The organism is Lichenicola sp., from assembly GCF_965198575.1.
Classification (GTDB): domain Bacteria; phylum Pseudomonadota; class Alphaproteobacteria; order Acetobacterales; family Acetobacteraceae; genus Lichenicola.
This window is the reverse complement of sequence record NZ_OZ240671.1, coordinates 1,110,914-1,338,464: the sequence shown is the minus strand read 5'-3', so window position 1 is coordinate 1,338,464 and position 227,551 is coordinate 1,110,914. Positions and strand designations below refer to the sequence as shown.

General features: G+C 68.7%; 201 protein-coding genes and 1 pseudogene (2 of these 202 cut by a window edge). 96 read left to right on the top strand and 106 right to left on the bottom strand.

Annotated features, from left to right (window positions below; genetic code table 11):
* The 5 genes from ACOEQ2_RS06315 to ACOEQ2_RS06295 all read right to left on the bottom strand — a co-directional run.
* Positions 1-1,084, bottom strand: partial view of a DUF1217 domain-containing protein gene (locus ACOEQ2_RS06315; RefSeq protein WP_419730530.1) — the 5' portion only. 800 nt of this gene lie to the left of the window's left edge; the window shows 1,084 of its 1,884 coding nt (coding positions 1-1,084); it begins with the start codon at positions 1,082-1,084; the stop codon falls past the left edge of the window.
* 167 nt (positions 1,085-1,251) lie between these two features.
* Positions 1,252-2,484: an MFS transporter gene (locus tag ACOEQ2_RS06310; RefSeq protein ID WP_419730529.1), complete on the bottom strand. Its 1,233-nt coding sequence runs from the start codon at positions 2,482-2,484 to the stop codon at positions 1,252-1,254.
* Positions 2,477-3,664 carry a multidrug effflux MFS transporter gene (locus tag ACOEQ2_RS06305; protein ID WP_419730528.1) on the bottom strand — a complete coding sequence of 396 codons (1,188 nt, stop codon included), beginning with the start codon at positions 3,662-3,664 and terminating at the stop codon, positions 2,477-2,479. The genes ACOEQ2_RS06310 and ACOEQ2_RS06305 overlap by 8 nt, the downstream gene beginning before the upstream one ends.
* A 100-nt stretch (positions 3,665-3,764) precedes the next feature.
* The gene (tldD, locus tag ACOEQ2_RS06300; RefSeq protein WP_419730527.1) at positions 3,765-5,204 is read right to left on the bottom strand and encodes a metalloprotease TldD; all 1,440 of its coding nucleotides are present in this window, start codon (positions 5,202-5,204) and stop codon (positions 3,765-3,767) included.
* Positions 5,201-6,229 carry a COX15/CtaA family protein gene (locus tag ACOEQ2_RS06295; protein ID WP_419731151.1) on the bottom strand — a complete coding sequence of 343 codons (1,029 nt, stop codon included), beginning with the start codon at positions 6,227-6,229 and terminating at the stop codon, positions 5,201-5,203. The genes tldD and ACOEQ2_RS06295 overlap by 4 nt, the downstream gene beginning before the upstream one ends.
* A gap of 243 nt (positions 6,230-6,472) precedes the next feature.
* Between ACOEQ2_RS06295 and ACOEQ2_RS06290 the strand changes: the two genes are divergently transcribed.
* The 5 genes from ACOEQ2_RS06290 to ACOEQ2_RS06270 all read left to right on the top strand — a co-directional run bounded on the left by ACOEQ2_RS06290 (position 6,473) and on the right by ACOEQ2_RS06270 (position 11,365).
* Complete coding sequence (locus ACOEQ2_RS06290; protein ID WP_419730526.1) at positions 6,473-7,255, top strand: TVP38/TMEM64 family protein; 783 nt, start codon at positions 6,473-6,475, stop codon at positions 7,253-7,255.
* Positions 7,256-7,388: 133 nt separating this feature from the next.
* Positions 7,389-7,904, top strand: coding sequence for an adenine phosphoribosyltransferase (locus tag ACOEQ2_RS06285; RefSeq protein WP_419731150.1), 516 nt, complete (start codon positions 7,389-7,391; stop codon positions 7,902-7,904).
* Positions 7,905-7,971: 67 nt separating this feature from the next.
* A complete protein-coding gene (sthA, locus tag ACOEQ2_RS06280) occupies positions 7,972-9,423 on the top strand; it encodes a Si-specific NAD(P)(+) transhydrogenase (RefSeq protein WP_419730525.1) in 1,452 nt (483 codons plus the stop codon).
* A gap of 89 nt (positions 9,424-9,512) precedes the next feature.
* Positions 9,513-11,030: an aldehyde dehydrogenase gene (gene adh, locus ACOEQ2_RS06275; RefSeq protein WP_419730524.1), complete on the top strand. Its 1,518-nt coding sequence runs from the start codon at positions 9,513-9,515 to the stop codon at positions 11,028-11,030.
* On the top strand, positions 11,030-11,365 hold the full coding sequence (locus ACOEQ2_RS06270; protein WP_419730523.1) for a DUF779 domain-containing protein: 336 nt from the start codon (positions 11,030-11,032) through the stop codon (positions 11,363-11,365). Before adh ends, ACOEQ2_RS06270 begins: the two co-directional genes overlap by 1 nt.
* Positions 11,366-11,435: 70 nt before the next feature.
* Here the strand turns inward: ACOEQ2_RS06270 and accC are convergent, their stop codons facing one another.
* Genes accC through aroQ form a run of 3 tightly spaced genes read right to left on the bottom strand, consistent with a single transcriptional unit; the run spans position 11,436 to position 13,703 of the window.
* Positions 11,436-12,779 (bottom strand): acetyl-CoA carboxylase biotin carboxylase subunit, encoded by a 1,344-nt coding sequence (gene accC, locus ACOEQ2_RS06265; protein WP_419730522.1) that lies wholly within the window; start codon positions 12,777-12,779, stop codon positions 11,436-11,438.
* A gap of 10 nt (positions 12,780-12,789) precedes the next feature.
* The gene (locus tag ACOEQ2_RS06260; protein WP_419730521.1) at positions 12,790-13,251 is read right to left on the bottom strand and encodes an acetyl-CoA carboxylase biotin carboxyl carrier protein; all 462 of its coding nucleotides are present in this window, start codon (positions 13,249-13,251) and stop codon (positions 12,790-12,792) included.
* Positions 13,248-13,703 carry a type II 3-dehydroquinate dehydratase gene (aroQ, locus tag ACOEQ2_RS06255; RefSeq protein ID WP_419730520.1) on the bottom strand — a complete coding sequence of 152 codons (456 nt, stop codon included), beginning with the start codon at positions 13,701-13,703 and terminating at the stop codon, positions 13,248-13,250. The genes ACOEQ2_RS06260 and aroQ overlap by 4 nt, the downstream gene beginning before the upstream one ends.
* 343 nt (positions 13,704-14,046) lie before the next feature.
* Between aroQ and ACOEQ2_RS06250 the strand changes: the two genes are divergently transcribed.
* Positions 14,047-14,814 carry a septal ring lytic transglycosylase RlpA family protein gene (locus ACOEQ2_RS06250; protein WP_419730519.1) on the top strand — a complete coding sequence of 256 codons (768 nt, stop codon included), beginning with the start codon at positions 14,047-14,049 and terminating at the stop codon, positions 14,812-14,814.
* Here ACOEQ2_RS06250 and ACOEQ2_RS06245 read toward each other — a convergent pair.
* Positions 14,765-15,886: a YihY/virulence factor BrkB family protein gene (locus ACOEQ2_RS06245; protein ID WP_419730518.1), complete on the bottom strand. Its 1,122-nt coding sequence runs from the start codon at positions 15,884-15,886 to the stop codon at positions 14,765-14,767. The two genes, ACOEQ2_RS06250 and ACOEQ2_RS06245, sit on opposite strands and share 50 nt — an antisense overlap.
* Before the next feature lie 365 nt (positions 15,887-16,251).
* On the opposite strand from ACOEQ2_RS06245, the gene ACOEQ2_RS06240 reads away from it, so the two are divergent.
* Positions 16,252-17,406: a type III PLP-dependent enzyme gene (locus tag ACOEQ2_RS06240; RefSeq protein ID WP_419730517.1), complete on the top strand. Its 1,155-nt coding sequence runs from the start codon at positions 16,252-16,254 to the stop codon at positions 17,404-17,406.
* Positions 17,407-17,475: 69 nt separating this feature from the next.
* Here ACOEQ2_RS06240 and ACOEQ2_RS06235 read toward each other — a convergent pair whose 3' ends face one another.
* Positions 17,476-17,982 carry a M23 family metallopeptidase gene (locus ACOEQ2_RS06235; RefSeq protein WP_419730516.1) on the bottom strand — a complete coding sequence of 169 codons (507 nt, stop codon included), beginning with the start codon at positions 17,980-17,982 and terminating at the stop codon, positions 17,476-17,478.
* A 73-nt stretch (positions 17,983-18,055) separates the two neighbouring features.
* Between ACOEQ2_RS06235 and ACOEQ2_RS06230 the strand changes: the two genes are divergently transcribed.
* A complete protein-coding gene (locus ACOEQ2_RS06230) occupies positions 18,056-19,345 on the top strand; it encodes a hemolysin family protein (protein ID WP_419730515.1) in 1,290 nt (429 codons plus the stop codon).
* 58 nt (positions 19,346-19,403) lie between these two features.
* Here the strand turns inward: ACOEQ2_RS06230 and ACOEQ2_RS06225 are convergent, their stop codons facing one another.
* Complete coding sequence (locus ACOEQ2_RS06225) at positions 19,404-21,317, bottom strand: lytic transglycosylase domain-containing protein (protein ID WP_419730514.1); 1,914 nt, start codon at positions 21,315-21,317, stop codon at positions 19,404-19,406.
* Between the two features lie 109 nt (positions 21,318-21,426).
* Positions 21,427-22,335, bottom strand: a complete 909-nt coding sequence (locus tag ACOEQ2_RS06220) for a uracil-DNA glycosylase (protein ID WP_419730513.1) — start codon at positions 22,333-22,335, stop codon at positions 21,427-21,429.
* Here ACOEQ2_RS06220 and ACOEQ2_RS06215 point away from each other — a divergent pair.
* The 3 genes from ACOEQ2_RS06215 (at position 22,334) to ACOEQ2_RS06205 (ending at position 25,569) form a co-directional block, all read left to right on the top strand.
* Entirely contained in the window at positions 22,334-24,214 is a 1,881-nt protein-coding gene (locus ACOEQ2_RS06215; RefSeq protein ID WP_419730512.1) for a tetratricopeptide repeat protein, read from the top strand. The genes ACOEQ2_RS06220 and ACOEQ2_RS06215 overlap by 2 nt on opposite strands.
* 1 nt (position 24,215) lies before the next feature.
* A complete protein-coding gene (locus ACOEQ2_RS06210) occupies positions 24,216-25,094 on the top strand; it encodes a 4-(cytidine 5'-diphospho)-2-C-methyl-D-erythritol kinase (RefSeq protein WP_419730511.1) in 879 nt (292 codons plus the stop codon).
* 73 nt (positions 25,095-25,167) lie between these two features.
* A complete protein-coding gene (locus ACOEQ2_RS06205) occupies positions 25,168-25,569 on the top strand; it encodes a hypothetical protein (protein WP_419730510.1) in 402 nt (133 codons plus the stop codon).
* Between the two features lie 16 nt (positions 25,570-25,585).
* On the opposite strand, the gene ACOEQ2_RS06200 is transcribed toward ACOEQ2_RS06205, so the two are convergent.
* From ACOEQ2_RS06200 to ACOEQ2_RS06185, 4 genes are all read right to left on the bottom strand, one after another.
* Complete coding sequence (locus tag ACOEQ2_RS06200) at positions 25,586-26,161, bottom strand: YqaA family protein (protein ID WP_419730509.1); 576 nt, start codon at positions 26,159-26,161, stop codon at positions 25,586-25,588.
* Positions 26,162-26,388: 227 nt separating this feature from the next.
* Positions 26,389-27,957 (bottom strand): ATP-binding protein, encoded by a 1,569-nt coding sequence (locus ACOEQ2_RS06195; RefSeq protein ID WP_419730508.1) that lies wholly within the window; start codon positions 27,955-27,957, stop codon positions 26,389-26,391.
* Positions 27,958-27,967: 10 nt separating this feature from the next.
* A complete protein-coding gene (locus ACOEQ2_RS06190; RefSeq protein ID WP_419730507.1) occupies positions 27,968-28,687 on the bottom strand; it encodes a response regulator in 720 nt (239 codons plus the stop codon).
* A 78-nt stretch (positions 28,688-28,765) separates the two neighbouring features.
* A complete protein-coding gene (locus ACOEQ2_RS06185) occupies positions 28,766-29,536 on the bottom strand; it encodes an SDR family oxidoreductase (RefSeq protein WP_419730506.1) in 771 nt (256 codons plus the stop codon).
* Positions 29,537-29,869: 333 nt separating this feature from the next.
* On the opposite strand from ACOEQ2_RS06185, the gene ACOEQ2_RS06180 reads away from it, so the two are divergent.
* From ACOEQ2_RS06180 to ACOEQ2_RS06170, 3 genes are read left to right on the top strand one after another with little or no spacing between them, the layout of a single operon-like run.
* A complete protein-coding gene (locus ACOEQ2_RS06180; RefSeq protein WP_419730505.1) occupies positions 29,870-30,667 on the top strand; it encodes a PRC-barrel domain-containing protein in 798 nt (265 codons plus the stop codon).
* Between the two features lie 8 nt (positions 30,668-30,675).
* On the top strand, positions 30,676-32,184 hold the full coding sequence (locus tag ACOEQ2_RS06175; protein ID WP_419730504.1) for an MFS transporter: 1,509 nt from the start codon (positions 30,676-30,678) through the stop codon (positions 32,182-32,184).
* Between the two features lie 59 nt (positions 32,185-32,243).
* A complete protein-coding gene (locus tag ACOEQ2_RS06170) occupies positions 32,244-32,654 on the top strand; it encodes a rhodanese-like domain-containing protein (RefSeq protein ID WP_419730503.1) in 411 nt (136 codons plus the stop codon).
* 35 nt (positions 32,655-32,689) lie between these two features.
* Here ACOEQ2_RS06170 and ACOEQ2_RS06165 read toward each other — a convergent pair whose 3' ends face one another.
* The 3 genes from ACOEQ2_RS06165 to ACOEQ2_RS06155 form a co-directional block, all read right to left on the bottom strand.
* Positions 32,690-33,619, bottom strand: coding sequence for a DUF2272 domain-containing protein (locus tag ACOEQ2_RS06165; RefSeq protein ID WP_419730502.1), 930 nt, complete (start codon positions 33,617-33,619; stop codon positions 32,690-32,692).
* A 122-nt stretch (positions 33,620-33,741) separates the two neighbouring features.
* On the bottom strand, positions 33,742-34,863 hold the full coding sequence (gene mtnA, locus ACOEQ2_RS06160) for an S-methyl-5-thioribose-1-phosphate isomerase (protein ID WP_419730501.1): 1,122 nt from the start codon (positions 34,861-34,863) through the stop codon (positions 33,742-33,744).
* 424 nt (positions 34,864-35,287) lie between these two features.
* Positions 35,288-36,346, bottom strand: a complete 1,059-nt coding sequence (locus tag ACOEQ2_RS06155) for a hypothetical protein (protein WP_419730500.1) — start codon at positions 36,344-36,346, stop codon at positions 35,288-35,290.
* 34 nt (positions 36,347-36,380) lie between these two features.
* On the opposite strand from ACOEQ2_RS06155, the gene ACOEQ2_RS06150 reads away from it, so the two are divergent.
* Positions 36,381-36,572, top strand: a complete 192-nt coding sequence (locus ACOEQ2_RS06150; protein ID WP_419730499.1) for a hypothetical protein — start codon at positions 36,381-36,383, stop codon at positions 36,570-36,572.
* A gap of 107 nt (positions 36,573-36,679) precedes the next feature.
* Here the strand turns inward: ACOEQ2_RS06150 and ACOEQ2_RS06145 are convergent, their stop codons facing one another.
* The 3 genes from ACOEQ2_RS06145 to ACOEQ2_RS06135 form a co-directional block, all read right to left on the bottom strand.
* The gene (locus ACOEQ2_RS06145) at positions 36,680-37,072 is read right to left on the bottom strand and encodes a hypothetical protein (RefSeq protein ID WP_419730498.1); all 393 of its coding nucleotides are present in this window, start codon (positions 37,070-37,072) and stop codon (positions 36,680-36,682) included.
* Positions 37,069-37,296 (bottom strand): rod-binding protein, encoded by a 228-nt coding sequence (locus tag ACOEQ2_RS06140; protein WP_419730497.1) that lies wholly within the window; start codon positions 37,294-37,296, stop codon positions 37,069-37,071. The genes ACOEQ2_RS06145 and ACOEQ2_RS06140 overlap by 4 nt, the downstream gene beginning before the upstream one ends.
* 83 nt (positions 37,297-37,379) lie before the next feature.
* Complete coding sequence (locus ACOEQ2_RS06135; RefSeq protein ID WP_419730496.1) at positions 37,380-38,486, bottom strand: flagellar basal body P-ring protein FlgI; 1,107 nt, start codon at positions 38,484-38,486, stop codon at positions 37,380-37,382.
* A gap of 124 nt (positions 38,487-38,610) precedes the next feature.
* On the opposite strand from ACOEQ2_RS06135, the gene ACOEQ2_RS06130 reads away from it, so the two are divergent.
* Together ACOEQ2_RS06130 and dksA are read left to right on the top strand one after the other, a co-directional pair.
* Positions 38,611-39,066 (top strand): flagellar assembly protein FliX, encoded by a 456-nt coding sequence (locus tag ACOEQ2_RS06130; protein ID WP_419730495.1) that lies wholly within the window; start codon positions 38,611-38,613, stop codon positions 39,064-39,066.
* A gap of 108 nt (positions 39,067-39,174) precedes the next feature.
* Positions 39,175-39,588, top strand: a complete 414-nt coding sequence (gene dksA, locus ACOEQ2_RS06125; protein ID WP_419730494.1) for an RNA polymerase-binding protein DksA — start codon at positions 39,175-39,177, stop codon at positions 39,586-39,588.
* Positions 39,589-39,974: 386 nt separating this feature from the next.
* Here the strand turns inward: dksA and ACOEQ2_RS06120 are convergent, their stop codons facing one another.
* From ACOEQ2_RS06120 to ACOEQ2_RS06105, 4 genes are all read right to left on the bottom strand, one after another.
* Positions 39,975-40,289 carry a hypothetical protein gene (locus tag ACOEQ2_RS06120; RefSeq protein WP_419730493.1) on the bottom strand — a complete coding sequence of 105 codons (315 nt, stop codon included), beginning with the start codon at positions 40,287-40,289 and terminating at the stop codon, positions 39,975-39,977.
* Between the two features lie 174 nt (positions 40,290-40,463).
* On the bottom strand, positions 40,464-42,590 hold the full coding sequence (locus ACOEQ2_RS06115) for a S53 family peptidase (RefSeq protein ID WP_419730492.1): 2,127 nt from the start codon (positions 42,588-42,590) through the stop codon (positions 40,464-40,466).
* A 217-nt stretch (positions 42,591-42,807) separates the two neighbouring features.
* Positions 42,808-44,433 carry a tetratricopeptide repeat protein gene (locus ACOEQ2_RS06110; protein WP_419730491.1) on the bottom strand — a complete coding sequence of 542 codons (1,626 nt, stop codon included), beginning with the start codon at positions 44,431-44,433 and terminating at the stop codon, positions 42,808-42,810.
* Between the two features lie 223 nt (positions 44,434-44,656).
* Positions 44,657-47,449, bottom strand: coding sequence for a response regulator (locus ACOEQ2_RS06105; RefSeq protein ID WP_419730490.1), 2,793 nt, complete (start codon positions 47,447-47,449; stop codon positions 44,657-44,659).
* Positions 47,450-47,788: 339 nt separating this feature from the next.
* On the opposite strand from ACOEQ2_RS06105, the gene kdpF reads away from it, so the two are divergent.
* From kdpF to ACOEQ2_RS06075, 6 genes are all read left to right on the top strand, one after another.
* Entirely contained in the window at positions 47,789-47,878 is a 90-nt protein-coding gene (gene kdpF / locus ACOEQ2_RS06100) for a K(+)-transporting ATPase subunit F (protein ID WP_419730489.1), read from the top strand.
* A gap of 27 nt (positions 47,879-47,905) precedes the next feature.
* Positions 47,906-49,615 carry a potassium-transporting ATPase subunit KdpA gene (kdpA, locus tag ACOEQ2_RS06095; protein ID WP_419730488.1) on the top strand — a complete coding sequence of 570 codons (1,710 nt, stop codon included), beginning with the start codon at positions 47,906-47,908 and terminating at the stop codon, positions 49,613-49,615.
* A 12-nt stretch (positions 49,616-49,627) separates the two neighbouring features.
* A complete protein-coding gene (gene kdpB / locus ACOEQ2_RS06090) occupies positions 49,628-51,748 on the top strand; it encodes a potassium-transporting ATPase subunit KdpB (RefSeq protein WP_419730487.1) in 2,121 nt (706 codons plus the stop codon).
* An 11-nt stretch (positions 51,749-51,759) separates the two neighbouring features.
* Positions 51,760-52,377, top strand: coding sequence for a potassium-transporting ATPase subunit KdpC (gene kdpC, locus ACOEQ2_RS06085; protein ID WP_419730486.1), 618 nt, complete (start codon positions 51,760-51,762; stop codon positions 52,375-52,377).
* Positions 52,378-52,530: 153 nt separating this feature from the next.
* Entirely contained in the window at positions 52,531-53,043 is a 513-nt protein-coding gene (locus ACOEQ2_RS06080; protein ID WP_419730485.1) for an antitoxin Xre/MbcA/ParS toxin-binding domain-containing protein, read from the top strand.
* A complete protein-coding gene (locus ACOEQ2_RS06075; RefSeq protein WP_419730484.1) occupies positions 53,040-53,525 on the top strand; it encodes an RES family NAD+ phosphorylase in 486 nt (161 codons plus the stop codon). Before ACOEQ2_RS06080 ends, ACOEQ2_RS06075 begins: the two co-directional genes overlap by 4 nt.
* A gap of 17 nt (positions 53,526-53,542) precedes the next feature.
* On the opposite strand, the gene ACOEQ2_RS06070 is transcribed toward ACOEQ2_RS06075, so the two are convergent.
* Positions 53,543-53,704 (bottom strand): hypothetical protein, encoded by a 162-nt coding sequence (locus ACOEQ2_RS06070; RefSeq protein WP_419730483.1) that lies wholly within the window; start codon positions 53,702-53,704, stop codon positions 53,543-53,545.
* A 181-nt stretch (positions 53,705-53,885) separates the two neighbouring features.
* Positions 53,886-54,023, bottom strand: a complete 138-nt coding sequence (locus tag ACOEQ2_RS06065; protein ID WP_419730482.1) for a hypothetical protein — start codon at positions 54,021-54,023, stop codon at positions 53,886-53,888.
* 377 nt (positions 54,024-54,400) lie between these two features.
* On the opposite strand from ACOEQ2_RS06065, the gene ACOEQ2_RS06060 reads away from it, so the two are divergent.
* The 4 genes from ACOEQ2_RS06060 (at position 54,401) to ACOEQ2_RS06045 (ending at position 59,228) form a co-directional block, all read left to right on the top strand.
* Complete coding sequence (locus tag ACOEQ2_RS06060; RefSeq protein WP_419730481.1) at positions 54,401-57,205, top strand: ATP-binding protein; 2,805 nt, start codon at positions 54,401-54,403, stop codon at positions 57,203-57,205.
* Positions 57,202-57,948, top strand: a complete 747-nt coding sequence (locus ACOEQ2_RS06055; RefSeq protein ID WP_419730480.1) for a response regulator transcription factor — start codon at positions 57,202-57,204, stop codon at positions 57,946-57,948. Before ACOEQ2_RS06060 ends, ACOEQ2_RS06055 begins: the two co-directional genes overlap by 4 nt.
* Positions 57,949-58,044: 96 nt before the next feature.
* The gene (locus ACOEQ2_RS06050; RefSeq protein ID WP_419730479.1) at positions 58,045-58,953 is read left to right on the top strand and encodes an MBL fold metallo-hydrolase; all 909 of its coding nucleotides are present in this window, start codon (positions 58,045-58,047) and stop codon (positions 58,951-58,953) included.
* Positions 58,954-59,051: 98 nt separating this feature from the next.
* Positions 59,052-59,228, top strand: a complete 177-nt coding sequence (locus ACOEQ2_RS06045) for a hypothetical protein (RefSeq protein ID WP_419730478.1) — start codon at positions 59,052-59,054, stop codon at positions 59,226-59,228.
* On the opposite strand, the gene ACOEQ2_RS06040 is transcribed toward ACOEQ2_RS06045, so the two are convergent.
* Positions 59,225-60,100, bottom strand: coding sequence for a bestrophin family protein (locus ACOEQ2_RS06040; protein ID WP_419730477.1), 876 nt, complete (start codon positions 60,098-60,100; stop codon positions 59,225-59,227). The genes ACOEQ2_RS06045 and ACOEQ2_RS06040 overlap by 4 nt on opposite strands.
* A 258-nt stretch (positions 60,101-60,358) precedes the next feature.
* Between ACOEQ2_RS06040 and ACOEQ2_RS06035 the strand changes: the two genes are divergently transcribed.
* The 3 genes from ACOEQ2_RS06035 to lptG all read left to right on the top strand — a co-directional run bounded on the left by ACOEQ2_RS06035 (position 60,359) and on the right by lptG (position 64,224).
* Positions 60,359-61,858 (top strand): hypothetical protein, encoded by a 1,500-nt coding sequence (locus ACOEQ2_RS06035; RefSeq protein WP_419730476.1) that lies wholly within the window; start codon positions 60,359-60,361, stop codon positions 61,856-61,858.
* Between the two features lie 117 nt (positions 61,859-61,975).
* Positions 61,976-63,151: an LPS export ABC transporter permease LptF gene (lptF, locus tag ACOEQ2_RS06030; RefSeq protein WP_419730475.1), complete on the top strand. Its 1,176-nt coding sequence runs from the start codon at positions 61,976-61,978 to the stop codon at positions 63,149-63,151.
* Positions 63,148-64,224: an LPS export ABC transporter permease LptG gene (lptG, locus tag ACOEQ2_RS06025; protein WP_419730474.1), complete on the top strand. Its 1,077-nt coding sequence runs from the start codon at positions 63,148-63,150 to the stop codon at positions 64,222-64,224. The genes lptF and lptG overlap by 4 nt, the downstream gene beginning before the upstream one ends.
* On the opposite strand, the gene ACOEQ2_RS06020 is transcribed toward lptG, so the two are convergent.
* From ACOEQ2_RS06020 to ACOEQ2_RS06005, 4 genes are all read right to left on the bottom strand, one after another.
* Positions 64,196-65,104, bottom strand: coding sequence for a CDP-alcohol phosphatidyltransferase family protein (locus ACOEQ2_RS06020; RefSeq protein WP_419730473.1), 909 nt, complete (start codon positions 65,102-65,104; stop codon positions 64,196-64,198). The genes lptG and ACOEQ2_RS06020 overlap by 29 nt on opposite strands.
* Positions 65,105-65,128: 24 nt before the next feature.
* Entirely contained in the window at positions 65,129-65,845 is a 717-nt protein-coding gene (locus tag ACOEQ2_RS06015; protein ID WP_419730472.1) for an NTP transferase domain-containing protein, read from the bottom strand.
* Positions 65,842-66,987, bottom strand: a complete 1,146-nt coding sequence (locus ACOEQ2_RS06010; RefSeq protein ID WP_419730471.1) for an inositol-3-phosphate synthase — start codon at positions 66,985-66,987, stop codon at positions 65,842-65,844. Before ACOEQ2_RS06010 ends, ACOEQ2_RS06015 begins: the two co-directional genes overlap by 4 nt.
* Before the next feature lie 77 nt (positions 66,988-67,064).
* Positions 67,065-68,033 carry a glycosyltransferase gene (locus ACOEQ2_RS06005; RefSeq protein ID WP_419730470.1) on the bottom strand — a complete coding sequence of 323 codons (969 nt, stop codon included), beginning with the start codon at positions 68,031-68,033 and terminating at the stop codon, positions 67,065-67,067.
* 163 nt (positions 68,034-68,196) lie between these two features.
* Between ACOEQ2_RS06005 and ACOEQ2_RS06000 the strand changes: the two genes are divergently transcribed.
* The 3 genes from ACOEQ2_RS06000 to bla all read left to right on the top strand — a co-directional run bounded on the left by ACOEQ2_RS06000 (position 68,197) and on the right by bla (position 71,388).
* Positions 68,197-69,315 (top strand): glycosyltransferase, encoded by a 1,119-nt coding sequence (locus ACOEQ2_RS06000; RefSeq protein WP_419730469.1) that lies wholly within the window; start codon positions 68,197-68,199, stop codon positions 69,313-69,315.
* A gap of 94 nt (positions 69,316-69,409) precedes the next feature.
* On the top strand, positions 69,410-70,408 hold the full coding sequence (locus tag ACOEQ2_RS05995) for a radical SAM protein (RefSeq protein WP_419730468.1): 999 nt from the start codon (positions 69,410-69,412) through the stop codon (positions 70,406-70,408).
* Positions 70,409-70,545: 137 nt separating this feature from the next.
* A complete protein-coding gene (gene bla, locus ACOEQ2_RS05990; RefSeq protein WP_419730467.1) occupies positions 70,546-71,388 on the top strand; it encodes a class A beta-lactamase in 843 nt (280 codons plus the stop codon).
* A 153-nt stretch (positions 71,389-71,541) separates the two neighbouring features.
* On the opposite strand, the gene ACOEQ2_RS05985 is transcribed toward bla, so the two are convergent.
* The 5 genes from ACOEQ2_RS05985 to ACOEQ2_RS05965 form a co-directional block, all read right to left on the bottom strand.
* A complete protein-coding gene (locus ACOEQ2_RS05985) occupies positions 71,542-72,417 on the bottom strand; it encodes a PLP-dependent cysteine synthase family protein (RefSeq protein ID WP_419730466.1) in 876 nt (291 codons plus the stop codon).
* 130 nt (positions 72,418-72,547) lie between these two features.
* A complete protein-coding gene (locus ACOEQ2_RS05980; RefSeq protein ID WP_419730465.1) occupies positions 72,548-74,026 on the bottom strand; it encodes an oligosaccharide flippase family protein in 1,479 nt (492 codons plus the stop codon).
* The gene (locus ACOEQ2_RS05975) at positions 74,023-75,297 is read right to left on the bottom strand and encodes a glycosyltransferase (protein WP_419730464.1); all 1,275 of its coding nucleotides are present in this window, start codon (positions 75,295-75,297) and stop codon (positions 74,023-74,025) included. Before ACOEQ2_RS05975 ends, ACOEQ2_RS05980 begins: the two co-directional genes overlap by 4 nt.
* Before the next feature lie 123 nt (positions 75,298-75,420).
* Positions 75,421-76,314 (bottom strand): NAD(P)-dependent oxidoreductase, encoded by an 894-nt coding sequence (locus ACOEQ2_RS05970; protein WP_419730463.1) that lies wholly within the window; start codon positions 76,312-76,314, stop codon positions 75,421-75,423.
* Between the two features lie 42 nt (positions 76,315-76,356).
* Positions 76,357-77,391 (bottom strand): LacI family DNA-binding transcriptional regulator, encoded by a 1,035-nt coding sequence (locus ACOEQ2_RS05965; RefSeq protein ID WP_419730462.1) that lies wholly within the window; start codon positions 77,389-77,391, stop codon positions 76,357-76,359.
* 192 nt (positions 77,392-77,583) lie between these two features.
* Here ACOEQ2_RS05965 and ACOEQ2_RS05960 point away from each other — a divergent pair, with 192 nt between their 5' ends.
* From ACOEQ2_RS05960 to ACOEQ2_RS05940, 5 genes are read left to right on the top strand one after another with little or no spacing between them, the layout of a single operon-like run.
* Positions 77,584-79,143, top strand: a complete 1,560-nt coding sequence (locus ACOEQ2_RS05960) for a sugar ABC transporter ATP-binding protein (protein ID WP_419730461.1) — start codon at positions 77,584-77,586, stop codon at positions 79,141-79,143.
* Complete coding sequence (locus ACOEQ2_RS05955) at positions 79,140-80,207, top strand: ABC transporter permease (RefSeq protein WP_419730460.1); 1,068 nt, start codon at positions 79,140-79,142, stop codon at positions 80,205-80,207. Before ACOEQ2_RS05960 ends, ACOEQ2_RS05955 begins: the two co-directional genes overlap by 4 nt.
* Positions 80,204-81,247, top strand: a complete 1,044-nt coding sequence (locus tag ACOEQ2_RS05950) for an ABC transporter permease (RefSeq protein WP_419730459.1) — start codon at positions 80,204-80,206, stop codon at positions 81,245-81,247. Before ACOEQ2_RS05955 ends, ACOEQ2_RS05950 begins: the two co-directional genes overlap by 4 nt.
* Positions 81,248-81,279: 32 nt before the next feature.
* Complete coding sequence (locus tag ACOEQ2_RS05945; RefSeq protein WP_419730458.1) at positions 81,280-82,314, top strand: substrate-binding domain-containing protein; 1,035 nt, start codon at positions 81,280-81,282, stop codon at positions 82,312-82,314.
* A 21-nt stretch (positions 82,315-82,335) separates the two neighbouring features.
* Complete coding sequence (locus ACOEQ2_RS05940) at positions 82,336-83,232, top strand: NAD-dependent epimerase/dehydratase family protein (RefSeq protein ID WP_419730457.1); 897 nt, start codon at positions 82,336-82,338, stop codon at positions 83,230-83,232.
* A 50-nt stretch (positions 83,233-83,282) separates the two neighbouring features.
* On the opposite strand, the gene ACOEQ2_RS05935 is transcribed toward ACOEQ2_RS05940, so the two are convergent.
* Positions 83,283-83,960 carry an aldolase gene (locus ACOEQ2_RS05935; RefSeq protein ID WP_419730456.1) on the bottom strand — a complete coding sequence of 226 codons (678 nt, stop codon included), beginning with the start codon at positions 83,958-83,960 and terminating at the stop codon, positions 83,283-83,285.
* A 188-nt stretch (positions 83,961-84,148) separates the two neighbouring features.
* Here ACOEQ2_RS05935 and ltnD point away from each other — a divergent pair, with 188 nt between their 5' ends.
* The 8 genes from ltnD to ACOEQ2_RS05895 all read left to right on the top strand — a co-directional run bounded on the left by ltnD (position 84,149) and on the right by ACOEQ2_RS05895 (position 92,119).
* Positions 84,149-85,000: an L-threonate dehydrogenase gene (gene ltnD / locus ACOEQ2_RS05930; protein ID WP_419730455.1), complete on the top strand. Its 852-nt coding sequence runs from the start codon at positions 84,149-84,151 to the stop codon at positions 84,998-85,000.
* A gap of 24 nt (positions 85,001-85,024) precedes the next feature.
* Positions 85,025-85,819 carry a 2-oxo-tetronate isomerase gene (gene otnI / locus ACOEQ2_RS05925; RefSeq protein ID WP_419730454.1) on the top strand — a complete coding sequence of 265 codons (795 nt, stop codon included), beginning with the start codon at positions 85,025-85,027 and terminating at the stop codon, positions 85,817-85,819.
* Positions 85,816-87,138, top strand: coding sequence for a 3-oxo-tetronate kinase (otnK, locus tag ACOEQ2_RS05920; RefSeq protein WP_419730453.1), 1,323 nt, complete (start codon positions 85,816-85,818; stop codon positions 87,136-87,138). The genes otnI and otnK overlap by 4 nt, the downstream gene beginning before the upstream one ends.
* Positions 87,138-87,566 carry an RbsD/FucU family protein gene (locus tag ACOEQ2_RS05915; RefSeq protein WP_419730452.1) on the top strand — a complete coding sequence of 143 codons (429 nt, stop codon included), beginning with the start codon at positions 87,138-87,140 and terminating at the stop codon, positions 87,564-87,566. Before otnK ends, ACOEQ2_RS05915 begins: the two co-directional genes overlap by 1 nt.
* 196 nt (positions 87,567-87,762) lie before the next feature.
* Positions 87,763-88,776 (top strand): sugar ABC transporter substrate-binding protein, encoded by a 1,014-nt coding sequence (locus ACOEQ2_RS05910; RefSeq protein WP_419730451.1) that lies wholly within the window; start codon positions 87,763-87,765, stop codon positions 88,774-88,776.
* 32 nt (positions 88,777-88,808) lie between these two features.
* Complete coding sequence (locus tag ACOEQ2_RS05905; RefSeq protein ID WP_419730450.1) at positions 88,809-90,296, top strand: sugar ABC transporter ATP-binding protein; 1,488 nt, start codon at positions 88,809-88,811, stop codon at positions 90,294-90,296.
* A gap of 29 nt (positions 90,297-90,325) precedes the next feature.
* A complete protein-coding gene (locus ACOEQ2_RS05900; RefSeq protein WP_419730449.1) occupies positions 90,326-91,312 on the top strand; it encodes an ABC transporter permease in 987 nt (328 codons plus the stop codon).
* A 33-nt stretch (positions 91,313-91,345) separates the two neighbouring features.
* A complete protein-coding gene (locus ACOEQ2_RS05895) occupies positions 91,346-92,119 on the top strand; it encodes an SDR family NAD(P)-dependent oxidoreductase (protein WP_419730448.1) in 774 nt (257 codons plus the stop codon).
* A gap of 17 nt (positions 92,120-92,136) precedes the next feature.
* Here the strand turns inward: ACOEQ2_RS05895 and ACOEQ2_RS05890 are convergent, their stop codons facing one another.
* Positions 92,137-92,889, bottom strand: coding sequence for a FadR/GntR family transcriptional regulator (locus ACOEQ2_RS05890; protein ID WP_419730447.1), 753 nt, complete (start codon positions 92,887-92,889; stop codon positions 92,137-92,139).
* A gap of 98 nt (positions 92,890-92,987) precedes the next feature.
* Between ACOEQ2_RS05890 and denD the strand changes: the two genes are divergently transcribed.
* The 5 genes from denD (at position 92,988) to fghA (ending at position 98,798) form a co-directional block, all read left to right on the top strand.
* On the top strand, positions 92,988-93,968 hold the full coding sequence (gene denD / locus ACOEQ2_RS05885) for a D-erythronate dehydrogenase (protein WP_419730446.1): 981 nt from the start codon (positions 92,988-92,990) through the stop codon (positions 93,966-93,968).
* Between the two features lie 29 nt (positions 93,969-93,997).
* Entirely contained in the window at positions 93,998-95,887 is a 1,890-nt protein-coding gene (locus ACOEQ2_RS05880) for a hypothetical protein (protein WP_419730445.1), read from the top strand.
* A 105-nt stretch (positions 95,888-95,992) separates the two neighbouring features.
* Positions 95,993-96,748: a signal peptidase I gene (lepB, locus tag ACOEQ2_RS05875; RefSeq protein ID WP_419730444.1), complete on the top strand. Its 756-nt coding sequence runs from the start codon at positions 95,993-95,995 to the stop codon at positions 96,746-96,748.
* An 86-nt stretch (positions 96,749-96,834) separates the two neighbouring features.
* A complete protein-coding gene (locus ACOEQ2_RS05870) occupies positions 96,835-97,950 on the top strand; it encodes an S-(hydroxymethyl)glutathione dehydrogenase/class III alcohol dehydrogenase (protein ID WP_419730443.1) in 1,116 nt (371 codons plus the stop codon).
* Positions 97,950-98,798 (top strand): S-formylglutathione hydrolase, encoded by an 849-nt coding sequence (gene fghA, locus ACOEQ2_RS05865; RefSeq protein ID WP_419730442.1) that lies wholly within the window; start codon positions 97,950-97,952, stop codon positions 98,796-98,798. The genes ACOEQ2_RS05870 and fghA overlap by 1 nt, the downstream gene beginning before the upstream one ends.
* Here the strand turns inward: fghA and ACOEQ2_RS05860 are convergent.
* The 3 genes from ACOEQ2_RS05860 to trpS form a co-directional block, all read right to left on the bottom strand.
* Positions 98,795-99,253, bottom strand: coding sequence for a hypothetical protein (locus tag ACOEQ2_RS05860; protein WP_419730441.1), 459 nt, complete (start codon positions 99,251-99,253; stop codon positions 98,795-98,797). The genes fghA and ACOEQ2_RS05860 overlap by 4 nt on opposite strands.
* A gap of 72 nt (positions 99,254-99,325) precedes the next feature.
* Positions 99,326-99,748 carry a secondary thiamine-phosphate synthase enzyme YjbQ gene (locus tag ACOEQ2_RS05855; RefSeq protein WP_419730440.1) on the bottom strand — a complete coding sequence of 141 codons (423 nt, stop codon included), beginning with the start codon at positions 99,746-99,748 and terminating at the stop codon, positions 99,326-99,328.
* 10 nt (positions 99,749-99,758) lie between these two features.
* The gene (gene trpS / locus ACOEQ2_RS05850) at positions 99,759-100,754 is read right to left on the bottom strand and encodes a tryptophan--tRNA ligase (protein ID WP_419730439.1); all 996 of its coding nucleotides are present in this window, start codon (positions 100,752-100,754) and stop codon (positions 99,759-99,761) included.
* A gap of 55 nt (positions 100,755-100,809) precedes the next feature.
* Between trpS and ACOEQ2_RS05845 the strand changes: the two genes are divergently transcribed.
* On the top strand, positions 100,810-101,361 hold the full coding sequence (locus ACOEQ2_RS05845) for a thymidine kinase (protein ID WP_419731149.1): 552 nt from the start codon (positions 100,810-100,812) through the stop codon (positions 101,359-101,361).
* Between the two features lies 1 nt (position 101,362).
* Here ACOEQ2_RS05845 and ACOEQ2_RS05840 read toward each other — a convergent pair whose 3' ends face one another.
* Positions 101,363-102,592, bottom strand: coding sequence for an argininosuccinate synthase (locus tag ACOEQ2_RS05840; RefSeq protein ID WP_419730438.1), 1,230 nt, complete (start codon positions 102,590-102,592; stop codon positions 101,363-101,365).
* A gap of 161 nt (positions 102,593-102,753) precedes the next feature.
* Here ACOEQ2_RS05840 and ACOEQ2_RS05835 point away from each other — a divergent pair, with 161 nt between their 5' ends.
* On the top strand, positions 102,754-103,956 hold the full coding sequence (locus ACOEQ2_RS05835) for a glycosyltransferase (protein WP_419730437.1): 1,203 nt from the start codon (positions 102,754-102,756) through the stop codon (positions 103,954-103,956).
* 839 nt (positions 103,957-104,795) lie between these two features.
* Here the strand turns inward: ACOEQ2_RS05835 and ACOEQ2_RS05830 are convergent.
* The 8 genes and pseudogenes from ACOEQ2_RS05830 to ACOEQ2_RS05795 all read right to left on the bottom strand — a co-directional run.
* Positions 104,796-104,883: pseudogene (locus tag ACOEQ2_RS05830) on the bottom strand (methyl-accepting chemotaxis protein); the annotation flags it as partial.
* Positions 104,884-105,067: 184 nt separating this feature from the next.
* The gene (locus tag ACOEQ2_RS05825) at positions 105,068-105,655 is read right to left on the bottom strand and encodes a class I SAM-dependent DNA methyltransferase (RefSeq protein WP_419730436.1); all 588 of its coding nucleotides are present in this window, start codon (positions 105,653-105,655) and stop codon (positions 105,068-105,070) included.
* Positions 105,652-106,380 carry a PIG-L deacetylase family protein gene (locus tag ACOEQ2_RS05820; protein ID WP_419730435.1) on the bottom strand — a complete coding sequence of 243 codons (729 nt, stop codon included), beginning with the start codon at positions 106,378-106,380 and terminating at the stop codon, positions 105,652-105,654. The genes ACOEQ2_RS05825 and ACOEQ2_RS05820 overlap by 4 nt, the downstream gene beginning before the upstream one ends.
* Positions 106,381-106,390: 10 nt before the next feature.
* The gene (locus ACOEQ2_RS05815) at positions 106,391-107,515 is read right to left on the bottom strand and encodes an acyl-CoA dehydrogenase family protein (RefSeq protein ID WP_419730434.1); all 1,125 of its coding nucleotides are present in this window, start codon (positions 107,513-107,515) and stop codon (positions 106,391-106,393) included.
* 9 nt (positions 107,516-107,524) lie between these two features.
* Positions 107,525-107,758 carry a hypothetical protein gene (locus ACOEQ2_RS05810; RefSeq protein WP_419730433.1) on the bottom strand — a complete coding sequence of 78 codons (234 nt, stop codon included), beginning with the start codon at positions 107,756-107,758 and terminating at the stop codon, positions 107,525-107,527.
* Between the two features lie 68 nt (positions 107,759-107,826).
* Positions 107,827-109,287, bottom strand: coding sequence for a xylulokinase (xylB, locus tag ACOEQ2_RS05805; RefSeq protein ID WP_419730432.1), 1,461 nt, complete (start codon positions 109,285-109,287; stop codon positions 107,827-107,829).
* A 43-nt stretch (positions 109,288-109,330) separates the two neighbouring features.
* Positions 109,331-110,818, bottom strand: coding sequence for a mannitol dehydrogenase family protein (locus ACOEQ2_RS05800; protein WP_419730431.1), 1,488 nt, complete (start codon positions 110,816-110,818; stop codon positions 109,331-109,333).
* A 186-nt stretch (positions 110,819-111,004) separates the two neighbouring features.
* Positions 111,005-111,352, bottom strand: coding sequence for a winged helix-turn-helix transcriptional regulator (locus tag ACOEQ2_RS05795; RefSeq protein ID WP_419730430.1), 348 nt, complete (start codon positions 111,350-111,352; stop codon positions 111,005-111,007).
* On the opposite strand from ACOEQ2_RS05795, the gene ACOEQ2_RS05790 reads away from it, so the two are divergent.
* Positions 111,351-112,076 (top strand): hypothetical protein, encoded by a 726-nt coding sequence (locus tag ACOEQ2_RS05790; protein WP_419730429.1) that lies wholly within the window; start codon positions 111,351-111,353, stop codon positions 112,074-112,076. The genes ACOEQ2_RS05795 and ACOEQ2_RS05790 overlap by 2 nt on opposite strands.
* Positions 112,077-112,194: 118 nt before the next feature.
* On the opposite strand, the gene ACOEQ2_RS05785 is transcribed toward ACOEQ2_RS05790, so the two are convergent.
* Positions 112,195-112,590 (bottom strand): hypothetical protein, encoded by a 396-nt coding sequence (locus ACOEQ2_RS05785; RefSeq protein WP_419730428.1) that lies wholly within the window; start codon positions 112,588-112,590, stop codon positions 112,195-112,197.
* A 151-nt stretch (positions 112,591-112,741) separates the two neighbouring features.
* Positions 112,742-113,944, bottom strand: a complete 1,203-nt coding sequence (rlmN, locus tag ACOEQ2_RS05780) for a 23S rRNA (adenine(2503)-C(2))-methyltransferase RlmN (protein ID WP_419730427.1) — start codon at positions 113,942-113,944, stop codon at positions 112,742-112,744.
* Positions 113,945-114,140: 196 nt separating this feature from the next.
* On the opposite strand from rlmN, the gene ACOEQ2_RS05775 reads away from it, so the two are divergent.
* Positions 114,141-114,296 (top strand): hypothetical protein, encoded by a 156-nt coding sequence (locus ACOEQ2_RS05775; RefSeq protein ID WP_419730426.1) that lies wholly within the window; start codon positions 114,141-114,143, stop codon positions 114,294-114,296.
* Positions 114,297-114,299: 3 nt separating this feature from the next.
* Here ACOEQ2_RS05775 and ACOEQ2_RS05770 read toward each other — a convergent pair whose 3' ends face one another.
* The 4 genes from ACOEQ2_RS05770 to ACOEQ2_RS05755 all read right to left on the bottom strand — a co-directional run bounded on the left by ACOEQ2_RS05770 (position 114,300) and on the right by ACOEQ2_RS05755 (position 116,753).
* Positions 114,300-115,034, bottom strand: coding sequence for a TlyA family RNA methyltransferase (locus ACOEQ2_RS05770; protein WP_419730425.1), 735 nt, complete (start codon positions 115,032-115,034; stop codon positions 114,300-114,302).
* Between the two features lie 31 nt (positions 115,035-115,065).
* Positions 115,066-116,160, bottom strand: coding sequence for a polyprenyl synthetase family protein (locus ACOEQ2_RS05765; protein WP_419730424.1), 1,095 nt, complete (start codon positions 116,158-116,160; stop codon positions 115,066-115,068).
* Positions 116,161-116,165: 5 nt separating this feature from the next.
* Positions 116,166-116,396 (bottom strand): exodeoxyribonuclease VII small subunit, encoded by a 231-nt coding sequence (locus tag ACOEQ2_RS05760; RefSeq protein ID WP_419730423.1) that lies wholly within the window; start codon positions 116,394-116,396, stop codon positions 116,166-116,168.
* A 102-nt stretch (positions 116,397-116,498) separates the two neighbouring features.
* Positions 116,499-116,753: a sulfurtransferase TusA family protein gene (locus ACOEQ2_RS05755; protein WP_419731148.1), complete on the bottom strand. Its 255-nt coding sequence runs from the start codon at positions 116,751-116,753 to the stop codon at positions 116,499-116,501.
* Positions 116,754-116,884: 131 nt separating this feature from the next.
* Between ACOEQ2_RS05755 and ACOEQ2_RS05750 the strand changes: the two genes are divergently transcribed.
* The 3 genes from ACOEQ2_RS05750 (at position 116,885) to ACOEQ2_RS05740 (ending at position 121,434) form a co-directional block, all read left to right on the top strand.
* Positions 116,885-117,814, top strand: a complete 930-nt coding sequence (locus tag ACOEQ2_RS05750; RefSeq protein ID WP_419730422.1) for an ROK family protein — start codon at positions 116,885-116,887, stop codon at positions 117,812-117,814.
* Between the two features lie 3 nt (positions 117,815-117,817).
* Entirely contained in the window at positions 117,818-118,792 is a 975-nt protein-coding gene (locus ACOEQ2_RS05745) for an alpha/beta hydrolase (protein WP_419730421.1), read from the top strand.
* Between the two features lie 617 nt (positions 118,793-119,409).
* On the top strand, positions 119,410-121,434 hold the full coding sequence (locus tag ACOEQ2_RS05740; RefSeq protein ID WP_419730420.1) for a Hint domain-containing protein: 2,025 nt from the start codon (positions 119,410-119,412) through the stop codon (positions 121,432-121,434).
* A gap of 68 nt (positions 121,435-121,502) precedes the next feature.
* Here the strand turns inward: ACOEQ2_RS05740 and ACOEQ2_RS05735 are convergent, their stop codons facing one another.
* The 5 genes from ACOEQ2_RS05735 to aspS form a co-directional block, all read right to left on the bottom strand.
* Positions 121,503-123,155, bottom strand: a complete 1,653-nt coding sequence (locus tag ACOEQ2_RS05735; protein WP_419730419.1) for a dihydroxyacetone kinase subunit DhaK — start codon at positions 123,153-123,155, stop codon at positions 121,503-121,505.
* 14 nt (positions 123,156-123,169) lie between these two features.
* The gene (locus ACOEQ2_RS05730) at positions 123,170-123,337 is read right to left on the bottom strand and encodes a hypothetical protein (protein WP_419730418.1); all 168 of its coding nucleotides are present in this window, start codon (positions 123,335-123,337) and stop codon (positions 123,170-123,172) included.
* Positions 123,334-124,707: an amino acid permease gene (locus ACOEQ2_RS05725; RefSeq protein ID WP_419730417.1), complete on the bottom strand. Its 1,374-nt coding sequence runs from the start codon at positions 124,705-124,707 to the stop codon at positions 123,334-123,336. The genes ACOEQ2_RS05730 and ACOEQ2_RS05725 overlap by 4 nt, the downstream gene beginning before the upstream one ends.
* 13 nt (positions 124,708-124,720) lie before the next feature.
* On the bottom strand, positions 124,721-125,614 hold the full coding sequence (locus ACOEQ2_RS05720) for a cell envelope integrity EipB family protein (RefSeq protein ID WP_419730416.1): 894 nt from the start codon (positions 125,612-125,614) through the stop codon (positions 124,721-124,723).
* Between the two features lie 72 nt (positions 125,615-125,686).
* Positions 125,687-127,528 (bottom strand): aspartate--tRNA ligase, encoded by a 1,842-nt coding sequence (gene aspS, locus ACOEQ2_RS05715; RefSeq protein WP_419730415.1) that lies wholly within the window; start codon positions 127,526-127,528, stop codon positions 125,687-125,689.
* Between the two features lie 99 nt (positions 127,529-127,627).
* Between aspS and rnd the strand changes: the two genes are divergently transcribed.
* Positions 127,628-128,806 (top strand): ribonuclease D, encoded by a 1,179-nt coding sequence (rnd, locus tag ACOEQ2_RS05710; RefSeq protein ID WP_419730414.1) that lies wholly within the window; start codon positions 127,628-127,630, stop codon positions 128,804-128,806.
* A gap of 119 nt (positions 128,807-128,925) precedes the next feature.
* Positions 128,926-129,534, top strand: a complete 609-nt coding sequence (locus ACOEQ2_RS05705) for a GcrA family cell cycle regulator (protein ID WP_419730413.1) — start codon at positions 128,926-128,928, stop codon at positions 129,532-129,534.
* 4 nt (positions 129,535-129,538) lie between these two features.
* On the opposite strand, the gene ACOEQ2_RS05700 is transcribed toward ACOEQ2_RS05705, so the two are convergent.
* The 4 genes from ACOEQ2_RS05700 to ACOEQ2_RS05685 all read right to left on the bottom strand — a co-directional run bounded on the left by ACOEQ2_RS05700 (position 129,539) and on the right by ACOEQ2_RS05685 (position 131,320).
* On the bottom strand, positions 129,539-130,174 hold the full coding sequence (locus tag ACOEQ2_RS05700) for a septation protein IspZ (protein ID WP_419730412.1): 636 nt from the start codon (positions 130,172-130,174) through the stop codon (positions 129,539-129,541).
* Positions 130,175-130,181: 7 nt separating this feature from the next.
* Positions 130,182-130,490 carry a hypothetical protein gene (locus tag ACOEQ2_RS05695; RefSeq protein WP_419730411.1) on the bottom strand — a complete coding sequence of 103 codons (309 nt, stop codon included), beginning with the start codon at positions 130,488-130,490 and terminating at the stop codon, positions 130,182-130,184.
* Positions 130,487-130,900, bottom strand: a complete 414-nt coding sequence (locus ACOEQ2_RS05690; RefSeq protein ID WP_419730410.1) for a DUF4112 domain-containing protein — start codon at positions 130,898-130,900, stop codon at positions 130,487-130,489. Before ACOEQ2_RS05690 ends, ACOEQ2_RS05695 begins: the two co-directional genes overlap by 4 nt.
* A gap of 93 nt (positions 130,901-130,993) precedes the next feature.
* On the bottom strand, positions 130,994-131,320 hold the full coding sequence (locus tag ACOEQ2_RS05685) for a hypothetical protein (protein WP_419730409.1): 327 nt from the start codon (positions 131,318-131,320) through the stop codon (positions 130,994-130,996).
* Positions 131,321-131,503: 183 nt separating this feature from the next.
* Here ACOEQ2_RS05685 and ACOEQ2_RS05680 point away from each other — a divergent pair, with 183 nt between their 5' ends.
* The gene (locus tag ACOEQ2_RS05680; RefSeq protein WP_419730408.1) at positions 131,504-131,896 is read left to right on the top strand and encodes a hypothetical protein; all 393 of its coding nucleotides are present in this window, start codon (positions 131,504-131,506) and stop codon (positions 131,894-131,896) included.
* Between the two features lie 4 nt (positions 131,897-131,900).
* On the opposite strand, the gene xseA is transcribed toward ACOEQ2_RS05680, so the two are convergent.
* Positions 131,901-133,475, bottom strand: a complete 1,575-nt coding sequence (gene xseA, locus ACOEQ2_RS05675) for an exodeoxyribonuclease VII large subunit (RefSeq protein ID WP_419730407.1) — start codon at positions 133,473-133,475, stop codon at positions 131,901-131,903.
* A gap of 59 nt (positions 133,476-133,534) precedes the next feature.
* On the opposite strand from xseA, the gene purD reads away from it, so the two are divergent.
* Positions 133,535-134,845, top strand: a complete 1,311-nt coding sequence (gene purD, locus ACOEQ2_RS05670) for a phosphoribosylamine--glycine ligase (RefSeq protein ID WP_419730406.1) — start codon at positions 133,535-133,537, stop codon at positions 134,843-134,845.
* 93 nt (positions 134,846-134,938) lie between these two features.
* Here purD and ACOEQ2_RS05665 read toward each other — a convergent pair whose 3' ends face one another.
* On the bottom strand, positions 134,939-135,595 hold the full coding sequence (locus ACOEQ2_RS05665; protein ID WP_419730405.1) for a YMGG-like glycine zipper-containing protein: 657 nt from the start codon (positions 135,593-135,595) through the stop codon (positions 134,939-134,941).
* Positions 135,596-135,606: 11 nt separating this feature from the next.
* Complete coding sequence (locus tag ACOEQ2_RS05660) at positions 135,607-135,840, bottom strand: hypothetical protein (RefSeq protein WP_419730404.1); 234 nt, start codon at positions 135,838-135,840, stop codon at positions 135,607-135,609.
* A gap of 369 nt (positions 135,841-136,209) precedes the next feature.
* On the opposite strand from ACOEQ2_RS05660, the gene ACOEQ2_RS05655 reads away from it, so the two are divergent.
* The 10 genes from ACOEQ2_RS05655 (at position 136,210) to ACOEQ2_RS05610 (ending at position 146,741) form a co-directional block, all read left to right on the top strand.
* Positions 136,210-137,256: a rod shape-determining protein gene (locus ACOEQ2_RS05655; RefSeq protein WP_419730403.1), complete on the top strand. Its 1,047-nt coding sequence runs from the start codon at positions 136,210-136,212 to the stop codon at positions 137,254-137,256.
* A gap of 88 nt (positions 137,257-137,344) precedes the next feature.
* Entirely contained in the window at positions 137,345-138,439 is a 1,095-nt protein-coding gene (gene mreC, locus ACOEQ2_RS05650; RefSeq protein ID WP_419730402.1) for a rod shape-determining protein MreC, read from the top strand.
* A gap of 12 nt (positions 138,440-138,451) precedes the next feature.
* The gene (locus tag ACOEQ2_RS05645; protein ID WP_419730401.1) at positions 138,452-139,015 is read left to right on the top strand and encodes a hypothetical protein; all 564 of its coding nucleotides are present in this window, start codon (positions 138,452-138,454) and stop codon (positions 139,013-139,015) included.
* A 76-nt stretch (positions 139,016-139,091) separates the two neighbouring features.
* A complete protein-coding gene (gene mrdA / locus ACOEQ2_RS05640) occupies positions 139,092-141,008 on the top strand; it encodes a penicillin-binding protein 2 (RefSeq protein ID WP_419731147.1) in 1,917 nt (638 codons plus the stop codon).
* A 186-nt stretch (positions 141,009-141,194) separates the two neighbouring features.
* Entirely contained in the window at positions 141,195-141,377 is a 183-nt protein-coding gene (locus ACOEQ2_RS05635; protein ID WP_419730400.1) for a YqaE/Pmp3 family membrane protein, read from the top strand.
* Between the two features lie 19 nt (positions 141,378-141,396).
* A complete protein-coding gene (locus tag ACOEQ2_RS05630) occupies positions 141,397-142,752 on the top strand; it encodes a YcjX family protein (RefSeq protein ID WP_419730399.1) in 1,356 nt (451 codons plus the stop codon).
* Entirely contained in the window at positions 142,749-143,627 is an 879-nt protein-coding gene (locus ACOEQ2_RS05625) for a DUF697 domain-containing protein (protein WP_419730398.1), read from the top strand. Before ACOEQ2_RS05630 ends, ACOEQ2_RS05625 begins: the two co-directional genes overlap by 4 nt.
* 105 nt (positions 143,628-143,732) lie before the next feature.
* Positions 143,733-145,190, top strand: coding sequence for an FAD/NAD(P)-binding protein (locus ACOEQ2_RS05620; protein WP_419730397.1), 1,458 nt, complete (start codon positions 143,733-143,735; stop codon positions 145,188-145,190).
* On the top strand, positions 145,187-146,338 hold the full coding sequence (rodA, locus tag ACOEQ2_RS05615) for a rod shape-determining protein RodA (RefSeq protein ID WP_419730396.1): 1,152 nt from the start codon (positions 145,187-145,189) through the stop codon (positions 146,336-146,338). The genes ACOEQ2_RS05620 and rodA overlap by 4 nt, the downstream gene beginning before the upstream one ends.
* Before the next feature lie 10 nt (positions 146,339-146,348).
* The gene (locus tag ACOEQ2_RS05610) at positions 146,349-146,741 is read left to right on the top strand and encodes a DUF3293 domain-containing protein (RefSeq protein WP_419730395.1); all 393 of its coding nucleotides are present in this window, start codon (positions 146,349-146,351) and stop codon (positions 146,739-146,741) included.
* Between the two features lie 9 nt (positions 146,742-146,750).
* Here the strand turns inward: ACOEQ2_RS05610 and ACOEQ2_RS05605 are convergent, their stop codons facing one another.
* From ACOEQ2_RS05605 to hrpB, 6 genes are all read right to left on the bottom strand, one after another.
* A complete protein-coding gene (locus tag ACOEQ2_RS05605) occupies positions 146,751-147,356 on the bottom strand; it encodes an SIMPL domain-containing protein (RefSeq protein ID WP_419730394.1) in 606 nt (201 codons plus the stop codon).
* A 637-nt stretch (positions 147,357-147,993) separates the two neighbouring features.
* Positions 147,994-148,314 carry a hypothetical protein gene (locus ACOEQ2_RS05600; protein ID WP_419730393.1) on the bottom strand — a complete coding sequence of 107 codons (321 nt, stop codon included), beginning with the start codon at positions 148,312-148,314 and terminating at the stop codon, positions 147,994-147,996.
* A 128-nt stretch (positions 148,315-148,442) separates the two neighbouring features.
* A complete protein-coding gene (locus tag ACOEQ2_RS05595; protein ID WP_419731146.1) occupies positions 148,443-149,975 on the bottom strand; it encodes a sensor histidine kinase in 1,533 nt (510 codons plus the stop codon).
* Between the two features lie 145 nt (positions 149,976-150,120).
* The gene (locus tag ACOEQ2_RS05590; protein ID WP_419730392.1) at positions 150,121-150,810 is read right to left on the bottom strand and encodes a response regulator transcription factor; all 690 of its coding nucleotides are present in this window, start codon (positions 150,808-150,810) and stop codon (positions 150,121-150,123) included.
* Between the two features lie 118 nt (positions 150,811-150,928).
* Positions 150,929-151,987: a trypsin-like peptidase domain-containing protein gene (locus tag ACOEQ2_RS05585; RefSeq protein ID WP_419731145.1), complete on the bottom strand. Its 1,059-nt coding sequence runs from the start codon at positions 151,985-151,987 to the stop codon at positions 150,929-150,931.
* 187 nt (positions 151,988-152,174) lie between these two features.
* The gene (gene hrpB, locus ACOEQ2_RS05580) at positions 152,175-154,655 is read right to left on the bottom strand and encodes an ATP-dependent helicase HrpB (RefSeq protein WP_419730391.1); all 2,481 of its coding nucleotides are present in this window, start codon (positions 154,653-154,655) and stop codon (positions 152,175-152,177) included.
* Positions 154,656-154,769: 114 nt separating this feature from the next.
* Here hrpB and ACOEQ2_RS05575 point away from each other — a divergent pair, with 114 nt between their 5' ends.
* Positions 154,770-156,983, top strand: a complete 2,214-nt coding sequence (locus tag ACOEQ2_RS05575) for a protein-disulfide reductase DsbD family protein (RefSeq protein ID WP_419730390.1) — start codon at positions 154,770-154,772, stop codon at positions 156,981-156,983.
* 571 nt (positions 156,984-157,554) lie between these two features.
* On the opposite strand, the gene ACOEQ2_RS05570 is transcribed toward ACOEQ2_RS05575, so the two are convergent.
* From ACOEQ2_RS05570 to ACOEQ2_RS05545, 6 genes are all read right to left on the bottom strand, one after another.
* Positions 157,555-158,697, bottom strand: coding sequence for a hypothetical protein (locus ACOEQ2_RS05570; protein ID WP_419730389.1), 1,143 nt, complete (start codon positions 158,695-158,697; stop codon positions 157,555-157,557).
* On the bottom strand, positions 158,697-160,037 hold the full coding sequence (locus ACOEQ2_RS05565; RefSeq protein WP_419730388.1) for a hypothetical protein: 1,341 nt from the start codon (positions 160,035-160,037) through the stop codon (positions 158,697-158,699). The genes ACOEQ2_RS05570 and ACOEQ2_RS05565 overlap by 1 nt, the downstream gene beginning before the upstream one ends.
* 123 nt (positions 160,038-160,160) lie before the next feature.
* Positions 160,161-161,147 carry an Hsp33 family molecular chaperone HslO gene (locus ACOEQ2_RS05560; RefSeq protein ID WP_419730387.1) on the bottom strand — a complete coding sequence of 329 codons (987 nt, stop codon included), beginning with the start codon at positions 161,145-161,147 and terminating at the stop codon, positions 160,161-160,163.
* 98 nt (positions 161,148-161,245) lie between these two features.
* Entirely contained in the window at positions 161,246-161,563 is a 318-nt protein-coding gene (locus ACOEQ2_RS05555; RefSeq protein ID WP_419730386.1) for a hypothetical protein, read from the bottom strand.
* The gene (gene argF, locus ACOEQ2_RS05550; RefSeq protein WP_419730385.1) at positions 161,560-162,624 is read right to left on the bottom strand and encodes an ornithine carbamoyltransferase; all 1,065 of its coding nucleotides are present in this window, start codon (positions 162,622-162,624) and stop codon (positions 161,560-161,562) included. The genes ACOEQ2_RS05555 and argF overlap by 4 nt, the downstream gene beginning before the upstream one ends.
* Positions 162,621-163,871, bottom strand: coding sequence for an aspartate aminotransferase family protein (locus ACOEQ2_RS05545; protein WP_419730384.1), 1,251 nt, complete (start codon positions 163,869-163,871; stop codon positions 162,621-162,623). Before ACOEQ2_RS05545 ends, argF begins: the two co-directional genes overlap by 4 nt.
* 99 nt (positions 163,872-163,970) lie before the next feature.
* Here ACOEQ2_RS05545 and ACOEQ2_RS05540 point away from each other — a divergent pair, with 99 nt between their 5' ends.
* The 5 genes from ACOEQ2_RS05540 to ACOEQ2_RS05520 all read left to right on the top strand — a co-directional run bounded on the left by ACOEQ2_RS05540 (position 163,971) and on the right by ACOEQ2_RS05520 (position 167,454).
* Positions 163,971-164,627, top strand: coding sequence for a RecX family transcriptional regulator (locus ACOEQ2_RS05540; protein ID WP_419730383.1), 657 nt, complete (start codon positions 163,971-163,973; stop codon positions 164,625-164,627).
* Between the two features lie 142 nt (positions 164,628-164,769).
* Complete coding sequence (locus ACOEQ2_RS05535; protein WP_419730382.1) at positions 164,770-165,123, top strand: twin-arginine translocase TatA/TatE family subunit; 354 nt, start codon at positions 164,770-164,772, stop codon at positions 165,121-165,123.
* Positions 165,124-165,195: 72 nt separating this feature from the next.
* Positions 165,196-165,735, top strand: coding sequence for a 1,2-dihydroxy-3-keto-5-methylthiopentene dioxygenase (locus ACOEQ2_RS05530; protein WP_419730381.1), 540 nt, complete (start codon positions 165,196-165,198; stop codon positions 165,733-165,735).
* A 13-nt stretch (positions 165,736-165,748) separates the two neighbouring features.
* The gene (gene mtnC, locus ACOEQ2_RS05525) at positions 165,749-166,474 is read left to right on the top strand and encodes an acireductone synthase (RefSeq protein WP_419730380.1); all 726 of its coding nucleotides are present in this window, start codon (positions 165,749-165,751) and stop codon (positions 166,472-166,474) included.
* Positions 166,471-167,454: a bifunctional riboflavin kinase/FAD synthetase gene (locus ACOEQ2_RS05520; RefSeq protein ID WP_419730379.1), complete on the top strand. Its 984-nt coding sequence runs from the start codon at positions 166,471-166,473 to the stop codon at positions 167,452-167,454. The genes mtnC and ACOEQ2_RS05520 overlap by 4 nt, the downstream gene beginning before the upstream one ends.
* 31 nt (positions 167,455-167,485) lie before the next feature.
* On the opposite strand, the gene ACOEQ2_RS05515 is transcribed toward ACOEQ2_RS05520, so the two are convergent.
* The 3 genes from ACOEQ2_RS05515 to ACOEQ2_RS05505 form a co-directional block, all read right to left on the bottom strand.
* Positions 167,486-168,223, bottom strand: coding sequence for a glutathione S-transferase family protein (locus tag ACOEQ2_RS05515; protein ID WP_419730378.1), 738 nt, complete (start codon positions 168,221-168,223; stop codon positions 167,486-167,488).
* 69 nt (positions 168,224-168,292) lie between these two features.
* On the bottom strand, positions 168,293-169,321 hold the full coding sequence (locus tag ACOEQ2_RS05510) for a glycosyltransferase family A protein (protein ID WP_419730377.1): 1,029 nt from the start codon (positions 169,319-169,321) through the stop codon (positions 168,293-168,295).
* A gap of 2 nt (positions 169,322-169,323) precedes the next feature.
* On the bottom strand, positions 169,324-171,501 hold the full coding sequence (locus tag ACOEQ2_RS05505; RefSeq protein ID WP_419730376.1) for a hypothetical protein: 2,178 nt from the start codon (positions 171,499-171,501) through the stop codon (positions 169,324-169,326).
* 183 nt (positions 171,502-171,684) lie between these two features.
* Here ACOEQ2_RS05505 and ileS point away from each other — a divergent pair, with 183 nt between their 5' ends.
* From ileS to mutL, 5 genes are all read left to right on the top strand, one after another.
* Complete coding sequence (gene ileS, locus ACOEQ2_RS05500; RefSeq protein WP_419730375.1) at positions 171,685-174,666, top strand: isoleucine--tRNA ligase; 2,982 nt, start codon at positions 171,685-171,687, stop codon at positions 174,664-174,666.
* Positions 174,663-175,196, top strand: coding sequence for a signal peptidase II (gene lspA, locus ACOEQ2_RS05495; RefSeq protein ID WP_419730374.1), 534 nt, complete (start codon positions 174,663-174,665; stop codon positions 175,194-175,196). Before ileS ends, lspA begins: the two co-directional genes overlap by 4 nt.
* A 51-nt stretch (positions 175,197-175,247) precedes the next feature.
* A complete protein-coding gene (locus ACOEQ2_RS05490; protein WP_419730373.1) occupies positions 175,248-176,066 on the top strand; it encodes an aldo/keto reductase in 819 nt (272 codons plus the stop codon).
* An 84-nt stretch (positions 176,067-176,150) separates the two neighbouring features.
* Positions 176,151-176,696, top strand: coding sequence for a DUF3035 domain-containing protein (locus ACOEQ2_RS05485; protein ID WP_419730372.1), 546 nt, complete (start codon positions 176,151-176,153; stop codon positions 176,694-176,696).
* 62 nt (positions 176,697-176,758) lie between these two features.
* A complete protein-coding gene (gene mutL, locus ACOEQ2_RS05480; RefSeq protein WP_419730371.1) occupies positions 176,759-178,615 on the top strand; it encodes a DNA mismatch repair endonuclease MutL in 1,857 nt (618 codons plus the stop codon).
* Positions 178,616-178,632: 17 nt separating this feature from the next.
* Here mutL and ACOEQ2_RS05475 read toward each other — a convergent pair whose 3' ends face one another.
* Entirely contained in the window at positions 178,633-181,062 is a 2,430-nt protein-coding gene (locus tag ACOEQ2_RS05475; RefSeq protein ID WP_419730370.1) for a beta strand repeat-containing protein, read from the bottom strand.
* Between the two features lie 116 nt (positions 181,063-181,178).
* Between ACOEQ2_RS05475 and ACOEQ2_RS05470 the strand changes: the two genes are divergently transcribed.
* Positions 181,179-182,756 (top strand): complex I subunit 4 family protein, encoded by a 1,578-nt coding sequence (locus tag ACOEQ2_RS05470; protein WP_419730369.1) that lies wholly within the window; start codon positions 181,179-181,181, stop codon positions 182,754-182,756.
* Between the two features lie 58 nt (positions 182,757-182,814).
* Complete coding sequence (locus ACOEQ2_RS05465; RefSeq protein ID WP_419730368.1) at positions 182,815-184,209, top strand: cytochrome P450; 1,395 nt, start codon at positions 182,815-182,817, stop codon at positions 184,207-184,209.
* A gap of 244 nt (positions 184,210-184,453) precedes the next feature.
* On the opposite strand, the gene ACOEQ2_RS05460 is transcribed toward ACOEQ2_RS05465, so the two are convergent.
* Together ACOEQ2_RS05460 and ACOEQ2_RS05455 are read right to left on the bottom strand one after the other, a co-directional pair.
* On the bottom strand, positions 184,454-185,071 hold the full coding sequence (locus ACOEQ2_RS05460) for a hypothetical protein (RefSeq protein WP_419730367.1): 618 nt from the start codon (positions 185,069-185,071) through the stop codon (positions 184,454-184,456).
* Between the two features lie 35 nt (positions 185,072-185,106).
* Positions 185,107-186,165, bottom strand: a complete 1,059-nt coding sequence (locus ACOEQ2_RS05455) for an alpha/beta fold hydrolase (RefSeq protein ID WP_419730366.1) — start codon at positions 186,163-186,165, stop codon at positions 185,107-185,109.
* A 375-nt stretch (positions 186,166-186,540) separates the two neighbouring features.
* Between ACOEQ2_RS05455 and ACOEQ2_RS05450 the strand changes: the two genes are divergently transcribed.
* Entirely contained in the window at positions 186,541-187,131 is a 591-nt protein-coding gene (locus ACOEQ2_RS05450) for a PAS domain-containing protein (protein WP_419730365.1), read from the top strand.
* A 1,043-nt stretch (positions 187,132-188,174) separates the two neighbouring features.
* On the opposite strand, the gene ACOEQ2_RS05445 is transcribed toward ACOEQ2_RS05450, so the two are convergent.
* Positions 188,175-189,113, bottom strand: coding sequence for a LysR family transcriptional regulator (locus tag ACOEQ2_RS05445; RefSeq protein ID WP_419730364.1), 939 nt, complete (start codon positions 189,111-189,113; stop codon positions 188,175-188,177).
* A 179-nt stretch (positions 189,114-189,292) separates the two neighbouring features.
* Here ACOEQ2_RS05445 and ACOEQ2_RS05440 point away from each other — a divergent pair, with 179 nt between their 5' ends.
* Together ACOEQ2_RS05440 and ACOEQ2_RS05435 are read left to right on the top strand one after the other, a co-directional pair.
* Positions 189,293-190,156 carry an alpha/beta fold hydrolase gene (locus ACOEQ2_RS05440; protein ID WP_419730363.1) on the top strand — a complete coding sequence of 288 codons (864 nt, stop codon included), beginning with the start codon at positions 189,293-189,295 and terminating at the stop codon, positions 190,154-190,156.
* 726 nt (positions 190,157-190,882) lie between these two features.
* Positions 190,883-191,311, top strand: a complete 429-nt coding sequence (locus ACOEQ2_RS05435; protein ID WP_419730362.1) for a hypothetical protein — start codon at positions 190,883-190,885, stop codon at positions 191,309-191,311.
* 538 nt (positions 191,312-191,849) lie between these two features.
* Here the strand turns inward: ACOEQ2_RS05435 and parE are convergent.
* Complete coding sequence (gene parE / locus ACOEQ2_RS05430; RefSeq protein WP_419730361.1) at positions 191,850-193,949, bottom strand: DNA topoisomerase IV subunit B; 2,100 nt, start codon at positions 193,947-193,949, stop codon at positions 191,850-191,852.
* A 233-nt stretch (positions 193,950-194,182) separates the two neighbouring features.
* Here parE and ACOEQ2_RS05425 point away from each other — a divergent pair, with 233 nt between their 5' ends.
* Positions 194,183-197,398, top strand: coding sequence for an efflux RND transporter permease subunit (locus ACOEQ2_RS05425; protein ID WP_419730360.1), 3,216 nt, complete (start codon positions 194,183-194,185; stop codon positions 197,396-197,398).
* Entirely contained in the window at positions 197,395-198,828 is a 1,434-nt protein-coding gene (locus ACOEQ2_RS05420) for an efflux RND transporter periplasmic adaptor subunit (RefSeq protein ID WP_419730359.1), read from the top strand. Before ACOEQ2_RS05425 ends, ACOEQ2_RS05420 begins: the two co-directional genes overlap by 4 nt.
* A 20-nt stretch (positions 198,829-198,848) precedes the next feature.
* Here ACOEQ2_RS05420 and ACOEQ2_RS05415 read toward each other — a convergent pair whose 3' ends face one another.
* Positions 198,849-200,045 carry a potassium channel family protein gene (locus ACOEQ2_RS05415; protein WP_419730358.1) on the bottom strand — a complete coding sequence of 399 codons (1,197 nt, stop codon included), beginning with the start codon at positions 200,043-200,045 and terminating at the stop codon, positions 198,849-198,851.
* A 175-nt stretch (positions 200,046-200,220) separates the two neighbouring features.
* Here ACOEQ2_RS05415 and ACOEQ2_RS05410 point away from each other — a divergent pair, with 175 nt between their 5' ends.
* Complete coding sequence (locus tag ACOEQ2_RS05410) at positions 200,221-202,062, top strand: putative bifunctional diguanylate cyclase/phosphodiesterase (protein ID WP_419730357.1); 1,842 nt, start codon at positions 200,221-200,223, stop codon at positions 202,060-202,062.
* Between the two features lie 2 nt (positions 202,063-202,064).
* A complete protein-coding gene (locus ACOEQ2_RS05405; RefSeq protein WP_419730356.1) occupies positions 202,065-202,544 on the top strand; it encodes a BLUF domain-containing protein in 480 nt (159 codons plus the stop codon).
* Between the two features lie 23 nt (positions 202,545-202,567).
* Here the strand turns inward: ACOEQ2_RS05405 and dinB are convergent, their stop codons facing one another.
* A complete protein-coding gene (gene dinB / locus ACOEQ2_RS05400; RefSeq protein WP_419731144.1) occupies positions 202,568-203,632 on the bottom strand; it encodes a DNA polymerase IV in 1,065 nt (354 codons plus the stop codon).
* Between the two features lie 194 nt (positions 203,633-203,826).
* Positions 203,827-204,342 (bottom strand): hypothetical protein, encoded by a 516-nt coding sequence (locus ACOEQ2_RS05395; protein WP_419730355.1) that lies wholly within the window; start codon positions 204,340-204,342, stop codon positions 203,827-203,829.
* Between the two features lie 443 nt (positions 204,343-204,785).
* On the opposite strand from ACOEQ2_RS05395, the gene ACOEQ2_RS05390 reads away from it, so the two are divergent.
* A complete protein-coding gene (locus tag ACOEQ2_RS05390) occupies positions 204,786-205,310 on the top strand; it encodes a hypothetical protein (protein WP_419730354.1) in 525 nt (174 codons plus the stop codon).
* Positions 205,311-205,325: 15 nt separating this feature from the next.
* Here the strand turns inward: ACOEQ2_RS05390 and ACOEQ2_RS05385 are convergent, their stop codons facing one another.
* Together ACOEQ2_RS05385 and ACOEQ2_RS05380 are read right to left on the bottom strand one after the other, a co-directional pair.
* Positions 205,326-207,068, bottom strand: coding sequence for an NADPH-dependent assimilatory sulfite reductase hemoprotein subunit (locus tag ACOEQ2_RS05385; RefSeq protein ID WP_419730353.1), 1,743 nt, complete (start codon positions 207,066-207,068; stop codon positions 205,326-205,328).
* A 174-nt stretch (positions 207,069-207,242) separates the two neighbouring features.
* Positions 207,243-207,692, bottom strand: coding sequence for an RrF2 family transcriptional regulator (locus tag ACOEQ2_RS05380; RefSeq protein WP_419730352.1), 450 nt, complete (start codon positions 207,690-207,692; stop codon positions 207,243-207,245).
* A gap of 205 nt (positions 207,693-207,897) precedes the next feature.
* On the opposite strand from ACOEQ2_RS05380, the gene cysK reads away from it, so the two are divergent.
* Positions 207,898-208,881, top strand: coding sequence for a cysteine synthase A (gene cysK, locus ACOEQ2_RS05375; RefSeq protein WP_419731143.1), 984 nt, complete (start codon positions 207,898-207,900; stop codon positions 208,879-208,881).
* Between the two features lie 97 nt (positions 208,882-208,978).
* On the opposite strand, the gene ACOEQ2_RS05370 is transcribed toward cysK, so the two are convergent.
* Positions 208,979-210,112: an OmpA family protein gene (locus tag ACOEQ2_RS05370; protein ID WP_419730351.1), complete on the bottom strand. Its 1,134-nt coding sequence runs from the start codon at positions 210,110-210,112 to the stop codon at positions 208,979-208,981.
* Positions 210,113-210,600: 488 nt separating this feature from the next.
* Here ACOEQ2_RS05370 and ACOEQ2_RS05365 point away from each other — a divergent pair, with 488 nt between their 5' ends.
* On the top strand, positions 210,601-213,498 hold the full coding sequence (locus ACOEQ2_RS05365; RefSeq protein WP_419730350.1) for a TonB-dependent receptor domain-containing protein: 2,898 nt from the start codon (positions 210,601-210,603) through the stop codon (positions 213,496-213,498).
* An 88-nt stretch (positions 213,499-213,586) separates the two neighbouring features.
* Here ACOEQ2_RS05365 and ACOEQ2_RS05360 read toward each other — a convergent pair whose 3' ends face one another.
* Positions 213,587-215,554: a tetratricopeptide repeat-containing sulfotransferase family protein gene (locus ACOEQ2_RS05360; RefSeq protein ID WP_419730349.1), complete on the bottom strand. Its 1,968-nt coding sequence runs from the start codon at positions 215,552-215,554 to the stop codon at positions 213,587-213,589.
* Between the two features lie 56 nt (positions 215,555-215,610).
* Here ACOEQ2_RS05360 and ACOEQ2_RS05355 point away from each other — a divergent pair, with 56 nt between their 5' ends.
* Complete coding sequence (locus ACOEQ2_RS05355; protein ID WP_419730348.1) at positions 215,611-215,826, top strand: hypothetical protein; 216 nt, start codon at positions 215,611-215,613, stop codon at positions 215,824-215,826.
* 51 nt (positions 215,827-215,877) lie between these two features.
* Here ACOEQ2_RS05355 and ACOEQ2_RS05350 read toward each other — a convergent pair whose 3' ends face one another.
* From ACOEQ2_RS05350 to ACOEQ2_RS05310, 9 genes are all read right to left on the bottom strand, one after another.
* A complete protein-coding gene (locus ACOEQ2_RS05350) occupies positions 215,878-216,657 on the bottom strand; it encodes a TylF/MycF/NovP-related O-methyltransferase (protein WP_419730347.1) in 780 nt (259 codons plus the stop codon).
* A 79-nt stretch (positions 216,658-216,736) separates the two neighbouring features.
* Entirely contained in the window at positions 216,737-217,075 is a 339-nt protein-coding gene (locus ACOEQ2_RS05345) for a DUF1491 family protein (protein WP_419730346.1), read from the bottom strand.
* Positions 217,072-218,832, bottom strand: a complete 1,761-nt coding sequence (locus tag ACOEQ2_RS05340; RefSeq protein WP_419730345.1) for a S41 family peptidase — start codon at positions 218,830-218,832, stop codon at positions 217,072-217,074. Before ACOEQ2_RS05340 ends, ACOEQ2_RS05345 begins: the two co-directional genes overlap by 4 nt.
* A gap of 128 nt (positions 218,833-218,960) precedes the next feature.
* Positions 218,961-221,330: a ribonuclease R gene (gene rnr / locus ACOEQ2_RS05335; protein WP_419730344.1), complete on the bottom strand. Its 2,370-nt coding sequence runs from the start codon at positions 221,328-221,330 to the stop codon at positions 218,961-218,963.
* Positions 221,330-224,083, bottom strand: a complete 2,754-nt coding sequence (gene topA / locus ACOEQ2_RS05330) for a type I DNA topoisomerase (protein ID WP_419730343.1) — start codon at positions 224,081-224,083, stop codon at positions 221,330-221,332. Before topA ends, rnr begins: the two co-directional genes overlap by 1 nt.
* Before the next feature lie 48 nt (positions 224,084-224,131).
* Positions 224,132-225,301: a DNA-processing protein DprA gene (gene dprA, locus ACOEQ2_RS05325; RefSeq protein WP_419730342.1), complete on the bottom strand. Its 1,170-nt coding sequence runs from the start codon at positions 225,299-225,301 to the stop codon at positions 224,132-224,134.
* Complete coding sequence (gene plsY / locus ACOEQ2_RS05320) at positions 225,298-225,948, bottom strand: glycerol-3-phosphate 1-O-acyltransferase PlsY (protein WP_419730341.1); 651 nt, start codon at positions 225,946-225,948, stop codon at positions 225,298-225,300. Before plsY ends, dprA begins: the two co-directional genes overlap by 4 nt.
* A gap of 112 nt (positions 225,949-226,060) precedes the next feature.
* Positions 226,061-227,341 carry a dihydroorotase gene (locus ACOEQ2_RS05315; protein WP_419730340.1) on the bottom strand — a complete coding sequence of 427 codons (1,281 nt, stop codon included), beginning with the start codon at positions 227,339-227,341 and terminating at the stop codon, positions 226,061-226,063.
* Positions 227,338-227,551: the 3' end of an aspartate carbamoyltransferase catalytic subunit gene (locus ACOEQ2_RS05310; RefSeq protein WP_419730339.1), read on the bottom strand. Its footprint extends 752 nt past the window's final position; only the last 214 of its 966 coding nucleotides appear in the window; the start codon falls outside the window, past its right edge; its stop codon occupies positions 227,338-227,340. The genes ACOEQ2_RS05315 and ACOEQ2_RS05310 overlap by 4 nt, the downstream gene beginning before the upstream one ends.

The window sequence follows — 227,551 nt, the reverse complement described above, 5'->3', positions numbered from 1 at the left end:
TGCCGTTGCTGTCCACGGACTGCACGGTGCCGATCTCGTTGTTGCCGTCAGTGAGGATCTGGCCGGCGGTCAGGGTCAGGCCGGCAGAGCCCAGCGCCAGCCGGCCGTCGGCGCCGAGCGTCGAGGTGGTCGCGATCGCGATCGTGTTGCCGTAGCTGGTGGCGAGGCTGTTGGTGCTGCCGCTCGGCGAGTTGAGGACCGCCAGGTTGCCGTTCCCCGACAGCTGCGCGTCGAAGCCGGCAGCCTTGAGCGCACCCTGCAGCGCGTTCATCTGGGCAAGGTTCTCCGCCGTCGTCGGAGAACCGGCGAGGCTCGCCGCCGTCACCGCGACCGAAACGATCTGCGCGCTCTGGATGACCTTGCCCGAGCTGTCCGTCGCCAGCGCCAGGCTGTAGGTCGTGTTGCCGGCACTGTCCGTCGAGGTGGTGACACTGGGCGCACCGGCGGAACCGGTCACCACGCCCGATGCCGACACGGTGTAGGTGGCGCCCGCGACCGCGGCGGTGGTGCTGGTGGCGGCCACCGCCGTGGAGCTCTCGGCGTCGGTGGTGAGGGCGGCGGCGATGGAGGCCGCAGCACTCCCGTCATTCAGGACGAACGACCAGATCATGCCGGGTGCGGCCTGCGTCTGGGTGGTGGCGGGAACGCTCCAGGCGGTGTTCTGCATCGTCATCGACGAGGCGCTGGCGCCGCCGGTGCTGAGGCTGATCGTGCTGCTGTCGCCAAGCGCTGCGGTCTGGGTGGCGCGGTTGCTGGTGGCGTTCGCGAAGTGCAGGTAGTCGGTGTTGGAGGTCTCCTGCACCAGGGAGGTCGTCGAGGCGGGGTTCTGCGTCATCAGCGCTTTCAGCACGGCGGTCTGTCCGGTCTGGCTGCTCATGTTGAAGGCGCCGGTCAGGACGCTGAGCGCGCTGTAGTTCTTGAGGATCGCAGCCGGGCTCACCAGTGAGGCGGCATTGCTGGTGAAACTCTTGAGCGCGGCAGTGAGCGGCAGATCGGCCGCCGCAGTTTTCGCGACCTGGACCTGCTCGTCCTTGATGGTCGAGAGATAGATCGACAGCTCCGAGTATCCCGACACCCCCGACATCCTCGCCCTCCGCAACTCGTGGTTGCAAGAACCGGGCCCGGCTGCAAGTGTCTGATGATGCTGGAACCGGGCGATACCGACCCTGCAGACCATGCCGGTTCAGCCGGGCAGATCATGCCGCCCGGCAGGGATTGCCCGGCAAGAACTGCCTGGTCAGGCGGGTGGGGTCAGCCCAGACGGTCGAGCCGCCGCAGGGACGGGAACCGCCACATCCACAGCCCCGCCACCAGCAGCGTGCCGAGGCCGCCCGCCACCACCGCCGGGGTCGTGCCGATCAGCGCGGCGAGGCTGCCGCTTTCGAACTCGCCGAGCTGGTTCGAGGTGACGATGAACAGCAAGTTCACCGCCGACACCCGGCCACGCATCTCCTCCGGGGTGCCGAGCTGCACCAGCGTCGAGCGCACCACCACACTCACCACATCGGCACCACCCAGCACCGCCATCGCCAGGATCGACAAGGGGAGCGAGCGCGACACGCCGAACAGGATGGTGGCGAGCCCGAACACCGCCACCGCGGCGAACATCAGCACCCCGGCATGGCGGCGGATCGGACGGCGGGCCAGCACCACCGACACCAGCAGCGCCCCGATCGCCGGTGAGCCGCGCAGCACGCCGAGCCAGAACGGGCTGCCATGCAGGATGTCGAGCGCATAGACCGGCAGCAGCGCGGTGGCGCCACCGAGCAGCACCGCGAACAGGTCGAGCGAAATGGCGCCCAGCAGCTGCGGCCGCGACCGGATGAACGCCAGGCCGCCGAATACGCTGGCGAGCGTCACCGGCCCGCGTGGCCGTGGCGGCAGCTCCAGCCTGACCAGGCTCATGCCGATCGCTGCCAGCACGAACATGACGCTGCAGGCGAGGTAGGCGTGGCCGGCGCCGGTCATGTACAGCAACCCGCCGGCGGACGGCCCGATGATGGTCACGGTCTGGAACAGCGACGAGTTCAGCGCCACCGCCTTGGGGAACAACGCCGGCGGCACCAGGCTCGGCAGCAGCGCCTGCAGGCTCGGGCCCTCGAACGCCTTGGCCGCTCCGAACAGCGCGACCAGCGTATAGATCAGCGCCGGCGACATCAGGTGGCGGAAGGTGGCGATCGCCAGCACGACGCCGCACAGCGCCTCCAGCGCCTGGCAGATCATCGCGACGCGCCGGCGGTCGAACCGGTCGGCGACGTGTCCGGACACGAACACCAGCGCCAGCATCGGCATGAACTGGGCGAGGCCGATCAGTCCGAGGGTCAGCGGCCGGTGGGTGATCGAATAGGCCTGCCAGCCGATCGCCACCGCCTGGATCTGAAACCCGAGCGTGGAGAGCATCCGGCACGAGAGGAAGGCGATCACGCCCGGGTGGCTCAGCAGCCGCCGATCGACCACCGGTGCGGCGGGCTCGCGTTCAGCCAACCACGGGTCCCCGCCTGGCGTGATAGGCGATGTTCGCGCCGATCACCCCCGCCAGGATCACCAGCGCCATCGGCAGCATGCTGATGCTGTGGAACAGGCCCATCACCATGCCGGCCATGGCGCCGAACGAGAATTGCAGCGTGCCCAGCATGGCCGAGGCGCTGCCGGCGTGCCGGGCATGGGCGGTCAGCGCCAACACCACGGCGTTCGGCATCAGGAAGCCGAGCGAGGCCATCACCCACATGATCGGCAGCACCGCCGCGAGCAGGAAGCCATGCGCGCCGGCGAGCCCGGTGAGCACCATCAGGTTGAGCAGCACCGCGGCACTGGTGATCGAGGCGATGCCGTATCCGAGCATTTGCGCCACGCCGATGCGATGCACCACCCGGGCGTTCAGCTGGGTGCCGGCGATATAGAAGAAGGCGTTGATCCCGAACATCATCCCGAAGCCGGACGGGGTGAAATGCAGGATCTGCTCGAACACCACCGGGGTGCCGGACAGGTAGGCGAAGATCACGAAGCTCGAGAAACCGCAGATGCAGGTGTTGGCGAGGAACACCCGCTCCTTCACGATCGAGATGTAGCGTCCGAGCACCTCGACCGGCGCCAGGTGCAGCCGCATCGCCCGCGGCAGCGTGTCCGGCAGGGCGAAACGAACCGCCACCAGGGCCAGGACGCCGTAAACGGTGGCGATCCAGAAGATCCAGCGCCAGCTCGCGACGGTCAGCACCAGGGCGCCGAGCGAGGGTGCCAGCACCGGCACCACGCCGAGCACCAGGGTCAGCTGCGACATCAGCTTGGCGCCCTGGTTGCCGGTGGCGACGTCGCGCACGATTGCCCGCGGGATCACCATGCCGGCCGACCCGCCGATCGCCGCCAGCACCCTGAAGGTGCAGAAGCTCCAGAGCTCATGGCTGAGCGCGCAGCCGATCGAGCCCACCACATAGACTGCGAGCCCGAACACCAGTGGCGCCTTGCGGCCCCAGCGATCGGAGGCCGGACCTTGGGTGAACTGGCCGATCGCCAGCCCGACGAACCAGGCGGCCAGGGTGATCTGTGCCGAGCCGCCACCGGACCCGAGCGCGGTCTCCAGGGTGGGGAAAGCCGGCAGGTACATGTCGGTCGAGAGCGGACCGATCGCGCTCAGCAGGCCCAGCATGACGATCAGCCAGACCGGCATGTTGCCGTCCTGCAACGACGACCTGGCGGTGCGTTTGGCTGGTTCCTCGAGTGCCGCTCGTCCGGCAGTGTCGGCCGTTACTCCACTGGGCATCCGATGTTCAGCCGCCGGTGCCGCCGACCGTCAGCCCGGTCATCTTGAGGGTCGGCTGGCCCACGCCCACCGGCACGCCCTGGCCGTTCTTGCCGCAGGTGCCGATGCCGGGATCGAGTGCCAGGTCGTTGCCGATCATGCTGACCTTGGTCATCGCGTCCGGGCCGTTGCCGATCAGCGTGGCGCCGCGCACCGGCGAGGTCACCTTGCCGTCCTCGATCAGGTACGCCTCGCTGGCGGCGAACACGAACTTGCCGGACGTGATGTCGACCGAGCCGCCGCCGAAATTCACCGCATACAGGCCGCGCTTGACCGAGCGGATCATCTCCTCCGGCGTGTGGTTGCCGTTCAGCATCACGGTGTTGGTCATGCGCGGCATCGGCATGTGCGCGTAGGACTGCCGGCGGCCATTGCCGGTGGGTGCCACCTTCATCAGCCGCGCGTTCATGCGGTCCTGGATGAAGCCGGTCAGCACGCCGTCCTCGATCATCACGGTGCGGCTGGCCGGCGTCCCCTCGTCATCGACGGTCAGGCTGCCACGGCGGTCCGGGATCGTGCCGTCATCGACCACGGTGACGCCCTTGGCTGCGACCTGCTTGCCGACCAGTCCGGCAAAGGCCGACGTGCCCTTGCGGTTGAAGTCGCCCTCCAGCCCGTGCCCGACCGCCTCGTGGAGCAGGATGCCGGGCCAGCCATTGCCGAGCACGACTTCCATCTCGCCGGCCGGCGCCGGGATGCTGTCGAGATTGACCAGCGCCTGGCGCATCGCCTCGTCGGCGGCGTGTTTCCAGGTGGTCTCGTTCAGCACCCGGCTGTACTCGAAACGCCCGCCGGTGCCGTAGCTGCCACTCTCGCGACGGCCGTCCTTCTCCATCACCACCGACACGTTGAGCCTGACCAGCGGCCGGATGTCGGCGACGCGGTTGCCGTCGGCGCGCAGGATCTGCACCGCCTGCCACTCGGCCGCGAGCGACGCCATCACCTGCACCACGCGGCTGTCGCGGCCCCGCACGTAGGCGTCGATCTCGGACAGCAGCGCCGCACGCACCGCGAACTCGGCTTCCTGGAGGGGATTCGAGTCGCCATACAGGTGCGCATTGGTGGCGCGCGGGGTCTCGGCGACGATGCCGCTGCGGCCGGCGCGCACCTGGCCGACGGTGGCGGCGGCGCGGGTGAGGGCGCTCTCGCTGATCTCGTCGGAATGCGCGTAGCCGGCCTCGTCGCCCAGCACCGCGCGCAGGCCGAAGCCGGTCGAGGTGTCGAAGCTGGCGGAGCGGATGACGCCTTCCTCGAGGCTGATGAACTCGCTCTCGCGATATTCGAGGAACAGCTCGCCGTCATCCGTGCCGGCGAGGGCGGTGTTCAGGATGCGCTCGGCGCCGGTGCGGTCGAGGGTCGATCCGGCGCGATCGAAGAACAGCCGGTCGGTGGTGGCGAGCGCGCTCATGCGAAGTCCGATCGTGTCTGTGTGCCGGCGCGGATCGAGGTGACGCCCACGCCGCGGAGGCGGTGCAGCGTGAACAGCGTGACGCTCAGCAGGATGGCGGCGAAGGTCTGGTGCAGCGTGCCGGCCCAGACCGGCACCACCATCAGCAATGTGGTGACGCCGAGGGCATATTGCGCGAGCACGGCCCAGCCGAGCAGCATCAGCGCGTTATGCGCCGGGCCGGAGAGTGCCGCGCGGAGGCCGACCAGAAGCGCGCCGCCGATGGTCAGGGCGGTCAGGGTGGCGAGCACGCGGTGGTCGAACTGCACCGCGCCGAGGTTCTGGAACCAGTTGCGCCAGAACGGATGCAACGCGCCGTAATGCGGCGGCAGCAGGTGGCCGTCCATCGTCGGGAAGCTGTTGTAGATGAAACCGGCATGCGTCCCTGCGGTGAACCCGCCGGCGATCACGGTGACCGCCAGCACGCAGGCGGCGGTGGCCACCAGGCGGCGCGCCCAGATCGTGCCGGGCGTGGCGGGGATCGGCTGGGCGACCGGCCAGCGCACCGAGAATGCAGTCCAGAGGATGGCCGAGTAGAGCGCGAAGGCGAAGCCCAGATGCAGCACCAGCTTGGCCGGCGCCACGGCGACGCTGTTCGGATCGAAGCCGGATGCCACCATGAACCAGCCGATGGCACCCTGCAGTCCGCCCAGCACGAAGAACAGCAGCAGCCGCACGATCATCCGGCCGCCGATCGCCCCGGTGACCGCGAAGAACACCAGCGGCACGAACAGCACCAGCCCGATCATCCGGCCCCAGAAGCGGTGGATCCATTCCAGCCAGAAGATGTGCTGGAAGCCCGCCAGCCCGAAGCCCTGGTGCTCGAGCCGGTACTGCGGGATCTGCTGGTAGAGCGCGAACAGGTGCTCCCACTGGGCGTGGGTGAGCGGCGGGATGATGCCGGAGAGCGGCGACCACTCCATGATCGACAGGCCGGACCCGGTCAGCCGGGTGGCGCCACCCAGCGCGATCATGCCGAGGAGCATGAAGCAGATCGCGAACAGCCAGGTGGACACCTGGATGAGCGCACGGTCGGGGTTGCGCGCGGCGGTGTTTCGCAGCCAGCGCAGCTGCCGCAAGGTCGCGTGCGCGGTCCGCGGCGGTCGGCCGGGTGAGGCAACGGTGTCTGAGGGCATCACAATTATTATGAACGGTGACGCGGCCGCTGCAAGGGCGGAGCCGCTCCTTGTGAAGCGGCAGGGGGGGTGCTACCCGCCGGATCCATGTCGTTGAGCGAGTTCGATCGCCGGCCGGATGGGATAAGCCCGATCCCACATGGGCAGCCTCCGGGCCACCTGCTCGCACCCATTCCCCATGCCACGGCCTCGCCGCCGCAGGCCGTGCAAGACACCCGCACCGGGGTGTCGCGGCTGGTGAAGCCACTGCTGCTGCTGCTCTCGCTGCTGGCGGTCGGGCTGCTGCTGCGTGCCCTGCCGGGCGGCCCTGGCGGTCTGTTGCCGGCAGTCTCGGTGTTGCGTCACGGCGTGTCCGGCCGGCTGCTGTTCCTCGTCGCCGGCACCCTGATCTGCGCTGTCGGCATGCCCAGGCAGGCAGTTTGCTTTGCCGGCGGCATCGCCTACGGGTTGCTGCCGGGCGTGCTGCTTTCCAGCCTGGCCACCGTCGCCGGCTGCATGCTCGGCTTCTTCTGGGCGCGACTGGCAGCCCGCGACTGGGCGCACCGGTGGCTGGAGGCACGTGCCGGTGGCTGGCTCGGCCGGCTCGACCGGTTCGTGACCGCTCGCCCGTTCAACGCCATCCTGACCTTCAGGCTGCTCCCGGTGGGCAGCAGCCTGGCGCTCAACCTGGCGGCCGGCGTGCTCGGCATCGGAGCGTGGCCGTTCTTTGCCGCGACCGTGCTCGGCAGCCTGCCGCAGACCGTCATCTTCACGCTGCTCGGCGCCGGCACCCGGATCGGCCACACCGCACAGATCGTGCTGGCACTGCTGCTGTTCGTGGCCTCGGGATGCGTCGGCCTGCTGCTGCTGCGCCGTCGCGGTGACGTGCTGGCGTGACAGGCTGGTTCGGCCTGGTTCTTGCCTGACCGGTTCTTGCTGGCATGCCTGGAAGCGGGTAGAGCCCGGTTGCACAGAAAGAGGGCGAGCGCGGGTGACGCCCGGGCTCCGTTGGTCGATGAAGCAGCAGGCAATGGACCTCAAGGAGCACATCCGAGGCATCCCGGATTTTCCCAAGCCCGGCATCCTGTTCTATGACATTTCGACCCTGCTGCGGAACGCCGACGCCTGGCAGGTCGCGATGGGACGTCTGGCGCATGCGGTGGCGCCGGCACAGCCCGACATTCTCGCCGGAGTCGAGTCACGCGGCTTCCTGCTGGCGGCACCGCTTGCCAGCAAGCTCGGCTGTGGGTTCCTGATGCTGCGCAAGCCGGGCAAACTTCCAGGTGCGACGGTCTCTCTCGAGTACGACCTGGAATATGGCAGTGACAGCCTGCATATCCAGGAAGATGCGATCGAGCCGGGACAGCGGGTGGTCGTGGTTGATGATCTCCTGGCGACCGGCGGCACCCTGTCGGCTTCGATCCAGCTGCTGCAGAAGGTCGGCGCCAACGTGACGGCGGCCGCGGTGATCATCGAGATCCTGGCCCTCAAGGGGCGCGAAAAGCTTGGTGTGCCACTGACCGCGCTGGTCACTTACGACTCGTAAAGCATTTCGGGCGTAAAGCTTTCGAGGCCACGCAGCAGCGGGGTCCAGAGCAGGGAGTCTGCACCGCATGAGCCGTGACTACGACCTGATCGTCATCGGCAGCGGCCCGTCCGGCCGTCGTGCGGCCGTGCAGGCAGCGAAACTCGGCCGATCCGTGCTGGTCATCGAGAAGAACCCGCAGCTTGGCGGCGTCTCGGTGCATACCGGCACGATCCCGTCCAAGACCCTGCGCGAGACCGTGCTGAACCTGACCGGGTGGCGTGAGCGCGGGTTCTATGGCCTGGCCTACCGCGTCAAGCAGGACATTGCCGCCGGCGACCTGACCAACCGCCTCACCAAGACGCTCGACCACGAGGTCGAGGGGCTGAAGCACCAGTTCATCCGCAACCACGTGCAGATGATGCACGGCGCTGCCCGCTTCCTCAACAGCCACGAGATCGAGGTGACGGTCGCGGCCGGCGAGATCCAGGTCGTCACCGGATCGCGCATCGTGATTGCCGTCGGCACCCGCCCGCATCGCCCCGACAACGTGCCCTTCAACGGCACCACCGTCGTCGATAGCGACGGCATCATCGACCTGCAGAAGCTGCCGAACAGCCTGGCGGTCATCGGCGCCGGGGTGATCGGCGTCGAGTACGCGACCATCTTCAGCGCGCTGGACGTGCGGGTGACGCTGATCGAGCCGCGCGACAGCTTCCTCGACTTCATCGACCGCGAGCTGCTGAGCGAGTTCGTGCACCAGCTCCGCGACCGTGGCGTGGCGTTCCGGCTGGGCGATCCGGTCGAGAGCATCAACATGGAGCACGGCCAGCCGATCGTGATGCTCGCCGGCGGTCGTCGGGTGCGCGCCGAGATGGTGCTCTACACCGCCGGCCGGGTCGGCAATGTCGAGTCTCTCGATCTCGATCGCGCCGGGCTGACGGTGGACAACCGCGGCCGCATCAAGGTCGACACCTCGAGCTACCAGACCGAGGTTCCGCATATCTATGCGACGGGCGACGTGATCGGCTTCCCGAGCCTGGCCTCGACCTCGATGGAGCAGGGACGCATCGCTGCCTGCCATGCCTTCGGCGAGAGCCTGCCGCCGATGCCGAAATTCTTCCCGTACGGGATCTATTCGGTGCCGGAAATCTCTACCGTCGGCATGAGCGAGGAGGAGGTGAGGCGCCGCCACATCCCGTACGAGGTCGGCCTCGGGCGCTTCCGGGAGACGTCGCGCGGTCATATCATGGGGCTGCAGGGCGGCCTGCTGAAAATGATCGTGTCGCTCAAGACGCGGAAGCTGCTGGGCGTGCACATCGTCGGCGAGGGCGCCACCGAGCTCGTGCATATCGGCCAGGCGGTGCTCAACCTGCACGGCACCATCGACTACTTCCTGGAGAACACCTTCAACTATCCGACGCTGGCGGAGGCGTATAAGATCGCGGCACTCGACGCCTGGAACCGCATGACGCCGCGTGTCGCCGGCCGGGAAGAAGCCGAGATCGAGAATACCGAGCAGGCCGAAGCCGCGGAGTAGCGCCGCCACCTGTTCGGATCAAGCGCAAGCAACGGGCACACGAACTCGCGGCCAAGCGAGCGTGCCGGATCAGGAAAGGGAGCCACACCATGGACAGCATCGAGACCCTCAGGGTCACCGCCGCACCGTTCGAGGCCAGCTACGACAACTTCATCGGCGGCACCTGGCGACCGCCGGTCAATGGCCGGTATTTCGACAACCCCTCACCGGTGAACGGCCGCGTCCTGTGCCGGGTGGCACGCTCCGACGCCCGCGACATCGACCTCGCACTGGATGCGGCACACGCAGCCAAGGAGGCCTGGGGCCGCACCAGCGTTGCCGACCGCGCGCTCATGTTGAACCGCATCGCCGACCGCATCGAGGCCAACCTCGATTTGCTCGCGCGGGCCGAGAGCTGGGACAACGGCAAGCCGATCCGCGAGACGACGAACGCCGACGTTCCCCTGTGTGCCGACCATTTCCGCTATTTCGCCGGCTGCATCCGCGCCCAGGAAGGCGGCCTGTCGGAGATCGACCACGACACCGTCGCCTATCACTTCCATGAGCCGCTCGGCGTCGTCGGCCAGATCATCCCCTGGAACTTCCCGCTGCTGATGGCCTGCTGGAAGCTCGCCCCGGCGCTCGCCGCCGGCAACTGCGTGGTGATGAAGCCGGCCGAGCAGACCCCCGCCTCGATCCTGGTGCTGGCCGGGCTCATCGCGGACATCCTGCCGCCCGGCGTGCTCAACATCGTCAACGGCTTCGGTCTGGAAGCGGGCAAGCCGCTGGCGTCGAGCCCGCGCATCGCGAAAATCGCCTTTACCGGCGAGACCACCACCGGCCGGCTGATCATGCAGTACGCCAGCCAGAACCTGATTCCGGTGACGCTTGAGCTCGGCGGCAAGTCGCCCAACATCTTCTTCGCCGACGTCGCCGCCGAGGATGACGACTTCCTCGACAAGGCGGTCGAGGGCTTCGTGATGTTCGCCTTCAACCAGGGCGAGGTCTGCACCTGCCCGTCGCGGGCGCTGATCGACGAGCGCATCTACGACCGCTTCATGGAGAAGGCGCTGGCCCGGGTGGCGGCGATCGTCCAGGGCGACCCGCTCGACCCGAACACCATGGTCGGCGCGCAGGCCTCGTCGGAGCAGGTCGAGAAGATCCTGTCGTATTTCGATATCGGCCGGCAGGAAGGTGCGGAAGTGCTGATCGGCGGCGAGCAGCTGTCGCTCCCGGGCGAGCTCGCCGGCGGCTATTACGTGAAGCCGACGGTGTTCCGCGGCCACAACCGGATGCGGGTGTTCCAGGAGGAGATCTTCGGGCCGGTCGTGTCGGTGACCACCTTCTCGAGCGAGGAGGAGGCGCTGTCGATCGCCAACGACACGCTGTACGGGCTTGGCGCCGGCGTCTGGACCCGTGACGGCACCCGCGCCTACCGCTTCGGCCGGGCCATCCAGGCCGGTCGGGTCTGGACCAACTGCTACCACGCCTATCCGGCGCACGCGGCGTTCGGCGGCTACAAGCAGTCCGGCATCGGCCGCGAGAACCACAAGATGATGCTCGACCACTACCAGCAGACCAAGAACCTGCTGGTCAGCTACAGCCCGAAGAAGCTCGGTTTCTTCTGATGATGGAGAGGGTCGCGGCGACGCCGGCAGCGCTCGCATTGATCGAGGAGCTGACAGCGCAGCACGGCCCGATCCTGTTCCACCAGTCGGGCGGATGCTGCGATGGCTCGTCGCCGATGTGCTACCCGAGGAGCGACTTCATCGTCGGCGACCGCGACGTGTGCCTGGGCACGATCGGGGACGCGCCGGTCTATATCGGCGCCGAGCAGTTTGCGCTCTGGCGCCACACGGTGCTGGTGATCGACGTGGTGCCGGGGCGTGGTGGGATGTTCTCGCTGGAGAACGGCACCGAGCGCCGCTTCCTCACCCGGTCGCGGCTGATGCCGGAAGGCTAGAAGGCTGGGCTCTGCCCTGACCCGCCAAAGGCCTTGGCCTTTGGAAACCGATCGGTCAGAGCGAGTGGCCTTAGTGCGGGCTGCCGACGAACTTCTCGAGCCAGTGGATGGTGTAGTCGCCGGAGCGGAAACCGGGATCGGCCATGATCCGCTGGTGCAGCGGGATCACCGTCTTGATGCCCGAGATCACGAACTCGTCCAGCGCCCGCTGCATCCGGGCGATCGCCTCGGGCCGGGTCGGCGCATGCACGATCAGCTTGGCGACCATGCTGTCGTAATAGGGCGGCACCACGTAGCCGGCATACAACGCGCTATCGATGCGCACGCCCAGGCCGCCCGGCGGATGGAACACGCTGACCAGCCCGGGGGTCGGCATGAAGGTCTCGGGATCCTCGGCATTGATCCGGCATTCGATCGCGTGGCCCTCGAAGCGGACCTGCTCCTGCGTGTAGCCGAGCGGCTGGCCGGCGGCGATGCGGATCTGCTCGCGCACCAGGTCGACGTTGCACACCATCTCGGTGACCGGATGCTCGACCTGCAGCCGCGTGTTCATCTCGATGAAGGCGAACTGGCCGTCCTGGTAGAGGAACTCCAGCGTGCCGGCATTGCGGTAGCCGAGTTTCTTCAATGCCGCCGTAGCCGTCTCGCCGATCGCGCTGCGCTGGTCGGGGGTGAGGGCAGGCGAGCCGGCCTCCTCGAGCAGCTTCTGGTGGCGGCGCTGCAGCGAGCAGTCGCGCTCGCCGAAATGCACCACGGCGCCATGGTTGTCGGCCATGATCTGCAGCTCGATGTGGCGCGGCTTGTCGAGGTATTTCTCCAGGTAGACCTCGTCGTTGCCGAACGCGGCCTTCGCCTCGGTGCGGGCGATCCGCCACGCATCCTCGATCTCGGACGCCGACATCGCGACTTTCATGCCGCGACCGCCACCACCCGCCGCCGCCTTGATCAGCACCGGATAGCCGATCTCGGCGGCGATCGCCCGAGCCGCGTCCAGGTCGGCCAGGGCGCCGGCGGAGCCCGGCACCAGCGGCACACCGAGGCTGCTCATCGCGGTCTTGGCGGTGATCTTGTCCCCCATCATGCGGATATGGTCGGGCGACGGGCCGATGAAGGTCAGGCCGTGCGCCTCGACCGCCTCGGCAAAGCCGGCATTCTCCGACAGGAAGCCGTAGCCCGGATGGATCGCGTCGGCGCCACACAGATGCGCCGCGGTCAGGATCGCCGGCACGTTGAGGTAGCTGTCGCGCGACGCTGGCGGCCCGATGCAGACGCTCTCGTCGGCCAGCCGGACATGCATCGCTTCGGCGTCGGCGGTGGAATGCACGGCGACCGTGCGGATGCCGAGCTCGCGGCAGGCGCGCAGCACCCGCAGCGCGATCTCGCCGCGATTGGCGATCAGGATCTTGTCGAACATCAAGCTGCGATCAATCGATGACGGCCAGGACTTCGCCGAACTCGACCGGCGAGCCCGAGGTGACCAGCAGTTTGCTCAGGGTGCCGGCCCGCGGCGCCTTGATCTGGTTGAAGGTCTTCATCGCCTCGATCAGCATCAGCGTCTGGCCGGCACTGACCGTGTGGCCTTCCATGACGAAAGCCGGCGCGTTCGGCTCCGGCGACAGGTAAGCCACGCCGACCATCGGGCTCGTCACCGCACCCGGGTGCTTGGAGAAGTCCGCCACACCGGCGAGTTCGCCAGCCGCCATGGCTGGAGCCGCCGACGCCGGACCGGCCTGGGCGGGCGCATAGGCCTGCACCAGCTGTGCCGGCGCCCGGACCACCCGGATCCGGCTGTCCTTCTCGGCGATCTCGATCTCGGTCAGGCCGGTCTCGGTCAGGATCTCGGCCAGGGCGCGGATCGCGTCCACATCCACGGGCAGGCGGCTCATCTTTCGTCCTCGTCCATGATGATGTCGGCCAACGCGGTCAGCGCCAGCGCGTATCCACGCACCCCGAGTCCGCAGATCACGCCCGTCGCCGCCTGGCTGACATAGGAGTGCCGGCGGTATTCCTCGCGGCGGTGGATGTTGGAGATATGCACCTCGATGACCGGCAGCCCGACCGCGGTCAACGCGTCGAGCAGCGCGATCGATGTATGGGTGTAGGCCGCCGGGTTGATCAGGATTCCGCGGGCACGGCCGCGGCACTCCTGCACCCACGACACCAGTTCGCCCTCGCCGTTGGTCTGGCGGAAATCGATCGCGACGTCCAGGCGCTCGGCAGCCTGCACGCAGATCTGCTCGACGTCGTCCAGGGTCGCCCGGCCATAGATGGCAGGTTCACGCAGGCCCAGCATGTTGAGGTTGGGACCGTTCAGGACGGCGATGAGCGGAGGCGTCATTGTCAGCCCGGCGTTAGCATGCCGCCATCGGTGCTCCAAGCGCCGAGTGCCCGCAGCACGGGGGTTGCGGCGCAGGGACGGGTCAGGCGCGGCAATCCTGCAACGCTGTTGCCTATCGCCCACAATCGACCGGTTGCGCCGCACAATATAACGCGGCCTGGTTGGAGTAACGTTTATGCTTGCTTTACGCGCCGAGACACTCTGACCGGTGGAAGATGATCACGAGTGAAGGATATCGACCGGCATTAAGGCTCTGTTCATCATTTGCGCGCATGTTTGGCTCTTGATCTTCTGGGTGTGATCAGCCTCTACTATTCGTGAACGGTGCGGGGACGAACCAATCGTGCGATCGACCAACTTGCAGCCCCTGGGCAATCTGGCTTTGGCCCTCAACGCGACGCGCATCGGCTCGTACGCTGTTGCTGCCTGCCTGGCCCTTGGCGTGGCAAGTGCTGCCGCCGCAACCGACCCCGCCCCGGCTTCCGGATCCACCGCCTGGGCCCAGTCGGTGCGGGATCACCTCGGGGTTCAATCCGCGACTGCCCCGGTATCGGACGCTCCGGCCACTCGCTCCACCGCCTCCGTCCACCCGGTAACCGCCTGGGCGCGCGCCGTCGAAGCCCGCCTTGCACTGAATGCGCACCACGTTGCGGAAGTTGGTCGCTCGGCGCTGGCCTGGTCCGAGAGCGGCATGGCCAGCTGGTATGGTCGCGCCCAGAGCGGCCGTCGCACCTCGAACGGCGACCGCTTCGATCCGATGCAGCTTACCTGCGCACATCCGACCCTGCCGCTCGGCACCAAGCTCGTGGTGACGTCGGAGACGACCGGCCGTTCGGTGGTCGTGACCGTCAATGATCGCGGGCCCTTCGGTGGCCGCATCGTCGACCTCTCACGCGCCGCGGCGGCCCGGATCGGCATGCTCGGCAGCGGCACCGCCAACGTGACTCTCCGCCAGGCGACTCCGGAGGTGATCGAGGTCGCCGAGGCAGCCGCGGGCGATACCAACGACCAGGCCCTGTCGGCAGCCGACGAGGCCGTGTCGGCGTCGGACGATGCCCTCGTCAGTCATCCGCGACATGGTCGGCCACATAGGCGCCTCGCCGCCCAATAGGCCTCGGCGTGCCGGCAGTGCTGTCCTTGGCGGTCTGCAGCTCCAACTCGGCGTTCAGCTCAGCCCCGAGCAGGACCACGTACGCGGTCACAAAGAACCACATCATGATGCCGACCACCGCGCCCAGCGGGCCATAGGTCGCGTCGTAGCTGGCAACGTGCCCGACATAGTACGAGAAGCCGAACGACGCGGCGAGCCACAGCAGCGTCGCCACCGTCGAGCCGGGGGTGATCCAGTGCCAACCCGCACTCCGGCGTGACGGGCCGAACCGGTACAGCAGCGAGAACGCCGTCCCCACGAACAGCAGCAGCAGCAACGGGCTGCCGATGCTGATCAGCGTCTGGGTGCCGGCCTCCACCGCCTCGAAGCCGAAATGCCGAGGGATGAAGTCGAGCACCGCAGGCAGGAACACCAGCAGCGCCACCGTCACCGCGGCCCCGATGATCGCGCACAGCGTCATGGTGAGCGCAGTCACCTGGAAGCGCACGAAGGACCGGGTCTCGCCCTCCTCGTAGGCGATGTTCAGTGCGGCGATCATCGACTTGGTGCCAGCCGAGGCCGACCACAGAGTGATCAGCGTGCTGATGATCAGGCTGATGGTCAGGGTGCCATGCGGCTGCGACACCAGGACGTGCACCCGGTCGGAGATCAGCAGGAAGGCCGGGCGCGGCAGCAGGTCACGGAGCACGCGAAGCTGCGGCTCGACAGTGCTCGGATCGAACGCCAGGCCGTATAGCGAGACCATGGTGCTGATTGCCGGGAACATCGCCAGCGTGGCGTAGAAGGCGCAGCCGGCGGCAGCCAGCCCGATCCGATCGGATATCATTTCCGAGAAGGTCCGCTTCAGCACCTTCTTCCAGCCCGCCCAGGGAATATGCGCCGGCTGCTCGGCATCGCGTCCGAGCTCCTTTGCCAGCGGCGACGAGGTGTCTACGACCGGTGCCACGTCGTCGCGCGCGCCGGGTACCTGCTCCGGCCGGTCATCGGCGAGCACGGGTGGATTACGCGGCGTCGCCAACTGCGCGGTCCCGCGTCCCGCTCCCTCAATCTGCTGTCCACGACCGTTCGGCATGTGAAGCTCCGGTATTGTCCGCCCGCAGCCGGCGCGCCGGTGATGCTCCTGGAGCAACGCCTGCGGAACGAAACCGGTTGCTGACCTGGCCCGGAGTTGTCCCGGCAACCGCGACCACCGCGTGCACTCAAAAAAAATCGGCCGAACCGGTTGCGTTGCGAGAATTCCGGCTGCATATGCGTCCCCCACGCAGCAACGCACGTGCCCCTGGCCCTCCGAGGTTACGCAACGACGTCAAGCGTTCTGGCAATCGGGTTATCTCCGCCACGGCGCGGAGGGCCGATCTTGGTCGCTGGTCCGTTAGACCGTTTCGCAACTTGTCCGTCGCCTGAACTGGCGGACGATACATGGAGAGGATGGGCGCGATGACCCCCAAAATCGCCTCGTTTCTGGCTGATCACGCGCCAGCCACGCCGTGCCTGGTGGTCGATGTCGATCAGGTCGAGCTGCGCTACTGCGAGCTCGAGGCCGCCCTGCCGCTGGCCCGGATCTACTACGCGGTGAAGGCCAACCCGGCACTCCCGGTGTTGCAGCGGCTGGTCTCGCTCGGCTCCTGCTTCGATGCGGCGAGCTGGGAAGAGATCGGCATGTGCCTCGAGGCCGGCGCCGACGCCTCGGCGATCTCGTTCGGCAACACCATCAAGAAGGTGAGCGCGATCACCAGCGCCTATGCGGCTGGCGTCAACATGTTCGCCTTCGACTGCGACGAGGAGCTCGACAAGCTGGCGGCACATGCCCCGGGTGCACGGGTGTATTGCCGGCTGCTGGTCGAGAACGCCGGCGCCGACTGGCCGCTGTCGCGCAAGTTCGGTACCTCGGTCGAGCACGCCCGCAGCCTCATGCTGCGTGCCCGGGACCTCGGGCTGGACCCGTACGGGCTGTCGTTCCATGTCGGCAGCCAGCAGACCGACACCGCGTCCTACGAGGCGGCGATCGGCCGCGCGGCGATGCTGTTCACCGATCTGGCAGCGGCCGGGCTTGATATCCGCATGGTCAATCTCGGCGGCGGTTTTCCGACCCGCTACCGCGACGACGTGCCGGAGATCGACCAGTTCGCCAACGCGATCGGCCGCGCGATGACCCGTCATTTCGGCAACGCGCTGCCGGAGATGATCGTCGAGCCGGGCCGCTTCATCGTCGGCGATGCCGGGGTGGTGAGCTCCGAGGTCGTTCTGGTAAGCCGCCGTGCGCTGCCGGGTGCGGTGCGCGACGACGGCCAGGAGTCGCTGCGCTGGGTGTATCTCGATATCGGTCGCTTCGGCGGGCTCGCCGAGACCGAGGGCGAGAGCATCAAGTATAACATCCGCACGCCGCATGACGGCTCGACGCTGGGCCCGGTGGCGATCGCCGGCCCGACCTGTGACGGTGCCGACATCCTGTACGAGCGCAGCAACTACCGGTTGCCGCTCGATCTCGCGACCGGCGAGCGGGTGGAGCTGCTCTCCACCGGCGCCTACGTGTCGACATACTGCTCGACTCGCTTCAACGGCTTCGCGCCGCTGGCCGAGCACTACATCTGAGAGGTCGGGCCTGGTGTTCAGGCGAGCATCTTCATCCAGTCGATAAGCAAGGTCGATCGGATGATGCGCTCAGCATGGCGGCAGGCCGAGCAGCAGGTTCGGATCGATCGCCCGGCCGCCGGCAAATACCGCAAAGAACAGGTGGGTGCCGTAGGTGACCCCGGTGCGTCCGATCCGGCCGATCGGGTCACCAGCGGCGAGGTGAGTTTGGCCCTCAGCCAGCGCCGGCACCACGCTGCCGAGATGCGCGTAGAGCGTGGTCAGCCCGCCTGGGTGGCTCACATAGACCTGTAATCCCCCGATCCCCATGCGCTTGATGCGACTGACCGTGCCGGCGGCGGGCGCGCGAACCACCCCTCCAGCCGGGGCCGGCAGGTCGATGCCGTTATGGAAGCCGGCCGGCGCCATCGGTCCGACCTGGTGTCGCCATCCGAACGGCGAACTGTAGCAGCGGCTCGCGACCGGGGAGGGGAAGTGCAGTGTCGCCGGCGCGGCGGCTGCGGGGGCGGCAGCAGCGGCGCTCCTGCAGACGATCCCGCCGGCAATCAGGGCGACAAGGCAAAGCAGGACTTTCATCGGCAGGACCGTCCCATCGGTTCGGCGCAGGTCAGGTGAGGCCGGCGGCGCGCGCTTGCGCTACCATGGCTGCATGATTCTCTCGATGATCGTGATCCTGCTGCTCGTGGCCCTGAACGGCGTGTTCGCCATGGGGGAGCTCGCGTTGATCTCGGTACGGCGGGCGCGGCTCGCTGTGCTGGTGCGGCGTGGTGTTCCGGGCGCAATGCGGGCCCGGCTGCTGGCCGAGGATCCGCAGAGCTTCCTGCCGACGGTGCAGGTCGGCATCACCTTGGTCAGCATCCTGGAGGGCACCTTCGGCGGCGCCAGCATCGCCGCCGCCCTGGCGCCGAAGCTGGCTCGCATCCATGTGCTGGCGCCGATCGCGCATGAGCTGGCGCTGACGCTGTGCGTGATCGTCATCACCGCGCTGATGCTGGTGCTGGGCGAGCTGGTGCCGAAGCAGCTGGCGTTGCGCCATCCCGAGCTGATCGCCGCCCGGCTGTCGCTCCTGCTGCTGGTCCTGGCTCGGGTGGCGGCACCGGTGGTGTGGCTGCTGCGGCGGTCCTCCGCGCTGGTGCTGCGGCTGGCGGGTGTCAGTGCGATGGGCCGCCAGACGGTCACCGAGGAGGAGCTGAAGGCGCTGCTCGCGGAGGGCGCCCAGGCCGGCGTGCTCGAGGTCGAGGAGCGCAACATGATCGAGCGGCTGCTCCGGCTGGCCGACCGGCCGGTGCGGGCGATCATGACCCCCCGCAACGAGCTGGTGTGGATCGAGCGGCACGCCGATCCGGCGACCCTGCGCGCGTTCATCAAGAGCTCCGGCCACACCCGGGTGGTGGTCTGTGACGGGGATATCGACAATCCCGTGGGGCTGATCCTGGCCAAGGACGTGCTCGACCTGCTGCTGGATGGCGGCGCGCTGTCGGTGGCGGCGGTGATGCGGCAGCCGGTGGTGGTGCCCGACACGATCAACGCCTTCGACGTGCTGGAGCAGCTGCGTTCCCATCCGCTCGGCATGGTGCTGGTGCTCGACGAGTACGGCAGCTTCGAGGGCGTGGTGACGGCCGCCGACGTGTTCGAGGCGATCGTCGGCGAGCAGCAGGAGGCGGGGGCTCTGCCGGAGAGCCAGATCGAGGCCGACGGCGTGCTGATGCTAGACGGCGCCTCACCCGCCGACGAGATCAAGGACCGGCTGGGGCTGGTCGACCTGCCGGCGGAGGGCAGCTACCACACGCTGGGCGGGCTGATCCTGGCGCTGCTGCGTCGAGTGCCGGCCTTCGGCGACAAGATCGCGTTCTCCGGCTGGCTGTTCGAGGTGCTGGAGATGGATGGCCGCCGCGTCCACAAGGTCCGCGCCAGCCGCCAGGCGCTGGCGGAGAACTAGCGCTGCCGTCCCGGGCCCAAGGGCGGCCCGCTGCCGATCCAGACGCGCCCGGCAGCACTCAGTGCAGCAGGCCTGGACGCAGGGCTTCCTCGTCGGCGAATTTCGGCCAGGCGCCGGTGGCGAGGGCGACCAGTGACGGTGCGGGCAGGTCGAGGCGATCGGCGTACACCCACAGGTAGGTGAAGGCGCGGCGGACATAATTCCGCGTCTCGTCGGATGGCAGGCTCTCGATGAACAGCAGCGGGTCCGAGGTGTCGCCGGTGGCGCCGGCCCATCGTCCGACCGCACCGGGCCCCGCATTGTAGCTGGCCAGCAGCCTGACCAGGTCGCCATTCACGCCGTTCTGGTTCGACAGGTAGGCGAGGTAGCGCTGGCCGATCTCGAGATTGAGCGCGGGGTTCTGTAGCGATGCGAGACTGTCGCTGAAGCGGCCGGGCTCGCCCAGCACGAAACCGGCGGTGACCGGCATGATCTGCATCAGCCCGTGCGCGCCGGCACCGGACACGGCGGTCGGGTCGAAGTTGGATTCGAGGCGGGTCAGGGCATAGACCAGCGCCGGATTGACCGTGAACCCATGATGCGGCGACAGCCTGGGCACCGGGAAACGGGCCTCGTCGCGCGGCTGGCCGTCGCGGCTCTGCAGGATCCCGGCAAGCTGCGACGACAGGGTGGTGAGCCCGGCGGCTTCCGAGACCAGCTGGATCGAGCGGCACAGCGCCATGTCGTTCTGCACGCTGGGCCAGAGCCGGCGCAGCGTGGCCTCGGCACGGGCCGGCTCATCCACCTGCAGCAGGGCGAAGGCACGACGACCGGCGGGGGTCGCTGCCACCGCATCGACGTCGATCTCGGACAGGGTGGCCCGTCCGGACCCGATCTCGTTCCCAGGTTGGGGCTCGGCCATGCCGCTCAGGCTGACCAGTCGCAGCGGGCCTTGGCCCGCTTCGCCGAGCCGTTGCCGGGCCAGCATGCCATAGAAGGTGCCCGGTGCCGCCGCGGCACGCTGCAGCCAGGGCCGGTAGGCGGTCGCATCGCCGAGCCGGAGATGCGCCCGCGCTGCCCAGAACGCCGCTCCGGCACGCACGCTGGCCGGGGTCAGCGGGGCGTGGGAGGCGGCCTCGAACAGGGTTTCCGCCACGTCGAGGCGTCCGCTTCGCCAGGCGGCCAGCCCGGACACATACCCGGCGAGGCCGATCCGGTTGTCGGAGGCGGCGAAGGCGATCTGGCCGGTCAGCAGCGCGAGCTCGTCCTGCCCGTCGGTGAACAGGCTGAGGGCCACCTCGGCCCGGAGTTGCGATGCGTAGAGCGGGTCGATTTGCCGGGTGGCGGCGATCAGCCTGAGCGCGCTGCCGGCGCCGAGCGGGCCCTTGGCGAGACGATCCTGCACCGCGTGGTCGAGGGTCTCGTTGCGGGTAAAGGCGCTGCGGGCCGGATCCTCTTCCTCTGGCAGCGGGGCGGCCGGCGATTCGGTGCCGAGCGTCGCCGTGTCGGGCGCCGGAAGAGGCTTGGCTCCATGCGGGCTGACACTGGCCAGCAGCTTGTAGATCGCCGGGGCATCGGGGAGATCGGCGTAGCGCTTGAGCCACAGGCGAAGCTCGCTCGGGCGGGCCGTGGCGGTGTCGCCGAGATAGCGGTCGGCGAGGATGTCGCCGAGCAGGGTGTCGTCGGTGAGCTGAGCGGTTTCGGCGATGGCGGCGGGGATGTCGCCTCGTCGCTGCAACGCGAAGATGCGCCGGACACGGGCGCTGGCGCCGGCATCGAGCGGGTGCGGCAGCATGACGACGCCGTCGCCGCCTGCGCCGTGGAGCGAAAGCCGCGGCACCGCCATGGCCGTTTCTTCCGCAGAAGCAGGGGAGCCGGATCGCTGTGCAGGGGTCTGCGCGCGCACGGGTGCGGTTGCGGCTCCTGCCAGCAGGGCGGCACCGGCCAGAAAGGCCCGAGCCGCCAATGGGGGGTGACTGAATAACCCGCGCATGGCCGGGGGGCTGTAGGCCCGCAGGACCGCCGGCGCAACCTCGACGAGCGGAACTCGTTGCCGAAGCCGTCCGGGGGTGGTCAGGAACGGCGGATTTCCGCCAAACCGGTCACGAGGCTGTGACAGGCGCCGGAGCGCGTTCGGGCTCCGCATCCAGCGTCCGGCGCAGCAACAGCAGGTCGGCCCAGCTGTCCCGGCGCGCCATCGGGTGGCTCAGCAGGTAGGACGGATGGCGCATCGCGAGCGTGGGCGTCGGCCGGCCATCGATCTCGAGGCTCTGCCAGCCGGCGTTGCTGCGGATCGTGCTGGCGCCCAGCAGCTTGGCCGGGCGGCTGCCCATCAGAATCATGCGTCCGGGGGCGGCCAGAACCAGCAGCCGCTCCAGGAACGGCAGGCATGTCGCGATCTCGAAATCGCTCGGCCGCCGGTCCCCCGGGGGCCGCCAGGGGATCAGCGGCACCAGCAGCAGCCGGTGGCGATCCAGGCCGATGCTCTCCAGCATGCGGTCCAGCAGCAGTCCCGGCCGGCCGGCGAACGGGTGCCCGGCGCGATCCTCTTCCGCATCGGGTACCTCGCCGACGATGACCAGCCCGGCCGCCGCGTCCCCCTCGGCGAACACCAGGTGGGTCGCGGTGTCGCGCAGGCCGCACCCATCGAAGCCGGTGATCGCGGCGCGAAGGCCCGGGAGATCCGTGGCCGATGCGGCGGCCTCTCGTGCTGCCTGGGCCTGACCACCCCGGCCAGCCGTGACGGCCGCCGGCCTGGGGACCGGGGAGGGTGCCGGAGCCTGTGCACCGGCTTGCGATGGCGGCTCGGCCCGCGGCGCCGGCGAGGCCGGGAGCCCGCGCCGCCGATCGACCGGGTGCGGATCGAGCGCCTCGTCGGCACCCCACTCGATCTGCAGCCTCAGCATCGCCAGCGCGTCCAAACCGAACTCCTTGGCCCCCGCGAGCTGCGGCCCTCCCCCGAGCCTGTTCTGTTGGCGCGGGTGCCTGCTCAGGCTAGCGTGTCGCATCATGCAACTCCAAGTCGTCGCGCGCGCCGCCCTGTTCTCCGGCTCCATGCTTCTGTCGGTGGCGGATCCGCGTCCGGTGCTGGCCCAGCCGACGCCGACCACGGACCAGGCTCCGGCTGCCCAGGCTGGTTCGGCTGCGGGGACCAGTCCGGCGAGGAAGGCGGCCGACCCGGCTGTCCCGCCGGACGCGCTGCCGGCTGGAGCGCACCGGCCCGAACAGGCGCTCGGCGCCTATCTCGCCGGCACGGTCGCCGGTCATCTCGGTGATAGCGGGGTTGCGGCCGACCTGCTGATCGACGCGCTGGCGCATGATCCGGACGCGCCGATGCTGCTGCAGCCGGCGTTCCTGTTCTCGGCGCTCGCCGGGCTTCCGCAGGCGCCGCAGCTCGCCGCGCGGGTCGAGCCCATGCTGATCGCGCAGCTGGTGCTGGCCGACGATGCGGCCCTGCACGACCACTGGGACGGGGCGGTGCGCGATTTCACCAGCCTGCCGCCGTCGCCGCTGAACGACGCGATCCGGCCGCTGCTGGTGGCCTGGTCGCAGCAGGGTGCGGGGCAGACCGACCAGGCGCTCGCCACCCTGGCGGCGGTGCCGAGCGGCGGGCCACTGGCCGGGGCGTGTGCGCTGCAGGCGGCGATGATCGCCGACCTGGCCGGGCGGTCCGAGAACGCATCCAACCTCTACCGGACCGCCCAGGCGCTGTTCCCCTCGTCGAACCTGGCGCTGGCGCAAACACTCGGCAGCTTCCTGACGCGACATGGCCATCCGCAGGATGCGCAGGCGCTGATCCACGAGCTGGCCCAGGACATCCCGGTGCTCGGCATGGTCGAGCCGGGGCTGGTCGCGTCGCTGTCCACCCCGGTGGTGACGACCGCGAGGCAAGGCATGGCGCGGGCCTACCTGGCGATCGCCGCGGTGCTGCAGGACCAGGGGCCGGGGGCCAAGGAGGCGACCAGCTTCATCCTGCGGTTCGCGCTCGACCTGCAACCTGACCTCGGCGCCGCCCGGCTGATGATGGCCGAACAGCTGGCCCCGACGCACCCGGAGGCTGCACTCGCGGTGCTGTCCGGCGTGGCTTCCAACGATCCGCTGCTGCCGCTGGTGCAGCTGCGGCAGGCCACGCTGCTGGCCGTGGTCGGTCGGCAGGCGGAGAGCCGGCAGCGGCTGGAGGCGCTGGTGCGGGCGTTCCCGAAGCGTCCCGAGCCGGCGCAATCGCTCGGCGACGTGCTGTCGGACAGCAAGCTCTACGGCCCCGCGGTGACCGCCTACGATGCGGCGATCGCCGACCGCCAGGCCCTCAATGCAGGCACGTCTGGCGCCGGTTCCCGACCGGGCGGCGCCGGTTCGCTGTCGGGCAACGACTGGCAGCTGCTGTTCTCGCGGGCGGTGGCGTTCGACCGGCAGAACCAGTGGCCGCGGGCCGAGGCCGATCTGGAGCACGCGCTGACGCTCTCGCCGAGCGAGCCGTACGTGCTGAATTACCTCGGCTACAGCCTGGTCGAGCGGAACCAGGACCTGAAGCACGCGCGGGTGCTGATCCAGCGGGCGCTCGACAGCAAGCCGGATGACGGGTCGATCCGCGACAGCCTCGGCTGGGCGATGCTGCGCCAGGACGACGTGCGCGGTGCGGTGCATACGCTGGAGCGGGCGGCCGAGCAGATCCCCGAGGATCCGACCGTGAACTACCACCTGGGTGCCGCATACTGGGCGGCGGGCCGCACCATCGAGGCGGAGGATCAGTGGCGCTGGGCGCTGGTGCTGCATCCGGAGCCGGAAGATGCGGCGAAAATCCGCGAGGCCTTGCGCAAGGCGGCGGTGGTGCTGTCCGAGGCGCATCCCGCACCCGCGCCGGTGGTGGCGCCGGCTGGATCGTCGCGCTGACATGGAGCTCGTCGAGCGCGCGCACGCCAAGATCAATCTGCACCTGCACGTCGTCGGGCGGCGGGAGGACGGCTACCACCTGCTCGACAGCCTGGTGGTGTTCGCTGGCGCCCATGACGTGCTGTCGGCGCAGCCGGGTGCCGGGCTGTCGCTCGAGCTTGAGGGGCGTTTCGCCGGCGGCCTGGCCGGTGAGGCGGCGTCGGACAACCTGGTGATCCGCGCCGCCCGGTTGCTGCAGGAGCAGGCCGGGACGCCGGAAGGTGCCTCGCTCCGGTTGCGGAAGCAGCTGCCGGTGGCGTCCGGGATCGGCGGCGGTTCGGCCGATGCGGCGGCGGCGTTGCGACTGCTGCGGCGGTTCTGGAACACCCGGTCCGATGCGTCCCGGCTGCTGGACCTGGCGGCAGCACTCGGCGCCGACGTGCCGGTCTGCGTGGAGCAGCGACCGGCGCTGATGGGGGGGATCGGCGAGGTGCTGCAACCGGCACCGGACTTGCCGGAGTGCTTCATGGTGCTGGTGAATTGCGGGCTGGCGGTCTCGACGCCCGCGGTGTTCCGGGCGCGGCCGCCGGGTTACCGGGCGCCCGCGGAAATGCCGCCGCGATGGCTGGACGCGGCCGCCATGGCAGCCGATCTCGGCCGGCTGTCCAACGATCTCGAGGCGACGGCGGTGGTGCTGTGCCCGCCGATCGCCGACGTGCTGTCCGCGATCGCTGCCCAGCCGGGTTGCCTGCTGTCGCGCATGAGCGGATCCGGTGCCACCTGCTTCGGCCTGTTCGCGCACGAGCAGGCGGCACGCGATGCGGCGCGGGTGCTGGACCGGGTCGCCGGCTGGTGGGTCTGGGGTGGCGCAATGCTCCGATCGGATCCTCTCGCGACCTGACAAAGGGTTCATGGCCAGTCGTGGAACTGATCCTGTAGGGTGGGACGATTTCGCAGCGCAGCAGGAGAACCATATGAACGTGCGTGCGGCACGAATGCAGGTGGCGGTTTCCGACGACCGTCGGCTGGCGACCCTGAAGCTGCTCCCCGAGAGCGGCATGGATGGCGAGATCCCGCTGACGCTCGAGCAGATCAGCCAGCTGATCGCCACTCTCGGCCAGGCGCGGGCGGCGATGCAGGACAAGCGCGCGGTGCCGCCGATGGAGGGCGCGTCGTTCACGCCGATCTACAAGACCAAGTGGACGGTGCAGCCGGAGGCGCTGACCGAGGGCTCGATCATCGCCTTCCAGCATCCGGCATTCGGCCCGGTCGGGTTCGTGCTGCCACCGGCGGATATCGAGAAGGTGGTGCGCGCACTCACGGTGCATATGGGCATGGTCCATAGCAGCGAGCGGGCGCCGGGCAAGCCGAGCTAGGGCGCCCTGGCGGCGGCTACAGCCGCAGGGCCAGCACCGCGCCGATGACGATCAGGACCGCCGTTGCCAACGCCAGGAGGGTGAGCCGGCGCTCGATGAAATCCTGGATCGGCGCGCCGAACTGGTGCAGCAGCCCGGCCACCAGGAAGAAGCGGAAGCCGCGGGTGATCAGGCTGGCGACCAGGAACAGCGGCAGGCTGTAATGCGCGGCTCCGGCGGCGATGGCGATGATCTTGTAGGGGATCGGCGTCAGGCCCTTCAGCAGGATCACGATGAAGCCGTATTGCGCGAACCGCAGCCGGTAGACCGCGAGCGCATGCTCGGCGTGGTAGAAATGGATCAGCCGGGTTGCCAGCCGGATCATCTCGGCACCGATCAGCCAGCCGATGGTGCCGCCGCACAGGCTCGCCAGCGTGCAGATCGCGGCCAGGATCCAGGCCCGATCGCGCCGCGCCAGCACCATCGGGATCAGCAGCAGGTCCGGCGGCACCGGAAAGAAGCTGCCTTCGGCCACAGCCACCGCCGCCAGCCAGAACGGTGCCGCCGGCGTGGCGGCGAGGGCAAGGGTGCGCTCGTACAGGCGCTTGAGCATGCGATGTGGTCCGGTCGGATGAGCCGTGGGGGTTAGCGGTTCGGGACGGTTTCGGAAAGAGCCCGGCCGCTGGAGCACGCTCGTGCAGAGACCGTTCGAGAGTGTGCTGCGCCGAGGGAGAGTGCCGGCTCTATGCGGCATGGCCGGCGCGTCCGTCGGGCCGTGAGCCTAGGCCAGCACGAACGGGCGTGTCGGATCGCCGGCACGGCGCAGTCTCGAACGGTCCCTCAGGCGACGAGGGTTACGGTGGCGCGGAGGCCATGCGGCGCGCGGTTGGCGAGGGTGATGTCGCCGCCCTGGCCGCGGACGATGTTGCGGGCGATCGACAGTCCGAGCCCGGTGCCGCCGGTCTCGCGGTTGCGGCTGGTTTCGATGCGGACGAACGGCTCGAACACCCGGTCGAGCTCCTCCGCCGCGATCCCCGGCCCGTCATCCTCGAACAGCACCGTGACGTGGCCGTCGGCAGGCGGTCGCAACGTCACCTGCACGCCGCCGGCATAGGCCAGCGCGTTGCCGACCAGGTTGGCCAGCGCGCGTTTCAAAGCTAGCGGCCGCGCCTGCAGCGTCACCGATGGCGGCGGCGAGGCGAATCCAACCCGATCGACCGCCTGCGGCCGGCCATCGACGGCGTCGTCGAGCACCGTCTGCAGCAGCGAGCGCAGATCCAGCGACACCATCGGCTCGCGGTTGGCGCTGTCACGCCCGAATGCCAGGGTCGCCGACACCATCGCCTCGAGCTCGTCCAGATCGGCCAGGAACTTGGCCTGCAGCTCCTCGTCGTCGATGAACTCGGCGCGCAGCTTCAGCCTGGTGATCGGCGTGCGCAGGTCGTGCCCGATCGCCGTCAGCAGCAGGGTGCGATCGGTCACGAAGCGGCGGATGCGGCTGGCCATGGTGTTGAAGGCGATCGCGGCGGTGGCGACCTCGGTGGGGCCGTTTTCCGGCAGCGGGTCGGCATTGACGTCGCGCCCGAGCTTCTCGGCGGCGATCGCCAGGGTCCGCAACGGTGCGGTCAGGCGTCGCACCGCCCATACGCTGAGCAGCCCGGCGGCGATGGTCATGACCAGGAACGCCACCGGCAGCGTCGGCGACAGGAACGGGTCGGGGAACGGCATCACGAAGCGGACGGTCAGCCAGCGCTGGTCGTCCGGGAACTGCATCGCGATGGCGAACCGGCGTCCCTGGCCGGGGGGCGGTCCGGGAAACTCGGGTCCGCGGCCACCCAGCGGCGGTCCGTCGCCGAACCCGCCAGATGGTCCCCCCGACCGGCCGTCGAACCGTCCCTGCTGGCTCCCGGGCTGGCGAAGCGGCCGCCACGTGGCTCCGGGATCGGCGGGCGGTCCGCCGGATGGACTTGTTGGTCGTGGTGGAATCGCGCTCCGGCTTGCGTCCCCACCCGGGGTGTTGTTGGCGATCACGATCTGCAGCGGGCGCAGCCGCGACGCGATCGGCATGAATTGCAGGTGGCGCCGCAGCCGGCCGACATTGCCGCCTTCGGCCGGACGCAGTTGCCCGATGATCGGGTTGGTGCTCACGAATGCATGGAAACCGGAGGGCAGCCGCAGCTTCTGCAGCTCGGCCTCGCGCACCGGCGGGTCGGTCTCGGCGATGGTGCGGTAGATCGTCGCGACCTGGCCGCCGATCTCGCGCTCGTCGTTCAGGCGCGCGAAATCCAGCCGGTCGAGAGCGTGGATGGCGAGCCCGACGGTCTGCACCACGATGAGGCCGGCCAGCAGCACCAGGGCGGTGCGCGCCGCCAGGCTCCGCGGCAGGATCCGGAAACGGCTGAAGCTCATAGGCGGCGGTTCAGACCCTCTCGACGTCGGCGGCCAGGACGTAGCCGCCGCCGCGCACGGTCTTGATCACCTGGGCGTTGCGGCCGTCATCCTCGAGCTTGCGACGCAGCCGGGAGATGGCGACGTCGATCGCCCGGTCGAACGGCCCGGCCTGGCGACCCCGCAGCAGGTCGAGCAGCATGTCGCGGGTCAGCACCCGGTTGGCACGATCGAGCAGTGCGACCAGCAACTCGTACTCGCCACCGGTCAGCGGCACCTCGGCCCCGTCGGGGTTGAGCAGGCGGCGGCGCATCGGCTCGAGCGTCCAGCCGGCAAAACGCAATACCCGCGACTCGCCATCGACCTTGCGCTCCTCGCGCTCGGTGGTGCGGCGCATGACGGCGCGCATCCGGGCCATCAGCTCGCGCGGATTGAACGGCTTGGGCAGGTAGTCGTCGGCGCCGAGCTCCAGGCCGATGATGCGGTCGGTCTCGTCACCCATCGCGGTCAGCATGATGATCGGCACGTTGCCCTGGCTGCGCATCCAGCGGGCGAGGTCGAGGCCGCTCTCGCCGGGCAGCATCAGGTCGAGCACCACCAGCTGGTAATGGCCGTTGGCCCAGGCGCGGCGGGCCTCGCGGCCATCGCGCGCGGCGGTGACGCGGAAGCGGTTGCGTTCGAGGAAACGCGCCAGGAGGTCGCGGATCTCGCGGTCGTCATCGACGATGAGGATGTGCGGGAGCTGTTCCATGTCCGCTCAAGCTATACTGCCACCTGCCCGAGCGGCAGAGGTCGTTTCAATTGGTTGCACACCCTGACCGGTCGGCCGCTACGCGCGATAGATCATCTTCCGGGTCATGCCGCCGTCGCTGACGAACTCGGCGCCGGTGACGAAGCCGCTTTCCGGCCCGAGCAGCCAGGTGGCCAGGCCTGCGATGTCGTCAGGCACGCCGACACGCCCGGCCGGATGCTGGGCATGGTCCGCGGGGTCCAGCGCCTCGCCGGCGACGTCGATCCAGCCGGGGCTGATGCAGTTCGCCCGGATCTGCGGCCCGAGGCTCACGGCCAGCGCATGGGTCAGCGCCACCAGCCCGCCCTTGGTCGCGGCGTAGCTCTCGGTGTCGGGCTCCGACATGTGCGCCCGGGTCGAGGCGATCGACACGATGGCGGCGCCGGCCGGGTTGTCCTCGGCACCCGAACGCAGCAATGGCGCACAGAAGCGGGCGAGCAGGAACAGGCTGGTGAGGTTGGTGGCCAGCACCTGGTTCCACTCCTCGAGGGTGAGCGACTCCACTGGCTTGCGGATCATGATGCCGGCATTGCTGACGAGTGCGTGCAGCCGACCGCGTTCCCGCTCGATCCGTGCGCAGGCGCCCTGGACATCCGACGCGTGCGCCACGTCCGCCAGGATCGGATGGAACCGGTCGGCGTCCTGCACGGGCGGCGCTGTTGCGGGTTGCGGTTCGCGGTCGAGGCCGTACACGATCCAGCCGTCGCGCAGCAGTCGTGCCGTGATGGCGGCACCGATGCCGTGCGCCGAGCCGGTGACCAGGGCGATACGGTCCGTCGCCTGATCGTGCGATTCCGGGTGGTGTGCCACTATGTTCCCTGCTGGTCCGCGCGGCCGACCTGCCGGCCCGGGCGGTAGAACGTCGGCGGCAGCGTCGGGATGCCGGTGACGAAGGGGGGCCTACGTCGGGCCGCCGAGGGAGAGACGATGGCCGATACCCGCTCCAGCCGACCATGCCCCAGGGGCCTCGCCTTGACGGTGTCGATGGCGCTCGGTTGCGTGTCGCCGGCATTGGCTGTGGACACCACACCCGCGCCGCCCGCCCCCGCGGCTCCGGCTCCGGCTCCGGCTCCGGCATCACAAACTGCTGCTCCGGTTGGGGCTCCAGCTGGGGCTGCACCCCCCGTGCCGGCTCCTGCGCCGGTGGCCGTGGCCCCCGTCCCGGTGGCTGCACCGGCTCCGGCTGCCCCGGAGGCGGCGCTCGACAGGGCCGAGGCAATCGCCCGGGACATCGCTCAGCATCCGCCGCAGAAGCCGGCGCCGGAGCCGGCCATGCTCAGCCTGCGCACGGCGAAGCTCAAGCTGGGCAGCCTGCTCGACCGGAGCGTGCGCGGCGTGCAGGACACCGAGGTCGGGCGGGTGATCGACGTGCTGGTCGGCGATGACGGCAAGCCGGCGGCACTCGAGCTCGATGTCGGCGGCTTCATGGGCGTCGGCAACCGCAAGATCGCCGTCGCCTGGGCGCTGTTCGACATCGTCAAGCCGGCCGGCACCGATCCGATCCGGGTTTCGCTGACCGAGGCGCAGGTCAAGTCGGCACCCGCCGCGGAGGAGAACGGGATGGTCACCGTGGTGATCGGCACCCAGGCTCCGGCAGCCGTGCCGGCGGCCAAGCCACCGGTCAAGAAGGACGCGGCTCCTGGCCAGGCGTCGCCGGACGCGGCGCCCACCGCCACTGGCGCCACGCTGCCCAACACCACGCCGCCCCTTGCCACGCTTCCCAACACCACGCTGCCCCCTATCACGCTGGCACCCACGCCGCCGGTGACACCACCGCCCTCCGAGCCGGCGCCTCCGCACGCTGCTGACACGGGTCCGGCGCCCGCGGTGGCAGGCGGCCTCGCTGGCGATGCGGCGGGCGTGCCGGAGCACCCGCATGCAGCCCCGCCGCCGAAGACGACCGGGCGCGGCGTGCCCCCCCGGGCAGACGGTCAGCCCTGAGACCGCCGGTGGAGAGCGAGATCCCGGAACCGGCGGAGCCGGCCGACGAGATCGGCACCGGGACCGCCACCGTGTCGGATCGGCGTGCCCGGACCGATCGGCCGGACCCTACCGACGCGGTCGATCCGCCGGCGGAGCCGGACGCTGCCGGCGGTACGGTCGCACCGCCGATCGGCCGACGCAGCCAGCATGGGCTCGACTGGCTGAATTTCTTCGTGGCCAACCTGCAGACCGCATTCGGGCCGTTCATTGCCGTCTATCTGACCAGCGAGCATTGGACGCAGGGCCAGATCGGGCTGGTGCTGACAGTCGGATCGGTGACGGCCATGGCCAGCCAGGTGCCGGCTGGCGCATTCGTCGACATGCTGGGCAACAAGCAGCTCGCGGCGATGTGGTCGATCCTGGCGATCGTGGCGTCATGCCTGATCCTGGCAATATTGCCCGAGCGGCTCCCGGTGACCGCGGCGGAGGTGCTGCACGGTTTCGCGAGCTGCATGCTGAACCCGGCGATCGCGGCCATCACCCTCTCGCTGGTGGCGGCCCATACCACCTCGAGGAGCCCGCGCGACCGCAGCACAGATGCGGCGGAAAAAGCCGCCGGACACGCCGCACTGGGCGAACGCTTCGGCCGCAACTCGAGCTTCGCCTCGATCGGCAATGCCATGGCGGCGGGCCTGATGGGCGGGGTCGGATACTGGGTGTCGGCGCGCGCCACCTTCTTTCTCGGAGCGGCACTGGCGCTACCGGGCCTGCTCGCGCTGCGTGCCATCGAGCCGGCGCAACCCCGTATGCCGACGCTCTCCGTCAGGCGGGCGAAAGGTCGCGCCGCAGGCTCGGGCGGAACACAGGGGATCGGCGTGCTGCTGCGGGACCGGCGGCTGTTCGGTTTCGCCGCGTGCGTGATCTTCTTCCACCTGTCGAACGCGGCGATGCTGCCGCTTGCGGCCGGCCAGGTGACGCGCGAGGCCGGCCACCTCGCCGAGCTGGTGATCGCCGCCTGCATCCTGGTGCCGCAGCTGCTCGGCGCGATGCTGTCGCCGCGGATCGGTCGCTGGGCCGGCATCTACGGACGCCGGCCGATCATGCTGGTGGCGTTCGCGGCACTGCCGATCCGCGGCCTGCTGCTGGCGATCTCGACCTCGCCGACGATGACGATCGCGGTGCAGCTGCTGGATGCCGTCAGCTCGGCGGCGTTCGGCGTCATGCTGCCGCTGGTTGCGGCCGATCTCAGCCGTGGCACCGGCCGCTTCAACCTGTGCATGGGGCTGCTCGGCCTGGCGATGGGCATCGGCGCCAGCCTCAGCACGACGCTGGCCGGCTTCGTCGCGGACTGGTCGTTGCAGGCCGGGTTCCTGGTGCTGGCCGGCGCCGGCCTGGCGTGCGTGCTGTCGGTGCTGCTGCTGTTCCGCGAGACCGGGATGCCGGATCCGGATGTGGCCAAGGAAGCGGCTGCGAGTCGCGGAGTTGGCGGCTTCCTGTTCGGCTGGGCGGTCAGGTCTGGACCCAAGGTGGGCTGAATTGTGCTTTCGCGCGGCACGCCGCACCTTCGGCATCCAGGACATAAAGGAGTGCGATCATGGTCGAGGATGTGGCGCCGCCGCAGGCGTTCCAGGCGCTGACCGATAACCCGGACGCGGTGCTGGTCGATGTGCGGACCGATGCGGAATGGACCTATGTCGGGCTGCCCGACCTGTCGCCGATCGGCAAGCGGGTGCTGCTGGTGCAGTGGCAGGCGTTCCCGAGCGGCGCGCCCAACCACAATTTCGTCGAGCAGCTCGGCGCCAGCGGGGTGACGCGCCAGCACGCCGTCTATTTCATCTGCCGCAGCGGCGCCCGCAGCCTGGCTGCGGCGGAGACGGCGGAACAGGCCGGCTACCACACCGTGTTCAACGTGAATGACGGCTTCGAGGGTCCGCCGGACGCAGACGGGCATCGCGGCAATGTCGCCGGCTGGAAGGCGGACGCGCTGCCCTGGCGGCAGCGCTGAAGCGGCCGGCCGGCAGCACTCCGGCCGGTTTGGCTTCAGTCGTTCTGCGCCGGGTCCGCGTCGGCGTCGTAGAGCACCTGCAGCACGACGCACCACGGATAGCGACTGTCGAGCGAGTTGCCGTCCGGGCCGGAAATGGTGCCGGTCGGGCTCACCGGGACGTGCGTCAGGGTGACCGCATCATCGACGTTACCGCCGATGATGCTGATCTGTTGCGGACCTTTCGCGACGACGATCCCGCAATGGGCGGGGAAGGCGTAGGCGGTCGGCAGGTTCGCATAGCGCACCGATCGCGAGGTGCTGCGTCCGGCGCAGATCAGGTCGCCGGGACCGGGTGCGTACGTTGCCGGATCCTGGGCGCGCAGGCCGGTGCTGGAGCCGGACGCGGCGGCATTGATGTAGGTGGAGTGGTTCGGTGCGTACGGGAAACGGTCTCCGGCGCCGGAGACCCGCATCACGTAGGAGATGAAGGCGGCCGACCAGGCGTAATGCGCGTCGTGGGTGAAGTCGAACGGCTGGCCATTGCTGTCGTGCTTGCCGGTCCAGTCGACCTCGCTCTCGTACGGATCCTGGCCGATCCACCAGTATTCGCCGACCCGCTCCCACAGGCCGGGAAGGCGTTCCGGCTTCACGGCCGTGGAGCTCGGTTCCGGTCGCAACTCGGGATCGTCGTCGTCCACCGGTTGCCCGAACAGGCGCCATTCGCGCAGCGCGATCGCGATCGCATCCTGCCGATTGAACGGGGCGAAACTGCGGGTCGCGAAGTCGGGCACGTGGTCGTCGGCTCCGGACGGGCCCTGCGACGTGCGATATTGCGCAACCGGCGTGTGCGCCGGCGTCGGGGTCGGCGGATGCGACGTGGCGGTATCGGCGCAGGCGCCCAATCCGAGTGCGAGCAGTCCGGCGAGCGGAATGCAGAGCAGGCTCGGCGACGTGCTGCGCGACCCGGTGCCATGCGGTGTCATGCTCGGGTATCCGTTTCCGCTTGGCATCTTCTCTCCGCAGTCGCCGTGCCGTTCGCGTCTCGCGCGCCCACCAACCAACGCAGGCCGATGCGCCTGCGATCCCTCGATGTCCCGGACATTGATCAACTGCGGCGCGGTCCGGCGTGCTCGGGGAACAGGCTTGCAAGGCCTTCGGTCGAGGCGTCGCAGCGTCCGCGCTCGGTGATCAGGCCGCTGACGAGGCGCGCCGGCGTGACGTCGAAGGCGGGGTTCGCAGCGTCGCTGGCGTCCGGGGTGAGTTGCACGCGCGTCACCGTTCCATCGTCGGCGCGACCGGTGATGTGGGTGACCTCGTCCTGCCCGCGCTGCTCGATCGGGATCTCGGAGAGGCCGTCGGTGACGGTCCAGTCGATCGTCGTGGAGGGCAGCGCCACCCAGAACGGAATCGAATTGTCGTGCGCCGCAAGCGCCTTCAGATAGGTGCCGATCTTGTTGGCGACGTCGCCTTGCCGGGTCACGCGGTCGGTGCCGACGATCACCATGTCGACATCGCCGCGCTGCATCAGATGGCCGCCGGCATTGTCCGATATCACCGTGTGGCCGACGCCGTGACTACCGAGCTCCCACGCGGTGAGTGCGGCACCCTGGTTGCGCGGCCTGGTCTCGTCGACCCAGACATGCACGTCGATGCCGGCATCGTGCGCCATGTAGATCGGGGCGAGTGCGGTGCCCCAATCGACGGTCGCGATCCAGCCGGCGTTGCAGTGGGTCAACAGGTTCACCGTATGGTCGCCGCCGGCCGCGCGCTTGGTGGTGGCGATCTGCTCGATCAGTTGCAGCCCGTGCCGACCGATCGCCTCGTTCTGTGCGGCGTCCTCGTCGCAGATCAGGCCGGCCTCCTCGTATGCGATGCGCACGCGATCGACGGGCAGCGTGTTGCGAAGCCTGGTCAGCATGCGTTCGATCGCCCAGCGCAGATTGATCGCCGTCGGTCGGGTCGAGGCGAGCCTGGCGGCATCGCGTTCCATGGCGTCGCTGCTGCTGTCGACGCGCAACGCGAGCGCCAGTCCGTACGCCGCCACGGCACCGATCAATGGTGCGCCACGCACCTGCATGCTGACGATCGCGGCTGCCACCTGGTCGATCTCGGTGAAGCGGAGCACGTCGAGAGCCCACGGCAACTTCGTCTGGTCGAAGACGTGCACTGAAAAGCCGTCATCGGGATCCACCCAGACACTGCGGTAGGCGACGCCGTTGATCTTCATGTCGGGAGCAACTCCGGCCGGAACAGAAACGCTGTGTCGAATATGGTGTTCGGGAGGAGGCTCGTAGCAGCTTCCGCCGGCGGAGGCACCGGCCACCGGTTCAAAACCCGTTCAGCGTGCGGAGTGGCAGCAATTGCCGCCGCCCCCCCACCGGACCGGATCTCTCCGAAAGCACCAGAGCCTGTCAGGATCGATGGCTTCATCCGGCATGGGCCACCCCGATGGCCCGGCTCAAGTGGCAACCGGAGCGGTTCAGGAACTCCGGAACTTTCCTGTAATGGTTGCTTTCAATTGACAGATGCACGCGAGTTTAGGAAGAGCATGGGTGATCATGCGAGTCCGAGTCGTGATTCGCATTATCGAGCCTGAATGACGGGCGACGCCACACGCTGGTGACCATAACTGATGACGAGTGCCGGGCGGATCATTGGCAAGTCTGGCCGGATGTCGTGCAGCAGTCGCGACATCCCGTCTCCATCCTGCCTGCGCCGGACGAACACGGCCAGCGTGCGAACGCCCCAACATTTCGAAGCAAACAATAGAGGATCCAGACCATGAGCACCGAGAACGAGTCGGACGGCCCGCGTACGCGCGCGATGGCCGTGCGCGCAGGCGGGCGGCGTACAGCCGGGACAAGTGCCCGAGGCACGACGGCGCGAACCACGCGCAGCGGTGCCACTGCCGGCGCGCGTTCGGCAGCGGCGAAAAACGTCGGCACGAAAGCTGGCGTGAAGGCTGGCGCGAAGTCTAGCGTGAAGTCGGGCGCAAAGGTTGGCACGAAGGCTGGCGCGAAGGCTGGCAAGCCGGCGGCGAAGGCGCCACGCGTTGCAAAGGCTGCAACGGCCGGCAGCAGGACCGGAGCGAAGACCGGTGCCAGGGCCGGGGCGAAAACCGTTTCGAAAGCCACGCGCGCGCCGGCGACACGCGCCAAGCCTGGGACGCGCACGGCCAGCAAGACGGCGGCCGTGAAGACCACGCGTGGCAAGGCCGCGGCTCCGGCAAAACGGACCGCAGCCACCAGGTCGACGACCGGAACCGGGCGCGCGACGACACGCACGACCTCGAGCCGCGCGACATCGGCGCGCTCCACTTCCACTCGCACCAGTGCCACTCGTCCGGCATCGTCGCGTCCTGCTGCAACCCGGGCGAAGGCAACCGCCACCGCGCGCAAGAGTCCGGGTCGCGCTGCCAAGGCGACCGCGACCGGCCGCGCCTCGAAGTCCGCAACGACCGCACGCGCAAAGCCGGCGACTGCGCGGACGACAAAGGCTGCCAGCACCGCGCGTACGGGTCGTCGACCGGCTGCGTCCGCAACGCGCACGACCGCCGCAAAAGGCACGACGCCGCGTACTACGAAGGCCTCGGCGACCCGGCCGGCGGCATCGAAATCCCTTGCGAGCAGCGGAAGCCGCAGGACCGGCGCTGCACGTGGCACTGCGTCGACCGCGCATGACGAGGCGACGCACACCGCGACGTCGCGCAAGCCTGCCAGCTCACGCAGCGAGGCCGCGGTGAAGATGCGCCGGTCTCCGAATGCCGCAACCCGTCGCGCTGCGGCGGAGCAGCTTCGCGATCCAGCGACGCCGGTGCGTCGCGGCCGGAAGCCTGCAGCCGAAACGCCGATAGCGTCGGCGACGCCGTCGGCCGAGGATCACGCCGGCAATTCGTTCGTTCACGAGACGCACGAAGCGGACGCGGGCGAGGAGTAGTCCGACCGCTCCAGGCTGCCCGCCTGATCAGTGGCTGCAAAGGAGCCGGGTCAACCTTCGGGTTGGTCCGGCTTCTTTCGTAATGTGGGTTGGCGGGCGATACGGCGTCAGGCGCGCACGAGCACGGCATAGGCTTGTCCTGCCGTCACCACCGCGCGATTGCCGCGGGCGCCGTAGCCGCGCGGCACCTGCAGTTGGCGCGCGGCACTCGCCAGCACCGCCATGACCCGGTTCTGTACATCGATAGCGTGTTCGAGAAGATGCTTGTTGGTGGCGGCGAGCGATTGGAGGCGCTTCGCCAGCTCCCGGGCAGTCTCATCCTGCGGATCGAGTGCGAGGGTTTCGGCATCCGGCACGAGTGCGCGGAGGACATCGAGCGAGGCACGCTTCTCCTGCAGGAGCTCGGCAACGGCGCCGAAATCGAGAGCGACCAGTATCTGGTTCTCGCGGTCGAGAGCTGCCGCCAGGCGCTCCGCTGCCTGTCGCAGATCGTTTCTCACCGGTGCTTCTCCTGCATCTTGAGCATCTGGGCATAGATGCTGTTCGCCAGTCCGAGACCGCCATGCTGCTCGACCTGCTTGGCCATTTCAGTGATCAGCATCGGCTTGAAGTTCTCCTCGCCGGTGCCGCCGCCGAGCAGCCCCTTCGCCGTGTCGACGGTCGCGAACATCGGCTCGAGCATCTGGCCGATCGTCATGGCCTCGAAATCCGTCGCCGCCTTCATGACTTTCTGATCGATGGGTGCGGCGGCGGGTTTGCTGGCTGGAAGCGTCACGCCCGGGAGAAGTGTTGCAGTTCCCAGGTTGGTCATCGCACCACCAGATCGGCTTGCAGCGCGCCCGCTGCCTTGATCGTCTGCAGGATGCTGATCATGTCGCGCGGTCCGACACCGAGGGAGTTCAGGCCGCCGACCAGATCCCGCAGGCTGGGCCCCTCGTTCAGGATGCCGAGTCGCTTGGTTGCACCGGTATCGACCTTGATCGTCGTCCGCGGCAGCACGGCGGTGGTGCCGTTGGAGAACGGCCCCGGCTGCGATGCCACCGGCGCGTCGGTGACCTGGATCGTGAGATTGCCCTGCGCGATCGCCACCGTGCTGATGCGGACGTTGTCGCCCATGACGATCGTGCCGCTGGCTTCGTCGATGACGACCGTGGCGGGGGTATCCGGCTCCACCAGCAGGTCCTCGACGCGTTCCAGCGTGCTCATCACGTCGTGGCCGCCCATGCTCAGGGTGACGGTCCGCGGGTCGGTGACGTGGGCGATCGGCCCCAGGCTCGCGTTGATCACCGTGGCCATGCGCTCGGCGGTGGTGAGGTCGGGATTGCGCAGCGACAGGCGCAACGTGTTCCGCGTGCTGAGGTCGACCGCAACTTCCTTCTCGACCATCCCGCCGTTGGCGATGTGCGCGCTGGTCGGGATGTTGCGGGTGATCGAGGATGCAGCACCTTTGGCCGCGAACGCGCTGCTCACCATCTGGCCCTGGGCCACCGCATAGACGTCACCGTCGGCCGCCATCATCGGCGTCACCAGCAACGTGCCGCCGGACAGATCGGTGGCATCGCCGGTCGCCGAGACCACCACGTCGATCCGGCTGCCGTCATGCGAGAAAGCCGGCAACTCGGCGGTGACCATCACCGCGGCGATGTCGCGGGTCTGCAGCTTGGCCTCCTGGTCGCGGATGTTGACGCCCAGCCGCTCCAGCATGCTGATCAGCGACTCCCGGGTGAACAGCGAATTATTCAGCCGGTCGCCGGTGCCGTTGAGGCCGACCACCAGGCCGTAGCCGATCAGCTGGTTGCTGCGGACGCCCTCGACGTCGGCGATGTCCTTGATCCGGACGGCTTCTGCGCGTCCGTCCCGCGGCCACGCCAGCAGCGTCATGATGAACAGTGCCAGCAGGCAGAGCGTGCGCATTCGGTCCCTTCAAGGGTCGTCAAGGTTTCGGCTCTACACTGTGAGGCGAAACAGCTAACGATGTCTGAACGGGGAGGGGCGATCCGATGCACGTAACGACGAATGACCGGGCCCTCGGGGCCGCATGACGGTCAGCGGGATCAGCGGCACGCGCCCGGTCGGACCGGTTGCGCCGGCGCAGCACGCACAGCAGGCCGGCTTCGTGGTGCCAGGTGTCGCCACCCCCGCAGCGGCTGGCCTGGATCGTGCCGAGGGCTCAGGCCCGGCTGCCCGTGTCAGCAGCGTCGCGTTGCTCGCATTGCAGGAGGGGGCGACGGCCGAGGCCGGCTCCGGCGCCGCCGACCGTGAGGCCCGCCAGCATGGTCGCGCGTTGCTCGCGGCACTGGCGGAGCTGCAGCGTGCCCTGCTCTCCGGCGGGGACGGGCACGCGCTGGAGCAATTGCTGGCCCTGGTCGACCAGGAGCCAAGGGCGGTGGATCCGGCGCTGGCCCGGCTCATCGGCGCCATCCGGCTGCGCGCGCGGATCGAATTGGCCAGGGCTGCGGCATCCGGCTCGGGATCGCCCGGCCCGGCTTCTTGAAGGTTCTGTCACAACGGGGACTTCGCGCTTGGCGCAACCGGCGCCCCTCGGTATAAGCCGGGCGATTCCTCCACGGTGGCGCCTGCCGTCGCTCCAGGAAAGGCGCTCATGCTGACCTTGCCCCCCGATTATCGCCCGACCGACGACGAGGAGTTCATGAACCCGCGGCAGGCGGAATATTTCCGGCTGAAGCTGCTCAGGTGGCGGGCCGAACTTCTCAAGGAAGCGGACGGCACGCTGGCAAGTCTCTCGGAAGGCGGCATCCACGAGGCCGACATCACCGACCGGGCGACCGTCGAGACGGACCGTGCCCTGGAGCTGCGGACCCGCGACCGGGCCCGCAAGCTGATCGCCAAGATCGGTCAGGCGCTGCTTAGGATCGAGAACGGCGGCTACGGGTTCTGCGAGGAGACCGGCGAGCCGATCGGGCTGAAGCGGCTCGAGGCTCGTCCGATCGCGACACTCTCGATCGAGGCGCAGGAGCGTCACGAGCGGATGGAAAAGGTGCACCGCGACGACTGAGTGCAGGCCGTCCCGTGCCGCCCGCCGCGAACTTGGCGACCACGCCCGGTGGCCGCTGCGTCTGTCCGGCGTCGTTCGGAAAAGCCGGTATGCTATCCGGGGCGTGAACGAACTGATCCTGGCGCGACCGCCCAAGGTGCAGGTGAGGTTGGTCCCGTAATTCGCCGGGCTGAACATGTCATCTGCACGCGGTTGACGCGTCCCAGCGGTCACGGCGCATAAGATTAAGGAATGGGTGCCCGGCTGTCCCGGGGTCGAGCGTTGCGTGCAACCCCGACCGGGATTTCCTGGCGCCTCGTCATCGCCTCTCCCGGTCCTGCGAAAGCGTACCGCCGACAGGCGTGACGTCCTGTTCCGGGTCGCGACCGACCTGACCAGCCCGCCCCCTAATCGTCGGCGCCGCTGCCCGAGCCGGTGATGCCTGAACGCGACGGCGCGTCCGCGTTCGGCTGGATGGTGCGGCTGATTGCGGCCACCTCGGCATCGGTGCCGATCTCGGCGGCGTCGTACTTCGCGCCTGCAGGAGTCTCCGCCAGCGCATCCTCGACCGCCTGCGGGTCGGTGTGGGTGGCCTCCGCGAACAGCCGCTCGGCATCGTCGAGACGTCCCTCGGCCTGCGCCTTCAGGGCAGCATCCGCCAGCCGACGCGCTTGGCCGTGCTTGCCCTCGCCGGAAGTGTCGGGTTCCTGGATGTCGGCCATGACGCGCTCCCGCTAGTTTACCTGAACCAGAACAGCGCCAGGGGCGGGCAGGTTGCGGATAATCTGAATGGGGAAACGTAAACAGGGTCCCGGAAGCCGTGGCCTCCGGAACCCTGTCATCGTCAGTCCGCTCAATGAACCCGGGCGGAGGGCCGCTCCGCCCGGGGTTGGGGCTCAGAAGTTCAGCAGCAGCTGCGGGATGTCCACCGAGCCGAGGCCGGTGGCGAGGTTGTAGCCGACACCTGCCGAGAAGGCCGGCGACAGCGTGCTGGTGCTGGTCGAGGTCACGCCGATGCCCTTGGTCGAGAGGGCATTGGTGTAGCAGTTCGGCGTGCCGGCCTGGCAGGCCACCGAGTTGTCGCCCACCGCAACGTTATGGAACACGCAGAGCGGGTTCGCCGGGAAGCTGGTGGTCTGGCACTGCTGCACCAGGCGGCTGTTGGTGTACTGGATCTGGCCGATCTGGTAGAGCGCAGGCGCCATGTTGCCGACCTTGCCGTAGAGCTGGGCAACCAGCGCTGCAATGCCTGCGAAGTCCGGTGCTGCGAACGACGTGCCGCCGAAAGCCGACCCGAAGAAGTTGGTCGGGTTGGTGTAGGTGCAGGGGACGCCGCCCTCGGCGGTGTCGGACATGCACTCGAGATAGAAGTGGTTCCACTGGCCGTTCGAGGCGAACAGCGAGATGTCGGGCAGGTCGCGCGCGCCGTCATTCGGCATGCCCGGCAGCTTGGTCGACTGCCAGGAGGGCTTCGCGAACAGCAGGCTCTGGCCGCCGCTGCCACCGACGACGTTCTGGTAGGAGGCCGTCGTCTGCGGGTTGTTGCAGTTCTGCAGCGGACCCGCGGCCCGGGCACCGGCCCAGTTCACGTACGAGCCGCAGCTGTTGTCCCACGGAATTTCCGGCACGTAGCTGTTGGCCGAACCGCCGGTGGTGCTGTTCGAGGCGCTCCAGAAGTAGCCGTTCAGGCCTTCCACGGTGTCGCCGAAATCGGTGCCGCCGACGGCCGTGTCATAGACGTTGGAGGCGAGGCCGTTGACGTTGACGCCGCTGGTGCCGAGCGTGGCACCGGTATCGGCGATGTCGGCTGCGCCGTCGCCGGTCGACACGAAGATCGAGATGCCTTCAGCCGCACCTTCCTCGACGAGGTTCGACCACTCGGTGAGGAACACGATGCCGTTGCCGACCTCGGAGCCGCCGTAGGAGACGGAAATTGCCGAAGCGGTGGTGCCGCCCTCGATCAGGTTCTGCAGCGCGGTCATCACGCCGAAGCCGGTCTCGCTCGAGGAGCAGGATGCTTCGATGATGGTCGCATCCGGAGCCACGGCGCCTGACCATTCGGCATCGAGCGCTGCCTCGCCTTCGTCGCCGGTGAAGCCCGGATCCTCGCAGCCGCCCGGATGGGTCAGCTGCAACGTGCCCTTGTAGCTGGACAGGCCGAACTGCGAGCGGAAGCTCTGCACGTCGGCGGCGCGGATGTCGGTCTGCTCGGCGACGGCGACGGTCACGCCGGCGCCGGTCACCTTGCCGACGACGCTGGAGCCGTTGAACAGGACGTTCTCGTCGTAGATCGTGTGGAAGTCGGCCGGCGTGACCGCATAGTAGGTCGTGCCGCCGACCGCCATCGTGTAGCTGGTGCCGACCTTGGTGACCTTGGCGCCGGCGAGCTTTGCCGCCGTGGGCTTGCGCGCGGCCTGCAGCAGCGGATGCGGGAAGAAGTTGCTGAGCACCGCGCCGGACACCACCGGGCTGAGTGCCGACGGGAAGGACTGGTCGCCGGACGCGGCGAAATGCTGCAGCCCGTTGCGGCTGTAGCTGTGCAGCGTGGTGTGGAAGGCCGCACCGACGGTTGCCGCGGTGCCGGAGAAGTCGATCGACATGCCGGTGGGCGAGACGCTGTTCACGGTCAGGCCGTGCGACTGCATCCACTTCTCGGTGGCTGCGATGTCGGAGGCGGCGGGGCCGTACTGGTCACGCAGCTGCGCCGGCGTCAGCCAGGCATGATACGCCGATGAGCCCTTGGTGGTCTGGGCCAGCACCAGCGCGTCGAGTGCCGCCTGGCGATCAGCCGGCCGCTTCAGGGCCAGCTGCAGATGCTGGAGCGGATGGTTGGCGGCGAGCGCACCCTGGTCGGTCGCGGACGCGAGCGCGTCGGGCCTCGAGTGGGACAGGGTGGTGAGCGAGGTTTCGGATACCAGTGCCGGGACCAGCCCGCCTCCGGTTGCGGCATTCGCACCGGCGGTTGTCAGGCAGACAAGCGCGCAGCCGAGCCCCGCCCTTCGTGCTAATTTATTGGAGCGCAAGCGTATTCCTCCGGAGCAGCAGAAACGGTTGCCCGACCTTTGAGCAGAAGTCGTCGCAACCCACCGGAAACCCCTCTGGTGCCCGGTTCCTGTGCAAGGTTACCGCGCTGCAATCCCGTGGCAAGCCTGCTTTCACAAGTTTTGACACATTACCGCGCATTATTATGAACCTGCAGAAATGTCTCGTCGCGCGCCCAGCTTTGGGTGGAGCACACGGCTATCGGCGCCGAAGCTCCGACGTCCGGGCTGCCGAGGCCAGGCTGCGCAGATCGTGCTCGACCTCGATCAGCAGGCCGTTCCATTCGCCCGGTCCGGCCTGACGGTAGATGCGCAGGCCGGGATACCAGGGGCTGTCGCGGCGGCCATCGTGCCAGCGCCAGCATGCATCGAACCGGTCCAGCAGCCAGACCGGGCGACCAAGCGACGCGGCCAGATGCGCCACCGCGGTATCCACCGTGATGACCAGGTCGAGATTGCTCACCAGGGCGGCGGTGTCGGCGAAGTCGGCCACCGCATCCATCGGCTCGAGCAGGCGCGCATCGCCAGGCGTGGTTACGCGCTCCTTCTGCAGGCTGACGAAGCGGGCGCCGGGCACGTCGAACAGGGGCCGCAACAATCCGGGCGGAACCGAGCGCCGGCGATCGACCGCCTCCAGCACCGGCGAGCCTCGATAGGGATTGCCCGCCCAGACCAGGCCGATCAGCAGATCGCGCGGCTGGCCTCCGGTCGGTGGCTCGCACATGGCCTGGAGCCGCTCCGCCCATGCGGCGACGGCGATCGGGTCGGCGTCCAGGCAGGGCTCGGACGGGATCGACCCGAGCGTGGTCCCGAACGCCAGCGGCAGGCTCAGCATCGGGCAATGCAGATCGAACGGCGGCAGCGTGTCGCCCCGGGCGATCACCGTCCCGACGCCAGGCAATCGTTGCAGCAGACGCTGCAGGGGACGTTGGACTTCCAGCACCACCCGCATTCCCCGCGCCGCGGCCAGGGGTGCGTAACGGCAGAACTGCAAGGTGTCGCCGAACCCTTGCTCGGCGTGGATCAGGAGTGTCCGTCCCGCAGCCGGCTCGCCGGTCCATTGCGGCTGCTCGAAGGCCCGCGCGCTGCGGATCATCTGCGGCGTCTGCCAGCGCCATTCATATTCGGAAAACCCCTCGGCGAGCGCGCCTTCCGTCAACAGGGCCAGGGCGAGACCGGCATGCCCATCGACATGCTGCGGCCTGATCCGCACCGCAGTACGAAAGCACTGCTCGGCCTCGGAGAGGTGTCGTTGCTGGATCAGCGCGTTGCCGAGATTGACCAGGATCTCGGCGGACATCGGTTGCAGCTGCGACGCGATGCGGTAGCTGGCGACGGCACGGTCGGGTTGGTCCTGCTTGCGCAGGATGTTGCCGATGTTGTTGTGCACGAGCGCCCGCTCCGGTGCGTCCTCGGGCGCGAGCGAGAGCCATGCGTGATAGGCGGTGAATGCCTCGTCGAGGCGCTCCGCGATGTGCAGCGCCTGTGCCAGATCGAAATGGGCGGCGGGGGCTTCGGGGCTGAGCATGCAGGCACGGCGATGGCATGCGATCGCCTCATCGGTGCGGCCAAGATCGCCGAGCACCCGTGCCAGATTGCCCTGGGCGGCAGCCGAGGACGGTTGCAGCGCCGCCGCTGCCCGGAAGCAGACGAGCGCCTCGTCGAACTGCCGGAGCCGGACCAGGGCGATGCCGAGATTGGTGCGCACACCGGCGTGGCCTGGCGAAAGCTGCACGGCGTTTCGATAAAGCGCGATTGCCTCATCGGTCCGGCCTTGCGCCAGCAGGATATTGCCCGTCGCGAAGATCGTATCGGCGGTTCCCACCGGACTGCTCGTGGATGGAGCGGCTACACGCACGGCGTCGGATCATCCGTGAGGCTTTTCCGACCACGACTGGGGTGGCGTGACGGCACAGGCGGCGATGTCCGTTCTGGTGATTTCGGGGCTGGTGGTTTCAGGCCCGACTGCTTCGGTCGTAATTTGGCAGGCCGGGCTTGTAAACTCCCGCCACACGCCGCCCGGCCACGACACCATGCGGAGTCCAGGCTCAGCGCAGTGGAAGTTCCGCGGGCTCGTCCTGATCCTGGATCATCTCGCGGACCCTGGCAGCGAGGACATCCAGCGTGAATGGCTTCGTGATGACCTGCATCGTGGCTTCGAGAATTCCGTCGCCAGTCAGCGTGTCGCCTGCATAACCGGTAATGAACAGCACCTTCAGCTCGGGCCGTTGCTCTCGCGCAGCGTCCGCGAGTTGGCGGCCATTCATGCCTCCCGGCAGGCCGACGTCGCTGACCAGGAGGTCGATCGGCTGGTCGGACTGCACCACCACACGCATCGCGTCGGCTGCATTGGCTGCCTGGATCACGGTGAAGCCGCGCTCGCGCAGGGCGTCGCCGATCAGGATCAGCAGGACCGGCTCGTCATCGACCACCAGCACGGTTTCGCCGGCCCTGGCATGGTTCGGAGCGAATTCCGGCAGGATCGTCGCTTCGGGTTCGGCACTCCCCAGGTGGCGCGGCAGGTAGATCCGCACGCTGGTGCCGAGCCCGATCTCACTCTCGACGCGGGTGTAGCCGTTCGACTGGATGGCAAAGCCATAGACCATGGACAATCCGAGGCCGGTGCCCTCTCCGAGCGGCTTGGTGGTGAAGAACGGCTCGAAGACGCGCCCGGCAACATCCTGCGTCATTCCGGTGCCGGTGTCGGTGACCGAGGCCACCACATAGTATCCGGCATGCACTTCCGGATCGGCGCAGTCCGGATCCTCCTCGACGCGGGCGTTCGTTGCCTCGATGGTCAGGCGACCGCCCTGCGGCATCGCGTCGCGTGCGTTGATGGCCAGGTTGAGGAGCGCGCTCTCGAGCTGGTTGGCATCGCAGAGCGCCGACCAGAGGCCATCCGCGATCACCGCCTCCACCTCGATCGCCGGACCGACCGTCTGCGCGATCAGCTCCTGCATCGAGAGGACGAGCCTGCCGACATCGACCTGTTTCGGATCCAGCGTCTGCCGCCTGGAGAATGCCAGCAGGCGGTGGATCAGCGACGCCGCCCGTTCCGCGGAGGTCGTCGCCATGTCGATGTAGCGGTCGATCTCGCCGATCCGGCCTTGCGCCACGCGAGCCTGCAGCAGCTCCAGGCTGCCGATGATGGCCGCCAACAGGTTGTTGAAATCATGGGCGATACCGCCGGTGAGCTGGCCGACTGCCTCCATCTTCTGCGCCTGCCGCAGCCTGTCGCTCAGCTCGCGGATGCGGTGCAGGGCGCGGACGATGACTTCGGTGATGCCGTGCCGGAGCGTCTCGGCGATCTCGAACTGCCAGGGCGCCCAGGGAACGGCGAACCCCTGCCGCGCGTCGCTCCAGCGGATGAAGGCCGGCGGCGGTCGTGCGTGCCGGGCTGCCTGGTCCGCGGCATTCAGATGCACGCCGGTTTCCCAGCTCACCAGTTGCGGCTCGTCCGGCCGGAACCACAGCAGCAGGTCGGTGCGGTCGTCGGACAGGAACACCGCCAGGACACCACTGGCGACTCCCGCATGCCGGGCCCAGTCGGGGAGCAGGCCGGCCAGGCGGTTGGTATGGAACAGCTTGCCCGGCCCGGTATCGGTCCGCAGCCAGTCGGCGAGCCTGCGGATATCGGCCTCGGGCGGGGTGTGGCCGACCAGCGCCAGCTCGTTCTCGTACAGCACGGCAGCACCGCCGGCATCGAGCAGGCTGGCAATCGTGGTTTCGCCGGTGGTGAGTGCCGCGGTGACCGACGAGGCGTTCGCCATGTGCGCGAGCAGCACCGAGAGCCGGTTGAGATCGGCTCGCCGTGCGCGCTCCACGTTACGGGTCTCGGACGCGCTGATCCCGAGTGCGAAGGCGTTGGCGACAAGTGAAGCGGCGGAGCGCTGTTCGGTCGACGGATGATGCGGCTGGCGATGATGGCACACCACCAGGCCCCAGAGTTGTCCGCCGCTCAGGATCGACAGCGACATCGCCCCGTCGATGGACAGCTCGCGGTGGATCTCCTGGTGGACCCGCGAGTGGCTGCGCAGCTGCGCGAACGACAGGTCGATCGCTCCGGCGAGGTCACGGTCGCCGAGCCAGTTCGGGTCCGCATCGAGCGGCACCTGGGCTGCGTCCCGGTCCGCCACCCAGCGGGTCGCACTGCGGCGATACAGCGCGCGCGCCTGGGCGGGGATGTCGTCGGGCGGGAAGCGGATGCCGACGAGGGAGAGGTCCCAGTCCGGCTCCTTGTCCTCGGCGATCGCCTCGCCGTTCCAGTCCGGGTCGAAGCGGTAGATCAGCACCCGCTCGTAGCCGGTGACGGCCCGGATGCCACGCACCGCGACCAGCGCCAGTTCCTCGAGATCCCCGTCGCTGTCTCGAAGATCGACCAGGACGTCCTGCAACTGCCACAGCATCGTGCGCGCCTGCTGGCCGGGCGGCCCGGTCGGGAACAGCTCGATCAGGATCAGCCGGTCATGCTGGTGGACGGAGATGTCCATGCTGCGGAGCAGCGAGGCGTGATCGAGGCTGTGGAGCGGCGGTAGGTGATCGAGGCTGCGGGGCGCCAGGGTGAGCGCCGATTGCCATGGCGCCTCCGGACGCAGGGCCCCTGCTGCCAGCCGCTCCAGCATCAGGGCTGCGAACGCGTGCCCCAGCAGGTCGGCGACGGACGCCCCGAGGATCGGCAGGGCAGCGTCCCACCCGAGCATGCTCGCGGCATTCCGGCTCGCGATCACCACGTCGAGGCTGCGCGATCGCGGCGCGAGCTCCAGACCGAGCAATGCGCCGTGCGGCTGGATCGAGCCGGGGAGCGTGATCGGTTCGAGCGCGCAATCGATCTTGTCGCGCATGACCAGCCGCGGATCCTGTTCCGGGCTGTCGAGCACTGGGCCAGAAAACGTTGAGATTGCGGTTCTCCCCTGCGAACAGGCGGAAGTCCGCAAGATCCATCATAGACGATGGCGACCAGGACAACCAGCGGTCGTGAGGATGCCCGGGTTTCGCGTCCTTTATGGCGGCTTTATGCCGGGACGGCGGGTCCGGAATGTCTTTTTTACGAGCACCGGTGGTAACTGACGTGATGATTTCCACGAGGCGTGCCGTGTTCGACATCTTTCTGCTGCTCGTAGGCTTTGGCGCCATCATGTTGATGGACGGCTACGCGGCACTTTGCGCGAGGATCTAGTCGCATGACCTTCGATCTGGTGCTGGGCGCCGCGGTCTCCTGCTTCCTCCTGGTCTATCTCGGTTGGGCGCTGATCCGTCCCGAAGATTTCTGAAGGCCATTTCACTATGGAACTGACAACATGACACAGGATGGCCTGCTCCAGATCGTACTCGTGCTGGGCGTGACGTTCGCTTGCGCGGTGCCGGTCGGCCGCTTCCTTGCAGCCGTGCTCGAAGGGCGGCCGACATTCCTGTCGCCGCTGCTCGGGCCGGTCGAGCGCGGCATCTACCGCCTCTGCGGCATCAACCCGCTCGCCGGCATGTCCTGGCGCTCGTACGCGACAGCGCTGTTGCTGCTCAACGCGATCCATTTCGCGCTGCTGTATCTGATGCTGCGGCTGCAGTTCTATCTGCCGTTCAATCCGCAGCACATCGTCGGCATGCCGCCGGCGATCGCCTTCAACACCGCGATCTCGTTCGTCACCAACACCAACTGGCAGGCCTACGTGCCGGAAAGTGGCGTGTCGTACGGCGCGCAGATGTTCGGCCTGACGGTGCACAACTTCCTGTCCCCGGCAACCGGCATTGCAGTCGCAGTCGCGGTGATGCGGGCCTTTGCCAAGGGCAGCGTCAAGACGCTTGGCAATTTCTGGGTCGATCTGACCCGCGGCACACTCTACGTGCTGCTGCCGATCGCGTGCGTCTGCACGCTCCTTCTGATGGCCAGCGGCGTGCCGCAGACGCTGCACGACTACGCGCAGATCACCACGCTGGAAGGTGTGAAGCAGACCATCGCGCTGGGCCCGGTCGCCTTCCAGGAGGCGATCAAGATGCTGGGGACCAACGGCGGCGGCTTCTTCAACGCCAACAGCGCGCATCCGTTCGAGAACCCGACCGCGCTCACCTGCGCGCTCGAGACCGTCATGCTGCTGCTGATCCCGTTCGCGTTGCCGGTCTGCTTCGGCCGCATCGTCAAGGAGCCGGGCCAGGGCCGCGCGCTGTTCATCGCCATGGCAGGGCTGCTCTCGGTCGCTGTGCTCTGCAACTATGCCGCCGAAGCCGCCGGCAACCCGCTGCTGCATGCGCTCGGCGTCGACCAGTTGCAGGGCAATCTCGAAGGCAAGGAAACGCGCTTCGGCACGCCGCTGACGGCATTGCTGAATATTGGCGCCACCGGCACCTCGACCGGAGCCGTCGCTGGCGCGCCCGACAGCTTCATGCCGCTCGGTGGGCTGGTGCCGCTGTTCATGATGCAGCTTGGCGAAGTCACGCCTGGCGGTATCGGCTCGGGCTTCTACTTCATGGTCGTGTTCGCGCTGCTCTCGGTGTTCGTCGCCGGGTTGATGGTCGGTCGCACGCCGGAATATCTCGGCAAGAAGGTGCAAGCCAAGGAGATCAAGCTGGCGATGCTGGCACTGCTGGTGCTGACGCTGTGGATCCTGTGTGGCGCCGGATTGTCGCTGGTGCTGCCTGCAGGATTGGGCGCGCTGGATAATGCCGGGCCGCACGGGCTGTCGGAAATGCTCTATGCCTGGACGTCGGCGACACAGAACAACGGCAGCGCGTTCGCCGGCATCACGGCGACCGGTCCGCTGATGTCCTACGGGCTCGCCTTCGCCATGCTGTTCGGCCGGTTCGCGGTGCTGGTGCCGATCCTGGCGATCGCCGGCTCGCTGGCTGCGAAGCCGAAGCTGTCGATGAACGCTGGCACCTTCCCGACCACCGGGATGCTGTTCATCGGATTGCTGGCAGGTGTCGTGCTCATCCTGGGCGGCCTGCAATTCCTGCCTGCCGATGCGCTCGGGCCACTCGCGGAGCATTACGTGCTGCGCGCCGGCACGACGTACTAAGGGACCGTAGACATGCCCGACACCCACATCACCCCGATGCCCGCCCGCTCGGGCTCGGCCACGCCGGCCGGTGGCAGCCCCACCGGCGGCAGTCCGGATCGCGCCCAGGCGATCTCGCTGTTCGACGCCTCGATCATCGGCAGGGCGTCACGCGACGCCTTCGCCAAGCTCGATCCGCGGCGCCTGGCGCGCAATCCGGTCATCTTCGTGACCGAGATCGTCGCCATCCTGACCACCATCCTCGGTGTTCGGGACCTGTTCCTGACCGGGGCACACCCGGCCTTCGCACTCGCGATCGCCTTCTGGCTCTGGCTGACGGTGTTGTTCGCGACCTTCGCCGAGGCCGTCGCCGAGGGACGCGGTCGCGCCCGTGCCGAGAGCCTGCGCCGCGCCCGCAGCGACATGATGGCCAAGCGCCTGGCCAACCCGGACGATCCGGCGATCTACGCGACCGTCGCCTCCACCTCGCTGCGTCTCGGCGACGTGGTGCTGGTCGAGACCGGCGACCTGATCCCGCTCGATGGCGAGATCATCAAGGGCATCGCCTCGATCAACGAAAGCGCCATCACCGGCGAGTCTGCACCGGTCATCCGCGAGGCCGGCGGTGATCGGTCGGCGGTCACCGGCGGCACCCAGGTGGTGTCCGACAGCCTGCTGATCCGCATCACCGTCGAGCCCGGCCACACCTTCATCGACCGCATGATCGCGCTGGTCGAGGGGGCGTCCCGCTCCAAGACGCCGAACGAGATCGCGCTCGACATCCTGCTCGCCGGCCTCACCATCATCTTCCTGGTGGCGGTCTCGACCCTGGTCGGCTTCGCGCACTACTCCGGCACGATGCTGGCTGTGCCGGTGCTCGCGGCACTCCTGGTCACGCTGATCCCGACCACCATCGGCGGCCTGCTCTCGGCGATCGGCATTGCCGGCATGGACAGGCTGGTGCGCTTCAACGTGGTCGCCACCTCCGGCCGCGCCGTCGAGGCGGCCGGCGACGTCGACACGCTGCTGCTCGACAAGACCGGCACCATCACCTTCGGCAACCGCATGGCCGCCGGACTGTTCGCGGTGCCGGGCGTCGAGGAATGGCACCTGGCGGAGGCAGCCTCGCTCGCCTCGATGGATGACGAGACGCCCGAGGGCCGGTCGGTGCACATGCTGGTGCGCGACCGCTTCAACAGTCTGCCGGACAAGCCGGTCGGCGCGGTGGCGATCCCGTTTTCGGCCAACACCCGGATTTCCGGGCTGGATGCCGGCAGTCGCTCGTGGCGCAAGGGTGCGGTGGACAGCCTGCTGCGCGAGATCGGCGAGACCAACCCGCCGGCGGCCTTCACCGCCTCCGTCGAGCGCATCGCCCGCTCGGGTGGTACGCCGCTCGCGGTCGCCGAGGATGGCCGTCTGATGGGCGTGATCGAGCTCAAGGACGTGGTCAAGCCGGGCATCCGCGACCGCTTCGCTGCCTTGCGTCGGATGGGTATCCGCACCGTCATGGTGACCGGCGACAACCGCATCACCGCAGCCGCGATCGCCACCGAAGCCGGCGTCGACGATTTCGTCGCCGAGGCGACCCCGCAGGACAAGCTCGACTACATCCGCCGCGCCCAGGCTGAGGGACGGCTGGTGGCGATGTGCGGCGACGGCACCAACGACGCACCGGCGCTGGCCCAGGCCGATGTCGGCGTGGCGATGCAGACCGGCACCCAGGCGGCGCGCGAGGCGGCCAACATGGTCGACCTCGACAGCGATCCGACCAAGCTGATCGAGATCGTCGAGATCGGCAAGCAGCTGCTGATCACCCGCGGCGCGCTCACCACCTTCTCGATCGCCAACGACATCTCGAAATACTTTGCGATCCTGCCGGCGATCTTCGTGGCGACGTATCCGGGCCTGCGCGCACTCAACGTCATGCATCTGTCGACGCCGCAGAGTGCGATCCTGTCGGCGGTGATCTTCAACGCGCTGGTGATCATCGCGCTGGTGCCGCTCGCCCTGCGCGGCGTGCAGTTCCGGGCCGAGGGTGCGGCAGCACTGCTCCGGCGGAACCTGCTGTTCTACGGTGTCGGCGGCATCATCGTGCCGTTCGCCGGCATCAAGATCATCGACATGCTGCTCACCGCCCTGCACATCTTTGCCTGAAGGCATCAGCCATGATTTCCCATCTGCGCCCGGCGCTTTCACTCGTCGTGCTGTTCACCTTGCTGCTCGGCTTCGCATTTCCGCTCGGCTTCACCGGGCTTGGCGCCATCGTCCTGCCGTTCCAGGCGAATGGCAGCCTGGTGATGCGTGACGGCAAGCCGATCGGCTCGATGCTGATCGGCCAGGCGATGACGGAGCCGCAATACCTGCATGCGCGTCCGTCCGGCATCACCGGCACCGACCCCAAGGATCCGTCCAAGACGGTGCCGACGCCGTACGACGCCAGCACCTCGTCGGCGTCGAACCTCGGGCCGACCTCGAAGGCGCTGCATGACCGGGTCGCCGGCGACGTCGACACGCTGGTGAAGGCCGGTGCCAGGGCCGGATCGATCCCGATGGATGCGGTAACGACCTCGGGATCCGGCCTCGATCCGGACATTTCGCCCGCCTATGCCGATCTGCAGGCGGCGCGTATCGCCGATGCCCGGCATGTTCCGGTCGCCACGATCCGCGACCTGCTGGCCGCGAACACCACGGGACGGGCGCTCGGCATCTTCGGCGAGGCGCACCTGAACGTGCTGCGGGTCAACCTGGCGCTCGACGCGCTGCCGGCGGCGGCCGCGCACTGACCCGCACCCGGATGCCATGCACGCAGGTCCTGCCGATGGGGACCGGACCTGCGCCCACGGCCCGGGCATCCGGCGCATGATCGACAAGGCGGTTGAATTCCATCGCATTCCAACTCATTTGAGCTTATCAATTGCTCAAATGGAGTGAATGGCGTGACCCAGATTGTCCATGGCGACCGCCCTGTGCATGGAACGCCGTCACGGCAGGCCATCAGGCGGGCGATGCAGCCTCCCGCGTCCGACCGCTACCTTGATTTCTACAAGGCCGATGCAGTCGAGCGGATCAGGCTTATCAAGCTCGGCGTTCTCGCGTCCGACGCCAAGGTCATCATCTCGTACATCTCCGGCGTCCAGGCCGAGGGCATGCGCGCGTTGAACATCTCGGCGGCGACCCTGAACCGCAAGGTCAAGGGCGAGGAGCGGCTGCCGGCGGCGGAAAGCGAACGGGTGCTCGGTGTGGCCAGGCTGGTGGGCCAGGTGGAGGCCATCGTCGGGGAGTCGGGCAATCCGGAGGGCTTCGATGCGACCGCGTGGCTGTCGCGCTGGCTCGGCGAACCGCTGCCGGCCTTGGGTGGCGTCCGTCCACGCGACCTGCTCGATACCATCGAAGGCCAGAACCTGGTCTCCGCCAGCCTCGCCCGGATCCAGAGTGGCGCCTACGCTTGAGCAGGACCGTCTACCGGATCGCGACCGACGCGAAAGCCTACCTGGCGAACGACATGTCGGGTGCCGGTGCGAAGCGGGCCGGTGGCCGCTGGAACAGACAGGATACGGCAGTGGTGTATGCGTCCGAAACTCGGTCGCTGGCCTGCCTGGAAACGCTCGTCCACCTGAATGCGGGCGGCCTCCCGATGAACCGCTACCTGGTCGAGGTCGCCATTCCCGGGGATATCTGGGATGCCCGGGAGGAACGAAATGCCGCCTCGCTCCCGGTCGGCTGGGATGCAGAACCGGCGAGCCTCACCAGCATCGAGTTCGGCACCGGATGGCTGGAGAGCGCACGTACGGCAGTGCTCGTCATCCCGTCTGCGATCGTGCCTGAGGAGATGAACGTGCTGATCAATCCGGCGCATCCCGCCAGCGCATCCATCGGCGCCCGGAAAGTCCGGCGCTGGACCTACGACCCGAGGATCGCGAAGGCGTCATAGCGCAAGGACGGCCACGATCAAGCGATGGGCCTGATCACCGCGATATGAGTGGAATGTCCGAACTTCTGGGAGTGCGCCGCCATCATCGCCAAGGCCTCATCGAAGTGGCCGTGCGCCTCGGCATTGCGCAGGTAGCGTACGCGCTCGACGCAGACCTTCTTGGGGTGTTGGCTGTGCATGAAGCAGCGCCATCACCTCGTCGGCGAAAGCGGCAAGCGGCATGCAGTGCGCCAGCCTGGATTGGCCGGGAGACAGTTCGGTCTGCACCTGCGGAGGGACGATCTCGATCATCTCGACGCGATCTTTCAGCAGCGGACGGAGTGCCACCGTGTAGGCATGCGTAGCCGCCTTCGTTGCGCTTTAGGTGGGCGAGGCGGGATACGGAACGAAGCCGGTGCCGGAAGTCACGTCGATGATCGCGGCACCTGCCTGCTGAACCAGGTGGTCGATCAACGCATCGATCAGACAGATCGGCCCCAGGACGTTGGTCGCCACCATGCGCTCTGCGTCAGTCAGGTCGCGCTTCCGCGTCGGCGCCTCGCCGCCCCGCGACCGAAATGGCCCGGTCGGTGGATCCCCGATCGCTGCTCCGCCGGTCGCCGGTGGCAGAGAGCGGCATCCGGACGCCTGTCACGCCTGGGCGGTTCCGATCCACGTCCTGCCCGAGTTCACCGGATGATGCGGGCCTTCCGCAGCCGCTCGAACAGGTCGAGGAAGCTGTCTTCGGCTGATCCTGCCCGCGTATTGCCCGATGGCGGGTGGTGTACCGGCCATCACTGCGCCAGGCATGTCGATGGCGGCCTGATCATGTCGTAGTCTCCGCGGGCACCGGCCGCCGACTTAACGGCAAGCCGGCCGCCCAGGAGTTCAAGGCGATGCGTCCCGATCTGGATCGCCGGCCCGACCCGGACACGCTCGTCGCCGTGGCCGCCCGCGCGACCCGTGCGCCGCTCAAGATCTTTCTCGGTGCGGCACCAGGGGTCGGCAAGACCTTCGAGATGCTGACCCAGGCGCGGCGGCTGGTGGCGTCGGGCCGCGCCGGCATCGTCGTGGGCCTGGTCGAGACGCATGGCCGTGCCGAGACCGAGGCACAGATCGGCGAGCTGACGGTGCTGCCGCGGCTGGAGGTGCCGTATCGCGGCCAGGTGCTGTCGGAGTTCGACCTCGACGCCGCCCTTAAGCTGCATCCGAAGCTGCTGCTGGTGGATGAGCTGGCGCATCGCAATGCGCCCGGCAGCCGCCATTCGCGCCGCTGGGAGGATGTGGCCGAGCTGCTCGCCGCCGGCATCCCGGTATGGACCACGCTCAACGTCCAGCATCTGGAGAGCCTGAACGACACCGTGCTGCGGATCACCGGCATCCGCGTCACCGAGACGCTGCCGGACCATGTGCTGGAGCTCGCCGACGAGATCGAGATGATCGACCTGTCGCCGGCGGATCTGCGCGACCGGCTGGCGCAGGGGCGGGTGTATCGCAACGACGTCGCCGGGCGTGCGCTGGACGGCTTCTTCCGGGCCGGCAACCTGCAGGCGCTGCGCGAAATCGCGCTGCGCCGGGTGGCCCAGCATGTCGATGCAAGCCTGCTCGACTACATGCGCCAGCACGCCATCGCCGGTCCCTGGCCGGCCGGCGACCAGGTTCTGGCGCTCGTCGGGCCGGATTCCGGCGAGGCGGTGCTGCGCCAGGCCAAGCGCCTTGCCGACGCGCTGCATGCACCGTGGATGGCGCTGCATATCGAGCCTGCGGGCGAGCTGCCGGCGGAGGCGCAGGCGGTGTCGCGGACGATGGCGCTGGCCGCCGAGCTGGGTGCCGAGACCGAGATCCGCGCGGTGCGCAGCGGTCATGAGGGCATCGTCGGCGTGGCGCTGGAGGTGGCGCAGACCCGCAACATCACCCAGATCGTGGTCGGCCGCATGGGGCGGCGCGGGTTCGGCAGGCGCCGGCTGGGCGGATTGCTGGCGGGCCGGGGAATGCGCGGCAACCTGGCCGCGGCGCTGCTGTCGCAGGCTCCGGATTATGCCGTGCATGTGGTGCCGACCCACCCGAAGCCGGTCAGCCAGAAGCTGCTGTATCGCCAGTGGCTGCGGGCGCTGCTGCCGGATGGCTGGGCGCCGTGGCTGGTCTCGACGTCGCTGGTGGCACTGATGGTCGGCGTCGGCTGGCTGCTGCGCGGACTGGTCGAGCCCGACGCGATGGGCATGCTGTTCCTGGCCGCCGTGGTGGGTGCGGCGGTGCTGTACGGTCTCGGCATCGCGCTCTACTCGGCGGTGGTGTCGTTCCTGTCCTGGAACTTCTTTTTCATCCCGCCGCTGTTCCGGCTGACGATCGACGCGCCGCGCGACGTGGTCGCCATCCTGGTGTTCCTGGCGGTGGCGACCTCGACCGGGATCGTCGCCAGCCGGCTCGGCGCCGCTGCCCGCGCCGCACAGGGTCGCATCGAGGGCCTGCGACGGATCGGGGGGTTCTCCCGCGCACTGGGCGTTCCGGTGACGGAGCGCGAGCTGCAGGAGGTGATCGTCAGGCAGGCATCCTCGATCGCCGGGCGCGCGCTGTTCCTGTCCGCAGTCGATGCCGACGGCATGCTCGACATCCTGACCGCCGATCCGCCGGCCGACACCATGGACGAGCATTCCTGGGCCGCCGCGCGGTGGGCCTGGCGTCGTGGCGAGCCCGCCGGCCGTGGCACCGCGACATTGCCATCGGCGCCCTGGCGGTTCCTGCCGGTGGGGATCGCATCTCCGGAGGGTGCGGCATCCGATGGTGCGGCGGCGATCCTGGGCGACGTCGAGGCCGACCTGAACGCCGATGGACGGGCGCCTGGCCTGCACGGGCTGATCGGCGTGCAATCGGCGCTGCCGCTGGACGAGCCGGCGCTGCAGACGTTGCGCGCCCTGGCGGACCAGGCGGCGGTGGCGCTCGAGCGGGTCAGGCTGGTGCGGGGTGCCGCGGAGGCGACGGCGCGCGACGGCACCCAGAAGCTGCGCACGGCGCTGCTGAACTCGCTGTCGCACGACCTGCGCACGCCGCTCACCGGCATCCGCGGATCGGCCGAGACGCTGCGCACCGCCTGGACCAGACTGACCGACGGCACCCGCGACGACCTGCTGCTGGCGATCGAGGAGGATACCGCGCGGATGACGCGCTTCCTTGCCAACATCACCGACATGACCAGGCTGGAGAGCGGCGCGGTGGTGCCGCGGATGGCCCGGGTGGATGTCGCCGACACGGTGCGGGCGGCGGCGGCGCGTCTGCCGGAGCCTGGGCGCATCGAGATCACCCCCGACCTGACCGCGCCGGCGGTGCTGGCCGACCCGCTGCTGCTGGAGCAGGTGCTGTTCAACGTGCTCGACAACGCGGTGAAGTACTCGCCGCCCGGGCTCGCGGTCCGGGTCGAGATCGCGGTGGCCGATGGCGCCGCGACGGTACGGGTCGCCGACGAGGGCCCGGGCATTGCCGAGGAGGAGTTGCCCCACGTGTTCGACAGCTTCTATCGCGCCGGTCTGGGCGACAGCGTGGTGCCTGGCACCGGGCTCGGCCTGGCCATCGCGCGCGGCCTGATCGAGGTGATGGGCGGCACCATCGTCGCCCGCAGCCCGGCACCCGGACGCCGGATCGACGCACCGGACCCGCGCGCCGGACGCGGCACGCTCATCACCATCAGCCTGCCGCTCGTCCGATGAGCGACACCTCGAACTCGCTGATCCTGGTGGTCGACGACGAGAAGCAGATCCACCGGTTCCTGCGCCCGGCGCTGGAAGCGGCCGGCTACCGCACTCTCGCCGCTACAGACGGAGCCGAGGCGCTCAGGCTGGCGGCCTCGCAGGGCCCGGACGCGGTGCTGCTCGATCTCGGATTGCCGGACATGGACGGCAAGCTGGTGCTCGAGCGGCTGCGCGGCTTCTCTTCGGTTCCGGTGATCGTGCTGTCGGCGCGTGACCGGGAGGCCGAGAAGATCGCCGCCCTCGATGCCGGCGCCGACGACTACGTGGAGAAGCCGTTCGGGCTCGGCGAGCTGCTGGCCCGGCTGCGTGCGGCGCTGCGACCGCGCGTCTCTCCCGGATCGGACACCGCCGCCGGGCCTTCGCATGACACGCCCCTCGAGGCGGGTCCGATCCGGCTCGATCCCGGCCGGCACGAGGTGCGGGTCGATGGTGTCCGGGTGCCGCTGAGCCCGCGCGAGCACGGCCTGCTGGCGCTGCTGATGCGTCATGACGGCAAGCTGCTGACCCACCGCCAGCTGCTCACCAGCGTCTGGGGACCGGCCCATGCGGAGGATGTACAGTACTTGCGCGTGTATATCGGCCACTTGCGACAGAAGCTCGGCATCGCGGCGGCGCGGATGATCGAGACCGAACCGGGGGTGGGCTACCGGCTGAGCCAGCCTGATGACCCTGCCGACGCCGGCGAGCCGACCGCTTTGTGAGAGCGTCGGCCGCAACCGCCCCGGATGCCGGACGTGTCAGCTGTGCCGATGCCAGTGCCGCTTGCCTGGTGCCGTGACGCCCGGGGGAACCAGCCGATGACGCAGCAGATCCATCTCGACACAGCCGCAGTGTGGGGGACCGATACCGGACACGGCGTCATCGAGATCGCCCCGGACGTCGCCTATCGGCGGCTGAGCCTGGTCAATGTGGGGTTCTTCGGCTTCCCCGGTGCCGGCGATCGTGGCTGGGTGATGATCGATACCGGCCTGCCCGGGTGCGCCGAGGACATCATGGCCGCGGCGGCGCATCGCTTCGGCCTGCTCGCACGACCGCTGGCGATCATCCAGACGCACGGCCATTTCGACCATGTCGGCGCGCTCGAGGAGCTGGCCGCGCACTGGGACGTGCCGGTGTATGCGCATCCGCTCGAGCATCCGTATCTCGATGGCAGTGCCGCCTATCCGCCGCCCGATCCGTCGGTCGGCGGCGGGTTGATGTCGCTGGTGTCGCCGCTGTATCCGCGCGGACCGGTCGATGTCGGCGCCAGACTGCAGGCGCTGCCCGCGGACGGCAGCGTGCCGCACATGCCCGGTTGGCGCTGGATCCACACGCCGGGGCACTCGGTCGGGCATGTCTCGTTGTGGCGCGAGGCCGACCGCATGCTGCTGGCCGCCGACGCCGTCATCACCACGGCGCAGGAGAGTGCCTATGCCGTGCTGACCGCCCGCACCGAGCTGCATGGGCCGCCGATGTATTTCACCCAGGACTGGCTTGCGGCACGGCGCTCGGTCGAGGCGCTGGCCGCGCTGGAGCCGGAGCTGCTGCTGAGTGGTCATGGCCAGGCGGTACGGGGAGCCGTCGTGCGTCAGGGGCTGCACCAGCTGGCGCGCCGGTTCGAGGAGATCGCCCATCCGCCGCATCCGCATTACGAACTGCACCCGGCCCGCGCCGAGGACGGCACCGCCTACGCGTCCCCGATCACAAGTGAGAACGGCGAGACATGACGGATCAGTAAGGTCTGGACCATCTGCGGCGGAGGCATCACACTGGGTTCCCCGTTGGTTCCTGCGATCATGCCGGAAACGCGCTGGAGAGGATCGTCATGCCATTCGACGGGACCGACTTCCAGTCCGGCCGCAAGCGCAAGCGGCAGACCCCTGGCGAACGGGCGTTCGGCATCATCTTCCTGGTGTGCGCGATCAGCCTGCTGGTGATGCCGATCACCGGCGTGGCGCTGGTGGACGTCGTGCACTATCTCTGGGGCGTGGGGCCGGGCTAGGCCAGCACGCCCTTTACCGGCAGCATCGGCTCCGGGGCCGGGTCGCCGATCGCCTGGCACAGGTCGATCTCGATGGTGCGGGTGATCGCCGACATCGGCACCGCATGCGGGCCGGGCTCGAACGGGCTCTCCAGGTCGGCGCCGATCTCGTCGAGGGCCACGAACAGGAAGCCCACCAGGGTCGAGCCGAAGGGCGTGATCCAGCCGAGCTCCTGCACCATCGACAGCGGCAACACCACGCAGAACACCCGAACCAGCATCCGCGGCAGCGCGGAAAACTGGATCGCCAGCGGGGTGTTGCGGATCCGCTCGAGCCCGCCCTGGGCGTTCGCGAGATCCGACAGGATGCGATCGATCGCGGCCTGCGCCGCCGGGTGCACGCCGGCCTCGATCGCGCGCGCCCGCACGCCGACGCCGATCTCGTACAGGATCGTGTTCGGCTGGTTGCGATGCTGCCGCACGCGCTCGATGAACTCGGGCTTCAGGAAGCGCTGCAGGTCGGGCGAGACATCCATGCCGGCCAGGCCGCCGCGCAGGGCATGGGCATAGGCGATCATCGCCCGCGTCAGGTCGGGTGCACCGTCGAGCAGCGTCGCCATCTGCCGCGAGAAGCTGCGTGTGTTGTTCACGACCCCGCCCCACAGCGTGCGCGCCTCCCACCAGCGGTTGTAGGCGGTGGTGTTGCGAACGCTCAGGAATAGCACGAGTGCGGATCCGATCAGCGAGTATGGCAGTGCCGGCTGGTCCATCCAGCTGCGATGCGCCAGCTGGAACAGCAGCACGACGATGATGTCCCAGGCGAACAACACCAGTAGCGGGCGTACGCTCTCTGTCAGTAGCCGGGCGATACCGGCGCGCCGTCCGACGATCATGAGCGGGCAGCCTGGTCGGCCGGGGGGTTGCGACGTGGCATGCGGGTCTCCGTCTGGCTCCGCCCTGGCCCCGGCGGCGCGATCGAGGCGCGGCCAGGGTCTGCGCGCCGTCCGTTATAGGGCAGGGACCGGCGGCGCCCAGCCATGCTGCACGCTGGTCCGCACTCCGAGGCTCGTGCGATAACGCGCCCGGCGATCCGACGCGGCACTTGCTTCCGGACCCGACATTTCCGAACGGTCTCCGAGGCGCAGCGGGTCATGACGCATTCCGACCGACCGATCGACACGCTGCTGGCGGCGGGCCTGGTGTTGCTTGTGTTCCTGCTGCTCGGCCCTGTGCTGACCATCCCGTTGCACGTCCCGCTCAACACCAACGAGGGCTGGAACGCCGGCTTCGACACGCGTGCGGTGCTGCCGGGGGCTGGGCCGCTGTATCCCGCGCCGGGCGACTTCGTGTTCAACAACTATCCGCCGCTCGGCTTCCTGATCGTCGGTGCGGCGGGCCGGTTCGTGTTCGGCGACATGATCCTGGCCGGGCGGATTCTGGCACTCGCCTCGATGCTGGCGGTGGCCGGCCTGACCGGGCTCATCGTACGGCAGCTGGGCGGTGCGGTCCGGCCGGCACTGGCGGCGTCGCTGCTGCTGCTGCTGCTCGCCTGCAGCTTCTACCGCGCCTACGTCGCCATGGACGATCCGCAATGGCTCGCCCATGCGTTCATGCTGGCCGGCCTCGCGGTGCTGCTGCGCGGCGGCACGGTGCAGCGCAGGCCGCCGGCGCTGTGGCAGATCGCGGCCGCGGCGGGGCTGATGGTGGCGGGCGGGTTCATCAAGCACAACCTGGTGGCGCTGCCGGTTGCCGTGACGCTCTGGCTGCTCTGGCTGGACCGAGGGGTCGCTGCCGCCTGGCTGGTTGCCGCGGCGCTCTCGGTCGCCCTCGGGCTCGGGCTGACCGATGCGGCGTACGGCGACATGGCGTTCCTCGACGTGCTGCGCCACCACCGCACGGTCAAGGTGTCGCGGCTGATCTACGCGGCGGGGGCACTGGCGCCGCTGCTGCCGATGGCGGCGATCGTCGGCGTGCTGCTCCGGCGCCGGAGTGCGGGCAACGGCGTGGTCCTGGTGGCCGTGTTCGGGACCGTGGCGCTGGTGACCGGCATCCCGCAGCGGCTCGGTGACGGGGTAAACTACAACGCGCAGTTCGAGACGCTGATCGCCCTGTGCGTGGGCTTCGGGCTCGCGCTGGGCGGGTCCTGGGCAGCCCGCCCGTCATGGCGTGGCCGATCGGCGGGGCCAGCCTGGCTGTGTCTCGCTGCCGCGTTGCCGATCATCGGCACGGCACCGTGGCGGCTGCCCGCCGCCTGGCACGATGTCACCGACCGATACGCACGCCAGGCTGCCTGGCAGCCGATGATCGCGCGCATTGCTTCCCTGCCCGGGCCGGCCGGCTGCGAGATGCCGTCGCTCTGCATCTGGGCGGGCAAACCGCTTAGCGTCGACGTCTTCAACCTGACGCAGAGCGCCATGCAGGGCGGCCCGATCGCCGGGTTCGACGCGATGGTGGCCAGGCGCGGCTTCGCGAGCTTCGAGTATGGTCCGGCGTCGCATACCCATTCCGATGCCGTGAGTAGGCTCGGCTACGACCCGGTGATGCGGCCGTTCGCGCAGGCCTATGCGCCGGTCGCGTCCGGTCCCGGCGGCAGCATCCTGCTGGCTCCGGTCCAGTCGCCGACGTCGGGCGACGACGGTCCCGGGCGCTAGGCGGGCACCACGCGGGGGAGTGTCGGCGGCATTGCCGGAATGCGCGGCGTCGGCCTATAAATCCGGGCCGGTCGGCGGGCGCACGAACTGCGCGCCCGATGATGCAGGGCGTGCCACATGCGCCGACCATCTGCAGCATCACGGCGAATTCCATTGATCCTGTATCGCTACCTGCTCCGCGAACTCAGCAAGCCGCTCGCGATCATCCTCGGCACGCTGGTCGCTCTTTTCGGCAGCTATACCGCGGCCGGCTTCCTCTCGGATGCCGTCAACGGGCTGCTGCCCGCCGGTGCGATTGCTACGTTGATCGGCCTCAAGGTGCTGATCTCGCTGGAGGTGCTGATCCCGGCGGCGCTGTACGTGTCGGTGATCCTGACCCTCTCCAGGCTGCATGGCGACCTCGAGCTGCCTGCCATGTCGGCGCTGCGCTTCACGCCGGCGACGATGATCCGCGCCGTGCTGACCCTCGCCGGTTGCCTTGCCCTGGTGGTCGGCAGCCTGTCGCTGGTCGTCCGGCCGTGGGCCTATACCAGGCTGCACGACCTCTCGCGGCGGGCGGCGACGCTGCTCGATGTCGACGCGATGGAGGCGGGCTCCTTCTATGTAAGCCAGGGAGGCAGCCGGGTGGTGTTCCTGGCCCACCGTGACGGGCCCGGTTCGGAAGCCCGCGACGTGTTCGTCCGGCTCACCTACGGCGACCATGACGAGATCGTTTCCGGCAAGCTCGCCGACGCGATCCCGCGGATGATCCCGGGCACCGGCTCCGACGTCCATCTCAGCGACGCCGACATCTACGAGATCTACCCGAAGAAGCCGGACTCCGATCAGGTCCTGCAGGCGGCGGGCATGATCGTCGACCCGAACAAGCGCAGCGACGCGCCGCCGGGGCCCAGCGCCGTGGCCTCCAGCAGTGCGGAGCTCGCACGATCGGTTTCGGCTGGGGACATCGCCGAATTCCAGTGGCGGCTGTCGACGCCGCTCTCGACGCTGCTGCTCGGCCTGGTGGCGATCCCGCTCAGCACGGCCTCGCCGCGGGCCCGCAGGCAGTCCCGGTTCACCACCGCGTTCCTGATCTATTTCGGCTACTACCTGCTGAGCACGTCGGCTCGCACCTGGGTGCAGCACGGCACGATCCCCGAGTTCCCGGGCATCTGGTGGGCGCCGTGCCTGCTGGTCCTGCTTCTGCTGGCCTATGCGCGCGGGCCGGGCCTGGTGCTGGCGCTGCGCAGACGTGGCGCGCTTCCGCCGCGACGGCGTGGCGGCACGTTCCCGCTGCGACGGCGGGACGCATGATGACGCTGGCCAGCCGGTATGTGGCGATTTCCGCATTGCAGGCGATGGTGCTGGTGTCCGCGGCGCTGACCTGCCTGTTCAGCCTGCTGGAGTTCGTCGAGCAGCTCGCATCGGTCGGGCAGGGCTCGTACCACGTGATCGACGCGTTCATCTATGTGGCGCTCACGGTGCCGTCGCGGCTGCTGCAGGTGACGCCGGTCTCGATGCTGCTCGGATCGCTGCTGGCATTGAGCGGCCTGTCGCGCAATATCGAGCTCACCGCCATGCTGAGCCTGGGCATTCCGGAGCGCCGCATCATCGGCGCGGTGCTGGCACTCGCGGCTCCTGCGATCATCCTGGCCTTCCTGACGGCCGAGTTCATCATCCCGCCGGCAGAGCAGCTCGCGCAGTCCTTGCGTGCGTCGGCGCTGGCTTCCTCGTCGGATGCGTCCAACGAGCAGAGCAGTTTCTGGGCGCAGAGCCATCACCAGTATCTGAACGTGCAGCAGTTCCGGCGGAAGGGCACGCCGATCGGGATCGACATCTACGACTTCGCCGATGACGGTAGCCTGGAGCGCGCGATCCATGCCAGCCGCGCCGACATCAAGCCGGACGGAACCTGGCTGCTCGGCAACGTCACCCGGACCAGCATCGAGGACTTCCAGATGCGCACGGAGCATTTCGCGGCAATGCCCTGGCACTCCTTCATTCCGCTGCAGCAGATGCAGTTCCTGACGCTACCCCTCGACAGCATTCCACCGATCGCGCTGTACCGTCACATCCGCGATCTCGACAGGCAGCATCAGCGCAACACGCGGTTCCGCTACGAGTTCTGGGCGAAGGTGGCGATCCCGTTCTCGATGGTGGCGATGGTGGTGACCGCGGCACCCTTCGTGTTCGGATCGGTGCGCGCACGCAGCACCGGGAGGACGCTGGCGATCGGGGTGGGGTTCGGGATCGTGTTCTCGCTGAGCCAGCAGATCCTGAGCCGCATGGGGTTGCTGCTGCATGTCAGCCCGGCCATCACCGCGCTCGCACCGCCGGTACTGGTGTTCGTGCTGTCGATCAGCCTGTTCCGGCGCGCCCATCGCTGAGCCGGTCGAAGAACGCCGCGTACCTGGCTGGTTGCCGCGACACCAGGATGGCCAGGATCGCGCTGAGGCCGAAGATCTCGAGCAGGAAGTAGCCGAGCGGGATCTGCAGGAACGCGAACAGGAAGATGCCGATGGTCCGGTAGTTCGCCGACATGACGGACCATTGCCGGACCACCGGCGCGAAGCTTGACCGGTACAGCGCGCGGATCGAAGCGGCGCGTTCCGGCTGCGTCTCGATCATCGTGGCCAGGCGGCTGCGTGACGCGCCGTTGGCGCCGATCGCGAGGACCTGCACCCGCGCGTAGATCCGGTGCAGGCGCTCCGCAATGCGGGTGCGCAACGGCGCCTGGCTGCGGTCGAGCGGTCGTGTCTCCAGGTCCAGCAGTTCCGCCGATTGTCGTCCCCAGCCCCAGAAATTATAATCCTGGCGCTGCACCTCGTAGGCGGCCGCCTGCACGGCATGGCAGACACCGGCGATGACGATGACGGCCCAGATCCAGGCGCCATGATCGTGCCGGAGTGCCAGCGCCAGGCCCGCATAGACCGAGACGAAGGTGACATAGTCGCAGATCCCGTCGAGGACCTTGCCGGTCGGCGACTGCAACCGGGTGAGCCTGGCGAGCTGGCCGTCGGCGCCGTCCATGACATGCCACAGGATCATCAGCACGAAACCGAGGATCGCATATCGGCGGTCGTGATAATGGTAGTACGCGATGCCTGCCGCGGCGCCCGACACCATGCCGGCGACCGACACCGCGTTCGGGTGCACGTGCAGCCTGGCGAAGCGCGGCACCAGCCAGCTCGAGATCGGATGGATGACATGGAGGTTGGTCGCCTCCTCGATTTCCGAGGTGCGCTTGATCGGCTCGGCGTCTGCCACGTGCACTATCCTGGAAAGCCGGCGCTACAGCAGCTTCGCATCGAGCAGCCGCTCCGCCTTCTCGTAGGCGACCAGGTCATCGACGTCGATCCACGCCTTGTCCTGCACATCGAACACGGTCGCGCGGTCGCGGCGTGCCAGCACGTTCATGGCGCCGGAAATGCTGTCATCGCCGAGCGACTGGCTTTCCTCGAGTGCCTCGAACATCGCCGGAGAGCACAGGAACACGCCGGTATCGAAGCAGTCGAACTCCGGCATCAGCTTGCCGATGGCGCGGATCCGGCCGTCCTCGGTGCGAACCCGGGTGACGTCATCGGGATCGTTCAGCGGATCGACGATATTGAAATCCACCGCCAGCATCACGCCGTCGGCCTCGAGCGGCGCCTGCATCAGGCCGCGCAGGATCTGCGCATCGATAAGGTGATCGCACATCGTCAGGATGAACGGCGCACCCAAATGGGCCTTTGCCTTCAGCACCGAGACGCCGTTCGAACGCGCCCACTCGTCATTCTCGACGTGGGTGATCGGAACGTCGACGCGGGCTGAAATCTCGTCCAGCGCGGCGCGCAGTTCATCGCCGCGATAGCCGCTCACAACCACGAACTCGTCGATACCGGCAACTCGGGCGCGCACGATGACATGCTCGATCAGCGCCATCCCCCTGAGCTGGATCAGGGGCTTCAGCTCCAGTTTCTCCCGGAGCCTGGTCCCCTGGCCGGCAGCGACGATCAGGCACTTCATACCAGCTCGGCCACATCCAGTACCGGAACGGACTTGGAGGTGTGCACGCGGATGAAGGCTTCCGTCATTGTGTAGGCTTCATCGTCGGTGAACTGCTTCAGCGGGTGCTTGCAGAAATAGGCGCTCGGACCTTCGAGCACACCGCCGACCTTGTTCTGCAACGCCAGCTTCACGCAGCGGATCATGTCGATCACCACGCCGGCGGAATTGGGCGAGTCTTCCACCGAAAGACGCAGCTCGATCTCCATCGGCAGGTCGCCGAAGGACTGGCCCTCGATGCGCAGGAAGCAGAGCTTGTTGTCGTTCTGCCACGGCACGTAGTCGCTCGGGCCGACATGGATGTTCTCGTCCTCGATGCGCTTCTTGGCGACCGACTGCACGGCCTCGGTCTTGCTCTCCTTCTTCGACTTCAGCCGCTCCTGGTTCTTCATGTTCAGGAAGTCGGTGTTGCCGCCGGTGTTCAGCTGGTAGGTGCGCATCAGCTTCACGCCGCGCTTGGCGAACAGGTCGGTCAGCACGCGATGCACGATGGTGGCGCCCAGCTGCGACTTGATGTCGTCGCCGATGATCGGCAGGCCGCGCTCGCGGAAACGCTCGGCGAATTCCGGGTTGCTGGCGATGAAGACCGGCATGTTGTTGATGAAGGCGATGCCGGCCTCGAGCGCGCATTCCGCATAGAACCGTGCGGCCTGCTCGGATCCGACCGGCATGTAGTTGAGCAGGATCTCGGCACCGCTGCGGCGCAGTTCCTCGACGATCTCCGCCTTGCCGAGCTCGCGCGCATCGGACAGCACGACCGTGCGGTGGTCGGGATAATCCGACATGTGCTCGGACACGCCGTCGAGCACCGGGCCCATGTGAACGATCGTGCCGGTGTCGGGGATCTCGGCCTGGAACACCTTGGTGCAGTTCGGCTTGGCGAAGATCGCGCGGGCAACATCGGTGCCGACCTTGCGCGCATCGACATCGAACGCCGCCACCACTGCGATGTCGCTTGGCAGGAAGCCGCCGATCTCGGTATGCATCAGTCCGACGACGCCTTCGCGGCACCGATCCGGGGTATAATAATGAATGCCCTGGATGAGCGAACTGGCACAGTTGCCGATGCCGGCAATGGCGATGCGAATGCTGCCTCTGTTCATCACGATGTGTCCTTGAATTAGAAGTCGGCCGGTTGGAGAGTTTCGGGGAGCCCGGAGGACGCTAGACCGCTAACCGGTCATGCGGCTTCCGGCAGCCTGCCGACGCACGACCAGACCAGCGCGCTGTAGAGCTGCCGCTTGCGGTTCGCCCGGATGTAGTCGGGCGTGATGGTGGCGACGAGCGCCTTGGTGCGGACCGACGCGTACCAATGTACGACCCGGGTGTCCGGCGACAAGACCAAGCCCAGTGGGACGCGGCGGACCCGGCGGAACCAGTGCTCGGAGATTTCCGGCGCCAGCGGATAGAACACCGACGGGCGATGCACGATGACGGCCCGGTCCGGTGCCGCATCGACGACCCGCGCCAGCAGATGCGGGCCCAGGCCGTAACGCCGGACCTGGCGCTCGGCGGGAAGGGCGACCATGGCCCGCAGGTAATCGGCGAACAGCTCGGAGTTGGCCTCGGCGCCCATCACGGCGTTGTTCACGTTGCGTGCGTAGGCGGTCTCGATCCAGCGGAAGCCCTTCCAGCCACCCGGCCACCTCCGGCACAGCTTGCGCGCCAGATCGAGCGTCAGATGACGGGCCCACACGATCGGCGACCGCGACGTCCGCACGGCGTGCGGCCAGACGATGAACTCGGAGCCGACGAACTGCCGCTCCTGGATCAGCGGCAGCAGGGATGCCACCGTGACCGTGTCGAGATCGAGATAGATGCCGCCATGCAGATACAGGATTGCTGCCCGCAGCACGTCGGAGCGCATCACCGGCGCATTCAGCCGGTGATAGAGCGACACGAGTTCGCCGCCGAGGCCGAGCATCCCGCCCGCACGCGTCAGGCAGTCCTCCGGGTCGATGCGCTGCAACCGCACACCGGGCGTCCCGGTCAGCGCTGCGAGTTGTTCACCAGGCTCGAGTGTGTCCGTATGATGCAGCACGATGTCGGCGAGTCCGCTCTTCTCGGCGGCCGACATGACGGCAAAGACGTAGGCCCATGGCAGGCTTGTGCCGATCCAGCAGAAATGTAGTCGGGCAGGCATCGTCATCGGGTCCAGCCTGTGGGAACAGCAAAGCCGTGCCAAAGATACCCGAGGCGTTTTTTGAAGTCCAATCAGGCTGCCCCGGTGGCGTGGCCCCGGCACGGCCGGCTTGACCCGGCTCGCACCGTCCAACCCATTGCAAAGAAACGATACCGACCTGCCTGAGGTCGTGATATTCCGTAACAACCTGTTCCGGGTGTCGGAGCCCTTCATCACCAGCCAGGCAGGGCAGCTGCGGCGCTACGTGCCTACCTATGTCGGGCGCCTGCGATATGGCGAGCCGCCCGAGGGGGCACGATCCCTGGCGCTGCGGGACGGCGGCCGGTCCATGGCGCGGATCGGCTGGCAGATGCTGACCCGCAACCCCGGGCCCTATGTCCGGCTGCTGGCGGAGCGAAGCCCGGCGCTGATCCACGCCCATTTCGGCATCGACGGCGTGTATGCGCTGCCGGTGGCGCGACGCCTGGGTGTGAAGCTGATCACCACCTTCCACGGCTACGACGCCACCCTGTCGACCGCGGCGCTGCTCAGCTCGCCGGCCTGGTTCAACTACCCGCTGTTCCGCCACCGGCTCGCCCGGGACGGCGCGCTGTTCCTCTGCGTCTCGTCGTTCATCCGGGACAAGGTGCTGGCGATGGGCTTCCCGGCCGAGCGCACGCACATCCACTACATCGGCGTGGATTGCCAGGCGATCCGGCCGCGCAGCCCCGACGAGGAGAGGCCGACGATCCTGCATGTCGGCCGGCTGGTGGAGATGAAGGGCACGCAATACCTGCTCCGCGCCTTTGCCACGCTGGCGGCCAGGCATCCCGAGCTCCGCCTGGTCATCATCGGCGACGGCGAGCTGGCTCCCTCGCTGCGCACCCTGGCCGGATCGCTCGGGCTGGGCGAGCGAGCGGTGTTCCTCGGCGCCCGCCCGCATGCGGAGGTCCTGGCCCGGATGCGCCAGGCGCGGATGCTGGTGCTGCCGAGCGTGCTCACCGCGACCGGCCGGGTCGAGGGGCTGGGCATGGTCATGCTCGAGGCCGCCGCCGCGGGTGTCCCGGTCGTGGCAACGCGGGTCGGCGGCATCCCCGAAGGCGTGCGTGACGGCGAGACCGGCTTCCTGGTGCCCGAACGGGATGTCGAGGCGCTGGCCCGCCGGATCGAAGACCTGCTGAATTCGCCGGGGCTCCGCCAGCGCATGGCTGTCCAGGCACGCGCCTTCGTGGAGCAGCGATTCGACGGCCGGCGACAGGGCGAACTGCTCGAGCGGCACTACGACGCACTGCTGCCCCGCGCGCGCTGAGGGGGCGGGCTCGGCTTCCTTTGGGGGCTCGCGGGTGGTAACTGACGGCATGCAGGTCAACCAAGCGCGCCCTTCCGCCGCCGCCCGGAACACCATGAGCAGCCGCCCGCCAGCCCTTCGCTCCGGAGGTCTCGCCTCCGCCGCACGCTTCCTCGGACGCGTCGTCGGCTCGAGGTACAATCCTCTGCTGGCCCAGGTCGTGGTCACCCGCCGGTGCAACCTGGCGTGCGGATACTGCAACGAATACGATGACTTCTCGGCGCCGGTACCGCTCGCGGACCTGATCGCCAGGGTGGATCACCTGGCGAAGTTGAAGACCGCGTCGATCACCTTCACCGGTGGCGAGCCGCTGCTGCATCCCGATCTCGACAAGGTGGTCCGGGCCGCGCGCGATCACGGCATGATCGTGACGATGATCACCAACGGGTTTCGCCTGACGCGCGAGTGGATCGACCGGCTGAACGATGCGGGCCTGCAGGGCATGCAGATCAGCATCGATAATCTGCGGCCGGACGAGGTTTCGATGAAGAGCCTCTCGTCGGTCGAGAACAAGCTGGGGCTGCTGTCGAAGCACGCCCGGTTCAAGGTCAACGTGAACTCGGTGCTCGGCATCAGCGACGAGCGCACCGAGGATGTCGTCACCGTTGCGAAAACGGCGGCGAGCTACGGGCTGCAGCATTCCGTCGGCGTGCTGCATGACGGCAGCGGGTTGCTGAAGCCGCTGACGCCGCTGCAGATGCAGGCATATCGCCAGGTGACGAAGATCTCGCCCTCGATCGTGCACAGCCTGAACTACTGGCTGTTCCAGAAGAACCTGATGCATGGCCGATCGAATGACTGGAAGTGTCGCGCCGGCGCCCGCTACCTGTATATTTCCGAGGACGGCCTGGTGCATTGGTGTTCGCAACAGCGCGGCTATCCGGGCATTCCGCTGCTCGAATATACCGGGCAGGATATTCGGCGCGAATATCACACCGAGAAATCATGCAGCCCGACCTGCACCCTGAGCTGCGTGCACCAGATGAGCGCCTTCGACCGGTATCGCGGGTCGCAGCGTGCCACCGCTCCCGTGCTCGTCGACGCGGTTCACTAGGGGGAAACCCACTCAGCCAAACCGCCGGGAATGGTGGGTAGCGGACCTACCTCCGCGAGCCCGTTGACCGTGCCTCTGCCATGAGGCAATCCCCAGGCATGCTACCTACGATATATCGACGCCGGTTTCTGACGAGCATGCCAATCAGCTTGGCGCTCCTCGGTGCCTACCGCGTGGAAGCCAGAGCAGACCCTCTTTCCGAGATTGAGGCGCGCCATGGCGGCCGCCTGGGTGTCTTCGCCATCGATACCGATACAGGACGAACCCTGACTCATCGGGCAGATGAGCGCTTCACCATGTGCAGCACCTTCAAAGGACTTCTAGCCGGGCAAATCCTGTCTCGCGTCGATGCCGGGCATGAGAGCCTCGCGCGCCTCGTCCACTTCGACGCCCATGACTTGTCGACCGCGGGATACCCCGACTTTCTCTGTCCCGTAACGGCTGCGCATGTCAGCCAGGGGGCTTTAACGCTGGCAACTCTGTGTCAGGCGAGTGTCGAGGTAAGCGATAATCTCGCCGCCATTCTTTTAATGCGAAGCATTGGTGGACCGCCTGGGCTGAACCGGTTCATTCGTAGTCTTGGTGATGAGGTCACACGCTCCGACCGGTATGAACCAGCGTCCAATGCCTATGACGGACCCTTCGACACTACGACGCCTCGAGCGATCATTGGTTCGGCCAGTAAGCTTTTGCTCGGAGACATTCTCAAGCCTTCATCTCGTGAACTCTTGGCGAGTTGGATGATCGATTCCACGCCCGGTCTTAGACGGCTTCGCGCCGGCCTTCCTCTGGACTGGGTGACAGGGGACAAGGCTGGAACCTATGGTCCCGACGAGACCAATGACTATGCGATAACTTGGCCGTCTGGTCGTCGGCCAATTCTCGTCGCGGCCTACTACAATGCGCCTGGGATGGATCTCGATCTGCGAGAAGCTGTGCTTCGTGAAGTCGGCATGGCCGTCGCTGCCCTTGTTGAATAGCCCTCTGTCACATCGCTGGCGTCTCTTCAGGATGCCTAGGGTGTTGCAGACTGATTGAGTTTTGACCCTAGGGCGGAAACCCCTTCAGCCGAACCGCCGGGAATGGTGGGGAGCGGACGTTCTTGCCGAAGGCACGATACGCCGCCTTCCGGGTCAATACTTCAGGCCGGTGTCGCAGAGCACGGTCGCGACGACTGCCTCGGCCGCTAGTCGTCCGGACGCCAGCAGGGCCGCGCAGGCACCGACATTGGCGGCTGCCGAAAAGCCGACATACAGCCCCTCTCGGGTCGCGAGCAGCCGTCGCCAGTGCTCGACCTCGCCATCCGTGACGGCGACCGAGACATCCATCAGGCTGGCATCCCAGTGCGGCGGCACGCTGCCGTAGCTCGTGCCCTGGATGAGATGCCGGGGCTTGGTCACGCGAAGGCCCGCGAGCGGCTGGCAGCCTTCCGGCTCCACCGCGACGCACAGGACGGAGGGATTGCGCTGCCGCAGGAATGCGGCGACGCCGAGGAAGGTCGCGCCGGTGCCGACCGTTGCCACCCAGGCATCCACCCGCCCGCCGGACTGCGCCCAGATTTCCGGGCCGGTGCTCTCCCGGTGCGCCCGCTCGCACTCCGGCGCGTGAAACTGATCGACGTAGAAGCCGCCGCGTTCCGCCGCGATGCACCGGGCCGCCTCGGCCGCCGCATTCACGTCCGAGCCAGTGACCTGGCCTGGCGCGCCATCAACCTGGGGCACCAGCAGCACTTCCGCACCTAACGCTTCCAGCATTCGCGCGCGCTGCGGGCTGTTCCCGGCGGACATGGTGACGACCAGGGGGTGCCCCAGCGCCGCGCAGGCGACGGCGAGGCCCGCGCCCATGTTGCCGCTGGTCATCTCGACGACGGCGGCTCCGGGTGCCAGCCGCCCGTCCGCCCGTGCGGCGAGCAGGATGGCGCGGGCGGCCCGATCCTTGACGCTGCCGCCGGGCTGCATGAATTCGGCCTTCGCCAGGATGCGTCCAGGACCGGAATAGACCCGGTCCAAGGCGACCAGAGGTGTGCGGCCGATCAGGTCCAGTGCAGAAGGCACCACCGTGGAAGGAGATGAAGGGTGATCGGGTAAGACCATGGAGGGGTTATAGCAGCCGCGATGGCACCGATGCGTGCGTCACCCGCTACGGCAGGATCCGCTTCGGGTCGGTTTCGGACCTGGCCGGGTTTTGACCCACGGCCACCCGATTGCGGCTGTAGAGAAAAAGCCCGGCGTAGGTTGCGGCCGTTGCCAGCGCGACGATCGCGATCTGCACCGGCGGGCCACCATCGATCAGCCGGCGCACGACCTCCACGACCGCGACAATGATGGCGACACCGGCCAGTGGCGTGACGACTGCTTCCAGAACCGACGCGACGCCGATCTGCCAGTGACGGTGGATCGTGAAGAGGCCCCAGCCCAGCAGCAATGGATAGATCGCCAGCCAGACAGCGGACACGGCAATCAGGCCGAGACGCGCCTGGAAGATGCAGCCGACAGCCAGGATCGACCCGCTCAACAGCAGCAGCGTCATCGCCGACAGGCGTGCGACGGTTCCAGGTCTCCCGGACCCCATCATCATGGTTGCCAGCAGCTGCAGCACCACCCGCAACAGGGCCGCGATTGCCAGCAGTTTCAGCGGGGTGGCTGCGGCGGCATAGCTGTGGCCCTGGCCGTCATGCAGCAGCGACATCAACGGTCCGGCGACGAGGAACAGCGCCGCGAGGAGCGGGGCCACCAGCCCGACGATCCGCCGCAGCGACCAGGCCAGGATCTCGACGAGCTGGCCGCCGGATGCAGCCACGCGAGCGAACACCGGCAGCGTGGTCCGGTTGACCAGCGTGCCGACCGCCATCGCCGGCTCCATGGCGACGTCGAACGCCACGCGGTAGATCGCCAGCGACGACGCGCCGTAGAACCAGCCGATCAGCATGTAGTCGACGTTCTTGAACATCTGCTCGGCAACGTTGGCGGTGACGGCGCGGGTGCCGAAGCGCGCCAACGGCCGGATCGCCTCCATCTGGAACCGCAGACGCGCGCGAAATGGACGTGCCAGCATCGCGCCGATCAGGATGTAGAGACCGCTCGCCGAATATCCGATCACCAGCGCCCACACGCCCGCTCCGGAAGCACCGAGTGCCAGCCTGGTCAGTGCGGCGCCGATGGTGGCGCAGACATTGACCAGGGCGATGCGTTCGTACTGCAGGTCCCGGTTCATCAGCGCCAGCGGGATCAGCGCTGCGCCGACGAGTGGCTGCTTGACGGCGATGGCCAGAAAATAGCTCGCCATCCCGGCGACACCGTAAAGGGCCGCGATCGCCGGAGCGGCCGCGAGGGTCAAACCGCCTGCCAGGATGGCGGCGCCGACCACGTACCAGAACAGCGTATCGAGTTGCTCGCGCGAGACCGAGCGGGCCTGGATCAGCGCCTCGCCGGTGCCAAGTCCGTTGAGCGCCTCGACAACCATGCCGATCGACACGACGAGCGACGCGATGCCGACCTGGTCCTTGGTCAGGAACAGCAGCATCGTCAGGATGGTCAGGAAATCGACGATCCTGGCAATGACCGACGCGCCGCCCAGCCAGTTGAAGCCCCGCTTCAGCCGTTCATGATTCTCATTCATGCATCGCGTACGCCGGGACCGGCCGTGGTGGCCGCCGCGGTACGAGAGGGTGGCAGCACCCAGGACCGCGTCCGCAGCAGATGCAGCAGCCAGCGCCATGACTGACTGATCCAGACACGCGATTCTGCACGGCCCCACGTGCCGCGTTCCGCCTGCGTGGAGTTCAGCCGCCCGGCGATGATGTCGACGATCCGCCGCGCGCGCGCGTCCCAGGTGAGGTCGCGGCTCTCCAACTGCGCCATCTCGGCACGCCGGGCGGCCGCTTCCGGGTCAGCTGCCAGCGCGCGCAGACCGGCAGCCAGTGCCTGCGGGTCGTCCGGCCGGCACAGATAGGCGGTCCGGTCGTGGGTCAGGACCTCGCGGATGTCGGGCGTGTCACCGGCGAGGATCGGCGTGCCGGACGCCATGTAGAGAAACACCTTCAACGGAAGCACGGTCGAACCGAATTTCGCCAACGGGTTCCATGACGGCGGGATCAGCAGGATGTCGGCCGCGCGCACGTACAGCCCAAGCATGTCCGGCGGTTGCCAGCCGACGATGCGGATATTCTCGATGCCCGCCGCCATCGTCTCGATCGGGCCTTCACCGGCAGATCCGACGAGCACGAACAGCAGTTCCGGCGCCAGCCTGGCCGCAGGAATGACGAGATCGAGCCCCTTCTTGTGGTTGAGGCGACCGGTATAGATGACGGTCTTCCTGGGGTCCGTTAGCCCGACCGCAAGCCTGGCCGCATCCCGATCCAGCGGCGATCGCAGGCGCTCCGGCTCGAAGCCGTTGCGCACGCAGCGCAGCTTCTCCGCAGGGATGCCGAGCTCGAGGTACTTCTCGCGCGTGTAGTCCGAGTGGCAGATGTTGACGAGGAAGTTGCGGTGGCACACCAGCCGGTACAGCCAATATCGAAGCAGCGGGATCTGGTCGGGCCACGGACGATAATGATCGAAAACGATCTTCCGGCCCGACCGGATCGCGATCCACGCCACCCAGAGGTTGCGGGTATAGACCAGGTCCGCCTGCCAGTACTGCCTGCGCAGGAGCATGGTCAGCCCGCACGCCAGGTGGCGCAATACCGCCGGCCGGAGCGGCGCCTGCGCGCGGATCACCGGCATGCCGGCGAGCCTGGCGATCGCAGCCGTTCCGGTCGCCTCCGGCAAGGGAACATGCAGCCAGGACGCCGATACCAGCCTGGCTACATAATTTGCCGTGGTGACGAATACCTCGGCATCCGCCGCAGTGTTCGGCAGCGGGTTCTCGAACGTGAAGAAGACCTTCATCACCCGTCGTACGATCGCACGCCGTCTGCCGGCACCACCAAGATCTGCCCCCTGCCACGGCCCGAAACGTGAACGCTGCTACCTAGCGCACGATCGTCCCACTGGATAGGCGCCTGGCCAAGGTCACCGGGGCGGCGGCAACCCATTGGTCTGGGCGATGATGTCCGCCAGCGTCGGCACGTAGCCGTCGGCATGTCCCAGGCCGACGGCGAGCGCGAAGCTGTTGCGCACTGCGGAGTTCACCGGATTGGCCGTGGCGGACGCGCCGGCGAAACTCGACAGGTAGGTCAGGTCCTTGAGCGCGTTGGACAGCGTGAACTTGTGCGCCTCCGGATTATGGCCGACGACATATTCGAAGAACGTCTGGAAGAACGGACAATCCATCCGGCCGCCGCCGATGACGCCGAAGAAGGTCTGCGCCGTCACGCCGGCCTTGGCGCCGAGCGACAATGCCTCGGCGTAGAGCGCTGCATATCCGAGCGACACGAAATTATTCAGCAGCTTCATCATGTGCCCGGTGCCGACCGGACCGGTCTCGACGATGCGCCCGGCGAACGCCTCGAGCACCGGCCGCGCGCGCGCGACATCCGCTTCCGCGCCGCCGACCATCACGTCCAGCGTTCCGGCCCACGCTTCCTTCGGCGTGCGGCTCAGCGGCGCATCGATGAAGGTGATGCCGTGTTCGGCAAGACTGGCCGCGAGTGCCGTGGTCACCGACGGCTCCGAGGTCGAGCAATCGATCACCAGCAGCTTGCGGCCGGCCGCCGCCAGTCCGTCCGGACCCTCGACGATGGCGCGCACCTGCGGGCTGCCGGTGACGCACAGCACGACGATATCGCTGGCTTCCGCGAGCTCCCGCGCCGACCCGGCCTCGGTGGCGCCGCGCGCCTTCAGATCCTCCACCGCCTCGCGTTTGCGGTGCCCCAGCACGGTCAGGGGGAAACCCTTCTCGAGCAGGTTCTTGGCCATGCCGTGGCCCATCAGGCCGACGCCCGCAAATCCGATCCGCTCAGTCATTGGTGTTCCTTCACATCTGGGGTGGATAGCCTGATGGCAGGATCACGTGCTTTCACGTACCATCAGGCGATAACCGACATCGACCCGGATCGGCCCCGCGGGCTCTCCGGATACTCTTGCCAGCAGCTTGATTGCCGCCAACGCGCCGATTTCCGGGCGCGGCGAAATAATCGTGGTCAGCGCCGGCGTGGTCAGTGCGCCGATGCCGAGGCCATTGAAGCCGGCGATGGCGATCCGGCCGGGAACGTCGATCCCCTCACGATGCGCCCGCAACAATGCGCCCACTGCAAGATCGTCATTGGCGAAGAACAGCGCGTCGAGCTCCGGCGCCTGGGCCAGCACTGCCATCAACTGGTTGCCGCCGATCTCCGAACTCGAACTCTCCGGGTGGGCAAAGGGCCGCCGTCGATCGAGGCCTGCCCCTGCCAGCGCGCGATCAAGCCCGCGGAATCGTTGCATCGCGCGATAATCGGCCCCCAACCTGCCGCCGATGAAGCCGATCTGCCGGTAGCCGCGCTCGATCAGATGCCGGCCCATCGCCTCGCCGGCGCTCAGATGCGAGAGGCCCACATTCATGTCGATCGGGCGCCGGCCGAGTTCCATGATCTCCATGACCGGCCTTCCGGAGCCGGCGAGCAGCGCCCGCGTTCGCTCGGCATGGCGCAGGCCCGCGACGATGATGCCCGCGGGCGCCCATCCCAACATGGTCGAGACCAGCTCGGTCTCGCGGGCAAGGTCGTATTGCGTGTTGCCGAGCAGCATCTGGTAGCCGCCCGCCTCCAGGACGCCCTGGATGCCCTGGATCACCTCGATGAAGACCGCGTTCGACAGGGATGGCACGATGACCGGGACCACGCGGCTTTGCGCAGAGGCCAGCACACCGGCAAAGCGGTTCGGCACGTATCCGAGGGCGGTCACGGCATCGTCGATCTGTGCCCGAAGCAGCGGTGACACGCTGTCGGGTGCATTGAGCGCGCGCGAAACAGTGATCGGCGCCACGCCTGCGCGTGCTGCAACATGTTTCAGCGTCACGGCGGTGCTGCGGGCGCGGCGGCCCAGAGGTACGACCTGATTCATCGGACGCCGAACCTACGCTCCTGTGCGCTCCGCCGCCATCGTCGGACGCGATAAATATGACGATTTCCTTGGTTGCGCTACCATCGGGAGCGGACTAGCTTGCACCCCGAAGCTGGCCGTCCGGCGCCGCAAACGGTGCCGGCTGATGAAGAAGCGGGCTCGTGCGGGAAAGACTACAAGGAGAACGGCGTCATGCCGCAGGCTGCAAGCATGTCGGCGCCCCATGCGACCGGCCTGTACCGGACTCTCGACGTCACCAAGAATTATGGTCCGGTTTCGGTCCTGCGCGGCATCAGCGTGTCGCTCGAGCCGGGGCGCGTTCACACGATGATGGGCGAGAACGGCGCGGGTAAATCAACCCTGTTCAAGGTGATGGCCGGCATCGTTCGCCCGACTGCCGGCGCGCTTTATCTCGATGACGAAGCACTTTCGTTTGCCTCGCCGCATGATGCGCACGCGCACGGTATCTACCTGGTGCCGCAGGAGCCGGCGCTGATGCCGTCTCTGACCGTTGCCGAGACGATGTTCGTGGGCCAGTTGCCGACCACCGGCCGTGTGATTCCGCGCATCGATTGGGCGGGGATGCGGGCTCGTGCGCGTGCAGCGCTCGCAACGCTCGGCCTGGATATTCCGGTGGATGCGGAGGCGCGGCTGCTCTCGATCGCCCAGCAGCAGCAGGTCGAGTGTGCCAAGGCGCTTCTGCGTGGTTGCCGCGTCATCCTCTTCGACGAGCCGACATCGCCGCTCACGACGCACGAGGTCGAGCGCCTGTTCGGGACCATGCGGCGGCTCCGCGACGAGGGCTATACGCTGGCCTTCATCAGCCACCGGATGGACGAGGTTCTCGACATCTCCGACGACATCAGCGTGATGCGTGACGGTGTGCTGGTCGACAGTGTCGCCCGCGCCGATTTCGACCGCACCCGCCTGCTGTCGCAGATGGTCGGACGGGAGATGCGCACGATCCCGCGCCGCACCGGCACGACCGCGACGAGCAGGCCGATGCTGACGGTGAGTGGCCTCGCCCACTCGCCGCGGTTCGCCGATGTCGGGTTCACGCTGCATGCCGGCGAGATCCTCGGCGTCGCGGGCCTGGTCGGTGCCGGTCGCACCGAGATCGCCGAGACCATCTTCGGCCTGCGCGCGCGCGATGCAGGCACCGTCGTTCTGGATGGGCAGGATATCTCCGCCAGTCCCACTTACGAGATCATCCGGGCGGGCCTGGTCTATGCGCCGGAGGATCGCGCCCGGCATGGCACCGTGCTGCCGATGACGATCGCCGAGAACCTGACCTCCGGTCTGATCGAGCGCGTGAAGCATCGCTTCGGATTGATGGACCACGACGACGAGGACCGCATCGGCGCCGAGACCGTGCGACGCTATCGGGTGCGCTGCGCGGGCACCGACCAGCCGCTGCGCCAGCTTTCGGGCGGCAACCAGCAGAAGGTCGTTTTCGGAAAGTGGATGGGCTTGTCCCCCAAGGTGGCGATCCTCGACGAGCCGACACGTGGTGTCGATGTCGGCGCCAAGGACGAGATCTACGAGATCATCCAAGGGTTGGCGGCCGAGGGCATGGCGATCCTGGTGATCTCCTCGGAAATGGAGGAACTGGTGCGCCTGTGCGACAGGATCCTCTCCGTCTATGAGGGGCGCATCGTCGCCGAACTGAGCGGCGACGACATCACCCCGGACCGGGTCGGCCAGTCCTATCTCAGCCACGCCGGGCTGAGCCATGCAGGAGCCGCCGCGTGAACGCGCCGGTCATGCAGGTCGAGACCGTGCCCGGCGATCGTGCGAAGCTTCCGGAAGCGGCGGCACCGACGTCCGCTTCGGGCCGGTCGCGCGCGCGAACCCGTCGCGAGGCGCGGGAGATCACGCTGATTGCGGTGACGGTCGCCACCATCCTGCTGGTCGGCATCGCGCATCCAAACTTCATGGCGCTGCAGAATCTGCGGTTCATGCTGCTGAACTGCGTCGTGCTGTCGCTGCTGGCACTCGGCCAGACGCTGGTGATCACCACGCGTGGCATCGATCTGTCGGTGGCCCCGATCCTGGGGCTCAGCGCGATGGTGACCGGTCTGTTGGCGCAGTCGAGCGGGCTGCCTCTGGTCGGCGCATTCGCGATCGCGCTGGTGATCGGCCTGGTGCTCGGCACGTTGAACGGCGTCCTGGTGGCCAAGCTGGCGATCCCGCCGATCATCACCACGCTCGGCACATATAGCCTCTATAGCGGACTGATTTTCGTTTATTCCAACGGCACACAGGTGGATTCCGTGCCGCCGGCTTACGCCACGCTCGGCAACGGCGTGGTGTCGACGTTGCTGCCAATCCCGATCCCGGCCATGGTGCTCGGCCTGGTGCTGCTGGCCGTGTGGTTCATGCTGGGCCATACGCGCTTCGGCCGTGCGATCCTTGCGATCGGCAACAATCAGACCGCAGCCTACAATGCAGGCATCCCGGTCACGATCGTTCAGGTCAGCGTCTATACCTTGTCGGGTGTATTGGCAGCGCTCGCCGGCCTGATGTTCGTTTGTTACACCGGCTCGGCCACCGTCACGACAGGCACCGGCGACCACATGGAGCTGCAATCCATTGCCGTTGCGTTGATCGGCGGCAGTGCGATTTCCGGCGGCCGCGGCAAGATGCTGGGAACCGTCCTCGGCGCATTGTTCCTGAGCGTGATCCTGACCGCGCTGGTGTTCGTGCATGTGCCGCCGATCTGGTACTCCGCAGGTGAGGGCGCCATGATCCTGCTTGCAGTGACCGCGGGAGCCCGGCAGGGCCGATCCGCCGCCGTCGGGAGCAGCGTGCGATGAGCGGCCAGAACGAGGTGACGGCGCGTCGGCGGGACCAGCGACGACTGCCGCTCGGAAATTGGGAGCGGGCGCTGCTGCTGATGCTGCTGGTGCTCACGATCGGGCTCATCCTCGGCGTACCAGGTTTCTATCCGGGTTTCGGTGGCTTCCTGGCGTTGACCGAGAACTTCCTGCCGTTCGGGCTGGTGGCACTCGGTCTCACCACGGTCATCCTCACCGGCGGCATCGACCTCTCGGTGGGTGCGGTCGCCGGACTTTCCGCGGTCATCATGGCGACGCTCTGGAGCGAGTTCCATGTCTCGATCTGGGTCTCGGCAGTGATCGGAGTCGTCGCCGGTGCCGGTCTCGGCTTGATCAACGGGCTTATTATCACCAGGCTGCGTACCGAGCCGCTGATCGCCACGCTGGCGACCAGCTTCATTTATGGCAGCATTGCGACCGCGCTCGCTGGCGACAACCCGCCCTCCGGTTTCCCGAACGCCTTCAACCTGCTGGGAACCGGCGCAATCGGCGGGATCCTGCCGTTCCAGATCGTGCTGTTTGCCATTCTGGCGTTGATATTTTCCGCCCTCATCTCGCGCTCCACGTTCGGCCGCAAGGTGGTGACGATCGGCTACAACACCGAGGCGGCCCGATATTCCGGCATCCGCGTCGCCCGCATCGTCACCGCGTCCTACGTGATCAGCGGCACGATGGCGGCCATCGCTGGGATCGTGCTCGCCGCCTATTACAGCGCCGTGCGGTCCGACATGGGCGACCTGCTGCTGCTCAGCACCATCACCACGGTGGTGCTCGGTGGTGTCAGCATCTTCGGCGGCGAGGGCAGCATCGCAGGCGTCGTGATCGCCGTGCTGCTGCTCGGCATGTTGCGCCAGGGCATGCTGATTGCCGGTTTCTCGGACATGGTGACGACGATGCTGACAGGTGCGATCCTGCTCGCCGCGATCGCCACCAAGAACCTATTCGCTGGCCGGGGATCCGGCCTGTCGATGCTGCTGGGACGGTTGCGCCGCAGCCCCGTCCTGCAAGCTTCACGCTGAACAACAAACCAACCAGGGACATGAACACGACCATGAGCATGATGACCGATAATTCGACCCGTCGCAGCGCTGCCCGCCGCGGCATCAGCGCCACGCTCGCGATGTTGCCGCTGCTGCTTGGCACCACCCTCGCCGGGCATGCCGCCGACATCGATACCTCCAAGCGCATCCGCGTCGCGATGGTGCCGAAGCTCGTCGGCCTGTCGGTGTTCAAGGCGAACGAGCAGGGCGCTGTCGAAGCCGCCAAGAAGCTGAACATCGATTTCCTCTATACCGGCCCGGTGACGGCTTCGGCGCAGGGCCAGGTCGACGTGTTCAACAGCCTGATCGCGCGCCGCTTCAACGTGATCACCACGACCTCGAACAACCCGACGCAGCTCGCCCCGGCCCTGCGCCGTGCGATGGCCCAGGGCATCAAGGTTGTGTCCTACGACAGCGATGTCGCGCCTGACGCCCGCAACTTCTTCATCCAGAACACCGACTACGCCGAGTTCGGCAAGGCGCTCGTCGAGTCTGTCGCCAAGTACGCAGGTCCGAACGCCAAGATCGCGATCCTGTCCTCGACCCCGGACGCGACGATCCAGAACGAGTGGATCTCGGCACTCAAGAAATACATGACCGCGACCTACCCGAAGATGACGATCGTCACCACCCAGTATGGCCAGTCGAGCCCGTCGCAGTCCCTGACCGCCGGCCTCAACATCCTGCAGGCCAATCCGGACGTGACCGGCATCATCGCGCCGGACGGTGCGGCCGAAGTCGGCGCCGCCGCAGCGGTCGAGAAGCTCGGCCTCAAGGGCAAGGTCGTCGTCGGTGGCTGCAGCGATCCGGACTCGATCCGTCAGTACGTCAAGAGCGGCATCATCCGCGAGACGCCGCTGTGGGACGAGGTCAAGGAAGGCGAGCTCGTCATGTACGTCGCCCGGCTTGCCGCCGACAACGCGATCCAGCGCAACGGCACGTTCGACGCCGGCGATCTTGGCAGCTTCACCGCCAAGGACGGCGTGATCGTGTTCAGCAAGCCGCTGATCTTCAACGCGGACAACATCGACCAGTACCACTTCTGATATCTGAAGGAACTTCGACGTATGAAGCGCATCCTCTTCACCGGCGGCAGCGGCAAGGCCGGTCGCCACGTGGTCCAGTACCTGGTCGACCAGGGCTACCACGTGATGAACATCGACACGAAGCCGCTGGCCAATCCGAAGGTCCGCACGCTGATCACCGACATCACCGATGCCGGCCAGGTGTTCAACGCGTTCTCCGCCTATACCGGCCTGCATGAGTTCGATCTTGATCTCAGCCCGCAGCCGATCGATGCAGTGGTGCACTTCGCCGCAATTCCGCGGATCATGATCACGCCTGATAACGAGGTCTATCGCATCAACGTCATGGGCACTTACAACGTGCTCGACGCTGCGACCAAGCTCGGCATCAAGAAGGTGATCATTGCGTCGAGCGAGACCACGTACGGGATCGTGTTCGCGCACGGTCATCGTGATCCGGAATATTTCCCTCTCGACGAGGATTATCCGGTCAAGCCGATGGACAGCTACGCGGTCTCCAAGATCTGCAACGAGCGCACGTCCGAAGCTTTCGCGCTGCGCACGGGCACCGATATCTACGCCCTGCGCATCGGGAACGTGATCGAGCCGAGCGAATACGAGCTGTTCCCGGGCTGGTTCGCCAAGCCGGACTTCCGCCGTCGTATCGCCTGGAGCTATATCGACGCCCGTGATCTGGGCGAGCTCGTTCGCCTCGGCATCGAGACCGACGGGCTCGGATACCAGGTCTTCAACGCCGTCAACGACCACTCCTCGTCGGATCTTCCGACGGCGGAACTGGTGCGCCGGTATTACCCGAACGTGCCGGTTCGCGGCGAGATGGGCGAGTTCGAAAGCCTCCTCTCGAACAAGAAGGCGAAGGACATGCTCGGCTTCCGCGAGAACCACAACTGGCGCAACTACGTCCCGACACAAGGCTGACACTTGCAGCCCGGGCGGCTTCCTGCGACGGCAGCCGCCCGACTTGCAGATCAGTCGGGACTGTCGGTCTCATGATGATGCTCGGGGTAGGGCTCGAGGTTGAAATGGCTGACCAGGTCCTGAACCTGCGCATTCGTAAGCAGCCTCGGGTTCAGCCCGCGCAGCATGAGATGCAGCCGGGCGGTCTCTTCCAGCTCCTCCGTGGCCGCCACCGCCGCCTCGATTGTCTTTCCGGTAACGACCGGCCCGTGATTGGCCAGCAGCACCGCCGCGTAGCGACCGGCCAGGCCGCGGATCGCGCCCGCCACCGCGGGATCGCCGGGGCGGTAGTACGGGACCAGAGCGGTGGCACCCACCCGCATCACCGAATATGCGGTGAGGGGCGGCAACACCGCCTCGGGATTGATGCCCGGGAGCATGGAGACCGCGACGGAATGGGTGGAATGCAGGTGCACTATCGCTCCCGCACCAGCGCGGGTTTCGTACATCGCCTGGTGCAGCGGGATCTCCTTCGTCGGGCGGTCACCCGACAACACCCGTCCCTCGGCATCGAGGCGTGTCAGCCTGGCCGGATCGAGGAAGCCCAGCGAGCTGTCGGTCGGCGTGGTCAGCAGCCCGCCATCTTCCAGCCTGGCACTGACGTTTCCGGTTGTGCCATGCGTCAGTCCGCGCTCGAACAGCGAACGCGAGAACAAACAGATCTGCTCGCGCAGCTTATTCTCATTCATGGAATATCTCCGCATTTCCGGCGACCGCGTCGAGCATGGCGCGTTTCCCGACCGACCCTGCCATGGTAGCGCAACCAGCGCCAACACCCGACCTCGAGGATCCCAGCATGAGCGGCACCGAACGTAAAGATGCAGCAACAGCCAAGCTCAGGTGCTCGGTCATCGGGTTGGGATCCATGGGTTTCGGCATGGCAACATCGCTGTTGCGTGCGGGCTTCGATGTGACCGGCTTCGATGTCAATGCCGCGGCGAGCGAGCGTTTCCAGGCCCAGGGGGGCCGGGTCGGCGCAACACCTGCGGCCGCCGCAGCCGGTGCCGATTGTGTGGTTGCCGTGGTGGTCAACGCCGACCAGACCGAGGCGGTGCTGTTCGGCCCGGATGGCTGTGCGGAAGCCATGCCCGAAGGCAGCGTATTCGTATCCTCGGCCACCATGGCGCCGGAGCGGGCCCGTGCCCTCGCGGCCCGGCTGGAGGCGACCGGACGGCATTATCTGGATGCGCCGATGAGCGGCGGTGCCGCGCGTGCGGCCGATGGCGCGCTCACCATGCTGGCCTCCGGTACGCCGTCCGCATTCAGCCGTGCGCGACCGGCACTCGATGCCATGACAGGCACGCTGTACGAACTCGGCGACAGCGCCGGGCTCGGCGCCGCCTTCAAGATGGTGAACCAGCTGCTCGCCGGCGTGCATATCGCGGCCGCCTGCGAGGCGATGGCGTTCGCCGCGAGGCAGGGCCTCGACCTCGCTCGCGTGTATGAGGTCATCACCAAGTCCGCCGGCAACAGCTGGATGTTCGAGAACCGGATCCCGCACGTGCTGGCCGGCGACTACACCCCGCACAGCTCGATCGAGATCTTCACCAAGGATCTCGGCATCGTGCTCGACATGGCGCGCGCCGATAAATTCCCGGTGCCTGTCGCCGGCGCGGCGTTGCAGATGTATCTGATGACCGCCGCCGCCGGCATGGGCAAGGACGACGATGCATCGGTCGCGCGGCTGTATGCGCAGATTGCCGGCCTTACGTTGCCCACGAAAAGCTGAGGACGGCCCTACGGAGAGACCCGCATGCCCCATTTCGCAGCCAACCTTACGATGATGTTCAACGAGGTGCCGTTCGCCGACCGCTTCGACGCAGCCGCACGGGCGGGCTTTACCGCGGTCGAGTTCCTGTTCCCGTATTCCCTCGAGCCGGAGGCGCTCGCAGAGCGCGTGCAGCGCAACGGATTGACCGTGGCGTTGTTCAACATGCCGCCAGGCGACTGGGACTCCGGTGACCGCGGCTTTGCGTCGATCCCGACGCGCACCGCGGAGCTCGCGCCGGCCCTGGACACGGCGCTACGCTACGCGGAAGCCTGTGGCGTGCGGCGCCTGCACCTGATGGCAGGCCTCGGCGACCGCACAGACCCGAAGTCGGTGGCCACCTACCGGGCCGCGGTCGAACGTTGCGCCGAGGCGCTCGGCGAGCGTGGGCTCGACCTTGTGCTCGAGCCGATCAACGGCCGCGACATGCCAGGCTATTTCCTGAACGACTTCGACTGGACGGCGTCGCTCATCGACAGCATCGGCCTGCCCAACGTGAAACTGCAGTTCGACATCTATCACCGGCAGATCATGCATGGCGACGTGACCATGGCGCTCCGCCGGATGCTGCCGATGATCGGCCATATCCAGGTTGCGAGCGTGCCGTCGCGCAACGAGCCGGCTGGGGAGGAACTGAACTTCCCCTTCCTGTTCGCGGAACTCGACCGGCTCGGCTATGACGGTTTCGTCGGCTGCGAGTATCGCCCGCGCGCTGCCACGCTCGACGGTCTCGGCTGGTTCGCACCGTTCGCCGGAAAATCGACAGGGGGCGCGGCATGAGCATCCAGCTGGGCTGCATCGCCGACGACTATACCGGCGCGTCCGACCTCGCCAACATGTTGCGCCGGAACGGACTGCGCACCGTGCAGACGATCGGCGTGCCGCGTCCGGGACTCGACCTGCCTGAGGTCGATGCGGTCGTCGTGTCGCTGAAGAGCCGCTCGATCGAGGCCGCACGCGCGGTCGAGCTGTCCCTCGAGGCCGAAGCCTGGCTGCGCGAGCGCGGCGCCGAGCACGTGTTGTTCAAGGTCTGCTCGACGTTCGATTCGACCGACGCCGGAAATATCGGCCCGGTGACCGATGCCTTGCGCGCACGTGCCGGGTGCGGTGCGGTGCTGGTGAATCCCGCCTTCCCCGAGACCGGGCGTAGCGTGTTCCAGGGCAACCTGTTCGTGAACGGCGTGCCGCTCAACGAGAGCCCGCTGAAGGACCATCCGCTGAACCCGATGCGTGATGCGAACCTGGTCCGGGTGCTGCAACGACAGAGTGCTTCGGGTGTCGGCTTGGTCCCGTACGCCGTGGTGGAGCAGGGCGTCGCGGCGGTACGGGCAGCGCTGGCTGACGCGTCGGCGCGCGGCGAGGGGTCGGTGATTGCCGATGCGGTGGCAGCGCGTCATCTCGATGTGCTCGGCGAGGCGGCGTTGGCGGACCCACTTTCCACCGGCGCGTCCGGGCTCGGTGCCGGAATTGCCCGGGCGCTCGTGGCGCGTGGTCCGCAACGGACCGTTTCCAAGTCCCCTGCCGACGTCGGGATGTCCGGGCAAGGCAGCGTCGCCGCCGGCTCGCGCGCAGCCATTCTTGCCGGAAGTTGTTCGGCTGCCACCAGGCGGCAGATCGCGGTGGCCGAGGCTGCCGGGATTCCGATCCATCGGCTCGATGTCTCGCGGCTGCTGGAAGGCGGCGCAAGCTTGGTGGTTGCCGAGGCGCTCGCGTGGGCGCATGCGCGGCTCGATGCGGGCCCGGTGCTGATTGCCAGCAGCGACACGCCCGACGCCGTGGCCGCGATGCAGCGCAGCCATGGCGGGGCTGCCGCCGGGCACGTGGTGGAGCAGGCGCTGGCCGACATCGCCGAGGCGCTGGTCGCCGCGTCGGTCCGCCGGCTGGTGGTTGCGGGAGGCGAGACGTCCGGCGCTGTGGTCGACCGGCTGGGGCTCGAGGCGTTCCTGATCGGCCGCGAGATCGCCCCCGGCGTGCCGGCCCTGCGCACCGCCGGCGCACATCATGCCGGCCTTGCAGTGGCGTTGAAATCCGGCAATTTCGGCGGCGACGATTTCTTTGCCGAGGCGCTCTCGATGCTGAACCAGACGGAGACAGACTGATGCTGCACGGGATCGATCCACTTCTCACGCCGGACCTGCTGCACAGCCTGGCGGCCATGGGCCACGGCGACAGCATCGCGATCGTCGATGCGAATTTCCCCGCGGCAAGCTGCGGGCGAACCATCCATCATCTGCCCGGCCTCGATGCGACAGCTGTCTTGCGGGCGGTTCTGACGCTGCTGCCGCTCGACAGTTTCGTGCCGAACCCGGCTGCGACGATGCAGCAGGTGGGCGACCCCGAGGCCGTTCCGGTTGCCGTGCAGGATCTCGCCGATGCGCTCGCCGAGCGCGGGCACCCGCATCCGTTGTCGGTCGAACGTTTCGCGTTCTACGATCTGGTGCGCTCGTGCTTCGCGATCGTCCAGACCGGGGAACAGCGCGCCTACGGCAACATCCTGCTCACCAAGGGCGTGATCTTCGGTCCCTGACATCGATCCCGACACAGGAAATAGCCGCTTGCGTCACGGACTAAACGGGCTAAAGCTGTCATACAGCTTCGATCCGGTCGGAATTCCTGCATGCTGCAATGCGGCATCGGGAGCGCGGTCCGGATTTGAGAACGCGTAAACGAACCCCGTCGGACTCGACTTCGTACGGGCGACAAAAAAGCCATCGGGAGTTGTCATGTCCAAAGTAGGAACCCGCCTTGTTGCGGCTGTCATTGCCATCGGCTCGTTGTCCGCGGTGTCATCAGCGCAGGCGGCAGACGTTGTCGGGCTCAGCGTTGCGACGCTCGCCAATCCGTTCTTCCAGGGGATGACCCGGGGTGTGCAGGACGGGATCGCCGCACATCCCGATTTGCGCCTGATCAACACCAGCGCGAACGGCGATGCCAACACCCAGACCAACCAGGTCACCGACCTGATCAATCAACATGTCTCGGCCCTGATCCTCAATCCGATCAATGCGAACTCCATCGTGCCGGTCGTCAAGGAAGCCAACCGCAAGGGCATCCCGGTCTTCACCCTGGATCGTGGCGCCGCGTGTGGCGGCTGCCAGGTGAACTTCCTCGAGACCGACAATGAGGCGCTCGGCAAGGAGGGCGCCGATTTCATTGCCGACCAGCTGAAGCAGCGGTACGGCTCGATCAAGGGCAATGTCGTCGATCTCGAGGGCCTGCTCGGCACCACCGCCGGCGACGAGCGGGAGAAGGGTTTCTCCACCGAGTTCGAGGCACTGCAGAAGAACAACCCCGGATTGAAGCTCGTCTCCAAGCAGGCGGCGGACTTCGATGCCGACAAGGCTTTCAACATCACCACGCAGCTGCTCGCAGCGCACAGCGACATCGACGCCATCTTCAACGGCAATGACGACAACGCCGTGGGCGCCGTGCGGGCGATCCGCCAGGCCAACCGGGCCGAGCCGATCGGCAATCCGAAGCACATCATCATCATCAGCATCGACGGCACCGAGCAGGCGCTGAGCGACATCCGAAAGGGCCAGATCGACGGCACCCTGTCGCAGAATCCGGTGACCATGGCCGAGCAATCCGTGAAATATGTCGAAGCCTATTTGCATGGCGGGAAGGCCAGCATCCCGGCGCACCAGTTCTGGCCGCACATGCTGATCACCAAGGCCAATATCGACAGTGCGGACGTCAAGGCGTACGGGCTGTGGGGCGACGAGATGAGCAAGTAGCCGGCCCGCCCGAAATGCCCCGACTGCTCGAAATGCCCCGACTTCTCGAAATGCAGGGCATCAGCAAGGGGTTTCCGGGCGTGAAGGCCTTGTCCGATGTCAGCATCTCGCTCGACCGAGGCGAGGTGCTCGGCATCGTCGGCGAGAATGGGGCCGGGAAATCGACCTTGATGAAAGTCCTGGCGGGTGTGTTTCCGGCGGATGCCGGTGACATGCACCTTGATGGCGAGGCGTTCCAGCCGCGACGGCCGCGCGACTCTCTCGATGCCGGCATCATCGTCATCCACCAGGAGCTGAGCCTGATCCCCGACCGGTCGGTGGCCGAGAACATTTATCTCGGGCACCTGCCGCACGGGAAACTCGGTGGTGTGCGACGGGCGGCGCTGCATCGGAATGCACGCGACCTGCTCGCCCGCGTAGGTCTGAGCATCCCGCCGCAAACCCGGGTGCGGCACCTGGGAATCGCGCAGCAGCAGCTGGTGGAAATCGCCCGCGCGCTGTCACGCAAGGCGCGCGTGATCGTCATGGACGAGCCCACCGCGACACTGACCACCGCCGAGCAGAAGATCCTGTTTGCCACCATCGCGCTACTGCGGCAGTCCGGCGTCGGGCTCGTCTTCATCAGCCATCATCTCGAGGAGGTGTTCGAGGTGTGTGACCGGATCACCGTGCTTCGTGACGGTGCGGCCGTCGAGACGCGTCCTGCATCGGAGTGGAATGAGACCGGCCTGATCCAGGCGATGGTCAACCGGCCGATCGAGGCGCTGTTCCCCGAGCGTCACGCCACGGTCGGCGACGTGTTGCTCGACGTCGAGGCGCTCGGGTCCGAGGGTCGTTTCCAGGATGTCAGTTTTTCCGTCCGTGCCGGCGAGGTGGTCGGTATCGGCGGGTTGATCGGAGCTGGCCGGACCGAGGTGCTCAAGACGATCTATGGCGCGCTGCCGGCAAGCCAGGGCCGCGTTCGCGTGCAGTCGCGCGAGGCGCGGATCCGTTCGCCGCGTGATGCCATTGCTGCCGGCGTGGCCCTGGTGCCGGAGGATCGCAAGGGCGAGGGCCTGGTGATGCCTTTCCCGATCCGCAACAACGTCGCCCTTTCGACGCTGCGCCAGTCATCATGGTTACGCAGCGTCCTGATGCCGCGCCGCATCGACCGCCTTGCGGACCACGCGGTGAAGTCGCTGCGCATCCGCACTCCCGGCATCCGCCAGCCGGTGCAATCGCTGTCCGGCGGCAACCAGCAGAAGGTCGTTCTCGGCCGGGCCCTCACCACCCGTCCGCGCATCTTCCTGCTCGACGAGCCGACGCGCGGCATCGATGTCGGCGCCAAGGTCGAGGTCTATCGCCTCATCAACACACTTGCTGAGCAGGGCGGCGCGGTTCTTGTCGTCTCCTCCGACATGATCGAGCTCCTCGGCATCAGCGACCGCATCCTGGTGATGCGCGCCGGGCGCCTCGCCGGAACCATCCCGAAGCCGGAATTCAGCCAGGAGCGCGTCATGCAACTGGCGGCACTCGGATGATGGATACTCATACACCAGAAGGGCAGGCCATGGCCTCCGTCGAGACATCGGTATCGCCGACACGTCGTTCAGGTTTTTCGGCGATCACCCGTGCCATCAACGAGCTGACGATCGTCGTCGGCTTCGTCGGCATCTCGCTCTATCTGGCGCTGACCACGCCGGCGTTCCTGACCTCGGCCAATCTCTTGTCGATCCTGCTGGCAAGCTCCCTGATCGGCATCGTCGCGGTCGGCGAGACCTTCGTCATCGTCACCGGCGGCATCGATCTTTCGGTGGGCTCCGTCGTCGCGTTCTCCGGCGTCATGGCCGGTCTCGCCCTGAACGCGCATGTTCCGGTACCGCTTGCGGTGCTGGTGGGCCTCGGGATCGGCGCATTATCGGGCGGTTTCATCGCATTCGCGGTGACGACGCTGAACATGAGCCCGTTCATCGTGAGCCTCGCGGTGCTGGCAATGGCGCGAGGCCTCGCATTCATCGTCACCAACGGCAACACGATCTTTTCCTTCCCCGACAGTTTCGACAATATCGGTGGTGGCAATTTCGGGCCATTCCCGGTCGCCGCGATCATCACGCTCGGCGTATTCCTGATTGCCGGCTTGGTGTTGGCCCGGACTGTCTTCGGCGCCGAGATCTATGCCGTCGGCGGCAACCGTGATGCCGCGCGCCTGGCCGGTATTCCTGTCGCCCGCACCCTGGCGATCGTCTATATCATCAGTGGTGCGCTGGCCGGCCTCGGTGGCGTGATCCTTGCCGGCCGCCTCGATAGCGCGCAGCCGATCGCCGCCACCGGACTCGAGTTGAACGCGATCGCCGCGGTGGTGATCGGCGGCGCCTCGCTGTTCGGCGGCAAGGGCAGCATTCTCGGCACCCTGCTCGGCGTGCTCATCATCGGATTGATCAACAACGGACTTACCCTGAAAAACGTGCAGCCGTTCTGGGTCCAGTTCATCCAGGGCGCGGTCATTTTCGGGGCTGTCCTGATCGACAGCCTCAACCAGAAGCGTCGCGGCAGCTGAGGCCGCAATCACCCCTCCCGAAGGAGATATCGCATGAGTGACGAGCAGCTTCCCAGAGGTCGTGGCCGCCTGAAGGGAAAGAGCGCCCTGATCACCGGCGCATCCAGCGGCATCGGCCGCGCCACCGCCCTGATATTCGCCGCCGAAGGGGCCCAGCTCGTCGTGAACGACATCGATGCAGCCGGTCTCGACAGTCTTGTCGACGTCATCAAGGCGGCCGGTGGAGAAGCACGCAGCTTCGTCGGCGACGTGTCCAGCAGCCAGGATGCGAAACTGATGGTGGCCGATGCGGTCACGGCGTTCGGCAAGCTCGACATCCTGGTCGCCAATGCCGGCATCATCCCGGAACTCGACCTGCTGACCGCGACGGGAGAGGATTTCGATCATGTCATGGCGATCGATGGCCGCGGCATGTTCCTGACCTGCAAGTTCGCCGCCGAGGCAATGCTGAAATCCGGCGGCGGCTCGATCGTCTGCCTGTCCTCGATCTCCGGCGAGGCCGGGCAGAAGGGACAGGCCGTGTATGGGCCCGCGAAGTTCGTGGCGTCCGGCATCACCAAGCATCTGGCGATCGAGCTCGCAGCACGGGGCGTCCGCGTCAATGCGGTGGCGCCTGGCACCATCACCACCGCGGGGCTGGCGAAGATGTCCGACGCCTACGTTGCCGACATCAAGACACGACATCCGATGGCGCGGCTCGGCAGCCCGGCTGAGGTGGCCTACGCAATCCTGTTCCTGGCCTCCGACGATGCGTCGTTCATCACCGGCGCAATCCTTCCGGTGGATGGCGGCTACCTGGCCCAGTAGCGACGGGCCGCGTTCCATCAGCGCCCGGGATCGTTCAGCGCCCGGGCGGCAAAGATGCGGGCGAGGTCACCACCTTCCTGCTGCCAGAACGCCTGGTCGGCATGGATGATGCGCTGGCCGGCGTTGGTGATATGCAGATGCACGGCCGCACGTGCGAGGTCGGCATCCCGGGCCCGGATCGCGTCGTAGATCTGCCGGTGCTCGTCGGCCACCGCCGCCGCGAAGTCGCGTCGCCTTGCCTCGTTGGCGCGGGTGACACCGATGGCCGAGCGGATCGGCTCGGCGAACAGGTGCACGAATTGCTGCCAATACGCGTTCGAGGTGGCGGCTCCGATCGCCAGATGGAAATCGAGATCCTGTTGCACACCGCTGCCGCCATCCCGAGTCGACTGGTCGATCGCGAGCAGCGCCACCTCGATCAACCGGCATTGTGCCTCCGTGCGCCGCGCCGCAGCGAGAGCCGCCATTTCGCCTTCGATGGAGCGACGCACTTCGAGAAACCCGAGCAGCCCCTCGACCGACTGCGGCATCGACAGCGTCTCGGCCAGCTGTGCAGCCGCGCGCACCCGTGTCGGCGCACCCTTGCGGGTTTCCAGCATTCCGTCCGAGCGCAGCCGGGCAACAGCCTCCCGCACGACCGTCCGGCTCACCTGAAACTCGGCCGACATGGCCTGCTCGGATGGCAGTTTCGTGCCGACCGCGAGGATGCCGCCCTGGATGCGCTCACGCAGGATCCGCTCCAGCTGGTCGGTCCGGTTCTGCTGCTTCATGAGCGATCCTCGAGAAACCGCTTGCGCCCGATCATCGGCCGCGCTTGCCTGACATACGAGTTTGCGTCCTTTCGAGGCGCGACGGAAAGGTCTTCATCATGCAGATCGCAATCACCGGTGCGGCCGGATTCCTTGGCCGCCGTCTGATCGAGGCGTTGCTGCAACGCGGCCATATCATCGGTCCCGATGGCTCCAACCGTGCCATCGAGAGCATCTGCGCGTTCGACGTCATCGACCCGGAAGGCTACACCGATCCGCGCGTCAGGCCGCTCGCCGGCGACATCACGGATCCGGCGCAGGTGGCACAACTCATCGATGTCGATACCATCAGCGTATTCCATCTTGCTGCCGTCGTGTCGTCGCAGGCGGAAGAGGATTTCGACCTCGGCATGCGTGTCAATATCGACGCCACCCGCATGTTGATGGAACGTGTGCGCGCGGTCGCACCCGGCGCCAGGTTCGTCACCACCAGCTCGGTCGCGGTATTCGGCGGCACGCTCCCCGATACCGTGCCGGACAGCCAGGTGTGGCAGCCGCAGAGCTCCTACGGTACCCAGAAGGCGATCAACGACCTGCTGCTGTCAGACTACAGCCGGCGCGATTTTCTCGACGGCCGCAGCCTGCGCATGCCGACGATCGTGGTGCGTCCCGGGAAGCCCAACCGTGCGGCGTCGAGTTTCGCCAGCGGCATCATCCGGGAGCCGCTTGCCGGCATCGATGCGGTATGTCCGGTCTCACTCGACACCGTGCTGTGGCTGATGTCGCCGGCGCTGGCGATCCGCAATATCCTGCACGGCCACGACCTCGACAAATCCGCACTCGGCGGCCGCAGCGTGATCAACATGCCCGGCCTCTCCGTCACGGTTGCGGACATGCTGCAGGCCTTGCGTCGGTTGGCGGGCGACGTCGTAGCCGATCGCGTCCGGGTTGCCGCCGATCCCGCCATCCAGCGCATCGTCAATTCCTGGCCCGGCAATTTTTCCGCCGACACGGCACGCGGCCTGGGCTTCACCCACGACGCCGACTTCGATGCCGTGGTGCGCGCCTTCATGTCGGAGCAGACTATCCAGACCGGCTGACCACCACAGCAACCGTGAAGAGCACGCTCATGTCCGCCTCCCGCACACAGCAGTTCGTAACGCTCGAGTCGTACGTCCTCTTCGGCACCGAGGAGATCCCCGACCCGGTCATCCAGCTCTCCGCGGGCCCACTCACGGCGACCTTGCAGGACGGCAACCTGCGCCACATCCGCATTGCCGGCCACGAACTGATCCGCGCCATCGCCTGCGTCGTGCGTGACCATGAATGGGGCACCGTCGCCTGCCGGATCAGCGACCTGTCGGTGGAGCAGCAGCCCGAACGCTTCCTCGTGCGCTACCAGGCCGACTGCCGCGAAGGCGAGCAGTCCTACCGTTACCAGGTGCGGATCGAGGGCGGCCCGGACCATGTGGTGTTCAGCATGCAGGGCGAGGCGCTCACCGATTTCAACACCGCGCGCCTGGGCTTCGTGGTGCTGCATCCGATCGCCGGCACCAGCGGCCAGCCGGTCACCGTGCTGCACACCGACGGCACCGAGGAAGCGGCGACCTTCCCGGAGCTGATCGCCCCATACCAGCCGTTCAGCGACATCCGCGCCCTGACCCACGAGCCGCTGCCGGGCGTGGTCGTCACCTGCCGGATGGAGGGCGACGCCTTCGAGATGGAGGACCAGCGCAACTGGACCGACGCCTCGTACAAGACCTACGTCCGCCCGATCGGCCTGCCCTGGCCGTATCTGCTGCGCGCCGGCGAGATCATGCAGCAGAGCGTGGCCCTCACTGTGTCGGGCATTCCTGCGGATGCGTCGTCGGGCGGATCCGGTCGCGTGACCGTCGCCGAGGAACCGGTCCAGGTCACGATCGGCCAGTCATCGGGCCGGTTGCCGGCGCTCGGCCTGCATCTCGAGCCGGACGACGCGCTGTCCTCGGCAGAGCTCGACCAGCTCCGCGCGCTTGGGCCCGAATACCTGCTGGTGCGCCACGACCCGCGCCGGCACGGCGTCGCGAGGCTGGAACTGGCTGCCGGGATCGCCCGTGCGGTCGGCGCCGAGCTGCATCTGGAGGCGGTGCTGCCGGGCCTGGCACTCGAGGCCGAGGCCCGTGCGCTGGCCGACGCATTGCGGCAGGCCGACGCCGCGGTCACCACCATCGTCGCGTTGCCGGCTGCCGACCTCAAGGGCACGCTGCCCGGCAGCACCTGGCCCGATTGCCCGCCGCTGGAGGCGGTCTATGCGGCGGTGCGTGCGGCGCTGCCCCGCGTACGCCTTGCCGGTGGCACGCCCAACTTCTTCACCGAGCTCAACCGCAAGCGGCCGCCGACCGCGCAGCTGGATCTGGTCGCGTTCTCCACCAGCGCCATCGTGCACGCTGCCGACGACATCACCGTCATGGAGAACCTCGCCGCCCTGCCTGCGGTGCTGGCATCCGCGAGCCGCATCGCCGGGGGCCGCCCGCTCTATCTGGGCCCAAGCCATATCGGCGCCCGCGACAACCCGTACGGCGTCGCCGCTGCGCCAAATCCGGACAATGTCCGCAAGGCCATGACCGCCACCGACCCGCGTCAGCGCGGCAATTTCGCGGCAGCCTGGGCGGTCGGCTACCTGGCACGGTGTGCCGGCACCGACATCGCCGCGGTGACGTTATCGGCGCCGGTCGGTCCGTTCGGCGTGCTCCACCGCGACGGCCCGCTCGCGGCGCCGCACGTCCGGCACGGCGACCCGTATCCGATCCATGGCGTGCTGCAGCGCATCGCCGGCGCCGCACGGGCGGAAACCCTCTCGGCGGTCTCGAGCGATCCGGACCGTCTCGCCGCACTGGCCTGGATGACGGCGACCCACACCGAGCTCCTGCTCGCCAACCTGACCTCCAGGAGCCTGTCCGCGGCTTTCGACGGCAGCACGGTCACGCTCGCGCCATACGCGACGCATCACCATTCCGTCAGACGCTCCGGTTCCGCCTGATCGTCGCCTGCTAGCTCAGGCTTCCTTAACTTTCACCGTCGCATGGTCCGCCACCGACCGTGTCCCGATTTCCGGGCGCGGCGGACGCAGGAAGGAGCCGGTGCCGTGTCGACAGCCCCCAGCCGCTCCAGGCCGCAGCGCGTCGCTGTCGAAGTCGGCCTGACCCTGCTCCTGGTCTGCCTGGCGCGGACCAGCCTGGCCGCCTCCTACACCGTCGCGTCCGGTTCGATGCAGCCGTCGCTGCTGATCGGCGACCGCATGCTCGCCGAGCCGTTCGCCTATGGCTACAGCACCGCCACGCTGCCGTTCGGCGACCATCTGCCGCACGGCGTCAGGATCTTCGGCCGCCTGCCGGCGCGTGGCGACATCATCGTGTTCCGCGCCCCGGCCGCTCCCGGCACGAGCTGGGTGAAGCGCGTCATCGGCGTGCCGGGCGATCATGTCAGGATGCAGGCCGGCCGGCTCTGGCTGAACGGTCAGCGCGTCGCCTGGACCAATGGCGGCCTCGTCGATGAGGAACTGGCGGATGGCAGCGGTGCCACTGCCGAGCGCTTCACCGAAATCCTGCCAGGCGGTCAGCCGCACGCGATCCTGAAGCGCGACGCCCACAATCCGCTCGACGACACCCCAGACATCCTGGTTCCGGTCGGCCATCTGTTCGTGCTGGGGGATAATCGCGACGACTCCGCCGATAGCCGGGTGCCGGTCGCGGCCGGTGGCGTCGGACTGCTGCCGATCTGGAACCTGCAGGGTCGGGTCGAGATCGTGCTGGCGTCGCGCGACCTCGCTCCCGGTGCCTCGGGCCCGGCCGCCTGGCTCGCCTCGTTCCGGCCTGGCCGCTTCATGCACGTGACCCGATGAAAGCCCGCCGCCGTGGCCCGCACGGCATTGACCTGAATCCCGCCCGGCCGTTTGCTGGCGCCCGGTAGCGGCTGGGGGCCAGGATCATGGACGTACGTGCGGCGGTGGCGTTCGAGGCCGGCAAGCCACTCGAGATCGAGACGGTGCAGCTCGAGGGCCCACGCGCCGGCGAGGTTCTGGTCGAGATCAAGGCGACCGGCCTGTGCCACACCGACAAATACACCCTGTCCGGCGCCGATCCGGAGGGCCTGTTCCCGGCCATCCTCGGCCATGAGGGTGCGGGCGTGGTGGTCGAGGTCGGGGAGGGCGTCACCACCCTGAAGCCCGGCGACCACGTGATCCCGCTCTACACGCCCGAATGCCGGAATTGCAAAAGCTGCCTCAGCCGCAAGACCAACCTGTGCACGCAGATCCGTGGCACCCAGGGTCGCGGCCTGATGCCGGACGGCACCTCGCGCTTCTCGTTCAAAGGCCAGCCGATCCTGCACTACATGGGCTGCTCGACCTTCGCGAACTACACCGTGCTGCCCGAGATCGCCCTGGCGAAGGTCCGCAGCGACGCGCCGTTCGACAAGATCTGCTATATCGGCTGCGGCGTGACCACCGGCATCGGTGCCGTGATCTTCACCGCCAAGGTCGAGGTCGGTGCCTCGGTCGTCGTGTTCGGCCTTGGCGGCATCGGCCTCAACGTGATCCAGGGTGCCCGCATGGTCGGCGCCGGCCAGATCATCGGCGTCGACATCAACCCCGGCCGCGAGGCGATGGCGCGCCAGTTCGGCATGACCGATTTCGTCAACCCGAAGGACCTCGGACCGGGCGGTGACGTGGTCGGCCACCTGGTCGAGCTGACCGGCGGCGGTGCGGACTACTCGTTCGAGTGCGTCGGCAACCCGACCCTGATGCGCCAGGCGCTGGAGTGCAGCCATCGTGGCTGGGGCGTTTCCACCATCATCGGCGTCGCGGCATCCGGCCAGGAGATCTCCACCCGCCCGTTCCAACTGGTGACCGGCCGCCGCTGGATCGGCTCGGCGTTCGGCGGCGCCCGCGGCCGCACCGACGTGCCGAAGATCGTCGACTGGTACATGGAGGGCCGGATCAGCATCGACCCGCTGATCACCCACCACCTGCCGCTCGAGCAGATCAACGAGGGCTTCGACCTCATGACCCGCGGCGAGAGCATCCGCAGCGTGGTGATGTACTGATGGAAACTCGCTCCACCCACCGGACCGTCGGCGGCACGATCGGCTTCTACACCCACCGATCGGAGGCGCTCGGCGGCCTTGAGGCACGCTTCGGCGTGTTCGTGCCGGACGGCGTGGATGCCGCGGCACCGGGGCCGGCGCTGTATGCCTTGGGCGGCCTGACCTCGACCGAGGAGACCTTCGCCACCAAATCCGGCGCCCTCCGCGCAGCGGCGCAGCATCGCCTGGTCATGGTGTTCCCGGACACCAGCCCGCGCGGCGCCGACATCCCCGGCGAGGACGACGACTGGGATTTCGGCACCGGCGCCGGTTTCTATCTCGACGCGACTCAGCCGCCGTGGAGCCGGAATTACCGCATGGGCAGCTACGTCAACGACGAGTTGCCGGCACTGGTCGAGGCCGAGTTTCCGGTCAGCGCGGGGCGTCGCGGTGTCATCGGCCACTCGATGGGCGGCCACGGAGCACTTACGCTTGCGCTCCGGAACCCTGCCAACTGGCAGTCGGTATCGGCACTGGCGCCGATCTGCCATCCAGCCGATGTGCCATGGGGCCAGAAGGCGTTCCCACGCTACCTCGGCAACGACCCCGCCGCCTGGGCCGCCTATGACGCCACCCTGCTCCTGCGCGCCGGCCACCGCCACCCGACGACGATCCTGATCGACCAGGGCAGCGATGACCAGTACCTGGAGCAGCAGCTCCGTCCGGATAGCTTCGAGCAGGCGGCGATCGCTGGCGGTCAGCCACTACAGCTGCAGAGGCACCCGGGTTACGATCACTCCTACTGGTTCATCCAGAGCGTCATCGACAACCACGTCGAGCACCACGCCCGCATCCTGCACGCGCCCTAGGGGCGTCCATAACCCCAGGAGTTGCGCGGCAACGGCACCAGCGCAATCCGGATGGCGTTCGGCGAGAGATCCGGATGGGCCAGGTTGTCCAGCGGAACCAGCAGGTTGTTTGCTGTCATGAGGTAGTCGGGCACCTGCGCGTCGGGGGCCCGGTGCAGATGGATCGTGACGTAGCTGACGCCGTCCGCGCCGTGCACGACGCGCCGCTGCCACTGGTCGGTCCAGCGCACGTTCCAGCGTGGATCATCGACCAAGCCGGGCTCCTCCGCCCGCGTGATCAGGTGGTAGGTGCCTGACTGCGCGCCGGGCAAGCCATCCAGGATCAGTTCGGTGGAGAGATCGTCGAAGCTGCTGATCGCCGGCTGGTATCCGCGCCAGTCGCCGACCACCGGGCCGGTCGGATCGGCACACCCAGCCAGCAACACCAGAACGAGACCGACACACCACCGCAACACCGGCACCGCTCCTGCAGCCCGGGTCAGGACACCGCCCGGCAGGCAGCTGATCTGGGCAGAGGCAGCGTTCGATCAAGCCTCGCCGAGCAGATGCAGCACGACCTGACGACGATGCGGCCGCCGCCGATGCTCGAACAGGTACAGCCCCTGCCACGTCCCCAGCACCGGCCGGCCGCTTGCCACCGGGATTGTCAGCTGGGTGTTGGTCAGCATGGTGCGCAGATGTGCCGGCATGTCGTCCGGGCCTTCGTCGTCATGCACGTAGCGGCCGGGCGCCTCGGGGGCGATGGTGTCGAAATAGCGTGCTATGTCGGTCAGCACCTCGGGCGAGGCATTCTCCTGCACCGTCAATGACGCAGACGTGTGCGTGCACCACAGCGTCAGCAGCCCGGTCGTGATGCCCTGATCGGCGACCCACGCCAGCACCGGCCGGGTGAAATCCACCAGCCCCTTGCCGCGCGTCTCGATGCTCAGCTCGTGCAACGCCTGTCGCATGACCGCGCCCTCAGGTCAGGAAGCCGACGATCCGCTCGGCCTCGCGCACGATCGGCTCGGCGATGGCCCCGGCCCGCGACGCACCCCGTCGCAGCACCGCATCCAGGTGCGCGGGATCCGCCAGCAGTCGGTTGGCCTCCCCGGCGATCGGCTCGACCGTCGCCACCACCCGCTCGGCCAGCGCCTGCTTGAACGGCCCGAAGCCCTGTCCGCCATGCTCTGCCAGCACCGCCTCGATGCCGGTCCCTGAAAGTGCTGCCATCATCGTCACCAGGTTGCGCGCCTCCGGACGATCGGCGAGCCCGGCGGCCTCGGAGGGCAGGGGCTCCGGATCGGTTTTTGCCCGGCGGATCTTCAGCGCGATGGTTTCGGCGTCGTCGGTCAGGTTGATGCGGCTCTGGTCCGACGCGTCCGACTTGGACATCTTCTTGTTGCCGTCGCGCAGGCTCATCACCCGCGCCGCCTCCGGTGGCACCAGCGCCTCGACCGCGGGGAAGAACTCCACCCCGTAATCATGATTGAATTTCTGCGCGATGTCGTTGGCGAGCTCGAGGTGCTGGCGCTGGTCGTCGCCGACCGGCACCCGCGTCGCGTGATAGGCCAGGATGTCGGCCGCCATCAGGTTCGGATACACGTACAGCCCGGCCGACACCGCCTCGCGATCCTTGCCGGCCTTGTCCTTGAACTGCGTCATGCGGTTCAGCCAGCCGATGCGGGCGACGCAGTTGAAGATCCAGGCGAGCCGCGCATGGGCGCTCACTGCCGACTGGTTGAACAGGATGTGCGTGTCCGCATCGATGCCGGCCGCCAGCAGGATCGCCGCCTGGATCCGGGTCTGCTCGCGCAAGGCGGCCGGATCCTGCCAGGTGGTGATCGCATGCAGGTCGACCAGGCAGTACAGGCACTCGTGCCCCTGCTGCAGCGCCACCCAGTTGCGGATGGCGCCGAGATAATTGCCGATCGTCGGCACGCCGGACGGCTGGATGCCTGAGAAGATGCGTTGCATGCGGGACTTGTCCGGCGGGGCGTCAGGCTGGTCAAGGTGCGGAACGGGAGTGCGGATGCGACGCGGCACACGAGGCCGGCTCGAACTGATCACCGGCCCGATGTTCGCGGGCAAGTCGGCGGCGCTGATCGCCCGGGCGGCGGCGCACGGGTCTTCCGCGCTGGTGATGAAGCCCGCCTTCGACACTCGCGACGGCGCCGCGCTGATCGCCAGCCGCGACCTGACCCAGGCCCACGCACTTGCCGTGTCCGCTTGGCCGGACGCGGCGGCGCGCGCGCATCCGGTGCTGGTGATCGACGAGGTTCAGTTCATGGTCGCCCCGCACTACGCCGGCGACATCGTCACCGACATCGAGGGTGCCGTATCCGGGGGCGCATGCGTCACCATCGGCGGCCTCGACACCGACTATCTGCGCCGCCCGTTCGACACGATCGTCCGGCTATCCGCCAGCGCCGACCGGCACCTGAAGCTCCTGGCCCGCTGCCATGTCTGCGACGCCCCGGCACCCTGGACCGCAAAAAAGAACGACACCGGCCACCTGCTCGAACTCGGCGACGACGATCTCTACGAGGCCCGGTGCGATCGCCACTGGACCCCGCCGTTCTGAACTACAGCGCGCCGCCCTTGCGCCCCACCGCCGCACCCAGCCGGAGCCGCAGCGCGTTCAGCTTGATGAAGCCCTGCGCGTCGACCTGGTCATAGGCGCCCTGGTCGTCCTCGAAGGTCACCACCCGCGTATCGTACAGGCTGTTCGGGCTCTCCCGCCCGGTGACGATCACGTTGCCCTTGTAGAGCTTCAGCCGCACCCGCCCGGTCACGCTCGCCTGGCTGGCGTCGATCAGCGCCTGCAGCATCCGCCGCTCCGGGCTGAACCAGAAGCCGTTATAGATCAGCGACGCGTAACGCGGCATCAGGCTGTCCTTGAGGTGGCCCGCCTCCCGGTCCAGCGTGATGGTTTCCATGTTGCGATGCGCCGCCAGCAGGATCGTGCCGCCCGGCGTCTCGTACACGCCGCGCGACTTCATCCCCACGAACCGGTTCTCCACCAGGTCCAGCCGCCCGATGCCGTTCGCGCGCCCGAGCTCGTTCAGCTTCGTCAGCAGCGCTGCCGGCCCGAGCGTCTCGCCATTCACCGCCACCGCATCGCCATGTGCGAAGTCGATGCTGATTTCGGTGGCCACATCCGGTGCCGCCTCCGGGCTGATCGTGCGCTGATAGACGCTCTCGTCCGGCGCCACCGCAGGGTCCTCGAGGATCTTTCCCTCCGATGAGGAGTGCAGCAGGTTCGCGTCGACCGAGAACGGCGCCTCGCCCCGCTTGTCGCGGCTGATCGGGATCTGGTGCTCCTCGGCAAACGCCAGCAGCTTGGTGCGGCTGATCAGGTCCCACTCCCGCCAGGGCGCGATCACCTTCACGTCCGGCTTCAGCGCGTAATAGCTGAGCTCGAACCGGACCTGGTCGTTGCCCTTGCCGGTCGCCCCGTGCGCCACCGCGTCGGCGCCGACCATCTCGGCGATCTCGATCTGCCGCTGCGCGATCAGCGGCCGGGCGATCGAGGTGCCGAGCAGGTACTGCCCCTCGTACAGCGTGTTGGCGCGGAACATCGGGAACACGAAGTCGCGCACGAACGTGTCGCGCATGTCCTCGACGAAGATCTCCTTCACGCCGAACATCTCGGCCTTGCGACGCGCCGGCTCGAGCTCCTCGCCCTGGCCGAGGTCGGCGGTGAACGTCACCACCTCGCAGCCGTAAGTCTGCTGCAGCCAGCGCAGGATGACGCTGGTATCGAGGCCACCCGAATAGGCCAGCACGACCTTCTTGACGTCCTTGATGGCCATGCTCGTTCTCCAACGCTGGTCTGACGAGGCCACTCCGGCCTGCAATCCTGGGGCATGCGATGCCCTAGCATGCGGACAAGGAAACGTCAGCGTGCCCCGATGCAACCCGGGGCCCGACCCCCGCTTGTGCATGCTCGCATCTCCGGGGGGAGGGCTCGCACGTGCGGGATCAGGTAGTCGCGTCGAAGCGGGTTGCAGCAATCCCAGTCCGCGACGAGGAGGACAGGATCGCCGACTGCCTCATAGCGCTCGACGCTCAGCGCGGGCCACGCCTGGATCACGTGGTCCTGCTGCTCAATAACTGCACGGACGCGACTGCCGACCTCGCACGATCGCTTGCGCCCCGGCTCTCGTTCGGACTGACCTGCGCCGAGCGTCACTATCCGCAGTCCGAGGCGCATGCGGGTAATGCCCGCCGCGAGGCGATGCGACTGGCCGCCGAGATCGCCGGCGCCGACGGGATCCTGTTCACCACCGACGCCGATGGCCGTGTCGATCCGGACTGGCTGGCAACGAACCTCGCCGCCCTGGCAGCCGGCGCCGACGTGGTGTGCGGCCGGGCTCTGATCGATCCGGTCGAGGCGATGGCCATCCCGTCGCATCTGCATGACGACGATGCCGAGGAGGTCGCCTATGCAACCCAGCTCGACCGGATCCACGACCTTGTCGATCCGGACCCGCACGATCCTTGGCCGCGTCACACGGAGCATTCCGGCGCCAGCATAGCGGTCACCGTCGATGCGTGGGCTCGCGCCGGAGGTGTGCCGGCCTTGTCGTCCGGCGAGGATCGCGGCTTCCTGGCAGCGCTGCGCCGGGTCGACGTGCCGATCCGCCATGCACCCGAGGTGAAGGTCGTGGTGTCCGGGCGCACATCCGGACGGGCTCCGGGCGGCATGGCCGAGACGATGGCGCGCCGGATGATCTGCCAGGACGAGATGCTGGACGACAATCTCGAGCTCCCCGCGGATTGCCTGCGCCGGGCCACCGCGCGCGCCGGACTGCGCACGTTGTTCGACCTGCACCGGGCGACGGCCGGGAGCCATTCCCACACGATGCCGGTATCGTCCTGCACCACGCTGGCACGACTGGTCGGCCTGCCACCCGACCTGATCGTCCGTTGGCTCGATCAGCCGTTCTTCGGCGCGGCCTGGAGCCGGCTCGAAGCTGAAAGCCCGAACCTGGTGCGACGCCAGGTTCCGCGTGGCGCGATCGCCCGTCATCGTGCGGAGGCCGAGGCGATCATCGGGTCGCTGCTGCTCGCCCGGCCAAACGGTGTCCATTCCGCCCTGCAGCCAGCCGCCCCTGGACGCGTCGTCTCCAACGGCCAGCGGGTCAGCAGCCGCGATGCTGTCGTGCTGTCATGACGACGCCTGGATGATCACGCCGGCCCAGCCGAGGCCCCGGTAGGTTTCGTAGCCGGGCGTCAGGTGGAACGCCGTGACGGTTCCGTCGGGATCGTGCCTGGCGCCTCCCCGCGCACCGCCGGTATCCAGAACGATGCGCTCGGTAAACTCGCCGCTCCCGTCCGACGCGACCAGGACCCGGCCCACTCCATCGACCAGCAGCACGCGTGAACGACGCGCTTCATCCGGCGACAGCCGAACCCCATCGATCACCGCCCGGGCCTGCGGCTGCCAGTCGAAATGTACCGCCAGCACACCGAGCGTCCGACCTTCCGGCCGCCCGTCAATACGGATCGCAGCGGCGTACGTCGCCACCGGAGCCCTGTCCAGCGCGGCACACGGCATCACTTCTGCCACCGCGTAATCGTCGCCGGAGATCGACGCCCTGGCCTGCCGGAACCAGCTCTCGGACGATACGTCGAGCCCCTTCGCCGCGGGATAGCGACCGGATCGACCATTCGCGACCACGCGGCCATCCGCGGTGCAGATCCACAGATCGAGATACACGGTGTAGGCCGACAGGATGACGCCAAGGCGCCGCTCCGCCTCCGCCAGGTGCGCCGGCGCCAGGTCCAGTGCCGCGACGACAGCGGCATCGGTCGCCCACCAGCGCACGTCGCAGGTCCGCTCATAAAGATTGCGGTCGATGATCTCGATGGCGTTCAGGCAGAGATCCACCAGATGCTGGCCGCGGACATCCTTCACCATGCGATCGCCTACGGCGCGCAACTCGTCGAGCGCGGTCCGCAGCTCGGTCTCCATGTCGCTCGCCAGCGCGTCGATCTCGGCGCTGATCGCCTTCACCTCGCCTGCCACGACTGCAAAGCCTCGCCCGGATTCGCCCGCCCGCGCGGCCTCGATGGTCGCATTCAAAGCCAGCATGCGGGTCCGCTGGGTGATGCGCTGGATCGCGTGCGCCTTGTCGGCGGCGATCGTTGCCGCCCGTCCGGCAAGCTCGACAACGCGCTCCGGGGTATCACCGGCGGCGGGTTCGGCAGTCTGGTTCCTGGGATCTCTCAACACCTGCGCAATCTACCCGGCAGGTCGTTTACGCATCATGAACGACCTGCGGTCAGCGGCTCAGCCGCTCCAGCCGGTATGTGTCGCGTCGCAATGCCAGTCCGACCACAAATCCGGCCGTCTCGCAGGCTGCCACGAACAACCCGGCTGCCTGATCACCGGTGCAGGGCGTGTCGGTCTCTCCGGTCCAGTTCACCACCAGGATCATGCCGTCGTCGCTCACCGCCTGGAGCACGCGCGCTGCCAGACGCCCGATATCCTCCGGCGACAGGAAATACAGCAGCTCCGATACCAGGATCAGGTCGCACGACTCGGGCGGCATCTCCGGAAACCCGTCCGGCAGCTGAGCCCGCTCGAACCGCACATGCCCAAGTCCGGCACATCGCGCGCGCGCCAGCACGAGTGCTGCCTCGGCGATGTCGATCCCGAGCAGTCGATCGCACCGCCCGGCCAGCGCCTGGCTCATCACCCCGATCGAACAGCCGAGCTCCAGCACGGACCGGAAATGCCGCCCCTCCAAAGCTGCCAGCGTCTCGGCGTATTTGGCGCGCTCGTAGTCGCTGGTTTCGAAGCCCCAGGGGTCGGGGTTGCCGGCATACAGCCGCTCGAACACCTCGCCGGACCAGCTCGTCCCGGTCATGGCCGGAGGAACACCTCGTAGGGCGACGCAAACACCTCCAGCAGCCGGTCCGGCAACCGGAAGCCGGCGGGATCGTCGGTGATCAGCTCGCCGTACTGGCTCTCATGCATCTCGATCGCGATCGCCTTGCGGGAGAGATACGGCGTCACGTCGAACCGCCAGCCGACAGGGGGCGGCGTGTCCAGCTCGGTGTCCGGGGCGATCAGCCAGCCCCAGACCGGATAGGCAAGCAATGCGCGACGATCCTGCCTGGAGAGCGCCAGCCCCATTTTCCAGACGGACTCGTGATCGCAATGCGGGTCATGCGACCACGGTGCGAGGATCGTGTCGCAGCGATGCTCGGCGGCCAGGCAGCGCAACGTCTCGACGGCGAACTCGAACTCCGGGCCCTCGTGCGGACTGCGCGTGTCGGGCAGCCGCAGGAACGCCAGCCGGCCCGGCGGCAGTCCGAGATGCCGGGTCGCCGCCTCCGCCTCTGCCTCGCGCTTTGCCCGCAAGCGACCGGCCGGCCAGGTCGGCGACCCGGGATGCGACCCGGCGCCATCGGTGACGATCACCACCAGAGGCGGCCGCCCGGCGGCGCAACTGGCCGCGATCAGGCCTCCACAGCCGAGGCTTTCGTCATCGGCATGCGGGGCCAGGATCATTGCGGTACCCGGGACGATCTCGTCCAGCATCCCGACCGGAAGCGTGCGGAACATCGCCTGGGCATCGCCGGCCTTCATGCTCGAGCTTTCATGCTGCGATCTCCGGATCCGGCAGGTCGCGCGAGGTGAACCAGATCGCGGCCTCCACCAGCGTCTCGTCGGGAGCCGGCTGGCGCAGGTAGGTCGCGAGGTCGCGCATCGCCCGCTCCGCTGCGTTGGTCTGCAGGAAACCCTGCAATCCGAGCCCGCGCTGCACCAGCTCGATCACCTTCAATCCGGCCTGTTCGCAGGCAATGCGCGCCAGGTTGACCGTGCCGGCAACGTCCCCCGCCTCGAACGCGCCGCCCTCCGCCAGCAGTGCCGCGCGGCGTGCCCAGAACGCGGCCGTCTCGCGCGCGATCAATGCTTCTCCGATACGCACGGCCTGGTGCGGGTTGGACGCGCGGCCGCGGCCATCCAGTTGTGCCCGCAAGAGGTCCACGAGCCGGTCGATCCCGCCGAGTGCCACGGCGATCCCCCGCCAGGCGCCGGCCGAGAACTCCGGTTGGCGCAGATAGTCCCCGGGCGCCCCGATGAGCTGCTCCGGCGAGACCGCAAGCCCCTCGAAGCTGCACCGCCCGGTCACCGCACCACGCATGCCGCATAATCCGCCGATGGTCGGGCTGGCATTCCGGTCCGGCCCGAGCTTCGCCACCACCAGTCGCGGCGGTCCCACGTCCGGTTGCGCGGTGATCAGCGGCCTGGTGAGGGTGCAGGCGCCGGATGCGAACAGCTTCTCGCCGCTCAGACGGAAGCCTTCCGCGGTCTCGAAGAGCCGCACCGGGTCCGCGCCCTCGGTCACCCAGATGCCGAAGACGTGCCCATCGCGGACGTCTGCGGCAGCCGCGGCGACCTGCGTGTCCGTGCCGTAGCGGACGATCAGCTTCAGCGCGTTGACGTGGCCTTCATACAGCCGGCCGAGCGACAGGTTGCCACGCCCGATCGTGCGCAGCAGCAACAGCATTCCCAGCGCGCCATCGGGTTCGCTGCCCAGACCCTGTCCACCGTGACGGCGTGGCAGCGGCGCCACCAAGGCATCCGCCTGCCGCAGCACCTCGAAACCCTGCTCCGGGAAGCCGCCATCCCGGTCCAGCCGCCCAGCCTCCGCGTCGAGCGCGTGCAGCTGTGCCGCGACCAGCTCAGTCGGACGAATGGTCGCCGCTGCGTCGGGCAAGGCCGCGCGTCAGCCCTTGCCAGGCGGCGGCCGCGAGCCCGACCAGTCGGCGCCGGGCGTGTCGTTGCCGGTGCTGCGGGTCGGGTTGGCGTTCTCGTCGCCGCTCTGCACCTCGGGGCGGGCGTCGGAGAGGTCCGACTTGCCCGCCTTCGTCGCGTCTCCCTTGGGTGCGCCGTGGGTGCCACCCGGGTCGATCCCCTCGACCGGCACGTTGCCGGTTGTCTGTCCCGATGAAGCGGTCATGGCGCATTCCCTGTTCGGTGCCGTCGTCAGGCCTGACGCGCCTCGGGGCTGCAGGGTTGCGTCGGGCGCTACAACCGGGCGAGGGCCGGGTAGAGCGCCCGGTAGCGCGCGAGCCTGCCTTCGTAGATCGCTGCCATCGCCGGATCGGGATGGAACGTCTCGACCCGTTCCGGCGGCGTGCAGACCAGAGCCGGATCCTCGCCGGTATCGGCCAGGCGCGCCAGACGGGCGGCCCCGAACGCACCGCCGGTCTCGCCCGCCGCCAGCCGGTGCAGGGTCAGCCCCAGCACCGAGGCCAGGATCTGGATCCAGGCGCCGGACCGCGAGCCGCCGCCGATCACGTCCGCCTCGGTGATCGCGCTGCCGGAGCCGGTCAGCGCATCCAGGCAGTCGCGCATCGAGAACGCGACACCCTCCAGCACCGCCCGGGTCATCGCCGGCCGGCCGCTATCGTGCGACAGGTTGGCGAAGCAGCCCCGCACCGCGCCGTCATTGTGCGGGGTCCGCTCGCCCGACAGGTACGGCAGGAACACCACCCCGTCCTCGGCATGGCCGGAGGCAGGCTCCGGCGGCAGTTCGGCCAGCAGCGATGCCTCGTCATGGCCGGTCACCGACGCCCACCAGGCCAGCGACGCAGCCGCCGATAGCGTGACCCCCATCTGGTGCCAGACGCCGGGCAGGGCGTGGCAGAACGCGTGCACGGCAGCGTCCGGGTTCGGCAGGAAGCGATCGGTGGTGACCCACAGCACCCCCGACGTCCCGAGCGACACGAAAGCGCTTCCCGGCCGGATTGCACCCAGCCCGACCGCGCCCGCAGCGTTGTCGCCGGCACCGCCCGCCAGGATGGGCGCTTGCGTCATGCCCCAGCGCGCCGCCAGCTCCGGCCGGATCGTGCCCGCCCGCGCGCTGCCCTCGACCAGCCGCGGCATCGCCGCCCGCGTGAGCCCGGTGGCCGCCAGTGCCGCGTCCGACCACTCGCGCTTGCCGACATCGAGCCACAGCGTACCGGACGCATCCGACATCTCCTCGACCATGTCGCCGGTCAGCCGGTAGCCGATCCAGGCCTTCGGCAGCAGCACCGTCGCGATGCGCGCGAACAGCTCCGGCTCGTGACGGCGCACCCACAGCAGCTTCGGCGCCGTGAACCCCGGCATCGCCAGGTTGCCGGTGACCGCATGCAGTTCCGGGAACGCCGCTTCCAGCTCGACGCACTCGGCCGTGCTGCGCGTGTCGTTCCACAGGATTGCCGGACGCAGCAAGGCACCCGACGCATCGAGCAGCACCGCGCCATGCATCTGCCCGGACAGCCCGATCGCCCGCGTCGCTGCCAGCTCTGCCGGGTGCGCGGCCGCGATCCGGTCCACCGCCGTCAGCATTGCCTGCCACCAGGCCTCCGGGTCCTGCTCGCTATGGCCGGGCGCTGGACGCTGCACGTCGAGTGACACCGAGGCGTCCGCCAGCACGCGCTGCTGCCCGTCGACGAGCAGGGCCTTCACCGATGAGGTGCCGAAATCGATACCGAGATACATGCTTGCTCTACTTCAGGCTGGTCGGGTCAGAAGGCCGGTTGGGTCAGAACGATTGCGTGGCGGCAGCGTGTTCCAGCGTGCGTGCCGCGCCGACCTCGTACAGGCTGGCGAGCCAATGCCCGGTGGTGCGGATCAGCGTCGCATCCTCGCCGAGCGTGCCGAACAGCTGGGTGATGCCCAGGATCGGCCGCGGATCGGCGCCGCCCTCGATCGCCTTCTCCCGCAGCACGGCGGCCAGCGGGTGCCTGATCTCGATCGGCCGGCCCTGCTCGTCCTCGCCGCGGATGCGCCGCATCCAGGCCGCCAGCGCCAACGCCAGCAGCTCGATGCGGCCACCACTGGCCAGCCTGTCGCGGATCGGGTCGACCAGCACGTTGAGCGGCGCGTCGGTATTGACCCGCTCGACGGTGTCCTTGATGCCCGGGTTGGCGAAGCGCTCGACCAGCGTCTGCTTGTAGGCGTCGAGGTCGATGCCGGGCACCGGGGCCAGCGTCGGCTCGGTCTCGCGGTCCATCAGGGCGGCCATGTAGCGCTGCATCAACGGGTTGGCGAGCGCCTCGTCGATCGTGGTGTCGGCGTTCCCGGCCAGCCGACCGAGGCCTGCGACCGCCAGGTGGCTGCCGTTCAGCAGCCGCAGCTTCATGAACTCATACGGCGTCACATCCTCGACGAACTGCGCCCCGACTTCCTCCCAGGCCGGCCGACCTTGCGGGAAGCGGTCCTCGATCACCCACTGGGTGAAGCCCTCGCAGAACACCGGCCAGGCATCCGCCAGGTTGTAGCGGGTGGCCAGGTACTCGATATCGGCCGGCCGGGTGACCGGGGTGATGCGGTCGACCATGGTGTTCGGGAAGCTCGCATGCTCCCCGATCCACTCGGCGAGCCCGGGGTCACGGAGGCCGGCAAAGCTCAGCACCGCCTCGCGCAGCACGTTGCCGTTATGCTGGATGTTGTCGCAGGTCATCGCCGTGAACGCCGGCGCACCCGCCGCCCGACGCCGCCGATACGCCTCGACGATGATCCCGGGCGCGCTGTGCGGATGCTCGGGATCGGCGAGGTCGGCGACGATCTGCGGATGCTCCGGATCGAGCCGCTTGGTCGAGCGGTTGAGGCAGTAGCCGTGCTCGGTCACCGTCAGGCTGACGATGCGGATGGCCGGGTCGTCGATCGCCGCCAGCAGCGCGTCGCTGTCCTCGGCGGTGAACATCACCTTGACGATCGAGCCGATCACCCGCGCCGTTTCGGTGTCCGCGGTGCGCTCGACCAGCGTGTAGAGCGCGTCCTGCGGCCCCAGGCTGTCGGCCATCCGGCGATCGCCCGGCAGCAGCCCGGCGCCGGCGATGCCCCACTCCGCCTGGTCGGCGCGCTTGCGGATCAGCTCGTCGGTGTAGCGGGCCATGTGCGCGCGGTGGAAGTTGCCGAGCCCGAGATGCACGATCCCAGCGGTCACGCTGGCCGGATCGAACGAGGGGATGTGGATGTCGGCGGCCAGGCTGTGCAGCGTGGTCCGGTTCAGCTGGGTGGCGCTCATGATCCGCGCGGTCCTCTTGTCTTGGAACGATTGGCCCCAGCATGAGCCCGCACGCGCCCCGCGGCTAGGGTGCCCGACGCGGTGCCGCGGCTCGCACCGAATGCCGTGATCCGCACGACGATGGTGCCCGGCCCCCATCATGGCGAACCATGACCGCCCCCCGGTCGGGGAAGATCTGGGTGACGGTCAGTGAGCTTCTGCGGCCAGGCGTGCGCCCGGGCCGGGGAGGGTCGGGCTCGCATCAGCCTGGTCGGCTCGGTCCCGGAGCAGCAGGCGCGAACCGACTTCCACGATCGATCGGATCGCGGGCAGCAGATCCTGTCCGAGCACTGTCAGCTCGTACTCAACCGTCGGCGGCGAGGTCGGCATGACACGACGCCCGATGACGCCCCGCTCCTCGAGATCGCGCAACCTGCTGGTCAGCACTTTCGCCGAGATCCCCGGGATATCGCGGCGCACCTCCGAAAAGCGGCGCGGCCCGTTGCTGAGGGACCAGAGCGCCTCGGGCGTCCACAATCCGCTCAGGAGCGACATGCATTTCGACATGGGACAGCCCGGCAGAGCCTTCACCTTCGATCGCAGTTTCAGGACCATCGCACCCCTCGATCAGTGGTTTCCAATCGGTTACCGCAAACTGCCGGTAACCGACAGATATGAGGTGTTCCGCAGCAACGTTCATGGATACGTGAAGGCTCTCGTCTCCAGTCAACAACCAGATGGATACATCATGCCAGGAACAGCAGCAGCCCTGAACGGGACGATCCAACCGATGCGCGTCCGACATGGATGGGTTCAGGCCGTAACCGCCGGCCTCATTGCCGGGATCGCCACCGGTTTCATCGTTCTCGTCCCGGTGCTCGTTCTGCAAGAGGCAAGGGGGATCGGCGTCGTTCCGGAAATGCAGCTGGCCGCCGCGAGCCTGATGGGCCTCGCCGCCTATGCCGGGATGACCGGCCTGATCCTGGGAACCGTGCTGCACTTCTTCGTCTCCATCGTCACGGCAGTCGCCTACGCGCTCGTTGCATGGCGTGTCCCGCTCGTACGCCGCTGGGCGTGGATCGACGGACCGATACTCGGGCTCATCGTGTTCTTTTTCATGGGTCTTGTCGTGCTGCCGCATACCGCGTTCGCCACGCCCGCATCGGTGTCGCCGATTCCGTTCGTGGGCGGTCTGCTGATCCACATGTTCGGGTTCGGGCTGCCGATCGCCTTGATCGTTCAGCGCCTGTGGGCACGATCGGAAAATCCTGAGGCCTGACCTGCGGCTGATGGAAGCGGCGAAGTTTCGGCCCTCCGGTCGCGGCTTCCGGACGCTCAGTCGGAACAAGCCTGGTGGTCGCCACGCAGCAGCAGCTTTCCGCTGCGCGTAGGATCGATCATGACGTCGAGCGGATCGATCGACCGCTCCGGTCGCCGAGCGCGCCGAAATTTCGCGCCATCCGGTCGAGAGTGGCGTCCGCCCCGTCCACGTCTCCGCGCACCCGTGCGATCGCCATGTCGCACACACCGATCTTGCAGGTGTCCATCACGGACGTGCTGCCGCGGGAGGCCTCTGCCAGACGGGTCTGGATTGCCTGCACGGCAGGCTCGTCACCATGTTCGATGGCGTCGAAGGTGCCGTGGCCATCGCGCACCGAGAGAGAGCTCGCCCCGTCGGGACCCCGGTGCACCAGCCCGGCATCGAACGCCATGGGTGCGGAAGCGCTCGCTCCGACAGGCGCTGCCACCGCTAGCGCCACCGAGAGCGCGGCGAACAGGCCGAGGCTACGCATCCGATGCGAGATCATGCAGGCGGCTTTCCGGACCGGGTTCGACATGCGGTCGGCAGCAGACCGCAAGGTTTCGATCCAGGAGCCATCGAGCGGTTGGAGTGTCATCCTGCCCGACCCGCCGCCTGCAGCCTGATGGGTATCGGACCCCGCGTTACGACGCGGCCTTCTCGCGACGGCTCTCGGTGCGCAGTTGTCCGCAGGCGGCGAGGATGTCCTGCCCGCGCGGCATCCGGATCGGCGACGCGAAACCGGCATCCGAGACGATCTGCGCGAACTTCGCGAGCTGCTCCCGGGTCGAGGACTGGTACTGGCTGCCCGGCCACGGATTGAACGGAATGAGGTTCACCTTGGCCGGGATGCCCGCGATCAGCTTGACCAGCGCGCGCGCCTCCGCCTCGCTGTCGTTCACGCCGCGCAGCATCACGTACTCGAACGTGATCCGGCGCGCGTTGCTGGCCGCCGGATACCGCCGGCACGCCGCGATCAGCTCGGCGATCGGGTATTTGCGGTTCAGCGGCACGATCTCGTCGCGCAGGTCGTCATGCACCGCGTGCAGGCTGACCGCGAGGTTGACCGCGAGCTCCTCGCCACAGCGGTCCATCATCGGCACCACGCCCGAGGTCGACAGCGTGATCCGGCGTCGCGACAGCCCGATGCCCTCGCCATCCATCGCGATGCGCATCGCCTTGGCGACGTTTTCGTAATTGTACAGCGGCTCGCCCATGCCCATCAGCACGATGGTGGAGAGCAGCCGCGGCGTCTCGCCTTGCGGGCTCGGCCACTCGCCGTAGCTGTCGCGGGCTCCCATGAACTGGCCGACGATCTCGGCCGCACCCAAATTGCGCGCCAGCTTCTGCGTCCCGGTATGGCAGAACTTGCAGGACAGCGTGCAGCCGACCTGGCTCGAGATGCACACCGCCCCCCGGTCCTCGCGGCGATCCGGGATATAGACGGTCTCCGCCTCCTGGCCATCGCGGAAGCGGAACAGGAACTTGCGGGTGTCGTCGCTGCTGGTCTGAACGACGGCTGCTTCGGGACGCCCGATCACGAACAGCTCGGCCATCTTCTGCTGCAGCGGCTTCGACAGCGAGCTCATCAGGGCAAAGTCGGTCACCCCCTGGTGATAGACCCAGTGCCATATCTGCTTGGTGCGGAACGGCTTCTCCCCGACCTCGACCAGCGCCGCGGTCAGCTCGTCGCGCGACAGCCCGACGATCTCCCGGCGGCCATCCGCCAGCACCGCAGCCGGAGGTGCGAACAGCGCGGCCTTGGCGAGGATGCGGTCGCGCTCGAACTCGGAGAGGTCGTGCGCGTCATGCGAGACGCGCGTGATGGTGGGTGCCACGAAGTTCATGTCTGGAAGCGCTCGATCATGTCGGCTGGGGTGCCTGACCCCGCAGATGGGCCGGATCGGCTTGTGAGACAAGCAAAAGCCGCAATGCGATCAACTTGTAGGGAACAGGACGCCGGTAACGATTATTCGCATCCAGCTGTCACATACGTGCCACGTTCATGGCGCTCATCATCGTCGACGCGGAAGGGCCTGCATCATGGATGACCTGGAATACAACGCCAAGCTCGACGAACTCGACCACCTGCTGAACGACCTCGACGTACCGATGGAGCCCGCCCGGGTGTGGCAGCTGCTCGCCGATGTCTCACGGCACGACCTGCCTGCGCCGCAGGAGTGCCAGGAGGTCCGCTGACAGTCAGGCCCGCGACGCCGCGATCAGGAACTCCCGGTTACCCTCCGGCCCGGTGATCGGGCTGGGCTCGATCCCCTGCACCGTCCAGCCCGGCAGCCCCGACCACCACGAGCGGATCACCGCGCAGACCTCGTCGTGAACCTGCGGATCGCGCACCACGCCCTTTGCACCGACCGCCGCGCGTCCTGCCTCGAACTGCGGCTTGATCAGCGCCACCGCCCATGCGCCCGGCACACAGAGCTCCAGCCCGGCCGGCAGCACCGTGCGCAGCCCGATGAAGCTCGCGTCGCACACCAGAACCTCGATCCGATCGGATATGATTTCCGCCGTAAGCCCGCGTGCATTGAGCTTCTCATGCACCACCACGCGCGGATCGCTGCGCAGCTTCCAGGCCAGCTGGCCGTGCCCGACATCGACCGCATGCACGCGCGCGGCACCGTGGCTCAGCAGCACGTCGGTGAACCCGCCGGTCGAGGCACCGACATCGAGGCAGATCCGATCGGATGCCGACAGGCCGAAATGGGCCAGCGCGTGGTCGAGCTTCAGCCCGCCGCGCGACACCCACGGATGGTCCTGGCCGCGCACCGTCAAGGACGCATCCTCGGGCAGTGCATCGCCGGCCTTGGCCACGCGCTTTTCGCCGATGAAGACCAGGCCGGCCAGGATCAGCGCCTGCGCCCGCGTCCGGCTCTCGACCAGGCCGCGCTCGACCAGCAGCTGATCCGCACGCTTCTTCATGCGCTGCGAGAGCCCGCAGTCCGCCGTTGCTTCAGTTGCGGCGATCGACGACGTAGCGGGCCAGCGCCCTGAGCCCGTCCGCCTCGGGCCCGAACCCGGCCAGTGCCTCCGTGGCCGACTGGGCCAGCCGGTCCGCCTCGGCACGCGCGCCCTCGATGCCGAGCAGTGCCACGAAGGTGGACTTCCCGGCCTCGGCATCCTTGCCCGCGGTCTTGCCGAGCTCTTCCGCGCTGGCAGTCGCGTCCAGCACGTCGTCGGCAACCTGGAAGGCGGCACCCAGATCGCGCCCGTACGCTGCGATCCGGTCGCGGATCTCGTCCGGCGCCTGGCCGAGGATCGCTCCGGCCTCTGCGCTGTAGGCGATCAGCCGGCCGGTCTTGAGGGCGTGCATGCGTCGCGTCTCGGTCAGGGTGAAGGCACGGCCCTCGCCCTCCATGTCGATCATCTGCCCACCGACCATGCCATCGGCCCCGGAGGCATGGGCCAGCGCCGTCACCAGTGCGATCCGGACGTCCGCAGAGGCGTGGATCGCGCGGTCGGCGATCACCCCGAAAGCCAGCGTCTGCAGCGCATCGCCGGCCAGGATCGCGGTCGCCTCGCCGAAGCGGATATGCGTCGAGGGCTGGCCGCGCCTGAGATCGTCGTCATCCATCGCCGGCAGGTCGTCATGCACCAGCGAGTAGGCGTGCAGCATCTCGACCGAGGCGCCGACGCGGGCGGCCGCCTGCATGTCCGCGCCGAACAGCCCGGCCACCTCCATCACCAGGAAGCCGCGCAGCCGCTTGCCGCCGCCGAGGGTGGCATAGCGCATCGCCTCGACCAGCCTGGCCTCGGCGCCATCGACCGGCGGCATCAGCGTGTCGATCGCCCGCTCGATGTCCGCCGCACGGGCCGTTAGCGACGCCTGCAACGACGGTCGGGCGGCGGCGGCGTCGCGTCCGGCCCGACCGTTCCCGGGAACGTCGACCGGCGCATGCACATGCGGCGCGTCTGCCGGACCGGAGGGGATCCCGCTCGAGGTTTCGCCGGCCGGCGTGGGCGTCCCCGCCGCAGAGGGCCCCGAGGCCGGAGTGGCATCGGCAGACGCATGCCCGGACGGGATGCCCGAGGCGGTGATTTCGGTCATCGGCCTCAATCCAGCTTCTGCAGAGCAAGGCTGCCATCGGCCCGCTCGACGATCGCCTGCACCCTGGCCTCCGCCTCGCCGAGTTTGGTTTCGCAATGCCGGCGCAGTGCGGCCCCCCGCTCGTAGCTGGCGATCGCGTCCTCCAGCTTCTGCTGGCCGCCCTCGAGCCCGCGCACGATCTTTTCCAGCTCGCCCAGTGCCTCCTCGAAGGAGAGCGACGACAAAGTGTCAGACATGCGGGCTCCGGATGGTTGGGTGCAGGCCATGATCGCCGCAGCACCGCTTAGCGCCAAGATCGCTCAGGCGAAAGGTTCGGCCGGCGGAAGCCTCGCGCGGCGTCAGCCGGCCGGTTCCGGACGCCTGCGGATCACGAAGCTGAGCACCCCCGCCTCCTCGCCGAATGCCACCAGCGCATGGCCGGTCTCGCGGCAGAAGCTGCGAAAATCCTGCACCGCTGCCCTGTCGGTTGCCAGCACCCGGAGGCGCTCGCCGTCCCGCATGCCTCGCAGCATCCGGCTGGCGCGCAGCACCGGAAGCGGACAGCTGAGGCCCTTCACGTCGAGCAGCAGCTCCGGCCGGGCGACTGGCGTCAGCTCCGGCTGGGCGACTGGCGTCAGGGCGGCGGGCCCGGTCGATTGTGGCCCGCTTGATTGTGGCCCGCTTGATTGCTGAGTGTCGTCCATCGCGTCATCATACTGCCATCACGCGGGGGTGCGAGGCGGACATGGCGGATTTTCGGGTCGGGATCGATTTCGGTGGCACCAAGATCGAGATCGCCGCGATCGCCAATGACGGCCAGGAGACCTTGCGCAGGCGCGTGCCCAATCCGCGCGAGTACGAGGGTGCCGTCCGCGCCATACGCGAGCTGGTCGAGGGCGTGGAGCTCGAGCTGTCAGGCAGCGCCACCGTCGGCGTCGGCATCCCCGGCGCCGTCAGTCCCGATACCGGCCTGGTCAAGAACGCCAACTCGACCTGGCTCAACGGCATGCCCTTCGCCCGCGACCTGAGCCTGGCGCTCGGCCGCGAGGTGCGTGTCGAGAACGACGCCAACTGTTTCGCCCTGTCCGAGGCGGTCGACGGGGCAGGGGCCGGCCACTCCATCGTGTTCGGCGTGATCCTGGGCACCGGTGTCGGCGGCGGCATCGTGGTGAACGAGCGGGTGCTGGTCGGGCGGCACAGCATCGCCGGCGAGTGGGGCCACACCCCGCTGCCCTGGCCGCAACCGGACGAGGTCCCGGGGCCGAGCTGTTTTTGCGGCAATACCGGCTGCGTCGAGCGCTATCTGTGCGGATCGGCGCTGGCGATGGATTGCGACGGACCCGGCCGCGAGGACGCAAGCGGCATTCCGGCCCGCGCCGAGGCCGGCGACCAGAAGGCGATCGCCGCTCTGGACCGACACGCCGAACGCCTGGCCCGCGGCCTGGCCCAGATCATCGACATCCTCGACCCGCACGTCATCGTGCTCGGTGGCGGCCTGTCGAACATGAAGCACCTGTACAGCAAGGTGCCGCCGCTGCTGCAGCGCCATGTGATCAGCCCGCAATGCACCACGCCGATCAAGCCGAACATCCACGGGGACAGCTCCGGCGTGCGTGGCGCCGCCTGGCTGTGGCCGCGCGAGACCCCGCGCACCTACCGGACGAGCGGCAGCTGAGCCATGCCGTCACGGTCCCTGATCGACCCCGAACTGCTGCCGGGCCTGGACCTGTTCCCGCAGGTCGAACTGTCCGCGCAGACCCTGCCCGAGGTCAGGCAGCTCATGGCCGCGAACGCCGGCGCGCTGCCGGGCGCCGATCCGTCGCTGGCAACACGCGTCGTGCACCAGGTCGAGACCGCCGCCGCGACGATCCCGGTGCGGGTGTTCACGCCGCTGGGCGGCGCCGAGGATGCCGTGTTCCCGGCGCTGCTGCATCTTCATGGCGGCGGCTACGTGCTCGGTGCCGCGAGCAACCACGACGCGACCAACGCGGCGCTGGCGGCCGAGCTCGGCTGCGTGATCGCCTCGGTGGAGTATCGGCTGGCACCGGAAACCCGGCATCCGGGGCCGGTCGAGGATGCCTATGCGGCGCTGAAATGGCTGCATGACCAGGCGTCGTCGCTCCGGGTCGATCCCGCCCGCATCGCCGTCGGCGGCGAGAGTGCCGGTGGCGGGCTGGCGGCGTGTCTCGCCCTCCTGGCGCGTGACCGTGGCGAGGTGAAGCTGGTGTTCCAGCACCTGATCTATCCGATGCTCGACGACCGCACCGCCGCCGCTACGGACCCGCACCCGTTCGCCGGCCAGTTCCTCTGGACGCCGGAGAAGAACCGCTTCGGCTGGGAGGCCCTGCTCGGACACGAGCCCGGCCTGCCGACCACCTCGCCCTACGCCGCCGCCGCGCGGGCCGATGACCTTGCCGGCCTGCCGCCCGCGTTCATGTCCGTCGGTGCGCTGGATCTGTTCATCGACGAGAACCTCGACTACGCGCGCCGGCTGATCCGCGGTGGCGTGCCGACCGAACTGCACGTGTTCCCGGGCGCCTATCACGGCTTCGACCTGGTCCCCGCCGCCCGCAACGCCATGGTCGCGCGCAACCGCTCCCGCGCCGCCCTCCGCCGCGCCCTGCATCCGCCCCTGGTGCCGCCGCCACGGTGATGCCCGTCCGCTGAGCCGCTGACGGCTTCAACGGTGCGACCACGGGCGGGCCTGGGTGACGGGGCGTGCAACGTTCCCGCCACCCGACGCGCAAGGCCCGCGGGCGAATCCGCCGGGGCTGTCGGTCGAGGTCCGGGCGATCGCGCGGAACCCTCCTGCATCGCGCCTGCCGGCTGCTGACCGATCTCGGGCTAAGCCACCGGCGCCGTGTGACGCCGCGGATGCGCCTATCGAGCGCCACCCGGAGACCGGGTTGTGGATCCCGCAAAATGGAGCCGCGGTCGGCGACGAGCTGACGATGTCGTTGCTGCGGTCCTCGGGTCCGCCGGCCCATCCAGGCTGCAAGTTCCGCCGGCATTTTCGACGATGAAACATGTCCCACATCCAGCAAGCCTGGAAGAAGAGGAGTCTCTTATATAAATGCGCTAACGTAACAATAATCGCGATTTGCTGCGCAGGATCAAAAATATCCGTCATGGCCTTGCAAGAACAACGCAGCCGAGACCGTAAATTCCGAAATACGTTGTGATACCGTTACGTCCGTGACCACCTGGAACTCGGCTGCACCGGAGGAAACGGTCCTCCAGGTCTTTTCACGTCCAGGTCGAGGTTACATCATGGCGACGATCGACAATCCGGAAGGCACGACGCGCGGTGCAGTCACCGCTGCGGCTGGCGACACCGTCACGAACGAGGGCACCATCGCCGCCGGTGCAGCGGCCGTCACCCTGGGTGCGGACGGCACGCTGATCAACTCGGCGACCGGCATGATTGCGGGCGGCACGGTCGGCGCGACCGTCGGCGCCAATTCCGATGTGACGAACAACGGGACCATCATCGGCCTCACGACCGATGGGGTCGATGTCGGCGCAGGCACCGCAGGCGGGCTTTTGACCGACATCACGACAGGGGCCGGTAGCTCCATCCAGGGTCATCTCATCGGCCTCTTGAGCGGCGCCGATACCACGGTGATGAACTTCGGCGCGGTCAGCGGCAGCCTCGCCGCCGGCGTCCAGCTCGGGGCAGACGGGATCTTCGACAATGCCGCCTCGGGGTCCGCGGCAGGCGCGACCTCGGGTGTGGACGAAGGGGCATTTTCCTCGGTCTTCAATGACGGCTCGATCACCGGTAATCTGGATGGCGTCAGTACAGGTGCCAGCAGCACCGTCACCAACATGAGCGGCGCCCTGATCGAAGGCGCCACGGGCCTCACCATGGGTGCGGCGGCGATCGTGCATGATGCAGGAACTATCTTCGGATCGACCGCGGATGGCATCGATGTCGGAGCCGGCAGCACGATCGAGATAAGCGGCACCGTCGAGGGCCACACGGCGACCGGGGCCGTGGGCATAGCGATCTCGTTCGGCGATGCCGCGACCACCGCCGCCGGGAACACGTTGATCCTGGAGGCATCGTCGAAGCTCGTCGGCATCGTCCATGGCAGCGCGGGCGCCGGCACGAACACACTCGAACTCGGCTCCGGTATAGGAACCCTTGCAGATTTCGCCGACAACTTTCAGAACTTCACGAACATCGCCGTCGATGCCGGCGGGCACTGGACGATTACCGGTGGCGATCCTGCCGCGCCGGCTCCCACATTCACCCTCGCATCCGGAAGCACCCTGGTTTTCGACAACCTGGCTGCATGCTTCCTGCGCGGCACGATGATCGCCACTCCGGCCGGCGAACTCGCTGTCGAGGATCTCCGCGCCGGCGATATGGTCAGCGTGCTCGAAGACGGCCTGCTGGTTCCGCAACCGGTCATCTGGATGGGAGGACGCCGGTTCAACGCAGCCGAGTACAACGGGAGCGACCGGGCGTTTCCGATCCGCATCCGCCGCGATGCGATCGCCTCGAATGTTCCGCATCGTGACCTGCTCATCACCCCGGAGCATTGCGTCCTCACCGATGTCGGACTGACGCCGGTTCGCATGCTGGTGAATGGCGGCAGCATCCTGATCGATCGCAGTGTCCGCACCTACGAGGTTTTCCATATCGAGCTCGAGGATCATGGGATCCTGTTGTCCGAGGGCCTGACGACCGAAAGCTACCTCGACAGCGGAAATCGCGACCTGTTCACCGACGACGGGATTGCGGTCACCGTTCGCGGCGACCTCGTGATGGCGGCGCCACTGGCTGTCAGCCGCGACCTTGTCGAGCCGCTCTGGAACCGTCTCGCAGACCGCGCCCGCGCCGCGGGCTTCACGATCCGGGCCGGCGAGACCGCGCTCACCGACGAGCCCGACCTGCGCCTGATGCTGGATAACGGTCTCGAGCTCGCTGCGTGCTGGCACAATGCGGAGCGCCACATGTTCCATATCCCGCGCGGGAGCCGCCCGGTCCGGCTGCTCTCGCGATCGGCAAGCCCGTCGGAGGTGATCGGGCCGTTTGTCGATGACCGTCGCATCCTTGGTGTCGCCATCGAGAAACTCGTGCTCTGGAACGGGCTCGATGACAGCGTCACGCCGGCCGCCGACCTCTCCCTGGCCGGATGGCACGAAGTCGAGGGTGGTTGCCGATGGACCAATGGCAGCGCGGCGCTCGATCTGCCCGCGGCGGGAGCCGAAACGTTCCTCGACGTGCGCGTCGCGGCGACGGGACGCTACGGATATCCCTCACGAGCTGAGGCGGTCCCGGCCTGAAGCGGACGCTCCGTGCCGCGGGACCCGGGAAACGCGTCCCGGGTCGTTCGCGCCGCCGGGCAGTGCGGCTACGCGAGCCCCTCGAACAGCCGCGCGATCGCCTCGGCGCCCGGGTCCGGCACATCGCGGAGGGCGTCCCCCGGCACGTAGCGCGCACGACCGGCGCCGGCGGCCATGCTCCGCGTGGCATCGGCCCCTGCACGCGCCGCTCCGGCTGCCTGGGATGGGGTCCCGCCCGCGGCCAACGCATCGAGCGCCGGCTCCAGCGCGTCGATCATGGTGCGGTCGCCGGCCTGCGCGCCGCCATGCGCCTTCATCCGCTCGAGCCCGGCGCGCAACGCGGCGGCCGGGCCGGGCTCGCGCTGCTGCGCCTGCGCCGCCGCGGTGAACAGGATCGACAGCAGCACGCCGCTGGATCCGCCCGCACTCTGCGACAGGATCTGCCCGAAGGCGGCAAACAGGGCCGCGTCGTCGGCGAGCGGCAGCCGGTCGATCGCCGCCGCCACCGTCCGGCCAGCCTGTGCGAACGTCGATCCGGTATCGCCGTCGCCGATGCGGGCATCGATCGCGTTGATCGGCGCCTCGAACTCCTGCAGCAGCCGCACGCCGCGCAGGATCAGCGCCCGCCGGCCGGCATCCTCCGAAGCCCGTGGCGGCACGGCATCGGGCAGCGTCGGCGCCGGCACCGTGCGCGGTGCTGCGAGCGGGCAGGCGCCGGGCCAGGCCGCCACCCGGCAGGGGGTGGTCAAGGCCTCGCGACGATCGTGCGTCAGCGTCAGCACCGACAGCGAGAAGCCGTTCATGTCGAGCGACGTCATCAGCGGCGCCGGTCCGATCACCAGCTCGACCCGCTGCGCCAGCGGCGTCCGCCGGAACGCGTCCAGCAGCAGGCTCATCTCGATCGGCGGCACGCGGCCCAGGTTGTTCAGCAGCAGCGCCAGCCCGGAAGTCTTGTCCGGCAGCGCCCGTTGCAGCCGATCGCTGGCACGCGCCATCAGCGCATCGGCATCCGCCATCGCCAGCGTCTCGGCACCCGGCTCGCCGTGGATGCCGAGGCCGAGCTCGACCTGGTCCGGACCGAGCCGCGAGCTGTCCTCGCTGCGGCCGCTATAGGCGTCCACGTCCGACAGCGAGAGGCCGATCGAGGCGGTATCGGCGGCAACCGCGCGTGCGGCCTCGGCGATCTCGGCGAGCGGCCGGCCCTGCTCCGCCATCAGCCCGGCGATCCGGTGCACGAACAGCGTCCCGGCCAGCCCACGCGGGTTCGCCTGGCCGGGCAGCGCGATGTCGTCGCCGACGATGACGGTCTCGACGGCCAGCCCGAGCCCGCGCGCCCGCTCCGCCGCCAGGCCGAAATTGAGCCGGTCACCGGTGTAGTTCTTGATCACCAGCAGGCAACCGGCCGAACCGGTCACCGCCAGGATCGCCGACAGCACCGCATCCACCGGCGGCGAGGCGAAGATGTCGCCGCACACTGCCGCACTCAACATCCCCGGCCCGACGAAGCCGGCATGGGCCGGCTCATGACCGGAACCGCCGCCCGACACGATCGCCACCTCGGCACGCCCCGGATTGGCGCGGATATCGGCATCGGCGCGGAGCACGACACGGGCGCCAGGGCCGCTATCCAGACGGGCCAGGCCGCTGCCTGCGGAGGAGGCGAGGAAGCCGTCGATCGCCTGGTCGACCAGCGTCTCTCGGCTGTTGAGGAACCGCTTCATCGCGAGGGGGCCGGTCAGGCGTCGATGTCGGTGGCGATATGGGTCGGGTTGAAGCCTTCGCCGGTGATCAGGTCGGTCAGCACCGCGATCGCGACGGTGCGTTCGATCCCGGCCTGCGCGGCCTCGGTCAGCAGCTGCTCCAGGCGGGGCAGCAGCCAGTCATGCGCGGGGGTGTCGGTCATCGGGCGGTTCTCCGTTGGCGGAACTCGTAGCAGGCGAGGGTGGCGAGCACGGTCAGGCTGCCGAGCACGATCTGCGGCCGGGTGGTCGCGGTGAACGCCATCGCCACCAGCACTGCAAGAATGACGCCGATGGTCGCCCAGGACAGCCCCGGGAACAGCCACATCGCGAACACCGGACGGCTGCCGTCGCGCTGCATCCGATTACGCAGGCGGATCTGGGCCAGCGCGATCAGCAGGTAGGCGAACAGGATCAGCGCGCCGGACGCGTTCAGCAGGAACGCGAATACCCGGTCCGGCGAGATGGTCGACACGATCGCCACCACCACGCCCACCAGGCTGCCGGCCGCGATCGCCCTGCGCGGCACCCCGGCGGCACCTGTCCGGACCAGCCAGCGCGGCGCGTCGCCGTGCGCCGCCATCTCGAACAGCACCCGCGAGGTGACGTAGAGGGCGGAGTTCAGGCAGGACAGCACCGCGACCAGCACGATGATCGACATGGTGGTCGCCGCACCCGGGATGCCCAGCCGGTCCATCGCGGCCACGAACGGCGAGTGCCCGGGCACCACCTGGGTCCACGGCACCACGCACAGGATCAGCAGGATCGAGCCGACATAGAACAGCAGCACCCGGAGTGCGACGGTGCGGGTGGCGTGCGCCACGTTGCGGCCGGGATCGGCGGACTCCGCCGCGGCGACGGTCGCGATCTCGCTGCCGGTGTACTGGAACACGATGGTCGGCACGATCGCCAGCACCGCGCCGATGCCGTGCGGCAGGAAGCCGCCATCGGCATACAGGTGACCGAAGCTGGCCCGGCCGCTGCCGAACACCCCCGCCAGTGCAGCGATGCAGAGCGCGCAGAAGCCCACGATGGCGAGGATCTTCAGGCTGGAGAACCAGAACTCGAACTCGCCGTAGCTCTTCACCGACACCAGGTTGGTGGCGGTCATCGACAGCACCAGCAGCAGGGCGAGCACGGTGCGCGGCAGCGGGATCCAGGGCGACAGGATCGCCGAGCCGCCGATCGCCTCGGCCGCCACGACGATCGCCCAGAACAGCCAGTAGATCCAGCCGGCGACGAACGCCGCGCGACCGCCGAGGCCGCGCCGGATATGGCCGATGAACGAGCCGGCGGCCGGTGCGGCGATCGCCATCTCGCCCAGCATGCGCATCACCAGCAGCGCCACCGTGCCGGCCAGGATGTAGCTGAGCAGCACCCCCGGTCCGGAGCCGGCGATCGCGGCCGAGCTGCCCACGAACAGCCCTGCCCCGATCACCCCGCCGATGGAGATCATCGTGACGTGGCGCGGACGCAGGCTGTGGGCGAGGTGGCCGAGTTCCGGGGGAGCAGCCTTGGCTGTCGTCTGGCTCATGCGGAACGCCCGCTCAGCACCGATGCGGCGCGGTCATCGGGGTGAAGCTGGTCAGGCTGCCGCGCATGGTGAAGTCGCCGAAATCCATGTCGAGCGTGTCCGACACGCCGTTGGCGAAGTAGCGCATGCCGATCTCGTAGTCGGGCGAGATGGCGCCGGGCTTGCGGGCAAAGAACGCGACATGCACCCGCCCCGAGGACTCCCCCGCCAGCACCGCATACGGCGAGCTTGACGGTGCCGCGTCCCATCCGAGGATCGTCACGTAGCTGTCGGTCGGGCCATCGGCGCTGGTGCCGTCGAACAGCACCGGGTCGATGCTCTTTCGGCCGGCCTGTGCGGCGCGGATGATCGCTTCCGTGTGCGCCATCGGGAACAGCGTGCCGCGGGGCAGCGCCATCGTGGACACGGCGGGCAGGGTGAAATGGATCACGCCGTTCCCCGCCGCATCGATGCCGGCCTCGCCGCGAACCTGCTGCGTCACGCTGCCGTTGTCGCGCTCCTGCATGTCGAAGGTCAGGTGGCGGCCGTCCTTGCTCTCCAGCGTCGCGTAGTCGGAGACCATGTCGGTGGACTGCCCCTCGCGCGTGACCAGCTGCAGCTTCAGCTGCTGCTGGGTGGCCCAGCCGGTGCAGGCGTCGGTCACCTGGAAGCTCATGCTGCCGGACGCGGCGACCGTGCTGCCGCCATGCGTGGAGGCGAGGCTCAGGTCGTACAGCGCCCGATGCGCGGCGAGCGGGACCGGATCCGACGCGCCGGCCGGCGGTATCGCCGCGGGGGTGAAGGCCGCCCTGTGACCCGGGACCGGTGCGGGTGCTGCCAGCGCGACAGTGCCGCCGAGGCTCGTTGCCAGCAGCCCGACGACCGCAATGTTCCGGATGGTCGGCCCGCGGAGGGTCGGTGTGGACATGCGGCTGAAGCTCCGGCGCGAGTTCGACGTCAACGTAGCACCGCGGCCCGGCGACACCAGCCGCAGTGCGCCTCAGCCCGGCGGCGTTTCCGGCACCACCGGCGACGTCGCACCCGGCACCGGCTTGGCCGGCGGCAGCACCGTCCGCAGCGACAGCTCCTTCATGCGGATGTCGGACACCTCCGCCGGTGCCCCCATCATCGGGTCCTCGCCCTGCTGGTTGAGCGGGAACAGGATCACCTCGCGGATGTTCGGCTCGTCCGCCAGCAGCATCACGATCCGGTCCACGCCCGGCGCCGAGCCACCGTGCGGGGGTGCGCCGTAGCGGAACGCGTTCAGCATGCCGCCGAAGCGGGCCTCGACCTCGCTCTCCGGGTAGCCGGCGATCTCGAAGGCGCGGATCATCACCTCCGGCCGGTGGTTGCGGATCGCGCCGGACGACAGCTCGATGCCGTTGCAGACGATGTCGTACTGGAACGCCTTGATGGTCAGCGGGTCCTGGCCGTTCAGCGCCTCCAGCCCGCCCTGCGGCATCGAGAACGGGTTGTGGCTGAAATCGACCAGCCCGGTCTCCTCGTTCAGCTCGTACATCGGAAAATCGACCACCCAGCAGAACCGGAACGCGTCGGCCTCGATCAGCGAGAGCTCGGTGGCGATGCGGGTGCGGACCGCCCCGGAGAACTTCACCGTCTCCATGCCCTTCAGCCCGTCGCGCGGCCCGGCGGCAAAGAACACCGCATCGCCGGCGCCCAGGCCGCACGCCACGCGGATCGCCTCGCAGCGCTCCGGCTCCAGGTTCTTGGCGATCGGGCCCTTGGCGCCGTCGGCGTCGAACGTGATGTAGCCGAGCCCGCCGGCACCCTCGGCGCGCGCCCACTCGTTCAGCTTGTCGTAGAACGAGCGCGGCCGGCCACCGGCACCCGGTGCGGGGATCGCGCGCACCTGGCCACCGGCGGCGGCGATCTTGGCGAACAGCCCGAACCCGGAGCCAGCAAAGGCGTCCGTCACGTCGCTGATGCGCAGCGGGTTGCGCAGGTCCGGCTTGTCGGAGCCGAACTCGGCCAGCGCGGTGTCGTACGCGATGCGCCGGAACGGCAGCGCGTCCACCGTACGGCCTTGCCCGAACTCCTCGAACACCCCGGCCATCACCGGCTCGAGGGTCGCGAACACGTCCTCCTGGGTGACGAAGCTCATCTCGAAATCGAGCTGGTAGAACTCGCCGGGGGAGCGGTCCGCACGCGCCGCCTCGTCGCGGAAGCAGGGCGCGATCTGGAAGTAGCGATCGAAGCCCGCCACCATCAGCAGCTGCTTGAATTGCTGCGGCGCCTGCGGCAGCGCGTAGAACTTGCCCGGATGCAGCCGCGCCGGCACCAGGAAGTCGCGCGCGCCCTCGGGCGAGGAGGCGGTCAGGATCGGCGTCTGGAACTCGGTGAAGCCCTGGTCGATCATCCGCCGGCGCAGGCTGGCGATCACGCCCGCGCGCAGCATCATGTTGCGGTGGACGCGGTCGCGGCGCAGGTCGAGATAGCGATACCGCAGCCGCAGCTCGTCGCCGTAATGCTCGTGGCCCGCCACCTGCAGCGGCAGCACCGCGGCCGCCGACTGCACCTCGAGGGCGGCGGCCCGGATCTCGATCTCGCCGGTCGGCAGCTTCGGGTTCACCGTGGCGCCTTCCCGCAGCACCACCTCGCCGGTGATCGTCAGCACGCTCTCGACCCGCACCCGCTCCGCCGTCGCCAGCAGCTCGGACCCGGCCGGGATCACGATCTGGGTGATGCCGTGATGGTCGCGCAGGTCGATGAACAGCAGCCCGCCATGGTCGCGCTTGCTGTGCACCCAGCCCGAGAGCCGGACCGTCTGGCCGGCATCGGCGGCACGCAACGCGGCGCAAGTGTGGGTGCGATAGGCATGCATGGCGAAGGTCCTGCGGCGGGAGTGAGCGCTCACTATCCGCATCCCCGCATGAAGCCAAGCCGCTTCCCCGCAAGGGTCGGCGCGTGTAGAGCATGAGCGATGTCACGTCCTGCCCGGGCCCGGTTTCCGGACCCCATCCTGATCACCACGAGCGACGCTCTCGCCGCCGTCGTCGAGCGCCTCCGCACCGAGCGCTTCGTCACCATCGACACCGAGTTCGTGCGCGAGCGCACCTACTGGCCGGAGCTCTGCGTCGTGCAGCTCGCCGGCGAGAACGAGGTCGCGATCATCGACGCCGAGGCGGAGGGGCTGGACCTGCAGCTGCTCGCCCCGCTGCTCGACGATCCCGCGGTGACCAAGGTGTTCCATGCCGCCCGCCAGGACCTGGAGATCTTTCTCTACAAGTTCGGCCGGCTGCCGCAGGCTTTGTTCGACACCCAGGTGGCGGCAATGGTGGCCGGGTTCGGCGACCAGGTCGGTTATGACAGCCTGGTCTCGGCGCTGACCGGTGGCCAGATCGACAAGGCGCACCGCTTCAGCGACTGGAGCCGGCGGCCGCTTTCCCCGGCGCAGATCGCCTACGCCGCCGCCGACGTGACCCACCTGCGCGACGTCTATGTGAAGCTGCTCGAGCGGTTGCAGCGTGACGGCCGCGACGAGTGGGTTGGCGAGGAGATGGCCTGCCTCTCCGATCCCGCGACCTTCCGCCCCAACCCCGACACGCTGTGGGAACGACTGCGGCCGCGCACCGGCAACCGCCGCATGCTGGGCGTGCTGCGCGCGGTCGCCGCCTGGCGGGAACGTGAGGCGCAGCGCGTCGATGTGCCCCGCCAGCGCCTGCTCAAGGACGAGAGCCTGCTCGAGATCGCCGCCACGGCACCCACCACCGCCGAGGCGCTCAGCGGGATGCGCGGAGTGAGCCGTGGGTTTGCCGAGGGAAAAAGCGGCTCCGGACTACTCGAGGCGATCGCCGGCGCCCAGGCGTTGCCCGAGGACAGCCTGCCCGCGGCACCACGCAAGGACGGCCCGCGTCCGTCGCCGGCCCTGGTGTCGCTGCTGAAGGTGCTGCTGGCGGCCAAGTGCGAGCAGCATGACGTGGCGCCGCGGCTGCTGGCCTCGTCGGAGGACATCGATCGGCTGGCCACCGAGTCGGAACCCGAGATCCCGGCGCTGTCCGGCTGGCGTCGCGAGTTGTTCGGCGCGGACGCTTTGTCTCTCAAGGAGGGACGAATCTCACTCGGTGTCGATGGCCGCCGGATCCGGATGTTACGCACCTGATTCAACCTGTCCGGTCCAGGTTGCACACCGACTTGTCCACAACATTATGTGGTCATTCGGTTGAGCCACCCCTGCATATGGTCTAACCTCCGGTCTTGTTGGAACGGAGGAGCACAACGATGGATTGGACCGACGAGTCGATCTCCCGTCTGCGCGACCTTTGGCAGGAAGGCCACTCGACTGCCGAGATCGGCCGCCGCATGCAGATCACCAAGAACGCCGTGGTCGGCAAGGCGCACCGCCTGACCCTGCCGCCGCGCCCGTCGCCGATCCGCAAGACCCTCGATGCCATGGCACCTGCGCCGCGTTCGGCGCTTCCAGTGCTCCGGGCAACGGCTGCACCTGGGCCGGCACGCACGCCGGACTCGCCCGCCGCGACGTCGGACACCACCTCGAACGTCCGCGTGCTGCGCCCGGTCGCGCCCGCCTCGGCGCGCTCGCCCGACATCGTCGAGATGCTGCGTGCGCCGGTGCCCCAAACGTTGCGTCACGATCAGTCCGTGGGCCACGAGCAGTCCGGGCATGAGGCCGAGGCTCCGGCCCCGGTGCGGACCGTTGCGCCGAACCGCACACGCCGCGGCATGACCTGCTGCTGGCCGCTCGGCGACCCCGGAACCAAGAGCTTCAGCTTCTGCGGCGGAGAGCCGATCGCCGGCAAGCCGTATTGCGGCGAGCATGCGGCGCTGGCCTACGTGAAGATCCGCGACCGCCGCGACAGCGTGGCCTGATCGCTCATGCCGACGGCGGCGCGGCTGAAGATGCTGCATCCGCCGTCGCGCCGGGGTCTTTCGGCAGCAGCCCCAAGATCTGGTAGGTGCGGAACGCGAACCGCCCGCTGAAGCTGAACAGCGCCATTGCACCCGCCCCGACCAGGCTGCTGACCTGCCTGATGCCGACCGCGTGCACCAGCGTGAAGTGCTGGCTTACCCACAGGAAGAAGCACGCCATGACCAGGTAGTAGATCGCCCAGGTCCGGGTGATCAGCTGGAAGAAGCGGCGGAGATGCGGGAAGCTCAGGTCGGGCTGCTGCTGCAGCACCAATTCCTCGATGATCGAACGTCCGCGTGAGCCGATCGCGAAGGCGATGCCGACGATGGTCTCGGTGACGCAGCCCTCGTATTTCAGCATGAAGGGCTGCTTCGAGAACACGTCGATGGAGCCGAACACCAGCACCATCGCGGTCGTCAGGATATAGAGCCGCGGAAAGCCGATCCCCAGCTTGTGGCGACGGAACGCGTCGATCGGCACGAACACCAGGGTGCCTGCAATCGCCGCGCGCAGGCCCAGCGTGGCCAGCAACGCGTAGAACACGATGACACCGCCGAAATCGAATGCGGCGGTGCCGAGAAGCCGTTTCAGTCGCTCCATGGCCAGATCAGTGCGGCGATGCGGCGCCTGCTGGCGACGAGGCTGCGGTGCCGCCGGGCATGGTCTGCGAGGGCGACGGTGTCTGGCCCGGGATCGTCGGGCGGTCCTTCTCCTCGTTCAGGAGCTTGCTGTCGATGCGGTCGACGGTGTTGTCCATCCGGCCGCGATCGCGCGGCATCGTGCCGCTGCTCCGGCCGTCCGGGTTGCGCGGCGCGGTCATGCTCGCAGTGCCCGAACCGGTTCCGGACGGGCCGGTCTGCGCCTGGGCGAGGGCTGGCACCGCAAGAGCCGCCACCAGCAGGAGCGCACGCTTCATGACCGCGCACCCGTCGCGATATGTGCGTCGATCAGCGCGATGTTGCGCAGGTTCGCCTTGAATGCGGTGTCGAACAGCGTCCCCAGCACCGGCACCGAGCCGGCCGCGGCTTCCATCGCCACGTTGCCGATCATCCGCGCAAGCTGCTGCTTCGGCAGGCCGAGCTGATAGGCCTCGTACACGATATACATCGAGATCGCCGTCATCGCGGCGTCACCCAGGGCCGGTGTCAGCCCGACCACGCTGTTCAGGCCGAAGCGGAACTTCGTGCCCGGGACCCGGAGGGCTGCATCCAATACCCAGGCCAGCCTCCTGATCCGGGCCAGCCGCCTTGCACGGTCGGCCATCTCGCCTGCGGACCTTGCGCCGGCATACCGGGAAGAGCCACGAGCGTTGGAGAAGCTGGTCATGGGCGGGCTCCACTGGATCGTCGAACACTCGGACAGGTGATCATGTGGGCAACCGATCGCCACCCGGCAATCGACCGGCGGCCGCTCCGGAGACTACCGGCACACATGGCGATAGCCGTCGCTGCCGATATAGGTCGCCGTCGCAGGGTCGTAGCAGGCGAAGCTGCTGCAGATCCCGGCCGAGGCGTATTGCCGGCTGAGCACCGCCTGGCCGATCGCATTGGTCTCGCGGGCCGCAACCCCGCAAAGCGGCGTATCGGCAGGCGCGGACGGGTCGTTGGTCAACGCCACCGCGCCGGCAGGATTGTCGACGGCCTCGCCAGTTTGCGGATGCAGCACGATGCCACCGGTCTGCGGCGCGGCAGCGGCAACGGGCGCGGGACCTGCTGCTGGTGCGGGTGTCGCGGCTGGCACCGTCACCGATGTGTCCTCGCAACCCGCAGCCAGGAGCATCAAGGCCAGGGCCGCGGCGGGTGTTGCATAGGCTCGTAGGCGGCGCGTGCGGCGGGTCTGGGCGGCCATCATTCATCCTCGGCTGATCGACGAACGTGGTGACGGGCGGTGCGTTGCCTCAGGTGACCACGATGATCGAAGGGGATCCCTGTGACCGATACCATGCCGGAGCTGCGGCTTCGGAACCCGGACGCCAGCGGCCGCGGGACGCTGCGCCACGTCTCCGCCACCGTCGCCCAGCTCTTCGGCGCCCGTGTCATCATCGAGCATGCCGAGCACCAGCAGCTCTGGATCGACGGCCTGACCAGCCTGAACGGTGACGGGTTCAGCTACTCCGGCGACGTGTTCGTGGCGATCCGCATCACCGACGGCGGCATCGGCGAGGACATCCCGTTCGAGGTCGGTACTCCGGTCGTGTTGCAGGGCATGTTCATCCCCGCCGACCAGGCGACCGCAGGCACCAACGATCCGGGCCTGCCGGTGCTGCATTTCACCCACGCCCCGGTCGGCTTCGTGATCTATGACGGCGTGACCTACAAATAGCCGCTCACAGGTCGAGCGCCCTCTGGCTGCCGGCGTCACGCTCGACCCGGACTTGGCGCTCGCCATCCGCGAAGGTCAGACCCAGCCGCATGCCCGGACGCAGCGCCGCCGCCTCGGTGACCGCATGGCCCTCGGCGTTGCGCACCAGCACGTAGCCGCGCGCCAGCACCGCCATCGGCGAGATCGAGTCCAGGCGCGCGGATAGTCCCGCGAGTACCGCCCGCCGCTCGCGCAGCATCGCCGAGAGCGGCGCCACCCCGAGCGGCCGGCGTTGCAACGCGGCGCTGGTATCCCGCAGCGCCTGGCGCGACCCCGCCTGCAGGCCGCTCGCCAGCACCGCCACCCTGCCACGGTGGATCCCGATCAGCCCGTGCGGCGAGGGCATGTGCCGCTCCGCCGCCACCAGCGCCGTCCGCCGCGCCGCCACCAGTGCGGGCAGGCCCAGGGTCAGCCGATGACCGAGTTCGCGGATGTCGCGTCGCCGGACCGCGAGCTGACCTGGCAGGTCCGGCAGCCCGCCGCGAGCCACGAATGCCGCCCGCCGCGCCTGCAGCAGGTTGGGCAACGCCAGTTCGAGCCGGTGCAGCCGGTCATCCAGGCGCTGGCGCACATGGCCGAGCAGCGTCGGCAGATCCGGCAGCAGCCCAGCTGCCCGATCGTGACGCAAGCGCAGCCCGCGGATCAGGTGCCCGATGCCGCTCTCCAGCCGCGCCGTCCGGTGCGCAAGGTCGGCCACCAGGTCGGCGCGGGCCGGGATCACCATCTCGGCGGCGGCGGTGGGGGTGGGTGCCCGCCGGTCCGACACGAAGTCGATCAGCGTGGTGTCGGTCTCGTGGCCGACGGCGGAGATCACCGGGATCGGGCACTCGGCGACGGCCCGCAGCACCAGCTCGTCGCTGAACGCCATCAGGTCCTCGAGGCTGCCGCCGCCTCGCGCGACGATCAGTACGTCCGGACGCGGAACCCCGGTGCCGGGCCCGGTGCGCCGGTGGAAGCCCTGGATCGCCTTGGCGATGCGCTCGGCCGCACCCTCGCCCTGCACCGGCACAGGCCAAAGCAGCAGGCTGCGCGGGAAGCGCCTGGCGATGGTGGTGCGGATGTCGTGCAGCACCGCGCCCTGGCCCGAGGTGACGATGCCGATCAGCGCCGGCAGATGCGGCAGCGGACGTTTGCGCGCGGCATCGAACAGCCCCTCCGCCGCGAGCGCCAGCCGCAGCCGCTCGATCCGGGCGAGCAGCGCGCCTTCGCCGGCATACTCCATGCGCTCGACGATCAGCTGGTACGACGACCGCTCGCCGTACGAGGAGATCCGCCCGGTGGCGATCACCTCGAGGCCGTTCTCCGGCTTCAGCCCGAGCCGTGTCACGCTGTTCTTCCACACCACGCCGGAGAGCTTGCCGCCCTCGTCCTTGAGCGAGAAATACAGGTGCCCGGACGGGTAGCGCTTGAACTCGGTGATCTCGCCGCGGACCCGGACACGGCTGAAGCTGCCCTCCAGCACCCGCTTCACCGCCCCGGAGATCTCCGAGACGCTGTATTCGGGCACGTTCGAGGCAGGTGAGGGCGCGGCTTCGTCCATCGCCGCAGGGTATGATAGAGCCGGCCGGACGGCGAGGGCCGGTGAAAGCGGAGTGGCGGATGCGCGTGTTGCTGGTGGGATCGGGCGGACGCGAACACGCCTTGGCGGCAAGCCTCAGCCGGTCGCCGGTGCTCGACACGCTGTTCACGGCACCCGGCAACCCGGGCACTGCCCTGTTCGGCACCAACGTCGCCATCGCCGTGGACGACGTGCCGGGCCTGGTGGCATTCGCGCTGGGCGAGCGCATCGACCTGGTGGTGCCGGGCCCCGAGGCGCCGCTGGTGGCAGGTCTAGCCGATGCCTGCCTGGTCGCCGGGATCGCCTGCGCCGGACCGACCGCGCAGGCCGCCCAGCTCGAGGGCAGCAAGAGCTTCAGCAAGGCGATCTGCGATGCGGCCGGCATCCCCACGGCGCGCTGGGAGCGGTTCGACGATGCCGCCCTGGCGCACGCCTTCGTCCGCCGCCGCGGTGCCCCGATCGTGGTGAAGGCGGACGGGCTGGCAGCCGGCAAGGGCGTCGTGGTGGCGGCAACCGTGGCCGAGGCGGAAGCGGCGATCACTGCGATGATGGAGCAGTCGAGCCTCGGCGTGGCGGGCGCCTCGGTGGTGATCGAGGAATATCTGGAGGGCGACGAGGTCTCGCTGTTCGCGCTCTGCGACGGCGAGACGGCGGTGCTGATCGGCGCGGCCCAGGACCACAAGCGCATCGGCGAGGGCGATACCGGCGCCAATACCGGCGGCATGGGGGCGGTGTCGCCGCCTGCCTTCTTCGACCGCGCCACCCAGGAACATGCTCTCGATCTGCTGGTGCGGCCGATGCTGCGCGAGATGGTGCGGGTCGGCACGCCGTTCCGCGGCGTGATCTTCGCCGGCCTGATGCTGACGCCGGAGGGGCCGTCGCTGATCGAATACAACGTCCGGTTCGGTGACCCGGAGGCGCAGGCGCTCTTGCCGCGGCTGCGCACCGACCTGCTGCCGGCGCTGGTGGCACTCTGCGATGGCAAGCTGGCCCAGGCGGACCTGCGCTTCAGTGACGACGCCTCTGTCGCGGTGGTGCTGGCCGGCCGTGGCTATCCGGGCACGCCGGCGGTGGGTTCGCCGATCCGCGGCATCGATCGCGCCGAGGCGATGACCGGCGTGCGGGTGTTCCAGGCGGCAACCGCTTACGATGCCGCGGGCTCCCTGATCGGGCATGGCGGGCGCGTGCTGACCGTGGTGGCAACCGCGCCGACCCTGATGGCGGCGCGTGACGCCGCCTATGCCGGGGTGGCGGCGATCGACTGGCCGGACGCGATCTGGCGCCGCGACATCGGTGTTCGCGCCCTGCAGCGCGCCCTCGACGCCGCGGAGGAGTTCGGCGTCTCCGCTTGACGGCGATAAGGCCGGCCCCGGTGCACGAGCCGGCGGCGTGCGCACCGGGTGAGGCGGGTCATCTCACCGGGCGGGTAGCCTGCACGTAGCGGGTCAGTAGCCGTAGCCTGCTCCCGGCGGCGGTCCGTCGTTCGGCGCTCCCGTCTGGCCATAGCCCTGCGGCCCGTAGCCCGGTTGCGGATACCCCGGCTGACCGTAGCCCTGCGGATCGCCCGGTTGCTGATAGCCCGGTTGCGGGTACCCCGGCTGCGCGAAGCCGGGTTGCGCTGAGGCAGGCTGCGCATACCCGGCCTGGCCATACCCCGGCTGCGCATAACCCGTCTGTCCATACCCGGGCTGGGGATAACCGGATTGGGCATATCCTGCCGGTGCGGCCGGCGGTCCATACCCGGGTTGCGGGTAGGCCGCCTGCGGGTAGGCCGGCTCGGCCGGATACGCAGGTGCATAGACCGGCGGAGTGTAGGCGGGTGGTGGTGGCGTCGTGGCGGCACCGGTGAACGCGCCGACCGCTCCACCCGCCACGGCCCCGATCGCCGCCCCCGGACCACCGCCGGCGACGGCCCCGAGGGCTGCTCCGGTTCCTGCGCCGAGCAGCGCTCCACCCACCGCCCGCTGACCCGGATCGTACGGGTCGGTGCAGGCTGCCAGCGATCCTGCCGCCAGCAGAAGCGCGAACCCGGCCGGTATCGTTCGAAAGCGCCTGGTGCCCGTGGCGGACCCCGTCGGGGTGATCGTCAGGTGGCCCGCCATCGGGGTTCTCTTTAGTTGCGGTTCGGGGTGGTGGCGGCACCAACGCCCGCGCCGACGCCGGCGCCGGCCAGGCCACCGATCAGCGCGCCGGTGCCACCACCGGCGATCCCGCCGATCGCGGCACCACCGGCTCCGCCGAGCACACCACCGCCGACCGCGCGCTGGCCAGGGCTGTACGGATCGCAGGCGGCGAGCCCGAATGCCAGGCCGGCAGCGGTCGTGATCATCGTCAGTTTGCGCAACATTTCAGTCTTGTCCTTCATGAGTGCGGTCGCCCGGAGAAGCCGCAAGCGGCGCGGCGGGAGGCGACGTCGCCAGTCCATCACACAAGACGGACAACGCGGTGCGATCGTGGCTGTTACGGGTCGATTGTGTGGCACCAGGCTTCCTCACGCCTCTGTGAATAAATTCACCGGCGTCGGAACGATGGCTTGCTCCCGGCGGGACGCGAGGCTAAGCCCTGCCGCCTGTACCCGCCCGCCTGAAACCTGAACACCCCCTTGGGGCGGTTACCCTTGCCGGGGGAGTTGCCCTTTTCCGCCGGTGGCTGCCTTGTCTGCGTTTGGCCCGGCCGAATGGCATCCGCCGCTCCCGAGCCTGTCCTGGAGTTCCCGATGTTCTCACGCCTGCTGGGCGTCATGTCCAACGACATGGCCATCGACCTCGGCACTGCCAACACGCTGGTGTACGTGAAGGGCCGCGGTGTGGTGCTGGACGAGCCGTCGGTGGTGGCGATCGCCGACGTGCGCGGCAAGAAGCAGGTGCTGGCAGTCGGCAACGAGGCCAAGAGCATGGTCGGCCGCACGCCCGGCAACATCACCGCCATCCGGCCGCTGCGTGACGGCGTGATCGCCGATTTCGAGGTGGCGGAGGAAATGATCAAGCATTTCATCCGCAAGGTTCACAACCGGCGCAGCTTCGCCAGCCCGATGATCATCGTGTGCGTGCCGTCCGGCTCCACCGCCGTCGAGCGCCGCGCGATCCAGGAGAGTGCGGAGAGTGCCGGCGCCCGCAAGGTGCTGCTGATCGAGGAGCCGATGGCGGCCGCGATCGGCGCCGGGCTGCCGGTCACCGAACCGTCGGGCAGCATGATCGTCGATATCGGCGGCGGCACCACCGAGGTCGCGGTGATCTCGCTCGGCGGCATCGTCTATGCCCGCTCGGTCCGGGTCGGCGGCGACAAGATGGACGAGGCGATCATCTCCTACATCCGGCGCAACTATAACCTGCTGATCGGCGAAACCTCGGCCGAGAAGATCAAGATCGAGCTGGGCGCCGCCAAGCCGCCGGACGACGAGAACGATTTCGGGCCGTGGCGCGAGGTGAAGGGCCGCGACCTGATGAACGGCGTGCCGCGCGAGGTCGCCGTCGGCCAGCGCCACATCGCCGAGAGCCTGGCCGAGCCGGTCAGCCAGATCGTCGATGCGGTGAAGACCGCGCTGGAGAACACCCCACCCGAGCTCGCCGCCGACATCGTCGACAAGGGCATCGTGCTGACCGGCGGCGGCGCGCTGCTGTACCGGCTCGACGAGGTGCTGCGCGATGCCACCGGGCTGCCGGTGGTGGTGGCGGAAAATCCGCTCTCGTGCGTGGCTCTCGGCACCGGCCGGGCGTTGGAGGAAATGAAGCGGCTGCGCAACGTCCTCACGACGATGTATTGAATAACGCGTAGAACCACTTGGCGGCCGACCTGGCCGCGGCGGTCGCTGGCGCGCGGCCGGACGCATGGGCAGACACGGAGGTGATGCATTGTTCCGTCTGTCGATCCAGCTGCGCCAGGCCCTTGCCAAGCTGACCCTGCCGTTGCTGATCGCGCTGGCCTGCGGCGTGATGCTGCTCGGCCAGGCCGACCGGCGGCTTGCCGAGCGCGCCCGGGTGGCGGTGTCGGACTCCGTGGCGCCCTTTTATGCGTTGCTGGCCCGTCCGATCGACGCGCTGCGTGGCCTGACCTCCGAGGTCGGCAGCCTGGTCGCGGTGGCAGAGGAGAACCGCCGGCTGCGCGCGGAGAACATGCGGCTGCGCCGTTGGTACGATGTCGCCGTGGCGTTGCAGGCGGAGAACGCGACGCTCAAGGCCAACCTGAACTGGATCCCGGAACCGGCGCCGGCCTTCGTCACCGCGCGCGCGGTCGCCGATGCCAGCCAGTTCTACGCGCGCTCGATCCTGCTGGCGGTGGCGCCGGGCGAGACCCTGCCGAACAACGTGGTGCTGTCCAAGGACATGGTGGCGGTCGATGCGGCCGGGCTGGTCGGTCGGGTCACCGAGGTCGGCGAGCGGTCGGCGCGGGTCATGCTGATCACCGATATGAGCAGTCGCGTCCCGGTGACCCTGGAAGGCTCGCACGCAGCCGCTATAGTGGAGGGAACCAACGCGGCGGCCCCCCGACTGATGAACTACCCCGAAGATATCCATCCGGAGGAAGGCGAGCGCGTGGTGACCAACAACGTCGCCAACGTCTATCCGGCGGGACTGCCGGTGGGCACCGTGCATTACCTCACGCCGAACGATCCGGTCGTTGAGCCGTATGCGCAGCTCGGCCACGTCGAGATGGTCCGGCTGTTCGATTACGGCCTGTCGGCGATCACGCCCCCCGACGCCACCGGCCGGACGCTTCCCAAGCAAGGCACCGGTCCCAAGCAAGGCACTGGTCCCAAGGACGGCAGCGGCCCCAGGGAAGGCACCGGCCACGCATCCTCGGTCGGCCATGCCGGCGGCCTCCTGAGCCTGCCGCGTGGCTCCGACAACGGGATCGGGACGCCCTCCGGCGCTCCGGGTCCACTGGGCCAGCCAGTGCCGTCATCGATCGGTTCCAGCCCGGCCACGCTGCCTATCGGGCGCGGGTGAAGGGCCACATGCATGCCACGCCCACCGCCCCCGGAGCGTCATCCGGGGATCAGGCCACGTCCGACCGTCTGGCGTCGCCTGGACTCTGCCGCCCGCCGTGCCTTGCCGGCCAGCTTCAGCCTGTTGCTGGTGCTGCTGCTCTGCGCCCCGCTCGGCCTGCCGGAACAGCAGGCGCTGCTGCCCGGGGCGACGATGGCGTCGGTGTTCTTCTGGTCGGTGTTCCGCCCGGCCTCGATGCCGGCCTTCGTCGTGTTCGCACTCGGGCTGCTCTACGACCTGCTCAGCTTCTCGCCACCGGGCCTGGCGATCCTGACGCTGCTGGTGGTGCATGCGGTCGGCCTCGGCTGGCGGCACGGGCTGGCACGGCAGGGGTTCCTGCTGGTGTGGCTGGTGTTCATGCTGGTGGCCGGCGGCGGCATCGTGCTGGACTGGGCGCTGATGTCGGCGTTCACCCAGCGCCTGCTGCCACCACAGCCGGCGTTCTTCGAGCTGGCGCTGGCGGCGGGGCTGTATCCGCTGCTTTCGGCGCTGTTCACCTGGGCGCATCGCGGCATCGCCGACCCGCAGCGGGCGTAGCGCGGCACACGCGCTCTGCAGGCGCCTGCGCATGAGCCCGCGGCGCCTGCTGTTCCGGGGTGTCCGGCTCAAGGGCATGCGGCCGGCGTTGTTCGGCGGCAAGGGCACCAAGGGCGTCCGGCCTGGTCGTGCCCCCAAGGAGAGCCCGTCGCGCGGCATCTTCACGCGGCGTGCCCTGCTGCTGATGACCGCGCAGGTGGCCGCCCTGGGCGCACTCGGCGACCGGCTGTACCGGCTGCAGGTCGCGGATGGCCGCAAATACGCCGAGCTCGCCGAGAACAACCGCGTCAACACCCGCATGATCGCGCCGCCGCGGGGCCGCATCCTCGACCGCTTCGGCGCACCGCTGGCCGGCAACAAGGTCAACTGGCGCGCCCTGCTGCTGGCCGAGCAGACCACCGACGTCCAGGGCACGCTCGACCGCTTCTCCACCATCCTGGCCCTCGACGACCACGAGCGGGCCCGCATCGACCGCGAGCTGAAGCACGGCCGCAAGTTCATCCCCGTCGTGGTGCGCGACTTCCTGACCTGGGACGACATGGCGCGGATCGAGGTGCACGCACCCGACCTGCCCGGCATCATCGTCGATGTCGGCACCACCCGGCTGTATCCGCAGGGGCCGCTGCTGGCGCACGTGGTCGGCTACGTCGCACCCGCCAACGAGAAGGACGTTGCCGCCGACGCGAACCTCGGCCTGCCCGGCATGCGCATCGGCCGCGCCGGCGTCGAGCAGTTCCACGATGTCGGGCTGCGCGGCACCGCGGGCTCGGTGCAGATGGAGGTGGACTCCGTCGGCCGGGTGATGTGCCAGCTGAACCGCCGCGAGGGCGTCCAGGGCGAGACCCTCGGGCTGTCTATTGATCTCGGGCTGCAGCAGGCGGTGCTGGGTCGCATCGCCGACCAGTCCGCCAGTGCGGTGGTAATGGATTGCCGCAACGGCGAGGTGCTGGCGATGGTCAGCACGCCGTCCTTCGATCCGAGCCTGTTCGATTCCGGCGTCAGCCAGGCGCAGTGGGAGCAGTGGACCAACGACCAGCGCACGCCGCTGATCAACAAGAGCGTCGCCGGGCTGTATCCGCCGGGTTCGACCTTCAAGCCGGCGGTGGCGATGGCGGCCCTGCAGGCTGGCACCCTTACGCCAGGCGACCGCATCCTGTGCCGCGGCTACATCGATGTCGGCGGCACCCGCTTCCATTGCTGGGCCAAGCACGGCCACGGCTCGCTCGACCTGCATGGCGGCATCAAGTTCTCCTGCGACGTGTTCTTCTACGAGGTCGCCCGTCGCACCGGCATGGAGGCGATCGCCAGCACCGCGCACCGCTTCGGCCTCGGCGCGGCACTCGACATCGAGCTGCCGCACCAGCGCCTCGGCCTGATCCCGACGCCCGCCTGGCAGCAGAAGCGCGGCCACCACTGGAACGGCGGCGACACCATCGTCAGCGGCATCGGCCAGGGCTACGTGCAGGTGACGCCGCTGCAGCTCGCCACCTACGCGTCGCGCATCGCCACCGGCCGGGTGGTGCAGCCGCATCTCACGCGCAGCATCAACGGCATCATCCAGCCGACCACCGATCCGCTGCACTGGGCTCAGCTCGATGTGCCGGGCTCCAGCCTGGACGCGATCCGCGCCGGCATGTTCGCGGTGGTGAACGAGCCGCACGGCACCGCCCCCAAGGCACGGCTGCCGCTCGCCGGGGTGCAGATGGCCGGCAAGACCGGGTCCGCGCAGGTGCGCCGGGTCAGCCGCTGGCTGCGCGAGAGCGGGCACTTCAACTCGGCCAAGCTGCCCTGGGAATTCCGGCCGCACGCGCTGTTCATCTGCTTCGCGCCGTACGACAACCCGCGCTACGCCGCCGCGGTGGTGATCGAGCATGGCAACGCCGCCGCCGAGGTGGCCGCCCCGCTCGCCCGCGACATCATGACCGACACGCTGACGCGCGATCCCGCCAACCGCAAGGAAGCCCCGGGCCAGCGCGTCGCCGACGCGATCTGACTTGACCCGTCGCCGACGCGATCTGACTTGACCCGTCGCCGACGCGATCTGACTTGACCCGTCGCCGACGCGATCTGACCTGACGCGTCGCCGACGCGATTTGACGCACCCCGGCGACGCCCGCGGACGCACCTCGCCGGCCCTGAGCGCGTTGCACGCTTCGGGCTTCCACTCCCGGAGATCGTCATGCGCCTGCTGATCGCGTTGCTGTTGCCGTTCCTGACCTTCTTCACGATCGGCCGACCGATCGCCGGGATCGTCTGCCTGATCCTGCAGGTGACGCTGATCGGCTGGCTGCCGGCAACGATATGGGCGGTGTATGCGCTCAGCCAGTACAAGACCGACATGAAGCTGCGCGCGTACCGGTAGGGCGGCCGGGGCGACCCCCGTGGCGCAGGGCTGGCGGGCGGCCGTGATGCCGGCGCTGCGTGCGCCACTGGACTACGTGCGGCCGCGGACCGTTCGTATCGGCGTCACCGGCCTGGCGCGCGCCGGCAAGACCGTGCTGCTGACCTCGCTCGCCTCGACGCTGCTGGCCCCCGGGGCGCTCGGTGGCCGTATCCGCCGGGCACGACTGGCTTCCGCCGGCGCCGAGACCCTGCCGCGCTTCGACCAGGCCGCCCACCTCGCCGCCCTTGCCGCCGATCCGCCGCGCTGGCCGGACCGCACCGACGCGGTGTCGTTGCTGGCCTTCGACCTCGAGCTGCGGCCGCCGCTGAAATCATTGCCGCCACGCTCGCTTCGCCTCGAGCTGCTCGACTACCCGGGCGAATGGCTGCTCGACCTGCCGCTGCTCGACTTGTCGTTCGCCGACTGGTCGCAATCGGTGTTCACCCGGCTCGAGCAACCTGGCCTGCTGGATGCCACCCGCGACTTCCTCGCCTTCGCCCGCGCGCTGCCGGCGCACGCCACCGCCGACGAGGCCCTCGCGGCGGCCGGTCATCGCCTCTACGTCGCCGCCCTGACCCGCCTGCGCGACACGCACGGCCTGGTCATGCTGCAGCCCGGTCGCTTCCTGATGCCGCCGCCCGGCGCCGCCCCGCCCTGGATGGGCTTCTTCCCGCTGACCGGATCCGGCCCGCTCGCCGAGCTCATGCGCCGCCGCTACGACGCGTATGTGACCGCCACGCGGGAGGCGCTGGTCTCGCCGCTGTTCGGGCAGATCGATCGCCTGGTGGTGCTGGCCGACCTGCTCGGCGCCCTGCATACCGGTGCGGCCGCGTTCGCCGATGCGCGGGCGGCCCTCGCGGCGGCGTCCGCGGGTTTGCGGTGGCAGGGCTCCTGGCTGGCCTCGATCGCCTCGCTCGCCGCCCTCAGGCTGCCGCCCAGGGTGATCACCCGTGTCGCCTACGCGGCCAGCAAAGCGGACCATGTCTCCGAAAGGCAGCGCGGCAACCTCGCGGCGCTGATGGGCGCGCTCACCGGGCAGGGCAGCCGGGGCGGGGATGAGCCCGTGGGACGCAGTGCCAGCTTCGCGATCGCGAGTGCACGCTGCACCGAGGACTTTGTCTGGACGCTCGACGGTCATCCGGTGTCGGCGGTGCGCGGCCGGCTGCTCGGCAGCGACCGGCTGACCCGCTCCTACCCGGGCGAGGTGCCGGACCGCCCGCCGGGCCCCGACTTCTGGGCGCACCCGTTCCTGGAACTGCCGGCATTCGAACCGGCCCGGCTGGCACGCGGCGTGCCGGTCCCCAATATCGGCATCGAGGCGCTGCTCGGCTTCCTGCTGGAGGACCTGTTGTGAACGAACCGCCGCTCGTCCGGCCGCGGATCGAGACCGAGACCGCCCGCGCCGACCGCCTGCAGGTCGCCGCCGAACTCGTGCCGGTGGCGACGTCCGCCGGCCGCGAGCCCACCGATCCGCGCTGGGGCATGCCGGTGCTGGTCCTGAGCGGCTTCGGCGTGCTGGCCCTGGGGCTCGCCGCGCTCCAGACCGGCAATTTCGTCGCCGCCGAGTTTGCCCGCTCGCGCCTGCTCGGTGGCCTGACCCTGCTGGTGGCGATCGCCGGCTTCGGCCTTATCCTGCTCGGCATCTGGCGGGAGCTGCGCGCGCTGGCCGGCCTGCACGCCGTCGACCGGCTGCGCCGCGACCTCGCCTCCGCCGACGCCACCGCCAAATTCGCCGCCGCCCGCCGCTGGCTCGACCGCATCGAGGGCGGGGCGACGTTACGGCCGGCACTCGATGCGCTGAACGATCCCGATGCGGTGCTGCCGCTGCTTCGCGCCGGCGTGGAGGCGGGGTTGCGCACGCGCGCCGATCAGCTCGGCCGGCGGGCGGCGATGCAGGTGGTTGCCGGCATGGCGGCAACCCCGGCGCCGTCGCTCGTGGTGCTGCTGATCTCGTGGCGCGGCCTGCGGCTGATCCGCCAGATCGCGACCCTCTATGGCCTGCGCCCGAGCCTGTTCGCCACGCTCGGCCTGCTGCGTCGCACCGCCTACGCCGCCACCGCCACCGCGGTGACCGAAGCCGCCATCAACACCGCCGCCCATGCCGTGCTCAGCACGCCGCTGCTGACCCACCTCGCCGGCGAGATGGCCGGTGGTGCCGTGGCCGCGCGCCGCATGATCGTGCTGGGTCGCGCCGCCAGCGTCGCCTGCACCCCGCTGCCGCCGGAATGACCGGACCGGGCGCGGGCGATGCGGGTTCCCGGGTCGCCGGCAGAACGCGCATACTCCGGATCCCTTCATCAGAACTGGTGCAACCGTGATCGGATCGGACTGACCGTGGACTCAGTCAATCGGCAGCGCGCGGACGTGATCCTGGTGGGTGCCGGACTATCCGGCGCTGCGTTCGCGGCCCACCTGATGCGCGATCATCCCGACCTGCGTGCCAGGCTAGCCATCATCGAGCCCGCCGCCCGCCTCGGTGCGGGCCTGGCCTACGGCACCACCGATCCGGTGCACCGGACCAATGTCAGCGCCAGCCGGATGTCGCTGTTTCCGGATCTGCCGGACCATTGCGCCGACTGGCTGGCCGACCGGGACGAGGCCGCGCGTGATCCCGCCGCGGCCACTCCAGACGGCCGGCTGCATGTGCGGCGGGCAGTCTATGGCGATTATGTCGAGCAGACGCTGCGGGCGCAGATCGCGGGCTCCAGGCTCGACGTCCGGCACCTGCGCGACCGTGCCGTCAGCGGCCGGCGCGGCCCCGATGGTGGCTGGGAGATCGAGCTCGACGATGGCGAGAGGCTGCAGGCACCGATCCTGGTTCTCGGTGTCAGCCATACGAAGCCGGACCTGCCGGGGGTGCTTGCCCCGTTGCGCAGAGACACCCGCATGATCGTCGATCCATGGGACACCGCGTCGCTCGCCCGCATCGACCCGCGCGATACGGTCCTGGTGGTCGGCACCGGCCTCACCGGCTGCGACACCATCGCCTCGTTGCGCAACCGCGGCCATCGCGGCCAGGTGCTGGCGGTGTCCCGTCGCGGCCTGCTGCCCCGCCCACGCACCACGCAGCCGGTCGCGGCCGCCGGCGAGTTCGCCACCGCACCGTCGGTCACCGCCCTGGAGCTGCTGCTCCGGGTGCGCGCGGCAATGACCGGCGAGATCGCGGCCGGGCGCCCGTGGGAGAACGTGATCGACGCCATCCGCGGCCAGGCGCGCACCATCTGGGGCAGCCTGCCGATCCCCGAGCGCCGGCGCGTGCTGCGTCACCTGCGGCCGTTCTGGGATGTGCACCGCTTCCAGTGCGCCCCGCAGATCGAGGCGGTTCTGCTGGACGGGAGCGAGGCCGGTTGGCTGACCGTCATGGCCGCAACCATCGAGGCCGCCACCGCGGGGCCAGGCGGGATCGAGGTGCGACTGCGCCAGGCACATGGAAGGGGCACCCGGACGGTCACCGTCGGCGCGATCGTCAACTGCACCGGGCCCGGACACCGCTCGGTGGTGGCGAGCCATCCGCTGCTGCATGCGCTGGCCGAGGAGGGCGCGCTGCGTGCCGACCCCTGCCGCCTCGGCATCGACGTCACCACCGCGAGCCAGGTGATCGCCGCCGACGGACATGCGTGGCCGGACCTGTTCGTGGTCGGCCCGCTCGCCCGCGGCACCCACGGCGAGCTGATGGGCCTGCCGCAGGTGACGCTGCAGCCTCGTGAGGTCGCGGACGCGGTGGCCGGACTGCTCGAGCCCCCGCTTCAACTGGACGCGGCGACGCCGGCAGGTCATCTCTCCGGCCGATGATCACCGACAAGCGTCTGCTCCGGGCCGAGCCCAGCTTCCGGCTGCTGTCCAAGCTCTGGCAGGTGAGCTGGCTCTACGTCCTGCTGATCTGCCTGCTGGCGGGCGTCGGCTATGGCGCGCTGTATTCCGCCGGCGGTGGTTCGGCCAGGCCGTTCGCCGGACCACAGAGCCTGCGTTTCGGGTTCGGGTTGATCATGATGCTGTGCATGGCGATGATCAGCCCGCGCATCCTCGTGAAGCTGGCCTGGCCGCTCTATCTATTCTCGATGGTGCTGCTGGTGGCGGTGCTGAAGGTCGGCCATGTCGGCAAGGGCGCCGAACGCTGGCTGATCCTCGGCGGCTTCCAGCTGCAGCCGTCCGAGCTTGCCAAGATCGCCCTCGCCCTGGCGCTCGCCGCCTGGTTCCACAAGGCCGGCCCGGAGCGCATGGGCAACCCGCTGTTCCTGATCCCGCCGGCGCTGATGGTTGCACTCCCGGTGGCGCTGGTGCTGAAGGAGCCCAATCTCGGCACCGCGGTGATCATCGCGGCCGTCGGCGGATCGATCTTCCTCGCTGCCGGCATGCGGCTGTGGATGATCGCGCTGCTGGTGGCGCCGCTGCCGTTCCTCGGGCGGATCGCCTACGGCCACCTGCACGACTACCAGCGCGCCCGCATCACCACCTTCCTGCACCCCGAGAACGATCCGCTGGGCGCCGGCTACAACATCATCCAGTCCAAGATCGCGCTGGGATCGGGCGGCATGTGGGGGCAGGGCTACCTGCACGGCACCCAGGGCCAGCTCAACTTCCTGCCCGAGAAGCAGACCGACTTCATCTTCACGATGATCGCCGAGGAATGGGGGCTGGTCGGGGGCTTGTCGGTGATGGCGCTGCTGCTGGTGATGATCCTCGGCGGCATGCTGATGGCGCTGCGCTGCCGCAACCAGTTCGGCCGGCTCCTTGGGCTCGGCATCGCGATGAACTTCTTCCTGTATTGCGTGGTGAACCTGTCGATGGTGATGGGCGCGATCCCGGTCGGCGGCGTGCCGTTGCCGCTGATCAGCTATGGCGGCTCGGCGATGCTGACGGTGATGTTCGGGTTCGGGCTGCTGCTGTCGGTGTACGTGCATCGCGACCTGCGCTTCGGCGACGCCGACGCCGAAGCGTGAGCTGCGTGCAGTGACCGGCCTGGTGCCGCCGACGCCGGCGGTGCTGCGATCCTACCGCCGCAGTCTCTACGTCGCGGGTGACGTGTCGGCGCGCGTCGATCGCCGCCCGGCACCGATGCCGTCGCGCTGGGCTGGACGGGACCTGGTGCTGCTCAGCGCCTGCAACCCGGGCGGACGGCGCCGTCCCGACGGCTGGAACACGCGCATGATGCGCCAGCTGCGCGGCACCCTGCGCGATTTCGACCATGCGGCGGGAGAGGGGCGCTATCGGCGCTGGTCGGAGCCGCTGCTGCTGGTGGCGATCGCGCCGGCCCGCGGCATCAGGCTGGCGCGCCGGTTCGGCCAGAACGCGGTCATCCTGCTGCGTGACCGCCGGCCGGCGAAGCTGGTGCTGCTGGCATGACACGCCCCGTCAGGGGTGCAGCTCGATCTCCGCCGAGGCCTCGCGGCTGACATCCTGCGCATCCTGGGTGGCTTGCGGCGCTGCCATCGCCGCCGCGCGCATGCGGAACATCGGTCGAGGGCCGCCGCACTGGTCGGTCAGGCTGACGTCGCGGAGGGTGCCGACCTTGAGTCCGAGCGAACCGGCAGCCGCGGCGGCATCCGCCTGCAAGGTCCGCAGCGCCAGATCGGCGGCACGACGGCTCGCCTCCTGCATGCGGCCGGGCGACAGCGTCCAGGCCAGGTCGCCGATCACCAGGCCGCTCTGCTGCAGCCGTCCGACCAGCTCCAGGAGCGCCGTCGCGTCGTTCCCCTGCAACCGCAGCGATTGCCGGGCCGTCCACAGCGTCTGCTTGTCGCCGGTGTGTTCGACGCTGTAGCCGTCGAGATGCGCGGCGATCCCGACCACCTTGGCTGCCTGGGCGGTCGCGGCGGCGATCAGGCCGTTGACCTGCCGCTGCGCCGCGACCGGACTGGCCGAGCTGGCCTCCGCGTCGAGCTGTGCGACCAGCAGGTCCGGCGTCTCCTGCACGGTGCCGGTCGCCGACAGATGCAGCAGCGTGGCACCCGGGGCCACCGGCGCCTCCCCAAATGCCGCACACGGGGCGGTCGCGGCGAGGCAGGTCAGCAGCGATGCAGCGTGTCGGCGGGACTTCCGGATGATCGAGAGTGCTCTGGCTCGGGTGTGGCTCGGTTTCAACTGGTCCAACTCCACGTGGCATGAGGACGAGGTCGAGCGGTCGGGTCCTTCAGAGACAGCCTTCCTGGCTGTAGATCCCACGAACCGACGTCGGGTGGTTCGCCGTATCTGCGCGCCACAGACATACGCTGCCTTGTTACAGGCGCCGTCATCTTAGCGACACATCGCCTCATGCTCCTGTCGCGTGACGAAGCTCCGATCGGTTCGTGAAAAGGCTTCACGCTGCCGTGCCCCGACCCGTCCGTCGAACGCATCGCTGACGTCCGTCCACGTTCCGGTCAATCCGGCTGTCAGAGCCGCACTCGGTCGAGGCCGCGTCGTCATCCAGGCCCACGTGCCGCAACTCGAGACGGCCGCCACTGCAAGGCAGGCCGCGACACGAGCTGCCACCGCACGACGACCGACATCGTCAGGAGCTTTCCGACCTGGGTCCACCAGGCGTTCTCCGGAAGGGGCTCGTATCTCGCCTCAACCGGTCGATACCCGGACGTGCCGCACGGCTCCTCCCGCGGGTCTAGTTGCCGCCGTTCGGTATCTCGTCGAGGCTTTCGCCCCCGCCCGAGGGCGTCACGCGCAGGACCATCAAGGCACGGCGCAGGCGGTTGATGCCGATGCGTACCCGGCCCCGCTCGCACAAAGAACGCCCCTCATCCTCGAGGTCCTGCACCTCCTGCGGCATCGCCCGGTAGTGCTGGATCCGTGCCGCCAGGGTCAGGCAATAGGCGCGGCTGTCGCTGGTGACCACCATCGGACCGTCATCGCCGTCACGTCCCGGTACCTGCGCCTGGCCCTGAGTTGCACCGCCCACCGGCAGCAATGCGGCGAGCAGCAACACGGCCGGACGCACCGGCAGCCGGCGGACCGCGGCTTGGGGCCTGGTGTCGGAACCGGCTTGAGTCCGGTGCAGCACGATCGGCGCGGCTGCGGAACATGTCGCCGGTCGGTTCATCGCAGCCATGATAGTCAGACCGGCCTGTCCTGCGCATGGTCCGCAGATGACGGCGGCTCCATCCAGGCCGCGACCGGCGGCGACGGTCTGGCCGACTGCGCCGTCATCCCGCTGAGTGGCAGCACCAGCGCGGCTTCCAATCCGGGCTGGGCGACCGGATCCGATCCTGCCCGAGGCGAGGCGTCGGCGGCCGGCCCGATGGGCGTGGCAGCGGGCGTTCCGGTGGGCGTGCCAAGTTCCAGCCGGCCGCCATGCAGCTGCGCCACCGCCTGGACCAGCGAAAGCCCGAGGCCGGAACCGGGGGTGTGGCGCGAGGATTCCGCCCGGAAGAACCGCTCCGAGGCGCGTGCCAGGTCAGGCTGCCGCATGCCGATCCCCTGGTCGCGCACCACGATCCGCACCGATGCGCCATCGAGTGCCGCCGACAGCTGCACGATCCCCGCGGGGCCGGAGAACTTGATCGCGTTGTCGAGCAGGTTGGCGACCGCCTGCTGGATCAGCCGCCGGTCGCCGTGCAGGGTGATGCTCGGCGAGGGCAGCCGTTGCAGCGTCAGGCCCTGCTCCTCGGCCAACGCGCCGTACAGGTCGGCGAGGTCGTCCAGCAGCACCGACAGCTCGACCGCGGCGAAGGCGGAGCGACGCGATCCGGCCTCGATCTCGGCGATCCGCAGCAGCGCCTCGAACACCGCCGTGACCCCGTCCAGGTCGGCCACCGCACGGTCGATCGCCGCCCGCATCTCGTCGGGGCCGGCAGCGTGCAGGGCGGCGTCTTCCAGCCGTGTGCGGGCGCGGGTGATCGGCGTGCGCAGGTCGTGCGCGATCGAGTTCGAGACCTGCCGCACCCCGTCCATCAGCCGGGCGATGCGGTCCAGCATGTCGTTGACGGTCTCGGCCACGCGGTCGAACTCGTCGCCGCTGCCGGTGAGCGGCACCCGGTGCGTGAGGTCGCCGGCGGCGATCGCCCGGGTGGTGCGGGCGACGTTGTGCACCATGCGCCGGAACAGGCTGCGCACCACCAGCGCGCCGCTGATCCCGAGCACGCCGACCATCAGCACCGCCCAGAGCAGCGTGTCGGTGAGCAGCCGCTTCAGGATGGTGCGGGCGCGCACGTCGCGGCCGACCAGCAGCCGGTAGCCGCCGGGCAGGGAGAACGCGCGCAGTTCGGCGCGGCCATGCAGCCCGGCGCGACTGACCTCGAGCTGGTACCAGATGTCGGTGCGGGCCACGACCTTGGGCCAGACGCGCAGGTTGCCGGCGATGCGGGCGCCATTGCTGTCGACCATCAGGTAGATCGCGTCGTCGTCGATGTTCTGTTCCAGCCGCTGCTGGATGGTCTCGCCGAGCGCGATCAGGCCGCCATCGGTCCAGCGCTCGGACAGCGCGCTGGCGTCGGCCTCGATCGCGGCCTCGGCCTCGCGCTCGAGCAGCCCCACCGTCGCCCACCAGATAAAGCACATGAAGATGATCGCGCTGAGGATGAACAGCAGCGCATACACCAGCGCCAGCCGCAGGCTCGCCGAGCGCAGCAGGTCGTTGCGGCGGAACAGCCCGCGCTTCGTCTGGCCCCGCGTCGTCCGGCCCCGCTCCGTCTGGCCCCGCTTCACCCAGGGCCGGACCCGCGCGCCTCCGATCGGCAGCTTTCGCCATGCAGGGCGGGACGGGCCGGTGCCGGGAGAGCCGGGGCGGGCCGCCTCAGTCGCGCGGATCGTCACGCAGCATGTAGCCGGCATTGCGCACGGTATGGATCAGCGCTGCCGGAAACGGCTTGTCGATCTTCTGGCGGAGGCGCGACACGTGCACGTCGATCACGTTGGTCTGCGGGTCGAAATGGTAGTCCCATACTCCTTCCAGCAGCATCGTCCGGGTCACCACCTGGCCGGCGTGACGCATCAGGTATTCCAGCAGCCGGAATTCCCGCGGCTGCAGGTCGATCTTCTGACCCGCCCGCTTCACCGCACGTGACAGCAGGTCCATCTCCAGGTCGCCCACCACGAGCCGCGTCGTCGGGCCACCCTCGCCCTTGCCGCGACGCGACAGCGCCTCGACCCGCGCCAGCAGCTCGGAGAACGCGAACGGCTTGGTCAGGTAGTCGTCGCCGCCCGCCTTGAGTCCGGCCACGCGCTCATCGACCTGCGCCAATGCCGACAGCACCAGCACCGGCGTACGGTTATTCTGCCCGCGAATGGTTTCCAGAAGGTGAAGACCGTCGATCCCGCCCGGCAGCATGCGATCGAGGATGATGGTGTCGAAGCTCTCGCTGACCGCCATGAACAGGCCGTCCTTGCCGTTGTCGGCCTGCTCGACGATGTGGCCGGCTTCCTTCAACCCCTTGGCCACGAAGCCACGGACGGTCTGGTCATCCTCGACCAGTAGGATACGCATCGTTCACGCCTTCCGGGTTGCCGGCCTCGATCGTCTTGCAGCGTGCGCCGGCCGAACCGGCCTTGTCCATGCGACAGACGGCCCGCGCATCATAAGCTTTGTCCATGCAGGCCCGGCGCTAGCCCGGAGTGTCCTCGACGCGGCGGCCGACCACCACCAGCACGTCGACGATATGCGACTTGCGCGAGACCTGCAGCCGGATCGAGCTGCCCGGTGCCGCCGCCGCCACGGTCCGGATCAGCCCGCGATTGCTGTCGACATGGTCGCCATTGACCGAGTTCACCACGTCGCCCGGCCGCAGGCCTGCCTTCGCCGCCGGGCCGCCCTTGTCGACGGCGACGATCGCCACGCCGCCGCCGGACGCGTTCTCCAGCGTCACCCCGAGCCAGCCGCGATCGATATGCCCCTTGGTGCGCAACTGCTCGACGATGGGTGCGACCAGCTCGCTCGGGATGCCGAAGCCGATGCCTACCGAGCCGCCGGTCGGCGACACGATCGCGGTGTTGAGCGCCACCACCTGGCCGTGCATGTCGAAGGACGGGCCGCCCGAGTTGCCGGGATTGATCGGCGCGTCGAGCTGCAGGAAATCGTCGAACGGGCCGGCGCCGATGTCGCGGCCACGCGCCGAGACGATGCCCGCGGTAACCGAGCTGCCGAGCCCGAACGGGTTGCCGGCGGCCAGCACCCAGTCGCCGATCTCGACCTTGCGGCTGTCGCCCCAGGTGACGAAGGCCAGCGGATGGTCCGCCTTGACCTGGATCACCGCGATGTCGGTGAGCTCGTCGGTGCCGAGCACGTGGGCCGGCAGCTCCGAGCCGTCGGAGAACGACACCGAGATCTTGTCCGCGTTGCCGACCACATGGTTGTTGGTGACGATGATCCCGGACGGGTCGATCACGAAGCCGGAGCCGGCGCCGAGCATCTGTTCCCGGTGCGAGCGCATGCGGTCGCGGAACTGCTTCTCGAACGGTGTGCCACGCAACGCCGGGGGCACCTTCACCTTGGCGTCGGAATCGTCATCGACGTCCTGGGTGACGGCGATGTTGACGACGGCCGGCACCACCTTGCGCACCAGCGGGGCAAAGGTGAGGGGCCCGCTCTGCACCAGCAGCGGCGCGGACCCGGGATCGCTCTCCCCGCGTGCCGGTGTGGTGACCGGGAGCAGGGCGGCCAGCATCAGCGCCGTCGCGGACAGGAGCGCCCGTGCCGGCAGCGTCTGGCGGGACGGGATCAGTCCGGGTGCGGTCATTCAGCCAGAGCCTCGAGGCGATCGGCTCTCATCCTAATACCAGAACGATCCGGAAATCACCGCGGTGGCTTCTGCGGCACAGTTTGTCGCCCGGACTGTGGCAGGAAGGACGCGCTTACGCCGCCCCCGGATCCTCCGGCCAGTCGTGCCGCGGGTAGCGGCCGCGCATGTCCCGGCGCATGTCGGCCCAGCCACCACGCCAGAACCCCTCCAGGTCGGCAGTGATCGCCGCTGGCCGGCCGGCTGGGGAGAGCAGCGCCACCTGCAGCCTGACCCGGCCGTCCGCCAGCACCGGCAGCCGGGTCGTGCCGTAGAAATCCTGCGCGCGTGCGGAAGCGGTGGGCACCGGCTGGGTGTAGTCGATGCCGATGCGCCGGGTCCGCACCGCCAGCTGCGTCGGCAGCAGCCGGTCCAGCCGTGCGAGCTCGGCGTGCGCGACCAGGCGGCGCAGCAGGGGAGCCACGTCCAGCTGCCGCAACTCGGGCAACCGGGTCAGGCCGCCGAGATGCGGTGCCAGCCAGTCCTGCACCGATGCCGCGAGCCTGACGTCGGACAGGTCCGGCAGCGCTGACTCCTCACCATCGAGCTGGCGCAGCATCGCCACCCGGGCCTGCAGCTGGCGGGCGGTGTCGCTCCAGTCGAGTGCGGTTCCGAGACGCTCCCCGGCGGCTTTCGCCAGCAGCCGCGCGGTTTCCGCCGGATCCGCTTCGAGCATGCGGTCTGCGAGCACCAGCTGTCCGAGCCGCCGCCGCCGCCGGCTGATCACCGCACCACTCACCGGATCGAGCCCGCTCTCGACCTGCTCGGTGGTGCGCGCCAGCAGGCTGTCCGGCAGCCGGTCCGGATCGAGCGGCAGCGCCAGGGTGATCCGGGCCGCGTCCCGCACATGCAGCGCCGCCACCGCCAGCAGCTTCGAGGACGCCAGACCGTCACCGCGCGGCAGCTTCGCCGAGCCGCCGCCAGCCAGCCGGAACGAGCCGATCTCACCGCGCGCCTGGGCGATCCGGTCCGGAAAGCCAGCCGCGAGCAGGGCCGCCGCGTCGCCCTCGGCCGGCGCATTGGCCTGCAACCGCCGCCGGTAGGTGTTCGCCGCCTGGCGGATCCGGGACAGCGCCCCGCGATCGGCGTCCTGGCCGGGTGGCTGCCGGCCGGCCAGCAGCTCGAGACGGAGCCGCAGGTCGGACGGCGGGTCGGCGGCGCGAGCCCCCGCGACGGGCCGCGGCCGCAGTGGATCGCGCTCCTCCAGCAGTGCCGCGAGGTCGGCCGCCAGCGCCGCCTCGCCGGGACCGTCGGCCGCCAGCATCATCGCCGCCAGCCGCGGATGCGCGCCGAGTGCGGCCATCCGGCTGCCGAGCGTGGTGATCAGGCCGTCCTCGCCGAGGCCGCCGAGTGCGCGAAGCAGGCTGCCGGCCGCCTCGAACGCACCGCCCGGCGGCGCATCGGGCATCGGCAACGCTTCCGCCGCGGTGTCCATCAGCGCCGTCCAGGCGGCTGCCTGCAGACGGAAGCCGGACAACTCGGCATCCAGGATCTCGGGCCGGTCCTGCACGGCGAGGCTGCGCGCCGTCATCTCGGTCCAGAGCCGGTAGGCTACCCCCGGCCCCTCGCGCCCGGACCGGCCGGAACGCTGCGTCGCCGCCGCCCGGCTGACGCGCACGGTCTCCAGCCTGGTCAACCCGCTGCCGGGGTCGAGCCGTGGCACCCGCCGCCAGCCGCCATCGACGACGATGCGCACGCCAGGCACGGTCAGCGAGGTCTCGGCGATGGAGGTCGCCAGCACGACGTGCCGCCGCCGCTCGCCGGGTGGTCGGGGCCGCAGCACCTGGTCCTGTTCGCCCGGCGGCAATTCGCCGTAGAGCGGCAGCAACTCGGCGTCGACGCGCATGTCGAGCAGCGCCTGCTGCGTGCGGCGGATCTCGCCCACGCCGGGCAGGAACGCCAGCACGTCCCCCTCGGGCTGATCCGCGAGCGCCACGCGGACCGCGCGCGCCACCGCATCGGGCAGCTCGCGCAACTGGGCGATGTCGCGGTTAGCGTGGCGGACCTCCACCGGGAACATCCGACCCAGGCTCTCGATCACCGGGCCGCCGAGCCGTTGCGACAAAGCCGCCGCATCTGCCGTCGCCGACATCGCCAGCAGCCGCAGCTCCGGACGCAGCTGGCGTTGCAGGTCCAGGCAGAATGCCAGCACGGTGTCACCGTCCAGGCTGCGCTCATGCACCTCGTCGACGATCACGCAGCCGATGCCGTCCAGCATCGGATCCGACAGCAACCGCCGCAGCAGGATGCCCTCGGTCACCACCTCGATCCGGGTCGCCGCCGACATCGCGCTGTCGATCCGGGTGCGGAAGCCGACCAGCCCGCCTGCCTCCTCGCCGATCAGGCTGGCCATGCGTTGTGCCGCCGCCCGTGCCGCCAGCCGCCGCGGCTCGAGCATGACGATCCGGCCGCCACCGAGCCACGCGGCCCCGGCCAGCGCCAGTGGGACCAACGTCGTCTTGCCGGCACCCGGCGGCGCCACCAGTATCGCGTTGGGCGTGGTGGCCAGGCTCGCCAGCAGGGCCGGCAGCGCCTCGGCGACGGGAAGGTCCGGCATCGGGTCAGGAAGCATGCCGCCTGTATGAGGCCGCGGCGGATCGTGTCAAAGACAAGGCACCGCCCGCAGCCGGTCTCGAACCCGGCCGGCCGGTCCACGTGCGTGGAGACGCAATTGTCCATCCGTCCTGCCCGTCCCTGCCGCGTCCGGCTGTCCTGCTTGCTGGTGGCGCTGTTTGGCCTGTTGCTGCTGGCCGCACCCGGCGCGCGGGCTGCCGAAAGTGCAGCCGTCACCACCGACCACGACACCGCCACGCTGGTGACCGACCAGGATGGCTGGGCGCCCGGCAAGTCGCTGGGCGTCGGCTTGCGGCTTCACATGGCGCCCGGCTGGCACACCTACTGGTCGAACCCGGGCGATGCAGGCGAGCCGGCAGAGATCGACGTGAAAGCCTCCGGTGGCGGCGCCGGCCACACCACCACCATTGCCTGGCCCACTCCGCTGCGCCTGCCGGACGGCCCGCTGATGAGCTACGGCTACACCGGCACCGTGCTGCTGCCGCTCAAGCTGGTGCCGTCCGGTGCCGGCACCGGGCCGCTGCAGCTCACCGCCACCGCCGACTGGCTCGCCTGCTCGACGGTGTGCGTGCCCGAGCATGGCAGCTTCAGCGTGTCGCTGCCGGTCGATACCGCCGGCGCCCACCCATCGCCCCAGGCCGCGCTGTTCGAGGCGGTCCAGGCAACCACGCCGCTGCCTTCGCCCTTCACCGCCACGATCACCCGCGACGGCCGCTTCACCCTGTCCGGCACCGGCCTGTCGACCACAACGGTCGCCTCCGCCTGGCTGTTCCCGGGTCAGCAGGGGGTGATCGACCAGACCGCCGCGCAGACCCCGATCGTGCATGACGGCTCGGTCACGATCCCCCTCAAGCCGAGCTCCGACTTCAAGCTGGGCCAGCCATTCGATGCCGTAGTGGTGCTGCGCGACCCCAGCGGCCAGGAGCGCGCGCTGCAGGTCAAGGCGGCCCCGGCCACCGGCCTGCCGGCACCGATCCCGGCACTCGCGCACGCGCTGCCGATCCCCGGCACCCGGCCGGCGCTGGACCCCTCGGTGGATGCGCCACAGCACGTCCCGTCGCCGGTGGGGTTCGGACGGCTGCTGCTGCTGGCGCTCGGTGGCGGCCTGATCCTGAACCTGATGCCCTGCGTGTTCCCGGTGCTGGCGATGAAGGCGATGGCGCTCGGCCGCCTGTCCGGCATGGAGCGCAGCCATCAGCGGCTGTCGGCGGTGTTCTATACCGGCGGCATCCTGTTGGCCTTCGCGCTGCTGGGCGCGATCACGCTGGCCCTGCGCGCCGCCGGCTCCTCGGTCGGCTGGGGGTTCCAGTTCCAGTCGCTGGCGTTCGTCGCCGGAACCTGCTGGCTGCTGTTCCTGGTCGGGCTGAACCTGCTCGGCGCGTTCGAGGTCGGCGCCAACATCACCGGGGCCGGCCAGGGGCTGGTCGGGCGCGGCGGCCACCTCGGGGACTTCGCGACCGGCCTGCTGGCCGTGCTGGTGGCGACCCCCTGCACCGCGCCGTTCATGGCGGGCGCCATCGCCGGCGCGTTGTCGGCGCCGGCGATCGTCGGCATGTCGGTGTTCCTGGCGATGGGGGTCGGGCTGGCGCTGCCATACGCGCTGGTCGCCGGCATCCCGCAGCTTGCCGGCCTGCTGCCCCGCCCGGGCGTGTGGATGGACATCCTCAAGCAGGCGATGGCGTTCCCGATCTTCGCCGCCTGCGCCTGGCTCGCCTGGGTGGCCAGCACCGAGGGCGGCTCGGCGGGCGTGCTGACCATCGCCGCCGGACTGGTGCTGCTCGGCACCGCGGCCTGGCTGTTCGGGCTGTCGCAGCGCCTGGTGGCGACGAGCGACGGCAGCGGCGGCATCCGCGGCGCGCGGTTCTCGGGCTTCCTGTCGCTGGCGTTCCTGCTGGCGGCACTGGCGCTGATCCCGGGGCTTGCCAAGACACCGCTCGGCGACGACCACCAGACCGCCTCGGCCAGCGATGGCTGGGAGCCGTTCTCCGAGACCAGGCTCGCCGACCTGCGCCAGTCCGGCCGGCCGGTCCTGGTCGACATGGGTGCGGCCTGGTGCGTCAGCTGCCTGATCAACGAGCGGATCGCGTTCCACTCGGCCGAGGTTCGCACCGCCTTCGAAACGCATCACGTGGCGTTGCTGAAGGGCGACTGGACGCGCCGCGACGAGGGCATCACCCGCTTCCTGCGCGCGCACGGACGCGACGGGGTGCCGTTCTATATCTACTACCCGGCCGTCGGACCCGAGCAGGTCTGGCCGCAGATCCTGACCCCCAACCTCGTACTGAGGGCCGTGGACCCGGGCTCGTCCTAGCGGGGCCTGTGCAGTCGGATGGGCGTGCTGAGCTCGTCGTGATGATCCGGGCTCGGACAGGCGCCCGGCGGTCAGGGCCATACGGCTCGAAGCGGGTGCGGGTGGAGGTGCGGATAGGACGGTGGTTGAAGGTGACGACCGTCAGCCGTACCTCTCCCCTGATGTTCCGCCTCATGGTCAGCATCCGGGACAGCAAGGCCACGCCCAGACCCGAGCCGCGGGCTTCAGGGCGGCCGAACATCCCCATGGGCTCGCCCTTGGGTCCCAGCTCGCCGGCTGGCGGGACAAGGTGCCCGGCGATGCCCGGGAGGGCCGAACTGCCCAAGACGACGCGGCGATGAGCGCGTCATGTTCCGGTCGGTCTGAGAACGTCCGAACGGCCTCGACGCTTCGTTACCCATGGGCGTCGGACGCATCCGGGTGGGCCCGAAGGTGCCGCAGCCCCGAGTCCTGATCATCAACCGCTTCAGACCCGGCGAGGCGGTGCGCTCATATCGGCGTCGCCGCGGGCACTGGTTTGCCCGCGCGTCGGATGGAATTCCGGGCGCGTCCGCCAGGTCACCCCACCCGGTTAGTAGCCCGTCCCGCCTGGCGGCGTGTCGCCTCCGCCCTCGCCACCCTGGGGATGGTAGCCGGGCGGTACCGGATAGGCTGACTGCGGCTCGTATGCCGGGCCGCCCTGCGGGTGATAGCCGGGCGGGGTGGGATACGAGGACTGCACCGGTACAGCCGGATAGGGCGCCGCCGGATATGTCGGGGCAGCGGGGACCGGTCCCGGATAGGACGGAGCGGGAGCCAGAGGGAGCGCCCCGGATGGAGCCTGCAGCACGCCCGGGGGCGGCGAGAGCTGCATCGGACCAGGTGCCGAGGGATTGCCCAGGTTCGGCGTGGGGCTCGGCGCCTGGCCACCACCGGCCGGCACCGGCGCACCCGGCATCTGACCGGGCATCGACTCCGGCGGCGGCGCCAGCTGCACCGGTGCACCGACCGACGCCGGGCCGCCGCCGATCCCGGATCCGGTTCCCGGCGGGGCAGGGCCGGCAGCACCAGTTGTCGGCGCGCCACCCGGCCCGCCGAGCGGCTGCTGCTCGATCTCAGCCGAGATCGGTGCGCCGGACGCGTCGAGCAGCCAGTCGCCCAGGGTGCGGCGCAGCTGGAACTCGAACTCGACGTTCATGTCCTGCATCATCTGCGTGGTCAGCGCGTAGAGCTGGGCGCGGGTGCCGTCATCGCCGGTGTTGGAGCCGGGCACGAACTGCCGCGAGACATGCGCCTCCGCATAGCCGGCATGGCCGCCCGAGTTGCCGATGATGTCGAGATGCACCGCCATGGTGCCGTCGAGCGCCCCGCCCGGCTGACCGGTGATCGAGGCCTGGTCGATGCTGAACACCGCGGTGCCGGAGCTTCCCGCTGCCACCAGCCGGTCCTGCGCCATCTCCTTCAGCGCCCGGTCGGGTGGCACCGGCGAGGTCGGTCCGAGATCGTCGGGACCCATCGCCGGCGGCACGTGATCCTCGATCCGGATCTGGCCGACATTGAGCCGGAGCGGCGTCAGGTAGCTGTAGTTCGGCTGCCTGAACACCGGCGTCGGAGTGCTGTCGCCGCCACAGCCGGCGACCAGCATGACCGCGGCCAGGCTGGCACCGACGGCCAGTGCGCACCTTGCCGACCGCATGCGCGCCTGCGCCGGTCGTCCGTTTGCCAGGAGGTTCATCAACCCTCGCCGAGGCCGAGCAGACGCTGCCACCAGTTCTGCTTCGGGCCGGCCACCGGCCGATCGGCGAGCGGCCGGGTCGCACTGCCGAGCTCCGCAGCCGCCGGGGCACGGTCATGCCGGACGGGCCCGGCGCCCGCGGCGACCTGCGCGTCGTCGCCAGTCTCTCGGGCACCAGCCTGGTAGGCGCCAGTCTCGTAAGAGCCGGTATCGTAGGCGCCACTTCTTGAGGTGCCAGCCTCGTGGGCACCAGCCTCGTGGGCACCAGTCTCGTGGGCGCCAGTCTCCTGGACGGCGTTCTCGTGGGACTGGCTTGCGTAGGTCTCGGCCTCGTAGGCGGCGACGGATGGCTTGAAGGGTGGGTCGCCCAGGCCCGGCGTGAGCCCACGCTCGCCATATTGGTCGGGGACCGCCACCCGGTCCGGCTCGGCCGGAACCGGGTCGTGCATGATCGGCGGTTCGTCCAGACCAACCTGCGGCGGCGGCACGACATGCACCAGGCCGGGCTCCAGCCCTTCCGCCTCGGGCAGCATCACCGCCCGGTTGATGTGCGTCGCGTAGTAGATCAGCAGCAGCGTCAGGGGCTCGTAGCCCGCATGCGCCGGGCCGAGATTGAACACCACGGAGGCTGCCGGGACGTAGAGGTGCCGGTCGTCCGGAGCGCCGCCGACGAACAGGTAGAACACCATCCCGGTTTCGCGGTCGAGGAAGCGGAACACCGCATGGTTCGGCGTCTCCAGCTTTTCCTGCGACACCAGCGCGCCTGAATTGGAGAGCGAGCGCACGGTCAGGCTCGACGGCGAGACCATTTCGGTCCGCAGCGTCTGCGACACCCACACCGGCGTGAAGCTGATCCCGCCATGTGTGTAGGTAGCGCCGAGCTCATCGAGTGCGGCCACCGACACCACGTCCGGACGGCCGGGCACCGTCGGCACCACGCTTCCGATCAGGTCGCGGACGTTGTTCTCGAGGAAGCCCTCGAAGGCGTGGGCGGCTGCCGGCACGGCCGCATGCGGTGCCTTGATCGCCTCGTCGAACAGGTTGCGGACCAGCGGCTCGACATGCTGCAGATAGAGCTCGAGCGGCGCCCCGGCGAGCAGGGTGGCGGCGTTGGAGACGTATTCCAGGCTGGCATCGAGCATCCAGTAGGCGCTCGGAGCGGCGTCGTGCTCGAGCTCGAGCACGTGGTACGGCGGCAGGCCGGTCTGCAGGCCGCGTGCCCGCCAGCCCGGATTGAAGCCACGAACAGGCTCGCCGCCCATCAGGATCGGATAGAACGCGCCGTCGGCATCCGCCACCTGAACGCTGCCGTCGACAAACGAGACCGGCCAAATAGGCACGTGGAACCTCCAGCAGAGACTGTCGGACCGACGCTACAAAGCAACGGCCGCGCCAGCAAGCCAACGGCGCGCCTGGCCGGCCCATCTTGATGGTCCCCCCGACCCGGAGGGACCGCATTCGTCTCAGCTGCCGTGCACCGTCTCGCGCGGGAAGCGAAAATCCAGATTACAGAACTCGCAGGTCATGATGATGTCGCCCTCGACCTGCATGTGATCGAGGTCGATCGACGGGAACGTCTCGAGGATGCCGGCGAGCTTGGCGCGCGAGCAGCGGCAGCCATACGCCAGCGCCCGCGGACGGTCGATCGCCACCCCCTCGGTCTGGAACAGCCGGTTGAGCAGCTGCTCGGAGCTGATCGAGTCGTCGAGCATCTCGTCATCGCCCAGCGTCGAGGCAAGGATGATCGCGGTGTTCCAGGCCTCGGCTGCGGTGTCGTCATGCGCGATCGCGGCGTCGTCGAGGATCGCGTTGTCGAGCTCCGGCTCCAGCGCGATGCCGCCATCGACGGCGATCCGTTCCAGCACCAGGGCACCGGCACGCCAGCCCTCCTGGGTCTTGCGGCACGCCAGCCGGACCCAGCAGGCATGCTGCTCGCTGGTCTCGAAATAATGCCCGGCCATGGCCGCCAGCGTGTCGCCCTCGATCGCCACGATGCCCTGGTGGCGTTCCATGTCCGGCCCCTGGTCGACGCTGAAGGCGAGGTAGCCGGCGCCGAGCAGGGCGCGGGCACTCGGCTGCGGGTCGGCATCGAGCAACGCCGGCATCCGCTCCGGATCGACGCGGGCATGGAAGCGCAGCGCGCCGGCATCGGTGCAGTCGGCCAGCAGCATGGTGATCGGCCCGTTGCCCTTGGCCTGCAGGCTGAACGACCCACGGAACTTGAGCGCCGAGGCGAGACCCGCCACCAGCGCCAGGGCCTCGCCGGCCAGCCGGTTCACCGCCGGCGGATTGTCATGCCGGGTCAGCAGCGCGTCGGCCAGTGCGCCGACCTGAACCAGCCGGCCGCGTACCGGGCGGTTGGGCAGGAAGAACGGCGTGAGGCCGCGCGGCACGACGATGTCGGGCACGTCGGGGCGCCCGGAATCCAGGAAAGCAGGGGTATCGACCATGGCTGCCAAAATAGGGTGCCCGGGCGCGGTTCGCCAGGATGCGCAAGAGGATGCGCAAGAGGATGCGCACCAGGAAGCGCACCAGGATGGGGCCCGGATCACACCCTGTCGGAGATCGCCGCTTCCAGCGCCTCGAGTTTCTGCTCGAGCGAGGCCAGGGCGGCAGCGGGCACCTGCTCCTGCTCGTGCAGCGCCTTCAGCAGCGCCTGGCGGCAGCGGTCATGCGCCGCGTCGATATCCTCAGGCGCCCGGGTCGCCGCAAGACAATCGAGATAGGCATTGCGCAACCTGGTCAGGCTCGGACCCTGGCGAAGCGTGGAGAACAGCTCCTCGACACTCTGCTCGACCCAGCCGGGCGTCGAGGGCACGTCCTCGGTGGTGGACGGGCTTTGCGGGTCGCTGCCGATGCCGTTCATCCCTGGCCTCCGATCCCGGGCCAGCGTGGGCCGCCCAGCACCCAGGCGAGCAGCGCCTTCTGTGCGTGCATGCGATTTTCCGCCTCGTCGAACACCACCGACCAGCGCCCCTCGATCACCTCGTCGGTGACCTCCTCGCCGCGATGCGCCGGCAGGCAGTGCATGAACAGGGCGTCGGGCCGCGCCAGGTTCATCAGGCTGGCATCGACGCGGTAGGCCTCGAGCTGGGTGTGGCGGTTCTCGGTCGGATCGTCGGACATGCTCACCCAGGTGTCGGTGACCACGCAATCCGCGCCGGCCACCGCCGCCCGCACATCCTGGACGAGCTCGATCCGGCCGGTGCCGGTCGGGTCGGACAGGGTTTCGCGCCCGGCCCAGGCGAGCACCTCCGGGTCGGGCGGACGTTCCGCCGGCGTCGCCAGGCGGAGGGTGAAGCCGAACCGGATCGCCGCCTCCATCCAGCTGCTGGCGACATTGTTGCCATCGCCGCACCAGGTGACGATGCGGCCGGCGATCGGTCCGCGATGCTCCTCGAAGGTGAGGATGTCGGCCAGAAGCTGCACCGGATGCGAGGCGCTGGTCAGGCCGTTGATGACCGGGATCGTCGCGTGCGACACGAGCTCGTGCAGCTTGCCTGGCCGGTCGGTCCGCAGCACCAGCACGTCGAGGAACCGCGACAGCACGCGCGCGGTGTCGGGGATGGTCTCGCCGCGGCCGAGTTGCATGTCGGTCGGGCTCAGCACCACCACGTCGCCACCGAGCTGGCGCATCGCCACCTCGAACGACACGCGCGTGCGGGTCGACGGCTTCTCCAGCATCAGCCCGAGGGTCAGCCCGGCGAACGGCCGGTCGGGGTGCGCCGGCCGGCCCTGCGCCTTCGCCTGCATGGCAGCCTGCTTCATGCTGCGCGCGACATCGATGATCTCGCGCAACAACGATGCGGTCAGGTCCTGCAGATCCAGGAAGTGCCGCAGCGACGGCAATCCGGCGGCCGCACCGGTCTGCGAGCCTGCAGCCGATGCCTCCGGTGCAAGCAGGGCCGTATCCAGCGCGGCGGTCATTCGACGGCCATTTCCGGCTGCGCGCCCATGGATTGTGCAACCACGGAGGGCGACACGCGCTCGGCCGCGCGTCCCAGGCGGGCTACCGCTTCCAGGCACTCGTCCTCGTTCACCACGAGTGGCGGGATGATGCGCAGCACGTTGTCGCCCGCGGTCACCACCAGCAGGTGCTCCTGCAGGGCCGCGTCCTGCAATGCCGCTGCCGGATGCCGGCATTTCAGACCGATCATCAGGCCGTTGTTGGTCTCGTGCCCGCGCACCCGCTCGAACATGTCCGGACGTGCGCGCACCAGCTGCTCCAGCGCGTCGAACAGCACCCGCCCGACGATCTCGACATGGCCGGGGTGACCTGGCGTGCTCAGGAAGCCCGGCGCCAGCAGCACGTCCAGCACCGCGTTGCCGGCGGCACAGGCGAGCGGATTGCCGCCGAAGGTGGTGCCGTGCGAGCCGGGCGTCAGGTGCCTGGCGACCGCCTCGGTAGCCAGGATCGCGCCGAGCGGGAAGCCGCCGCCGATGCCCTTGGCCGCCGAGACCACGTCGGGGCGCACATCCGCCCATTCATGCGCGAACAGCCGCCCGGTGCGGCCCATCCCGCATTGCACCTCGTCGAAGCCGAGCAGCAGCCCGAACTCGTCCGCCGCCGCCCGCAACTCCTGCAGGAAGCGGATGCTCGACGCGTTCACGCCGCTCTCGCCCTGGATCGGCTCCAGCATGATGCCGGCGGTGGTCGGTCCGATCGCGTCGCGCAGCGCGTTCATGTTGCCGAGCGGGACGTGGTCGAAGCCGGGTGCGGGCTCGCCGAAACCGGACAGGTACTTGGCGTTGCCGGTCGCCGAGAGCATGGCCAGGGTGCGGCCGTGGAAGGCGCCGTCGAAACAGATGATGCGGGTCCGCTCCTCGTGGCCGGTGGCGGCCTGGGCACGGCGCATCATCTTCACCATGCCCTCGTTGGCTTCGGCGCCCGAGTTGCAGAAGAACACGCTGTCGGCGAACGTCGCCTCGACCAGCCGGGCCGCCAGACGCTCGGCCTGCGGCACCCGGTAGAGGTTGGACACGTGCATCACCCGCCCCGCCTGCTCGGCGATCGCGGAGACCAGGTGAGGGTGGTTGTGGCCGAGCGAGGAGGTCGCGATACCGGCGCCGAAATCGAGGAATCGTCGTCCGTCCACCGTGTACAGCCAGACGCCGTCGCCACGCTCGAAGGCGAGGTCGGCACGGTTGTAGGTGGGCATCAACGAAGCGATCATCGTCAGGCTTTCGGGGTGGTGTCCGGATGAACGTTTCACAGTGGGGTGCGGTGCGGAATCAAGTCAAACCAGCTTTGCCGGCGCTTGCGGGATTCCCCGATGCCTGACGGGTCGGCATCCAGGCGGCGGCAGCGGGACCGGTCGGCAGCGCCGCGTCCGGTCGGGCCGGCGCCTGCGGAGGCGAGCCTGCGTGACGCGGCGATGGCCCACCTGGCGCGCTACGGGACGACGGAAGCGGGCATGGTGCGGGTGCTCGACCGGCGGATCCATCGCTGGGCGATGCGGGCGGCGGATGCCGGGGAACCCGGCGACCAGGTCGAGCAGCGGGCGAAGGCGGCGCGGCTGGCGGCGCGCTCGGTGGCGGCCGCGCTGGTGGCTGCGGGGGTGCTGGATGACGCGGCCTATGCGGAGGCACGCGCACGGTCGCTGACCCGGGCGGGGCGTTCCCGCCGTGCGATCGGGGCACATCTTGGACAGCGCGGCATCGAGCCGGAGCTGGCCCGCGCGTCGCTCCCGGAGGATGCCGAGGCCGAACTGGCGGCAGCGCTGACGCAGGCCCGCAAGCGACGCATCGGGCCGTTCCGGGTCATGGCCGATCCCGCCGACGATCCGCCTGATGGTGATGATCCGGCAGCGCATAACCGGGCGCTGGGCATGCTGGCGCGCGCCGGGTTCAGTCGTGATGTGGCGGAACGCGCCCTGTCGACGGAGCGCGACGAGGCCGAGCGGTTGATAGCGCAGCTGAAACGGCTCTAGCGGCTGTCCTGGTTCCGGCTTCGGCATCTCCGCCTGCAAGGCCGCCCTGGCCAATCAGCGCTTGCGTGCGCCGGCGGTCAGCGCCATGTCATCGGAAGTTGCGATCGCGCGGACAGCGCCGTTTTTCGGTTTGGAGATCGTCATGGGTAGCTTGAGCATCTGGCACTGGCTGATCGTGCTGGCGGTCGTGCTGCTGTTGTTCGGCGGCAGCAGCAAGATCAGCACCCTCATGGGTGACTTCGCCAAGGGCATCAAGTCGTTCAAGCGCCACATGGGCGAGGACGAATCCATGGAGCATGGTGCGCCGGCCGCCGGCAGCATTGCCGCACCGCATGCGCAGGCGCCCCAGGTCGCGCCCGGCCCGAACGTGGCCCCCGCCTACCAGCAGGCGCCCCCCTTCCAGCAGGCGCCGGCTTATCAGCAGGGCGCCCAGCCGCAGCAGTCGCCGTATCCGCCGGTGTCCCCGCCCGTCGAGCCGGTTCGCCATCAGGGCTGAGCCACGCTGGGCCGAGAGGACCGGCGGCGTCGCCACGTTTCAGGCCCGAGCCGCCGCTTCCAGGACAACGCCATGAGCCGACTGACCATCTACGGCGATGATGCGCCGCACATTGCGGTTCTGCGGACCGAAGATCCGGACACCATTGCCCGCGAGCTGTCCGCAATCGCCGTGCGGTTCGAGCGCTGGCACAGCCCCGTGGAGCTTTCGCCGGACGACGACGCCGAGGTGATCCTGCAGGCCTACAAGCCGTATCTCGACCGGCTGATGGGCGAGAGTGGCGCCGGGACGGCCGATGTGATCCGGCTGCGTCCCGACACCCCCAACCGCGACGCGTTGCGGACGAAGTTCCTGTCGGAGCACACCCACACCGAAGACGAGGTCCGCTTCTTCGTCCATGGCAAGGGCAACTTCGTCATGCATGTGGACGGCCGCATCTACGACACCCAATGCACCGCAGGCGACCTGATCTCGGTGCCGAACGGCACCCCGCATTGGTTCGATGCCGGCGAGCCGCCCTTCGTAACGGCGCTGCGCGTGTTCACCGACACCACCGGCTGGATCGCCCACTACACCGGTGACACCGTCGCCGAGCGCTTCCCGGTCAGCTAGTGGGGCGCCTCTGATGGTGGCGGAACCGCACGCGCGGGACCGGCCGGATATTGTCCTGGTCGATATCGAAGGCACCACGACACCCGTCGCGTTCGTGCACCGGGTGTTGTTCCCGCACGCGCGGGCGGCATTGCCGGCGCTTCTCGCGCAGACACCGCATGACCCCGAGGTGATCGAGGCCCTGGCAGCGCTCGCCCGGCTGGCTCCGGGGCGTGACCCGCTGGAACACCTGACCGCCTTGATGGATCGCGACGAGAAGCTCGGCCCGTTGAAGGTCCTGCAGGGCGTCACCTGGCGCACGGGCTACGCCGATGGCAGGCTGGTGGGCGAGCTCTATCCGGATGTGGCGCCGGCGCTGCGGAGCTGGCACGCGGATGGTGTTCGCTTGGCGGTATATTCGTCGGGGTCTTCGGAGGCGCAGGAACTGCTGTTCCGTCATACCGCCGTAGGGGACCTGACCAGCCTGTTCGACGGCTTCTTCGACACCCGCGTCGGCGCCAAGCGGGAGCTCTGGAGCTATGCCGGGATAGCGGGATGCCTCGGCGTCGGGCCGGCGTCGATGCTGTTCCTGTCCGACATCGAGCCAGAACTCGATGCGGCACAGGCAGCGGGCATGCAGACCTGCCAGCTGGTGCGAGCCGAGGACGCGACCCAGGCCGGCACCAGACACCAGGTGGCCGCGGATTTCGACCAGGTCGCGGAGCTGTTCGGGCTGCCGGCCGCCGGCTCGCCGGCATGACCAGTCTGCACAAGGCCGGGCTGCACGGTGCGGCCTTGCACGGCGCCCAGCTGCATACGGATTGGCGGCAGATCCCCGACCAGGCACGCGGGGCGATCCTGGCGCTCGGCAATTTCGACGGCGTGCATCTGGGCCATGCCCACCTGCTGCGCACGCTGCATGCGGCACGGCCGGATGCGCCGCTCGGCGTCCTGACCTTCGAACCGCATCCGCGCGAGCTGTTCCGCCCCGAGGATCCGCCATTCCGCCTCACCTTGTCGGATGAGCGTCACGCGGCGCTGGCAGCGCTCGGGGTGGCGCATGTGTTCGAGATCCGGTTCGACCGGGAGTTCTCCGAATTCTCCGCCGAACGGTTCGTGGGGGAGGTCCTCCACCGGTCGCTCGGCGCGCTTCACCTGGCCTGCGGCGCCGATTTCGCCTACGGGCACCGGCGTGGCGGCGACGTGTCCACGCTGGCGATCCAGGCCGAGGCGCTGGGCATCGGCCTGACCGTCGTGCCGGCATTGGCCGATGCCGGCGGTCCGTTCTCCTCCAGCCGCATCCGCCGGGCCTTGCTGGATGGCTATCCCGAGCGTGCGACCGAAGAGCTCGGCCGGCCCTGGTCGGTGCGCGGCGTGGTCCGGCATGGCGACAAGCGCGGCCGGCTGCTGGGCTTCCCGACCGCCAATATCAGCCTCGGGCGGCATCTGGAGCCGGCGCGCGGCGTGTATGCGGTCAGTGTCAGGCTGCCGGATGGCGCCACGTGCCCTGGGGTCGCCAATATCGGCCGCCGGCCTACGGTCAACGACACCACCGAGAGCCGCCTCGAGGTGCACCTGCTCGAGTTCGAGGGCGACCTGTACGACCAGGAGCTGCTGGTGTCGCTGCATACGCTGCTGCGGGCGGAGCGCAAGTTCGATGGCCTGGACGCCCTGAAGGCGCAGATCACGCTCGATGCCGACTGGGCTCGCGACTATCTGCGGCGCCTCACGCCTACCTGACGGTCAGGCCCGACCTTCAGGGGCCCGAGCTTCACGAGGCCGTCAGGTAGTCCAGCTCCGCCAGTCCGCTGCCGCCGTCGGCGTAGGCCAGCCGGAAGCTGTCCCGGCGCTTCCAGCGTGACCAGAACCCGCCCAGCCGCTCGAACTGCTCGTCGAGCGGGGTGGCGTTCACCGGGAATTTCGAGAACGCGATCGCGGTGCATAGCGTGATGTCCGCGAAACCTGGCTCCGCTCCGCCCAGCAGCCAGTGCCGGCCGTCTGCGAAGTGCCGGTCGACCAGGGCTGCGTGCGCCAGCGCCTCGCGGCGGCACCGCCGGCCCCACGCAGCGTTCTCGTTCGCCTCCAGGTTGGAGACCAGGCCCTCCTGCATGACCTGGAACATCGTCGTGATGCGCTGCAGGATCTGCACCCGGATGCGGCTGTCCCACATCGCGTCGAGGCCCTGCTCCAGCGGCGTGTCGCCGGTGATCCGGCGCCCCGGATAGGCTTCGTCGAGGAACCGCACGATCGCCGCGGTTTCCGCCAGCACGGTGCCGTCGGCGAGCTCCAGGGTCGGTGTCTCGCCCCAGGGGTTACGCCGCAGATGCTTCCAGGTCAGCCCGGCGCCGGGGGGTGCGGCGTCGAACACCAGTTCCTCGACCTCTGCGGCGATGCCCTTTTCGTGCAGGAACAGGCGCAGTCGTTGCGGGTTCGGGAACGCCGACGGCGAGGTGTACAGGCGTGGCTTGCTGTCGCGGCAGGCGTCCGGTCGGACGTTCTGGAGGCTCATGCGGCCCTGTATAGCCCGGCCACGCGCGTCGGTCTCGTTATTGACACGGCCTCGCGCCTCTCGGAGGCGTCAGATCCGGCCACGCAGCCGGGCCAGCAGGCGTCGCGGCGGCAGCGAGGCTCGCCGCACCCCGTCGAGGATCCGTTTCCTGGCCGCAGGGCCCGCCATCTCGAAGCCGGATGCAGCGCTCTCTGACGGGATCAGCGCCTCGAGCGCCGTCTCGATGCGGATCAACCGCTCCTGCAGGTCGGCATGGCGGCCGTGGCCCCAGCCGGCATTGCGATCGAGCAGCGCCGTCACCCGCCGGGTCTCCTCCGCCAGCAGGCTCGCCGTCGCCGGGATCAGCCCGAGCAGCGCCGGCTCGCGTGCGGCCAGCTCGCGCAGGCGCTGGTTGGCCTCGGCGATGTCCAGGCCCGGCGCGTCGTTCTCCGGTCGCGTGGACCGATTGGCATACGGCCCGACCCGGCTGCTGCGTCGATACCGGAATGCCAGGCGGCGCGGGATCACCCCGATCTCGCCCGCCAGCGCCAGCCCGAGCACCAGATCCGCCGCCAGCGCCGGTGCCGGCAGGCCGGCGAGGACCTCCGCACGGGCCAGCACGCAGATCGACGGCAGCACCGCACCGGTCAGCAGCGCCGACACGGCGACCGGGTGGGGCGCCGAGAACGCATCTCCGCGGGCCTCCTCGACGATGCCGCCTGCCTCGATCCGCTCGGTGACCTGCCAGCAATGGGTCGCCACCGCGACATGCGCGCGCCGCTCCGGATGCTCCAGGAACCCCAAGGCCAGGCGCAGGAAATCGGGGTGCCAGGCATCGTCATCGTCGTGCAGCGCCCAGTAGCGCGGCGCAGGCCGATCCCGGACCGGAGGGGCCGGCACCAGCTCTGCAAGCGTCGGCGTGTGCGTCTCGTGCCGCACCACCAGGCGGCCGGCGAACGCCACCCGATAGACGGCGACCAGCGCGTCCACCGGCGCCGGATCGCCGGTGTTGAGCAGGGTCAGCTGCCATGCCTCGTGGGTCTGCGCGAGAACGCTGGCGAGGGCGCGTGCGAGCAGGATCGGCCGGTCGTGGGTGCGCAGGACGATGGCGACGGTCACGATCAGACGTACTGCCTGAGGTTGCGCCCGCCATGATGCGCCAGCAGGCTGCGGGCAAGGCTGTGGAGCTCCGCGCGGCGGGCGCCACCGGCGGCGTCGCACCAGGCTAGCATGGTGCCGGTGCGCCACTCGCAGCGACGATGCAGCGCCACCAGGTCATCGGTATCGGCGGGGCAGTCCGGCGGCACCAGCGGGTCGAAGTCGATATGATCGAAGGTGCCGCAATGGCCGATCGCGCCGAGCAGCGCCCGCTCGCCGGCCGAGGGCGACAGGCACACGGCGTCGATCGCTGCCCGCACCGCATCGGGCGTCAGCATCTCGGGGCGCAGCGGCAGCGTCCCGGGAGCGGCGCGGGTGGAAGCGGGCTGGAACATCGCCTCGATGGTTTCGAGCGTGCCGTCCTGGAAGTGGCGGGTGGCCTCGGCATGCTGGCGCTGCTCGTCCGGATGATCGGCGAACACCGGCTCCCAGCGCCCGTCATGCTGCCGGTAGCCGGACACCGTGCCCTGCGGCGCGCTGTGCAGCTCCTCCAGGATCCCGACCGCATCCAGCATGCCGGGCTGCTCTCCGGGCGGGATGAACTCCGACGCGAAGGCGCTCTCCATCAGCCCGGCGCCGTGCCGGTTGCCGATGGCCGCCTGCCAGAGCCCGTAATAGAAGCCGCACAGGCTGTCCGCCGGCCGCAGGGCGAGCCGTTGCAGCGAGCGTTGCATGGTGCCGTGCCACCCCATGTCGACGAAGCCGATGCGGCCGGGCCGGTCGAACCCCTCCTGGACGAGATAGCCGGTCAGGCCGGCATGGCTCTGCCGCAGCACCTCCAGCACCGATCCGGCGTGGCGCTGCAGGATGGTCTGGAACAGCCGGCAGCCATCCGGCCAGGTCAGCGTGGCATCGAGCGAGCCGAATGCCGCCGCCAGGGCGCGGCCGACATCGCTTCCCGGGTCCAGCGGCAACCGCTTCAGCGCGGTCCCGACCGACACGGTGCCGCTGGTGGTCGAGAGGAACTCCAGCAGCCAGTCCGGCAGGCGGGGGGCCCGGCCCGGCTGGTCGTCGAGCTGGCTGGCGGTGTCCAGGAACCCGCGCGCCAGGTTCACCGTGCGGCGCGAGATGCACAGATAATGGTCCTCGACGCCGAGCTGCTCACCGAGGCCGGAGCGCCGCCACGCCTCGCGGATCAGCCAGCCATCGCGCGCCGCGAACTGCAGCGCGGTGACGCCGTGCGCCTGCACGCGTTCGGCCAGCCACCGGATGAAGCCGCCGACCACGATGCCGCCGAACACCCGGCCGAGATCGTGCCAGGCGGCAGGTTTTCCGCCGGCCTCGGATGCGGCGTCGGGGGTCCGGCGTGCGTGCAGCATCGCCGCTCGCTGGCTGCGGGCGAACGGCAGCACGTCCGGGGTCAGGCGGCTTGCGAGGCGTCGCTCCGAACGCGCCCGTGTGTAGAGCAGCGTTTCGATCCCGTTCGCCTGCGCCTCGCTGCCGTCGGAATGCGCATCGTCGCCGACATGCAGGATCCGCACCTCGGCCCCGGGCGTCGACCCGGACCCCAGCGCGGCGCGGATGATCGGCCATTGCCGGCCGGTGGCCTTGGTGGCGCCGGTTTCCGACGAGACATGCAGCGCCTGCCACCCGGCATAGCCGAGGCGCCGGAGTTGCCCGGCCAGGAACGCACCCGGCAAATACATGTCCGAGACCAGGATGTAGGGGCGGCCGAGCGCCACGAGCCGCCGGGTCGCCTCCAGGATGTCCGGCACCGCCAGCAGCAGGTCCTGTTCGACCGCGAGCTCCAGCCGGCGCAGCGCGTCCCGGTCTGGTGCAAGGCCGGGCCGCAGTTCCAGCAGCGCGTCCAGGATCTGCTCGAGATCGACCTCCTCTGCCCCTGACCGCGCCTGGTGGTGCAGCCGGGCCCGGCACTCGGCCTGCTCGCGCAGCTCGGCGTAGCCTTCCGCGTCATTACCCAGTCCTGCGCCCAGGCTGGCACCCAGTCCGGCGCCAAGGCTGGCGGCCAGGCGGCGCTCCATCTCGGCGAAGGCGTCCGCCGGGCTGTCGAGACTGCGCGTCACGGCGGTATCGAAGATGTCGAAGGAGACGATGTCGACACCGGCGGACCTGGCGACCAGCGTGTCGATGAACCGCTCGTCGAGGGTCCAGCCGGACAGGGCAGCGGCCGCAAACTCCATGAACCGCCCTTGAAAGCCGCCAGAATGTAACGTTCTCGATACCCAGGGAGTCACGCCGGCGTCAAGCGATCGGGGTTTCCGGTCGGGCGGCTCCTGGTGGCGCCGACCAGCCAGAAGACCCGCCCGGTTGACCCGCCGGGGCGGCGCTCCGCATATGCACCCGGCGTGAAAAAGAACGGCAGCATGACCGAGACCGACTACCGCGACAGCGTATTCCTGCCCCGGACCACATTCCCGATGCGCGGCGACCTGCCGAAGCGTGAGCCCGAGACGCTGGCCCGCTGGGCGGCGATGGGCCTCGACCAGGCGATGCGCGAGGCCGCCGCCGGACGGCCGGCCTTCACGCTGCATGACGGGCCGCCCTACGCCAACGGCCACCTGCATATCGGCCACGCGCTCAACAAGATCCTGAAGGACGTGGTCAACCGAGCCCACCGGATGAGCGGCTACGCGGTGCATTACGTGCCCGGCTGGGACTGCCACGGGCTGCCGATCGAGTGGCGCATCGAGGAGGAATACCGCAAGTCCGGCCGCGACAAGGACCAGGTGCCGGTGCTGCAGTTCCGCGCCGAATGCCGGGCCTACGCGCAGAAATGGCTCAGCGTCCAGGCCGAGGAGTTTCGCCGCCTGGGCATCCAAGGCGACTGGGCCGGACGCTACGCGACGATGGATTTCGCCTCCGAGGCCGCCATCGCCGGCGAGATCGGCAAGTTCCTGGCCAACGGCTCGCTGTATCGCGGTCTGCGCCCGGTGATGTGGAGCCCGGTCGAGAAGACCGCGCTGGCAGAGGCCGAGATCGAGTACCACGACCACACCAGCACGACGATCTGGGTGGCGTTCCCGATCGTCCGCGATCCCACCCCCGGCCATGCTCTCGAGGGCGTCTCGGCGGTGATCTGGACCACGACGCCGTGGACCATCCCGGCCAACCGGGCGATCGCCTACGGTCCCGAGATCACCTACGTGGTGCTGCGGGTCGACGAGGTGGCCGCTCAACCAGCGGAATCGTCGGCCGGGCTGCAGCCGGGTGCCCGCCTGCTGGTCGCCGAGGCGCTGATCGAGCCGTTCGCTGCCGCCGCCGGGATCCTGCAGCAGCACGTGCTCTACACGCTGCCGGGGTCTGCGCTGGAGGGCGCCGTGTGCGCGCACCCGTTGCGCGGGCTGCCGGATTATGAGGGCGGCTACGACCACGACGTGCCGATGCTGGCCGGCGATTTCGTCACCACCGACGCCGGCACCGGCCTGGTGCATATGGCGCCGGCGCACGGCGAGGACGATTTCGCGCTCAGCACCGCGCATGGGATCCCCGTTGCCGAGACCGTCGAGGCGGATGGCCGCTACGCCGCGTGGGTGCCGGGGTTTGCCGGCGTGCACGTGTTCAAGGCGGCCGATCCGGTGTGTGCAGCCCTGGCCGCGGCGATGGCAGCCTCGGTGTCGGACGAAACCGACGTCGAGCGCGCGCCGGCTGGGCTCGTGGCGCGCGGCCAGATCGTGCACTCGTACCCGCATAGCTGGCGGTCGCGGGCGCCGGTGATCTTCCGGGCCACGCCGCAATGGTTCATCCGCATGGATGGCGAGCCCGGGGGTGATCCGGCCGATGGCATCCGCGCCAAGGCGCTCGCGGCGTTGCAGGACGTGACCTTCGTGCCGGCGCAGGCCCGCAACCGCCTGACCGCGATGGTGGCCGGGCGCCCGGACTGGTGCATCAGCCGCCAGCGCGCCTGGGGCGTGCCGATCGCGGTGTTCGTCAACCGGCGGTCGGGCGAGGTGCTGCGCGATCCGGCGGTGATGCAGCGCGTGGTCGAGGCGTTCCGGCAGGAGGGTGCGGATGCCTGGTACGCGTCGCCGCCCGCGCGGTTCCTGGGCCCGGACCGCGCCCCGGACGAGTACGAGCAGGTGTTCGACATCGTCGATGTGTGGTTCGAGAGCGGCTCGACGCATGCGTTCGTGCTGGGTCCCGACAACGGCTCCGGCTTGCCGTTCCCGGCCGACCTGTATCTGGAAGGCTCCGACCAGCATCGCGGCTGGTTCCAGTCGAGCCTGCTGGAGAGTGTCGGCACCCGCGGCATCGCCCCGTTCCGCGCCCTGGTGACCAACGGCTTCGTGCTCGACGAGTCCGGCCGCAAGATGAGCAAGTCGCTCGGCAACGTCACCGCCCCGCAGGACGTGAACGACACGCTCGGCGCCGACATCCTGCGCCTGTGGGTGATGAACTCGGACACCAACGAGGACCTCCGGATCGGCAAGGAGATCCTCAAGCAGCAGGGCGAGCTGTATCGCCGGCTGCGCAACACGCTGCGCTGGCTGCTGGGCGCGCTCGACGGCTTCGAAGAGGCCGAGCAGGTGCCGTATGCCGAGATGCCCGAGCTCGAACGCTGGGTGCTGCACCGGCTGTCGGAGCTCGGACTGCTGATCCAGCGGGCGGTCGAGACGCATGAATGGGTCGGCGTCTATCCGGCGCTGCACGGCTTCTGTGCGGCGGACCTGTCGGCATTCTATTTCGACGTGCGCAAGGACGCGCTCTATTGCGACGGGCCAGCCAGCCCGCGCCGCCGCGCTGCGCGCACGGTGCTCGATCATCTGCATCGGCTGCTGGCGACCTGGCTGGCGCCGGTGCTGGTGTTCACCGCCGAGGAGGCGTGGACCTCACGCTTCGGGGACGGCAGCAGCGTGCATCTGCAATCCTTCCCGGACCTGCCGGCGGAGTGGCACGATCCGGCGCTCGGGGAGCGTTGGGTCAGGCTGCGCGCGGTCCGGCGCCTGATGACCACGGCAATCGAGGCGGCGCGGCGTGATGGCCTGGTCGGCTCCTCGCTGCAGGCGCAGGTCAAGCTCAGCTTGTCCGGCGCGGAAGCGGGGGGCCTCGCCGATGTCGATTGGGAGGAGCTCGCGATCGTGTCGCGGGTCGAGATCGAGGTCGACGCGGCATCGGAGTCGCTGTTCACGGACGCCGTCGAGGGTGCGGCAGGCGGGGGCGCATCCGACGGCATCGCACCGCATTCGCTGCCGATCGTGATGGCCGCGTCCGGGGAGAAATGTGCCCGTTGCTGGCGGGTGCTTGACGAGGTGGGTGAGGTGGCAGCCCACCCGGCGCTCTGCCTGCGTTGCGTCGCCGTCGTCTCCGAGCCCGAGGCGGCGGCCAGCCTGGCGACCGAGCCGGCATGAGCGGCACCGACGCCTCGGAGCTGGCCAACCGGACCGCGCCCGACAGCGGACGCTTCCTGCCGCTCGGCCTCGCGATCGGGCTCGCGGTTCTGGCAGCCGACCAGGCCAGCAAGTGGTGGATCCTCGACCGGCTCGACCTGGCGGCGCGCGGCGAGGTCCGGGTGCTGCCGGTGCTGGATTTCATCATGGTGTGGAACCACGCGGTGACGTTCGGCATGTTTGGTGGTGTCGGCGCGGCAGGCCGGTTCCTGTTCAGCGCGATCGCCGTCGTGGTCGTCGTGCTGCTGCTGTTCTGGATGCGACGCACACCCAAGCCCTGGGTGGCAGCGGCACTGGGTGCGATTGCCGGGGGGGCGATCGGCAACGTCATCGACCGGCTGCGTTTCGGCGCCGTCGTCGACTTCATCCATGCCCATATCGGCACGGTGTCGTGGGACTACATCTTCAATGTCGGCGACGCTGCGATCGTCTGCGGGGTCGGCGTGCTGCTGCTGGACAGCCTCTTCGACTCCCGAGCGAAACGGAACTGAACGCAGGGCCGGTTCGGCTGTTCTAGGCGGGCAGTGTCCGGAGAACGTCGAATGGTCCATGTCCCCACGATCAGCCTGAACCAGGGCAACGCCATCCCGCAGCTCGGCTATGGCGTGTTCAAGGTCGATCCGAAAGAGGCGGAGCGCGCTGTCGGCATGGCGTTCGAGGCCGGCTACCGCTCCATCGACACCGCGATGATCTATCGCAACGAGGAGGGCGTGGGCGCCGCCATCAAGGCGAGCGGCATCGAACGCGACGAGCTGTTCATCACCACCAAGCTGTGGAACGACGATCAGGGCTACGACTCCACCCTCACGGCGTTCGATGCCAGCCTGAAGCGGCTCGGACTGGAGTATGTCGACCTCTACCTCATCCACTGGCCGAAGCCGTCGTTGGACAAGTACTTGGATACCTGGCGCGCCTTCGAGAAGCTGAAGCAGGACGGGCGGGTGCGGGCGATCGGCGTCTCCAACTTCAAGATCCCCCATCTCGAGCGGCTGCTGGACGCGACCGCCATCGTGCCGGCGGTCAACCAGATCGAGCTGCATCCCAGCCTGCCGCAGAACGAGCTGCACGACTTTCATGAGACGCATGGCATCGTCACCGAGGCGTGGAGTCCGCTGGCCCAGGGCGAACTCGATGCGCCGGTGATCGTGGCGCTGGCCGAGAAGCATGGCCGCACACCGGCGCAGGTGGTGCTGCGCTGGCACATGCAGCGCGGCATCGTGGCGATCCCGAAATCGATCACCCCGTCGCGGATCGCCGAGAACATCGACCTGTTCGACTTCGCGCTGGATGACGACGACATGCAGCAGATGCGCGAACTCGACACCGGTCGCCGGATCGGCCCCGACCCGGACAATTTCTGACCGCACGCCGGGCGCTGCTTCGGCGTCCGGGAAGTCCTGTGCGACATGCTTGCCCGGGTGTGGTTTCCATCCTATGAGGCGGGCATGTCCGCGCGCCATCCTCGCATCGCCCTGCTGGCTGCCTTCGTGGCGGTCGGCTCCCTGCTCTCTGCTTGCAGTGGGGAGGAGATCGAGCGTGACTTCGGCCTGACCCGGACCGCGCCCGACGAGTTCACCGTGACCACGCGCGCACCGCTGTCGATGCCGCCGGATGCCAGCCTGACGCCGCCGACGCCCGGCGCCGATCGCCCGCAGGAACAGAGCACGCAGATGCAGGCGCTCGAAACCCTGGCACCGAACGTCGCCCTCCAGGGTGCGGGCGGCTCCACCAGCGCCGGACAGCAGGCGTTGGTCGCAAATGCCGGCCAGGCGAGCGCGCAGGCGCCGACCGGTGGTGCGCTCGATCATCCGAGCCAGGGCTTCGTCAACGAGCTGATGTTCTGGCAGGGCGGCCAGGCGGGCGAGGTCGTCGATTCCGCGGCCGAGCGCAAGCGGCTGCAGGAGAACGCAGCTCTCGGCCGCAGCCCGACGGTCGGCGCCACCCCGACCGTCAAGGTGAGCAAGCCTGGCTTCTTCGGCAGCCTGTTCTAGCCACGGACGGCGATCCTTTGCTTCCGGGCACGGCCGACTCTCCTGATCGTGCCGTCCCGGAAATGCCTGAAAGCCTGATCTCCCCCCGGATCCGCAGGCTGTCTGAGCGGGTCGTCAATCGGATCGCTGCCGGCGAGGTGATCGAGCGGCCGGCTGCGGCGGTCAAGGAACTGGTCGAGAACGCGATCGATGCCGGGGCCGGCCGGATCGCCGTCTCGCTGGTCGGTGGCGGCATCGACCGGATCGAGGTCGTCGATGACGGCATCGGCATGTCCGCGACCGACCTCGCCCTTGCGGTGGAGCGGCACTGCACCTCCAAGCTTGCCGATGAAAGCCTGGTCTCGATCGGCACGCTGGGATTCCGCGGCGAGGCGCTGCCCAGCATTGGCGCGGCGGCCCGGCTGTGCCTGACATCGAAGCAGCGAATGCCGGGCGGCGGGGGCGGCGAGGCCTGGCGGCTCAGGGTCGAGGGTGGATTGCTGCATCCGGCGGAACCCTGTGCTGGACCGATCGGCACCCAGGTGCTGGTCGAGGACCTGTTCTTCGCGACACCAGCCCGGCGCAAGTTCCTGAAGAGCGTCCGGGTCGAGGCGGGGCATGCGGAAATCGCCGTGCGCCGGCTGGCGATGGCCGCGCCACAGATCGCCTTCCGGCTGCAGATCGACGGTCGCGTGCTGCTCGACCTGCCGGCGCAGAGCCTGGCTGCGCGCCTCGCCGTGCTGCTTGCCGATGAAGCTGGTGATGCCGGCCCGCAGGGGCTGCTGACGGTCGACGGCGAGCGCGACGGGATGACGCTGTCCGGCTTTGCCTGCGGCCCGGCGGTGCATCGCGCCACGGTCAACGGGCAGTTCCTGGTGGTGAACGGGCGTCCGGTGGCTGATCCGGTGCTGCGAACGGCGCTGCGTGTCGCCTACCGTCCGGTCATGGAGCAGGGGCGGCATGCCGTCGCCGCGCTGTTCCTGCAGATCCCGGCCGAACGGCTGGACGTGAACGTGCACCCGGCCAAGACCGAGCTGCGCTACGCCGACGCGGCGGGGGTGCGATCGCTGGTGATCGGCAGCCTCGGCCGGGCGCTCGGCAGCGGTGCCGGGCATGCCGGGCTGCGGTCTGGCTTGCTGACCGCCAGGCGGCCCGGAGCCGGCATCTGGTATCCCCCGGAACGGCGGACGGACCCGGGTCCTGCAGGCTTTGCCGAGGCGGGACTGGCCTACGACGCAGGCCCCTCCGCCAGGGTGCTGATGCCGCGTGACGAGACCCGGCTGGCGGTGGCGCCGGCGGTCGCTCCACCTGACGATCCTGCTGACGCCGCCCGGACACTTGAGCATCCGCTGGGTGCACCGGTGGCGCAGGTGCTTGATACCTACGTGATCGCGGTCGCCTCCGATGGCAGCCTGGTGCTGGTGGACCAGCATGCGGCGCACGAGCGGCTGACGCATGAGCGGCTGCGTGACCAGTATCTGCAGGGCGCGATTAGCGCGCAGCGTCTGCTGCTGCCGGAAGTGGTCGACCTGCCTGGGCGCGATGCCGAGCGGCTGATGGCGTTTGCCGGCTCGCTGGCGGCGTTCGGTATCGAGATCGAGCCATTCGGCGGCCGGGCGGTGCTGCTCCGGTCGGTTCCGGCGCTGCTGGGCAATCCCGACCCGAAAGCTCTGCTGCGCGACCTGGCGGAGGAGTTGGGTGCGGACGAGCTGGCGACCCCGCAGGAGACGGGCACCCTCACCGGACGGCTCGATGCGGTGATCGCCCGCATGGCATGTCACGGCAGCATCCGCGCCGGGCGGCGGCTCGGCGTCGCGGAGATGGAGTCGCTGCTCCGGCAGATGGAGGCCACCCCGCGCGCGGCGACCTGCAGCCACGGCCGTCCCACCTACCTGAAACTCAGCCGCGCCGAGATCGAGCGGATGTTCGGCCGTCGCTAGGCGGGCTCTGGTAGCAATCATACGGCCACCAGCAATCCACCCGGCACGTGCGACAGGCTGACGGCACCCACGCCCAGCAGCGTCACGCTGCTCGAACCGCCGCCGACCGCCGACAGGATCGTGCTGCCACCCGAATAGCGCGTCCGGAGCTGGGAGGGATCGGTGACGCCCGCGAGCGTCAGGCGGTCATGCAGCGCCCTGAATCCTGTCAGGATCGTGGTCGTGCCGCCTGTCATGTCCGCAAGCACGCTGACGCGGCCGCTGCCGGTAAGGAATGCGTCGAGAGTGCCGCCCTGGTTGTACAGCGTCGCAGTCTCGGTGCCGCCCCAGTATGTCGATGCTCCGCCCTGGATCATGGCGGTGATCGAGCCGGTGGTGTCGCTCGCCTGGTTCGAGGAGACGATGGTGTCGTGCGCCTGGCCGGTCCAGATCGTCTGGCTGGTGAGCCCGCCGAAGATCGTGGTGGCGTCCCGGCTGTCGGTCCCGTTGACGATCGTCTGCATGCCGGTGGTTGCGTGGCTGCCTTGCACCTGCACCGATCCGAGGCCGCCGAAGATCGTCTGCTGCCCCGAACCCGCCTGCACCAGCAACGATCCAACGACGCTGCTGCCGGCAACCGCCACGAGTTGCTCGGCGCCCCCGGACACGACAACGCTGCCCGGGCCGCCGAAGACGGACGCCGTCTCCCCCGGAGCGTTAGTCCCATGGACGGTGACGGCACCACCGTTATCGTCGATGCAGGTCGTCTCTGCGCCAAGCTGCAGGCTGGTGATCGAGCCAGCTTGCGCGTGGATGGTGAGCGAGGCCTTGGCGTCGGCGGACGCCGTGACGACGGAATTGGTGCCGCCGGTCCAGAACGTCTGCGTGCCGTTGCCGCCGCTGATCTGCACCGGGCCGGCCGCGGTCGGTGCACCGACGATGAGCTGCGCGCCGGCGCCGCTCTCGGTGATGCTGGCACCATGACCATTCAGGAACACGGTCTGGGCGCCGCCGCCATTTAGGTCGATGTGAGCGCCGTCCGCTCTCAGCGATACGGTGCCGCCAGGTGCTGCAAGCACTGCACCCGCTCCCGACAGGCTGGCAGAGACCGGACTTGTGAAATTCACCTGCGCGTCGGTGCCTCCCAGGGTCAGGCTTGCGATGCCCGCAGCACTGCCGGAAATCCGGTCACCGGCGGCCGAGCTCGTCAGGCTGAAGCTGCCGAGCGCGCCCGCGGTGGTGATTGGCGCCGTACCATCGACTGCAATCGTGGCGTAGCTGGTCGTGTGGCCGATGACAGTCAGTCGCCCGCCGCGTGCATGCAGCGTGACGTTCTCGGCGGTTCCGACGGAAACGGTGTCGGTGCCGTAGCTGGTGACGATCTTCGACCCTGGCGTGTTGGTCAGGGTGATGCTGTTGCTGGTGCCGGCGCGTGTCGTGACGAGGCTGTCGCCCTCGAGATTGGCGGCCTGGTTGCCGTCGATGGACTGCACGGTCGAGAGCGGCATGGCGGACGAGACCGATAATGCGGTGTTGTCGGTCAGGGTGGCGTGGGCGATGTCGACCGAGAGCGACGCGCCGCCAGAGGGTCCGGAAGCGGTCTCGACACCGGCGTAATAGCTCCCGACCGACCAGCGCTGCATGCCCAGCACGGATGCGGCCAGCAGCGGATCGGTCGTCCGGTCCTGCGCCGACATCGCGTCGACCATTCGGAGCAACGCCTGGTTCAGGTCGATCCGCACCGTATGCAGCGGGCCGGTGTCGGCGGCAAAGGCCAGCGCGTTGACCGAGGCGTCGCTGACCAGCCCGCCGGCGGAGGCGCTGTAGGTCTCCGAGGAGAGGTTGTAGATCTGCTGGTTGTCGTTGCCCGCCGAGATCGTCTGGTAGGGGCCCGGCTCGCCGCGGAAATCGGTGAGTGGCACCTGCAGGAAGATCTCCAGCGTCGGCAGTGCGGCGTTGTAGGACGGGTTGCCGGAAACGTTGAAGAACACCGTGAAGGAGTTGAACGCGATCGCCGTGCCACCGGTGGCGCTCGCAGACGCGATCCGCTCGTCGGCGGTGAAGATCAGCGGGTGGTCGAAGGTGGTGCTGCCGGAAGCGTAGCCGGTGGTCTGCAGGAAGGTGTCGCGGTTCGATCCGCCCGACGCGCTGAGCGCGTAGGTGTAGGTTCCGGGCGTGCCGTAGATCACGAGTCCGCTGCCATTGGTGGCCGACCCGGTGTGCCAGGAGGCGATCGCGCGTCCGAGCAAGGCGTCGGTGTCGGCCGCATCATGCAGGATGGGCAGGGCGGCGGCGAACACCTGACTGGCAGGCGTGTTCCACTGGGTGATGTTCCAGCCAGCGTCGGACAGGCCGGCGATCAGGCCCGGTGCGGGCTGGTACTGCTCCTGGCCGTCCATGACCGTGCCGGTCGAGAACAACATGTCCGGGCCGCCGATGCTCGGATCGGCAAAGATGGTGCTGATCATTCAGGTGGAGCCCCCGTGTCGTCGCTTGCGCCACCATGCGGTCCAAAACGTGAACAAATCCTTTACGATGATGAAGATCCGGCCTGCTCTGGTGCCCTCGTGCGACGCGACCTAGGATGCGCCGCCTGCCGCACCCGCCCCGGTGCCGCAGTCTCACGACCGGGACGACGAGAGCCGTGCACCTGCCTCTGTTGACGATCATCACCTTCCTGCCGCTCGTGGGTGCCCTGGCGCTGCTGGCGATCCGTGGCGAGGCCGCCTTCGTCGAGCGCACCGCCCGCACGGTGGCGCTCGGCGTGTCGCTGCTGGTGCTGCTGCTGGCAGCGATCCTGTGGATCCGCTTCGTGCCCGGCCAGGCGGGGTTCCAGTTCGAGGATCGCACCGACTGGATGCCCGGCTTCGGCATCTCGTACCATCTGGGGCTCGACGGGATCAGCCTGCTGTTCGTGGTGCTGACCGCGGCGATCACGCCCCTGTCGATCCTGGCCAGCGGGCGCGTCGGCATCACCCGGCTGCGCGATTACCTGGTCGCCATCCTGGCGCTCGAGACCACGCTGCTGGGGCTGTTCTCCGCACTCGATTTCGTCGTGTTCTATGTGTTCTACGAGGCCACGCTGATCCCGGGCTCGCTCCTGATCGGCATCTGGGGCGGCCCTAAGCGGGTCTATGCCTCGATCAAGTTCTTCCTGTTCACCTTCGGCGGCTCGCTGTTCATGCTGCTGGCGCTGCTGGCGATGTGGCACATCACCGGCACCACCGACATCCCGACGCTGCTGCACACCCATTTCGCGCCGGCCATCCAGGCCTGGATGTTCCTCGGCCTGGTGCTGGCGTTCGGGGTGAAGCTGCCGCTGTTCCCGCTGCATGGCTGGCTGCCGGATGCCTATACCGAGGCGCCCTCGGCCGCGACCGCGATGCTGTCCGGCGTGCTCGCCAAGGCCGGCGCCTACGGGTTCCTGCGCTTCGTGATCTCGATGCTGCCGGACGCGTCGCATCGTTATGCGCCGTTCATGATCGCGCTCGGCATCATCGCCGTGATCTACGCGGCGATCGTGGCGCTGGCGCAGGCCGACATGAAGCGGCTGATCGCGTACTCGTCGTTCTCGCATATGGGCCTGGTGCTGGTCGGGCTGTTCACCCTGAACGCCACCGGCATCGACGGCGCGGTGTTCGTCATGCTCAGCCACGGCATCATCATCGCCGGGCTGTTCTTCATCGTGGCGATCCTGGCCGGCCGCACCGACAGCCGGATGGTCCAGGGCTTCGGCGGCGTTGCCGGGCGGATGCCGGTGCTGGCGACGCTGGCGATGCTGTTCACCATGGCCAATATCGGGCTGCCGGGCACCGGCAGCTTCGTCGGCGAGCTGCTGGTGATGATCGGCGCAATCCATGTCGGCTTCTGGGTGGCGCTGTTCTCCGGCATGGCGATGATCCTGGGCGCCGTCTACATGCTGGTGCTGTATCGCCGGGTGATGTTTGACACCGCGATCGGCGGCGCCTCCGGCCTGGTCGGCGTGCTGCGGGACCTGTCGCCCCGCGAGATCGCGTTGCTGGCGCCGCTCGCGTTCGTGGTGCTGTGGATGGGCATCTACCCGTCCTCGTTCACCCGCGTGTTCGACCCGTCGGTTGGGGCGCTGGTGTCCGGCCCGATCCAGGCGGCGCAGGTCTCGGCCAATGCTGCCTCGCCGGGGTGATGCAACAAGCGCCCGCCGGACCGTTGCGCCGGGAGCCATGACCGCCACTTAACCCTTCATGGATATGACGTTCACCGCCCCGACGCCGCCTACCCGTGCCCATCTGCCGCGACCGCCGATGCCGACCCGGATCCGCAGCCAGCCAGAATCCTTCCTGGTGCTGCGTCGCAATCCGCTCGAGCTCTGGGGCGATCCGGCCTACCGACATCTGGTGCTGCCCGGCACCTTCCTCGGCCGCAAGCAGCTGCTGCTGAACGATCCGGCAGCGATCAAGCATGTGCTGCTCACCCGCCACGAGAACTACGTGCGCGGCGCGCCCACCCGGCGGGTCCTGCAGCCGGTGCTCGGCGAGGGGCTGTTCCTGGCCGAGGGCGAGGCCTGGCGTCACCAGCGCCGGGTGATCTCGCCGGCACTGGCACCGCGCGTGCTGCCGATCCTGACCCGGCACATCGTGGCGGTTTCGGCACGTGTCGAGGACGAGATCGCCGCACGCGGTCGCACCTCGATGGAGCTGATGCCGGTGCTGCAGCGGCTCACGCTGGATGTCGCCGGGCAGTCGATGTTCTCGCTCGAGATGGGAGCGTTCGGCGCCGATCTCCGTGGCCTGCTGGTGCGCTACGCCCGCGATTTCGCCAAGGTCGGGTTGTTCGACATGCTGCTGCCGGAGGGCTGGACCACGCCGGCGGATCGCGGCCGGGCCGCCTTCCGCACCGACTGGCTGGCGCTGATGGACCGCATCATCGCCACCCGCACGGCCCTGTCGGCGACCGCGGACGACGCCGCGCCGCGCGACCTGTTCGACCTGCTGCGCCAGGCGCGCGACCCGGAGACCGGCCAGGGCTTCAGCCACGCCCTGCTGCGCGACGAGGTCTCGACGCTGATCCTGGCAGGGCACGAGACCACCGCGGTCAGCCTGTTCTGGGCCTGCTACGCTGCCGCCCGGTTGCCCGAATACCAGGAGGCGATTGCGGCTGAAGCTGCCTCGGTGGACCTGTCACCGGACGCGGCGGCGGCGGCGATCCCGAAGCTGAAGCTGACCCGCGCGTTTCTCGACGAGACGCTGCGGCTGTATCCGCCGGCCTACCTGATCGTGCGCCAGGCGGTGGAAGCAGACGTGGTCGGTGGTGAAAACGTCGAGCCCGGCACCGTGGTCACGGTCTCGCCGTGGATCCTGCATCGGCATCATGCGCATTGGGAGGACCCCGACCGCTTCGACCCGGCGCGGTTCCTGCCCGGTGCGCCGGTGCCGGACCGGATGGTGTACATCCCGTTCGGCGCGGGCCCGCGGATCTGTGTCGGTGCGCAATTCGCGCTGGCGGAGGGAACGCTGGTGCTGGCGCGGCTGCTCAAGCGGTTCCGGCTGAGCTTCGCCGGCTCGCCTGCGGTGGCGCCGCGCGGCCTGGTCACCACACAGCCGGATCGTCCGGTGCGCTTCCGCCTGACCGAGCGGTAATTCTCGACCCCCAGAAACATGAAAAGGCTCCAGGGATCGCCCCTGGAGCCTTCGCATTGTCTGCGGCTAGCCGCGACTGAGGTTGGTCAGACCGACTTCTCGGTGGAGAGGGGGGTCATCCAGGACACTCCGTGCGGAGCCGTTGTCAGGCAATGAGACACTGGATCACCTCCTTTCCGTCAATTTCGATATTCCGACCCTACAGACATGCCGCGCCGATTCGCAAGGCAGGAAAACGGCCTCGTCAGGCTCCGGGTGCAGCGCACCGTGTGTCGCCGGGCGCGTCCTCCGGGAGGTCCATCGAGTAGGTCGCGGCGAGTGCGTCGGTGCCGCTGCAGTAGCGGCCGCGGGTGATCTCGGTGTCGATCGCCTGGAAGCGCGCCGAGCGCTCGTCCGCCTGCAGCCGCAGCGTCGTGATCACCATGCGGCGGGGGGTCGGGAGTGGCGCGCCGAACGAGGGCAGGGCGCCATCCTCCGGGTCGGGGCTCGCCACGAACACCAGAGTGGCCGGCATGCCGCCGACCTTGGCGCGGGCGAATACCACCGAGCGGCCGTGTCCATCGATCGTGGGCAGCCGGCTGCCACCCGCTCCATCCATTTCGACGACGTCCCATCCGCGCACGCCTTCCGCACGCGGCAGCATGGTCATGATCACGCGGGTGCCGGCTGCGGCATCCGGCGCCCGTGCCTCCACCACCAGGCCCTGCCGCCCGTCCGGCGACAGATGCGGCACCAGGTTGGCGCCTTCCTCGAGCGGCACCGGGATCACGTTGGTGATCGACCGCGCCCCCCGCGCGACACAGCCGGTGAGGGGGATCGCCAGGGACGCGGCGAGGGTGAAGGGGAGGATGCGCAGGATCATGGCGCGCACCCTAGACGATGACCGGACGGGCAGCATCATGGCCCGGACCGATGGCCGCGCACCGTGCTCACGATCGCGCCGACCGCTGCCAGGACAGCCTCCGGCTTGTCGTTCTGGATGAAGTGGCCGCTGCCGGTGACAACCCGGCTTTCACCGGCCGTGGACAGGCGGGCCAGGCGGTCATGGCCCTGCTTCCACACAGTCCAGTACCGCGCCGTCTCGAGCGCGGTGAAGCCGGGCACCGGGACAGGATGGTGATCCGCCGTCAGGACGATCAACGGCAGGTCGCCCAGGGTGTGGAGCGGCCGTGGAAACTCTTTGTCGTCCGGGGTCGCGCCGGCCGGATCGACGCCGAAGCTGTTCTCGAACTCCGACAGGTTCGCGGCCTCGTAGGGCACCCGGGAATACAGGTCGCGGAGCGCCGCACGCAGGATGGCGGGGTCCTCCGGGGGCGTCGCGAGGCAGTCGGGGTGGTCGGTGGTCAGGCCCGGACCGTCTCGCTTCACCGCCGAGAGGCAAACCCTGGCGCCGTCGATCAGGCCCGCGCGCCAATGCCGGAGGGCGGCGATCCGGCCCGGTGGCAGCCCGTATCTGGCGTAGTCCTGCTGGCCCGGGAAGCCGGGGTCCACCAGCACCAGGCCGGCGAGCTCGCCCGGGTAGCGTTCGGCGAAGAGCGTCGCGTAGATGCCGCCGTTGGAGTGACCGACGAGGATCGGACGCGGGCCGAGATGCGCGGCCACGATCAGGCGGTGCAGGTCGTCCACGGCTGCCGCGGCGTCGGAGGGCCTGCGTGCCGGATCGCTGTAGCCGTAGCCGGCGCGGTCGTAGGCGCAGGTTCGCGTGATCTGCCCGAGACGGTCCTGGATACGCCACCAGTCGGCGGTGCTGCCTCCGGATCCGGATTCGAGCAGGACCGTGGGAGAGCCCTGTCCCAGGCAGAACAGGTTCAGCCGGCGCGTATCTTCGACGGCAACGAGACGCTGCGGGTGCGAATCTTCGGCTGCCGTGTCCGCGGAGGATGCAGCGGCCGGCGCGATGGTCAGGATGGTGAGCAGCAGTGCGGTGACGGCGAGCGGAAGCATGCGCAGGATCATGCGGCGCACCCTAGACGATCGCCTGCGGGGCGGCGACGCGGCGGGTTTCGGTCAGGCGAGCGCTGGGGGAGCGGGCATGCGCCAAACAGATGTCGGTCGATCTGCCTGGAGTTGGACACCGACATGCGCCGCTTCGAGACGGATGCATCGGTCGGTGAGCAGCCCGGGCTTGTTCCTGGCGGTCGTCGGAGCGTTTCATTGCTGAGGCAGCGTTGCTCGCGGATCCGGGTGCCGACCCGGGAATAGCCGTTGGACACGGCGCGCGAGCGGGTCCTGGACCGGGCCGGCAGTCGTGGGAAATCCCCCTGGCACCCGGACTATTTCTGTATATGGTGAAGCAGTGTTCCAGATCTCCGGATTGAGAGGATTTGAACATTGACCGCGACGGCAATCCGGGACGCACTGATTGCTGCGATGCAGTATAGTGACGCGCCAATGGTGTTGAGTGATCCCCATTTGCCGGACACTCCCATGGTGGCGGTCAACCAGGCTTTCGTGGAGCTGACCGGCTATCCCGCGAATGAGATCGTCGGACGCAACTGCCGCTTCCTGCAGGGCCCGAGAACCGATCCGATCTCCCCGCCCCGCATTCGAGCCTGCCTGGATGCGGGTCAGGGCTGCATCGAGTGGATCGTCAACTACCGCCGTGACGGGAGCCAGTTCTACAACCTGCTGTTCATTTCGCCGGTGCGTGATACCGACGGGCGCTTGCTGTTTTTCTTTGGCAACCAACTCGATATCACGATGGGATATCCGGACTGGCTCATGGAGGTGCCATTCGGCAGCGCCCACGTCGTTCCTGCGCTGGAGGAGGAGTTCCACGCATTGCTGAAAGAGGTCAGCATCGCGGCGCAGACGAAGGCGTTGGAGCGGATCGTTGCGGCCGCCCACCGGCTGGCCGAAATCTCGACCAAGCTCGAACCTGGCGCGCTCGAAACCTTCAAGGCGGCGCGGCAACGGGCGTAGGAGATGGAGCCGTATCCTGGGGCGATGGCGTGAAGCGGGAAGAGGACGCGTCACCAGCTTGAAGCTCTAGAGGCTTGGTGTGCAGGCCGCTTGCTGCGCCACGGACTGAGTTCTCCGCAGCGACAGACAAAGCTCGCCTCCATGGCTGATCCGGAGTGCGCGTCGAGGACGGGCCAATTGGGCTGCGAATACGTCATCCGTCCGCCGCAGCCTCTTCCGTCAGCGGCACGCCGCCCGCGGCCACAACCACCGCAGCATCGCGGTGATGCCGGCGTCGCCATCGTGCTGGGCGAGGGCCCTTCCGCGTGAACCCGGGTGCGTCGAGCAGAACTTGTAGCAACACTCCCGCCGGCGTCTCGTCCCGCTATCGACCCTGCTCGGCGGCCGCGAGGATCAAACCCGCACGCCGATGCTGGAGGGTGGCGATCCGGCCTGGCGGCAGCCTGCATCGGGCGTAGTCCCGCAAGACCTGGGAAACTGGGGGTCACCAGCACCAGGCTACCGAACAACTCGGGGTGGCGTTCGTCCAGGAGCGTCGCGCACACGTCGACATCCTGGTGTCCGGCGATAACCGGATGGGGGCCGTGACGGGCGACCATGATCAGACCGTGCAGGTTGCCCAAGGCCGGTGCGGCGCCGGAGGGTTGGCGTGCCGGATCGCCGGAGCCGAAGCGGTCGCAGACGCGGGTTCGCGTGATGCCGGCCCGTCGGTCCTGGATGCGCCATCCACCAGCGGTGCTGCCCCGCGGACCTGGATGCGAGCGGCACCGTGGGAGGGCCCTGTTCCACGCGGAACAGCTTCAGGCGGCGCATGGTCTCGACGACAACGATCCACTGCGGATGGGGATCACCGCCTGCGAACCCGGAGGGCTGAGCCGCGGCTGGCGCGATCGTCCGGATGGTGAGCAGGAACGCCGCGACGGCGACCGCAAGCCGGCGCGGGATCATGCGGCGCAACCCTCGACACCCGGCGGCCGGCCGGCAATGCGGCAGTTCCGAAACGCGTCGACGCCCTGCCGAGCCCAGCCCGAAGCCGGGATGTGTCAGGCGTCTGGAACAGGCCGCGGGAGAGCCGAGGCAACCTCGAGCAGATCGCGCTTCAGCGTCGGAACGGCGTGCTCGATGAAGTCCCGCACCACGCCTTTCCTGGCCCGATCCGGATGGAACACCAGGTGCGCAGGGATCGGCGGCAACTCGAACTGCGGCAGCAGCCGGATGAGGCGGCCGGCGGCAACGTCGTGGGCCACCTGATAGGACCGCGCACGGATGATCCCGTTGCCGCGAAGGGCCGCGTCGATCGTGGCCGCCGCATTGTTGACGCTCAGCCGCGTCTGCACCCGCAGCGATCGCACGCGGCTCTCCTGGCCGGGTGCCACGGAAAATCCCCAAAGTGCATGGTCGCCTTCGGCGTTCAGCCCGATGCAGTCATGGCGCTCGAGCTCGTGCGGAGCAGCGGGCGCGCCGGCACGCGCCAGATAGTCCGGCGATGCGCAGAGCAGCGTGCGCACCTCGCCGATCCTGATGGCTATCAGCGTCGAGTCCGGCAATGGCGCCAGACGCACCGCCAGGTCCACACCTTCGCCGATCAGGTCGACGACGCGATTCACCATCAGCACCCGCGCCGAAACCTGCGGATGATCCCGGAGGAAGCTCTCGAGCAGCGGCATCACCTTCAGGCGCCCGAACAATTCCGGAGCGGTCAGCACCATGCCGCCCTGCAATGGTCCTGGCGCACCACCCGGTTCGAGCTCGCGGAGTTTCGCCAGCACATCGCGCCAGATTGCCAGGTGGCGCTCGCCCGCCGCGGTGAGGCTGAGCTTGCGTGTCGAGCGCAGCAGCAGTGTCTCGCCGGCATGAAGTTCCAGGAGTGCAACGGCACGGGTGACTGCCGCGGGTGACCGGCCATGCTGCCTGGCCGCGGCGGCGAGCGACCCCGCCTCCACTGCGGCGACGACGAGCGAGATCGAGTCTAGTCGGTCCATCGTTTCAGCGCCTGCAATCGAGCCGGTCAGCATGCATGGGTTCTGCCGCGCAGTGAAATCTCTACATGGAGGGCATCGTCAAGGGACGCACCATGTACCGTCACGCCGGGATGCATTCTCACCGCTCCGTCCTCGCCGTGCCGGCGGCCCTTGCGCCCAATCACGTGAAGGAGGATCCGATGTCCGTCACCCGCTATCGCACGCAGAAGGTTGGAGACGTCGACGTCTTTTATCGGGAAACCGGCCCGATCGATGCGCCGGTGATCCTGCTCCTGCATGGCTTCCCGACCTCGAGCCACATGTTCCGCGACCTGATGCCGGAGCTCGCCGACCGCTACCGATTGATCGCGCCCGACCTGCCCGGGTTCGGTCAGACGAAGGCACCCGGGCGCGGTGCGTTCACCTACAGCTTCGAGGCACTCGCCGACATCATCGGCGGTTTTGTCGATGCGATCGGGCTTCATCGTTATGCGCTCTACATCTTCGATTATGGCGCGCCGACCGGCCTGCGCCTCGCGATGAAGCACCCGGAGCGGGTCACGGCGATCATCACCCAGAACGGCAACGCCTATGTGGAGGGGCTCAGCACGGCGTGGGGGCCGTGGCAGACCTATTGGCGCGAGCCGACGCCGGCGCATCGCGAGGCGACACGCACGTCGCTGTCCGACGAGGCGATCCGCTTCCAGTACGAAAATGGCGCGCCTGCCGGACTGGTGTCGCCCGACGGCAGCATGCTCGACATGTTCTACATGCACCGGCCCGGCGCCGAGGAGATCCAGCTCGATCTGATCCTGAGCTACCGCACCAACGTGGCACTTTATCCGGACTTCCAGTCCTACCTTCGCACGCATCGTCCACCCGTTCTGGCGGTATGGGGCAAGAACGACGTGTTCTTCCTGCCGCCCGGTGCGGAAGCCTACAGGCGGGACGTCCCGGATGCGGAAATCCACCTTCTGGATACGGGCCACTTCGCGCTGGAAACGCACCATCGCGAAATTGCAGCGTACATCCGGGATTTTCTTGGTCGCAAGCTTGCTACCTGATTGTCTCCGCCGCTTTTGGCCCGCTGAGCTTCGTGCTGCTTGCAAGCCGGTCCATCAACTCGCAGATTCAGCCGGCGGCCAGCGGCATGCCTCTGGTCTGAACTTGGAGCGTTTGATAACGTTGAAGCGATCCAAGGTGGAGAGTTGCGGTGGCAGTTGGACCTCGACGTGCTCAACATGGGCATCGTGCCGGGCATGCCCGGGCCGCAGCCGCCACACCAAGTTTGAATGCCGGCTTGTCGATGTCGGCGGCAGGACGCCAGACACTCGCGACGCGGGAAGGCCAGGGCGGCGGGGCGGCCAATCTTGGCGGCCATTACGATGACAGCGCGAACAATTGCACGGTCGGAGTGGGTATTCCGGTGCACCACGGACCGTGCACGGCGGCTGAGCTAGCGCAGCGTGCGGATGCTAACGCAAATGATACCGAGTTCAATCGCCGGGTCCACAGAGCCGAGTCCGCCGTCCGCAACAGTTCGACGCCCTGGTCTCCGCGTCGTTCAACTCCGGCAACCAGCTAGATCCGGCGCTCATCGCAGCCAACACAAATAATGATACTGCTGTTGCCGTGCATCTTCGGCAGCTAGTCATGGTCCACAACCACGACGCGCACGGTCATATGGTCGGCCCACCAACGCTCTCGAGAGGGCTGGTCAATCGGCGGGCCGGCGAAATCACGCAATACAACACGCCGATTACGCCTGTTACGCCGGGAGGGCCTCGTCGATGAAGAAGACTGCATCATACCTGGTTGTTGCGACAGTCGTTCTGCCGCTGACGGCCCACGCCGCGTCAGTCTCGAGCTATTTCGGGAATTGGAAGGTCGTCAAGATCGCCGGATACGCCGATATCAGTGTTGGTGAGGAGATCGCAAAAAAGGGACTGGGGCAAACGGTCGTGATATCAGCGACCTCGATCATGTTGCCTGGTGCTCCGTGCCAGGGGGCGGACGTCAAGCTCAACGTCATCAATGTCGACCAGCTCCTACAGGATGACTGGAAAGCGACGCGTGAGGATATCGACGTTGCGCCTTATAGGATGGGCAAGACCGCACACCACATCGACTCAAGCTGTGCGGACGGCATTGTTCTCGACCGTGACCACCTGCTGATGACGGACGCAGGTGCGTTCTATGTCGTAGAGCGTGATAAATAAGACCAACAACATGGTGTCAGGACAAGCCCGACTTCCCGCTGGTGCTCGATGAATCAGTGTGAGTGTTATCGAAGCGGAGCGATCAGAACATTGTGTGCCTATCAGGAAGCCGATGCCGTCTGAATAGTCGACATTTCCTCAACCCAAAGGTGGACAGCGCATCATGGCGAAACGGGTATTTTGGTAAAAGTCGGCTTGACGAGGATAACTCTTTGCGACAGCGAGTAATAGACTTATTTATACCAACTAGATCACGTTCAGACCCCGCACGATAACCCCTTTTCGTCTCGAGCCTGTTTTTGTCTATCAAGACTGCAGTCAAAAATCCGAGTAGAGCGCTTAGAAAGCGCCCAAAAACATCGGAATAGCAGTCCGATAACCCAGCCCTTTATTTACACGCCGAGTTACTGCTGACATAAGCAGCAGGAACTGCATGTCGGCGAATGCACGCCCGATAGACCTCAGCGCTCCGGTTCCATTCAGTCAGGGCCGTCTCCCCTCCACACACAACTAGGCCGCCTTGGCTCCCTCGCAGCCCCTACACATCCAGCAACTCAACCGAAGCCGCATTCTCCTGGATGAACTGGAACCGCAGTTCCGGCCGCCGCCCCATCAGGCTCTCGACACGTTCCGCCGTCGCCTCGCGATCGGCCACCGCGGACACCACCTTCAGCAGCGTGCGATGAGCCGGGTCCATGGTGGTGCGCTTGAGGTCGGCGGGCGGCATCTCGCCCAGGCCCTTGAAGCGGCTGACCTCCACCTTGGTGCCCGCCTTGAAGCCGGACTTGAGCTTGCGCTCGCGGTCGCGGTCGTCCATCGCATAGACGGTCTTGGCACCCTGGGTCAGCCGATACAGCGGCGGCTGCGCCAGATGCAGGTGGCCGCCCTGGATGAGGTCGGGCAGCTCCCGATAGAAGAAGGTCATCAGCAGCGAGGCGATGTGGGCGCCGTCCACGTCGGCGTCGGTCATGATGATGACGCGCCCGTAGCGCAGCCGGGTGCCGTCATAGCGTGCACCCTGGCCGCAGCCGAGCGCCTCCACCAGGTCCTTCAGCTCCTGGTTGCCGCGCAGCTTCTCGGTGGACGCGCTGGCGACGTTCAGGATCTTGCCGCGCAACGGCAGCACCGCCTGGGTCTCGCGGTTGCGCGCCTGCTTCGCCGAGCCGCCGGCGCTGTCGCCCTCGACCAGGAAGATCTCGGTCTCGGCGGCGTTCTCGCGCGTGCAGTCGGTGAGCTTGCCGGGCAGGCGCAGGCGCCGGGTGGCACTCTTGCGCGGCGTGTCCTTGGCCTCGCGGCGGCGGATACGGTCCTCGGCCCGCTCGATGATCGCCGCCAGCAGCGCATCCGCCTGCGCCGGGTGACCCGCCAGCCAGTGATCGAACCGGTCCCGCAGCGCGGTCTCGACCAGGCGCGTCGCCTCGGCGTTGGTCAGCTTCTCCTTGGTCTGGCCCTGAAACTGCGGCTCGCGGATGAACGCCGACAGCTTGGCCGCGACCGCCCCCAGCAGATCCTCGGCCGTCACCTGCTGCGCCCGCTTGTTGGCCCGCGCGTCGCCCCAGGCCCGCAGGCCCTTGATCAGCGCGTTGCGGAAGCCGGTCTCGTGGGTGCCGCCCTGCGGCGTCGGGATGGTGTTGCAGAACGACGCGAGCCCGGACCTGGCGTCACTCTCGCCGGCATCCAGCCAGGCCACCGCCCACTCGACGCGGCCGGTGGACCCGCCGTCCGGTGCAGCGGGGAGGTCGGCGTCACCGGACCACAGCTCGGCCAGCAGCGTCGGGTCAGCGCCGAGTTCGTCGCGCAGGCTGTCGGCGAGGCCGCCCGGGAAATGCAGCACCGCGGTCGCGGGGATCTCATCGGCCCGGGATCCCCCGGGCGGCAGCAGGCTCGGGTCGCACTCCCAGCGGATGGTCACGCCGCGGAACAGGAACGCCTTGGAGCGGCAGAACCGGTACAGCCGGGCCGCCGAGAAGCCCTGGGCTGCGAAGATTTCGGTGTCCGGCACGAAGCGGATCTGCGTGCCGCGCCGGTTATGGATGGCGCCGACCTTCTCCAGCGGCCCGAGCGGGCGGCCGCGCTCGTATGATTGCCGCCACAACGCCCGGTCGCGCGCCACCTCGACCTCGAGCGACGAGGACAGCGCGTTGACCACCGACGAACCGACGCCGTGCAGTCCGCCCGAGGTCGCATACGCCTTGCCGGAGAACTTGCCGCCGGAATGCAGCGTGGTGAAGATCACCTCCAGGGCCGAGCGATCCTTGAACTTCGGGTGCGCATCGACCGGGATGCCGCGGCCATTGTCGCGCACGGTCAGCTGGTTGCCGGGCTCGAGCGTGACCTCGATGGTGGTCGCATGGCCCGCCACCGCCTCGTCCATGGCGTTGTCGATGATCTCGGCCGCCAGGTGGTGCAGCGCGTTCTCGTCGGTGCCGCCGATATACATGCCGGGGCGGCGCCGGACCGGCTCAAGGCCTTCCAGAACCTCGATGTGGCGGGCGGAATAGCTGTCCTCGCCTGCGGTCGGGGTGCTGGCGGCTCCGCGCTCGGCAGTCGGGGCGGCCGCCTTGCGTGAGGGCGCGGCCGGCTTTGCGGCGGCGGCTGCGGCGGACTTGCGTGGCGGCTGCGAGAACAGGTCGTTCATGATTGGTTCTCACCTCGGTCGTAAGCTGCGTCAAGATACAGTCCGGGCCACAGGTTGCGAAATGCCACCCAAAGCGTGATCGCCCGCCGGCTGCCGGATGGTGCAGGGCGGCGTTACGAATCGCTACGTTTTCATTTCCCCAGGAGCGCCTTGTTGCGTAGCCCGCGCGTGGCAACATTCACCCGCGGCAGACAGCCCGGATTGTGACGTCCGGACACGAAGGAGCGCGCAGGTTGGGTCTCGTCAAGTTCGCGCTGAAATACCGCATCACCTTCTATGTGATGGCGGTGCTCATCATGCTGGCCGGTGGCGGGGCGGCCGTGGTCATGCCCAAGGACGTGCTGCCGGACGTCAACATCCCGGTGGTCACCATCATCTGGACCTATACCGGCCTCGATACGCCGGACATGCAGAACCAGGTCACGTCGTACAGCGAGCTCGCCCTCTCCAACAACGTCGTCGGCATCCGCGACATGGAAAGCACGACGCTGCAGGGCATCACCATCACCAAGGTGTATTTCCAGCCCGGCGTCGATATCAGCCTGGCGCTGAGCCAGGTGAGCTCGGCCACCAACGCCATCCGTGGCCTGCTGCCGCCCGGTATCCAGCCGCCGATCGTGATCCGCTTCTCCGCCTCGTCGGTGCCGGTGATCCAGATCGCCGCGACCTCTGCGGTCGAGAGCCAGGCCGATGTCTATAACTATGTCCGCTTCCGCATCCGCTCGACGCTGCAAACCACCCCCGGCTCGACCATGCCGCCACCCTATGGCGGTGTGCCCGAGCAGGTGATGATCGACCTCGACCCGCACGCGCTGCAGGCATACGGGATCACGCCGCTGCAGGTGAGCAACGCGGTCAACGCGCAGAGCCTGACGCTGCCGTCCGGGCTCGCGAAGTTCGGCGGCACCCAGTTCATCGTCCGGCTGAACACCCTGCCCAAGGTGCTCGAAGCGCTGAACACCATCCCGATCAAGATGGTGAACGGCTCGCCGATCCTGCTGCGCGACGTCGGCTGGGCGCGCGCCGGCGGTCCGCCGCAGCAGAACATGGTGCATGTGAACGGCGCCAACGGCCTGCTGCTGCCGGTGCTGAAGAACGGCCCGACCTCCACGCTGGACATCGTGAATTCGGTCAAGTCGATGCTGCCGGGGATCATCGCGGCAGCACCCAAGGACATGCACATCGTCGCGTTGTTCGACCAGTCGGTGTTCGTGTCGGACGCGATCACCGACGTCGCCGAGGAGGGGCTGATCGCAGCCGGCCTGACGGGCCTGATGATCCTGCTGTTCCTGGGCTCCTGGCGCGCCACGCTGGTGATCCTGGTGTCGATCCCGCTGGCGGTGCTGACCTCGCTCGCTTTGCTGGCCGCACTCGGCGAGACCATGAACGTCATGACCTTGGGCGGCCTGGCGCTGGCGGTCGGCATCCTGGTCGACGACGCCACGGTGGCGATCGAGAACACCTACCGCGTGATGGAGCAGGGCAAGAGCTTCCGCGACAGCGTGGTCGAAGGCGCCGCCTCGATCGCCAAGCCCACGCTGATTTCCACGCTGTCGATCTGCTCGGCGTTCGTGTCGGTGCTGTTCCTGGTGGGGGCGCCGAAATACATCTTTACCCCGCAGGCGCTGGCGGTGGTGTTCGCCATGCTGGCCTCGTACCTGCTGTCGCGCACCCTGGTGCCGATCCTGATCGACGTGCTGGTCGAGCCGGAGCATCGCCGCCATGCGGAGGCCAAGGAGGGTGCGAAGGAAGGCCGCGAGGGCAAGAAGCCGGGGTTCTTCGGGCGCATCCATGCAGGCTTCGAGCGCGGCTTCGACCGCTTCCACAAGGGTTATCTCGGCCTGCTGCACGCGGTGCTGGCGCGCCGGCTGATCACCGGCGGCGTCGTCGGGGTGGTGCTGGTGGTATGCGCCTGCCTGTTCCCGTTCCTCGGCCAGGACTACTTCCCTGCGATCGAGAGCGGTCAGATCACGCTCCACGTGCGCGCCCGCTCCGGCACCCGGATCGAGGAGGCGGCCAAGCTGTTCGCCCGTGTCGAGGACACCATCGGCGAGGTCGCCGGCAAGAACTCCCACGGCGTCAGCAACGTGCAGTCCGTGGTCGATAATATCGGCCTGCCGTCGGTGAACTATAACCTGGCCTTCAATGACGGCACCTTCGTGGCCTACTCCGACGGCCAGGTTCTGGTCACGCTGAAGCCCGGGGTCAGCGGCACGGCCCTCACCAAGAAGCTCCGGGTGGTGCTGCACCAGCGCTATCCCGACACGACCTTCTATTTCCAGCCGGCCGACATGATCACCCAGATCCTGGATTTCGGCGTGCCCTCGCAGATCGACGTGCAGGTCCATGGTCGTCACCAGGATGTCGACCTGGCGATGGCGAAAACCCTGGAGACGCGGCTCAAGACGCTGCCCGGGCTGGTCGACGTGCATCTGCAGCAGGTGGTGGACGCGCCCGAGTTCCTGGCCGAGATCGATCGCCAGCGGGCGATGGAGCTCGGCCTGACCGAGCAGGACGTGGCCCAGCAGCTGACCGTGCAGCTGTCCGGCAGCTTCCAGGTGGCGCCGAACTTCTGGACCGATCCCAAGACGGGCATTCCCTGGCAGCTCACCGTGCAGACGCCCGAGTACCGGCTCGACAATTTCGGCCAGATGGCGAACACGCCGCTCGTCACCGGCAATGGCGGCATCAACGGGCCGCAGCCGATCAGCCTGCTCAGCAACGTCGCCACGTTCCATCGCGACACCGAGCAGTCGGTGCTGAGCCACGTCAACACTGAGCCGACCTATGACGTGTATGCCTCGGTGCAGGACAGCGACCTCGGTTCGGCGGCGCGCGAGATCAACCGCGTGGTGCTGGACGAGCAGAAGCACCTGCACGCGCCGGACAGAATCGTCGTGCGCGGCCAGATCGACAGCATGAACAGCGCGTTCTCGCATATCGAGATCGGCCTCGTGGTGGCGGTGGTCGCGGTGTACCTGCTGATGGTGCTGAACTACCAGGACTGGGGTGACCCGTTCGTGGTGCTGTGCGCGCTGCCGCTGGTGTTCTGCGGCATTATCCTCAGCCTGTTCATCACCCACACGACGTTCTCGATCGCCTCGCTGATGGGGGCGATCATGAGCGTGGGTGTGGCGTCGGCGAACTCGATCCTGTTGGTGACGTTCGCGCGTGAGCATCGCGAGGAGACCGGCTGCTCGGCGATCGAGGGCGCCATCGCCGCGGGTGAGGCCAGGCTGAGGCCGGTGCTGATGACCGCAGGTGCGATGGTGGTCGGCCTGATCCCGATGGCGCTCGATCTCGGCCAGGGTGGCGAGCAGAACGCAGCACTGGCCAGGGCGGTGATCGGCGGCATCACCGTCGGCACCTGCTCGACGCTGCTGTTCGTACCCTTTCTCTACAGCCTGCTGCGACAGGGCCCGGTTCGTGCCCCGGAGGACTACGTATGACCCCGCCCGAGCATGACGGCCCGATGGCACGCGGCGACGAGCATACCGACCGCCGTGACGACAACATCGAGGACAACCAGCCTCAGGAGGCGGCCGCCCTGCATGCGGACGAGTCCGACCACCCGGACGATGCGGGGCAGCGGGACGGCGACGAGCACGATGCGTCGGAGACGTCGGCGGAGCCGCCACCACCGCCGCCCCGCAAGCGGCTCGCCTTGTACGTGGCGGTCCCGCTTGTGCTGTTGGTCGCCTGGGGCGTGTTCGTGCACTGGCACCAGTCGAGCGATGCCGCGGACACGCTGAAGCAGTCGCAGGCCGCGGTGCCGGACGTGCAGGTCGCAACGGCCAAGCGATCCTCCGACCTGACCGCGACCTCGCTCCCGGGCCAGACCGTGGCGTTCGACTCCGCCGACCTGTTCGCGCGTGCCACCGGATACATCGCCGAGCGTCGGGTCGATATCGGCAGCCACGTCAAGAAGGGCGAGTTGCTGCTCCGGATCGCCGCCCCCGACCTCGACCAGCAGCTCGAGCAGGCGCGCGCCCAGCTCGGGCAGATGCAGGCGCAACTCGCCCAGGCGCAAACCAGCCTGCAGCAGGCGAACTCGACCGCGAAGAATGCCGACCTCAACAGCCGCCGCTCGAAGATCCTGGAGAGCGAAGGCTGGGACACCGCGCAGAACCGCGACAACCTGAAGACTGCCTCCGACGTGGACGTCAAGAGCGTGGCGGCGGCGCAGGCCGGCATCGGCGTTGCCGTCTCCAACGTTCGGGCGCAGCAGGCGCAGGTCGATCGGCTGGTGGCGCTGACCGGCTTCGAGAACGTGATCGCACCGTTCGACGGCGTCATCACCCAGCGCGACGTCGATGTCGGCACCCTGGTGCAGAGCGACAGCAACACCGGCACGGCACTGCTGCATCTCGACGACCAGGATGTGTTGCGCTGCCAGGTCTATGTGCCGCAGAGCCAGTTCGCCGGCATCCATGACGGGCTGCCGGCACTGGTGACGGTGCCCGAACTGCCGGGCGAGCAGTTCCGGGCCTTCGTGTCGCGCTCCTCGGTGTCGCTGGCGCAGAATTCGCGCTCCATGCTGGTCGAGGTCGATATCGACAATCGCGCGGGCAAACTGACGCCTGGCCTGTTCGTGACCGTGGCGTTCGACGTCAAGCGGCCGGCGCCGGCGGTGGTGATCCCCGATGCGGCGCTGATCTTCGATGCGGCCGGGCTGCACGTCGCCGTGGTCGGCCAGGACGACAAGGTCGAGATGCGGCCGATCGTGATTGCGCGTGACACCGGCACCGAGGCGGAGCTGCGCGAGGGCCTCGACGGCAGCGAGAAGGTGATCGTGAACCCGCCGAGCGACCTCACCCAGGGCCAGAAGGTGCATGTGATGCCGGACAAGAAGCCGGATGCGAAGCAGGCGTCGGGCTGACGAGGCCAGCTTGCCCGGGGTCAGCGCCGACGGAGCCTGCTGCGAAGCCGCTGCGCGATGCCACCCCGGCCGGTCTCGACGGTGACGCCGAGGCCGCCATGACCGGCGAGTTGCGTCACCAGCCGGCTGGCGATCAGGCCGCGATGCCCGGTCTGCCAGTGATCGGCGGATCCCTCGGGCGCCAGCCAAGGTGGTAGCGGCAGTACGAGCCGGGTGCTCAGTCCGTCCAGCAGCGGCTCGTAGGTGCCGCGCAGGGCGTGCAGCGTCTCCTCCGCGTCCGAGCCGCCGTTCCACACCAGCCCGACCTCGGCGAACCGCCGCTCCATCTCCAGATAATGCTCGTGCGGCAACCGGTCGTCGCCGCTGTACCGCGACGGGTTCACAGTCAGCGCGCGGGCGACCTCGACGATCACCTGGCGGGTCATGGTGAAGGTCATACGCGCCTGCAGCGGCGGCAGGTCCTCGACGCCGACCAGGATCAGCGCGCAGGTATCCATTACCGCCGCGAGTGCCGACAGCCACGACTGGTTGTCGCGCTGCGACCGGTAGTACACCAGCATCGGGTAGGACAGGTGGCTCTCGAGCAGCTCGGCCGCCCACACCTCCCATTCCCGTAGCAGCACATCCAGCTTGCCGAGGCTGTCCCGGCCGGCATGCAGGCTCAGCATCGTGACGGCGCTGGGCGGCGAGCCGGCGCGGGCATCGAGCTGGATCACGTGCGCCTCGCGACGGGCGAACACCTGGTACAGGATCGGCAGGTAGCCGATCACCACGGCGATGAAGCCCAGCCCCATTCCCGCCTCGACCACGGAGATCCCGCGGGTGATCGCCGCGTGCGGCACGACATCGCCGTAGCCCAGCGTGAAGAAGGTCACGCCGCTCAGGTAGATCTGCTCGGGCAGGCTCGAATGGGCGTTCCTGTGGCCCTGCAGGCCCCAATCGATCAGGCCGAAGCCGATGACCAGGATCAGCGCCCAGAACGCGAACAGCACCACCATGGAAAGCGGCCCGAAGACGCCGAGGAAACGGACCCGCCGCTCGCTCTCGGGCAGCAGCCGCGACAGCCGCAGCCAGGCCGCCCAGGTGAACCGGAAGAACAGGCGGGCGAGGCGGACGCGGCGATACACCCGGCGCGGCAGCAGCATCACCTCGAAGGCGTCCTGCAGCACGAACCATAGCAGCAGAAGAGCCGCGAGAACGACGATCAGGGACAGCATGCAACCTCCGCGGCCCTCAATGCGGGTGGGCCCTGCATGTTCCGTAGGTGATTTATGTGACCGGATCGGCCGGACGATGCCGATCCTCAGGAAGCGTTAACCTCTACCGGCCTAAACCATGTCGGCGCGGCGCTGCCCTCCAGGTGTGTCGCGCTGGTCTGGAAATCATTCCCGCATGCTGCCACAGCGACATCATCTGCCCGCGGAGACATCGGCTGCAGCCCACATGGAGGCGATTGCAGCGACGCTATCGCCGCCCGGCATCGCACCGCCGGCCGACATGGCCGTCCCGCATCTGGAGGCGATCCTGGGCGGCATCGGCTTCGGGCTGCTCAGTTTCGACCACCGCCTGGACATCATGTTCCGCAACGCGTGCCTTGCGGACGTGCTCGATGTCCGCGGCGACGTGGTGAGCCGTGCGGCGACGCTGATCCAGGTGCTGGAGGCGTCGGCGTTGCTGGACACCTCCGGCGTGCAGATCGTGCTCGAGGCGTGCCTTGCTGCAGTGGCCAGCGTCGGCACCCAGCATGTGGTGGTCACGGTGCCGTCCGCGGATGCCGCGCGCATGATGACGGTGCAGGTCAGGCGGTTGGCGGATGCCACCTGGATGGCGGCGTTCGAGGACACCACCGCGCGACATCGGGCGGAGGCGACGGCGATCGAGACGGCGAGATCCGACGCGCTGACCGGCTTGCCCGGCCGCGAACGGTTCGAGCGCTGCGTGATGGAGATGCTTGCCCGCAGGTCTGCCGCCGGAGCCGACCCGATCGGGGAGCCGGACAGGCAACTGCCGGATGCGGCCGTGATGATGATCGACCTCGACCGGTTCAAGGCGGTGAACGACACCCTCGGCCATCCGATCGGCGATGCCCTGCTGCGCCTGGTCGGCAAGCGGTTGCGGACCCTGGTGCGACGCGACGACCTGGTCGCCCGGCTGGGCGGCGACGAATTCGCGGTGCTGGTGCAGATGACTCCCGTGGATGGCGGGATGGTGCAGCTGGGGCGCCGGATGGTCGACGTGTTGAGCCGGCCCTACCTGGTCAGCGGCCACCTGGTGAATATCGGCGCCAGCGTCGGGGTGGCGATGGCGCAGCGCGACGGCGACAAGTACGACGAGCTCATGCGCGCCGCCGATCTCGCGCTGTACGACGCCAAGAACACCGGGCGTGGATCGTGCCGGTTCTTCGATCCGGCGATGGGCGAGCGCGCGATGTCGCGGCGGCTGCTGGAGATCGACCTGCGCAAGGCCGTGGCACTTCGCCAGTTCGAGCTGCACTACCAGCCGCAGGTCAATCTCGACACCCGTACGATCGAGGGGTTCGAGGCCTTGCTGCGGTGGCGCCATCCGGAACGTGGCCTGATCCCGCCCGGCGACTTCATTCCGCTTGCCGAGGAGATCGGCATGATCGTGCCGCTCGGCGAATGGGTCATCCGCGAGGCGTGCGAGGAAGCCACGCGCTGGCCGGCATCGATCATGGTTGCGGTCAACGTGTCGCCGCAGCAGTTCGAGGATGCCGACCGGCTGGTGGATGTCGTCAGGGAAACCCTGGAGGCCGCCGGACTTCCTGGCAGCCGCCTGGAAATCGAGATCACCGAGGGCGTGCTGCTGCGCAACGAGCCGGCGGTGCTGACGGCGCTGCACCGGCTGCGTGACATGAGGGTGCAGGTCGCGATGGACGATTTCGGCACCGGCTACTCGTCGCTCAGCCAGCTGAACAGCTTCCCGTTCGACAAGATCAAGATCGACCGGTCGTTCGTATCGGGCAGCATCAACGTCGATGGCCAGAACGCCATCGTTCGCGCGATCACCGCACTCGGCGCCAGCCTCGGCATGGCAACGATTGCCGAAGGTGTCGAGACACCCGAGCAGCTCGCGCGCATCCGGAGCCAGGGCTGCAGTTCCGTGCAGGGCTACCTGTTCAGCCGGCCGGTACCCGTAGGCGAGGTCGGCGAACTGATCGCCCAATTCATCCCTGCCGCCGCTGCACCGATCCAACCCATCATCCTCGAAGGTTGACCATGACCAGGCTCTCTCGCGTCCTCTATTGCAGTCGCAGCCAGATCCCCGGGGGCTCCGAGGTGATCCTCGCCAACATCGAGTCGATTCTCGCCGCCTCGCGGGAGAACAACCGTCGTGCCGGCATCAGCGGTGCGCTGCTGTTCAGCGATGGCTGCTTCGCCCAGGTGCTGGAGGGCGACCTGGATGCGGTGGACGAGGCATTCGAGCGGATCCAGTGCGACGAGCGCCACCGCGATGTCACGGTGCTGGAGTCAGGGCCGATCGCCGCGCGGGATTTTCCGTCCTGGTCGATGGCGTTCGCCGGCGCGGAGGCGGCCCGGAGTCCGATCGCCGGTATCGCGGTGTTCGACAGCGCTTCCAGCCCGTCAGCCAAGGGCCGGGAACTGATGGCGCTGCTCAAGGACGTCGTGGTGCGTGAGACCCACTGGCTGCCGACGGCCAGGCGTGACGCAGGGGAGGCGCGGCCGGGCGTCGATTGAGCGCGACCCGGCGATCCGCCCGGTCAGCGACCACCGGCGGCGGCCAGGCTGAACAAATCCTCCAGCACCGGTGCGGCGGCTGCGCGTTCATCGTCGAAGCGGGACACGCTGACACCCAGCAGCCGCACGCTCATCTGGAACGGAAAGACCCCGCGCAACAGCCTGAATGCCGCATCCTCGATTTCCGCGCGAGCGATGATCCCGGTGCCATAGGAGGTGGCGCGGGAGATGATCCGGAAGTCGCTGAACTTCAGCTTCAGCGTGACCGTGCGGGCGGGGCGGCCGACGCGGGCATAGGTCGCCCAGACCTTGTCGATAGCCGGCTGGAGTGCCGTTTGGGCATCGTCCCAGCCGGTGATGTCGCGCTCGAAGGTCTGCTCGGCGCCGATCGATTTGCGTGGCTGCCCCGGCATCACCGGCCGCTCGTCCTGGCCGCGTGCGATCGCGTGGTAGTGCGGACCGGACTTGCCGAATTGCTGCACCAGGGTGGCGAGCGATCGCTGGCGAAGGTCGAGTCCGGTGCGGATGCCGAGTCGCTCCATCTTCGCCGCCGTCACGGGCCCGACTCCGTGGAACCGGCTCACCGGCAGGCTCTCGACGAAGGCCGGGCCGAGGCTCGGGGTGATGACGAACAGCCCGTCCGGCTTGCGATGATCCGACGCGAGCTTGGCGAGGAACTTGTTGTACGACACGCCGGCCGATGCGGTCAGCCGGGTCTGGCTCAGGATCCGCGCCCGGATCTCCTCGGCGATCGCGGTGGCGGAGCCGAGATCGCGCAATGGCCGGGTGACGTCGAGATAGGCCTCGTCCAGGGAGAGCGGCTGGATCAGCTCGGTGTAGTCGGCAAAGATGCTGCGGATCTGCAGCGAGACCTCGCGATACACGTCGAAGCGCGGCTTGACGAACACCAGCTCCGGACATTGCCGCCGCGCCGTGACCGATGGCATCGCAGACCGGACGCCGTATCGCCGCGCCTCATAGCTTGCCGCCGCGACCACGCCACGTTCGCGGGAGCCGCCGACAGCGACCGGCCGGCCCCGCAAGGCCGGATCATCGCGCTGCTCGACGGAGGCGTAGAAGGCATCCATGTCGACATGGATGATCCGCCGGTGAGGTGGCTCCTGAACCACGACCTGTCACTCCGCTGCAGAATCCGACCGCGTTCACTATACGTTCGATCGGGCGGCCAGTCCAAGACGGGAGGGCTGGCCCCAGAAACGAAAAGGGGACCGCGCGATCCCGCACGGTCCCCCTCGAGAAGCCCCCGCCCTCGAACGTTGGATCAGCCCTTGTGCGCGCGGCTCACGGCACGAATGCGGCGGACACGCGCCGGACGGTCGAGTCCCGTTGGAGCCGCGCAGGTTTCGTAGCTGGCGGGCTGGACGATGTCCTTGGCCTCCGCGTAGCCGCCGAGATCGGATGCGCTGTCGAGCACCGCGACCTCGTCGAACATACTGACCCGCTGCTGGCAGAACGCGACACCCGCCTTCAGCCCGCGCTCGGACTGGGCGTTCGCCAGCTGGGTGATGTAGTCGTCATGTGCGGTCTGCGCGCCGCGGCCATAGGTGGTGCGGAAATAGCTGTTGAGCGCGGCTTCCTGGGCCGTCAGGTCGGGACGGAACTTCTCGACGAAGGCGTTGTAGCGATCCTGCGCGTTGCAGGAGAGGGCGGTGACCATCAACTCGCTCTTCAGCCCCTGCACGTCGAAGGCCTGGCGAGCGGACGAAATTCCGCACTGGCCCGCAGCGAGGGCCTGACCGGACAGCAGCACGGCAGCCAGGCCGGCCGCTGCGAGCATCCGTCCGCCTCGCCTGGCCGTGGCTTGGCGTTCGAAACCGACGCGCCCAATGAGTAAAGACATGACGTTCTCCGGACCGAGCCGTGACGGCAGGGAAGTGTTTCGCGGGATACGGCAGCTCCCGCTCAACTGACGAGCGAAGTTGCCGCTGTAACATCCCGTTTCGCAAGCATTATCCGTGCAATAACACCGAACTGTGGAACGAGTGTGGCGGAACTGCATCGAATTGCGGCAATCGAGGACGGGCCTGCTGCGCGCCGGGTTTAGCTCGCTCCATTCGGCCGGACAAGCGGCGGTGGCGCGGGATGCGGTCACATTGCCGGCCGGCATCGCGGACTTCCGCAGTCGCGCGTTTTGCCCTAAGGCACTGTCCCCCGCAGGTGGCGCGGGCTGCCAGATTTCGGAGCTGACGAGTGCACGTGCGAGCTGCTGCATCCCTGTTGATGACCGGCGTATTGATCGCCGGATGTGCGCATCGTCCGGCGCCGGAGCCCGAAGCGGCGATCGCTCCCAACCCGTTCGGCTACCTGAAGCGATCCGCGGTCTGCACCGTGGCGCCGGTCGTTGCCGGGCCGGCGGGTCGCAGCACCACCATGGCGGTCCGGTCCGATGACGGGCTCTGCACCGTGGCCGTTTCGCAGCCGGACGGCACCGCCTACGCCTCGTTCCTGCTGCAGACCCTGCCGGTCAACGGCAAGGCGTTCATCTACAACTACAACAACCAGACGCTGGTGAACTACACCGCGACCACTGCCTATTCCGGGCCGGACAGCTTCACCGTGAGCCTGATCCCGACCGCAGGCGGCCGGCGTCAGTCGCTTCAGGTGACTGCGATGGTGGACGCGACCGGCGTTCCCCGGCCGGCACCTGCGGTGGTTCCGTATGTTGCGCCGCCGAGCGCCGGCACGCACAAGGCCGCGGCCAAGAAGAAGCCGAAGCACCACACGTCAGGCTCGTCCGCGTCCTGACGGGTCGTCGGCCGATCAGGCGTCCGGAGCCGCGTCCCCGGTGAGGGCCAACAGGGCGTCGCGGCCGACCCGGGTGCAGAACTCGCCGAAGCCTTCCGACGGCAGGCCCTGGCCCGCATAGGCCTCGAACAGCGGCGCGAACTTCTCGCCCAGGCGGGCTTCCGGCACCCGCTCGTGCAGCCTGAACGACAGGCTGTGGCCGTCGAAATCGCCGCCGACATAGATCGCGTAATGGCCCGGGACGCGCCCGACCAGGCCGATATCGCCTGAGTAGGAGCGCGCGCAGCCGTTCGGGCAGCCGGTGATGCGCAGGCTGATGCGCCGATCCTGCAGATCGTGCCGGCGCAGCAGCGCCTCCAGGCTGGCGACGATCGGCTCGCGCACCCGCTCCGCCTCGGTCAGCGCCAGGCCGCAGGTGGGCAGGGCCGGGCAGGCGAGGGCGAACCGGGAGAACGTGCTGAGGTCGCTTGCCGGGACTACGCCATGCTCCGCCAGCATCGCGTCGATGGCCGCACGGTCGGCGTCCTGAATGTTGGAGAGCAGGATGTCCTGCTGTGCGGTCATGATAGGATCGACGCCGAACCGCTCGACCACCTGGCGCAGCGCCGTCCGCAGCCGCATCGCCTCGGTATCCTGGATCCGCCCCGAGGGCACCGGAACGCCGAGCCACCAGCGGCCGTCGCCCTGCTCGTGCCAGCCGAGCAGCTCGGGAATATGCAGCCGCGGCATGTCGCGCGCCGGCTCCAGCACCTCGCCGTAATAGCCATCCAGCGTCTGCTTCACCCAGGCCAGGCCGCGATCATCGACCACGTATTTCAGCCGCGCGCGACGGCGATCGGTGCGGTCGCCATTGTCGCGCTGCAGCCGGATCACCGCCTCGACGATCGCCAGCAGCCGATCCGGCCCCACGAAGCAGATCGGCGTCGCCAGCCGCGGATAGGTGTCGGCACGGTTGTGGGTCATGCCCAGTCCGCCACCGACCGCGATGTTGTAGCCGATCAGCTGGTCGACACCCTGCGCGTCCGGCTCGAACAGCGCGATGATCGCCAGGTCGTTGGCGAGCACGTCGGCACTGTTGTCGTCCGGCGTGGCCAGCCCGATCTTGAATTTCCGCGGCAGGTAGGTGGCGCCGTACAGCGTTTCGGTCTCGTCGGTGCCGGCGACCGGCTGCTCGTCGAGGAAGATCTCGTAATAGCTCCGGCTGCGTGGCAGCAGCTCGGCCGAGAGCATCCGGGCATCGTCGCGCAGCCGCTGGTGGCGCGCATCGTTGCGTGGCGCCGAGGTTGTCATCAGGTTGCGCACGACGTCGCCGCATGCGCACAGCGTCGTCAGCAGCGTGTGGTTGATCGCCGCGATCGAGGGCTTCAGGTCGCCCTTCAGGATGCCGTGGAACTGGATGCCCTGGCGCGTGGTGATGCGGATGGTGCCGTTGGCATAGTCGTCGGCCAGCCGGTCGAGCCCGAGATACTGCGCCGCCGTGAGCATGCCGCCCGGCATCCGCACGCGCACCATGAACTGGTATTCCTTCTCCAGCTTCTGCTGCTTCAGGGCGGTGGCGGTGTCACGGTCGAACTGCTCGTAGCTGCCGTGGAACTTCAGCAGGTTGTAGGCATCCTCGCTGACCTGGATGCCGCCCTCGGCGAGCTCCTCGGCAAGGCGACCGCGCAGGCCGTGGCTGGTCTGCTTGAGCGTCTCCACCCCGGTGAGCTTCTTCGGTGCTGCGGTGGGCAGGGAGACGGGAGCAATCTGGTCGGGCACTGCACTGATCCTGACTGGGCAAAAATCCGGGGCCGGCCCCGGCAACGATGAACCGACGGTCCTGCCGCCACGTCACTCGTGCCATCAGGAGATGATGACGCCGGCAGTGATTTGCCAGTTCGCCAGGGGTGGTCGATTCACCACAACACGACATAGTGGTTTTTGGCGGCGGTCCTAGATCGAGAAGCTGATCGGCTCGGCGAGCGGGCGCCTCAGGCCGGCCGTTTCGGCGCGGCGCACCAGGTCGTCGAGCGTCAGATCGTGCAGCTGAGCACGCAGCGCGTCGTCGAGGTTGCGCCAACAGGGCTCGACCACGCGCGCGAACAGGTCGCCGACTGGACCATCCTCGCCCGCCGCATCCTCCGACACCGCCGTCTCGATCACGTCCGACAGGCGGATGTCGCGTCGCGGCCGGCCCAGCCGGTAGCCGCCGCGCGGACCACGCACGCTCTCCAGCAGCGACGAACGCGACATGGTCTGCAGCAGCGGCTCGATGCCGCGCCGCGCCAGGCCGGCCCGCTCGGCGATATCGGCGGCGCTGACGGTCCCGGCACGACCGGCATGGAAGGCGACGTCCAGCATGATCAGCACCGCAATCATTGCCCTGTCACGCCGAAGCAGCATCTCCTGTGGTCTCCAATCGCTCGCTCGCGCCGGCCCTGCCACCAGGCTTGCCTGCCCGAATCCCCCGCCATCCGTCCGCGAGATTGTCGTATCATGGCTTGCCTTCCTTATCCACGACGCAGATCGGTGCTATATCCTCGACATGGCACGCATCCAACGGCACGAAGAGCTCATCGCCACGCAGTCGCATGCGGGCGAGCCTGAAATCGTCTCCGGCACGCCCGGCTTCACCGGGTTCGCCGCACCGCGCGGACGCATCTATGACAGCATCGTCGAGACCATCGGCGGCACGCCGCTGGTTCGGCTGCCCCGGCTGACCCGCGAGGATGAGCTGGTCGCGGACGTCGCGCTGAAGCTCGAATTCTTCAACCCGCTCGGCTCGGTCAAGGACCGGATCGGGGCGGCGATGCTGCTCACCGCGGAGCGCGACGGCATCATCACCCCGGGCCGCACCGTGCTGGTCGAGCCGACCTCCGGCAATACCGGCATCGCGCTGGCGTTCGTGGCGGCGTCGCGCGGCTACCGGCTGATCGTGACCATGCCGGAGGGCGCCTCGGTCGAGCGGCGCAAGATGCTGCGGCTGATGGATGTGCAGCTCGAGCTCACCCCGTCGCGCCTCGGCATGGCCGGCGCCATCGCGCGTGCCAACGAGATCCTCGACAGCACGCCGAATTCCTGGATGCCGCGCCAGTTCGACAATCCCGCGAACCCCGACATCCATGCCGCGACCACTGCGGAGGAGATCTGGGTCGATACCGAGGGGCGGGTCGATATCGTGATCGCCGGGATCGGCACCGGCGGCACCGCCACCGGCATCGCGCGAGCGCTCAAGCCACGCAAGCCCGGCCTGGTGGTGTATGGCGTGGAGCCGTCGGAGAGTGCCGTGCTGAACGGCGACGAGCCGGGGCCGCACGGGATCCAGGGTATCGGACCGGGGTTCTGTCCGGGCGTGCTGGACCTGGACGGGCTGGATGGGGTGCTGACGGTCTCGGAACGCGAGTCGATCGCCGCCGCACGGCGATGCGCGCGGATGGAGGGGCTGCCGATCGGCATCTCCTCGGGCGCCGCCTTGCATGCAGCCCTCACGCTTGCCCGCAAGCCGGAGCATGCCGGCCGGCAGATCGTGGTGATCATCCCGTCCTTCGCGGAACGCTATCTGTCCACATCGCTGTTCGCCGGCCTGGGCTGACCCCGGCCGGCGCACCACGTCGCGAGATCAATGCAGGATGATCCTGCCGGCTCTTCGCGAGCTCAATGCAGGATGATCTCGACCGCCCTTCGCGAGCTCAATGCAGGATGATCTCGACCCGACGGTTCTGCGGCTCGCGGGTGTTCGGGCCGGTGGCGACCAGCGGGTGCGTTTCGCCGTAGCCGTGGATGTCGATCGCGGCGTTCGGCACGCCGTCCCGCACCAGCTCGGTCTGCACGCTCTTCGCCCGCCGGATCGACAGCGCCTGGTTGTAGGCCGCACCGCGCGTGCCGCCATGGATCGAGGAGTTGTCGGTGTAGCCGTCGACCTCGATGCGGGTGGTCTGCACGTGCGTCGAGGCCTGCGCGGCCTGGGCGACGATCTCGCGGGCGCGGCCGGTGAGGTCCGCGCGATCCCAATCGAAGAACACCAGGTAGGTGCGTGCCTCGCTCGGAGCAGGCGCCGCGGGCACGGCGGGTGACATCGGCGGCGGTGGCGGCGGGGCCGGGTTGAATTCGTAGCGCACGCCCAACAGGAAGGTGTGGTTGTAGTTGCTGGTGATGTCCTGGTTGCCGCGCGAGGTGCCGTACGCCTTGGTGCCGAAGCCCCCTTCGTTGCCGATCTCGTCGCCGGTGAATCGCTGCGGCCCGAGGATCGAGTAGAAGCGATACTCGAGCGTGGTCGATAGCCCGACCACCCACGGCACCGGCACCGAGAGGCCGAAGATGCCCTGGTAGGCGAAGTTGCCGTCGCTGGTGCCGCCGATCCGCTCGGCATCGTTCACCCCGGCATAATGCAGCTGGGAATGCGTCCAGCCGTAACCGGCGCCAACGCCGAAATACGGGAACAGCCAGCTCTTGCCGATATCCATGTCGAACAGGACGTTGGCCATCGCGCCGTAGCTGTCCTGGTTGCCGCCGGCCAGCGTCGGGAAGCTGGTGCCGCGAAAATGCTGCAGCGTGTCCTGGCGGAAGTTGCCTTCGATTTCCGCCCGCAGGCCGTTGCCGAAGCCCCAGCCGACGCTGCCGACGCCGGCCTCGCCCGGGCCGTAGCGCAACTCCCCGCTCGGGGCCTGGGCCGAGAGCCGCACGGTCTGGTCCTGCGCCAGGTTCGCGCCACCGGCGACAGCGGCATACAGGCCCTGAACCGGCTGTGCCTTTGCCTGGTGGGAGACCGCCGAGGCCGCGGTCACAAGGCTTGCACCCGCCAGCAACCAGATCCGTCTTGTCATCGTCAGAGGCCCCTCCGCTCGCACAAGCCGGCGAAGGCCATGCGCGATATCCAGACGGCCGCCCAGGGCCGTTCCCATTGTTCGACGTAGCTGGTTTTTCCGCCGGGAAGAAGCACCGCCTGCCGGGCAGGGCACGCAGTCGGGCACATGTTGCCGCGGAACGCCCGCTTCCGGCTCACACCTCCGCCGGGTGTGACCTTTGAGCAACGTCAGGATGACGGAAGTGTAACCTGGTCCCATGCAGGGATTGCATAGGTGGGCTGTCTGAACTTTAACTGCCGTCACAAGCCGCAACTTGCCGAGACATCCCTCGGTGCGGCTCCACCCATCGTCTGAAGGGCCTGTTGCAAACGATTGCTGCTGACTGCGACTAGGGTGTTCGATGTTACGCGACCGACCCGGTCAGGAGATGCAGCATCCGAGGCACGGCCTTCACGGTTACATTCTGTCGTCTGACCGCTCCGAGAGCGGGATCTGGAGTTACGAAGATGACACGTCCAAGTTATTTCACCCGGCGAACCGGTCTTGCTGGGTCCATCGCGGCACTGGCCCTGGCACCGGTGCTCGGCGCAGCCCCGGCCTTCGCCCAGATTGCCGCAACCCCGCTCGCCGCCACGGCCGGTTCGACCCTCAACGGCACAAGCGGTCCCGTCGAGGACGTCGTGGTCACCGGCTCGAAGCTGCGCACCAGCAACGTGACGAGCGAGGCGCCGATCACGGTCATCACGGCGAAGCAGATCGAGCAGTCCAGCTCGCAGACGGTCGAGGACGTGCTCCGCAAGGTCGCCGCCGTCGGCAGTTCCGGCAACTACGCCAGCACCAACAACGGCGCCAACGGATCGTCCTGCATCGACCTGTTCAACCTCGGCATCACCCGCACGCTGGTGCTGGTGGATGGCCGCCGCTACGTCCACTCTGCTTACGGCGCCGGCGACGACTGCGTCGATCTCGACACCATTCCGATCCAGATGGTCGACCACATCGAGGTCCTGAAGGACGGCGCCTCCACCATCTATGGCGCCGACGCCGTAGCCGGCGTGGTGAACATCATCACCAAGAAGGATTACTCGGGCACCCAGATCAACCTGGGCGGCAACATCACCGCGTCGGGCGACGACAAGCAGGGCGACATCTCCGGGATCACCGGCTTCGACTTCGCGCAGGGCCGCGGCAACCTCGAGATCAGCGGACATTATCTGCAGCGCCAGCCGGTGCTGCAGAAGGATCGCGACTGGGCCGATCCGGTCGTGGCCGGTGACGAAGGCCCCGGCCAGCCCTACGATATTGGCTCAGGCATTCCAGTGGCCGGCCGGTATTTCGGCTCAGGCACCAGCAACGCCGCCGAATCCGCATTTGCCGGAAACTCCGGTGGAACCGTGATCAACGGGCAGCCGCAGCCATTCGGGGGCTACCAGGGCGCCAACGGTGCCACGCCGAACATCAACGGCCGTTACGATTACGGCCACGACACGTACTTGTCCGACTTCGAGTCGCAGTCGAACCTCGCCGCCCAGACGCATTACGACGTCAACGATCATCTGACCGTCTACGGGTCGGCGTACTACACTCACAAGAACACCGAGGAGCAGCTGTCCGGCCAGCCGGTCACCGGCAATCCGAACAACGGCACCTCGCTGGTCATCCCGCAGGGTAACCCGTACGCGGAGGCGCTCGGGATCGACGAGCCGCTCTCCGGCTACCGTCGTACAACCGATATCGGCACGCGCCAATACACGACCGGGACCGATACCTGGCAGGCCACGATCGGCGCCAAGGGCAACATCACCGGGAACTGGAACTACGACTCCTACTTCACCTACGGCTATTCCGACACCACGCTGCAGATCCGGAACTCGATCAACGCGAATAATTTCGAGAACGCGCTCGGGTCCGACGGCAACCCCAACGACCCGTACAACGCCAGCCTCTGCAACGCGGCACAGGGTTGCGCCTTGCTGAACCCGTTCGGTGCCGGAAACATCAGCCAGGCGGCGAAGAATTACGTCTCGTACCTCGACAGCTCCAACGCGTTCTACCAGTTCCGCGACTATGGGGGCACGATCACCAACAACAAGCTGCTGAAGCTGCCGTACGGCCCGCTGGGGTTGGCGGTCGGCTTCGAGTATCGCCAGGAGAGCGGTTCCTATCATCCCGACCCGATCACCGAGTCCGGCGCCTCGACCGCGGCTGCGGAAGCGCCGACCGGCGGCGGCTTCGATGTCGGCGAGGTGTTCGGCGAGCTGAACATCCCGATCCTGAAGAACGTGTTCGCTGCGAAGGATCTGTCCGCGGACATTTCCGGTCGCTGGTCCGACTACAACACCTTCGGCGGCGTGCAGAACTTCAAGGCCGGGCTGAACTGGTCGCCGACCCAGGATATCCGTTTCCGCGCCAACCTCGGAACTTCGAGCCGGCAGCCGGCGATCCAGGAGGCGTTCGGTGGCGACTTCCTGAACTTCGAGCAGGGTAACGACCCTTGCACGCCCGCGCAGATCGGCAACTATGGCGCTGCCAACGGCATCGTCGCCGCAAACTGCGCCACGCAGAAGCTTCCCGCAGGCTACAAGCAGACCGGCGACCAGATCCCGACGATCAACGGCGGCAATCCCAACCTGCAGCCTGAGTCTGCCCGCACCTACACCATCGGCACCGTGCTCACGCCGCGCTTCCTGCCGAACTTCTCGGCCGAGATCGACTACTATCATACGTCGATCAACAACTCGATCAGCGAAGTGCCGGTCCAGTTCATCGAGGACCAGTGCTATACCAGCGTGAACCTGAGCAGCCCGTACTGCGCGCAGTCCGGCACGCGTAACGGTTCGGGCAACCTCCAGCTTGCCAACGGCCCGTACGAGAACCTCGGTGTGACGCGCACGAACGGCATCGACTTCAACATGAACTACCTGATCAAGCTGCGCGGCCACAACAGCATCAGCATCAGCAACGAACTGGTCGACACCATCGGCTATACCGAACAGCTGGTCAGCGGCGGCCAGTTCCTCAACCTCAAGGGCACGCTGAACACCGTGCTGGGCGGCGGGCTCTATCCGGTCGGCGTGCCGGTCATTCGCGACAACGTCACCGGCACCTTCGCGCACGGACCGTTCAGCTTCAGCTGGACGACCCGTTACATCGACGGGATGACCTACAACACCGGCGGCACGAACTTCAACGCGGCGCAGGAGCGGTTCTACAAGACCAACGAGGTTTTCTACCACGACATCGTTGCGACCTATAACTTCAAGAAGGTCGGGCTGGTCGCCGGTATCGACAACCTGTTCGACCGCACGCCGCCCTTCGCACTGGACGGCAGCGAGAACACCGCCTCCAACGTCTATGATGTTTACGGCCGCATGTTCTATGCGAGGCTGCAGGTCAAGTTCTGATCGCCTGACCATAGCCTGATATGACGGAGGGCCGTGCGACCTTGGGGTCGCACGGCCTTTCGCGTTTCGTGCAGACAGGCCGGCGGTTCTACCGCGGCAGCTCGTGCAGCATGGGTGCGAGCTGTTCGGCCCAGAGGCGCCAGCGTCCCACACCGTCCGCATTGATCGGACGCCGCACCTGGGCTCGGCTGGCGGAACCGATGCGTCGGTCCTGTTCGAAGAACCGCTCGCAGGCGGCATCGTACGGCAGATCCAGGAACGCCAGCACGCGACGCAGCGTGGCGTCGAAATCGCCGATCCAGTCTGCATGATCGAGCATCAATATCGGCGATGGCAGGCTCGACTGCCAATGCGTCAGCAGGCGCTGCTGGGCGGCCATGTACCAGCCCAGATCGGCCAGGTCGTGCGCGTACGGATGGTGGCCGATGAAACGGTGCTGGAAGATCGAGGCACCCACATCGCGAAGATCGCGCGTACAGCACACGATCCGCGCACCCGGCAGCAGCGTTGCGATGAAGCCGAGCTGGAAGACGTTGTCCGGCATCTTGTCCAGCACCCGTGCCGCATCCGGCGCCAGCGCATGCAACTCCGCCAGATAGTCGGCCGAGGCTGCAGTCAGCGCCGCCGCGTCCAGGCTAGCCGCGCGCGTCGTTGCCGTCACGGCGCCGGTGGTTCCGGTAAGCCGCACGAGCGTCTCGCGGATCGCAAGGCGCTCTCCGGCGCCATGCACCATCGGGTGCGCGCTGAGGATCTGCTCCAGCAGGGTGGTGCCGGTACGCGGCAGCCCGACGATGAAAACCGGCGCCGGATCGCCCGCGGTCGAGCGTGCGCCGTTGGCCAGGCGGTTCGCGTCGAAGCTGCGCATGATCGCGCCCAGATGCTGCTCGTGCTCAAGGCGCGAAAAGGGTTGTGCGGCGCGCAGGAGTGCGTGGCCGCGCTGAACGTATTCGAATGCCGCCGCGTGCCGATGTTCCAGCCGCGCCAGGTCGGCCAGGTCGAAATGCGCGTCGATCCGCTGCTCGAGCGTGCCAGCCTCGCGGATCGTGGCCAGGCGCGTCACCCGGTCGGCGAACACCGCTGCCTCCGGTCGTCCGAGCCGCCGCGCCAGCACGAAGCGCTGCCATGTCAGCAGGAGCTCCAGTTCCGGCAGTCGGTGCCGTTCGGCCAGAGCCAGCTCGCGGGACGCGGCCTCGTCACGCCCGAGCCCGATCAGGGCCTGCGTCCGTTGCGCGTGCCAATGGGCTCGCAGCGCGCCGTCGGCCGGTGTCGCCGCGTCCAGGAGGGCAAGGGCGGCGGCGGCCCCGTCCTCGAGCAGCAAACGGCTGGCAAGTGCGAGGCGGCCCGTCAGGCATCCGGGTTCGCGGTCCAGCAGCACCTGCAGTCGCGCGGTCGCGGCCATCGGCTGGCCGCACAGATGCTCCACGAGGGCCAGCTCGCACGCAGCCTCCGGATGCAGCCGTTGCAGGCCGAGCGCCTCGGTGAAGGCCGCGCGTGCATCCATCACCTTGTCCAGCCGCATGCAGATCCGGCCGAGCGCCAGCCAGGCCTCTGCCAGGGCGGCCGGCGTGGTCGTGGCGGTTGCCTGCAGAACCGCCAGCTCCGACAGCCGGGCGGCACGCTCCGCATCGAGCAGCCGCGGTGCGAGCGACACGGCGCGCCGGGCGGCGGCAAGGGCCTCCTGCGGCTGGCCGAGCGTCAAGAGGGCACGTGACAGGTGGATCAGCGGCGCCGGATCGCCCGGTGCCAAGGCGGATGCTGTCTGCAGCGCCCGTGCGGCCTCGGCATGATGTCCGGCCGAATGCAGACCGATCCCGTGCCAGGTCGCGGACAGCGCATCGCCCGGGGCCAGCCGCGCCGCCTGAGCCAAATACGGCACCCCGTCGGCCGCGGCGCCGGCCCGCACCAGCGCCATGCCATGCAGCCGCAGCAGAAGCACGTCGGCGGGATGTCGCGCCAGCACGGGGGGCAGCAGCCGCACCGCCAGCTTGTAGTTGCCGATCTGGAACGATGCTACCGCCTCTGCACGGGCTCGCGAGTCCGACGTTTCACTTGCCATGGACAGGGATGGGCTGCATGACGCTACTCTTCATTACATGTAATGGAGTACCACGAATGACGAACAAGGTTGTTGCCGTGATGGCCGGCTTGGTCTGCCTGTTTGGCGTCGCCGCCTGCGACAATACCTACACGCCGTCCATGCATCATCAGGAGGCGGCCTCGACCGGGAGCATGCTGTCGGGCACCGATACCGGCGTCAACGGCAACGGCATGGGCGACGCGTCGATCAAGTCGAATGCCGGTGGGCCGGCTGCGTACGGCGGCCACTAGGGCACGTCTGCCGGCGCGCCTGCACGACGCGCCGGGGATATCGAAAGCAGCTCAGCTCTTGATCAGCATCGCCTGCGACGTGGGCAGCTCGACGACGCGCTCCGGCTTGTCAGCCAGGAACTCGTCAAACGCCTCGTGCACGCCGGCCAGATACGAATAATCGTGGCTGACGATGATGCCGCCGGGCAGCATGCGTGGGTAGAAGAACTCGAGGCAGGCCAGCGTGCCGTCCTTCAGGTCGACATCGAGATGCACCAGCGAGAATTTCCGGTCTGCGCACGCGACGTCGCGGCCGGTGAACATGCCCTTGTGGAACACGAGGTTCGGCTGGTCCGCCAGATACGCCTGCACCGCCTCGAGCGACGCCGCGTAATGACCCCGGCGCATCGACTTGCGCTCGGCACGATCCGGTTCAGGCAGACCCTCGAAGGTGTCGAACAGATGCAGCTCGTCGGGTTTCGCACCCAGGCTGATCAGCTTCGCCGAGCAACCCTGGAACACGCCGACCTCGGCCATCACGCCACCCACAGCACGCTGCGTGCGCGCCAGCGAGTGGATCATGAACGCCTCGTTGCCGCTGAGCAGGCTCTCACGTTCGCCGCGCACCCTGCGGATCAGCTGCATCGTCGGGCGCTGCTTGTGGCCGCCGAGGATGCCGAGCTCGATGCGTGCCAGGGTGCCGACGGTGAGGCGGCGGATCGCCCGGCTGCGTGCGAACAGCCGGTGCAGGGCCGCCTGCGAGCGGGCGGTGCGGCTGCGCGCGGCGGGGGTGGCGGCGATACGCGGCACTGCGAGAGCCGAGACTTGGGCGAGGTCGGAAATGGTCTTCACTCCTGGGTCGGTCCGGCCATAAGGCATCAGCCGCCTATGAAGTTCGGTGTCGAGGACGTGAGCCGTGGCGCAGGCACGATCAGACGATGATCGCCTCGAAGGTCGGCGTCAGGTCGGGCCCGTCGATCTCGAGCACCCAAAGGTCCGGATCGCGCGTCACCTGCCGGGTAACATACGCGTCAACCGCGTCCTGATCGACAGGTGTCGGCCCGGTGCCGCGGCTCCAGGCCGGCTCGCCGTCCAGGGTTCGCGCCTGGGTCAGCACCAGCATCCGGCCATCGCGGTCGCGCAGCACCACCAGGATGCCGCCGGCATCGGCGTCGCCACGCCGCAGCACCATGCCGGATCGCCCGAGCTGGTGCGCCCGGCGCAGCACGGCACTGGTCCAGATCCCGGCCTTGAGGCGCGCCTCGGTCATCGTCCCTGATCCTGCTCGGCCCTGGCGCTGCCGCCGCCTGCGAGGGTGCCACCTGCCGCCACGTCGCCGGCGATGCCGACCGGGACCAGGGCTGCCTGGTAGGCGCCGGGCATGTCCAGCAGCGAGCGCGCCGCATCCAGGTCGGCGTCGCTGCCGATTGCCGCGGGGCAGGCCGCGCGCAACTCGAGGATGCGCGCCACCGGCAGCGGCGATCGTGCGGCGCGGCTCTCGACCACCGCCTCACGTTCGTCGAACACCCCGGCGGCGAGGTCCTGCAGCTGCTGGTCGAGTTTCGCCTGGCCGAGGCTGGTGCAGACCTGCGGGATCACCCCCAGCCCTTGCAGCGGCCACCCGAGAGGCGCCAGCACCCGGCTCCAGGTCACGAACAATTCGCCGCCATCCGGCAGCTGCGCGATCGTCTGCACCAGCCCCTTGCCCAGCGTGGCACTGCCGACGATCACGGCGCGGCGATGATCGGCGAGGGCTGCGGCCATGATCTCGGCGGCACTGGCGGTGCGGCCATCGACCAGCACCACGATCGGCACCCCTTCGGTCAGGTCGCCGCCCTGCACCGCCCAGACGTGGTTTGCCTGCGGATCGCGCCCGCGTGCGGTGACGGCGATGCCGTGGTCGAGCACCAGGGCGACCGACGTCACCGCCTGCTGCAGCAGGCCGCCGCGATTGCCGCGCAGGTCGAAGATCAGGCCGCGCAGGTGATGCTTCGTGCCCGGGCCGCCGCTGCCGACGGTACTGCCGTCATCGGTCGCCTGGTCGAGGAACTGGCTCATCTCCTGGGCGGTGTCGGCGGAGAAGCCGGTCACCCGCATCACCACGATGTTGCCGTTGCTGAAGGCGAAGACCGTCTCCGGCGGCACCGCGGCGCGCACCAGCGGGTAGTTGACCTGGCCGCGACCCTCGGCGGGCGCGATCGTCACCACCACCTGGCTGCCGGGATCGCCCTGCAGCCAGCTGCTGACGACCTCGGGCGTCTGGCCGCGAACCGGATGCCCGTCGACCGCCACCAGCCGGCCGCCGACGGTGATCCCGGCACTCCAGGCGGGCCCGTTGGCGTTGACCGCAGCCACCACCATCGTGCGTCCGAAGCGCGCCAGGGTGATGCCGGCACTGGCCGTGCCGCCACTGCGCGCGGCCCGCTCGGTATTGGCCGGGGCGGGGGCGACGTAGCGCGAATACGGGTCGAGGTGGTTGCACAGCTCGTCGAAGAAGCTCTGCAGCACGCCCTGCTGCCCGGCCTGGCGGATCAGCGATGAGCTCGACCAGGCGGCTTCCGTCATGCCGGCCGCGAGGCGAGCCCAGCCGGCGCTGTCATCGGCGGCGGGTGCGGCCTCGGAGAACAGGGTGCCCTGTGGGGTCGCGAGGCGGACCGGCCCGGGCGCGGGAACGGGCGCGGGAACTGCAGTCCTGGTGCCCGGGGTCGCGGCGACGGGACTGTCGCCGGACGGGGAGGCGGTGTCCTCGACGGTCAGGCCGGGATCGATCGCGGTGAGGCCGTTCAGTCCCCAGATGGTAAGCTGGCGCGCCGTGTGCGGCTCGAGGGTGCGCGGCTGCAGCACGGTGAGGGCGGTCTCGATGACGCCGGCGACCAGTGTTTGGTCGAGCGTGGCGGGTGGGCTCGGGGGCAGGGTTGCGGCCGGGCTCGCGGGTTCGCCCTGTGCCCGGACAGGGAGTGCGGGCAGCAGCATCCAGGCCAGCGCCAGGCAGAGAAGCAGGATCGCGCTGCGGCCTGTCATGCGCATGGCGCGGCCATGGCCTGGATGTGGATGGTGCGATGGCACCGTCCTTCGACGCACCCTCGCGAGGCGGGCGCGGACGCCGATCATCGCGCGGCGCAGCAGCCGACAGCAGCCTCTGGGAGACGGGATCCTCACGGACGGAGCTTGCCGCGTCCCCGATTTCGCTCCGGTGCGACACCGCCCGGCTGCCTGGTGGCCAACGCACCAGCCAGGTCCTCGTCCAGCGAGAACAGCAGGCCGCCGGTGAGCGGCGTTGCCTCCACCAGCCGCACCCGAACCCTCTGGGTCAGGCTGTAGGACCGGCCCGAGCGCCTGCCGGTCAGCGCCTGTGCGGCTTCGTCATGCATCCAGAAATCATCGGCCCCAAGGGCGCTGAGCGAGGAGATCGGCACCAACCCGCTGGCGCCCGTCTCCAGCAATGTGACGAAAAGCCCGAACCGGGTCACGCCGGAAATCCGCGCCTCGAAGCTCGCGCCGATTTTGTCCGCCATGTGTGCAGCGATGTAACGGTCGATCGCGTCGCGCTCGGCCAGAGCCGCCCGCCGCTCGGTCCGGGTGATGTGTTCGCCGGTGTCGGTGAAGCCGCCGGCACCCTCGGCCGCGTCGCGTTTCAGGCCGTCATCGCCCAGCCGCAGCCCGGCGATCAGCGCCCGGTGCACCAGCAGGTCGGCATAGCGGCGGATCGGGCTGGTGAAGTGGGCATACTCGGCCAGCGCTAATCCGAAATGGCCCTGGTTGTCGGGGCTGTACTCGGCCTGGGACTGCGCGCGCAGCACCATCTCGTTGACCATCGCCGACTGCTCGGTGCCGGCGACCTGGCTCAGCACCTGGTCGAGGTCGGCCGGCCTGATCTCGCCGGCGGGCTTCAGCCTGATGTCCAGCGTGCCGAGGACGCCGCGCAGGGTCTCGAGCTTTTCCGGCGAAGGCGGCGCATGCACCCGGTACATGCAGGGTTGGTGCAGCCGTTCCAGCTCCTGCGCCGCTGCCACGTTGGCCAGCACCATGAACTCCTCGATCAGCCGGTGGCTGTCGATCCGGGGGCGCGGCGCGATCGACGCCACGCGGCCATCCCCGGTCAGCACGACCTTGCGCTCGGGCAGGTCGAGATCGAGCGTGCCGCGTCGGGTGCGTGCCGCCAGCAATGCGCGGTATGCGCCGTACAGACTGGCGAGCAGACCGTCCGGCAGCGCGGGCGCGGGTTTGTCCGGGTCGGTGACGCCGTCCGCCAGCGCCTGCACCTGGTCGTAGGTGAGGCGGGCGGCGCTGCGCATCAGGCCGCGGCCGAAGCGGTGCGCGTGCTTGGCGCCACCGGCATCGATCCGCAGCTCGACGAACAGGCAGCCGCGCGGCTCGTCCGGACGCAGCGAGCACCAGCCGTTCGAAAGCGCCTCGGGCAGCATCGGCACCACCCGGTCGGGGAAATACACCGAGTTGCCGCGCAGCCGTGCCTCGCGATCGAGGGCGGATCCGGCGCGGACGTAATGCGCCACGTCGGCGATCGCCACGATCATCCGCCAGCCGCCGGCGTTCCCGGCATTTGTGTCGGGCTCGGCAAACACGGCGTCGTCGAAGTCGCGGGCGTCCTCGCCGTCGATGGTGACCAGGGGGATGTCGCGGAGGTCGGTGCGGCCCGACAGCCCAACCTCGGTGGCGGCCTCGGCTTCCCGGACGGCCTCATCGGGGAATTCGCGGGGAATGTCGTGGGTGTGCAGGCAGATCAGGCTGACCGAGCGGGCATCGCCGATACGCCCGAGCCGCTCGACAACACGCACCGGTTTCAGGCCGTAGCCGGCATGGGGCAGGGGTTCGGCGAGCACGATCTCGTCGGCCTCGGCCTCACCGGTTTCGCCCGGCGGCACGCTCCATTCCGCCTTGACCCGCCGGTCCGTCGGCACCACCCGCCCGGCCTCGACCGGCTGGCCCCGCCGGTATGGCTCGTCGGACGGTGGGACCGGCCTGAACACGCCGAGCACGCTGCCGGGCTGGGACTCGATGCGCTTCAGCGTGCGGCCCTCGTACTTGCCGCCGCCGATCGGCTTCAGCCGCGCCAGCACACGCTGTCCCGGCGCCAGGGCAGGGCGGCCCTTCGGCTCCGGGTGCATGTAGATGGCGGGCGGCGCACCGGGGCCGGCCCAGTTCACCGGCCGGGCCAGCGGATCACCACCGGAATCCGTGCCGGTGACCTGCACCACCATCGATTCCGGCAGACGGCCAGGTGCGGTGAAGCGCTTGGCCCCCGCATTGGCGAGCAAGCCCTCGCGCTCCAGCTGCTTCAGCAACGTGCGCAACGCCGGTTTGTCGTCCGGACCGATCCCGAAGGCGCGGGCCACCTCGCGCTTCCCGACCCGGCCGGTCGACCCTGCCACGAAGCGGCGCAGCTGCTCACGCGACGGCAAGGTGCTGGGAGCGGCGGAGCTGGGGGTGTCACCGGTGTCCGGCGCAGGGTTTGGTGCGGTATCCGGCGCGGGGTCCGGCGCGCCCTGGGGCGGCCGTTCCCGCATCAGGCGCGCGTCTTGGGGCGGTTGGTGGCGCTGCTAGCGACTTTGGCCGCAGCGACCTTGGTGGCCGGCTTCGGCTTCGCGGCGGCCTTCTTGACCACCTTCGCAGCCGGCTTTGCCCCCGCCTTCGCAGGCGCCGCACGCTTGGCCACCACAGGCAGCGCATCCGACGCCGCCGCCTTCGCAGGTGCCTTGCGGACCGGCTTCGCCTTTACGGTCGCGCCCTTCTTGCCCTTGGGCTTCAGCATCTTGCCCTTCTCGGCGAGCAGCGGCAGCGCCTCCTCGAAGGTGAAATCCTCCATGCTGCGGTCACGCGGCAGGTTGGCGACCATCTGACCGTGCTGCACGTACGGCCCGAACCGGCCCTTGCGGACCAGCACCGCCTCCTTGTCCTTGGGATGCTCGCCCAGCGACCGCACCGAGGCCAGCTTCTTGCCGAGCACGTCCATCGCCCGGTTCATGCCGACCTGGAGGATGTCGTCATCCTTCTCCAGCGACGCGAAGATCGCGCCCATCTTCACGTACGGCCCGAACCGCCCGATCCCCGCCTCGATCGGCTCGCCCATCTCCGGATGCAGCCCGATCAGCCGCGGCAGCGACAGCAGCCCGACCGCCTGGTCGAGCGTCACCGTGTCGCCCTCGAACCCCTTGGGCAGGCTGGTGCGCTTCGGCTTGGCCTTCTTGTCGGTGGGGTCCGGCTCGCCCTGCTGCACATACAGCCCCCACGGCCCACGCTTGACCACGACATCCTCGCCGGTGTCGGGGTGGGCGCCGAGGGCACGCATCCCTTCCGTCAGGGTGCCGCCGGCATCGCCTTCCTTGGCGTCGATCACCAGCCGCCGGGTGAACTGGCACGCCGGATAGTTCGAGCAGCCGATGAAGCTGCCATAGCGGCCGAGCTTCAGCCCGAGCCGGCCGTTGCCGCACGCCTTGCACACGCGCGGGTCACTGCCATCCTCGGGCTCGGGGAAGAAGTGCGGCCCGAGATCGGCATCGAGCGCGTCGATGACGTCGGAAATCTTGAGGTCCTTGGTGGCCGCGACGGCGACGCTGAACGCTTCCCAGAACTTCGCCATCACCGCGCGCCAGTCGGCCCGGCCGTCGGAGATGTCGTCGAGCTGCTCCTCGAGGCCGGCGGTGAAATGCGGATCGACATAGCGCTCGAAGAAGCTGGTCAGGAACGCGGTGACCAGCCGGCCGCGATCCTCCGGCACGAACCGCTTGTTCTCCATCCGGACGTAGTCGCGGTCGCGCAGCACCGACAGGATCGAGGCATAGGTCGAGGGCCGGCCGATGCCGATCTCCTCCATCTTCTTGACCAGCGACGCCTCCGAGAAGCGCGGCGGCGGCTGCGTGAAGTGCTGGTCGGCGGCGACCTTGCCGGTCTTGAGCGGGTCCTGCTCGCGCATCGGCGGCAGCATCCGGCTGTCCTCGTCCTCCGAGCCGGGCTTCGCGTCATCGTCGCGGCCCTCGGTGTAGAGCTTGAGGAAGCCGTCGAAGGCGATGATCGAGCCGGTGGCGCGCAGCCTGGCGCGGGCAGCCGGCTCGGCGATCTCGACGGTGACCTGGTCGAGCTCGGCGGACTGCATCTGGCTCGCCACCGCGCGCTTCCAGATCAGCTCGTACAGCCGGCGCTGCTCGTCGGACAGATAGCGGCCGATCTCCTGCGGGCCGCGGCTCACGTCGGTCGGACGCACGGCCTCGTGCGCCTCCTGCGCGTTCTTGGCCTTCGTCGAGTACTCGCGCGCCATGCCGGGCAGGTAGTCGCGGCCGAACTCCTCGGTGATGTGTTCGCGGATCGCGTCGATGGCTTCCCGCGCCATCTGCACGCCGTCGGTCCGCATGTAGGTGATCAGCCCGACGGTCTCGCCGCCGAGCTCGATGCCCTCGTACAGCTGCTGGGCCGCCCGCATGGTGGCCTGCGCGCCCATGCCGAGCTTGCGGCTGGCTTCCTGCTGCAGCGTCGAGGTGGTGAACGGCGCCGGTGGGTTGCGCTTGACCTTGCGCCGCTCGACCGTGCTGACCGCGAACTGCCCGGCCTCGACGGCTGCCCGGGCCGCGTGTGCCTTGTCCTGGTTGTTCAGGTCGAACTGGTCGAGCTTCTTGCCGTCCAGGTGGGTAAGGCGCGCGGTGAAGGGTGCTCCCGCCGGTGTCGTCAGGTGCGCCAGGACCGACCAGTACTCGCGCGGCTTGAAGATCTCGATCTCGGCTTCGCGCTCGCAGATCAGCCGGAGTGCGACGGACTGCACCCGACCCGCCGACCGGCTGCCCGGCAGCTTGCGCCACAGCACCGGCGAGAGGGTGAAGCCGACCAGGTAGTCCAGCGCGCGGCGGGCGAGGTAGGCCTCGATCAGGGGCATGTCGAGTTCGCGCGGCCGCCCCATCGCGATCTTGATGGCGCCCTTGGTGATCTCGTTGAAGGTGACGCGCTGCACGTCGACGCCGCGGAGCAGGTTGCGCTCCTCCAGCATGGCCCGGACATGCCAGCTGATCGCCTCGCCCTCGCGGTCGGGGTCGGTTGCGAGATAGAGCCGCTTGGCCCCCTTCAGCGCCTTGGCAATGGCGGCGATCTGCCGGTTGCCGCGCTCGTCGGCCTCCCAGTCCATCGCGAAGTTCTCGTCCGGACGCACGCTGCCATCCTTGGGTGGCAGGTCGCGGACATGGCCGAACGAGGCCAGCACCGTGAAGCCGTCGCCCAGGTATTTGTTGATCGTTTTCGCCTTGGCAGGCGACTCGACCACGACGACGTCGGTCATGCATTCTCCGGGGTGCGGTGCTCGGGTGTGAGCCGCCCGGCCCTGCCGTCAGTGCGACCGAAGCGGGTGGGCGAGGAGGCCGACGCGGTTCCCGGGATGGGACTCGATACGGCCAGCAAGCTCCAGTTCGGTCAGTACTGCCAGCACAGCGGATACGGAGAACTGGCAGCGACGCACGAGATCGTCAACCGGCGTCGGCGTATGGCTCAGCAATTGCAACACCGCGGCCCGCACCGTGTCGAGCTGGTCCCATGCTTCGCCCGCTTCGGCGCCCCAGCCGGAAAGCCACGCAGAACCCGGGCTGGCCGGCTCCTCCGCGAAGCCGTCCGGGCCGAGATCTGCCGGCAGCTGGGCCAGCTCGCGCAGCACGTCCTCGGCGGTTTCGGTGAGGTGGGCGCGGCCGCGCAGCAGGTCGTTGGAGCCGCGGGAGCGGGGGTCGAGCGGCGATCCCGGCACCGAGAACAGCTCGCGGCCGTAGTCCAGGGCCAGGTTGGCGGTGATCAGGCTGCCCGAATGCATCGCCGCCTCGACCACCACGCAGCCGAGCGACAGCCCTGCGATGATGCGGTTGCGGCGCGGGAAATGGCGGTTCGTTGGCACCGTGCCGAGTGGCGATTCCGCGACCACGCAGCCGGTGAGCGCGATGCGGGCTTGCAGGTCGGCGTGCTCGGGCGGGTAGGGGCGGTCGAGGCCGCCGGCGATCGCGGCGACGGTCGGGCCGATATGCATCGCACCCCGGTGTGCTGCCGCGTCGATGCCGCGTGCCAGCCCGGACACCACCAGCAAGCCAGCGCCGCCGAGTTCCGCGGCCAGCGCCTCGGCGATGCGCAGCCCGGCGGCCGACGCATTGCGCGCGCCCACCATCGCCACGGCGCGCCGGTGCAGGATGCGGGGGTCGCCGAGCACCGCCAGCACCGGCGGCGCATCGGCGATTTGCGCCAGCAGCGGCGGGTAGTCCGGGGTGCCGAGCACCAGGAAGCGGCCGCCGAACTGGTGGAGTGCGGCGATCTCGTCCTCGGCCATGGTCAGCGACGGCGACCGTGCCGGAACCGTGCGGCCAGCGTTGCGGGCGAGGCCGGGCAGCGCCTCGAGGGCGGCCTCGGGTGTCAGGTATCGCTGCAGCAGGCGCCGGTAGGTGGCCGGTCCGACGCCGTCGGTGCGGACCAGCCGCAATGCTGCCGCTACGAATGAGACCGGAGTAGCCGGGGCTTCGGTCACGCGCTCCTGCTGACGGATCCGCTGCCGATGCGCGGCTCGGTGCCGGCACGCAGCCTGGCGATGTTGGCGTGGTGGCGGAGGATGACGCCGATGCCGACCGCGAACCCGGCCCACGGGATCGGCGACCCCAGCCGGCCACCGTCGAAGACGAGCAACAATGGGCCGAGTGCCGCCATTGCGGCGAGTGCGCCAGCCGAGGAGATGCGGGTCAGCCGGGCGACCAGCAGCCAGATCAGGCAGCAGCAGGCGCCCACCCGCCAGTCCAGCGCCAGTGCCACGCCGAGCGCCGTCGCCACGCCCTTGCCGCCGCGGAAGCGCAGCCACACCGGGAAGCAGTGTCCGATCACCGCGCAGACCGCCGCCACGGCCGCGACTTCCGGGAGCAGCAGCGGCAGCAGCACCGCGCACAGCACGACGGCGAAGAAGCCCTTGAGGCCGTCGAGCAACAGCGTCGCGGCGGCAAGGCCCCGCCGCCCGGTGCGCAGCACGTTGGTGGCGCCGATATTGCCCGAGCCGATCGTACGGATGTCGCCGGCACCGCCTGCCCGGGTGACGATCAGCCCGAACGGGATGCTGCCCAGCAGGTAGGCGAACAGCCCGGCCGCCACCAGCAATCCGACCCCGTCCATCGCCGGCTCCGGGCTCATCCAGACACCGTCGGTTCATGGGCCGGACTACCGAGCATGCCGGCCTCGATCGCGCGTCCGGAGAACGGCACGCCCTGCGCGCGCCCGGACGACTGGCCGGCCACTTCCGGGCTCATCCGAACACTCGCCGGCCGTGTTTCCAGGTGCCGAGCACGCGGCCTTCCAGCGCGCGGCCGTCGAACGGCGTGTTCTGCGCGTGCCCGGGCATCTGGCCGGCCACCACCTGCCAGGCGCGCTCCGGATCGAACAGGCACAGATCGGCCGCAGCCCCCACCGCCAGCCGTCCGGCCGGGATCCCCAGCAGGCGCGCCGGCCCGATGGTCAGCAGCTCGAGCGCGCGCATCAGGCTGATGCTGGCGTCATGGACCCGTGCCATCGTCACGCCCAGCAGCGTCGCCATGCCGACGCCGCCGGCCAGCGCCTGGGCGAACGGCAACCGCTTGTCGTCCGGGTCGCACGGCATGTGATCGGAGCCGATCGCGTCGATGGTGCCGTCGGACAGGCCCTCGCAGATCGCCAGCCGATCCGCCTCGGGGCGCAGCGGCGGCGAGAGCTTGGCGTAGGTGCGGAAATCGCCGATCGCGGTCTCGTTCAGGTCGAAATAGGGCGGGGCGGTGTCGCAGGTGACGCGGATGCCGTCCGCCTTCGCGGCCCGGATCAGCGCCACCGTCTCGCCGGTCGAGACGTGGCCGACATGAAGCGCACCCCCGGTGAGCCGGGCCAGGCTGAGGTCGCGCGCCACCAGGATCGCCTCGGCAGCGGCGGGGATGCCCGGCAGGCCGAGCCGCGTCGCCAGCTCGCCCTCGGTCGCGACGCCGCCGCGGGCCAGCGACGGGTCCTCCGGGTGCTGCATCACCATCGCGCCGAAGCCGCGCGCATAGGACATCGCCTGGCGCATCAGACGGGCGTCGGCGACGGCGCGCTTGCCGTCGGTGAAGGCGACCGCGCCGGCCTCCTGCAGCAGTCCGAGCTCGGCCATCTCCTCGCCGGCGCAACCGCGGGTCACGGCGCCGTAGGGGTGGATCGTGAGCCGGCCGGTCTCGTCGCCGCGGGCCCGCAGCAGCCTGACCAGGGCGGGATCGTCGATCGCGGGCTTGTTGTTGGGCAGCACGCAGATCGTGGTGATGCCGCCGGCCGACGCCGCCTCGGCCGCCTGGGCAATGGTCTCACGATACTCGTAGCCGGGCTCGCCCAGCGCCACGCGCATGTCGACCAGTCCGGGGCAGAGCACGGCACCGCCGCCATCGATCACCACCGAGCCTTCGGGCGCAGCCTCGCCCGAGGGTGTGTCGAGCCCGGCAATCAGCCCGTCCTCGACCAGCACGCGGCCGACGCGGTCGAGCCCGGAGCCGGGATCGAGCAGCCGGACGTTGTCGAACAGCACCCGGCTCATCGGTCGGCAGTCCGGTCCTGGGCGCGGGACAGCCGGTCCAGCACCGCCATGCGCACCGCGACCCCCATCTCGACCTGCTCCTGGATCACGCTCTGCTCGGGATGGTCGGCGACCTGGCTGTCGATCTCGACGCCGCGATTCATCGGCCCCGGATGCATCACCAGCGCCCCCGGTTTCGCCCGCGCCAGCCGTGCCGCGTCGAGGCCGAAG

Excerpts from the sequence above, each read along its gene's own strand:
- ACOEQ2_RS05895 (WP_419730448.1), top strand. The coding sequence starts at position 91,346 with ATGAGTGACGAGCAGCTTCCCAGAGGTCGTGGCCGCCTGAAGGGAAAG.
- ACOEQ2_RS05970 (WP_419730463.1), bottom strand. The coding sequence starts at position 76,314 with ATGACTGAGCGGATCGGATTTGCGGGCGTCGGCCTGATGGGCCACGGC.
- adh (WP_419730524.1), top strand. The coding sequence starts at position 9,513 with ATGGACAGCATCGAGACCCTCAGGGTCACCGCCGCACCGTTCGAGGCC.
- lspA (WP_419730374.1), top strand. The coding sequence starts at position 174,663 with ATGAGCGGCACCGACGCCTCGGAGCTGGCCAACCGGACCGCGCCCGAC.
- rnd (WP_419730414.1), top strand. The coding sequence starts at position 127,628 with ATGTCACGTCCTGCCCGGGCCCGGTTTCCGGACCCCATCCTGATCACC.
- ACOEQ2_RS05765 (WP_419730424.1), bottom strand. The coding sequence starts at position 116,160 with ATGACCGAAATCACCGCCTCGGGCATCCCGTCCGGGCATGCGTCTGCC.
- ACOEQ2_RS06165 (WP_419730502.1), bottom strand. The coding sequence starts at position 33,619 with ATGACACCGCATGGCACCGGGTCGCGCAGCACGTCGCCGAGCCTGCTC.
- ACOEQ2_RS06245 (WP_419730518.1), bottom strand. The coding sequence starts at position 15,886 with ATGCCGAACGGTCGTGGACAGCAGATTGAGGGAGCGGGACGCGGGACC.
- ACOEQ2_RS05415 (WP_419730358.1), bottom strand. The coding sequence starts at position 200,045 with ATGCTGTCCCTGATCGTCGTTCTCGCGGCTCTTCTGCTGCTATGGTTC.
- rlmN (WP_419730427.1), bottom strand. The coding sequence starts at position 113,944 with ATGAACTTCGTGGCACCCACCATCACGCGCGTCTCGCATGACGCGCAC.
- ACOEQ2_RS05975 (WP_419730464.1), bottom strand. The coding sequence starts at position 75,297 with ATGAAGGTCTTCTTCACGTTCGAGAACCCGCTGCCGAACACTGCGGCG.
- ACOEQ2_RS05935 (WP_419730456.1), bottom strand. The coding sequence starts at position 83,960 with ATGAATGAGAATAAGCTGCGCGAGCAGATCTGTTTGTTCTCGCGTTCG.
- aspS (WP_419730415.1), bottom strand. The coding sequence starts at position 127,528 with ATGCATGCCTATCGCACCCACACTTGCGCCGCGTTGCGTGCCGCCGAT.
- ACOEQ2_RS06210 (WP_419730511.1), top strand. The coding sequence starts at position 24,216 with ATGGAGCTCGTCGAGCGCGCGCACGCCAAGATCAATCTGCACCTGCAC.
- ACOEQ2_RS05540 (WP_419730383.1), top strand. The coding sequence starts at position 163,971 with ATGCCTGACGGGTCGGCATCCAGGCGGCGGCAGCGGGACCGGTCGGCA.
- ACOEQ2_RS05725 (WP_419730417.1), bottom strand. The coding sequence starts at position 124,707 with ATGAGCCAGACGACAGCCAAGGCTGCTCCCCCGGAACTCGGCCACCTC.
- otnK (WP_419730453.1), top strand. The coding sequence starts at position 85,816 with ATGAGCATCCAGCTGGGCTGCATCGCCGACGACTATACCGGCGCGTCC.
- ACOEQ2_RS05355 (WP_419730348.1), top strand. The coding sequence starts at position 215,611 with ATGACGAACAAGGTTGTTGCCGTGATGGCCGGCTTGGTCTGCCTGTTT.
- ACOEQ2_RS05785 (WP_419730428.1), bottom strand. The coding sequence starts at position 112,590 with ATGCGTAGCCTCGGCCTGTTCGCCGCGCTCTCGGTGGCGCTAGCGGTG.
- ACOEQ2_RS06035 (WP_419730476.1), top strand. The coding sequence starts at position 60,359 with ATGACGCATTCCGACCGACCGATCGACACGCTGCTGGCGGCGGGCCTG.
- ACOEQ2_RS05820 (WP_419730435.1), bottom strand. The coding sequence starts at position 106,380 with ATGAAGGCCGGCGATGCCCAGGCGATGTTCCGCACGCTTCCGGTCGGG.
- ACOEQ2_RS06235 (WP_419730516.1), bottom strand. The coding sequence starts at position 17,982 with ATGAAAGTCCTGCTTTGCCTTGTCGCCCTGATTGCCGGCGGGATCGTC.
- ACOEQ2_RS05915 (WP_419730452.1), top strand. The coding sequence starts at position 87,138 with ATGCTGCACGGGATCGATCCACTTCTCACGCCGGACCTGCTGCACAGC.
- ACOEQ2_RS05380 (WP_419730352.1), bottom strand. The coding sequence starts at position 207,692 with ATGCTGCTTCGGCGTGACAGGGCAATGATTGCGGTGCTGATCATGCTG.
- ACOEQ2_RS05515 (WP_419730378.1), bottom strand. The coding sequence starts at position 168,223 with ATGAGCCTCCAGAACGTCCGACCGGACGCCTGCCGCGACAGCAAGCCA.
- denD (WP_419730446.1), top strand. The coding sequence starts at position 92,988 with ATGCAGATCGCAATCACCGGTGCGGCCGGATTCCTTGGCCGCCGTCTG.
- otnI (WP_419730454.1), top strand. The coding sequence starts at position 85,025 with ATGCCCCATTTCGCAGCCAACCTTACGATGATGTTCAACGAGGTGCCG.
- argF (WP_419730385.1), bottom strand. The coding sequence starts at position 162,624 with ATGACCGCCGCGCTGGATACGGCCCTGCTTGCACCGGAGGCATCGGCT.
- ACOEQ2_RS05760 (WP_419730423.1), bottom strand. The coding sequence starts at position 116,396 with ATGTCTGACACTTTGTCGTCGCTCTCCTTCGAGGAGGCACTGGGCGAG.
- ACOEQ2_RS05770 (WP_419730425.1), bottom strand. The coding sequence starts at position 115,034 with ATGAAGAAGCGTGCGGATCAGCTGCTGGTCGAGCGCGGCCTGGTCGAG.
- ACOEQ2_RS06260 (WP_419730521.1), bottom strand. The coding sequence starts at position 13,251 with ATGAGCCGCCTGCCCGTGGATGTGGACGCGATCCGCGCCCTGGCCGAG.
- kdpC (WP_419730486.1), top strand. The coding sequence starts at position 51,760 with ATGATTTCCCATCTGCGCCCGGCGCTTTCACTCGTCGTGCTGTTCACC.
- sthA (WP_419730525.1), top strand. The coding sequence starts at position 7,972 with ATGAGCCGTGACTACGACCTGATCGTCATCGGCAGCGGCCCGTCCGGC.
- ACOEQ2_RS06130 (WP_419730495.1), top strand. The coding sequence starts at position 38,611 with ATGACGGTCAGCGGGATCAGCGGCACGCGCCCGGTCGGACCGGTTGCG.
- ACOEQ2_RS06170 (WP_419730503.1), top strand. The coding sequence starts at position 32,244 with ATGGTCGAGGATGTGGCGCCGCCGCAGGCGTTCCAGGCGCTGACCGAT.
- ACOEQ2_RS06010 (WP_419730471.1), bottom strand. The coding sequence starts at position 66,987 with ATGAACAGAGGCAGCATTCGCATCGCCATTGCCGGCATCGGCAACTGT.
- ACOEQ2_RS06015 (WP_419730472.1), bottom strand. The coding sequence starts at position 65,845 with ATGAAGTGCCTGATCGTCGCTGCCGGCCAGGGGACCAGGCTCCGGGAG.
- aroQ (WP_419730520.1), bottom strand. The coding sequence starts at position 13,703 with ATGACGCCTCCGCTCATCGCCGTCCTGAACGGTCCCAACCTCAACATG.
- dksA (WP_419730494.1), top strand. The coding sequence starts at position 39,175 with ATGCTGACCTTGCCCCCCGATTATCGCCCGACCGACGACGAGGAGTTC.
- ACOEQ2_RS06150 (WP_419730499.1), top strand. The coding sequence starts at position 36,381 with ATGCGCCGGTCTCCGAATGCCGCAACCCGTCGCGCTGCGGCGGAGCAG.
- ACOEQ2_RS05790 (WP_419730429.1), top strand. The coding sequence starts at position 111,351 with ATGCATTTCGACATGGGACAGCCCGGCAGAGCCTTCACCTTCGATCGC.
- ACOEQ2_RS05845 (WP_419731149.1), top strand. The coding sequence starts at position 100,810 with ATGCGACGCGGCACACGAGGCCGGCTCGAACTGATCACCGGCCCGATG.
- ACOEQ2_RS05390 (WP_419730354.1), top strand. The coding sequence starts at position 204,786 with ATGACCGGCGTATTGATCGCCGGATGTGCGCATCGTCCGGCGCCGGAG.
- ACOEQ2_RS05730 (WP_419730418.1), bottom strand. The coding sequence starts at position 123,337 with ATGACCGACACCCCCGCGCATGACTGGCTGCTGCCCCGCCTGGAGCAG.
- ACOEQ2_RS05370 (WP_419730351.1), bottom strand. The coding sequence starts at position 210,112 with ATGACAAGACGGATCTGGTTGCTGGCGGGTGCAAGCCTTGTGACCGCG.
- ACOEQ2_RS06200 (WP_419730509.1), bottom strand. The coding sequence starts at position 26,161 with ATGCTCAAGCGCCTGTACGAGCGCACCCTTGCCCTCGCCGCCACGCCG.
- ACOEQ2_RS06050 (WP_419730479.1), top strand. The coding sequence starts at position 58,045 with ATGACGCAGCAGATCCATCTCGACACAGCCGCAGTGTGGGGGACCGAT.
- ACOEQ2_RS05795 (WP_419730430.1), bottom strand. The coding sequence starts at position 111,352 with ATGTCGCTCCTGAGCGGATTGTGGACGCCCGAGGCGCTCTGGTCCCTC.
- ACOEQ2_RS05530 (WP_419730381.1), top strand. The coding sequence starts at position 165,196 with ATGAGCCGACTGACCATCTACGGCGATGATGCGCCGCACATTGCGGTT.
- trpS (WP_419730439.1), bottom strand. The coding sequence starts at position 100,754 with ATGCAACGCATCTTCTCAGGCATCCAGCCGTCCGGCGTGCCGACGATC.
- ACOEQ2_RS05365 (WP_419730350.1), top strand. The coding sequence starts at position 210,601 with ATGACACGTCCAAGTTATTTCACCCGGCGAACCGGTCTTGCTGGGTCC.
- ileS (WP_419730375.1), top strand. The coding sequence starts at position 171,685 with ATGACCGAGACCGACTACCGCGACAGCGTATTCCTGCCCCGGACCACA.
- ACOEQ2_RS05880 (WP_419730445.1), top strand. The coding sequence starts at position 93,998 with ATGTCCGCCTCCCGCACACAGCAGTTCGTAACGCTCGAGTCGTACGTC.
- ACOEQ2_RS05945 (WP_419730458.1), top strand. The coding sequence starts at position 81,280 with ATGAGCATGATGACCGATAATTCGACCCGTCGCAGCGCTGCCCGCCGC.
- ACOEQ2_RS05475 (WP_419730370.1), bottom strand. The coding sequence starts at position 181,062 with ATGATCAGCACCATCTTTGCCGATCCGAGCATCGGCGGCCCGGACATG.
- ACOEQ2_RS05340 (WP_419730345.1), bottom strand. The coding sequence starts at position 218,832 with ATGCGCATGACAGGCCGCAGCGCGATCCTGCTTCTCTGCCTGGCGCTG.
- lptF (WP_419730475.1), top strand. The coding sequence starts at position 61,976 with ATGCGCCGACCATCTGCAGCATCACGGCGAATTCCATTGATCCTGTAT.
- ACOEQ2_RS06220 (WP_419730513.1), bottom strand. The coding sequence starts at position 22,335 with ATGATGCGACACGCTAGCCTGAGCAGGCACCCGCGCCAACAGAACAGG.
- ACOEQ2_RS05810 (WP_419730433.1), bottom strand. The coding sequence starts at position 107,758 with ATGACCGCTTCATCGGGACAGACAACCGGCAACGTGCCGGTCGAGGGG.
- ACOEQ2_RS06065 (WP_419730482.1), bottom strand. The coding sequence starts at position 54,023 with ATGGTGGCGACCAACGTCCTGGGGCCGATCTGTCTGATCGATGCGTTG.
- ACOEQ2_RS05745 (WP_419730421.1), top strand. The coding sequence starts at position 117,818 with ATGCCGTCACGGTCCCTGATCGACCCCGAACTGCTGCCGGGCCTGGAC.
- ACOEQ2_RS05635 (WP_419730400.1), top strand. The coding sequence starts at position 141,195 with ATGCGCCTGCTGATCGCGTTGCTGTTGCCGTTCCTGACCTTCTTCACG.
- ACOEQ2_RS06045 (WP_419730478.1), top strand. The coding sequence starts at position 59,052 with ATGCCATTCGACGGGACCGACTTCCAGTCCGGCCGCAAGCGCAAGCGG.
- ACOEQ2_RS06270 (WP_419730523.1), top strand. The coding sequence starts at position 11,030 with ATGATGGAGAGGGTCGCGGCGACGCCGGCAGCGCTCGCATTGATCGAG.
- ACOEQ2_RS05485 (WP_419730372.1), top strand. The coding sequence starts at position 176,151 with ATGTCCGCGCGCCATCCTCGCATCGCCCTGCTGGCTGCCTTCGTGGCG.
- ACOEQ2_RS05505 (WP_419730376.1), bottom strand. The coding sequence starts at position 171,501 with ATGGAGTTTGCGGCCGCTGCCCTGTCCGGCTGGACCCTCGACGAGCGG.
- ACOEQ2_RS05900 (WP_419730449.1), top strand. The coding sequence starts at position 90,326 with ATGGCCTCCGTCGAGACATCGGTATCGCCGACACGTCGTTCAGGTTTT.
- ACOEQ2_RS05690 (WP_419730410.1), bottom strand. The coding sequence starts at position 130,900 with ATGACCAGCTTCTCCAACGCTCGTGGCTCTTCCCGGTATGCCGGCGCA.
- ACOEQ2_RS06005 (WP_419730470.1), bottom strand. The coding sequence starts at position 68,033 with ATGACGATGCCTGCCCGACTACATTTCTGCTGGATCGGCACAAGCCTG.
- parE (WP_419730361.1), bottom strand. The coding sequence starts at position 193,949 with ATGAACGACCTGTTCTCGCAGCCGCCACGCAAGTCCGCCGCAGCCGCC.
- ACOEQ2_RS06295 (WP_419731151.1), bottom strand. The coding sequence starts at position 6,229 with ATGCTCCTCGGCATGATCGCGCTGGGTGGCGCCACCCGGCTGACCGGG.
- ACOEQ2_RS06140 (WP_419730497.1), bottom strand. The coding sequence starts at position 37,296 with ATGAAGGCGGCGACGGATTTCGAGGCCATGACGATCGGCCAGATGCTC.
- ACOEQ2_RS05840 (WP_419730438.1), bottom strand. The coding sequence starts at position 102,592 with ATGGCCATCAAGGACGTCAAGAAGGTCGTGCTGGCCTATTCGGGTGGC.
- ACOEQ2_RS05360 (WP_419730349.1), bottom strand. The coding sequence starts at position 215,554 with ATGGCAAGTGAAACGTCGGACTCGCGAGCCCGTGCAGAGGCGGTAGCA.
- ACOEQ2_RS05570 (WP_419730389.1), bottom strand. The coding sequence starts at position 158,697 with ATGAACCTCCTGGCAAACGGACGACCGGCGCAGGCGCGCATGCGGTCG.
- xylB (WP_419730432.1), bottom strand. The coding sequence starts at position 109,287 with ATGTATCTCGGTATCGATTTCGGCACCTCATCGGTGAAGGCCCTGCTC.
- rnr (WP_419730344.1), bottom strand. The coding sequence starts at position 221,330 with ATGCGGGAACGGCCGCCCCAGGGCGCGCCGGACCCCGCGCCGGATACC.
- ACOEQ2_RS05980 (WP_419730465.1), bottom strand. The coding sequence starts at position 74,026 with ATGAATGAGAATCATGAACGGCTGAAGCGGGGCTTCAACTGGCTGGGC.
- ACOEQ2_RS05655 (WP_419730403.1), top strand. The coding sequence starts at position 136,210 with ATGTTCTCACGCCTGCTGGGCGTCATGTCCAACGACATGGCCATCGAC.
- ACOEQ2_RS05775 (WP_419730426.1), top strand. The coding sequence starts at position 114,141 with ATGGATGACCTGGAATACAACGCCAAGCTCGACGAACTCGACCACCTG.
- ACOEQ2_RS05490 (WP_419730373.1), top strand. The coding sequence starts at position 175,248 with ATGGTCCATGTCCCCACGATCAGCCTGAACCAGGGCAACGCCATCCCG.
- ACOEQ2_RS05995 (WP_419730468.1), top strand. The coding sequence starts at position 69,410 with ATGAGCAGCCGCCCGCCAGCCCTTCGCTCCGGAGGTCTCGCCTCCGCC.
- kdpB (WP_419730487.1), top strand. The coding sequence starts at position 49,628 with ATGCCCGACACCCACATCACCCCGATGCCCGCCCGCTCGGGCTCGGCC.
- ACOEQ2_RS05555 (WP_419730386.1), bottom strand. The coding sequence starts at position 161,563 with ATGAACGGCATCGGCAGCGACCCGCAAAGCCCGTCCACCACCGAGGAC.
- ACOEQ2_RS05940 (WP_419730457.1), top strand. The coding sequence starts at position 82,336 with ATGAAGCGCATCCTCTTCACCGGCGGCAGCGGCAAGGCCGGTCGCCAC.
- kdpF (WP_419730489.1), top strand. The coding sequence starts at position 47,789 with ATGACCTTCGATCTGGTGCTGGGCGCCGCGGTCTCCTGCTTCCTCCTG.
- mrdA (WP_419731147.1), top strand. The coding sequence starts at position 139,092 with ATGCGGCCGGCGTTGTTCGGCGGCAAGGGCACCAAGGGCGTCCGGCCT.
- ACOEQ2_RS06230 (WP_419730515.1), top strand. The coding sequence starts at position 18,056 with ATGATTCTCTCGATGATCGTGATCCTGCTGCTCGTGGCCCTGAACGGC.
- xseA (WP_419730407.1), bottom strand. The coding sequence starts at position 133,475 with ATGGACGAAGCCGCGCCCTCACCTGCCTCGAACGTGCCCGAATACAGC.
- mutL (WP_419730371.1), top strand. The coding sequence starts at position 176,759 with ATGCCTGAAAGCCTGATCTCCCCCCGGATCCGCAGGCTGTCTGAGCGG.
- ACOEQ2_RS05800 (WP_419730431.1), bottom strand. The coding sequence starts at position 110,818 with ATGAGCGCCACCCAGCTGAACCGGACCACGCTGCACAGCCTGGCCGCC.
- ACOEQ2_RS05735 (WP_419730419.1), bottom strand. The coding sequence starts at position 123,155 with ATGAAGCGGTTCCTCAACAGCCGAGAGACGCTGGTCGACCAGGCGATC.
- ACOEQ2_RS06205 (WP_419730510.1), top strand. The coding sequence starts at position 25,168 with ATGAACGTGCGTGCGGCACGAATGCAGGTGGCGGTTTCCGACGACCGT.
- ACOEQ2_RS06225 (WP_419730514.1), bottom strand. The coding sequence starts at position 21,317 with ATGCGCGGGTTATTCAGTCACCCCCCATTGGCGGCTCGGGCCTTTCTG.
- ACOEQ2_RS05395 (WP_419730355.1), bottom strand. The coding sequence starts at position 204,342 with ATGCTCGCAGCGGCCGGCCTGGCTGCCGTGCTGCTGTCCGGTCAGGCC.
- ACOEQ2_RS05520 (WP_419730379.1), top strand. The coding sequence starts at position 166,471 with ATGACCAGTCTGCACAAGGCCGGGCTGCACGGTGCGGCCTTGCACGGC.
- ACOEQ2_RS06135 (WP_419730496.1), bottom strand. The coding sequence starts at position 38,486 with ATGCGCACGCTCTGCCTGCTGGCACTGTTCATCATGACGCTGCTGGCG.
- dinB (WP_419731144.1), bottom strand. The coding sequence starts at position 203,632 with ATGGATGCCTTCTACGCCTCCGTCGAGCAGCGCGATGATCCGGCCTTG.
- ACOEQ2_RS05585 (WP_419731145.1), bottom strand. The coding sequence starts at position 151,987 with ATGCTGGCCGCCCTGCTCCCGGTCACCACACCGGCACGCGGGGAGAGC.
- ACOEQ2_RS05460 (WP_419730367.1), bottom strand. The coding sequence starts at position 185,071 with ATGATCCTGCGCATCCTCCCCTTCACCCTCGCCGCGTCCCTGGCGATC.
- fghA (WP_419730442.1), top strand. The coding sequence starts at position 97,950 with ATGGAAACTCGCTCCACCCACCGGACCGTCGGCGGCACGATCGGCTTC.
- ACOEQ2_RS05750 (WP_419730422.1), top strand. The coding sequence starts at position 116,885 with ATGGCGGATTTTCGGGTCGGGATCGATTTCGGTGGCACCAAGATCGAG.
- ACOEQ2_RS05345 (WP_419730346.1), bottom strand. The coding sequence starts at position 217,075 with ATGACCGAGGCGCGCCTCAAGGCCGGGATCTGGACCAGTGCCGTGCTG.
- ACOEQ2_RS05405 (WP_419730356.1), top strand. The coding sequence starts at position 202,065 with ATGACCAGGCTCTCTCGCGTCCTCTATTGCAGTCGCAGCCAGATCCCC.
- ACOEQ2_RS05965 (WP_419730462.1), bottom strand. The coding sequence starts at position 77,391 with ATGAATCAGGTCGTACCTCTGGGCCGCCGCGCCCGCAGCACCGCCGTG.
- ACOEQ2_RS06195 (WP_419730508.1), bottom strand. The coding sequence starts at position 27,957 with ATGAGCTTCAGCCGTTTCCGGATCCTGCCGCGGAGCCTGGCGGCGCGC.
- ACOEQ2_RS06120 (WP_419730493.1), bottom strand. The coding sequence starts at position 40,289 with ATGGCCGACATCCAGGAACCCGACACTTCCGGCGAGGGCAAGCACGGC.
- plsY (WP_419730341.1), bottom strand. The coding sequence starts at position 225,948 with ATGAGCCCGGAGCCGGCGATGGACGGGGTCGGATTGCTGGTGGCGGCC.
- ACOEQ2_RS05410 (WP_419730357.1), top strand. The coding sequence starts at position 200,221 with ATGCTGCCACAGCGACATCATCTGCCCGCGGAGACATCGGCTGCAGCC.
- ACOEQ2_RS05660 (WP_419730404.1), bottom strand. The coding sequence starts at position 135,840 with ATGTTGCGCAAACTGACGATGATCACGACCGCTGCCGGCCTGGCATTC.
- ACOEQ2_RS05420 (WP_419730359.1), top strand. The coding sequence starts at position 197,395 with ATGACCCCGCCCGAGCATGACGGCCCGATGGCACGCGGCGACGAGCAT.
- ACOEQ2_RS05910 (WP_419730451.1), top strand. The coding sequence starts at position 87,763 with ATGTCCAAAGTAGGAACCCGCCTTGTTGCGGCTGTCATTGCCATCGGC.
- ACOEQ2_RS06105 (WP_419730490.1), bottom strand. The coding sequence starts at position 47,449 with ATGCGCGACAAGATCGATTGCGCGCTCGAACCGATCACGCTCCCCGGC.
- ACOEQ2_RS05445 (WP_419730364.1), bottom strand. The coding sequence starts at position 189,113 with ATGGACCGACTAGACTCGATCTCGCTCGTCGTCGCCGCAGTGGAGGCG.
- tldD (WP_419730527.1), bottom strand. The coding sequence starts at position 5,204 with ATGAGCGCGCTCGCCACCACCGACCGGCTGTTCTTCGATCGCGCCGGA.
- ACOEQ2_RS06305 (WP_419730528.1), bottom strand. The coding sequence starts at position 3,664 with ATGCCGGTCTGGCTGATCGTCATGCTGGGCCTGCTGAGCGCGATCGGT.
- hrpB (WP_419730391.1), bottom strand. The coding sequence starts at position 154,655 with ATGCCGGACCTTCCCGTCGCCGAGGCGCTGCCGGCCCTGCTGGCGAGC.
- ACOEQ2_RS06215 (WP_419730512.1), top strand. The coding sequence starts at position 22,334 with ATGCAACTCCAAGTCGTCGCGCGCGCCGCCCTGTTCTCCGGCTCCATG.
- ACOEQ2_RS05665 (WP_419730405.1), bottom strand. The coding sequence starts at position 135,595 with ATGGCGGGCCACCTGACGATCACCCCGACGGGGTCCGCCACGGGCACC.
- rodA (WP_419730396.1), top strand. The coding sequence starts at position 145,187 with ATGATCACCGACAAGCGTCTGCTCCGGGCCGAGCCCAGCTTCCGGCTG.
- ACOEQ2_RS05440 (WP_419730363.1), top strand. The coding sequence starts at position 189,293 with ATGTCCGTCACCCGCTATCGCACGCAGAAGGTTGGAGACGTCGACGTC.
- ACOEQ2_RS05590 (WP_419730392.1), bottom strand. The coding sequence starts at position 150,810 with ATGCGTATCCTACTGGTCGAGGATGACCAGACCGTCCGTGGCTTCGTG.
- ACOEQ2_RS05435 (WP_419730362.1), top strand. The coding sequence starts at position 190,883 with ATGAAGAAGACTGCATCATACCTGGTTGTTGCGACAGTCGTTCTGCCG.
- kdpA (WP_419730488.1), top strand. The coding sequence starts at position 47,906 with ATGACACAGGATGGCCTGCTCCAGATCGTACTCGTGCTGGGCGTGACG.
- ACOEQ2_RS05645 (WP_419730401.1), top strand. The coding sequence starts at position 138,452 with ATGCCACGCCCACCGCCCCCGGAGCGTCATCCGGGGATCAGGCCACGT.
- ACOEQ2_RS06285 (WP_419731150.1), top strand. The coding sequence starts at position 7,389 with ATGGACCTCAAGGAGCACATCCGAGGCATCCCGGATTTTCCCAAGCCC.
- mtnA (WP_419730501.1), bottom strand. The coding sequence starts at position 34,863 with ATGAAGATCAACGGCGTCGCCTACCGCAGTGTCTGGGTGGATCCCGAT.
- ACOEQ2_RS06190 (WP_419730507.1), bottom strand. The coding sequence starts at position 28,687 with ATGGAACAGCTCCCGCACATCCTCATCGTCGATGACGACCGCGAGATC.
- ACOEQ2_RS05855 (WP_419730440.1), bottom strand. The coding sequence starts at position 99,748 with ATGCGACAGGCGTTGCACGAGCTGAGCATCGAGACGCGCGGCAAGGGG.
- ACOEQ2_RS05740 (WP_419730420.1), top strand. The coding sequence starts at position 119,410 with ATGGCGACGATCGACAATCCGGAAGGCACGACGCGCGGTGCAGTCACC.
- ACOEQ2_RS05465 (WP_419730368.1), top strand. The coding sequence starts at position 182,815 with ATGGATATGACGTTCACCGCCCCGACGCCGCCTACCCGTGCCCATCTG.
- ACOEQ2_RS05960 (WP_419730461.1), top strand. The coding sequence starts at position 77,584 with ATGCCGCAGGCTGCAAGCATGTCGGCGCCCCATGCGACCGGCCTGTAC.
- purD (WP_419730406.1), top strand. The coding sequence starts at position 133,535 with ATGCGCGTGTTGCTGGTGGGATCGGGCGGACGCGAACACGCCTTGGCG.
- ACOEQ2_RS06040 (WP_419730477.1), bottom strand. The coding sequence starts at position 60,100 with ATGATCGTCGGACGGCGCGCCGGTATCGCCCGGCTACTGACAGAGAGC.
- ACOEQ2_RS05535 (WP_419730382.1), top strand. The coding sequence starts at position 164,770 with ATGGGTAGCTTGAGCATCTGGCACTGGCTGATCGTGCTGGCGGTCGTG.
- ACOEQ2_RS05695 (WP_419730411.1), bottom strand. The coding sequence starts at position 130,490 with ATGAAGCGTGCGCTCCTGCTGGTGGCGGCTCTTGCGGTGCCAGCCCTC.
- ACOEQ2_RS06070 (WP_419730483.1), bottom strand. The coding sequence starts at position 53,704 with ATGCACAGCCAACACCCCAAGAAGGTCTGCGTCGAGCGCGTACGCTAC.
- ltnD (WP_419730455.1), top strand. The coding sequence starts at position 84,149 with ATGGCAACATCGCTGTTGCGTGCGGGCTTCGATGTGACCGGCTTCGAT.
- ACOEQ2_RS05560 (WP_419730387.1), bottom strand. The coding sequence starts at position 161,147 with ATGGTCGATACCCCTGCTTTCCTGGATTCCGGGCGCCCCGACGTGCCC.
- ACOEQ2_RS05950 (WP_419730459.1), top strand. The coding sequence starts at position 80,204 with ATGAGCGGCCAGAACGAGGTGACGGCGCGTCGGCGGGACCAGCGACGA.
- ACOEQ2_RS06055 (WP_419730480.1), top strand. The coding sequence starts at position 57,202 with ATGAGCGACACCTCGAACTCGCTGATCCTGGTGGTCGACGACGAGAAG.
- mtnC (WP_419730380.1), top strand. The coding sequence starts at position 165,749 with ATGGTGGCGGAACCGCACGCGCGGGACCGGCCGGATATTGTCCTGGTC.
- ACOEQ2_RS05890 (WP_419730447.1), bottom strand. The coding sequence starts at position 92,889 with ATGAAGCAGCAGAACCGGACCGACCAGCTGGAGCGGATCCTGCGTGAG.
- ACOEQ2_RS05545 (WP_419730384.1), bottom strand. The coding sequence starts at position 163,871 with ATGATCGCTTCGTTGATGCCCACCTACAACCGTGCCGACCTCGCCTTC.
- ACOEQ2_RS05905 (WP_419730450.1), top strand. The coding sequence starts at position 88,809 with ATGCCCCGACTTCTCGAAATGCAGGGCATCAGCAAGGGGTTTCCGGGC.
- bla (WP_419730467.1), top strand. The coding sequence starts at position 70,546 with ATGCCAATCAGCTTGGCGCTCCTCGGTGCCTACCGCGTGGAAGCCAGA.
- ACOEQ2_RS05705 (WP_419730413.1), top strand. The coding sequence starts at position 128,926 with ATGGATTGGACCGACGAGTCGATCTCCCGTCTGCGCGACCTTTGGCAG.
- ACOEQ2_RS05825 (WP_419730436.1), bottom strand. The coding sequence starts at position 105,655 with ATGACCGGGACGAGCTGGTCCGGCGAGGTGTTCGAGCGGCTGTATGCC.
- ACOEQ2_RS05470 (WP_419730369.1), top strand. The coding sequence starts at position 181,179 with ATGCGCCGCCTGCCGCACCCGCCCCGGTGCCGCAGTCTCACGACCGGG.
- accC (WP_419730522.1), bottom strand. The coding sequence starts at position 12,779 with ATGTTCGACAAGATCCTGATCGCCAATCGCGGCGAGATCGCGCTGCGG.
- ACOEQ2_RS06240 (WP_419730517.1), top strand. The coding sequence starts at position 16,252 with ATGACCCCCAAAATCGCCTCGTTTCTGGCTGATCACGCGCCAGCCACG.
- ACOEQ2_RS05455 (WP_419730366.1), bottom strand. The coding sequence starts at position 186,165 with ATGATCCTGCGCATGCTTCCGCTCGCCGTCACCGCACTGCTGCTCACC.
- ACOEQ2_RS05720 (WP_419730416.1), bottom strand. The coding sequence starts at position 125,614 with ATGTCCACACCGACCCTCCGCGGGCCGACCATCCGGAACATTGCGGTC.
- lptG (WP_419730474.1), top strand. The coding sequence starts at position 63,148 with ATGATGACGCTGGCCAGCCGGTATGTGGCGATTTCCGCATTGCAGGCG.
- ACOEQ2_RS05870 (WP_419730443.1), top strand. The coding sequence starts at position 96,835 with ATGGACGTACGTGCGGCGGTGGCGTTCGAGGCCGGCAAGCCACTCGAG.
- ACOEQ2_RS05315 (WP_419730340.1), bottom strand. The coding sequence starts at position 227,341 with ATGAGCCGGGTGCTGTTCGACAACGTCCGGCTGCTCGATCCCGGCTCC.
- ACOEQ2_RS06060 (WP_419730481.1), top strand. The coding sequence starts at position 54,401 with ATGCGTCCCGATCTGGATCGCCGGCCCGACCCGGACACGCTCGTCGCC.
- topA (WP_419730343.1), bottom strand. The coding sequence starts at position 224,083 with ATGACCGACGTCGTCGTGGTCGAGTCGCCTGCCAAGGCGAAAACGATC.
- ACOEQ2_RS05700 (WP_419730412.1), bottom strand. The coding sequence starts at position 130,174 with ATGGAGCGACTGAAACGGCTTCTCGGCACCGCCGCATTCGATTTCGGC.